The organism is Entomomonas moraniae, from assembly GCF_003991975.1.
In the GTDB taxonomy this organism is placed as follows: Bacteria; Pseudomonadota; Gammaproteobacteria; order Pseudomonadales; family Pseudomonadaceae; genus Entomomonas; species Entomomonas moraniae.
Window position 1 is genome coordinate 2,417,188 of sequence record NZ_CP029822.1, and the last position, 230,686, is coordinate 2,647,873.

Genomic DNA, 230,686 nt, shown 5'->3' on the forward strand with positions numbered 1-230,686 from the left:
GCGTGGTGTTTTAAAACATAACCCTCTCAACCCCAATTGGGTAAATCGTGACCGTTTTGTGCTTTCAAATGGTCATGGTTCGATGTTACTTTACTCATTACTCCACTTATCGGGTTATGATCTTTCTATTAATGATTTAAAGAACTTTAGACAATTTCAATCACGCACGCCTGGTCACCCTGAGTTTGGCTATACCGCTGGTGTAGAAACCACAACAGGCCCCTTAGGGCAAGGTTTAGCTAATGCCGTAGGTATGGCTATTGCAGAAAAGATTTTAGCCGATCAATTTAATAAACCTGATCTCCCGATCGTTGATCACAACACCTATGTATTTTTAGGGGACGGTTGTTTAATGGAAGGAATTTCCCATGAAGTTTCTTCTTTAGCGGGGACATTAAAATTAGGCAAACTCATCGCTTTTTATGATGATAATGGAATTTCCATTGATGGAGAAGTGGAAGGCTGGTTTACTGATGACACCCCACTTCGTTTTGAGTCTTATGGTTGGCAAGTTATCCGTAATGTAAATGGCCATGATGCCGAAGAAATAAAAACTGCTCTCGAAACAGCAAAAAATGAAACCACCAAACCAACACTTATTTGCTGTAAAACGATTATTGGTTTTGGTTCACCAAACAAACAAGGTAAAGAAAGCTGCCATGGTGCGCCACTAGGCAATGAAGAAATTGCAGCGGCTCGTGCTGCACTTAATTGGCCTCATGAGCCATTTGATATCCCTCATGATATTTATGCAGCATGGGATCATAAACAGGCAGGAACAGCAGCAGAAAAAGAATGGTTTACCATCTTTATTGAATATAAAAATAAATTCCCTGAATTAGCAGAAGAATTTGACCGTCGTATACACCATGAGCTCCCAGAAAACTTCCCAGCTCAAGCTGATCAATATATCAATGAAATCAATGCAAAAGCAGAAACGATAGCCTCACGTAAAGCGAGCCAAAATGCGTTAAATGCCTACGGTCCTCTATTACCTGAACTACTTGGTGGTTCTGCTGACTTAGCGGGCTCTAACTTAACCTTATGGAAAGGCTGCAAGGGCATTGGTCCTAATGATGCAAGTGGTAACTATTTATTCTACGGTGTGCGTGAATTTGGTATGAGCGCCATTATGAATGGTATTGCGTTACACGGTGGTTTTATTCCCTATGGTGCGACATTCCTAATCTTTATGGAATATGCCCGCAATGCTGTTCGTATGTCGGCGTTAATGAAGCAACGTGTCATTTATGTATTTACCCATGATTCTATTGGTTTAGGGGAGGATGGTCCAACTCACCAACCTGTTGAACAACTTGCTAGCTTGCGCTTAACGCCTAATTTAGACACATGGCGTCCTTGTGATGCTGTTGAATCAGCCGTTGCATGGAAATTTGCTATTGCACGTGAAGATGGCCCTAGCGCCTTGATTTTCTCAAGACAAAACCTACAACATCAATTACGCACACCAGAGCAAATTACTAACATCGAAAAAGGTGCTTACATCCTAAAAGATTGTGCTGGAAAACCTGATCTGATTTTCATTGCAACAGGTTCAGAAATCGACCTTGCCATGCAAGCTTATGAAGAGCTTACCGTGCAAGGAACTAAAGTACGCGTTGTTTCAATGCCAAGTACCACAGTGTTTGATCGACAAGACATAGCTTATAAAGAATCTGTTCTACCCAGTGATGTAACAGCAAGGGTTGCCATTGAAGCAGCGCACATTGACTTCTGGTATAAATATGTAGGCCTTAATGGACGCGTTATTGGCATGTCATCATTTGGTGAGTCAGCTCCTGCGCCTGCATTATTTAAAGAATTTGGTTTTACTGTTGAAAACGTAGTAGCCATTGCTAAAGAACTTATTTAATAAACGGTAAAAATAAGGTTATCAATATGCATGTTTTAAAAATGGAAGATCAGAACTTAACAGGTAAACGCGTTTTAATCCGTGAAGACCTTAACGTTCCTGTCAAAGATGGTGTCATCACCAGTGATGCCAGATTGACGGCTGCTATTCCAACGATTAAGCAAGCCCTAAAACAAGGTGCAGCTGTTATTGTATGCTCTCACTTAGGACGCCCTGAGGAAGGTATTTTTTCTGAGGAAGATAGCTTGGCTCCTGTAGCTAACTATCTTTCCAAAGCATTAAACCAACCTGTCAAACTCATTAAAGACTACCTAGATAAAGCACCTGATGTAAACGTCGGTGAAGTTGTTTTGCTAGAAAATGTTCGTTTTAATAAAGGTGAAAAGAAAGACAGTGACGAGCTGGCCCAAAAATACGCTAATCTTTGTGATGTTTTTGTGATGGATGCATTTGGTACAGCACACCGTGCACAAGCATCAACCCATGGTGTTGCCAAGTTCGCAAAAACAGCTGTAGCAGGCCCTTTGTTAAGCGCAGAACTCTCTGCACTTTCAAAAGCCTTATCCAGTCCTGCTAAACCTATGGCTGCAATTGTTGCGGGTTCTAAAGTTTCAACTAAACTCGATGTATTACATTCATTAGCTAAATTATGTGATCAACTGATCGTTGGCGGTGGGATTGCTAATACATTTTTAGCTGCTGCTGGCTATCCTGTTGGTAAATCACTCTATGAACCTGAGCTAATAGAGACTGCCAAACAAATCGCTGAGCTCGTTAATGTTCCATTACCTTCAGATGTGGTTGTTGCCAAAGCATTTTCATCTGACGCACAAGCAACCATAAAAAATATTAGCGATGTTGCCGCTGATGATATGATTTTAGACATTGGCCCTAATACTGCAAAGCATTTTGCTGAGTTATTAAGCTACAGCAAAACCATTTTATGGAATGGCCCTGTAGGAGTGTTTGAATTCGATCAGTTCTCTAAAGGTACAGAGAATCTTGCTAAAGCAGTTGCTACGAGCGAAGCATTTTCTATTGCTGGCGGAGGTGATACATTAGCAGCCATTGATAAGTTTGGTATTACTGAAAAAGTATCTTATATCTCAACAGGCGGCGGTGCCTTTTTAGAATTTGTTGAAGGTAAAACGCTCCCTGCGGTCGCTATATTAGAACAGCGTGCCAAAGACTAATGTTGTTTTATAAAACTGTTTTGTTATTTCAATGGATGTTATAAAACATCTTTAAATCAACCAATTATTGAGAAAGTAAATGAACTGTTTAAAATTGGCTTGTATTTTTTTAACATCCTGTTTACTAATTAGTTGCAGTCATAACGAAACAGATATACCCGTAGCGCCACTACAAAGCCATCAATGGGTGTGTGATACAGGTGCTATTATAGAATGGCAAGCTGAAAACAAAAAAGCGACTAAAATTCAACTGCGTTTAGACGGCAGTGAAAAACTTTATATTTTAGATAAGATACAGACCACTGCTAAAGGCATTCTTTACTCTAATGGCGATTTAGCCTTTAGAATAAAAGACTCATCAGGGGTAATTTTTTTAGCAAACAATGACGAAATAATTGGGCAAGACTGTAAGGCCAATTAATTAACTAATTGACAGATGTAGGAGATCATTTAAAAATGGCATTGATTAGTATGAGACAAATGCTCGACCATGCTGCGGAGCACGGTTATGGCATTCCTGCTTTTAATGTAAACAACCTAGAACAAATGCGCGCCATCATGGAGGCCGCTGATAAAACTGACTCTCCTGTCATTGTTCAAGCCTCAGCAGGGGCTCGAAAATATGCAGGGGCTCCTTTTTTACGTCACCTCATTTTAGCTGCTATTGAAGAATTCCCTCATATTCCTGTTGTCATGCACCAAGACCATGGAACAAGCCCTGCTGTTTGTCAGCGTTCAATTCAGTTAGGCTTCTCATCCGTGATGATGGATGGATCTCTTGCTGAGGATGGCAAAACACCTACAGACTACGACTACAACGTTCATGTTACTCAACAAACGGTTCTCATGGCTCATGCTTGCGGTGTTTCCGTTGAAGGAGAGCTAGGTTGCTTAGGTAGCTTAGAAACAGGCAAAGCAGGAGAAGAAGACGGTATCGGTGCTGAGGGAGTGCTTGACCACAGCCAACTCTTAACTGATCCTGAAGAAGCGGCACAATTTGTTAAAGCAACAGAAGTCGATGCATTGGCAATAGCCATTGGAACGAGCCACGGTGCTTATAAATTTACAAAACCACCCACAGGTGACACCCTTTCTATTGCACGCATTAAAGAAATTCATGCACGCATACCCAACACCCATTTAGTCATGCATGGCTCTAGCTCTGTGCCTCAAGACTGGTTAAAGATTATTAATGAGTTTGGTGGCGAGATTCCTGAAACCTATGGCGTTCCTGTTGATGAAATCATTGAGGGGATTAAGTACGGCGTACGTAAAGTCAATATTGATACAGACTTACGCCTTGCTTCAACGGGGGCTATTCGTCGCTTCTTAGCACAAAATCCTAGTGAGTTTGATCCTCGTAAATATTTTGCGAAAACTGTTGAAGCAATGAGAGAGCTTTGTATTTCACGTTATGAAGCATTCGGTGCAGCGGGCAATGCTTCTAAGATCAAACCAATATCGTTAGAGGCAATGGCTAATTTATATGCTAAAGGTGCATTAAAGCCAAAAATTAACTAGACCTTTGATCATATACAATTACTTGATAAAGTCATCAAGAATAAAAGGGTCTTTATGTTATATTATTAGCCTAACTTCAAAGTTAGGCTAAATTTTAGTTGATGAGAAAGGATGAAAATATGAAGAAAATTATCGCTACCGCCGTTATAGTAGTTGCTATAGGTGTAGCCCCCTATATTACAGGGAAAATTGTTCAACAACGTATTGAGCATAAAGTTGCTCTCCTTAATGCTAAATTAGAACCATTCTCTCATCAAAAAGAGACTATAAAATTAGAATACAACGCGGGTTGGTTTTCTTCATCAGCTAAAACCACAATAGGTAAAGTCGTTATTGACCATACTATTACCCATGGTCCTTATTGCACATTTGGTATTGCAAGTATTAATAGTAAATTCGAACTACCTAAAAAGGCAGATGATGTTTTAAATAAACTTTTTGATGGAAAAGATCCTTACACCATTATCACAAAAGTAAATTTCTTAAATACAACGGAATTCACAGTTACATCACCTAACATTGGTCAAAAAGCTATACCCGATGAGCCTAATGGCAGTATTACGTGGGAAGGTTTAAACTACTCTGCCCTGATTTCAAAAAATACAGTTTATAGCTCTTTTAGTATGCCAAAACTAGTTCTAGGCGAAAAAGGGGTATTTGACTTCTCAATAGAGAATATAAAAAGCCAAGGCACTGCTGATCGCTTATTAGATAAAGACCTTAATATCAACCTCCCTGAGAAATTTAATATCAATGGTTCTGCCAGCATTGATAAAATCACGCTCAAAGACTTAAAGGGCGGGGCAACTGAACTTGAAATCAATAAAGCTTCTTCTCAAGTAGCCTCTACCAAAGACAATAGCTATACCAGTGATCTTACTATTGATAATATTAAAGTTACTGCAGATAAAGGTAGTTTATCAACAGGCAAAATTAACTTGAACGCTTCTTCCAAAGACCCACTTTGGGTGTTAAGAGATAATCTAGTTGATGCTAATTGGAGCTCACTATCCACCGCCTCAATCAATAATATTGTTGTAAATGTTATGCAAACAAAGGCGCTTTTAGATTTTAACTATAAGCAACAGATCACTGATAATAAAACGACCATTGATTATTCCGAGCTTTATGGTGCAACAAACATTAATCTACAAATTCCAAATTATGAAAATTTAGCCAATACCGCTGAGTTCGGCTATACCATTAATGGATTACCTAAAAAAGAATTGAGCACTGTGGTTGAAGGCTATATTAATCAGTTTATCGTCGCGTTAAACTCAATTAATGACTCATCCAATGAAGCTTTCAATGCTTATATACAAAGCTCAAAAGCACTTCAAAAAAACAGCAAGCTTTTTGCTATCGCTACATTGCAAGGCACACCAAGTTTCACAGTTGATGCAAAAACAACAGGCGATAAGGGTAATGCAAGTTTTGACTTTAAAGCAGCCCTAACTAAACCTGATAACTCTACATCTAATATTCAAGCGCTGATAATGCAAGCACAAAGCAGAACCAGCACATCATTGTCTGTCAGCATTGCAGAACCTCTTATCGATGCTGCTGCAAAAACAAAAGGAATGTTAGATGATGACTTACTCCAATTTAAACAAAATTTAATCGATCGTTTACATTTCATTAATAATAATGGTAACTATACTTTAAACATAGAATTTAAAGACGGTATGTTTTATGTGAATGGGCAATTAGACCCTGATTTTTTACAAAACTACTCACGTAATTTTAGATAATGTGCATAAAAACAGGAGTACACACTTTGAATAAAGGCATTATTGTTGGTGGTATTATTATATTAGCGGGTGTAGCTGTAAGTGCACCCTACTTTGTGGGCAACACTATTGAAAATAGATTCAATCAAGAAGTAAGAGCACTGCAAATATCTCTTCCGCAAATAGACCCAAAACTAGGTATAACACAAGAAAACTACCAAAAGGGTTGGTTTTCTTCAACATCAAGAGTAGTTTTAACTATTAATGATGTAAAAATTCCTATCGATAATAAAATTACTCATGGTCCTTTTAGCTATTTTGGCTTAGGCAAAATAGAGAGTTCCATCGCTCTTGAGAAAGGAAAAAATAAGGCACAAGATGAGATAATTCAACTATTCTCAGGCCAAACACCTTTATTAGTTACAACAAAAATAGGGTTCTCTAGCACTGCCATCGATATTTACTCACCCGTTATTGATAATAAGTCTCTACTAGATAAACCATCCACACACATTAACTGGGGAGGAATTAATGGGGTTATTACTGTTAATAGTGATAAAAACTTAAATGCAAACATAGAAATTCCTAATTTTAAAGTATCAGAAAATAACAAAGTTGCGGTCATCCAAAATACTGTGCTAAAAGCTCGAGGTTTATTCACACATAATCTTGAACAATGGGCTAATATCAGTTCTTCTAGTATAGCTACCCTCGATATTGAAAAAATCTCCTTTACTGAAGGAGAATCGACATTTGAGAGTAAATTAAACTTAATATCACGCTCAACTGATGATAATACCTATCTTGATTCTGACACAACGCTTAAGCTAACAGACATTAAAGTCCCTAAAGAGCTCGACCTTGATGTTGCTGATAATAATCTTATTGAGTTTAACCTCAACTTTGACCATATTCCTAAAAAGCCTTTAATCGACTATGTAGAAAAATTTCAGGCATTACAAAAGCAAGGAAAAACCCCAACTGATGCTGAAATACTATCAATTGTTGAACCATTTATGATCAGCTATCTTCAAGGAACACCATCAGTTAAGACTCATTTGCTGATAAAAGATAGCAAGAAAAATGCATTAATTTCTTTTGATATAAAACTTCCAGAAGCTGATCCAAATGCTAAAACGATAAATCAAATAATAGCCAGTACGGAAGATCGCGTAGAAGCAACATTAGCTACAAGTTTTTCTGAAACATTCTTAGATGTATTTGAAAAGCATGGCAAGCTACCGATGCCAAAAGAGGCTTTTATACAAGGTCTTCTTGAAAACGATCGCTTTACATTGAATAACGGTGAGCTTTCGAACAAGACAGAATATAAAATGGGTCATATCTATGTCAACGGGAAACCTGACCCAGCATTAGATGCTTCAATTCCTTATTTATTACAATCTCTATTTTATTAATACCTTAAGGGGAACTAGAAATAGTTCCTCCTTTTTCTCTGCTTATTCAAGCACTGCAATCATCACTGACTCTATCGATAATGGTTAAATACCAGTCATCTTTTATTTTGGTTAAATAAAATACCAACGCATTACCTTCATAATCAACAGCAACCACTCGCCGACTATTTTCATTAATAAACTGATAATATTGATACTGTGCTTGTTCTATTTTAGCTTCGTTGAACTGGATCAAGAAATCAACAATTCTCATGAGTAGCGCGTCTTGATTTGATTCTACAAAATAAATACCGACTTTCGACCACGAATCATTATCACAATTATACTGGGGAAGATTACCTGCCTTAATTTCTTTAGGATCAGGTGATACACCTGAATAGGGCAAATACTCTGGTATTGGCTTTTTAAAATCAATTTTCTGGGCTAACTCTAACCGTTCAATAACACCGAGCCGAGTTAAAACGATAACACCTTTTTTTTCATCAATTAGAGAATTTATTTTTCTATTATCTTGTTGATTGAAACCATCGATAACTTGCCAAACAGCAGCACTAAAATCATTTATCTGAGCAAAAGTAAAACAGTGTATGTTTAATAATAAAAAAAGAATCCTTAATCGTGACACATCATATACCTATACTCAAACCAGATAGTGCATAATATAGCATCTATCTGGCTGTTGTTACCTCACGTTAAATAAACTCTTTTTCCCATAGTAGTTTAATGATTAACTCGACACCCTCATCAATTGATGTTGATTGTGTATCAATCACAATATCAGCATCTAATGGAACATCATAAGCAAAAGACTCTCCAGGAATATTATCTTCTCCTGCCGCATAAAGCCCTTGAGGGTCACGCTGCTTACAAATCTGAGGTGATGCTTGAACATAAACAGTAATCAAGCGCTCTTTACCAATCAAAGCACGGGCTTGCTCACGACCCTCAGCATCAGGTGCCACAAAAGCAGCCAAGGCAATTAGCCCAGCTTCATTAAACTGACGTGCCACATGTGCTGCTCGTAACCAATTTTCATTACGACCCGCCCTGTCTTGAGGCAAACCTTTATTGAGGTCATGACGTAAATTTTGACCATCTAACACATACACTGCACGTCCTCGATCAAACAATTTACGTTCAACACCATAAGCCAGTGTACTCTTACCTGCACCCGATAAACCTGAGAATAGAATAGTCACAGGTTTTTGCCCAAAACGCTGTATGCGTTCAGCAACAGTCACATGTGCACTACCTGTTTGACGACTCCCCACGGTAGTCGGTGTAGCTGAAATCATTCCTGCACCAACAGTTCCGTTAGTAAGTCGGTCTATTATAATGAAAGCACCCGTTGTTCTATTTTGAACATAACCGTCCAGAGCAATAGGCGCATCCAATGATAATTTAACCTTAGCTATTTCATTAAGTTTTAACTCACTGGCATGTTTATGCTCTAATGTATTAACATCCACCGTGTACTCAATAGCTGTAATCGTACCCGGTATATAAGTAGTTGCTCTTTTTATGTCATACTTCTTACCGGGCCTCATCGGTTCTTCTGACATCCATACTAACGTAGCTTCAAAATTATCAGTGATTGTAGGTACTGAGCCAGCATGAACGATTAGATCACCCCGTGAAATATCAATTTCGTCTTCTAATGTTAAGGTAACTGCCTCACCAGGTGTTGCCTGTTGCAATTCGCCATCAAAAGTTACAATCGACTTAACGCGGCTTTCCTTACCTGAGGGTAATACCAAAATATTATCACCTTTACGAACGATACCACTCGCCAAAGTTCCAGCAAAACCTCTAAAATTGAGATTAGGGCGATTAACATATTGCACAGGAAAGCGTAAATCTACCAAATTACGACTACCAGCAACTTCAACCGTTTCTAAAATCTCCATGAGCGGTTTACCACTGTACCAAGGCGTATGCTCACTGCGGTTTACAACGTTATCACCCTTTAAGGCTGACATGGGGACAAAGTAGATTGCTTGACTATCAATCGCTAATTGCTCAGCAAATCTCAAATAATCTGCTTTAATTTTATCGAATACTGCTTGGTCATAGCCCGTTAGGTCCATTTTATTAACTGCAACGACAATATGCTTAATCCCTAACAACGAGGCAATAAAACTATGCCTTTTCGTTTGGGTTTGTACACCATAGCGTGCATCGATCAAAATAATAGCCAAATCACAAGTTGAAGCACCCGTTGCCATATTGCGTGTATATTGCTCATGTCCAGGGGTATCAGCAATAATAAATTTACGCTTTGCTGTACTAAAATAGCGGTAAGCTACATCAATGGTAATCCCTTGCTCACGTTCAGCCTGTAGACCATCTACCAATAAAGCCAAATCAACATCGTCTCCTGTGGTCCCTACTTTTTTAGAGTCTTTAGTGATAGCTTCTAATTGATCTTCATAAATCATTTTGGAATCATGCAATAAGCGACCAATCAGTGTGCTTTTGCCATCATCCACATTACCACAAGTTAAAAACCGCAATAACTCTTTACGTTCATGTTGTGCTAAATAAGCCAAAATATCTTGGCTAATTAATTCTGATTGATGTGACATTAGAAATACCCCTGACGTTTCTTTTCTTCCATCGACCCTGTGGCATCATGGTCGATTACCCTACCCTGACGTTCTGATGTTTTAGTCAGTAACATTTCCTGAATAATCTCAGGCAATGTGGTAGCCGTTGACTCAACAGCCCCTGTTAATGGATAACAGCCTAGCGTACGGAAACGAACCATCTTTTTATGGATAGTTGCTTTTTGCTCATCACTTAAATGCTCAAGAATACGATCATCATCAATCATGACGAGTGTTCCATTCATTTCTATGACTTCGCGCTCAGCGGCAAAATAGAGGGGAACGATGGGGATATGTTCTAAATAAATATATTGCCAAATATCGAGCTCTGTCCAGTTTGATAAAGGGAATACACGAATCGACTCCCCTTTATTAATCTTGCCATTATAGATATTCCAAAGTTCTGGACGCTGATTTTTAGGATCCCAGCGGTGCTTAGTGTCACGAAATGAATACACCCTCTCTTTAGCACGTGATTTTTCTTCATCACGACGCGCGCCACCAAAAGCCGCATCAAAACCGTATTTATCTAATGCCTGCTTTAAGCCCTGTGTTTTCATGATATCTGTGTGCTTAGCACTACCATGTGTGAAGGGATTAATGCCCTGCTCAATTCCTTCAGGATTGATATGCACTAAGAGATCAAGATTCATCTCATTGACCATTTGATCCCGAAACCGATACATCTCTTGAAACTTCCAGCGCGTATCCACGTGCAACACAGGAAAAGGCAATTTACCGGGGAAGAAAGCCTTGCGTGCTAAATGCAACATCACGGCTGAATCTTTGCCAATAGAATAAAGCATCACTGGGTTATCAAACTCAGCGGCGACTTCACGGATAATATGAATACTCTCTGCTTCTAATTGTTTTAAATGAGTTAAATTCTCAAGCATGACTTTCACAACCTTCTCTATATAGATTGTTAGTTATTGGAAATAACATCACTCTATCATAGATTAAAGCTTAACTTTGAGAATAAAAACTTATTTACTTAGAACTTTTTGTTAGAACGGGTTATTAATATCAATAAACTGAATATCAATATCATAAAGATTTTCAAGGTGCTCACCTAGTGCTTTAATACCATAACGTTCCGTTGCATGATGTCCTGCAGAAATAAAACTAATATTATTTTCAACAGCGCTATGAAACGTCTGTTCTGACGCTTCCCCTGTTAAAAATAAATCAACCCCTGCTAATACTGCTTGATCAATATAGCCTTGACCGCCACCTGTACACCAACCAACTCTTTGCACAGGCTTTCCATTGTCTACAACCATCGGTTTGCGACCAAGCGCTTGCTCTACTTTTTCAGCAAACTCTGAAACAGAAAGCTCTCTTGGTAAATGTCCTTGTAAACCAATAATAGAATGATCATCTGGATTTAATGTTTTATCAACAGTAATACCAAGGAGATTAGCCAACTGAACATTATTACCCACCAAGGGATGTACATCCAAAGGCAGGTGATATGCTAATAGGCTAATATCATTATCTAACAATGCTTTAATACGATGACGCTTTATACCCGTAATAACAGGTTCCTCACCACGCCAAAAATAACCATGATGAACAATAATTGCATCAGCATGTTGTGAAATAGCAGCGTCAATTAATGCCTGACAAGCTGTTACACCAGTGACTATTTTATTAATTTCAGACTTTCCCTCTACCTGTAGGCCATTCGGGCAATAGTCTTTAATCTGACTACTTTCTAAATAATAATTAAGGTATTGTTCTAATTGAGCCAATGCAATAGTCATTTAACAACCTTCTAAAAATCAGGCAATAATATTTAGTTGCTATAAAACTGCCTGAGGGTAAGAGCCTAAGACTTTTAAACCAATACTGCCTTTGCCCATATCTTCCAATACAGCCTTGATAAGGGGGTCACTGCAATGGCCCTTAAAGTCAATAAAGAATACATAACTCCATTTACTACTACGTGCAGGCCTTGTTTCAATACGCGTCAAATCGATATGATTTCGACGAAATGGCTCTAATAGATCATGTAAAATACCAGGTTTATTATGAATAGACACAATAATTGATGTTTTATCATCGCCAGTAGGCGGTACTGCTTGATTACCAATAATAAAGAAACGTGTAGAGTTATCAGGGCGATCTTCTATCTTCTCACTTAAAATCGTTAAATCATAAAGGCTAGCTGCCATATCACCTGCAATAGCAGCACTATTCCACTCACTTTGTACGCGTTTTGCTGCATCAGCATTACTTGAAACAGCAATACGCTCTACGTTAGGATAGTGAGCATCTAACCATTTACGACATTGCGCTAATGATTGGGCATGAGAATAAATACGCGTAATATGATCTTGTTTAGTATTTTTACCCACTAATAAATGGTGGTGAATCCGTAACTCAACCTCACCACAAATAACCAAATCGTGCTCTAAGAAACTGTCTAATGTGTTATTAACAGCGCCCTCAGTCGAATTTTCAACGGGGACAACACCAAAATTCACAGCACCAGCAACAACTTCTCTAAAGACTTCATCAATTGCTGCCATGGGTTTAGTCACAACCGCATGACCGAAATGTTTGATTGCCGCCGCTTGTGTAAAGGTGCCTTCAGGGCCTAAATAAGCAACATGGAGAGGTTGCTCTAACGCTAAGCACGTCGACATAATTTCACGGAATAATCTAGCCATCTCTTCATTGCCTAGAGGGCCCTTATTCCTTTCCATGATATTTTTTAAGACAAATGCTTCTCGCTCAGGACGATAAAACACAGGGTGCTCACCTTCTGCAAGGTTAGCCATTTTAACCTTGGCTACCTCTTGTGCACAACGTGCTCGTTCAGAAATCAAATCTAAAATCTTGCTATCAAGATCATCAATTCGCACCCTTAATGCTTTTAACTCTTGCTCCATTGCCATATAACTATCCGTGCTCCCGTTCAAACTCTTTCATAAAAGCAACTAATGCTTGTACTGCTTCCAAGCCAACCGCATTATAAATGGATGCGCGCATACCGCCCACACTGCGATGACCTTTTAAGTTTAAGAAATTATTTTTTTCTGCTTTTTCTAAAAATAATTTGTCTAAACGCTCATCAATTAATCTAAAAGGTACATTCATCCAAGAGCGGCTGGTTTGACTAATAGGGTTATTATAAAACTCTGTGCTATCAATATAGCCATACAACAACTCTTGTTTTTGTTGATTGACTTTTTTCATGCCCTCTAAGCCACCTTGTTTTTTTAACCATTTAAAAACAAGCCCTGCTAAATACCATGAGAATGTTGGTGGCGTGTTGTACATTGAATCATTATCAGCTGCCACTTTATAATTTAACATGGTGGGACAATCGCTTCTTTCTTTTCCTAATAAGTCCTCGCGAATGATAGTTACCACTAACCCACTAGGCCCAATATTCTTTTGTGCACCAGCATAGATAACACCAAACTTAGACACATCAACAGGTCGTGATAAAATATCAGAAGACATATCAACCACTAAGGGAACATCCCCCACTTCAGGGATCCAATCGAACTCAACACCACCAATGGTTTCGTTAGAGGTATAGTGTACGTAAGCAGCATCTTTAGAGAGCTTCCATTCATTTTGCCCAGGAACAGCAAAGAAGTTATACACTTTTCCACTTCCTGCAACATTCACCGCACCGTAACGTGCCGCCTCTTCTATTGCTTTACGTGCCCAAATACCTGTTTCAATATAGTCAGCCTTTTGATCATCACGCATTAAATTAAGCGGAATTTGTGCAAACTGTTGACTAGCACCGCCTTGTAAAAAAAGTACCTTATAGTTATTGGGAACGTGTAAAAGATCTCTTAAATCTTGTTCAGCTTCAGCTGCAAGCGCAATAAAATCTGAGCCGCGGTGACTCATTTCCATAACTGACAAACCCTTTCCCTGCCAGTCTAATAACTCAGCTTGAACTTGTTTTAAAACTTCCTCTGGTAGCGCAGCAGGGCCAGCACAAAAATTAAAGGCTCGTTTAGTCATGGCGTTTTACTCTATGATTTATGGGTTTATTAATCTATCACACTATTCTTTATTGAATAGTGTGAATATTTTCATCATTAGATGCATTTTCTTCAAGATTATCATCTAAGCTTTCTTCTGGTTCAGAAGGTTCTTGAACGCGCTCTAAACCTACTAAGGTTTCATCACTCGATAACTTAATCAACGTAACGCCCTGAGTATTACGTCCCATAGGTCGTATCTCATCAACACGAGTACGAACAAGTGTACCTTGGTCAGAAATTAGCATAATCTCCTCACCATCTTGCACCTGCACAGCACCAACGATTTTACCATTGCGCTCACTGGTAATCATTGAGATAACACCTTTACCACCGCGACCACGTAATGGGTATTGATCAATCTCGGTACGCTTACCATAACCCCGTGCAGAGGCTGTTAAAATATAAGCACTCTTTTCTGGAATGATCATTGCTATAACATGGCTTCTAAAGGTTTCAACACTATCATCATCAGCATCGTCATCAGTGATTACAACGGACTCATCGTCATCAAGACTATCATTATCACCCTCTAAAGGTAAGCGTATACCTCTAACGCCTTTAGCCGTACGCCCCATTTCACGCACTTTTGACTCTTCAAAACGAATCACTTTACCTTCATCCGTAAACAGCATCACTTCGCTATTACCATCAGTAATAGCTGCTGAAATAAGCACATCACCGTCTTTCAGACCAAGAGCTATCAAACCGTTTTTTCGAACTTTACTAAATTGCTCAAGCGGTGTCTTTTTAACTGTACCATTTGCAGTAGCCATGAAGATAAAGAGTCCTTCTGCAAACTCATCCACTGGCAACATAGTAGTAATTTTTTCGCCCTCATCCAACGGGATAATATTGATTAATGGGCGACCACGCGCTGTTCGCGATGCTTCTGGAATCTCAAAAGTACGTAATGAATAGACCTTACCTTTGCTTGAAAATAGCAAGAGTGTTGAATGGCTATTCGCAACCAGCAGGTGTTCAATATAGTCTTCGTCTTTAACACCTGTGGCCGATTTGCCTTTACCACCACGTCGTTGTGCTTGATAAGCTGTTAACGGCTGTGACTTAGCATATCCACCATAAGAGATGGTAACAACACGCTCTTCTTCTGGTATTAAATCTGCTGTGGTTAAATCCATTTGCGAAGCAACAATTTCTGTGCGGCGTACATCACCAAATTCATCGCGAACTTTTTCTAACTCTTCACGAATCACTTCCATCAAACGCTCAGGAATCGTTAAAATGCGAATTAACTCACCAATTTGCTCTAAAATCTCTTGGTATTCACCAATCAATTTTTCATGCTCTAAACCTGTTAAACGGTGTAGACGTAAATCTAAAATGGCTTGAGCTTGAACGGGTGATAAATAATATTTACCATCATGAATGCCGTATTGTTCTTCTAAATCATCAGGACGGCAACTTTCTGCACCCGCACGCTCTACCATTGCTTGGATAGGGCCTGCTTCCCAAGCAGTAGCCACTAACTTCTCTTTTGCTTCAGCAGGGCTAGGTGATTTACGAATTAATTCAATGATCGGATCAATGTTAGCCAATGCAACAGCTAAACCTTCTACCACATGACCACGCTCACGTGCTTTGCGTAACTCGAATACAGTGCGGCGCGTCACTACCTCGCGGCGATGGCGGACAAAAGCCTCTAGCATTTCTTTTAAATTAAGAATTTTAGGCTGGCCATCGACTAATGCAACAACATTGATACCAAAAACACTTTGTAATTGCGTCTGCGCATAAAGATTATTAATAACTACCTCTGGCATTTCACCACGACGTAACTCAATAACCATCCGCATACCGTCTTTGTCTGACTCATCCCTAAGTTCAGTAATACCTTCTATTTTTTTCTCTTTAACTAACTCTGCAATCTTTTCAATAAGCCTTGCTTTATTGACCTGATAAGGTAGCTCTGTCACCACGATACGCTCGCGGTTATTATCCATCTGCTCAATATGAGTTTTAGCACGGATATGGACACGTCCACGCCCTGTACGGTAGGCTTCAATAATTCCAGCGCGACCATTAATAATGCCCGCAGTAGGAAAATCAGGCCCAGGAATATATTCCATTAACTGATCAATGCTTAAACTCTCATCATCAATTAAGGCTAAACAACCATTAATAACCTCTGTCAAGTTATGAGGAGGAATATTAGTAGCCATACCTACAGCAATACCACTTGAACCATTAACCAGTAAGGCTGGAACTTTGGTGGGGAGTACTGCAGGGATTTTTAATGAATCATCATAGTTTGGCACCCAATCCACAGTTTCTTTTTCAAGATCTGCCAACATTTCATGGGTCAATTTCTGCATGCGAATTTCGGTATAACGCATTGCCGCAGCAGAGTCACCATCAACAGAACCAAAGTTACCTTGCCCATCAACTAGCATGTAGCGCATAGAGAATGGTTGTGCCATCCGCACGATAGTGTCATATACAGCCGTATCACCGTGAGGATGGTATTTACCGATCACATCACCCACAATACGTGCTGACTTCATATAAGGTTTATTCCAGTCATTATTATTTTCGCTCATAGCAAAAAGCGCACGGCGATGCACGGGCTTTAAACCATCACGAACATCAGGCAACGCACGCCCAACAATAACGCTCATGGCATAGTCTAAATAAGACTGTTTAAGTTCATCTTCGATTCTGACGGGAAGAATTTCTTTGGCGATTTCAGTGCCCATAAAAAGCCTGTTCCTTGTTTTGCGACGATCTACAAATTTAGTTGTATATCATACCACAAAACGGAAAAACAAGTTGTACTTTGACAAGTAAAAACACGTTCATTTTTAAAAGTATTTTTTACTAGAAACTTAAGCAGAAACTGTCAAAAAATTGACAGTTCATCGCTATAAAATTAATTTTTATTAATTAGATTCAGATAGTCTTTTGCCGTTAAAAGTTGTTCAATCTCAACTTTTGAGGCGGGTAGTATTTTATATATCCAAGCACTATAAGGGTCTTCATTAATTAACTCAGGGCTATTAATTAAAGCTTCATTTACATCAACAACTTTCCCTGTAACAGGCGCATAAATATCCGAGCCCGTTTTAACTGACTCAATCATACCTATTTGCTGCCCTTGCTGATAATGCATACCATCTTCAGGGGATTCAACAAAGACAATATCACCTAAAGCATTCTGCGCATAATCAGTAATACCAACCAATAACACGTCATCTTCAAATATCACCCAAGAATGACTTTCGGTGTAACGTAATTGGGGTGGGAGATTACTCATATTCACTAGTCTCTATTCAATTAAATTAAAATTTTTCCATGCCAAACAAACTTTGGCGGAACAACCCGAACAGGGTACCATTTCCCCTTGATTTCAACCTCAGCACGACTACCTGTTTCAATAGGTACTTTTGCTAAGGCAATGCACTTGCTCAACGTTGGAGAAAAACTTGTACTGGTAATAAAACCTTCACCGATGCCCTCAATGCGTATGGGCTGTCCATTATGAAGTGAGCCACGCTCTTCAGAAACTAAACCTATTAGCTTATTCAGTCTCACATGTTTTTTAGCTTCTAATGCTTCTCTACCTACAAAATCCCGGTCACTAGGCTCCCAAGCAATCACCCATGCCATATTACAGCATAATGGGGAGGTTTCTGCGTCAATATCCAAACCGTAAGCACTGTAACCAGACTCTAAACGCAATGTATCTCTAGCCCGCATACCAATAGGCATAATACCTGCGCCCATTAACTCTAACCAAAGCTGTTGTGCATCATCTTTAGGCAAAAGGATATCAACACCATCCTCACCTGTATAGCCTGTACGCGCAATGAACCAGCCATCAATAGAAATACTATGCAAAGGGCTTAAACTAGCTAATTGATCAGCATAAGGCTTAGCTAATTGATCTAGTAGTTTATTAATTGCATTGGGCCCTTGGACAGATAAAGTAGCCATATCAGAACGTAGACAAAAAGAAACATCAAAGTGCCCTTTATGCTGCTCCATCCATGACATAAGTTGGTCGGGAAGTGCTGCATTAAAAATTAAACGATACCTTGCGTCTATACGAAAAACTAATACATCACTCACAATACCCGCACGCTCATTTAGCATGACAGAATATTGTACACGCCCATCATCAGCCAATAACGAAACGTCATTAGCAAGCAAATACTGTAAAAACTCCTTGGCTTGAGCCCCTGTCACATCAATGGCAACCATAAAGGACACATCGAACATCCCACAATCTTTTCTAACCTGATTATGTTCTTCTATCTGTGAACCAAAATGCAAAGGTAACATCCAACCATCAATGTCTGCCATTTCCGCCCCTAGAGCTAAATGCTGCTCATATAAAGGGGTTTGCAAAACCATAGACACTCCTTCATGAGTTCATATTAAGTGTTTAAACAAGGCAAGGATTGCTACTTAATGTATCACTCTATAAAACATACAGATAACATAGCTAAAAAACTTGGCAATACCAATCCTTAAAGCTACAGCCCTTCAAAATTAAGTTGCTCGCCCGACTGCTCTGACACTAAGCGTGCTAATAAGTCCCCAAGGGACTCATGACTATTTAATACGTACCAAATCGCCGCGGCTTCATCATAAACTAAATGATATCCACCCGATTTAGCGGCAACCCAGAGTTGTAACAAAGCTGGCTGGCGGCTTAAAATAATTTTACCACCCTTATCAAAATCGATGGTCAAAATGCCATTCGCCATATCAACATCGAAATCGGCCTCATCCAATACTTCTTCAACCCGTTGTTGTAACTGGTCGACAAGTTGATGATACTTCGATTCATCTAGCTTCATAAATAAATACCCAATTATATTTTACACCATTATAATCAACGAAAGCTGATACACCAATAGTCAATCGCCGAATAGGTCGGTATACTTCTCTATAATAAAATATTTGAATTTGGGATTAATGAAATGAAATCATCATTTTTATCTATCATCATGTTAACTGTTGCTTCTTTTATGCTCGCAGCTTGCGGACAGAAAGGCCCTTTATATCTACCAGAAAAACAAGAACAGCCTATTATAACAACTCAACCCAGCCACACCAATACTACACAACAAGAAATAAAAAAAACAGAAGCAGTTGAGGATACGCAATAATGTCCGCTTTTACTTATCAAGCAAACCAACTTTATGCCGAAAACGTCCCAGTCATAGCAATTGCTGATCAATTCGGGACTCCCACATACATCTACTCAAAAAAACATATTGTTGAACAGTTTAAAAGTTACCAAGACTCTCTACAGGGAACAACAAACCTAATATGTTATGCGGTTAAAGCCAACTCTAATATTGCAATACTCAATATTTTGGCAGAACTCGGGGCGGGGTTCGATATTGTCTCAAGAGGTGAGCTTGAAAGAGTTTTAGCTGCAGGCGGCAAAGCAAACAAAGTGGTATTTTCTGGTGTCGGTAAATCCTTTGATGATATTACTCGAGCACTTGAAGTCGGGGTTTATTGCTTTAATGTCGAATCTGTTAATGAACTAGATCGTATACAATCTATCGCTGAAAAAATGGGTAAAAAAGCTCCCATCTCATTACGCATTAATCCAGATGTCGATGCAAAAACACACCCTTACATATCCACGGGATTAAAAGAAAATAAGTTTGGGATTGATATTGCCCAAGCAGAGCGTATTTATGAATATGCTGCCACACTACAAAACCTAGATATTAAAGGGATTGACTGCCATATAGGTTCTCAATTAACCACCCTTGATCCTTTTTTAGATGCATTAGATCGATTATTAGTTTTAACCGACAAACTAACTCAAAAAGGAATAACCATTGAACACCTTGACTTGGGCGGTGGACTAGGTGTTTGCTATAATGATGAAAAGCCACCCGTTGCCCAAGAGTATATTCAAGCTGTCAGAGAACGCCTTGTAGGCAGAGACTTATCTTTACTTTTTGAGCCCGGTCGTTATATTGTCGCCAATGCAGGTATATTAGTGACTCGAGTAGAATACCTAAAAGACACAGTACATAAAAACTTTGCAATTGTTGATGCCGCGATGAATGACCTCATTCGCCCTGCACTTTATGAGGCATGGATGAATATACAACCCGTTATTCAAAAACAGGAACAACCCAAGCAGTACGATATTGTTGGTCCCATTTGTGAGACTGGAGACTTTTTGGGTAAGGACAGATCACTGATTATTAACAAGGGCGATTTACTTGCTATATTCTCAGCGGGTGCGTATGGTTTTGCGATGAGCTCAAACTATAATAGCCGTGCACGGGCTGCTGAAGTTATTGTAGACGGCAATAAAGTACACCTTATCCGTGATCGCGAAACACTTGCCTCACTCTATGCCAATGAACACTTATTACCCCATTAAGGAATAAGCATGTTACATTTCACTAAAATGCATGGATTAGGAAATGATTTTATGGTCATTGATCTAATCACACAGCAAGCAAAAATCACCCCCAAGCTCGTTAAACAGTGGGGTAATAGACATACGGGGATTGGTTTTGACCAACTCCTTATAGTAGAACCACCCTCACGGCCTGATGTCGATTTTTGTTACCGTATTTTCAATGCCGACGGTTCTGAAGTCGAGCAATGTGGAAATGGTGCGCGTTGTTTCGCTAAGTTTGTACGTCAAAAACGTCTTACCCATAAAAAAAACATTATCGTAGAAACTAAAAGTGGCATTATTGAGCTTGCGATACAACCCGATGATCAGGTGAAAGTTAACATGGGGCGCCCACGTTTTGTTCCTAAAGAAATACCATTTATTAGTGAACAACAACAAAACTACTATCAGTTACTTGTTGAAGAGCAAACTATTGAGCTTTCAAGTGTCTCAATGGGGAACCCTCATGCAGTTATTCAAGTAACCAACTTAAAAACGGCCCCCGTACAAACATTAGGTCCTAAAATAGAAACTCACCCCCATTTTCCAAATAGAGTGAATGTGGGCTTTATACAAGTTATAGACCGTTATAATGCAAAACTTCGCGTATGGGAAAGAGGCGCAGGAGAGACTCAAGCTTGTGGAACTGGGGCTTGTGCTGCTGCTGCAATTGCTATTCAAAATGGCTGGATGGACTCTCCCGTCAATATCCAACTCCCCGGAGGCAAATTAATTATCGAGTGGGATAACATTGATAACCCTATTTTTATGACCGGTAATGCTGTAAGTGTCTATGAAGGAAAAATAAAGTTATGACAGAGCCATCCGCCGCTACCATTTCACTCACCGATGAAATGGTAGCAGAGTATATTAAACAACACCTTGATTTTTTTGTTAGGCACGATGATATTTTACAAATAATTCGTATCCAGCATAATTCTGGAAAAGCAATATCACTGATAGAATACCAACTAAACCGCTTAAGGTCATCTAACCAAGAGCTGCAAAAACAACTTAATCAGCTCTTATCTGTCGCCAGAGATAACGATCAACTTTTTGAAAAGTCTCGTCGCTTAACGCTAGCGCTTCTAGAGGCGGACTCATTAGAAACACTGGTAGCTGCACTAGAAGATAGTTTGCGTCACGATTTTAAAATTGATTATGTTAGCTTTATTCTATTTAGCGAAAAACCATTGGCTGCTGGACGATTCTGTGCCATAGATGAAGCACAATCAAAACTCGGTACACTAATAACAAACCATAAAATTACGACAGGGCAATTTCGAGAAGATGCCTTGGCTTTTTTATTTAATGAAACAAACAAAGTAAAGTCAGCGGCCTTAGTGCCTCTTAAAAATAATGATACATTAGGTATTTTAGCATTAGGTAGCCAAGATCAATATCGTTACCAAAGAGAAACGGGCACTCTATTTTTACAGCATATTGGTGATATTTTATGCCGTATTCTCCCACGACTATTACACGTATAATCAATGCTCAACGATTTAAATAACTACTTAGCTTACTTACAAATTGAACGGCAGGTTTCCCCCCATACACTGGATGGGTATCGACGGGATTTATGTAAAATAATCGCCCTGTGCAAAGCTGAACAGATTCCTTATTGGTCTGAAGTTTCGACTCATCATGTCCGATTAATGATCAGTAAACTTCATAAGCAAGGGTTATCCGCTAGAAGCTTAGGACGCCTTCTTTCTTCACTAAGAGGCTTATACCGCTATTTAATTAAAGAAGGTATCTGCACTAAAGACCCTAGTTTGGGTATTATTGCACCTAAATCAGAAAAACGCTTACCCAAATTACTTGACATTGACCGTACTCAGCAACTACTCGATACACCTAATATCTCTGACAATGAGTTTATTAATCATCGCGACCATGCCATTTTAGAATTATTTTATTCGTCAGGCTTACGACTGTCTGAACTCGTAAATCTTATGTTGCCTGATTTAGATCTATCAAATCAAACGGTTCGTGTTTTAGGAAAAGGTAATAAAACTCGAGAACTACCAATAGGTAGAAAAGCAAAAGAAGCATTAACAACATGGTTAACAACCCGTCTCCAAGGTCACCCTAAAGAAAACTTCGTTTTTATTAGTCAGCGGGGAACTCGACTAACGCCTAGGGCGGTAGAGCTAAGAGTTAAACAGGCTGGCGCCAGCACTTTAGGACAGCACTTGCATCCACACATGTTAAGGCACAGCTTTGCCAGCCATCTTCTTGAGTCATCACAAGACTTACGCGCAGTACAAGAACTATTAGGCCATGCCGATATTTCAACAACTCAGATTTATACACACTTAAACTTTCAACACTTGGCTAACGTTTATGATCAAGCACATCCTAGAGCCCATCACAAAAAAGAGGAAAAGAATAAACCATCATCTAAAGATTAATCTATGGTTGTAATAAAACTGATATACTTATAAGAAGTAAAAGCCATTATGATTGGCTTGTCTGTCACGGTCTATTAATTTATTTAAGGAAGTGAAAAAATGAAAATTCTAGCTATCGCTGTTATTAGTCTCCTCATGTTAGGCTGTAGTCAACACAGCAATAAAGAGCGCGATAATAACCTTTGTGACATTAATTTAAACAAAATATCAAATTACAAGGCAGAGTTTGGTGTAACAACAGGCGAGCCTGAGTTAAGTCAAATTAGAACGTTATACCAAAGTGCACAGAACTACAAAAAAGCAGGTGATATTAAAAACTGTATTGCTAGTTCTGAACAAGCCTTAGCCATTATTAATAATATTGCCAACAACAACTAATCAATATACATTTTAATGATCAACGTTATCCTATACTCTAATCTATAATAGGGTAACGTTTGATTAACCCAACGGCATGCCAAATAATATCTCTGTCATCGATTTATGCGAAGCATTATCTGATATTTTTATTGATAATGAGGTTGATTATAATTATATAGCCTCCATCGCCAAAAACTTTCCTATTGATCTTGTTGAATACATTTTTTTTGAATGGATCACTCCCGTTTGCTATCCTAATCTTTGTACTCCAATCCCAACTGTATGGGCAGGATTCAAACCGAACATATTATGGAAAGATATAATTGAGTTTAGATCACAACCAAGAAAAAATGGATTTATCACAAAATTAAAGAAATACTACCTTAGAGAGAAAGTAAAACCTGATTGGCTTGAGTTAAAAAAACTCTTGTAAAACCCTATACTACCAAGCAAGGGTAATGACAAAGAAATGTCATTTTGATTGAATAGTGACATCTAATTCCTTATCAGTAAGTGACCATAATAATTTTGTACTCCATCTAATATTCCTTAATTAATAATAAAAAACCCACCATAAAGGTGGGTTTTTTAACAAGTAACCTAGGTATTACATCATACCCATGCCACCCATACCGCCCATGCCACCCATATCAGGCATTGCAGGAGCTGCTTTATCTTCAGGTAATTCAGCAACAATCGCTTCAGTTGTAATTAACAAACCAGCAATAGAAGCGGCTGCTTGTAATGCACTACGAGTTACTTTTGCTGGGTCAATGATACCGAACTCAATCATATCACCATACTCACTAGTTGCAGCATTGTAACCGTAATTACCTTTACCTTGTTTTACTTTATCAAGTACAACAGAAGCTTCATCACCTGAGTTAGCAACGATTTGGCGAAGTGGTGATTCAGCTGCACGACGTAAAATATTAATACCTACAGTTTGCTCTTCATTAGCGCCTTTAAGGTCTTTGATAGACTCTAAAGCACGAACTAATGCAACACCACCTCCAGGCACAACACCTTCTTCAACTGCAGCACGAGTAGCACTTAACGCATCTTCAACACGTGCTTTTTTCTCTTTCATTTCAACTTCAGTTGCCGCACCTACTTTAATGACCGCAACACCGCCTGCTAATTTAGCAAGACGCTCTTGTAATTTTTCACGGTCATAATCAGATGTTGTTTCTTCGATTTGAGCACGAATTTGTTTGATGCGAGCTTCAATATCTGCTTGGTTACCAGCACCATCAATCACCGTAGTGTTTTCTTTATTAGACACAGTACGTTTTGCAGTACCTAAATGTTCTAATGTTGTGCTTTCTAAGCTTAAACCAACTTCTTCACTGATAACTGTAGCACCTGTTAAAATAGCGATATCTTGTAACATTGCTTTACGGCGATCACCAAAGCCAGGAGCCTTAACAGCAACCACTTTAACAATACCACGCATGTTATTAACAACCAATGTTGCCAATGCTTCGCCTTCAACATCTTCAGCGATGATTAATAAAGGACGACCAGATTTAGCCACTGCTTCTAATACGGGTAATAACTCACGGATATTGGAGATTTTCTTATCAACGAGTAAGATATAAGGGCTATCAATTTCAGCTGACATAGTGTCTGGCTTATTGATAAAGTAAGGAGATAGGTAACCACGGTCAAACTGCATACCTTCTACAACAGAAAGTTCATTTTCTAAACCTGAACCTTCTTCAACAGTAATAACACCTTCTTTACCTACTTTTTCCATTGCTTCCGCAATGATATTACCGATAGAATCATCAGAGTTAGCAGAAATTGTACCTACTTGCGCAATAGACTTAGTATCTTCACAAGGTTTAGATAATTTCTTAATTTCCTCAACAATTGCAGTGGTTGCTTTATCAATACCACGTTTTAAATCCATTGGATTTAAACCAGCAGCTACTGATTTTAAGCCTTCAGTTACGATTGCTTGAGCAAGTACTGTCGCAGTTGTAGTACCATCACCGGCCGCATCATTTGCTTTTGAAGCGACATCTTTAACTAATTGCGCACCAATATTTTCAATTTTATCTTTTAATTCGATTTCTTTAGCAACAGAAACACCATCTTTAGTAATTAAAGGCGCGCCAAAACTGCGCTCTAAAACCACATTACGCCCTTTAGGGCCTAGTGTTGCTTTCACTGCATCAGCTAATGTATTAACACCTACAAGTAGTTTTCTACGTGCTGAATCGCCAAATTTCACTTCTTTAGCAGCCATTTATCTATTCCTCAACTCTTAGTAATCGGTTTAATTATTTTTCGACAACAGCAAGAATTTCATTCTCACCCATAATGAGTAATTCTTCGCCATCTACTTTGATGGTGTTACTTCCAGAATATGGGCCAAATACAACTCTGTCTCCAACCTTAACGGCTAGAGGGCGAACCTCACCGTTATCTAATACACGGCCTGTACCGATGGCAACAACTTCACCTTGATTAGGTTTCTCTGCTGCTGAACCTGGTAATACGATACCACCAGCCGTTTTTGTCTCTTCTTCGCTACGGCGAATGACAACTCGGTCATGCAATGGACGAAGTTTCATATCCAAACTCTCCTAAACAAAATAATAATTTACCTAAATGAAAATGCTCATGCTATGTATCTAACAGAAGCAATATAATAAATACAGAGTATAAAATACGCTGTATTAATAATCTGTGTAATCTAAATAAGGGCAAAAAATAATAATTCAAGGGGAATAATTTATTATTTTTTTATTTATCTTTTCTTTCCCACTCTCCCTCTATTACTTCTACCTTAGAATAGGCACTCTCTGGCGAGTTTGTATAAGTTGTATTAGGCGCAGGCTTATATTTATTCAAGAGTTTTTTGGCATACTCAATAAACGATTTTCTTGTTATAGGTAATACCAACAAAAGCCCCAATATATTTCCTAACAACCCTGGTAAGAATAATAAACCACCACCAACACCTAGTAATAGGCCATTCATCATTTCAGCATTAGGAGCCTCACCTTGAGCCACTTTTTGACGAACTTTTATCATGGTCGAAAAACCTGCTAAACGAAGAATAAGTACACCAAAAATACTGGTCGCCACAATAATAAATAATGTCAGCCACACACCGAGAAATCGACCGGCAACGACCAATAAAATAATCTCAATGATAAAATACACTCCAAAAAACTTCATAGTTCCCCCATTTTTTGCATTCACTTTAATTAAGTTAGGGATATACTATAGAATATTCAATCTAAACAATTAAAAAATACATTTCAAAACTTTAGTAAATCAGCATTCTATTCATTCAGTACAAAAACTATTGGCTATTAAACATAAAAACATAACGCTTCACTAACCAGAAAATGGAGAGTTTTATGAATACCAAACTAATCGCACTCAACAATGGGGTAAAAATACCAGCAGTAGGCTTTGGCACTTGGCCTTTAATAGGAGAAGCTTGTACCAACGCAGTTGCGACCGCTATTGAAAAAGGTTATCGCTTAATAGATACTGCCGCTCGCTATGAAAACGAAGAGGCTGTGGGCAAAGGGATTAAACAATCTAAAGTTAACCGTTCGGAGCTATTTATTACTAGTAAATTACGCGGTGCCGCTCATGGTTATCAAAGTACCCTTGATGCTTTTTATCAAACATTAGAAAAATTACAGTTAGATTACCTTGATCTGTACCTTATCCATTGGCCTTTACCCCAGAAAAATCTTTATATTGAAACATGGAAAGCCTTTATTACTTTATACAATAAAGGCCTAATTAAGGCTATTGGTGTTTCTAATTTTAAAATAGCACATCTTTGTCGTATTATTGATGAAACAAACGTAATACCCGCCGTTAATCAAATACAGCTAAGCCCTTGCCTTCCACAAACAGAGACACGTCAGTGGCTCAACAGATATAACATTACTTGCCAAGACTGGAGTCCGTTAGGCAGAGGCTCTGGCTTACTTAATACCCCCATACTACTAAAACTAGCCGCAAAGCACGGAAAAACAACAGCTCAAATTGTGTTACGTTGGCATTTACAGTTAGGCAATAGTGTAATACCTAAATCATCTAATCCTCTACGCATGTTAGAAAATCTAAATATTTTTGATTTTTCCTTGGATAAAGAAGATATGTTATTGATTTCAACGTTGGATAAGCATATAGCCCCTACACAAGACCCTGATACCTATTCAGAAGAATAAACTTTTTTAATAGCCCACCAAAAAAATACGGCGGGCTATTAACTAAAAGCCGTATTTCATACTTACGTGTAAAAAAAGATAATTCACTCTATATTTCACTTTATTCTTTACCCCTTTAGTAGCGTAGCTGGTATTTAGATGAACAATCCAATGACATCTTTCACTCGAAAACATCATTTAAGAGACTGGCATCATTTACTTTGGTGGTTTGGTGCTGTTTTAATAGGCTTGATGGCCTTTTTATTAGCACAATGTTCAGCCATTGCGTATGGATTCTTTATTGATACCGCACAGAAATACCCTTGGTTTCCTTTCGTATTCACACCCATAGCCGGAATATTCCTGACATGGTTTATGCGAAAAGTGGGTGCAGGCACCGAAGGTAGTGGCATTCAACAAGCTATTGCCGCATTAGACGTTGCAGACAACCTAAAACAAATACATTGGTTTATTAATCTTAAACTCGCAGTTGCAAAATTTTTTGCCATCATTCTAGGACTGGGCTCTGGTTTTGTTGTTGGACTTGAAGGTCCAACGGTACAGATTGGTGCCAGTATTATGTATACCTTTCGTCGTTTTTTACCAACAGATGTAGTTGCTACTCGGCGCCAACTTATCATCATGGGTGGATCAGCGGGTATTGCTGCTGCATTCAATGCCCCCATGGCAGGGGTAATGTTTGCGTTTGAAGAAATGTGGCGATCCGTAGAGTACAAAACAGCATCACACGTAGCTGTTGCGATTATGCTCGCGGGATTTACGGCCTATTGGTGCAATGGAAAAAGTAGTTATTTCGGCTATGTTAATGTTTCTCTAGATATTACGCTCAAATACATTCCTATTGCACTATTGGTTATTATTATCAGTGCACTCATAGGTGGGGCACTCTCTTGGCTGATGGTTAAGCCTAATAAATGGCTTCCTAAAATTATTATACGGTTTAAAAAATCACATCCCTACTATTTTGTAATAGGTTGCGCACTTTTATTAGCCTTATGTGGTAATTTTGCACCTATTTTTGGTAGTGGAGCAGATCTAACCCAACAGATGCTTCACAATGAAGTCAATGTTGCTTGGTATTATATGCCATTAAAGTTCATTGCTTTTCTATCTTCTTCATTAACGGGAGTACCTGGCGGCATTTTTTCACCTTCACTCTCTTTAGGTGCAGGAGTTGGCAATTGTTTTACAGACTTTATCGCCCCCGACTACCAAACGTTAACGCTTATTTTAGGAATGGTTGCAGTGCTCGCGGCCATCACAAGAGCCCCGCTAACGGCTACTTTTATTATGATAGAGATGACAGGCAACCACACTATTATTTTCGTAGTATTAGTCGCCGCAGTGTTAGCCGACTATATTGCTAGAATATTTAACACAATGTTCTATCACGATCTGGCAGATGATGCATTAAAAGATATCCCTGCTGAGTTAGCAAGTAACAAAACGCCAACATAAGATATCATACCGCTTATGCTTACCTTGTTTAAAATGGATAAGCATAAGCGATCAAAACTAAACCTGTTGTTTAAAGTGTTTAGGTCTCATACCAAATAAGCCCAATGCAGCAAAGAATATAACTATTCCTGCAATTACCAAAATACTCATTTCTAGAACACGCTTTTTCCATCCCCAAACAAACCAATCTGCTGAAGGAGCATTCATCCATAAAATCAAAGCGGCCATCACTCCACAAGCCCCTAATAGTCTTATAATAAATAGCCACCATCCTGCATGAGGCTTATAAACACCTGACTTGCGAAGCCCCCACAACAACAATACAGTATTTAATACAGAAGAAAGTGATGTAGCTAATGCTAACCCTACATGTTCTAAAGGCCAGATCAACACTAAATTGAACCCCATGTTGGCGATCATACAAATAATAGCTATTTTTACAGGTGTTTTTAAATCTTGGCGAGCAAAATAACCAGGAGCCAATACTTTAATTAGCATAAAGGTTAAAACACCCACGGAAAATGCCTCTAAAGCCCTTGCGGATTGTTCAACAGCATAAGTTGTCATTTTTCCATAATTATAGAGTGTTGCAATAAGTGGTTCTGATAAGAGTGCTAAAGCTAAAGCTGCTGGAGCCCCCACCAATAAAACCATCCTCATCGCCCAATCTATTGTCGCCGAAAATGCTTTAGGATCTTGACCTGCATGCTGTCTTGATAGACTAGGCAAAATCACTGTTCCAATGGCAATACCAAAAGCACCAAGAGGGAGCTCAGAGAGGCGATCGGCATAATACAACCAAGAAACACTACCAGGCCTTAAAAAAGAAGCCAAGATAGTATCGAGCAATAAATTTATTTGACTCACCGAAACACTTAATAAGGCAGGTAACATAAGCATTAAAATCTTCTTTACCCCCTCATCTTTATGTAATCTTGGTCGCGGTAATAGCCTTATCTTGACCAAAAAAGGCAACTGGAATAAAAACTGTGCAACCCCTGCAATAAAAACACCCCATGCTAGCGCCATCACGGGCTCATTAAAATAAGGACTCATAAGCACGGTGGCCGCAATCATACTGATATTTAATAGTACTGGGGTAACCGCAGGGACTGCAAACTTTCCATAGCTATTTAAAATACCACTGCAAAACGCAGTTAATGAAATAAACATAAGATAAGGAAAGGTAATTCGTAATAGTTGCCCTGCCAACTCCATTTTATAAGTGTCATTATGAAATCCAGGAGCAAAAACCATCATAATATAAGGGGCAAAAATAACACCAAATGCCGTTATCCCAGCCAAAACGATCCCCAGTGTTCCCATTGTTCGGTCAACTAATAACTTAACCTCTTGCAACGTATATTTCGTTCGATACTCCGACAAAACAGGAACAAATGCTTGTGCAAAAGCACCCTCGGCGAATAATCGACGCAAAAAATTAGGGATACGAAAAGCAACAAAAAAAGCATCTGCTGCCGAATTTGAACCAAAATAGCGAGCAATAACAACATCTCGGACCATCCCTAAAATACGGGATAAGAGGGTCATTAAACTCACAACCATACTAGAGCGTAATAAACCGCCACTCTTTGCTTTTTCAGGTTCGACTGATTCTGTCATGATAAAAATATTTCCTAGATTACGGCACGAGATGCTTATATCAGATATTCAAAGTAAGCACTTTAGAAAGGTAAAAACCAATAAGGTTCGTTATATACTATAATCACTTTATTAAATCACTAATTTAAGTTATATTAAACTCTGTTTTAGATATTTATAAAGCGCTCGAACAAAGTGCTTGACTTTTTTTTATAAAAAGGGCAATATTGCCGCCCTTAATTTTATTAATCTCGTTTTATTCAAGGAGTTGAAAGGTGGCAAATACCCCTTCTGCTAAAAAACGCGCTAAGCAAGCTGAAAAGCAACGCGCTCACAATGCCAGCCTACGCTCTATGGTTCGTACATATATCAAGAACGTAGTTAAGGCTTTAGAAACTAAAGACTTAGAAAAATCTAAAGAAGCTTTTGCTAAGGCTGTGCCTGTAATCGATCGTATTGCAGACAAAGGAATTATCAGCAAAAACAAAGCTGCACGTCATAAGAGCCGTTTAAACGCTCACCTTAAAACTTTGAGCCAAGCTTCTGCCGCTTAGTTTAAACAGTTTTAAAATAAAAAACCGACATTATTGTCGGTTTTTTATTATCAAAATTTTACCTACGCCCAAAATCAATCCAGTAAAAGCTCAAATAGATGAATAAATCTTATTTTAAAGGAAGATAAACATCTGTAATCATTTCACTTTCACAAAGAGTTGATCCAACATTCACATAATGAAAGATCGGCGCGAATACACCCATCTCTTCATTACTGTTTGGGAGCCAGGTTTCCAACAAATAAATAATAGCTTTATTATTACTTCTTGACCCTATATCTCTGGCTTTTGCACATCGTAGTGCAGGAATAGTCTTAGCCATAACACCATAATTATTTGTTAAAACTGGATCATCCATAGAAATACAAAAATCAACATGATGCAACTCTGGCGCTATGGACTTAGGATTAGTGTAATGAATACCATAACACTGATACTTCTGCTGGTTAAGGTATCCATTCTCTTTTCGCCAATGAATCAGTTTGGCAACACTTTCACACTCCGTTTCCGAAGAACCAAAATGCTCAATAGCTGCTACCTTCGTTAAAGGAAACTGGACAATTTCAACAAGCATAAAAGTTCTTCATGCACACGGAATAATCGTTTCTATTTGCTATGAGAAAGTTCATCAGCAGCAGGATGAGGTGCTGAATTATCCACATGAATAGGTTCATATTTCTCGCTAAAAATAACCTCACCTATTTTCCAACCAGACTTTCTTCGAAACGCATGCCAAAAACGTTTATGTCCTTCTATTTGTAACTGCACAATATTTAACTCGTTATCTTTATCCACCATCGGATCATCGACCCCTGTTGGATGCAATGGCTCTTTATAAAGTGCGGTACCAAAAATGATATCCCAAATTGGAAATACCTCCCCAAAATTACAGTTATGCAATGTGGGGCGATCGGGGTTAAAACGCATATGATGCAAACGATGAAATTTAGGATCAATAATAATTTTATTTAAAATAGGGCCAAAACCAAAACGTACATTGGCATGGGAAAAGTTTTGAATCAACTCGCCAAACAGCATAAACCAAGCAAACTCATCAGCTCTAACGCCAAAGAAAACGCCAACACCCGCTAAGATAAAAGACTGTAAAATACCATCTAAATAAATAGTCCTGTCATTACACCAGCAGCTCATTTGTTTTTGACTGTGATGAGCACTGTGCATAGCCCACCACCAAGGTAGAAAATGTGCTAGACGATGCATCCAATAATAAACAAAATCATAGGCTAGATAATAAACCAAGAAAAAGATAATCGGGTGGCTATCTAACCAAGAAAATTGTGTTCTTAAACTCCACCCTTCCACCTCTTCACCTGTAGAGGCTCCACCTGTTAATAAGTTAACGATGGGGGTTAGTATTAAAAACATAAACAGTGGGAATAAGCCAACAACCATAATCCATGTTAAATGAAAATCTTTATTGGCATAACGTCTATCAGCCCATTTCTCTGCAGGAAACCATGACTCTAAAGGTCGAAATAAAAAGCCGATTAGACAAAGTTGCAATGCTCCCGTCATAAATGCAGAAGCAATTTCCTCTGGGCTGTCCGTCAATCCATTCAAATGTAAAAAATTTAAAATAGGGGCAACGATATAGTTACCAAGCGAAACAGACCATTCAGTCCAAAATGAAAACAACATAAGATACTCCCCTTATGACTTTTTAGGCACTTTAAATTAATATTAAAAGCCATATAGAACAGTGTAAATATATCCATAGAATGATTTATTAGGACAACTTCTTTTTGAAAAAATTGCAAGTTCCTTACCAAATATCTATCTACAACTTATTCAATCTGTTATCTCTATTAGAAAAATAAATATTTATACATACTTATATTCATACAGAATCACTATGGTGAAGTCCAGTATGGATTTCAGTGATATAATAGAAAACTTAAGACTGAAATTATAACTAAAAACGTATAAATAAAATACAGAGGGATTACTTATGTCAATCAAACGACTACATTCTAATAAACGCATGAGTCAGGCGGTTATTCACGATAGATTCGTCTACCTTGCAGGCCAAACTTGTCAGGACGTGGAAGGGAACATAGAAAAACAAACAAAAGAAGTATTAGCCTCCATTGAAAAGTATTTAAGCGAGGCAGGTACAGATAAAACGCGTATTTTATCCGCCACTATTTACCTTAAAAATATAGAAAAAGACTTTGAAAGCATGAATCGTATATGGGATACATGGCTACCCGAGGGCGTTACGCCCGCACGGGCAACTGTTGAGGCAAAACTTTGCGAACCTGAACTATTGGTTGAAATATGCATTGTGGCTTGTTTACCCTAATCACTATTTATTAGCTATTACCTTTATGTAATAGCTAGCTTCTTTATTTGATTTTACTTGCAGAGTCTTATTATGCGCCCAGCACAAGCAACTATTGACTTAAAAGCTTTATGCCTAAACTACCAACTCGCTAGCTCATTATCTGGCAGTAAGGCCATAGCAGTTATTAAAGCAGATGCCTACGGACATGGTGCGGTGGAGTGTGCAAGAGCATTAGAAAAAGAAACAAAAGTTTTTGCTGTGGCGTTTTTAGAGGAAGCCTTAGAGCTGAGAGAAGCCGGTATTTTAAACCCTATTCTACTTCTTGAAGGTTTCTTTGAAGAGTGTGAGCTAGCACAAATTGACCAATATAATTTATGGCCTGTTATTCATTCACATTGGCAAATCTCAGCCATTGAAAAAGCTAAGCTTCTGAAGCCATTAACTATCTTTTTAAAAATGGACTCAGGTATGCATCGGGTTGGTTTTTTTCCTGAAGATATCCCAGTTGCTTATTATCAACTACTTGCAACCAAGAAAATTGCCAATACTACCTTAATGACTCACTTTGCTCGTGCTGACGAATTAGAAATAGATTACACCAAAAAACAGTACAGTGCATTTCAAGAAGTTGCCAATAAATTAAACCTCGAAACCTGCGTGTGTAACTCTCCGGCGCTTTTAGCATGGCCAGAAATAAAAAGCCATTGGGTACGCCCTGGAATAATGTTATACGGTGCATCCCCCTTTGAACATCCACAACATAGTACGAATCAGCTACAACCCGTTATGACTTTACAGTCTAAAATTATTTCTGTTCGTACACTTCCTCAGGGTGAAAGTATCGGCTATGGTGGCCTTTATACAACAAATAAACCCTCTCGTATCGGCGTTGTTGCAATGGGCTATGCCGATGGATATCCGCGACATGCCCCTAATGATACACCTATCATGGTAGCAGGAGAAAAAACACGCCTTATCGGAAGAGTCTCAATGGATATGCTCACAGTTGATTTAACCGATCTGCCACAAGCGGGATTAGGCAGTGACGTAGAGCTTTGGGGAAAAAATATTTTGGCCAGCGATGTTGCATTGCTTGCCCAAACAATTCCTTACCAATTATTTTGTAACATCAAGCGCGTACCTAGACGTTTTACTAGCTAGCCCCAAATCTATGAAAAGGGCATAATAAAAATATATTAATTTAATAATGGATATACTGGTCATGAAATGCTTGAGATATATCGTTCTAATTTTGTCTATTATCTCTTTACAGAGTATTGCTGCAACAGTAGGTAGTACAGCACCAAGCAGTGCCAATGCCATTACAACAGAAAGTATTGAGCAACAACTAAAAGAGCTACCCTCACAAAACTTGCCAGCAACTGAGGCGGCAACAGCAAAAACTAATCTTGAACAAGCACTTCAGTTTATTAAAACGCGTGATGAGGCTATTGCAAAACTAACCAACCTAAAAAAACAATTAGTAGAAGCACCACAACAAACTACCGAATATCGCCAACAGCTTGAAAAGCTCATTGCAACGCCTCCTACCCCGCTAAAGGTAGATGAAAAAATAACCGACACAGAACTACAAACACGCCTCACTGAAAATAATACAACGATCGACGGTTGGCAAACAGAGCTCGCCAGTGCTAATAACATTATTCAAAAATTACAAACCCTCCCAGAAGATGCACAGGCCCAAATCAGCAAATTACAAAGTCGCAGTCAGGAAATTACAGATACACTTAAAATCCAACAAACACAGGCTGCAACATCAAAACTAGAAGCAGAACAATCGTCTATCAAAGCACAAATTAACTTATTGACCCAAGAACTCTCTAGCGCTACTGTATTACAGGAACATGCAACAAGTTCTCGAAATTTACTGACTGAGAAAATTAATCGATTACAACAAGAAAACGCTCAGCTTCAAACACTTATCAACTCTCGCCGAACAGAAGCTACTGAAAAGATAGTACAGGAGCTAGCCGAACATCAAGACAACCAAACCGATACATTACTTCGACAAGAAAGTGAAATAAATCTTAAATTATCTGAATATTTAGCTAAGGGTAATGCCCGCCTAAATGAAATCACTAACTTAAGTCAAACGGCTAAACAACAACTTTCTGCAACACAAAAGATTCAAGAGACACTCACCGAACAAAGTATTGCCTTAAAAAATAGTATTTTCCTTTCACGGATTCTTTACCAACAAAAACAAGCATTGCCCACTTTAACAGAGGATACTGGCCTCATTGATGAGATTGCGGACTTAAGACTCTATCAATTCCAACTTAATGAGCAACAGACACTCTTTATTAGCCCTACTACTTATGTCAATAAGCTACTGGCTAACAATCAAGTAGATGATACATTACGTGAACAATTGTTAGAGCTTGCTCGAACAAGACAAGATCTTTTTAGTCAACTTCAACACTCATTAAATAGCCTTACAACAGGAGCAGTTAACTTACAGCTCACCTACCAACAATTACAAACTAAAGTCACTCAAATTTCATCTGAAATAGATGAAAAGATGTTTTGGTTACCCAGTAACTCTGCTTTAGATTTTACATGGTTAAAACAAATGCCTGCCAACCTCAAAGCTGAAGTGGGCAGTATTTCTTGGAAAGAAACACTTAATAATATCTATACCAGTCTGTCAGAAAAATTATGGATTTTCTGCCCCCTGATTGTACTGATTATAGTACTTGTCTGGAAGCGCCGTTATTTAACAAATAAAATAACAGCCATTAATAATGATGTCGGTAACGTCAAGCATGATACACAGCTGCACACACCACTCGCTATCTTATTCAATATTTTACTTGCCCTCCCCGTTAGTTTAGCTTTAGCCTCCGCGGGCTTTTCTCTTTCACTGGATACTCAAGAAATAAACCTCGCTATTGGCAGTGCGTTACTAGAACTTGCGTTAGGATGGCTATTCTTCTATACCTGTTATCGTTTATTATCTCCTGATGGAGTCGCTATTATTCATTTTAAATGGAGTGAAAAACAAGTTAACGCTTTAAGAAAACAAATCTTCCAGATAGGAATACTAGCGCTTATCTTAATGACCGTTGTTAGCATTGCCAGCAAACTACTAGGAAACTTATCCAAAGATGTTTTGGGTATGATGACAGTGATTATCTGTTATTTGCTTCTTACAATTATTTTAGCGCGTACAACTTTTTCAAAAGAGGCACGCAATTATTTCAATACTTTTCGATGGATTATCGCTATTGCCATTGTACTATTACCTTTCTCACTAATGATTGCAACCATTGCAGGTTACTATTATACCTCTGTTCGATTGACGGCACGTTTAATTGATACGCTTTATACATTAATGGCATGGGCTGTATTAGAAGCTTTGCTTATCCGAGGTCTGAGTGTCGCTGCACGACGTATAGCATTCCAACGTATCCTCGAAAAACGTAAAAATAAAGCCCAAACAAAAGAAGGTGAAGAGGAGGTTGTTGAAGAACACGTTTTAGATATTCAAGAAATCAATCAACAATCTCTACGTTTAATCCGTCTTAGTTTATTTGTTGTTTTTGCCTTTCTTCTTTATTGGATATGGTCTGATGTATTAGCCGTATTCTCTTATTTAGACTCTATTACACTTTATCAATATGTTGGGCTTGACGGCACGACACTAGTACCTTTAACCCTTAAAGTCTTTATTATTGCCATTGTCATTGCTGTATTAACGGTTGTACTCACCAGAAATATACCAGGTTTGCTGGAAGTAGCTATTTTATCAAGGCTAAATTTAGATCGTGGTATTTCTTATGCAATTACTACATTACTCACTTATATTATTATTGCCGCGGGATTCTCTTCATCACTCGGGTTACTGGGCGTGAGTTGGTCTAAACTACAATGGCTCGTCGCCGCACTCTCTGTAGGTCTCGGCTTTGGTTTACAAGAGATATTCAAAAACTTTGTATCCGGTATTATTTTATTATTTGAACGTCCCGTTCGTATCGGAGACAGAATTACTGTTGGTGGTGTAACTGGGACTGTTAATCGTATCCAAATCAGAGCGACACACATTACTGATGGCGAAAGAAAAGAAGTTATTATTCCCAACACCACATTCGCCACAGGACAAATCATCAATTGGACATTGACCGACACCATTACACGTATCACATTAAAAATTGGTGTTGATTACGACTCTGATATAGACAAAGTTAAACAATCTCTCTTACAAATAGCGCAGCAAAATCCGCGCGTTATTCAAGACCCTGGCCCATCCGTGTCATTCGTCAATTTTGGTGTAGATACATTAGACTTTGAGCTGACTATGCTGGTTAACGAAATAGCAGATCGTAGTGCTGCAACTGATGAAATAAACCAACAGATCTTAGCTGTATTTAGAAAAGAAAATATCAATATGCCATTTCACCAAATTGATGTTACTTTAAAAAACAGTGAGGGAAAAGAATTACTCTTACCAGCCCCAACGACACCAAAAGAAAGTTAATCGTTGATTAAGGTTGTAGTTTTCACACTACAGCCTTATCTACACACCGCTGATACATAAAACAATCTGTTGTATGGTCCATCACCATCCCTATTGCCTGCATATAAGCATAACAAATCGTCGGCCCCACAAAAGAAAAGCCCATTTTTTTTAGCGCTTTACTCATTTCCTGCGACGATTTCGTCATTACAGGAATTTCTGTATGAGCTTTAAAATGATTAATTTGAGGGCTGCCCCCAACAAATGACCAAATAATAGAAACTGGATTATTCAATTTAAGCCAAGCTTGAGCATTCTTGCGCGCAGCTTTAAGTTTTAAGCGGTTACGAATAATTTGCTCATCTTGCATCAATATCTCAATATACTCATCAGACATAGTGGCTATTTTTTGAGGGTCAAAATCAAATAATACCTGTCGATATCGCGCACGCTTTTTTAAGACAGTAATCCATGAGAGTCCCGCCTGAAATCCCTCTAATAAAAGCATTTCAAATAACTTATGCTCATCGTAACAAGGCTGTCCCCATTCTGTATCGTGATATGCTGTATACTCAGGGTCAGCTGTACACCAAAAACAACGTGTTTGATTATTCATGCTTACTCACCTCGTCAATTACGATTAAAGTCTAACAATACTTAATAAATTAACTTATAATTCTCATTTAACCTAACGTTTTTCATAACAAAATGCGAAGAATCCTTCTAACTACTTTTATATTTTTCATCTTACCTAATATTTTCTTCATACTCGCAACGTATTGGACAGGAGATGATAGGGCTTTCATCAATATAGACTATCTATTTCCGCTTTTATGTTTCACTTTTAAAAATAAAATAATTAAAACTATTGGCATTGTTCTATTCATCATCCTTTTTGCCATTGACCTCTTACTAATTACTTTACAACACTTTCCTAATTTACACTTTAGAGATACTTTCTATCTTATTAGCTTTATTTTTTCTGGACCTAAGTTATTTTTAACCTACGGCATCATTATTATATTTATTTTATTTATTGAAATTGTTCTGTCATTAAAACTCTCTGTAAAACTTACTTTTAAAAGCTTATTAAGTTTTGGCATTTGCTTAGTTATTTTTAACACTCTATATTATTTTATTACCCAAGATAATAATCCAGACTCAAGATTTTATAGGACCTCTTTGCTAAGCAGCAATATTACTTTTTTCATTAAAAATCAAGAGGCTAATTTCTCTAGCCTCCTAGGTGGTGATCTATTAATACCAACTTCCTATAAACAAGCGACAAAACCTTGGAGCGAAGCACTTAAAGACCAAAAATTGCTCAACAAAAAACTCTTATTAATTGTTGTGGAGTCATGGGGACAACCATTAAACTCAAATATTCAAGAAGATATCTTAAAGAACGTTAAAGAAAAATTTAATGAACTAGAGTTCTTTCACCAAGGATCAATGCCTTTTAGAGGATTCACGGTAGAAGGGGAGCTTCGAGAGCTTTGCCAGCTCCACCCAGAAACGGTTGATCTTTATCAAATAAAAACAGGCTTTCAAAATTGCTTACCTCACCAATTAAACAGCCTTGGCTATCAAACCACTTCCTTTCACGGAGGAGGAAGTACTATTTATGGGCGTAAAGAGTGGTATCCTAAAGCAGGTTTTAAAAAGGACCTTTTTCAAGAAGACTTCAAGCTTCCCAACAAGTGTATTGCTTTTGATGGTGCCTGTGATTGGGATATTATTCCTTTTATCAAACAATCATTTACTCAAGATAAAAAATTATTTAACTACTGGTTAACATTAACTTCTCATTACAGTTACTACACTAAAGACATCCATAATACTCGATTTAATTGTAAAACACATAATCTCTCCGATGGCGATGCTTGCCATAATTTTATGCTCCAAACTCAGTTATTTGATGATATAGCTGCCCTTATTAGTTCACCTGAAATGCATGGTGTTGAGGTGATTATCGTAGGAGATCATCCGCCCCCACTCTTTAAAGCTGATGAAATTGCTCTATTTAAAACAAAACAAATGAGTGATGCTAGCGTTGGCTGGGTACACTTTAAAATAAAAGACTAACAGAACTATTATGAAAATTTATTTTCTAATAGTTCCATAGACATAGCTATATCATATCGTCTAAACTGCACGTAATCCTCTATCCATCAATATGTATGCATTTTACGCATAATGCATACATTATTTGCATATTATAAAAATAATTTTATAATATGTCTCCTTTATTAATAAATAACACTATTAAATAAAGCTCTCTAAATAACAATATCTATATTAACCATGGGATTAGCTGACAGGAACTACTATGAATACAGGTTTATACTCTCCAGAGCAGTTTAAAGATAACTGTGGATTCGGCCTGATCGCTCACATGACAGGTGAAGCGAGTCACCATCTTTTAGCAACAGCTATCGAAGCACTAACCTGTATGACTCACCGCGGTGGTATCAACGCTGATGGAAAAACAGGCGATGGTTGTGGTTTACTTCTACAAAAACCAGACTCCTTTCTAAGAACAATAGCCAAAGAACAATTTCAAGCTGAACTACCTGTACAATATGCAGTAGGCATGCTGTTCTTAAGTAATAATGAAGAATTAGCTAATAAAGAACGAGAGCAAATCAACCAACAAATTGTAGCCAATGGCTTAAAACTAATCGGTTGGCGAGAAGTCCCTACGGACGCTTCAGTATTAGGCCCATTAGCCTTAGAAAGACTACCCCGTATTGAACAAGTCTTTATGACTGGTGATGGTCTATCAGACCAAGCTTTCGCAGTTAAATTATTCTTTATTCGCCGCCGCGCAGAGATAGCACTTAAAGATCACTCAGATTTTTATGTCTGTAGCTTATCGGGAAAAAATATTATTTACAAAGGCCTGATGATGCCTGCGGATATTGCACAGTTCTATCCTGACCTGAATGACGATCGCATGACAACAGCTATTTGTGTATTCCACCAACGGTTCTCTACCAATACACTGCCAAGGTGGCGCCTTGCCCAACCCTTTCGCTTTTTAGCCCACAATGGTGAAATCAACACCATCACAGGAAATCGCAATTGGGCATTAGCACGTCGTAAAAACTTTACTAACCCCCTACTCTCTAACTTAGAAGAATTAGACCCGCTTATTGATAGCACTGGATCTGACTCTGCTAGCATGGATAATATGCTAGAGTTATTAGTCACTGGTGGTATGGATATCTTCCGTGCATTAAGGATGATGATTCCGCCAGCATGGCAAAACGTTGAAACCATTGATGCTGACTTACGTGCCTTCTATGAATTCAACTCCATTCATATGGAACCTTGGGATGGCCCCGCCGGCGTAGTACTTACGGATGGGCGCCATGCAGTCTGCCTGTTAGATAGAAATGGCTTACGTCCTGCTCGCTGGGTAACCACCAAAAATGGCTATATCACATTAGCGTCTGAAGTGGGAGTTTGGAATTATGATCAAAAAGATGTTATCGCCAAAGGTCGTGTTGGTCCAGGGCAAATATTAGCAGTGGATACTCATACGGGAGAAATGCTAAATACCCAAGCGATTGATGACAAGCTAAAAGTTAGACACCCTTATAAACAATGGCTAAAACAAAATGCTTTACGTATTCAAGCCACACTAAATGATAGCCTACAAGGCGAAGCTCGCTACGAAGGTGAGCAACTCGCTCAATACATGAAAATGTTCCAAGTAACGTTTGAAGAGCGCGATCAAGTATTACGCCCTTTAGCAGAACAAGGGCAAGAAGCCGTAGGTTCTATGGGTGATGATACTCCAATGGCCGTGCTTTCGGGCCGTGTCCGCTCCGTTTATGACTACTTCCGCCAACAATTTGCACAAGTTACGAACCCGCCTATTGACCCATTACGAGAAGAAGTCGTAATGTCGTTAGAAACCTGTTTAGGGCCAGAATACAATATCTACGATGAAGCACCTGAACATGCTAATCGCGCTATTTTAACCAGCCCTATTATTTCACCCGCTAAATGGCAGACAATTCTTAATATGCAACGTGAGGGTTTCGCTAAAGAGATAATAGATCTTAACTATGATGCTAATATTGGTTTAGAAGCTGCAATAAAACAAATTGTTGAACAAGCGGAAACCGCTGTAAAAAATGGCAAAAGCCAACTTATCTTAACTGACCGTAACATTGCGCCTAACAAACTACCAATTCATGCAGCCTTGGCTGTTGGTGCTGTTCAACACCACCTTATTGAAACTGGCCTACGTTGTGACTGTAACATCCTCGTAGAAACTGCAACTGCACGCGACCCACATCAATTTGCGGTATTGGTAGGTTTTGGTGCAAGCGTTATCTACCCTTATTTAGCTTACGAAGTATTGGCTGATTTAGTGCGTAATGGTGACATTGATGGGGATGTGTACGAGATATTTAAATACTATCGTAAAGGCATTTCTAAAGGACTTAAAAAAATCCTTTCTAAAATGGGTATTTCTACTATTTCCTCTTACCGGGGAGCACAACTTTTTGAAGCTATAGGCTTAGCATCAGAAGTAACTAATCTCTGTTTTCGAGGAGTCCCTAGTCGTATCGAGGGTGCTCGTTTTAAAGACCTAGAAGCAGAACAAACATTGCTTGCTAAAGAAGCATGGGACAATAGAAAAACGATCCAAACGGGTGGCCTGTTAAAGTTTATTCACAACGGTGAATACCATGCCTACAATCCTGATGTTGTACAACTCCTTCAGGAGGCTGTACAAACCAGTAACTATGCGAAATTTAAAGAATATACCCATGCAGTAGATACCCGTCCTGTTGCCATGATTCGTGATTTATTCCATGTAAAGACAGCGGATCATGCCTTAGCTTTAGACGAGGTAGAACCTATCGAGTCTATTCTAAAACGCTTTGACTCCGCGGGTATTTCACTTGGCGCGTTATCGCCAGAAGCGCACGAAGCATTAGCCGAAGCCATGAATCGCCTTGGGGCACGCTCTAACTCAGGGGAAGGCGGTGAAGATCCTGCACGTTATGGCACCATCAAAATGTCAAAAATCAAACAGGTGGCTACAGGTCGTTTCGGTGTAACACCTGAGTACCTTGTTAATGCTGAAGTACTACAGATCAAAGTAGCTCAAGGCGCCAAACCTGGCGAAGGAGGACAATTGCCAGGGGGGAAAGTTAATGGCTTAATTGCTCGCTTACGTTATGCCGTCCCTGGGGTTACACTTATTTCTCCGCCACCCCATCATGACATTTACTCGATTGAAGACTTAGCTCAGCTTATCTTTGACTTAAAACAAGTAAACCCAAGCGCACTAGTCTCTGTCAAATTAGTTGCAGAGGCTGGTGTCGGTACAATTGCAGCGGGGGTTGCAAAAGCTTACGCTGACCTCATTACGATTTCAGGTTATGATGGTGGTACGGGAGCATCACCCATTTCTTCTATCAAATACGCAGGTGCTCCATGGGAGCTTGGCCTTGCCGAAACCCATCAAACGTTAAGGGGTAATGACCTACGTGACAGAGTAAGGGTTCAAACGGATGGAGGTTTAAAAACTGGGCTTGATGTTATTAAAGCCGCTATCTTAGGGGCTGAAAGCTTTGGTTTTGGAACAGCGCCTATGATTGCATTAGGCTGTAAATACTTACGTATTTGCCACCTTAATAACTGTGCTACAGGTGTTGCAACTCAAAACAATATTCTTCGCCAAGAACACTTTATCGGCACAGTAGAAATGATTACTAACTTCTTCAAATTTATTGCTGAAGACACCCGTGAATGGCTCGCTAAATTAGGCTTTTCAAGCCTATCTGAGATTATCGGACGCACGGATCTATTAGAAGTGCTTCCCGGAGAAACCGATAAACAAACCAATTTAGACCTTTCCCCTTTACTCGCCAACAAAGAAATCAAAGATAAACCTCAATTCTGTGAAGTAGAGAACAACCCACCCTTCGACAAGGGCGAACTCGCAGAAAGAATGGTTGAAATGGCCATGCCTGCGATTATCTCCTTATCTGGTGGTGAGTTTGAACTAAATATCGGAAACTGTAATCGCTCTATCGGCGCAAGGGTTTCCGGAGAAATCGCCAAAATTCACGGCAATCAAGGCATGTCTCAAAACCCTATCGTTTTCAGATTCAATGGAACAGCAGGGCAAAGCTTTGGAGTTTGGAATGCAGGAGGCTTACACCTACACTTAACAGGTGATGCCAACGACTATGTAGGAAAAGGCATGACAGGTGGTAAGATTGTCGTCACCCCTCCCAAAGAAAGCACATTCAAAACACAAGAATCTGCCATTGTTGGTAATACTTGCCTTTATGGTGCAACCGGTGGAAAGCTTTTTATCGCAGGAACAGCAGGCGAGCGTTTCGGTGTGAGAAACTCAGGTGCACATGCCGTCGTTGAAGGAACAGGAGACCACTGCTGCGAATACATGACCGGCGGCTTTATATGTGTACTAGGAAAAACAGGCTACAACTTCGGCTCAGGGATGACCGGTGGTTTTGCTTATGTTCTCGATCTAGACCGCACCTTCGTTGACTTAGTCAATCATGATCTTGTCGAAATTCAGCGAATTAGTAAAGAAACCATGGAAGCTTATCGTAATCATTTACAAACCGTGCTCGATGAGTATGTTGTAGAAACAGACAGCGCTTGGGGTAAAGAAATTGCTGATAACCTTGATGATTATATCCGTAGTTTCTGGTTAGTTAAGCCTAAAGCTGCTAATTTGAAAATGTTATTGAGCAGTACACAGGCTAACCCACAATAAAAAATATCAGAGAGATAATCTTATTATCTCTCTTAATAATGATTCCGCTTGATGGCGATGAGGTTGTAAATGAGTGAACATACACACAATAATTTCCAGTTTCTGGATGTTGAACGCAAAGAACCTAAAAGAAAAGTTTTAAGTAAGCGTAAAAAAGAATTTATTGAAATTTATAATGTTTTTGAGAAAGACCGTGCCATGGAGCAAGCGGAGCGCTGCTTAGCCTGTGGCAACCCCTACTGCGAGTGGAAATGTCCCGTTCATAACTACATTCCCAACTGGTTAAAACTTATTACAGAAGGGCGTATTTTTGAAGCTGCTGAACTCTCGCACCAAACCAATAGTTTACCAGAGGTTTGTGGCCGTGTTTGCCCACAAGACCGTTTATGTGAGGGCTCTTGCACCTTAAACCAAACGGGGTTTGGCGCCGTTACCATTGGTAATGTCGAAAAATATATCAGCGAAACAGCCTTTGCAATGGGATGGAAACCCAATATAACGCACATAAAACCTACTGGTAAAAAAGTGGCTATCATTGGTGCAGGCCCCGCTGGGCTAGCTTGTGCAGATGTGTTAGTTCGCAATGGCGTTACACCTGTCGTTTTTGATAAGCGACCTGAAATTGGTGGTCTACTCACGTTTGGGATTCCAGAATTTAAACTAGAAAAAACAGTCATGACACGTCGTCGCGAAATCTTTACTGAAATGGGCGTAAGATTCCAGCTCAATACCGACATTGGTAAAGATATTTCTATACAACAACTGCTTGAAGAATATGATGCTGTCTTTATGGGAATGGGTACCTATAACTATATGCAAGGTGGCTTCCCAGGAGAAGACCTACCTGGTGTCTATGATGCACTCGACTTCTTAATCGCCAATGTGAATCATAACTTAGGGTTTGAAAAATCAGCTGATGACTTTATTTCTATGCGAGGTAAACGAGTAGTCGTTCTAGGTGGTGGTGACACGGCAATGGATTGTACTAGAACATCTATTCGCCAAGGAGCTAAGTCTGTTTCCTGTGCTTATCGCCGTGATGCGGAAAATATGCCGGGCTCTCGCAAAGAAGTCAAAAATGCTAAAGAGGAAGGGGTTAAGTTTTTATTTAACCGCCAGCCTATCGAGGTCATCGGCAACGGTAAGGTTGAAGGGGTTAAAGTCATCGAAACCCAACTGGGTGAGCCTGATGCCAGAGGCCGCCGTTCACCAGTACCGATTGAGGGCTCAGAAGAAGTGCTACCAGCTGATGCGGTTGTAATTGCTTTCGGCTTTCGTCCAAGTCCTGCCTCTTGGTTTGAAGATTACCAAATCAAAACAGATGCCAGCGGACGTGTTATCGCTCCTGCTAAAGGCCCCTATGCTTACCAGACCAATAACCCTAAAATATTTGCTGGTGGTGATATGGTCAGAGGTTCTGATCTAGTTGTTACTGCTATTGCAGAAGGTAGAAGCGCGGCTGAAGGGATTATTAACTTCTTAGCTATTTAAACGCCATAAACTAGGGGCAATGAATTGCCCTTAGTTACTTCCCCTGTAACTTTTGCCAAAAACTAGGCAAAAATATCTCTTGAACTAATACATTGACTTCATTATTAATAAAACTTGACCTACGTGCCCATAAATTAGGATATTGTTGATTAGTGGGCAACAAACTCATAGGATAATGAGCCACCTCTAATGGTGTTCGTTTAAAGCTATCGTCCGAAAATAAAATTGCCCCCAAGGGCTTGCTACCAATATTATTTAAATTATAGTGGGTATGATTTAAGTTGATTTCTAATGCAACAGTCCTCGCATAAACCCATGCTTCATTAGCACCATACAGCAATACCTCCCGTACCCAGCATTGTTTCTCTGAGGTAATGCCTAACTTTTGGTACTCATCCTCTCTAGCCAATTGTCGAGACGCCGACAAGACCTCAACAGAAAACTGATTATTGCTTAATTGTGTCAATCTGTGGGTTAATGAAGCGCCATTAAACAGCCAGTCTCTCTCAAGTCTAGTTATTTTATGCTGTAGCAAAACTTCAGCTGACCAATCAATATTTAATGCTGTCTTTTTCATCAATCATTATTTATATTACACAAAATGATTAAGACTATATTATAAAAAGAAAATAAAAGCATCTAAACTTATTGTATTAATAAATTGTCCAATAACATAATTTCATTTAACCATTTTAATTATAATATTTAGGAGTGAACATTATGCCATTATTTCAAATGACCAAACCTAATACGCGCCAGTATGGTGTTGCTATATTGGTTGGCATCATAGGGGGACTACTCTCTGCTTTCGTAAAATCAGGAACAGAAGGCATTCTTCCTCCACGAGCACCGGGGGTAACACCACCGCCCGTAGAATTATTACAAGAGCTTGGGCTGAATATTCAACACATGGTTTACACTTACTCAGACCAAATTATTAATTGGGGTGGTAACGGCATACACATTGTATTCTCTATCATGTTTGGGATCTTCTATTGTGTTATTGCTGAAGTGTTTCCAAAAGTAAAACTAGGTCAAGGTCTCGCCTTCGCCTTATTAGTAGCGATTGCATTTCACGGTATTTGTCTACCTGTTCTAAACCTTTCGCCAGCAGTATGGAATCTTTCATTTGATGAAATATTCTCTGAACTCATTGGTACTTGCTTATGGATGTGGACTATTGAAATTGTACGTAGAGATTTAAGAAATAGAATCACTAAAAAACCTGACCCAGAATTTCAACCATAATACCCTTCTTGCCTTACTGCTAAGCAGTAAGGCTTTAAATCTGCAATATCTCTAGTCAACCCAAAGAATATTCATCTCTGCTATTATTAATTCTACTCAATACAGTATAAAATAATGTTAATTTAAAATTTATATCATTCATTGAGGTAATCCGCATCATGCGTCAAATGATATCGCAAACCAAGCGCTGGGTTATAAAGATAGGCAGTTCACTACTCACTGCCGATGGCAAAGGGTTAGATCCAGAAGCAATGTCTAGCTGGGTAAAACAAATGGTTACTTTGCGTGAAGCGGGCATTGAGCTTATTTTAGTCTCATCTGGTGCTATTGCAGCAGGTATGAGTAAATTAAACTGGGATACTCGCCCCAAAGAAATGCATAAATTACAGGCTGCTGCGGCTGTTGGGCAAATGATATTAGTGCAGGCATGGGAAAATTGTTTTGATCAGTTTAATTGCCAAGCCGCACAAATTTTATTAACGCACGAAGATCTTTCTGACCGCCAGCGTTATTTAAATGCTCGCACCACATTAAGAACACTGGTTGAGCTCAATATAATCCCTGTGATTAATGAAAATGATACCGTTACCACGGATGAGATCCAGTTTGGTGATAACGATACACTTGCAGCCTTAGTTGCCAACTTAGTAGAAGCTGATTTATTAGTTATTTTGACTGATCGAGATGGAATGTTTGATGCTGACCCTCGTACAAATCCTAATGCACAATTAATTACTGAAACAAAAGCCAGCGATAGCTCTTTGGATAAAATTGCAGGCGGTGCTGGTAGTTTAGGCCGCGGTGGTATGCAAACCAAATTAAGGGCGGCGCGCTTTGCTGCAAGATCAGGAACCAATACAATTATTGTGGGGGGTAAAATCCCCAACGTCATTACAAAACTTCAACACGGTGAAAAACTTGGAACGCTGCTTGTACCAGATCATACACCTATCGCAGCACGCAAGCAGTGGCTAGCCGGTCAATTACAAGTGAGGGGCAAAATAACGCTAGATGATGGCGCAGTAAAAGCGTTACTCACAAGGCATAAAAGCTTGTTACCCGTTGGTGTAAGACAAGTAACAGGGGATTTTAGTCGAGGTGAAATTGTCAGCTGTATAAATAACAAGGGAGATGAAATTGCTAGAGGGCTTGTTAACTATAGCGCTAATGAAGCACGTCAAATTATGGGGTTAGCTTCTGACGAAATAGAGAGAACATTAGGCTTTCTTAATGAGCCTGAACTCATTCATAAAGATAATCTTATTATTCATGAGCTACTTGCTTAATAGAGGCTGCATTTATAAATATTTGTGTAAGTTTTGAGAAGGGCAATCCTCTAATAATGAAGCCATTGCTCCATAGCGTGGAATAGAAAGTCTGGGGGCAATTTCCGCTAATGGTATTAACACAAAAGAACGTAATGCCAATTGTGAATGAGGGACAGTTAAACGATCTGTATTAATTTGTTTTTTCCCATACAAAATTATATCTAAATCTAAGGTTCTTGCTCCCCATTTTTCTTTACGTTCTCTACCGTGAGAGTTTTCAATACGTTGTAAATGATCTAACAAACACTCTGGTGTTAACGCAGTCTCTAAACAAGCAACCGCATTAATGTATTGAGGCTGCCCATCCAAAAGTGAGTCACTGCAATAAATTGAAGATTGTTTAACTAAAGTTGACTCAGGTAAATAAGCAAGTTCTCGAAGCGCTTCTTTAACCTGCTCAACAGGATTTTCTAAATTACTACCTAATCCTATATAAACAATCTCTCTAGTCACTTTATATCTCTACTTTTTTTACTTTAGGCTTATAACGATACTTTCTTTTTGTGGTTTTTTTATTCCCCGAAAGATCTTGCATCATAACTCGCCGGTGCTGATCATCTAATTGCTGATATTTTGTCCACCACGCGCCCAATCCTCCCGTATCCTCCCCCACTGACTCTCTTAATAATAAGAAATCATAACCAGCCCTAAAGCGTGGATGTGATAGTAAAAGATCGGCTTTCTTACCTTGTCGCTTAGCTAAACGAATCTGAGCTTCCCAAATTTCACGCATAGGGATACCAAATCGTTTCGGAATAGTCGTGTATTTACTTTGTTCAAAAATCAACTCATTTGCTACTTCTTGTAACTCCAGTAAATTAGGCAGTTTTTCGAGCCATGATGATTGACCTAATCTTTGCTGCAATACAGGCCATAAGAATGTCGCATAAAGAAAGGCTGGATTTACAGTTTTACCAGAATTTAAACGATCATCTGTATTAGACAATGCCTGTCTAATAAATTTTTCAGCTTGAGGTGAGGTACTTAATACCTCCCCTATTTTCGGAAATAGAATTTTAAATAAATTGTATTGGCAAAGTAATTCAAAGACTCTTAATGCTTTACCTGATAAAAATAATTTTAAGACCTCATCAAATAATCTAGCAGCAGGCACATCGGCCAAAAGGTAAGACAGGTGATAAATAGGCGCCTCTGATAATGGCTCCACACAAAAATCAAGCTTAGCCGCAAATCTCACTACCCTGAGCATTCGTACAGGGTCTTCTTGATAGCGTTGTGTAGGATCACCAATAACTGCCAATGTCTTATTTTTAATGTCTTTTAATCCACCAATAGGATCTAATAATTTTTTCTTAGTGACATCATAATAAAAAGCATTAATTGTAAAATCTCGACGATAGGCATCCTGATCCATTGAACCATAGACATTATCTCGTAAAATACGGCCTGAGCTGTGTTGCACACTTTCATTATCAGCTCTAGCTTGCTCATGAGGACCCCGAAAGGTTGCAACCTCTATCGTTTCTCGCCCCCAAAAGACATGAACTAACTTAAACCGACGACCAATAATACGCGAGTTACGAATTACTTTTTTTACTTGCTCAGGCGTTGCATTAGTAGCCACATCGAAATCTTTAGGCTGGATATTTAATAATAAGTCACGGATACACCCGCCTACTAAATATGCTTCATAACCAGCTTTTTGTAATTTTTTTATGGTATCTATTGCATTGTTGCTGATGAATTTTTGCTCTAATACATAATTTTGTTTAGATTCAGATTTTGTATCAGAGCGTTTAAATAAATTATCCACAGTCCTAAATATTTTTTTTAACATAAATGATTAATTTTCTACTTTATTAATAAATTTAGTCAATTAAACGTATAACAAAGCCCTTAATATAAATTATTTATCAAAGCATTTTAGATGATAAACCTCAAATTACTTTTCAACGTTTTAAAGAGAATGAATCTCATCACGAACAGTCTGATACAATCACACAAATTAACTTTCAACGATTATAACAATACCCCATACAAATATATATAAATTTGCACAAACTAAAGTGCCATTTCTTATGGTCCTATTCATTTGAATTCGCCTTTTTTTGACTTATATCATACATTCTATTCTGATAAATGCTTAAATAGTGATATAAATTAGAGGAAATATCATGCGGCGCGATCCAATTACTTTATTTGATAATGGTACCCATAAGTGTGTGTGTTTTGATAGTCTGGTCACAGGGGGTGGCGTACAATCTAACCAATTTGTCATTATTGACAATGACCAAACAATATTGCTTGATCCCGGTGGAGATCTAACTTATACAACCTTAACCCTAGAAATTGCCAAACATCTATCACTTAAAAGCTTGACCTATATTTTTGCTTCACACCAAGATCCTGATATTGTAGCATCTCTTGATAAATGGCTGTTACATACGAATGCTAAAGTTATTTGTTCAGCATTATGGGCAAGGTTCTTACCTCACTTAGTTGCAACTTATTTGTCTAACTCCCACGGTGTCAAAACCTATGAGAGGATTATTCAATTACCTGATCCAGGCGATTTCATAAAACTGGGCAATTGTAAACTAATGGCTATTCCCGCACACTTTTTACACTCTGAAGGTAACTTCCAAATTTATGATCCTGTCAGTAAAATTTTGTTTTCAGGAGATTTAGGCGCATCGATTGTTGACGATGCAAATCCTGTGACAAACTTTGAAGAGCATCTGCCCAATATGCTTGGTTTTCATCAACGTTATATGATAAGTAATAAAATTAATCGTTACTGGGCAAACATGATTCGTGGCTTAGACATAGAAATGATGGTTCCACAACATGGTAGGCCATTCAAAGGGAAACAAATGGTGAATCAGTTCATCAATTGGTTTGAAAATCTACACTGCGGCGTTGACTTAATGACGCAACAAAACTATACATTACCCATCGGTTAAAAAGTCCGTTAATATAAAAAACTGCAATAATGCAGCTTTTTATATTAATGTTTATGGTTACGCATATTCCGCAACTGTTTTTCCAATAGCTCAGAGTAAGGTTCAATAACACGCTCAATACAAAAAGTATCTGGCGGATTAGCAAGCCCACGGGTCTTAGCAATTTCAACAACACCAATATCACTAGCAATAGACTGATCAATCAATAATAAATTACGACTATAGACTGCCAATGCTTGTACTACTTTCACTGTTTCATTCTCTAACAGCTCTTTTTGAGTCAGGCCTAATAGTTGAGTTCCTTGAGCCAACGCTATTTGTAATAACAAAGTAATATTAGTATCTGCTAATTCAATTTGCAACTCATGGCTTAGACCTCGCATTAGCTCACCACAACAAATCGAATGGGATAAATAACTATCAGCGTCAACGCCGCGCCCATGAAATAAAATAAGGCTACTACCATCACTGAGTGTATGAATTTCACCACGGTACAAACGAACTGTTTGATCTAAACAATCACGGTAACGTTGCAAGAGACTAATTAGCCTATCTTTAGGTAATAATTTTAACTTATCTTGCCCACCTAGGCGTATACATAATACTGCAGTTTTAATCGTTGGCTGAACATTCGACAATACTCTACTATTCGGATTTCCTTCTGACTCAACGCCTTCCCCATCAATTCCTGCAAGATTTGATGAAGTATACTTAACAATATCATCAAAGAAAGAAGGATCAAACTCAATTTCCAATAGTTCACCCTCTTGCTTATTAGGTGTTACTTTTTCTTCTTCATCGTTTTTCAGTTCTGTCTCAGGTTCAACTGGAATAAACTGCGCATAATAAGCATCAATATCCTCAGCAGAAATAAGCGAAGACTGAAGCTCTAAGGCTAAATCGCCAATTTCATCACCACGATTTATCGAGGGTACTGGCATCACAGGATAGCGAACCCATTCTTTTAGTTGAATTAACGGTAAGACTATTTTACGCCCAAATAAGAAAATAATAATTAACACCACAAAGAGCAAAACACCTGCAATGATAATTGCTCGTTCAACACTTAATGTCCATGGTAATTGAAACTGCTGATGATTTAGGCGTAAGTGTAACTCTAGCTTCTCTCGATTAGGCAAGTTGAGCCCTTCTACATACAAATCGTCTTTATTTAAATGAGTAAATTGTTTTAAACCTGCTCGATACAAGGCTACTCCTTGCATGTTATAGACACCAACATCGAGCACTAAAGGATTTTTTGCCAATGACCCTAATAAGATATTAAGTCCTAACTTATCATCAACAGCCAGCAACTCTGAAGCGCGCTCTGCTGTTTGCATCAACAAACTTTGCCCAACAGCGTCTGCTTGCTGGCGCATTGATAACTTAAGCTGTTCATTAATTAACCATGCATAAACACCAAATGCAATTGCCAAACACAATAAACATTTGACAACCAAACTAATAACAAGCGACACACGTTTTGCTCGTACTACTTGGCTAGAAGCTAAAAAAGGATTATCCTTTTTAGCTAAATCGGAAGTTTTCACAGATTTAACTCATTTAAAAGAAACAATGCATTAGTATAACGAGCGTTTTTTTAGGGGGAAAGCCCTTAGGCGCGTTAAAATAGTAAAATTTACATATTATCTTTTGGAGATAGCAGGTTGCGTGAAATTATTTTAATTAATATTACGGGGGAAGATCGCCCTGGACTTACTTCTTCCATCACGGGTGTACTTGCTTCTGGCGGAGCCCAGATTTTAGATATTGGTCAAGCAGTTATACACAATACCTTATCATTTGGTATCTTAGTTGAGCTGCCTAAAAACAGTGATACTAATGTGTTAAAAGATGTCCTATTTTGCGCCTACAAGCTTAACCAGCAAGTACGCTTTACCCCAATATCTGAAAACGACTACACTGAATGGGTAGCAGGACAAGGAAAACCGCGTCATATCGTCACATTATTAACACGCAAAGTAACCGCCGAACAACTCTATAAAGTCAGTACAATTACAGCCGCACACCAACTTAATATCGATCAGATCGATCGTTTATCAGGGAGAATTCCTTTAGGAACATCACCAAACCATAGCAAAGGGTGTATTGAGTTCTCTGTTCGAGGAGAGCCCGCTGACACTACGGCGTTAAAAGCAGAGTTTTTACAAGTTGGTGCCGAACTTGGTGTCGATATCGCTTTCCAACAAGACAGTATTTATCGCCGTAATCGTCGTCTTGCAGTATTTGATATGGATTCAACTTTAATAGAGGCTGAAGTCATTGATGAGTTAGCAAAGGCAGCAGGTGTTGGTAAGCAAGTAGCTGCCATTACTGAGCAAGCCATGCAAGGTGAAATTGATTTCAAAGAAAGCTTTAAAAGAAGACTATCCTTACTAAAAGGACTGCCTGAAACAGTTCTAGAAAAAATTGCTAATGAACTTCCTTTAACAGAAGGGGCTGAAAGTTTATTTGCTGAACTAAAAAAACTAGGTTATAGAACAGCTATTCTATCTGGTGGCTTTACTTATTTTGCAAAAAGGTTACAACAACAGCTTAAAATTGATTATGTGTATGCCAATGAGTTAGAAATTGTTGATGGTAAACTCACAGGTATCGCCATAGAGCCCATTGTCGATGCAAAACGAAAAGCTGATTTATTAAAAGAACTTGCTATTAAAGAAGGCATTAGTCTTGAACAAACGATTGCTGTTGGCGATGGTGCCAACGACTTACCCATGCTAGGTATTGCAGGGCTCGGGGTAGCCTTTAGGGCAAAACCCGTTGTTAAACAATCTGCCAAACAAGCCATCTCCGCTTTAGGCCTAGATGGTATTTTATATTTACTTGGCTATCGTGATAGAGAAACCCAAGAAATATCAACTGATTAAATAAACTGATAGGTTGTTTAACAATACCGTTGTAAAATACCTATCACTCTTAATGACAATTGTGAGTTTTACGAGCAAATTGGTTACCCCCAAATTTATCGTAGAGCTAGCAAAAACTAATTTTGTTTACCTAACAATTAGTTCACTGGTTCACTCACGTTAATAATAACTATTGCCGTGAAAAACAGGAGCTTTAAATGCCTGACTATCGTTCTAAAACATCAACCCATGGTCGAAATATGGCAGGGGCACGCTCATTATGGCGTGCAACTGGAATGAAAGATGAAGATTTTAAAAAACCTATCATCGCTATTGCTAACTCTTTTACACAATTTGTACCAGGACACGTACATTTAAAAGATCTAGGACAACTCGTTGCTAGAGAAATTGAAAAAGCAGGCGGTGTTGCCAAAGAATTCAACACTATCGCAATCGATGATGGTATTGCTATGGGGCATGATGGTATGCTCTACTCACTACCCAGCCGTGAAATTATTGCTGACTCTGTTGAGTACATGGTCAATGCACACTGTGCTGATGCAATTGTCTGCATATCCAACTGCGATAAAATTACTCCTGGAATGTTGATGGCAGCTTTGCGTCTTAATATTCCAGTGGTATTTGTTTCTGGCGGCCCAATGGAAGCGGGAAAAACAAAACTGGCTAGCCACCCTTTAGACTTAGTCGACGCTATGGTTATTGCAGCTGATGACAAATGTTCTGATGAAGAAGTTGCCGAATACGAACGCAGTGCTTGCCCAACTTGTGGTTCTTGCTCAGGCATGTTCACTGCTAACTCAATGAACTGCTTAACGGAAGCGCTTGGACTGTCTCTACCTGGCAATGGTACAACCTTAGCGACTCATGCAGATAGAAAACAACTATTTGTTAACGCTGCCCACTTAATCGTTGATCTCTGTAAGCGCTACTACGAACAAAATGATGCTTCTGTATTACCACGCAATATTGCAACTCTATCTGCCTTTAAAAACGCCATGACATTAGACATTGCGATGGGAGGCTCAACCAATACAATTCTCCATTTACTTGCTGTTGCGCAAGAAGGCGAAGTGCCTTTTAACATGCAAACCATTGATGAACTTTCTCGTCAAGTTCCTCAGCTTTGTAAAGTAGCTCCTAATATTCCTACTTACCATGTCGAAGATGTTCACCGTGCTGGGGGTATTTTCAGTATTTTAGGAGAGCTTGCAAAAGCTCGCTTAATTGATACCACTGTCAATACAGTGCACAGTAAAACCTTAGCCGAAGCAATTGCAACATGGGATATTAATCAAACCAACGACAAAGCAGTACATACATTTTTTAAAGCGGGTCCTGCAGGCATTCGTACAGAACAAGCATTCAGTCAAGAAACTCGTTGGCCTACGTTGGATCAAGACAGAACCAATGGCTGTATTCGTGATATTGAACATGCTTATTCAAAAGATGGTGGCTTGGCTATTTTATACGGAAATTTAGCAAAAGATGGCTGTGTGGTTAAAACTGCTGGTGTTGATGACTCCATTTTAAGATTTGAGGGCATCGCTCATGTTTTTGAAAGCCAAGATGCTGCGGTCAAAGGTATTTTAGCAGATGAAGTCAAAGCGGGTGAAATTGTAATTATCCGCTATGAAGGGCCAAAAGGAGGCCCAGGCATGCAGGAAATGCTTTATCCTACGAGCTACCTTAAGTCAAAAGGCTTAGGTAAACAATGTGCCTTATTAACTGATGGTCGTTTCTCTGGGGGTACATCTGGGCTTTCTATCGGTCATGTTTCACCTGAAGCAGCCGCTGGCGGCATAATTGGTCTCGTACAAAATGGTGATAAGATATTGATTGATATTCCTAATCGTTCAATACAATTGCTGGTAGACGACAACGTATTGGCAAAACGTCATACTGACCAAGATAAAAAAGGCTGGAAACCTGCCACAGCCAGAGCAAGAAAAGTAAGCAGTGCATTAAAAGCTTATGCATTACTTGCTACCAGCGCGGATAAAGGTGCTGTTCGTAATAAACAACTATTAGATAACTAAAAAAATAAACCGCTTCGCACTAAGGTGTAGAGCGGATTATTCCTTCTATTTTTGCACCCACGTCAATATTTTGCTCATAAAACCAACCTTGTTGAACTTCGAGCGCGTACCTTATAGGGTATTCAGAGCAAGCAAGGTGTGTACTTTCAGGTGATAACTGTTCTATCTGGAGGATAAAACCATCTTTATTAATAAATGCTAAAGATAAAGGTATATAAGTATTTTTCATCCAAAAGCAAGGGGCAGAATCCACATCAAATTTAAACAGCATACCATGCCCCTGATCCAAGGTTTTACGATTCATTAATCCTTGCTGACGCTGTTCTGTCGTTTCAGCTACTTCGGCTTGTAGTGTAATACCATTAATGACTAGCGGCTGTTTATCAAATACAACCTCTTGAGCACCACTATAGTGAACATAGAGACCAACCATCAATATAAAACTGACTATAAACCTCTTCATAGCATCATTATCCTTTAGCATTCAATAAAACCTATTTACTAACATACTTTGCAATAAATTTAGCCAATATAAAAGTTTATTTTGTTATAATTTATTCCATACAATCCATTTTTTCATGCCATAATAAACGGCTATTAGCATTTACATACATCTGGGAGGAATTATGGCTTGGAATGAGCCCGGTAATTCAAATAACAATGATAATGACAAAGATAAAAATCGTAACCAAGATCCATGGGGGAAGCCTCCAAAAAACAATGGAGGCAACGAGGGACCTCCTGATCTAGATGAGGCTTTACGCAAAGTAAAAGATACATTAGGTAAATTCTTAGGCGGTAAAAAATCCTCTAATAACTCTGGAGGTAACCATAATAATAACGGTAGTTTTGGACTACCTATACTTCCTATCGCCCTAATTATTATCATTGGGATTGTTGGTGTTTGGCTGTCAAAAGCTGTTTATATTGTTGACCAACAAGAACAAGCTATTATTTTACGCTTTGGTAAATATTATGAGACTGTTAATCCTGGGCTTCATATCTATTTTCCACCTGTAGAGCAAAAATTCCAAGAAAATGTAACTGCTGAACGCTCTTACAATAAACAGGGACAAATGCTTACCAGCGATGAAAATATTGTTGATATTCCTGTCACTGTTCAATACCGCATTACTAATTTAAAAGATTTTATCTTAGAAAATAATAATCCTATAGAAAGCTTAGAGAATGCGACTGACAGTGCACTAAGACAAGTAGCTGGATCGACTACAATGGATGACATCCTTACAAGTGGCCGTGAAAAAATGGCTGTTGAAATTCAAGAAGAATTAACGAATATGCTTGATAAATACCAAACGGGTATTCAAGTTACGCAAGTCAACATTCAAAGTGCCACAGCACCTTATGCGGTACAGTCAGCATTTGATGATGTGATTCGCGCCCGCGAAGAGCAACAAAAATTAAAAAATGAAGCTGAAACCTATAAAAATGGTATTGTCCCAGATGCTCGCGGGGAAGCAGCTCGAATCGCAGCCAGTGCTGTGGGTTATCGTGAAGCGATTGTTGATGAGGCAAGTGGTAATGCTATTCGTTTTGAAAAATTACTCTCGGCTTATCAACAAGCACCACAAATTACTAGAGATCGTATGTATCTAGACACTATTCAAGAAGTACTAAGCAAAACTAGCAAGGTATTAATTACTGGTAAAGATGGTCAAAATCAAGTTATTTATCTACCACTTGACAAGATGATGAATAGTCAAAAAGCACTACCTACCGAGTCAGGGAACCTGACTAAGCCTTCTACAAACATGACTAGACAGCAAACTACGTCGCCTACCAAAAATACAGCAGATTCAAGAGCAAGGGGGGAACGCTAATGAGTAATAAATTATTTTTCCCAATTATCATTATTGTTTTACTTGTTATCTTTGGCTGGAACTCCCTATTTATTGTTTCACAAACTGAAAGAGGGATTTTATTAAGATTTGGTGAAGTCGAAAATGCTAATTTAGAGCCTGGGCTACATTTCAAATGGCCGATCATCAACAAAGTAAAACTGTTTGATGCTCGCCTGCTTACTCTTGACACACCAAATGTACGCTTTCTTACCAAAGAAAAGAAATCAGTAATGGTTGATGCCTATGCTCGTTGGAGAGTATCTAATCCTGAATTATTCTATACCAGTGTGCGTGGTGATAAATTTACGGCTGATGAACGATTAGGCCGCCGTTTAGATGCCGCATTACGTAACCAGTTCGGTAATAAAACCCTTAATGAGTTGGTTAACGATGCAGGGACGTTAATGGATAAGAACGGTCGTGTCATCAGTGGCCGTAATGAAGTCATGACCCATGTAACTGATTCACTGAATAAAATGGCTCAAAAAGAGTTGGGCATCGAAGTATTAGATGTAAGAATTAAAGCCATCGATCTTCCCCAGGAAGTATATGACAGTGTTTTCGCAAGAATGCGTACTGAACGCGAACGTGAAGCACAAAAATACCGAGCGGAAGGAAGAGAAGCTGCAGAAAAAATTCGTGCCGAGGCAGATCGTGAAAAGCTCGTTATTTTAGCTGAAGCTTACCGCAATGCTGAAGAAATCCGAGGGGAAGGCGATGCTAAAGCAGCCGCTATTTATGCAGATGCCTACTCAAAAGCACCAGAGTTTTATAACTTCTATCGCAGTATGCAGGCCTATCGTGAAAGTTTTAAAGACAAAAACGATCTGTTAGTGCTTGACCCTAGCTCTGAATTCTTCCGTTATTTCCAAAAAGCAACTCAATAATAGATGGGGGTACTCCACCCCCTTTCTTTTCTAACGGAGGTTACTGTTGCAATCAGGTTTAATGATTGTACATGGCAATCATCTTGAGCAATTAAGAACTCTTGCTGTCAATTGGATGCGTGAACATCCACTTAATCCACTAGACCCCGAAGTTATTTTAGTACAAAGTAATGGTATCGCCCAATGGCTAAAACTTGCACTGGCTGAAGATACTATTGATGATGGCTGTGGTATAGCGGCGGCTATTAATATACAGCTACCATCGAGATTTTTATGGCAAACGTACCGAGCCGTTCTTGGTGAAAAAGCTGTTGCAAAACAATCACCACTAGACAAAGAGCCACTCACATGGCGATTACTGAGACTACTTCCGCAATATATTAATAATCCTCAGTTTAGTGCCTTAAAACAATTTTTAGAAGATGATGCAGACCAAAGAAAACATTATCAACTAGCTGAACAATTGGCCGACTTATTCGACCAATACCAAGTGTATCGTTCAGATTGGTTACAAGATTGGTTACAAGGCAAAGACCAATTAAAAAATGTCCACGGTAAACTTAAACCCGTGCCTAGCGAACAACAATGGCAACCAACGTTATGGCGATTATTGCTTGATGATTTGGGTGCGGAAATAATGCAGGGTAGCCGAGCGGGGGTTCACCAACAGTTTATTGAGTATTGCCAGAATCTCACCCGATCGCCCCTTGGCTTACCCAAGCGCATCAGTGTATTTGGTATTTCAGCTTTACCTGCACAAATGGTAGAGGCATTAGCGATACTCGCAAAATTTACTCAAGTTATTTTTTATGTCCATAATCCTTGCCAATATCACTGGCTTGATATTGTGGAGGGTAAACAATTACTACGCCATGAATACAGGCGTCAAAATAAAAAAGTTAATAAACTACAAGTCCAAGACCTACACCAGCATGGACATCCATTGTTAGCCGCATGGGGGAAACAGGGCCGCGACTATATTAATTTATTAGACCGCTATGACGATCCTGATAGCTATCAACAACAATTTGGTATTGTGAGTGGCGGAAAAATTGACTTGTATGAAACACCTAATACTCAAACACTCTTAGGACAATTACAAGATGATATTCTTGAGTTACGGGCATTGCCTGAAACTCGAGAAAAATGGCAACCGATTAATCTCGAACACGATAATTCGATTCGTTTTCATATTGCTCATAGTCCACAACGAGAAATTGAGATATTACACGATCAACTACTCGATTTATTTAATCATGATAAATCACTACGCCCACGTGACATTATCATCATGGTACCCAATATCGATCAATATACACCCTTTATTCAGGCTGTATTTGGTCAAATCAACAAACAAGATAAACGTTATATTCCTTTTACACTATCCGATCGTGGTAAACGGAATATAGAACCCTTACTCATTGCATTAGAATACTTATTAAAACTGCCTGACAGCCGTTTTAATGTCACTGATATTTTAGACTTACTTGATGTCCCTGCAATCCGCCAAAAATTTAACTGGCAAGAACAAGACCTACCGATACTGCACCGTTGGATACACCAAGCAGGTATCCGTTGGGGATTAGATGCACAACAGCGCCATGACCTAGGTCTACCCCAACAAATAGATCAAAATAGCTGGCTATTTGGCTTACGCCGTATGTTGCTAGGTTATGCCATGGGTAGTACAGAAGATGACTGGCAATCTATTCAGCCATTTGATGAAATTGGAGGTAATCAAGCTATTTTAATTGGTTCTCTCGCTCAATTTATCGCTATTCTTGACGATATACAAAAAAAATTATCTCAACAATTACTCCCCCTTCAATGGGCTACACTACTCAGACAATCCCTCGAACTGGTCTTTGAACCTAGTAACGATAACGAACAAGAGTTACTCACTGACTTGGCCAATTTACTTGATGACTGGCTAACGCTTTGTGAAGAAGCTGAATTAAACGAATCCCTCCCCCTCACGGTTGTTAGAGAAGCATGGCTTTCAGGCGTAGATAGAGAGCGTCTTAATCAAAACTTTATAGCAGGCTCGGTGAGCTTTTGTACACTAATGCCAATGCGCGCCATTCCCTTTAAAATTATTTGTCTACTGGGCATGAATGATGGGGATTACCCACGCCCGACAACACATATAGACTTTGACCTGATGGCTAAAGATTATCGTCCTGGAGATCGCTCGCGCAGAGAGGATGATCGCTACCTACTGCTTGAAGCGCTTTTATCTGCAAGAGAAAAGCTTTACATTAGCTGGGTCGGTAGAAATATTCGCGATAATAGTGAACGCCCACCCTCTGTATTAGTTGGACAGTTACGTGATCACCTTGCAGCGGGGTGGAAACTAGATAGTAATCAAGAACTGCTACACGGAATAACTCAAATCCATGCATTACAACCTTTTAGTAGGCGCTATTTCCATCATGATAAAAACTGGTTTAGCTATGCAACCGAGTGGGCGGGCTTATACAAAAAAAATACGGAAATCACAGCTAAGCAGATACTCCCCGCCTTTCCCGTCAATACGCCCATTAAATTAGAGCAATTAATCAGTTTTTTAAAACATCCTGTTCGCTATTTTTTTAATCAACGACTGAAAGTAACCTTCAACCAAGACAACGAACTGACAGAAGATAATGAACCCTTCACTTTAGATGGTTTACAACGTTATCAAATACTTGATCAATGGCTAAAAAGTTGTCTTAACGACAATCAAGATGAAACCAAAACACAACAAACACTTAGTCATAATATCAAATACCTAAAATTGACAGGACAACTCCCTATCGCAGGTTTTGGTGAGCAATTAGCGAAAGAACTTGTTAATACACTTATTCCACTATTAAACCATCATCGTTTGATGATCGCACCTTGCCAAAAACTGGAAACACCCTTGCCTATTAACTACCATTATCAAGGCGTCTATCTACAAAGCTGGGTGAATAATCTCTATCAATTAGATAATAATCAGCTTTTAAACTGTAACGCCTTACCCACAACACTTATTCAAAATAAAAATACCAAATGGCAACATCTCATTGCCCCTTGGGTTATCCAACTGGCAGCCAACAGTGTTAATATTCCTTTGAAAACGGTTGTGTTAGGAACAGATACGGCTATTTGCCTTGAAACCTACAAACTAGAAGAAGCTTCTACCCTTTTAAACACGCTGCTAGACAATTGGCAAGCAGGTATGCAATATCCCTTGCCCACTGCAATAAAAACAGGATTTTCATGGTTAAAAGAAAAAGACCTTGATTCGGCACAACTTACCTATGAAGGTACAGACTATATATTAGGTGAGTGTCAACAAAGCACTGTACTTCGCAGACAATACCCCTCTTTTGAACAACTCAATCAACACCAACAATTTGAGCAATGGACAGAAAAACTCTACCAATCTATTTATGAGGCACCGTGGCAAATACAACCGTATAACGCTTAAATTTATCCCTACTCACCACAATTTGGCGATATAATGACGCAGCCCCTTTATCAGGTAAGGTTCTATGTATTACATAAAACAATTTATAGCAGGTGCCCAAATACTCTTTGTTGCTTTTGGCGCGATGGTATTCGTCCCCATATTCACTGGTCTTAATCCTGCCATGGCGCTCCTAGGTGCGGGAGTAGGAACCCTCATTTTCCAATTGGTAACCAAAGGCCAAGTGCCAGTATTTCTAGGTTCATCCTTTGCCTTTGTTGCTCCCATCTCCTACGTAATGGCAACATGGGGTCAAGGTGCCACTCAATTTGGCTTATTTGTCGCAGGCTTCACTTACTTTATTTTTGCTCTAATCATCAAATGGCGAGGAATAAAATTAATTGACAAATTATTCCCACCCGTAGTGATTGGCCCTATTATTATCGTGATTGGTCTGTCTGTAGCAGTAACCGCATCTAACATGGCAATGGGTGTTAAAGATTCAACAGTTACTTATTACCAAGCTATCAGCCTAGCCGCTATTTCACTGATTACAACCATCACTGTATCCGCTTTGGGGCGTGGAATGTTTCGTTTAATTCCTATTTTATCTGGCGTTATCGTTGGTTATATAGCTGCAACAATGATGGGAGTAATCGATTTTAAACCCATTATAAATGCACCTTGGTTTGCCATTCCAAAACTCCACGCCATAGAGGTTAATTGGACTGTCGCATTGCTGATGATACCCGTTGCAATTGCCCCTATTATTGAGCACATAGGTAACATCATTGCCACAGGTAATATCACAGGCCAAAACTATACCCAATCCCCGGGGTTACACAAAACGCTAACAGGTGATGGTCTAGGTGTATGTTTTGCTGGTTTAATCGGTGGCCCACCGATTACGACCTACTCTGAAGTTACAGGTGCCCTTATGATTACCCGTAACTTTAATGTCATTATCATGACTTATGCCGCAATATTGGCTATTTGCTTAGCGTTCTTTGGAAAATTTAATGCTCTTTTAACATCGATTCCCAAACCCGTCATGGGTGGTATTACAATTCTATTGTTTGGAACAATTGCCTCAATAGGATTAAAAGCCATTATTGATGCAAAGGTAGACTTGTCCATTCCTAAAAATCTTATTATTGTATCGGTTGTTCTCACTTGTGGCATTGGTGGACTGGCCTTAAAAATAGGAGAATTTAGTTTGGCAGGAGTTGGCCTCGTAAGCATATTGGCTATCATATTAAACTTACTCCTAAAACATAAATGTTAGTGTTTTATTGGCAAGTTCAGTAATTATCACAATTCAATTAATCATTATTGACTTGCCTTATGACTAAGGAACATACGATCTTAAATAATCTCACTAAACTTGTCACATGGGGAAAAACTGCTCGAGCACTGGGTATAGCCCTTGGTACGGTGCTCCCTTGGATAATAGGATCACTCTGTAACCAAAGTCAAAATGGTTCTATCATCTCTTTTGGTAGTTACCTACTGGTCAGTACCTTCATTTTCTTACCTAAAGACCATACCTTTAAAATATTATGCTTATCCGCTATTATTTTTAGTCTGTTTGCTACTGTTGGCATATTTACCACTCTCGGCTCACCTTTCTTTTTTATCTTTGCTCTATTTGCCGCCGCCACACAATGCATCAGCGAACTACGTAACAACCATCTGCGTATGCCTTTTGCATTAGCAACACTAGGCTACTTCTTATCCATCAATCAAATTCCTGAAGATGGCCCCTTCTTCTATGCACTCTTTTTCAGTGTGGGTTGTATCTGGGGGATATTTATCACCTATTTTGGATTTACCAAAGAAACTAAGCCACTACACACGAACAAGATTGACCTTAAAAATAACCCCGAACAGCAACGGTTTACTATCAGTATCGCTATAACAACACTGCTAGGTGGTATTATCGCTTGTTTTAGCCCCGGAACACATCCCTGCTGGCTACCTGCGGCTGCACTTAGGGTCATAAAACCTACGCAAGAACAAACGATTTACCGTATAAAAACACGTATTACAGGAAGCTTATTGGGTGCAGCAGCAGGTGGTATATTACTAGGATTATCACCTATTCCATGGCTACACATACTTCTTGTTTGCTTAGTCATGTTTATAATGCAAATTGCGACAGCTAAACGCTATGGTATTTGGACATTCTGCTTAACCGCTGTTGCATTAGCCTTTAACTTCCCGGCAACAGGTGATATTTTTTTAATGGCGACTGATCGCGTTTTACTAACGGCAGGGGGGATTTTGATTGCCTTAACGGTATTATTAATTCTGCCTAACGAGCCGAAAACCAAAGAGGATAGCACCAGCTATCCTCTTTAAAATCATCTAAAATAAGATAATTAGCTATCTGCTTTCTCTTTACATAATAGAGGATAAACAACACCAGCCAATACTGCACCAATAATGGGGGCTACCCAGAAGACTCATAATTGCTCAAGTGCCCATCCTTGTACAAAAAGAGCCTGACTTGTTAAACGTGCAGGGTTTACTGACGTATTAGTAACAGGAATACTGATTAAGTGAATTAATGTTAAACCAAGACCAATAGCAATAGGAGCAAAACCAGCAGGTGCTTTACCATGAGTCGAACCCATAATAATCATTAAAAAGGCAAACGTCATCACGACTTCACAAATAAAACCTGCTAATAGCGTGTATTTATCAGAAGAATGCTCACCTACACCATTTGCAGCGAACCCATCAGCTAATGAAAAACCTGCCTTTCCACTTGCTATCATATAAATAATAGCCGCGGCTATTGTCGCACCGACCACTTATGAAATAATATAAGGAACAACATCTTTTGCTGGAAAACGTCTGCCAACGCATAATCCTATGCTGACAGCCAGATTAAGATGACAACCAGAAATATAGCCAATGGCATATGCCATCGTTAGTACAGTGAGACCAAATGCAAGTGCGACCCCTAAAAAACCAATATGAGGCGCCGCAAAAACGGCACTACCACATCCCCCAAGAACCAACCAAAATGTACTAAACCCTTCTGTTAGGCATCTTACCTTTAACTAATACATAATAAATCCTTTAAATAAACAAATAAAACTTTTAAAGATCTTTAACTCTTTAATTTCTTTAAGATAATGCTACTTAAGTAGCATTAAGAATTATATTGTATACTCAAAGTCAAAAAAAGTTCCTTTCCATTAATACCCATAAAACTTTCTTACTTTATGGACTAGGTCTCTTTTAATATCAAATTTAATGATTCGTTAATGTTTTACCTTATTTCTTGTTTATTTTTCTTTGCAGGTTTCCTTTGCCAATAGCTCGCTAATAAAGAACCTGAAATATTGTGCCAAACAGAAAAAATGGCCCCTGGTAAAGAAGACAAAGGTGAAAAAGCTTGTCCCAAGGTTGCGGCTAAAGCAGAGTTCTGCATCCCCACCTCAATAGCCATAGTTCGACAAGTAGACTCATCAAAACCAAACAACTTTCCGCCCCAATAACCACCCAATAAACCTATGGCATTATGCAAGACAATTGCAACCATAATCACAATGCCTACATTAGCAATCTGATTTTGACTTGCAGCCACAACTACACCGATGAGCAATACAACACAACACATCGAAAAGAAAGGTAAAATAGGTTCTATCTTCTTCACGGCATTATTAAATAAATAATGCACCACCAATCCCAAAGAAATGGGTACAAGCACAATCAATACAATGTGCTCAAACATGGACCATGCATCAACTTTAACGGCATGTCCAACCAACAACAATGTTAACAATGGCGTAACAACCACGCCAACCAATGTGGAAACCGATGAAATCGTTACTGACAATGCCACATTCCCTTTTGCTAAATAAATAATAACATTAGAAGCTGTACCACTCGAAACACTACCGACAAGTACCATGCCCACTACTAAATCAGTCGACATATTAAATAACTTGGCTAAAATTAAAGCCGCCAATGGCATCACCACATAATGCAAAACAGTACAAACAATCACTGCTTTTGGCTTAGCAAAAACATATTTAAAATCTGCAACACTTAGCGAAACCCCCATAGTAAACATCACAAACATCAATAAATAACTAATCCACGGCTTAAAAGGTAGAAAAACGCTTGGAATATAATAAGCAGCAATAGCAACACCTACTGCCCATAGGGGAAATAACTTACAAATTCGACTTAACATGATTATCCTAATTAATGACAAGGTTCACCCTAGAATCGACAAATTATATACATTGATCTTTATACTGTATAATCATTATTGACTCATTTAATCTTCCTCGTATCAAGCTCCTTTGTTGCTCAGCAAATTAAAAGGCATACAAATTAATACGACCATGAAAAAACCACTTTCTTCTTACCACCCACTACTCTATAAATTACGTGTCGTTCAAAAACGACTATCGCGCACGATTATCTGGAAATTATCAAAACGTAACTATGCCGATAAAAAACAAGAGAATAAGCTGCCTTACCGACTAATCAAACACACCTCAAAACTAATCCGCAAACTAGGTGATAGTGATGCCAGATTACAACACAACAAAATCATCAATTTAAAAAAAGCAGCTCCGTATTTAAACCATATTATTATCGAGCCAAACCAATACTTTTCTTTTTGGAAACTAGTAGGCCGCCCAACAGCAGAAAGAGGATTTGTTGAAGGGATGGAGCTTTCCATTGGAAAAGCACGAGCCGGTATAGGTGGTGGGCTTTGCCAAATCAGTAATCTTATTCACTGGATGGCATTACACTCTCCCCTGCAAGTGATTGAACGCGCCAACCATAGTTTTGACCCATTCCCTGATGATGGACGAATACTTCCATTTGGTTCAGGAGCAGCACTTTTCTACAACTACATTGATCTTATTTTATTCAATCCCACACAAAATACCTACCAACTCACTATTTATGTCGCCGAACATCAACTAGAAGGGGAGATTTTATGTAATGTAGCAAGCGATATTAAATACCATGTTTACCAAAAAAATCATCGTTTTATCAAACTATCAGATCAAGTTGTACGTCAAAACGAAATCTGGCAAGACGTCTCCCAAAAAGGCCAAGGCGGTAAACCGGCTACCTTCTTAAACAGCCAAAAATTGTATGCCAACAGTGTAAGGGTTATGTACCCTATAGCCGATGAATTGATAACTAATAACTCTCATCATGGATAATTCGATTTAATCAACTTTATTATATCCCTGTTGTCCCTGATAACTTTAGATTAAAACCCATAATCACCACTTAAAAACTGCAACAATAATATGAGTAACTCTCTGGCATAATAATTCTTATAAACAAATAGCCAGAGAGCCTTTTAAGTAGAGTTATTTCGACATCACAGCGGCACCTGCTTGTGCCACAGACATATCTTCTGCAACACTACCACCACTCACACCGATAGCACCAATAATCAAACCATCCTTATTTTTAATTAACTCACCGCCACCAAAAATAGCCATTCCACCATTTGTCACTTCAATCCCATAAAGCTCTTGTCCTGGTTGAGTTAACTTACTTAGTTCATAAGTCGACATATTCAAGGAACGCGCTGTTTTTGCTTTTTTAATAGCAATATCAATACTAGCTAAAAAGGCACCATCCATTCGCATAAAGGCCTTTAGATTCCCTCCTGCATCCACAATGGCAATATTCATCAATAGTTTATTATCAACCGCCTTTTTAACAGCAGCAGCCATGACTTGATGTGCTTGCTCTTGCGTAATATCACCCGGTAAATAAAGCTTCGAAGCATCTTGCCCCGCCCAAGCACTAATCCCTATAAATAACTGAATAATTAAAGCTATTTTAAAAAAATACATTAATCTGCGTTGCATTCTCCATCCCTCGCTATTAATAAACTTAATATACAACGGCTATACTCCACCTAAAAAAACTACTGCTCCGCAATCACATCTAAAAATACTAAAGGCTCTTTACCTGTGTTAGTCAGTGCGTGAGATTGCCCTTTGCGCGCAATCGTGACATCGCCGGCTTTAACTGCATACTCTTTACCATCGTTATCTTTAAATGTACCCTCACCAGAGACTATAATATAGGCATCTTCATTAGTTTCATGTTTATGCATACCAATCGAATCACCGGGTTGCAGTGTCATCCAACCAATTTCTTTAATGGCTTGATCTTTTAAAGCCGCATCGCGTTTAAAAGCAAATTGACCATATAAAGTCCCTTTTCCACCCGCCACATCTTGGCGGTTATACTCAATCAAACTCCCTTTTTGAAACACATCAGCTACTGCAACATTAGTTGCAAATATAGCCACAGCGACACATAACATTCTAGTAAACATCACACGCTCCCATAAGCAAATAAGTACAACCTATAATACCGATGAGTACAAAGATAAAGTTGATAAATAACAAACAATAGCAAACTATTACTACGATTAATTCACTGTCTTACTATCACAGCAATAGCGCTTGCTGAAAATAACCACAAATGCTACATTAAAAGCGTCATAGCAAAATCTATGATATGGGCTTGGCGGCTCATTAAACTGAAGACTGTAACTATATTCATAGTACGCAGTTAGACCAGCTCGTCTCTGTATTTCATGGCAGGCTGTGTACGGGACACTCTTCGGAGTGTGCCGATTTCTTCAGTTTTCGGTCCGCCAACCTGTGCACAGTTCCGCCTCCTTAAATAACAAGGAGGCCAACCATAACAGGAGCGAGCAAAATGACCAACACCACACGAACCAACCAAGAGCTACCCTTCACGCCACTAAATAGCGACCCACAAAACACCACCAACCCCGTTCTCTATTACGACCCTAACGCCTCAATAGACGACATCTACGAATGTGCAGTATTCAGACTTAAAGCCATCATCAGCCTACTAAAAAACCTCGACTCATACAAAGATGACCCCGAAACCATCAACACCCTCGTATCCATCTCTACACCACTCATCAACGAAGCCCTCACCCTCCTCGAAGAACTAAACCCCATCGCTCTAAAACTAAGACTAGAAACCCAACCATAAAAAAGGCTAGCAACTGCTAGCCCTTACATTAACAGACAATGCTTTACCCTTTTGGCTTACAAGCTTCCATCGCACTCAATAAACAACTAATCCAAAAAGAATCACAGTCCTCATGTTCTATAGACTTCTGAATACTTTCTAAATAGGGGTAAAGAGAGGGATCGGCCATAAGCTCCGCTGCTTCGAACTCATAGACCCAACAATCAGGGGTTAATCTTTCTTTTAGTACTTCAATGATTCGAAGATCTTTTCTCTCTGCTAAACCTCTTAATGCTTCTCCACTGACATCATGGTTCTCATCAAAAACATTATGCCAAAGAACTTCACGAATAGTAGGATTATCAATATCTGTATGGATTGAACCTAACTCAAAGGTTGCCCAGTTTCGCACATCATCATCTTCATCCGTTGCCAACTTCACTAATGTATCAATAGCAATATTGTCATCATAGCTACCCAGGGCACAAGCAAGATGATAACGGATAGAGGCATCCTCATGGTTCGCAAAATAAATCAAATGTGGTAAAGCACGAGGTGTAGGCCGATGCCCTAAACCACAAATAGCCGACCCAATGATCTCTATATTCGTTTCATTCAAAGCTTCACATAAAATAGCTTGTGACTCCTCCACCGCATAATGGATAGATTTACCTGTTTCGTCCTTAGTAAATAACTGATTAAAAATATTCACAGCCAATAAACGCTTATGCCAATTATGAGACTGATAAAATTTTTGACCTAATAACACAGTTTCAGGAGTAGCGCCTAAACGCAGCTGACTCATGATGCTCCAATACTGATCCTCATATCGATCATCTAATTGATATTGCAATGCCATACCGACAAGACTCTTTAATGTATATTTTTTCTTCTTCAAAAGACTCTCCTTATCTTTTTGGTTAGTATTATTTACTCAATCTACCTCTAACAAGGTAATGATCATATTTTTAATTTACAAGCCACTAAGGCCTCTGATAGTCTACTCCAAAAAGAGAATCTTGCGGATGCTTCATCATTGTCATCTAAAAATTGCTTAATACTTTCTAAGTAAGGGAAAAGAGATGGATCGGCTATGCACTCGGCAGCATGTAGTTCATAGCCATTACAATCAGGGGTTAGCCTATGTTTTAACTCACCCACCACTCGAAGATCTTTTCGTTCAGCCAAGCCAACCAACGCTTCACCACTGACACTTTCATTCTCATTAAAGACATTACGCCAGAGAATTTCTCGAATAGCGGGACTATCCACATCCTCATGCAGTGAGCCTAATGCAAAGGTTGCCCAATCTCGCACATCATCATCTTCATCCATTGCCAATGTTAATAAAACTTCAATAACACTATCTCCTTTATAGCTATCGCCATCATTTGCACAAAGCGCCCAAGCTACAGACCTACGAATATATTCATTTTTATGACTAGCAAAAGCAACCAAACGCAAGGTAGCACTAGGCATTGGCCTATGGCCTAACCCACAAATAGCAGAGCTTATAACTCCCTGGCACTCATCATCTAGTGACTTATATAAAAGAGCCTGTGATTCTTCTACCGCATAGGGAGTATGGGCAACCCCACCGGTTTTGTCTTTGATTGATAGCTGGCTAATAATATGAACTGCCAGTAGCCGCTTATGCCAATTATTTGACAGATAAAGCTTCTGGCCTAACAACACAATTTCAGGAGTTGCCCAAAAATGTAACTGTGCAAGAATATGCCAATACTGATCATCGTATCGGTCATCAAATTGATATTGCAACGCCATACCTACAAGACTTTTTAATGTGTATTTGTTTTTATTCAAAAGACTCTCCTCATCCTAAGAACAAAAATAAATGATCAAAGATCATATTAATTCTCTTTTATAGATGCTTCTATCAAAGCCCCTAGAAATAAAGTTGTAATCGCTACGATAATTGCCCAGCCCAAATGTCCTAATAAAAAAATAACCAAGCCAAAAAGAAGCAAGGCATAAGTACTCGGATCAGTGAATAACTCGATAAAACAATCTTCAATAAATTTCATTAAATGAGCTCAATAAAGTATTAAGGAAGATTATTCGTCATCTTAACAAATAACCAAATTCCCACAATGGTACTCATCAAAAAATAAAGAGAAACAAAACAAATAATAACAACACAAATCCTTGGCAATTTTTGCTGCCCAATGTGCCAAATATAAATAAAACGTATCCAAATACCTGAAAAACAACCAACAAAACAAGCTACTACGACACAGGCCCCATAAACAACTTTAGACAAGGGGTACCCCATAGATGAAGTAAAAAAGACAATCACTAAATAGATAAACAAAAAGCCTAAGAATATGCTTATAAAAACAACCCACTGATGATTGCTTATTTTAGGATTAATAACAAACTCCATTAAACTGCTATAGATCATCGCTGGAATAGCCATGTAAGCCAATAAAAATAAGCTTAATGCAAATAATGGAGAAAACCCAAAATTAAAAATATCCTCAATACCCCTACTCCATAAAAACACATAACCTATTATTGCAAAAATAGAGGCAATAACCGTTAAAAAAATAGGGCATAAACAACCAATATAAAGCCTTAATAATCGTTTTGGAAATTCCTTATTCATTTATTAATACGCATTTAAAATCAAACTATTCTACTTCAACAAACATAACTATCCATTAAATCCTCTTAAATAAACTCAATAAAAGCCCACCATTGCTAGCCTTTATATTTATCTAAACACTACAAATAGGGGGAAGCTTATCTAATGTAACTGATACTTTTTTATAAATACCGCTATTCTGCCTAACTATTTTATAAATCATAACCGTATCGCCATTCTTATAATCATTGTCTACATAATAGAAAGCATTAGGTTCTGGTTTAAACATAAAGCCAGATAAAATCTTATTTACATGATAATCTTTCACTATAACCATAGCAATATTATCCTTGGCTGATAGCCAAAACTCGCGACGAATAGCAGACATTCCCAATATTTCAGGTACACCAATCTTCTTGTTCGATAGCCTTGAGCGACTTGACGATGGGTAGTAAATTAATCCTCGCTGCTCCCCATTCAAATTAAGGCAATCTTTTGTCTGAGCAATAATAAATAAATTACGTGCTTGGGTGCTCGAATCGAAGGCAATACCAGCTTTATCTCCCCCTTCGAAATCCTTAAGCATTTTAGGACCAGTAGAACAAGCAGAAGCAAGAAAAAACAATAAAATAACAACAATATACTTCATAGCTAATTACCTACCTGATTCCTCCACTTCTCCATAATTCCAATCAATTTTTGCGTATTCTCAACATCAATAGCGATGGCTCTAACAGAAAATAATAGCTCAGATGTAGCAACTAAAACTGGTTCACCTGTTAACTCATCCTTAGTGTACAAATAACTAAATCCGTTTTCACCCCAACTATCTGTTTTACAAAATTGATTACCCATATCACTAACAGCTTTGCTTTCACTACCTCTTTGATTAGCCCACTCAATAAACTGCTGATAGCAGGCAATATCTTTATCAAAACTCTCACGGGATACTTTTCGATAAGCAATAATAAATTGACCATAATCCACAATCGGCCACACATAATTATTATTATCAGCAATCCTCATTTCTAACTGACTAGATTTATATTGCCGTTTTGAACTATCAACATCAAATGAATAATACTCAACTGGAAGACGATAAGATTCGTAATTCTGTAATGTCGCTGCTTTAGTAAAACTGTGTAAACCATCATCCATGGTCTTACAGGCTGTTAAAGAAAGAACAACAAATAGATAAAAGAAATATTTAAACATCAATAAGCCTTATAAAAAATAGATTTCTATCTAAAATTAACTAAATTGTAATATTAATTAAAACCAAGTTTAATTACTAATAAATTTAAGCCAAAAAAAAGCCCCACTATTTCTAGCAGGGCTTTTGTGTATGAAGCTTGAGGATGACCTACTCTCACATGGGGAAACCCCACACTACCATTGGCGATGCATCGTTTCACTACTGAGTTCGGGATGGGATCAGGTGGTTCCAATGCTCTATTGTCCTCAAGCAATTCTTTATGGGATAAGGTGTTTGGATAGTTAACCTTACGCCCCAAATCAGATATGCTTGTAAGTATTCACTTACGCGTTGAAGTTGATTAATTAGTTTAAAGTCTATTTCTGTGCTTCGGCAAACGAACTCATTTGCTCACTTTCGACTTATTTGCTTGATTCTTTGAGTCTAACTAAATAACTTGGGGTTATATAGTCAAGCCTCTCGGGCAATTAGTATTGGTTAGCTCAACGCCTCACAGCGCTTACACACCCAACCTATCAACGTTGTAGTCTTCAACGGCCCTTTAGGGGATTAAATCCCAGTGAGATCTCATCTTGAGGCAAGTTTCCCGCTTAGATGCTTTCAGCGGTTATCTCTTCCGAACATAGCTACCCGGCAATGCCACTGGCGTGACAACCGGAACACCAGAGGTTCGTCCACTCCGGTCCTCTCGTACTAGGAGCAGCCCCTCTCAAATCTCAAACGTCCACGGCAGATAGGGACCGAACTGTCTCACGACGTTCTAAACCCAGCTCGCGTACCACTTTAAATGGCGAACAGCCATACCCTTGGGACCGGCTTCAGCCCAGGATGTGATGAGCCGACATCGAGGTGCCAAACACCGCCGTCGATATGAACTCTTGGGCGGTATCAGCCTGTTATCCCCGGAGTACCTTTTATCCGTTGAGCGATGGCCCTTCCATACAGAACCACCGGATCACTAAGACCTACTTTCGTACCTGCTCGACTTGTCTGTCTCGCAGTCAAGCGCGCTTTTGCCTTTATACTCTTAGCGTGATTTCCGACCACGCCGAGCGCACCTTCGTACTCCTCCGTTACTCTTTAGGAGGAGACCGCCCCAGTCAAACTGCCCACCATACACTGTCCTCAACCCGGATAACGGGTCAGAGTTAGAACCTCAAAATTGTCAGGGTGGTATTTCAAGGTTGGCTCCACTGAAACTAGCGTCTCAGCTTCAAAGCCTCCCACCTATCCTACACAGACAAGTTCAAAGTCCAGTGCAAAGCTACAGTAAAGGTTCACGGGGTCTTTCCGTCTAGCCGCGGATACACTGCATCTTCACAGCGATTTCAATTTCACTGAGTCTCGGGTGGAGACAGCGCCGCCATCATTACGCCATTCGTGCAGGTCGGAACTTACCCGACAAGGAATTTCGCTACCTTAGGACCGTTATAGTTACGGCCGCCGTTTACCGGGCTTCGATCAAGAGCTTCGCGTTAGCTAACCCATCAATTAACCTTCCGGCACCGGGCAGGCGTCACACCCTATACGTCCACTTTCGTGTTTGCAGAGTGCTGTGTTTTTAATAAACAGTTGCAGCGGCCTGGTATCTTCGACTGGCTTCAGCTCCATCCGCAGGGACTTCACCTACACACCAGCGCACCTTCTCCCGAAGTTACGGTGCCATTTTGCCTAGTTCCTTCACCCGAGTTCTCTCAAGCGCCTTGGTATTCTCTACCTGACCACCTGTGTCGGTTTGGGGTACGGTTCCTAGTAACATAAGTTTAGAAGCTTTTCTTGGAAGCATGGCATCTATCACTCCCTAATTCAGAGAATTAGGTCGTCATCAGTTCTCAGTAATAATCTCCCGGATTTACCTAAGAGATCTACCTACAGCCTTTCAAGTGGACAACCAACGCCACTCTGACATAGCCTTCTCCGTCCCTCCATCACTGTTACTAGAAGTATAGGAATATTAACCTATTTTCCATCGACTACGCTTTTCAGCCTCGCCTTAGGAGCCGACTAACCCTGCTTCGATTAACGTATCGCAGGAAACCTTGGTCTTTCGGCGTGGATGTTTTTCACACCCATTATCGTTACTCATGTCAGCATTCGCACTTGTGATATCTCCAGCAAACTTCTCAATTCACCTTCACAGACTTACACAACGCTCCTCTACCGCTCATACATAGTATGAACCCGTAGCTTCGGTGGATAGTTTGAGCCCGTTACATCTTCCGCGCAGGCCGACTCGACTAGTGAGCTATTACGCTTTCTTTAAAGGATGGCTGCTTCTAAGCCAACCTCCTAGCTGTCTATGCCTTCCCACATCGTTTCCCACTTAACTATCACTTTGGGACCTTAGCTGACGGTCTGGGTTGTTTCCCTTTTCACGACGGACGTTAGCACCCGCCGTGTGTCTCCCGTACTGAAACTTTCTGGTATTCGGAGTTTGCATCGGGTTGGTAAGTCGGGATGACCCCTAGCCGAAACAGTGCTCTACCCCAGAAGTTATATACGAGGCGCTACCTAAATAGCTTTCGAGGAGAACCAGCTATCTCCAAGCTTGATTAGCCTTTCACTCCGATCCACAGGTCATCCGCTAACTTTTCAACGGTAGTCGGTTCGGTCCTCCAGTCAGTGTTACCTAACCTTCAACCTGCCCATGGATAGATCGCTTGGTTTCGGGTCTATACACAGCAACTAAACGCCCTATTAAGACTCGCTTTCGCTACGCCTCCCCTATTCGGTTAAGCTTGCTACTGCATATAAGTCGCTGACCCATTATACAAAAGGTACGCAGTCACAGAACAAGTCTGCTCCCACTGCTTGTACGCATACGGTTTCAGGTTCTATTTCACTCCCCTACTCGGGGTTCTTTTCGCCTTTCCCTCACGGTACTGGTTCACTATCGGTCAGTCAGTAGTATTTAGCCTTGGAGGATGGTCCCCCATCTTCAGTCAAGGTTTCTCGTGCCCCGACCTACTTTTTGTGCACTTAGATTCATTAATGTATTTTCGTGTACGGGATTATCACCCTCTATGATTGGCTTTCCCACGCCATTCCACTAATATCACTAACTTCTGAGCACTGGCTCCTCCCCGTTCGCTCGCCACTACTTGGGGAATCTCGGTTGATTTCTTTTCCTCAGGGTACTTAGATGTTTCAGTTCCCCTGGTTCGCTTCTCAACACCTATGTATTCAGTGTTGGATAACTGAGGTTCTCTCAGTTGGGTTTCCCCATTCAGACATTTACGGATCATAGCTTTGTACCCAGCTCCCCGTAACTTTTCGCAGGTATCACGTCTTTCTTCGCCTCTGACTGCCAAGGCATCCGCCGTATGCGCTTATTCACTTGACTATATAACCCTAAATTATCTAGAGCTACACAACCAAAGAATTAAACTTTTTTCGCCGAAAACTTGCGCTTGAGTTCGCAAGATTTTCACCTTAGCATTAGTAATTAGACCAGTAATTACTAATTAATCTTTACTTCTTTGCATATCTAATTTGTTAAAGAACAGTCTAACTTTAGAAGTTAGAAGGTAACTCTCTTTCTTTCAAAAGAATTAGCTTCTAATCTCTAGATTCTGGTGGAGCCAAGGAGGATCGAACTCCTGACCTCCTGCGTGCAAAGCAGGCGCTCTCCCAGCTGAGCTATGGCCCATTCATTTGGTGGGTCTGGTAGGACTTGAACCTACGACCCCACGCTTATCAAGCGTGTGCTCTAACCAGCTGAGCTACAGACCCTAATCTGTCGACTTCTCAGGCCTTAGCCCAATCTTGTTCTCTTCAATATAAATCAAGTAATTCGTGTGGGTACTTGCAGTACCAGCTTTCGTTTAAGGAGGTGATCCAGCCGCAGGTTCCCCTACGGCTACCTTGTTACGACTTCACCCCAGTCATGAATCACTCCGTGGTAACCGGCCTCACGAGGTTAGCCTAGCTACTTCTGGAGCAACCCACTCCCATGGTGTGACGGGCGGTGTGTACAAGGCCCGGGAACGTATTCACCGCGACATTCTGATTCGCGATTACTAGCGATTCCGACTTCATGAAGTCGAGTTGCAGACTTCAATCCGGACTACGATTGGTTTTTTGAGATTAGCTCCACTTTACAGTTTGGCGACCCTCTGTACCAACCATTGTAGCACGTGTGTAGCCCTGGCCGTAAGGGCCATGATGACTTGACGTCATCCCCACCTTCCTCCGGTTTGTCACCGGCAGTCTCCTTAAAGTGCCCACCTTTACGTGCTGGTAACTAAGGATAAGGGTTGCGCTCGTTACGGGACTTAACCCAACATCTCACGACACGAGCTGACGACAGCCATGCAGCACCTGTGTTCCGATTCCCGAAGGCACTCTCGCATCTCTGCAAGATTCCGGACATGTCAAGGCCAGGTAAGGTTCTTCGCGTTGCGTCGAATTAAACCACATGCTCCACCGCTTGTGCGGGCCCCGTCAATTCATTTGAGTTTTAATCTTGCGACCGTACTCCCCAGGCGGTCAACTTAGTGCGTTAGCTACGCTACTAAAATCTCTAGGATTCCAACAGCTAGTTGACATCGTTTACAGCGTGGACTACCAGGGTATCTAATCCTGTTTGCTCCCACGCTTTCGCACCTCAGTGTCAGTATTAGTCCAGTTAGTCGCCTTCGCCACTGGTGTTCCTTCCTATATCTACGCATTTCACCGCTACACAGGAAATTCCACTAACCTCTACTATACTCTAGTCAATCAGTTTTGGATGCAGTTCCTAGGTTGAGCCCAGGGATTTCACATCCAACTTGATAAACCACCTACGCGCGCTTTACGCCCAGTAATTCCGATTAACGCTTGCACCCTTCGTATTACCGCGGCTGCTGGCACGAAGTTAGCCGGTGCTTATTCTGTTGGTAACGTCAAAGCAGAGTCGTTACTTCTGCCCTTCCTCCCAACTTAAAGTGCTTTACAATCCGAAGACCTTCTTCACACACGCGGCATGGCTGGATCAGGGTTTCCCCATTGTCCAATATTCCCCACTGCTGCCTCCCGTAGGAGTCTGGGCCGTGTCTCAGTCCCAGTGTGGCTGATCATCCTCTCAGACCAGCTACAGATCGTCGCCTTGGTGGGCCTTTACCCCACCAACTAGCTAATCTGATCTAGGCTCATCCAATAGCGGTACAATAAAGCACCTTTCCCCCGTAGGGCGTATGCGGTATTAGCGCGAGTTTCCCCGCGTTGTCCCCCACTACTGGGCAGATTCCTAGACTTTACTCACCCGTCCGCCGCTCGTCAGCAGGAGCAAGCTCCCCTGTTACCGCTCGACTTGCATGTGTTAGGCCTGCCGCCAGCGTTCAATCTGAGCCATGATCAAACTCTTCAGTTTTAAATCTTTTGCTTCATAAGAAGCGAAAACGGCTCAGTAATTAATCGAAAACTCTATTCTATGACGAGTATTTCGTATTACTGATATCTTGTACCAGTACTACAAACACCCACACGATTTACTTGATTTATTTTGTTAAAGAACGGTTGTCTGCGTTTGCTTTCAACTTCAGACGAGGCGCGCATTCTACGCCTTTTTTTATCTTTGTCAACGTATCTTTAATCTTTTTTTTGATTTGTTTTTAACTTAAATCGAAAAAATTTTTACGTAGCAAGGACGAAACATTTTATAGATTTATTCAGCCTTGTCAACTGTTTTTTGTAAATCAACTCTCTTTTTAAAACTCAATAAATATTGTATTGGTCCTGAGACAGTATAAGCTAAGAAGATGCATAATAAGGCATAAGCAGGAGCTGTACCAATAACAGCAAATAATAATATGATGATAAGTATCGCTATGAATGGTACTCTGCCTTTCATATCAAATGTTTTAAAACTGTAATATTTTATATTGCTAACCATTAATAATCCAGATGCCGCTACTAGAGGTAACATCAAGTACACTAGATTTTCACCTGAAAATTCAAGCGTATTGAAAGACCATACACTACTTGCAACGACAGCGGCAGCTGAAGGACTAGCCAGTCCTATGAAGTAGCGCTTATCCACAGATCCTATTTGCACATTAAACCTAGCCAATCTTAATGCTGCACAAGCAACATAAATAAATGCTACCATCCACCCTATTTTTCCTGATGTTGATAATGACCATTGGAAGGCTAGTATTGCAGGAGCCAATCCAAAAGCTACCATATCAGATAAAGAATCATATTCTGCACCAAAAGCGCTTTGGGTATTAGTAAATCTGGCTACCCGCCCATCTAGCCCGTCCAGTATCATGGCAATGAAAATAGCAATGGCGCCATAGGTAAAGTAATCTCTAGCTACCTCTATACCCTCTTGACTTAATGCGACAGGGGCATACATTGCGCTAACAATCGAATAAAATCCTGCAAATAATGCAGCAGTAGTGAATAGATTTGGCAGCAAATACACACCTTTTCTAGGTATTTTTTGCCCTTTTTCATCAGAAACCTCTTCAATGTACTCATCAACCGGAATCGTTATTTTAGATGTCTCACTACTTTGTTCATTAGGTTGATCTGTCATAAAAATACTCCTTAAGCGTTATCATTTTTCTTAATACATATATCATAGAATATTTTCATAAATCATTTCTTAGATATAACTATTGTAATAAGTTATGCCAAACATTTTCAGTCATTATATATTAAATAAGTAAAAGTAAATATTTATGATTATCTTACTTAAAGATTATAAAAATATTCTGATTTTGAATAAGTGGAATTCTCTGACCTATTTTTACGTAACGATGTGTAAAACATGCAAAATAAATAACCTTATCCATCTCATTGTTAATTTTTATTTCTTTTCAAAAAATAAAAAACGCGGCTTATGCCGCGTTTTCAAAATTACTAATTAACTAGTTTTTAGATTTATCAACTAATTTGTTTGCAGCAATCCAAGGCATCATTGCGCGTAAACGTTCACCCACCTGTTCAATTGGATGCGCTGCCGTCAAGCGACGATGCGCAGTTAGCATTGGATAGCTGGTTGCCCCTTCAGCAACAAAAGCTTTTGCATAATTACCATTTTGAATATTCTTTAATGCTTCACGCATTGCCTTACGTGACTCTTCATTAATCACTTTAGCACCTGTGACATATTCACCAAACTCTGCATTATTAGAAATAGAGTAGTTCATTGTAGCGATACCACCCTCATACATTAAATCAACAATTAACTTCAACTCATGTAGACATTCAAAATATGCCATTTCTGGGGCATACCCTGCCTCAACTAATGTGTCAAAACCTGCCTTAACTAATTCTACGCAACCACCGCATAATACAGCTTGCTCACCAAAAAGGTCTGTTTCTGTTTCATCTTTAAATGTTGTTTCTATAATACCTGAACGACCACCACCTATACCGCTCGCATAGGATAAAGCAACATTTTTAGCATTACCTGATGCATCTTGATATACAGCTACTAAATCAGGAATACCACCACCTTTAACAAATTCCGAACGTACAGTGTGTCCAGGCGCTTTAGGAGCGATCATAATAACATCTAAATCTGGACGTGGTACGACTTGGTTATAGTGAATAGCAAAACCATGTGCAAAAGCTAATGTAGCACCTTTTTTTAGGTTGGGTTCTAACTCTTCTTTATAAAGTTGACTTTGAAACTCATCTGGAGTCAAGATCATTACCACATCTGCAGAAGCTACTGCATCTGGCACATCAGCAACTTTAAGCCCATGAGCTTCAGCTTTTGCTCTTGTTGCTGAGTGTTTACGTAAACCAACAACCACATCAACGCCAGAATCTTTTAAGTTACAAGCATGTGCATGGCCTTGAGAACCATAACCGATAATTGCTACTTTTTTGCCTTGGATAATTGAAAGGTCACAATCTTTATCATAAAAAACACGCATTTATATTTTCCTTTAAGTTTAAAATGTTAATAATTAACTTGTTAGATATATTAAAAAATAAATCTTTTCTGAACATTTATTTTAAATACTTAAAACTTTATCTGCTCTTGAGATTCCCGTTACACCAGTGCGAACTACCTCAACAATCGTCGACATTGTTCCAATAGCAGCGATAAAGTTATCCACTTTATTGCTATTTCCCGATAATTGTATCGTATATAAATTAGGAGTCACATCCACGATTTGACCTCTAAAAATATCGGCCGTTCGTTTTACTTCCGATCTTTGTGAGCCTAACGCTCTGACTTTGATTAATAGAAGCTCTCTCTCAATATGATCGCTTTCTGATAGATTGACTAATTTAACAACCTCAATTAACTTATTAAGGTTTTTAGTAATCTGCTCTATAACCTCTGGCTTATCTTGAGTTGTCAAGGTCAATCGAGACACTGTTGGATCTTCAGTTGCTGCTACTGTCAAACTTTCAATGTTGTAATTTCTCTGGGAGAATAAACCAATAACACGCGATAAAGCACCAGGTTCGTTCTCCATAAGTAAAGAGATTGTATGACGCATTTAGGTACGCTCCGTTTTACTTAACCACATATCGCGCATTGAACCATCACGAATTTGCATAGGATAAACATGTTCACTTGCATCTGTTTTGATATTCATAAACACAAGGCGATCTTTTAAAGAGAAAGCCTCTTGCATAGCGCCATGTAGCTGCGATGCATCCTCAACATTAATGCCTACATGCCCATAAGACTCAACCAATTTTTTAAAGTCTGGTAGTGATGTCATATAGGAATGAGAGTAACGGCTATTATATTGCATGTCTTGCCATTGTCTGACCATTCCCAAAACACCATTATTTAAGCAAATAATTTTAACTGGTAAATCATATTGCAAACAGGTAGAAAGCTCCTGAATATTCATCTGAATGCTACCTTCACCTGTTACACAAGCTACATTTGCATCAGGAAAACTTAACTTTATTCCCATAGCAGCGGGGAAACCAAACCCCATGGTTCCCAAACCGCCTGAGTTTATCCATCGGTTAGGCTTGTCAAAAAGATAGTGTTGTGCCGCAAACATTTGGTGCTGACCAACATCAGAGGTTATATATGTATCGCTATCTTTAGTTACGTCATAAAGCGTATTAATAACAAACTCTGGCTTTATGATACTTTGATCATCCTTATCATATGGGAATAACCCTTTACTACGCCATTCATTAATTTGTTTCCACCAATCAACTAATTGTTCTGGAGGCTTTTCCGAGGTAAGCTCATTCACTACAGCTATCATTTCGGATAAAACATTATCTACAGGCCCTACAATAGGGATATCTGCTTTAATTGTTTTCGAAATAGAAGCAGGATCAATATCAATGTGGATAATTTTTGCATTAGGGCAGAATTTTTTTATATCATTCGTAACTCGATCATCAAAACGCATTCCTACAGCAAGGATAACATCACTGTGGTGCATAGCCATATTAGTTGTGTAACTACCATGCATTCCCGGCATGCCAATGAATTGTTTGTCTGATCCAGGATAACCACCTAAGCCCATTAATGTATTAGCAACAGGTAAATTTAATTTACGAGCTAACTCAGTTATCTGTGCTGATGCAAAGCCTAAAACCACCCCACCACCTGAACAAACCACAGGTCTTTTTGCTGATAGCAATAACTCTGCAGCTTTACGAATCTGACCTGAGTGTCCACGCTGGACTGGATTATACGAGCGTAACCTCACATGCTTTGGAAAAACATATTCGAACTTTTCTGCAGGATTGCAAGTATCTTTAGGTATATCAACAACAACAGGCCCTGGTCTTCCCGATTCAGCAATATAAAAAGCCTTTCGCATAATTTCAGGAATTTCTGATGCATGCCTAACCATAAAGCTATGTTTTACGATAGGTCTTGAAACTCCCACCATGTCAACTTCTTGAAATGCATCAGAACCTATTAATGAAGTAGCTACCTGCCCAGAAATAACAACCATCGGGATAGAGTCCATAAATGCCGTAGCTATACCTGTAACGGCATTTGTAGCACCAGGACCAGAGGTAACAAATACGACACCCGCTTTACCCGTTGCACGAGCATATCCATCTGCCATATGGGTTGCTGCTTGCTCATGACGAACTAAAATATGTGTTAATTCTTTTTCTTTAAACAATGCATCATAAAGATGTAATAATGCGCCACCGGGATATCCGTATATATATTTTACACCTTCATCGCGTAAAAAACGAACAACCATTTCCGCGCCAGATAATAATTCCACGCTTGTTTACCTCGTTAAGCCATTACTCACTAAATTTAGGTATATAAGTCCTTCACTAGCAAAACATGCACGAAAAAATCGCCGACTATATCAGCTGCTAGCTAATAAACTTAAGAAAACTCATTGTGGCGAGTTTTCTAACCCGAAGCGAGGTAACGCATTATGGGTAAACTAAAGTCGGCGCTGGTAAGCGCCATGTTACTAACTCTGTTATTTCTAAACTAACAATAATTAGTGCTCTGGCTATTATTGTTGTAGTTAATGGATCATAAGTCAAGCGCTATTAGCCCCACAGGGAAAAATTCGCTATAAAAATCCAAGACCAACCAAAAAAACATGCCATTTTAAAATAAAATCGCAATAAAAAGAAATTTTTTAATTTATTTTACCAAGCTAATGTATACTCTCAGAATAAAACACTAACTTAATTAAATTTTTACGTTAAAAGCAATACTATAACTCTTTCTGTTGCTTAGTAATCTTGGCAGTTTTCTTTAATCTTACTTTGCAAGTCATTAATTTTGGTGGATAGCTCTTCAGAAGTCAAACGCCTTACCACACCATCTACATTTACCTTAGCTCGTGGATAGTTGGTATAAGTAGCTAGATCTTTTCGCATACTCTCACAAACTACTTTCAACTGCGCGCCATCCTGAGCTGCTTTTTCTTGAGCTGCCTGATTATAAGCTGCTTGTTTATCATCAACTTCTTTCTTATCTACCTGATTATCTTTAACTTGCTCTTTTTGATTTTCTTGTTTTGCTTTTTCTTCTGCTCGAAGTCTAGCAGCTAATGACGCTGTTGTTTCCTCTTTAGCCTCTGGCTTTTTAACATTAGCCTCAACTACCGCTGGAGGTTTTGAACTGTAATGAACTTGACCATTGGAGTCTACCCAACGGTAGGTTGATTGTGCAATAGCTGAAAAAGAAAGAACCAGTAAACTTGATATCAATAAAATAGTATATTTCATATATACTCCTTTTTTAAACATTAATTGTAACGGACATTACTCATTCTTAGAACAAAATATACTACGTAACGTCAATAAATAATTAAGAATTTTCAGTACTTCTAGTAGCCACTATTATATAATATTGTTACGAATAAATAATAGGATAACGCCTGATTTATTTTAATTTAAATTAAATACAGCTTATTATGGGATGGGGATTATAAAATATATGGCTATAAGTTTAAGGCAAAATAAATATTTTTTTGCACTCATATTTTGCTACTCTTGTTGTGTTATAGCTACTCCTACAATCTATCAGCATATAGACAAAAATGGTGTTATTACCTACACTGACCAAGCACTTCCAGGCTCAAAAACTGTTGAATTCAATGATGAAATTATTGAACACATTGAGAATCAAGTACACTTAAACATCGTAAAGCATGAGGGTGGAGAAACATTAAAGATAAAAAATGATCTTTATGCTCCTGTTGAAATTAAATTGAAGCTGGAAGAGTTAACCAATGTTGTCGGCGCGACTAATAAAGAATTACACTGGATCCTACCTGCTAGAAAGGAAATACGCTTGGTAACACTAGCTCCTTATGATAAGTCAAAGCCTATGCACTATAAACCTGTACTTTCTTACGCATTAGGAGACCCCAGACTTAGACCAGAACCCTACAGATATCCATTGCCTTGGAGAGGAGGCCCATTTTATCAATCACAAGGGCCTTCAGGAAAATTCAGCCACAATGGTCCCAAAGGGCGCTATGCAAGAGATATTAGTATGCCTGAAGGAACACCTATTATTGCAGCACGCTCAGGGATCGCCATAAAAGTCGAAAATAGCCAAACCGACAAAGGAGATAACCCTGCTGGAAACTTCATTCGTATCCTACATAGCGATGGAACAATGAGTGTCTACTTACACCTTAAAAGAGGCTCTATTTCCCCGAAAGAGGGAGATAAAGTCAAAGTCGGGGACTTTATCGCCTTATCAGGAAATACTGGCCGTAGTACAGGCCCTCATTTACACTTCGTCATCCAGCGTAACACAGGTATGTCCGTAATATCCATTCCCTACGAATTTACCCAACCAGTTACTAGCAAAACTATCTATATGGAGGATAGCAAATAATCATCTACGCTATATCATTTATGAAGATTACTTTCTTCAAGTTTCGTTACTTTAGCCAATAAAATTCTTGGACCTTTCATTTTTTTTACTGTAATGCTTAATCCTTCTGTTTCAAGCACTTCCTCCTCTTGAGGAACCCGACTAAGTGTCTCATAAATTAAACCCGCCATAGTCTCAGCAGAAACATGGTCAAGATCAACACCTAATAAACGCTCAATCTTGAAAAGAGGTGTATCTCCTCTCACTAAGAGCTTTCCGGGTTGGAATGCTAAAACTCCACGCTCTGTTTTCCTGTGCTCATCCTGAATATCACCGACCAGCACCTCTAATACATCTTCCATCGTTAAGAAGCCAACCACTTTACCATCAGCCTCTTCAACCAAAGCAAAATGTACTCCGCCTTGTTTAAAATGCTCAAGCAAAGCGCCCAAAGGCATTCTTTTAGAAACTTTTTCAATAGGACGGGATAAGTCCTCAAGATCAAGCTTAAAGTCCATCGCTTCGCCATGAGCAGTAGCCAACTCTAATAGCAAATCTTTGATATGTAATATACTAATAAACTCAGCCGTCGCTACATCATAAATAGGATAGCGGCTATATTTATAACGTTTTACTATTTCTAAAACATCATCTAGAGAAGCAATCGACTCAATATAAATTAAATCTTCACGAGAGTTTGCCCAATCAACAACCTCTAATTCCGCCATCTCAACCACAGAGGCAAGAACTTGCATTTCACCACTTTGAGCATTACGAGCACCTTTTGAGTGTAAAATAAGCTTTAGCTCATCCCGTGTGTAGTAATGTTCATTATCATTTATCTCAGACTGACCTGCTATTCGCAAAATGGCATTAGCACTGTGATTAAGTAACCAAATGGCGGGATACATACTCCAATAAAACAAATACAATGGCACCGCAGTCCATAGTGAGAGCCTTTCTGGCTGTCTAATTGCCCAAGATTTCGGAGCTAATTCACCAACAACAATATGTAAGTATGAAATAACAAAGAAGGCTGTAAAAAAAGAAACACCTTTAATAACCTCTGGAGACTTAACATCCAATAGGTTTAAAAGTGGCGTAATAAGTTCCGCAAAAGCGGGTTCTCCTACCCAGCCTAATCCGAGCGAGGCTAAAGTAATCCCTAGCTGACATGCGGATAAATAAGCATCTAATTGGTTATGAACTTTTTTAAGGATACGCCCGCGCCAACCGTTCACCTTGGCCAAACTTTCTACGCGCGTCGCACGTAGTTTGACCATAGCAAACTCAGCGCCAACAAAGAAGCCATTAAGTAATACTAGGAAAAGGGCAAATAAAACTAATAAAATATCTGAGGAGTAAAAAAGCAAACTGTTCGTATCAGGGTCCATATTTTTTTAACTGTTATTAATGAAGCGTTATATCATGCAGTCTATTAACATTATGTGCAAGTATTCTGAGCAAATATTTATTATTGCACCATGTAATTTATGATTACCCCTATAAAAATAGCAAGCCCCGCCCAATGATTATGCAGAAAAGCATTAAAGCAACCCATAGGGTTTGAGTCAGTAGTTGACTTATATTCCCAAATAAAACATAACAGCGCAACAAGAATACCCATATAGAAATAAACATTAAAATTTAAATATAGCCCAACAACAATAAAACCAATTAAATTCACACTCTGTAAAATAAAAATGATTAATCGATCATTCTCCCCAAAAGCAATAGCTGTCGATTTTATACCTATTTTTAAATCATCCTCTCGGTCAGAAATCGCATAGTAAGTATCAAAACCTATCGTCCATGCAACATTAGCAAAGAAAAGAATCCATCCGTACCAAGGTAAAAAACCTTCTTGCGCTGTAAATGTCATCAAAATCCCCCATGAATACGCCGCACCTAGAACCACTTGAGGATAGTGAGTAAAACGCTTCATAAAAGGATAGGTTGCAGCAACAGCTACTGCACCAAATGACAAATAAATAGTTGCTAAATTAGTACACATAGCGAGCAAGAGGCAAATCAATAATAAAATAAAAAAGAATACAAAGGCCTCTTTTGAAGAGATTCGTTTTCCTGCCAAGGGTCTCGCTTTAGTACGCTCCACATGACCGTCAAAATCACGATCGGCAAAGTCATTAATAATACAACCAGCTGACCGCATTAATACAACACCTATAAAAAAAATAATAACATTTTTAATAGAAGGTTGACCTGCGCCTGCAATCCATAAAGCTGTCAAAGTAGGCCAGAGTAACAAATAAATACCTATCGGTTTCTCAAGTCGAATCAATTGCACAAAATCCCATGCTCTCGGATGTAATTTATCAGAAAAACTTTTTAGCCATTGAACATACATCTTTATACCTATCGATTTTATTATGTCATTTTCAATTCATTATTCTTTTAAAGAATGTAACTCTAATCCACCATCTGCTTTATGTAGAGCTCTTAACTGTTCGCTGAGTAGTTTAATATTCTTCTCTGTCCCGTCCAACTCTTTGACTAATTCAGGTGGCAAAAGCACTTTAATTTGGTCACGCAAAGATAACATCACTTCATCCAGTTGTTGCTGCTCAGCCAAACTATCTTTTGACAAGACAACAATTTCGCTAGGTAATGGCAGCCCATAACCATTTTTTAATAATCCTGCGGGGCGAGTTAAAAATGCGCTACGCTCGATAAGTTGCTGAATGCCTTGCTCTGCCTTTAGTAAATGCGGTTGCTTGTCAGAACTTGATACGGGCTTTAAATATCGCTCTTTTAGTATTTGATAAACTAATAGTGTCTGCCTACGTATAGCGGCTTGCTCTAATAATATCAGCGCAGCACTACTGCGTAAATCTGCCTGCTTAAAAATCTGTTGTCTTGATTGTGCAGAGCGCTGTAACCACTCTTCTACCGAGTTATCAGGAATAGGTAGCTTTTGTTTAATGACTTGAAACATCATTTCATAACGATCGCGGTAGGAATCAAAAAAGTAACCAAGCCTCATAGCCTCTTGTCTGTCTTTTAGTACAGATCCATCAGCAAGACCTCTCGACTCTAATAAACCTAACAAACCACTGGGGGTAAGCGTGTTGAGTGTTTTCAAACTCTGCAACTGCGTACCCGTTCGCAATAGCTTTAATGTTTCTACAGCACAGTTATTTGTTAAAAAATAGTAATTACCATCATAACTCCAATGAAGCTCTATAGCCTGCTCGACAAGAGATACAATCTGATCACGAGACAACTTTAAAGGGACAGACTCTAAAGGCCGCCACTCTAGCTTAGTATACTCATCGACAACTTGGTTTAGAGGTAAAATAAAAAGTCTTGAAGGATAATTTCCTGTCAACCCTTTGATGCTCGATATTTGCAAGTCATTTATAAATGCTCGATAAGATAATACCCGATGATACTCCAGATCTAAACGGCAATCTGGACCGCGCGGTCTATCTGGAGCACAAATGACTAGACGCAGCATACTATGCCCCCAACGACTCATCCAATCATTGTTGGCAGTGGCAAATAAATAATCTACTTCATAGACGCGCTCAGGATCGAGATGTTCCAATGGTGACTTATTAGGTTCATCATTAGCAAATAAATAGACATAATCTTGTGCACAAGACTGCTGTTGTGGCGGTTGCCAATCAAAGTGCTTTATAAACCAGCTATTTAGTCTTGGGCGGCGGCAAGCATAATCCTTATCTAATAAAAAATACTCCATATTGACGGCCATAAATTCTTTAGGATTAGTCAACTCATACTGGTCTGGCGTTCTATCGACACGGGTATTTTGGTTATCTCTTAACTCCCCCTCACCAATCAGCAACGGCCATCCCGCTAAATCTAAAAAATTTGCGTCATCACTGATTGTAAAATGTCGCCCTAAAAACCCTAGACAATAGCTAGGTAGCGCCTCAGTTCCTTGAGTTTTTGCTAATCGTTGACAATAATAAATTTGTGGCTTTTGTTGGGCAGTAAAAAAGCCACCATCATCATATAAATGTGATAACTCGTGAATAACAGTTGCTAACAACTCTTTACGTATTGTTTTATGAGGACGTCCGTTTTCAGTTTTCACGGCACTACCATCAACAAGAGAAGGTAATAGCTGTTTATTTAAGAGCAGTGCATAACGTCCATTTGTTCGACCATAAGCCTCAGAAGGTAAATTTTCTGACCACGTAACCACTACTTGATGAGAAAAACTATTGATAAAAGAGGGAGGAAGCATCGCACGCGCTTCATTGAGGAGCTGGTTAGATACTTGTATCTCTTGCTTCGATAGGTTTTTTTTATTGAGAGATAAAGAAAGCTCTGCAAAACAATAGCTACTATAAATAAAAATACTTATAGCAGCTAAACAATATTTAAAAATACTAATCACCTATATCGCTAATATCGCTTTTGCTAACTCTATATCTGACATATTTTTTGCTTGAGGATAATCTGCACGGATAATTTCAAATGCTTTTGTTAAATAAGGTCCTTGGATTTTTCCACCTGACCCAACATAAGCGGCTGCATCTTGCTTTGCTATCTCAACTAACTTAAATTTATCTCGAGTTGATGTAGTTGTATCTGAAGTAAAATCAAGGCTTCGACCAAATGCTCTGGTGGTAATATTTAAAACATCTTTTGTTTGATCAATAGCATAGGCATTAGATGTAATCAATAGTGTTGATAATGCTAACATTATATATAATAGTTTCTTCATCATTTTTTAATACTCTATTGAGCAAGTATAGCTTCTGCTAACTCGATATCGGTTATTTTCAAGTCTGGATACTGTGTACGTATCTTATTAATTGCTGCCTCAATATGAGCACCACGAATTTCTCCCTTAGTGGCAATAAAAGTTGCTGCATCGCCTTGAGCAGCAAGAATAATCTTGTCATTAGAGAAGCTAGAGCTAACCTGTTGAGTAGCATATAATGAACGTACAACAATATCCGTAGTGGATTCAAAAGCCAATGCAGGCAAAGTGCATATCGCACTCATTAGTCCCAATGTGGTTATCAAATATTTCATCACAGCCTTTCCTTCTAAACACTTTAATTACTATATAATTTGAACCATTATTTTACCTGATAATTATCCATTAAGATATTGTATAAATAGCATATTATCTAGGATCTGCATGTATTATTACATCAGATGATGGCCAACGCTCCTGTAATAATTTTCTTACCACAATACAATGACGGTGTGCTTCATCCAGTGTCATTGTTGAGGCAAGTTCAACATGTAGCTGGATAAACCATTGCGTTCCTGATTTACGTGTTTTTAAATCATGCACATTGATGACTTGTGGTATTGATTTAGCAATCTGTATCATTTCATCTGTTACTTTTTTTGGTAACTCCTTATCCATCAAAATCTCTACTGCCTCTTTTCCTACTTCCAAAGCACTCCAAAGAATATAAAAGCTAATTAATATACCAAAAATTGCATCAAAACCTTGCCAACCATATAGGCTGAGAAATAGTGCACATAAGATACTGATATTAACTAAAATATCAGTTTTATAATGTAATGAATCTGCTGTGATCGCTGTTGAACCTGTTTGTTTAATAACATGACGCTGAAAACTAACTAAAATCAACGTAACCATTAAAGAAAAGGCCATCACAACTATACCCCAATGAGTATTCTCTATTGCAACAGGATTAATTAAATGCTTGATACCTTCCCAACAGATGAAGAGCGCACTAATCAAGATAAAGACAGACTGAGCCAATCCGGCTAAAGCTTCCGCTTTCCCATGTCCAAAACGATGATTAAAATCGGCGGGCCTTAAAGCAATAGTAATCGCTATTAAATTGAGTAATGAAGCTAAACTATCTAATGCAGAATCTGCTAATCCTGCTAATAAGCTAACTGAACCACTAAACCACCAAACAACCGCCTTGATTAATAAAAGTACAATAGCAGTTGTAACAGAAGCTACCGCTGCCATTTTTATTAAAGTGGTTTGTTTTGTCGTTATCATGCGTTCTTCTCTTTAGAAATAATTACGATTAAATGCTAATGCTTCATTAATAAATGTTACTATCTATTTTGTTGTTACTAAATAAGGTACTAACCATTGAAGATCCTCAGGATGGGTTATTTTTAAATTATCACTACGCCCCTCAACTAATAACGGAGAGAATCCCATCGCTTCAATAGCAGATGCTTCATCCGTAATGATCATTCCCATTTTACGTGCATGTTGTAACGCGCAGGTTAATTGTTGGAAATGGAACATTTGAGGAGTCAATGCCTGCCAGATCACCTTCCTATCTAATGTTTTTATAACACGACCTTGGCTATCTATCTGTTTAAGCGTGTCCCTAGCAGGTGTTGCTAATAACCCACCCACGGTGTCCTTACTAACAACAAATAGTAGCTTATCTAGATCCTCTCTAGTTAAGTTAGGTCTTGCCGCATCATGGACAAGTATCCAGTCATCTGGTTTGGCTTGTTCAGATAAAGCCATAAGCCCAGACAAAACTGAATCAGCACGCTCTCCCCCACCCTCAGCGACTTGAATCAAAGGATGCTTGCTCACAGACAATTCTGACCAACACTGATCATCTTTTGATAAACAAACAACAATACCCAATAACTGGGGATGATCTAAAAAGCAAGCAAGGGTATGCTCTAAAACGGTTAAATTACCTAATGTAAAATACTGTTTTGGAATAGTTGAGCGCATCCTACTACCAATCCCAGCCGCAGGAATAACGACCCAGAAAGAAGGCAATTGATTATTTTTCATTGGGTACAATATAGAGTGTTTCACCATCTTTAACCATGCCTAAATCGTGCCTAGCCTTTTCCTCAATTGTTTCAGTACCTTTTTTTAACTCTACAACTTCAGCCTCTAAACGTTGATTCTTTTCTAATAGTTTCTTATTTTCTAGTTGCTGTGCTTCAATTTTTTTTCTTAACTCTGCTGTCTGATAAATTCCATTTTCACCAAACCATAGCCGATGTTGCAAGCCAACCAATAAGGCTAATAGCAACACAAATAACCAGTAAGGACTACGAAAAAAATGTGGCATTCTACTCACACTTAATAAATCAAAAAGGATAATGCAAGATGGCCCAATAACGGGCTATCCACCATAAATTATGAGGCATTATAGTGTAACAACACTAAAAAATATATTATCTTAGCACTTCAGACAGTGATTTATAAAGTTGATCAGCACTCTGCTGATAACCGTTAGCTGTTAAGTGTATATGGTCCTTATTACCTAACCCTTTAGCAACCCAATTTCGCATACCACACATCCCCCCCATCACGGCGGACCAATCCCAATACAAGGTATGCTGTTGTTTAGCGACTTCTTTCTGAACCTTACGAATAATAGATAAATTCGGAGGTTGCATAGCTTGACACGAAGCACCCCGCCTAATCTTATTCCTTAGCATGCTATCTGGGGGAGAAACAATTAAAATGACACTGGTTGGGGACTTCTTACGAATCTCCTTGATACTGTCTATTAAAAACTGTTTGTATCTCACTGCATTAAAAGGAGTTTCAAATGCTTCGTTTGTACCATAAGCAATAATAATAAGGTCACTTTTTATTTTAGCTAAATCATTAGTCCAATCACGACGCCAATGCGTCCAAATCGACTGCTTAGCGCCATTCAAAGCAACTGGCGACACCACAACCCCTGGAGCACCATTTTTTTCTAACCAAATACCACCTAACTTTGCAGATTCAGCAGATTCAGCCGTAATTGTTAGAGGAAGCATTACAAAAGCGCTTACATATTGCCAACCTGTTTGCCCTTTTGTATCAAGCACAACCTCATAATTCATACCATCCACTAATTTCAGTGGTTTTCCTTTTTTTAATTGCTTCACTAAGAACGTAGCATTCCATAAACTAGGCTTTTCATCTACATTATAGCTGATTGTTAATTGTGCATTGGCAACTGCAGGGGTGGCAATAAAACCTCCCATGGGATAGTCATTAGCAACCGTTGAGCGGCTTGAAGTTAATGTCCAATCCAGTGCATTATAATAGACCTGTGTATTACGCTGACCATACACATTGATGGGGCTAATCCAGCCAATACCGGCACTACCATAATCTTGTTGAAAACTTTGCCTCAAAGCGCCCGTAAAAATATCCGCTGCTGTATGAGAGTCACCTAGCTGAGTAATTCTTAAAACAGAGTCAGGAGGTGCTACTTTATTCTTAACATTAACCAGTTTATTTTTTAACTTAAAAAGATTAGGTTCATGAAAATTTATAACAGGAGATGATTCTACTGCGTACACTGCAGCAGGGAAAGCAAACCCTACTATCAGCATTATACCTACCAACTGCTTTAGTTTTTTCATTTATCTAGAGGCTCCGTAGCATCTACAAAGCGCAATAAAGATATAATTTTATCTGCTATACGCTTTTGCCCAATCGTTGTGAAATGCGTTCCATCATCAGTTCGTAATGTTACATTTCCCCGATTGGGTATTTGCATAAACTTAACAAACTTGTTATCAAACATACCGAGAACATCATTAGAAATTGTATAATGTTGCTTGGCTATAGTTACTTGTGACAGATAAATTGTATTAAGGTATATCATCCCCTCATTCAACTTATCACTTTTAACATTAGGGGCGCCAACCCATAGCACTTTAGCTCCATGATCTGTAGCCGCATTAATAAGTTGTTGAATGCGTGCGCGGTATACTCCCTCCCATTCTGGAGTTTTGAATTTAAAAAACCTTTTACTCCTAGCCACAGGGAAATCCCATGGATCGTTTGGCCCCATAAAAACAACCATTAATTTAATATCAGGATTTTTTATAAAGGTATCTTTTGCCACTTCGGGCCAATTATAAAATTTAGGATAGGATAACCCTGTGCTTTGCTTACTTAAATTAATACTTTCAATACCATGCTGCTTTAAAAGAATTCTCATCGCATGAGGAGCTACGCCTTGCATTAAAGAGTCGCCCACAAAAAAAACTTTTTGCCCTTTTTCAATTAATAATCGTGAATCTTCCTTGGTTTCCAGCTCTTCTTTTTTGTTAATAACTAATAGGTTATCCTTAGAAGATACTTCATTTACTTTTCGTTGCCCCTCCAGTGCAACGATATCAATAAACGGTTTTTGTGGAATGACATAAAATATATCTGTACGAAACATCGCAGGCATATCGAGGAGTAACTTATATTTTACTCCTCCATCAAAATAATGTTCTAAGGATTCAAAGAGTTTATCATTAAAACCAATAACAATCTCTTCATTGACATCTTTCATTTCATTTTGTATGACATCTAGATGAGAGTTCAAAAAACTAGCAATATCTCCACCCTTACGCCAAACATCACTATAGTCAAAAACAGCTAAAGGGCTATTTCGGTGATATGTCTGTATCCAATAAGCGTTTATTGAGCGTTGTTCTAGCCATAAAAGCAACAGCATGGTTACTATCAATAAATAAAATGCTTTTAAAAATTTCTTATTAGCTACCATCATATCTAGAAACTTGCATAAATAAAGTTAGGAATACCCGCTGGTGCTGTCGTTAAAACCAATAGCAAAATAATGACCCAAACAATGGGTAAATATACCCAAGAAACTCGATCTAATAACTGAATCAATAACGGAGGTAGCTTTGCCAAAAAAGGATAAGCAAAAAAAGCCAACAATAGTAGCGGAAAATATAGAAATATATTAAAACTCAATGCAACACTTGTAACGTTATATACAAAGGCACTAAATAGCTCCAAAGAATCCGATAATGTTGCAGACCTAAAAAACACCCAAGCAACACAAACGTATTGAAAAGTAATAAAACGCGCCAACCATGGTGAAAAATTGGTTAAGTAATTTCGTCCTAAATAACGATCCCCTATATTTAGCAGTACTACACCGATAGCATGAATAATACCCCAAATGATAAAAGCAAAACTAGCACCATGCCATAAACCCGATAAAGTCATAGCAATAAACAAGTTAACCTGTGTACGGCCAAAACCTTTACGACTTCCTCCCAAAGGAATATAGATATAGTCCCTTATCCAAGATGAAAGGCTCATATGCCAACGCTGCCAAAAATCTCTTAAATTATTAGCGAAATAAGGCATATTGAAGTTTTTAGGTAACTGAAACCCCAATAAAAGGGCGATCGCTGTCACAAGATCGGTATAACCCGAAAAATTAAAAAAGATTTGTAATGCATACCCATAGACACCCAATAAAATATCTAATGAATTATAGCTACTTGGATTAGCAAAAACTGGATCCACGAAATTATCTGCTAAGACTGTGTTTAAGCAAAGCACCTTTATTAAGGCTAATAAAACCAACACAAATGCCTTATTATAACTACCAACTTCTCTTGGCTGTTCCACTTGAATCTGTGGTAAAAAGTCTTTCGCTCTGTTGATAGGGCCGGCAATTAAACTAGGAAAAAAAGATAAAAATAATGCAAAGTCAAGCGGTGAAGGAATAGAAATCTCTTTTTTTCGCAAAGACACTAGATAACTAATCGAGTGAAAAGTATAAAAAGAAATACCAATGGGTAATAAAATTTCAACACCCGGAATAGCATAATCTATGCCTAATGTGTTAACCATGGATTGTACTTGTACTCTAAAAAAATCAAAATATTTAAAAAAGCACAAGTTAATGATAGCTACTGAAATCGCCAAAGCTAACCAAAGGCCGTTTCTTTTTTTACTATAATAAATAGGAAATGACAAAACATATAAAACTACACTATATGTTACTAAGATAGCTAGAAATTTTATATCAAATGTTGCGACAATAGCGTAGCTTGCTATTAACAGCAATACATTTTGGAGGGCAGGCTTTTTAATGAGTATCCAATACAATAAAAAAAAGATCGGAAAGGCAACACTAAACTCTATCGATAAATAACTCACAGATCTATATACTTTCTATTAAATAACCAACACATGGCCTAAATATCTTAAATAATTTTATATACCTAAAGAATACATCAATTAAATTAAATTAAATAGACTGTCTATAAAATATGATTATAGTTTTTCATTAAGCACTATGGATATAGAGCGATACTCACTATAGACGTTCCCTACATAATATTCTATTATTAGAAAATATTACAGATAATAACCAAAGGATGCAGGTTCTTTCATGAGAAAGTTACGTAACTTATGTCTTCTAATCATTCTAGTCGCCTTTATTATATTTGGCGGAACTAAGGCCTTACTTTGGTATTATACAGAAAAAACTGCAAAAGACATACAAAATGCGCTCCCTCCCGGTGCTTTTAATTACACAGGTATTACTACATCTCTTAATGGTAGTACAAGTCTTGATAATATCAATTTACTTATTAATGGACAAAATGTCAAAATTGAGAAAATTGAATTAGCGACTAACAATATTCTTGAATTACTGCTCCTCATTGTAAAAAACTGGGGGAGCAAAATCCCTAATGAACTAACCTTAAAAATAAAAGGTATAAAAGTAGACATTGACTCCCTGCGCACAACTGAATGGGCTGCTAAAATCTTTAATGACTCTCTTTCCATCCCATGTGGCAAAATCAATAAAATGACTACTCAAGATTATAATAATATGGGATACAAATACTTTATCTTTGATCTAAATATGGGTTATAAAAAAATATCTAATACACGAGTTAAACTAGATGCCGATATGAATATGAGAGATGCACTACAAGTCTCTTTATCATTTTATGGAAGTACTTCCATTATTAATCCATCGGCTAAAAAGAACATAGTTCCTGAATTCCAAATTAATATAAAAAATAATATCATCCAAGAAAAACTTTATGATTACTGTGCAAAACAAGAAAATATCTCTTTAAAAGAATATGTAGATAAACTTCCTCCATATCTCAATAGAGAAGACTTAGATAAAGACACTGTTTCTAGCCTAGAGTTGAGCATATCTGACAATATAATGAATGCACTTAATGAGTATCAGAAAAAACCCCAAGATCTCTACTTTTCTACAAACCCTAAAGGTGATATTTCCTTCAATGAGCTTAAGAACATGAGTGAACAAGCAGTCATCGACCTTATTCGACCAAGCTTAAAAATTAATGGAAAAAATATTCCTATAGAATTTGAATGGATGACAGCTGATGCGTTGTCTAAAAGAACAGCACCAAAAAATACAAAAACTAGTATACCCATCATCCAATCTTCTGAACGAATATTAACAACAATAGATCAGCTTAATGAGCAGGCGTTTAATAAAAAAATTGAGATCCATACGACTAGTGGCATAGTTTATAAAGGAGCATTCAAGAAAGTACAAGGTAATTTATTACATATGACTATTTATAAAAGTTGGGGAACATCTGATTTAACGCTAGAAACTAATACAATTCGTTTGGTTTATATTCTTTCAGACTTTTAAAACGTTAAGGGTTCTGGTTTCAAACCAGAAATCCTCTTTACAATACTCTCGCTTTGAAAAATATAACAATATATCAAAGCGGTAACTCCCTTTATTTTTTTAAAGGTCAACGAAACAATGTAAAGAAGGATATTTTATGACAAGTACTACAAGAAGTAGAACGCCTCTTGACAAAGCTATTGAAGATGTTCTAAACCAAGGCAAGTGTTACGGCTTTATTGAGGATCCTGATTCAGAATCAGACTGGCTTAACTTAACCAATTATTTAAATCAAAATAATAGATTAAATACAGTAACCGAAATTAATCTACCAACAGGCATCGTTTTTTATCATATTGCATCACAAAACAAAAACACACCAATCTATCTATTTACACCTCGTGCTACAGGTAAAATGACAGTTACAGTTGATGGCAAAGGTAGTTTTATTCCCGATCTAAAAGTTAATAATACTGGAAGTCAACAATCGCTTGGTGATGATTTCTACGAACTAAGTTTTAATGTAACGGCAGGTACTACCTACTCAGTTACACTAAACAAACCTCTTAATGCTAGCGGCCTCTACAATATTGTTGCTCGTGTAGAAAAAGCCACACCATCACCTTTAACTATGCCCAATTTAATTTCTGAAGGTGATTTAATCACCACGGGTGCCGCTATTGATAAAAAAGGAGATGTTTATGTATGGGGATTCCGTGGATCAGCCCAACAAGGAAACGGCAAACAAAACGTAAACATGAAAGAAAAGTCACAAAAGGTAAATGGGCTATCTAACGCAATTCAAATCGTAGGTGGTGCATATCATTTATTGGCTTTATGTATAACTGACTCCGCTAAAAATTCTGGGGACGTATGGGGTTGGGGGCAAAATCTATATGGTGAAGCAGGTAGCCAAGCAACTTATGTATCAACGCCACAAAAAGTTCTATCCGATGCCGTACAAATCAGTGCAGGAGAATACTGTTCTGCTGCACTTGACACTTCAGGAAGAGTTTGGACTTGGGGACATAATGCCTATGGCCAACTTGGAAACGGCTCTAAGAAAAATAGTCGAGTTCCTGTACAAGTAAATTTAGGTGGAGAAGTAGCTCGCTTAGTCGGCTCTGCTTATGAAGGCGGGTTTGCAGTAACATCTCAAGGCCATGTATGGGCTTGGGGCGATAATGAAGCGAGTGGTTTAGGATTTAAGGGTACAAATTATGGAGTCCAACAAATCATCACCACGCCAACACGCGTTACAAACTTAGATCAATATGCTGACCAAATCATCTATATCTCAGGTGGTAACGGTTGGGGTGAAGCATTATTATGTGACGGAACAGTAATCGGATGGGGGCTAAGAGCCTCTCTGGGTTGTGGTTCACCTAGCACTGCGAACTCAAGCGATCAACCCGTCGTTATTATGACAGGCGTACGACAATTATTTGCCCGCTATGTTGGCTCATGCGCTCTCACTGAAGATGGTAGAATCTTTACATGGGGACAGACTGAAGGTAGCGCATTTAGATGGATCTATGGTAATGAACCTACGTTACATCATACTGTAGACTGCCCAATTAAAAGAATTGGTGGCGGTAAAGAACATCTATTTTATGAAACAGAAGATGGTAAGCTATATGGTGTTGGTTATAATGATCTATATAAATTAAATCAAAAACAATTAGGTGCACCACATATCAAATGGCCCGGTAGTGAGATAACGCTTTACTAATTCTTACTCCATAAAATCAAAAGGTGTCATTCATTAATGGCACCTTTCATAAAAAGTAAATATTATGCTGTTTAAAACAACTTAAGTTAATTATCTAGTATCAAAGCAATAAAATAACGAAAGCTCGACAAAATATACCATTTCCTTTAAAAAAATATTATAATAAACAAACACTAATTAAAGTCACCATGTATTTTATTAGATTGGGTGCGGCTTTTTTATTCAATTACGTTATAAAACAATAAATGCATCTAGTACAGTTCTAATTAAGGGAATAGTGTAAAACAGTATTAGCTTTCAATATAAATTAAACATATAACGAGGTTTTAATGAAACTCCTTGCGCTTAGTGCCTTATTAGCAACTAGTTTAACTCCTGTTGCGTTCGCAGCAGATCAAGCTAACGTTCTACATTTTCAAGGTCGAGTAACGAGCCAGACATGTAATGTTTCTCTTAATGGAAATCCAGGAACAACCGTCGTAGTAATGCCTACCATTGCAGAAGCAGCCTTAGCAACCACTGGAACCACTGCTGGGGATACCCCTTTTACTTTAGAGTTTACTAACTGCAGTGGCAAAGTAAATGCTAAAATATTATTTGCTGGGCAATACTTCAATTTTGCTGGTCGTTTACTCAATACTGGAACAGCTAAAAATCTTTCAATTCAAGTTACAGATAGTTTAAGCAACTCTATTATTAACTTTAATGATCCTAATAATACTATGTCATCACAAGTAGATATTTCCAGCGGAACAGCTACTATCCCATTTGTAGCAAAATACTATGCAGAATCTCCTGTTTCTGCTGGAACAGTATTAGCATCTACAAATTATGAGGTAGTTTACGAGTAAGCTGAAAACCTTTCATTGTAGAAAGTGTGGGTTATCTATTTTTGGAGAATAGATAACTCATTATTGATATTCTTTAAAATAAAAAAATTATAAGAAATAACTATATACCAAGTTTAGCTAAAAACAATGCTCATAATACTCATTCAGGCACAACGAAACTATTAATACACAATGATTTCTAAAAAACTCTATAACACAACTAATTAGCTAGCTTATGTATTTTAATAAAATACTAACGATTAATATACAATAATACGTTAAAGCTTAATCATCTAATTTGGCTTCATATGACAATTTAAATAGAGTTATATAAACTTACACACTATCAGACTCTTTCATTAGTTATTGAATACACATTTAAAATGTATTTATATAACAAAACCAAGAAATTGTTATAATAACTACCAAAGTTAACATTATTTTTAATACCGCTAGCGGAGTAATCCATGCCATTATCCTATAATGCCCCAGATACCAACGGTTTGTTTGGTTCCTTTGGTGGCCGTTATGTCGCCGAAACATTAATGCCTCTAGTCTTAGATCTAGATAAAGCATACATAGCTGCAAAAAATGACCCTGAATTCTTAAAAGAGCTTGCCTACTTTCAACGGGATTATATTGGTCGCCCCAGCCCGCTTTACTTCGCTGAACGCCTCACAAAATATTGTGGAGGAGCACAAATTTATTTCAAACGCGAAGAATTAAACCATACTGGGGCACATAAGATTAATAATTGTATAGGCCAAATTCTTTTAGCCAAACGCATGGGAAAAACCCGCATCATTGCAGAAACTGGTGCAGGAATGCATGGAGTGGCCTCTGCAACCGTTACAGCACGTTTTGGTTTACCTTGTACAGTATATATGGGCTCTACTGACATTAACCGTCAGCAACCAAATGTTTTTCGGATGAAGTTATTAGGTGCTGAAGTCATTCCTGTTCAATCGGGGACTGGAACACTCAAAGATGCCATGAATGAAGCACTACGTGACTGGGTAACAAATGTCGCTGACACCTTTTATCTCATTGGGACTGTCGCTGGCCCCCACCCCTATCCAGCAATGGTTCGGGATTTTCAATCTATTATTGGAAAAGAAACTAAGCAGCAAATGCTAGAAAAGCAAGGAAAACTTCCTGATAGTGTTATTGCCTGCGTTGGTGGTGGTTCCAATGCTATAGGTATATTTTATCCTTTTATTGATGACCAGTTTGTCCAATTGATCGGGGTAGAAGCAGGTGGTCACGGGGTAAAAACAAATAAACATGCGGCTAGCCTAACAGGTGGAGCACCAGGGGTGCTACACGGTAACCGTACTTATTTACTACAAGATAACGATGGACAGATCATCGATGCTCACTCAATCTCCGCTGGGTTAGACTATCCAGGAATAGGTCCAGAGCACTCGTGGTTACATGAAATAAAACGTGCAGAATATGTAGCCATCAATGATGATGAAGCCATGGATGCTTTTCAAATTTGTTGTCGCCAAGAAGGGATTATCCCTGCTCTTGAGTCAGCTCATGCGTTAGCAGAGGCAATTAAGCGTGCGCCTAACTTACCTAAAGATCATTTAATGGTCGTAAATATCTCTGGGCGTGGAGATAAAGACATGCAAACTGTTATGAATTATATTAAGGAACATCAATTATGAGCCGTATTGCTAACTGTTTTATAAAGCTTAAAGAAAAAAAGCAAACTGCTCTGATTACTTTTATCACTGCAGGTGATCCAAACTATCAAATATCACTTAGTTTACTGCAAAAACTACCAGATGCAGGTGCTGATATTATCGAATTAGGAATGCCTTTTACTGATCCTATGGCAGATGGGCCCACCATTCAAAAAGCATCACTACGCGCTTTAAAAAATGGACAAACCTTATTAAAAACATTAGAAATGGTAACTACTTTTAGACAAAGTAACCAACATACGCCTATCGTTTTAATGGGTTATTTTAATCCCATCCACCATTTTGGGGCAGAAAATTTTACCAAAGCAGCTAAACAAGCTGGTGTCGATGGATTGATTATTGTTGATCTACCAGCTGAACATGATACAGATCTTTGTGTATATGCACAAAATGAAGGTATCGACTTTATTCGCCTTGCGACCCCCACTACTGATGATCAACGTCTTCCAAGAGTACTAAGTAATAGTTCAGGATTTGTTTACTACGTTTCTGTCGCAGGAATTACAGGAGCGGGAAGTGCAACTAATGAACAAATCGGCGAGGCTATCAAAAGACTCCATCGACATACATCACTCCCTATCTGTGTAGGCTTTGGTATCAAAACCACAGAGCAAGCAAGAAATATAGCAAAATTAGCTGATGGTGTCGTAGTAGGTTCTGCGTTTGTCAATCTTATTGAAAAAGCAGAAACAGATCAAACTGCCATTAATGATGTGTTATCACTATGTAGTGATTTATCTAACGCAATAAAAAAATAAAAAAAGCCCTCTATAAAGAGGGCTAAATATGGCAAATCATTTAATTACATACCTTTGGTAAATACCGTCCTATATTATTTGATGACATATCGCTTGTACATGTCCAAGCGAAAGCACCTGATATATTAGCAGGCACTAATTGCAAACTGATTGTTTTACCTCTAACCTCAGAAGCCAATGCTGCATCTTGCTTAATTTTCACATTAATATCACATCCACCGCTGGTGCTAACAACATTAATTTCTTGAATAATTGCTGTTGCATAATCAGTAGGGGCTATCTCAGAATTACCTCCTGTATTAACAGGACATTGATGGCTAATTGAATAATACTCTATAACACGAGATTTTACGCTAGAAGCCACTGTAAACACTTCAGCTAACTTTGCTCTTGTTAGATAATCCTGATACATAGGAATAGCAACTGCTGCTAAAATTGCAACAATTGTAATAACAACCATTAACTCTATTAATGAAAAACCCTCACTAACCCTTTTCATTCTTTAATCTCTTAGTATTCACAATTTAGTGGAAGCAAAAAGTAAACCAACTAGTAAAGCCAAACAAAGAATATACTTATCAGCTTGATTTTATTTATATAATTTTATAATCATCATATTTTAAATAAATTTAATATGATAAGATAAGACGAAAAATGACAAAAAATGTCAGTGATCTGATACAACTCTTAAAATTTAGAATAGATTTTATCGTATCTAATTATAATAATAGTATATTAAGGATGACTATATAATTTCCTTCAACCATACCATCAAAAGTATTGACGAAATAATACAATAACCCTTTACAAAATTTCATTCAATATCGATCAGACATGATAGGACTTTCAATAATGATCTATCATCGACTGCATTTATTATAGTAGCTTTTACTCACTTTTGATCAGTTTAAAAGAGATTTTAATCATCTCTTTTAAATATTACCGATTATTGTGCGCTACAATTTGATAACTCACCATTACCACCAGCTAACGCTAAAAGACTATTCGCATCTAGAATAATAATTTCTTTACCCTCAGCCTTTAATAAATTATTTTGCTGAAAGCGTGTAAAAACACGAGAAACTGTTTCAACCGCCAAACCCAAATAATTACCTATTTCATTACGTGACATAGCTAAACGGAATTGATGAGCAGAATAACCACGTGCCCGAAAACGAGCAGAAAGATTAATTAAAAAAGTGGCAATACGCTCATCAGCCGTTTTCTTAGAGAGTAAAAGCATCATTTGTTGATCATCACGAATCTCCCGACTCATGATACGCATAAGCTGACGACGTAAAGTTGGCAAGCTAACCGCTAGCTCATCTAACCGATCAAAAGGAATTTCACAAATAGATGTTGTTTCTAAAACTTGAGCAGAAACTGGATAAACATCATTATCCATACCAGACATTCCAACGACTTCACTCGGCAAATGAAAACCTGTTATTTGTTCTTCACCTTCATCTGTTACACTAAAAGTCTTTAAACTACCCGATCTAACAGCAAAAACAGAAGAGAACTTATCTCCTTGATTAAATAAAAACTCACCCCGCTTCATTGGACGGCTTCGCTTCACTATCTGGTCCAATAAATCTATATCACCTTGTTCAAGAGACAAAGGCAAACATAACGTAATCAAGCTACAGTCTTTACAATGAGCCTGTAGAGGCGTTCTAGCTTTAGCTATTTCTGGCATAATACGATGTATCCTAAAAATATTCTTAACTCTAAGATATAATAACACCGCATACTTTTACCAGTAATTTATTTTATTTTCAACTTATATTTAATATATCACACTATTTACTAGATAACGCGTGAAAACCTTTGTGGCATCTCTTGCGTTAAATAATTATCAAACATCATACAAACGGAGCGAACAAGCAATCTGCCTGAATTATGTACTATAAGCTTATCATTTGTTAGTTCTAAAAGATTATCTTTCGCCATTGCCTGCAATTGAGGAAATAACTCCCTAAAATAAGATTTAAAATCAATACCAAACTGTTGCTCTATCTTAGAGAAATCTAAATAAAAATGACAAATAATCTGCTGAATAACGGCACGACGTATTCGGTCATCTTCATTACAAATCAAACCACGTTTTATTGCCGGGTCTCCCCTTTTAATACTCTCTTCATACAAAGATAAATCACTCGTATTTTGGCAATAAAAGTCACCTATTTGGCTTATTGCTGAGACTCCAAAACCTATAAGATCACAATGCCCATGTGTTGTATAACCTTGAAAATTACGATATAAAGTTCCCTCTTCTTGAGCATAAGCTAACTCATCATCAGCCAAGGCGAAATGGTCCATGCCAATATAATGATAGCCCACGCTAGTTAATTGCTCTATTGTATTTTGTAAAATCCTCAACTTTTCAGGAGATGAAGGTAGATCACTCTCATTAATACGGCGTTGTGGTTTAAAACGATCTGGTAAATGAGCATAATTAAATACAGATAAACGATCAGGTTGCAATCCTATTACTTCCTTGACCGTTTTAGAAAACTTTTCTACTGTCTGTTTAGGTAGTCCATAAATAAGATCAATATTAACCGAGCGGTATTGTAAAGTACGTGCTGCCTCAATAATAACTTGTGTTTGCTCAAAACTTTGTAAGCGGTTAATAGCTATCTGTACATCGGTATTAAAATCTTGTACACCTAAGCTAATACGATTAAAGCCATGCTCACGCAGTGCTCCCATGACAGTCCAATCAGCTTCTCGAGGATCAATTTCGATACTAAAATCACAATCCGCATTATCTGCAAACTGAAAATTATCTTTTAATGCACCAATAATACGTCCGATCTGATCTGTTGTTAAAAATGTTGGCGTACCGCCACCAAAATGTATTTGCTCAACAACTTGATCACGACTCAAATCCTTACTAACTGAAGTAATCTCTTTAATAAGTCTCTCAACATAAGGCTCACTATAGCCTCTGTTTTTTGTAATAACTTTATTACAACCGCAGTAGTAACAAATATTGGCACAAAAAGGAACATGAATATACAAAGATAGAGGCTTTTTTTGCTTGCGGCTTAAATGCAATGCACGCTTTAAATCTAAAATAGAGATATCTTCCCGAAACTGAACAGCAGTAGGATATGAAGTATAACGCGGTCCTGCCATATCATAACGACTAATTAAGGAACTATCCCACTGAACAATACTTGACATTATGTATAAGGCCTCAATAATACAAATTAAAATTACTCATATACAGTCTATGAGTAATCCATCTGTAACACCTTGACTTACATCAACTTAACAATACTCGTACCTTAGCCATTATGAGTTATTAGTATAGCACTAAATGATTAAAGCGTTTTTATATTTCTTATCAGATTACTTACTACATTATTATTACAACTGATGAATACTTTCGAAAATGATTCCATTTAATACAATTGATTAATAGCCTTGGCGACTTACTCATATTATGATTCAATACACACTTTTACCTCATATTGGAAAATATAATGATTGATTATAGCTACAATCCCAAATTAAAAGGGCTGACCAAAATCATTCATCATTTCAAAATTAAACACTATCCAGCCAAAACCTGCATAGTTAATCAAGGCGACCTTGCTGATACATTATTCTTTATAATTAAAGGGTCTGCGACAGTTTCAATTACTGAAGATGATAAAAATATGATTATCTCTTACTTGAATACTGGTGATTTTTTTGGTGAACTCTCATTATTTGACCCTGAAAAGAAAACTAACCAAGCTCATCGCATAGCCAGTATTAATACAAAAACTGACAGTGAAATTGCTGAAATTTCCTATACTGACTTCCATAAACTTGCTTGCCAACATCCTGAGCTACTTTATATTATTGCGAATCAAATGGCCTCACGCCTGCAACAAACCACTCGAAAAGTAACAGGACTTGCCTTTATTGATACAGCAGGCAGAGTAGCAAGAGCTTTACTTGATCTTTGCAAGCAACCTGATGCCATGACTCACCCAGACGGTATGCAAATACGAGTTACACGACAAGAAATAGGCAATGTGGTGGGATGCTCTCGTGAAATGGTAGGTAGAGTATTAAAAGAAATGGAAGAACAAGGATTAATCAGTGTTTCTGGGCGTAGTATCGTCGTTTTCGGTACGCGTTAAAGCTATTTGTAATACAAATAGCTTTTTACTTAAGACATTAGGCACTAAATAGCTTGTTAAGCGCTGCACCTGGTAACTCAGCTCTCATAAAAGCCTCGCCAATTAGAAAACCATAAATACCATTCTCAAGCATGAGCTTAACATCCTGCGTGGTTAAAATACCACTTTCCGTAACGACTATTCGGTTGTCAGGTACTTGTTTATATAAATCAAGTGTTGTTTGCAAACTGAAATCAAAGGTATGTAAATCTCTGTTATTTATTCCCAGCAGTGGTGTTTTTAATAATGATAAGGCCCTATCTAACTCCAACTGATTATGAACCTCTACCAACACATCTAGTCCAGACTCATAAGCTGTGTCTTCTAACTCTTTCATTTGGCTATTTGTAAGAGCTGCCGCAATCAACAAAATACAATCAGCTCCAATAGCTCTAGACTCAACTATTTGATAGGGATCGACCATAAAATCTTTTCTTAGTACAGGTAAATCACAAGCTGCTCTAGCCTCTTGTAAATAACTTTCACAGCCTTGAAAAAAATCTTTATCCGTTAATACAGATAAACAAGTTGCACCACCCAACTCATAGCTTTTAGCAATTTCTGCAGGATAAAAAGGAGTGCGAATCACCCCCTTGCTGGGTGATGCTTTTTTAATTTCTGCTATAACTGCTGGCTTTTTAGCATTAACTTTACCTATTAAAGTATCAGCGAAGTGGCGTGTAGGAGCTTGGGTTTTTAATTGTTCTTGTAACTGGCTAATGGTTATGTTAGCCGAACGCTCAGCAATTTCATCAAATTTACGCGCAATAATTTTTTCTAAAATAGTAGGAATACTCATGCATCATTCTCCTGTCTACAAATTTGCGTGAACGCTGCTAACTCAATCATCTTCTCATACGCTAAACCGCTATACAATGCATCCTGTGCCAACTGAACACCCTCTTTTAAACTATCGGCATAGTCTGCAGCATATAATGCAGGGGCAGTATTTAATATAATCATCTCTGCTGCCTTTTTTGCCGCCTCGGTACTACGCTTTCCTAAAGCATCTTTTATTAAGGCTAATGACTCTTGAGAATTATTAACAGTTAATCCAGCTAATGTCTGGCTATCAATACCCATTGCCTCAGGGTCAACCCAATATTCTTGAACCTCGCCATCTTTTAATTCAGCAACAAAAGTAGCAGAAGCCAAACTAAACTCATCTAAGCCATCACGAGAATTAACAACAAGCGCATGCTTACTCCCTAAATGCTTTAATACATTCGCTATTGGACGACACAACTCTCGATTAAAAACACCAATCACATTATGCTGTACACCAGCAGGATTCGTTAATGGACCTAAAATATTAAACAATGTCCGCAACCCAATCTCTTTCCTAGCACCTGCGGTGTAACGCATAGCACCATGATGATCTTGTGCAAACATGAACCCCACACCAACCGTCTCAATACAACGCGCTATTTGATCTGGTTTTAAATGCAAATAAATACCAGCAGCTTCCAATAAATCAGCGCTTCCTGAACAGCTGGAAACTTTACGATTACCATGCTTTGCAACTTTAACACCTGCACCGGCCACAACAAAGGCGGTCGCTGAAGACACATTAAAAATGTTGGCGCCATCTCCACCTGTTCCCACTATATCAACAACACCTTCTAAAGAGGGAAGAGATACTTTTGTCGAAAGACTACGCATTGTTTGTGCAGCGCCTACGATTTCCTCAATTGTTTCACTCTTCATGCGCAAGCCCATCATAAATGCACCAATCTGGGCATCTGTACATTTGCCAGTCATAATTTGGTGCATCACTTGCTGCATTTCTTGTGAAGTAAGATCCAGTTGATTAACAATTCGGTTTAATGCTTCTTTAATTTCCATTAACGTGCACCTCCTTGTTGTTTTAAAAATTTTGCAAGCATCTCATGCCCTTGCTCACTCAAAATAGATTCAGGGTGAAATTGAACGCCTTCAACCATTAAAGTTTTATGACGTAACCCCATAATCTCGTCAACAGTACCATCTTCTTTTTCAGTCCAAGCGCTAACATCTAAACAATCAGGTAAAGTTGCCAAATCAACTACAAGTGAATGGTAACGTGTTACCGTTAATGGATTCTTTAATCCATTAAATACACCTTGCCCATCATGACGTATGGCACTTAATTTACCATGCATAGGCTCTTTAGCACGCACCACATGGCCACCAAATAACTGCCCAATACCTTGATGGCCCAAACATATCCCTAAAATAGGTAACTTACCTGAGAAATACTGGATAACCTCTAATGAAATTCCTGCTTCACTCGGTGTACAAGGTCCAGGAGAAATAACAATCCGCTCTGGTTGTAAAGCCTCTATTTCTTCCACTGTTGTTTCATCATTACGTAAAACCTTTACATTAGCACCCAGCTCACCCAAATACTGGACAATGTTATAAGTAAAGGAATCATAATTATCTAACATTAATAACATTTTTTTTCGCCCCTATTTAGTATTCTGTTCTGCTAACATGACGGCTTTAAACATTGCTTTACGTTTATTAATGGTTTCTTCCCACTCCAAAGCAGGGACAGAGTCGGCTACAATTCCACCACCGGCCTGAACATGTAACTGACCATTTTTAATCACGGCTGTACGAATCGCAATTGCTGTATCCATATTTCCATTCCAAGCTAAATAGCCTACCGCACCACCGTAAACACCGCGTTTTACAGGCTCTAACTCATCGATAATCTCCATAGCTCGAATCTTTGGAGCACCTGATAATGTACCGGCTGGTAAAATAGCTCTTAAGGCATCCATCGAGGTCAAATCTTTACGCAATGCGCCTGTTACATTAGACACAATGTGCATTACATTAGAATAACGTTCAATCACCATTTGTTCAGTTACATTAACACTACCGATCTCAGCCACTCGACCCGCATCGTTTCTACCCAAGTCAATTAGCATCAAATGTTCAGCAATTTCTTTAGCATCGCTTAATAAATCTTTTTCTAATGCTAAATCTTCTTCTGGTGTTTTACCTCGAGGGCGCGTACCAGCGATAGGACGCACAGTAACAATCCCATCTTCAACACGTGCTAAAACCTCTGGCGAGCTTCCCACCACATGAAAATCAGCAAAATTAAAAATATACATATAAGGCGTTGGGTTGAAACAACGCAATGCCCTGTATAAATCGATGGGCTCTGCATCAAAAGCTACTGACATTCGTTGTGAAGGTACGACTTGCATACAGTCCCCAGCACGAATATATTCCTTAATGGTGCCAACAGCCTTTTCATAGTCCTGCTGCGTAAAACTTGCTTCATAAGCAGGTTCTTTCATTGCTGTCACGTCTAACTTTAGTCCTGGTCTCGGAAAAACAGGCTGACACAAACGTGTTATTAAACCATTGATATCATCATAAGCTTTTTCTAAGGCATTATCTTTTGAAGGATCAGCTAAAATAATAAAATGCAATTTGTCAGATAAGTTATCAAACACAGCAACCTTATCTGCAACAAGCAGTACTATATCAGGGTTATTTAATGGGTCAGGATTAGGGCAAGGACCTAATTTTTTTTCTACATAACGAACACAGTCGTAGCCAAAATAACCAACCAGTCCGCCATTAAAACGCGGTAAACCTTTAACAGGTGCTACTTTATAAGAGTCTTTAAATTTCTCAACAAAATCTAAAGGATCATCAACTTCTATACTTTGTACTAACCGATTATCTGTAAAAACTTCGACATGATATCCCCTCACACGTAATACAGTCTGTGCAGGTAAACCAACAATGGAGTAACGTCCCCATTTTTCTCCGCCTTGAACAGACTCCAATAAAAAGCTATTAGCTCCATCGGCTAGTTTTAGATAAATAGAAAGAGGGGTATCAAAATCAGCTAAGGTCTCAATAGCGACGGGGATACGATTATATCCTTGATCAGCTAATGCCTTAAATTCTTCAGGGGACATGGGTCAAACCTCATTGGTAAATTAATTTAAACACAAACGTAAAAGCAGGTAGCCACACAAATGGCTCAAATAGGAATAGGCGCCTAGCGCCAACGACCCAATACCTTAATAACTCTTATTGTTGTGTTATCACTTACCACGTTAGTTTGACCCTTACAGGATAATTTAATATTAGGGTTATTACACTACATCAGCTTAAAGCGAGAATCAACCCTTACTTAGCAAAAATTTTTAATAAATCATTTAAGTCATCAATAACCCATGTTGGATTTTCATTTGCAATAGGCTCGCCATGATTGTAGCCATAAGTTAAAGCAGCGCAGGGAATATTCGCTGCCTTTGCAGCACGTACATCACTTCTCGAGTCCCCCACAAAAAGAACTTCTTCTCTCTTTACTCCTGCCTGATCGAGAACATAGAGTAAAGGCTCTGGCGCTGGTTTCTTTTGAGGCAGACTATCGCCGCCGATAAACCAATCAAAATAATGACCAATTCCTAGCTCCTTTAACAAAGGTTCAACAAACTGAACAGGCTTATTCGTCACAATAGCCATTTTCACAGATTGCTTTTGCATGGCCTCTAAAAATGTTTTTACACCATGGTAAAGGTATTTAATATCGTGGTGATACGGATAGTAACCCAACGACAACTTATATGCCTTAGCCCACAAACTTTGATCCAGAGGTTTATTATCGTCGCCATCGGTTAATGCACGACGAATTAGCATTTCAGCTCCATTACCAACCCATAAACGGACCTTATCTTCGGATACAACAGGCAACCCTAACTCTCTTAGCGTTTTATTCACGGCAATAGCTATATCAGGCGCCGAATCGACAAGTGTTCCATCCAAATCAAACATCACCAATTTTGGATATTTACCTTGATAATAATGTTGTAAAAGATTCATATCAGTCTACCTTAGCCAATGCCACACGCATTGTATCAATTGTTTGCCTATAATCACTGGTATTGAAAATAGCAGAACCCGCCACAAAAGTATCAGCACCCGCTTTTGCCACTTCTGCTATATTATTCACCGAAATACCACCATCTACCTCTAAACGAATATCTAAGCCTACCGCGTCGATTAATGCACGCACTTCTTTCACTTTTTGTAACGTTGTTGGAATGAACTTTTGCCCACCAAAACCTGGGTTAACACTCATTAATAAAATCATGTCCAGTTTATCCATCACATACTTTAACGCATCAAGTGAAGAAGCAGGATTAAAAACCAATCCTGCTTTAACCCCACCTGACTTGATCAGTTGTAAAGACCTATCAACATGTTCAGAAGCCTCTGGATGGAATGTAATATAACTAGCCCCAGCCTCAATAAAATCACCAATCATACGATCAACAGGTTTCACCATCAAATGCACATCGATCGGGGCTTTAATACCATACTGGCGTAAAGCTTTACAGACCATAGGGCCTATTGTCAGATTTGGAACGTAATGATTATCCATCACATCAAAATGGACAATATCAGCACCCGCCTCTAATACTGCCTCAACCTCCGCACCTAAACGCGCAAAATCAGCTGAAAGAATAGAAGGTGCTATCGCATAAGGTAACATAGAGAGCCTCATCAAAACTTGATTACATTTACTTTATAAATAACATTATACCCTCAATGAACCAATATTTTTATCCTCATTGCATCAACATTTTTTCAAAAAGATCTTTATAATAGTATTTAACGAATCTGTTAAACTGTGTACATCATGATTAGACTAGAAAATATTAAGCTACAACGTGGTCCTCAAATACTTTTAAATGATGCCAGTCTCACGTTACATCCTAAACAAAAAGCAGGTTTTATTGGTGCTAATGGCGCTGGTAAATCTAGCTTATTTGCCTTGCTACGCGGCCAATTAAATCTTGACGGTGGTGAACTATATATTCCAAAAGAATGGCGTATTGCCCATATGCGCCAAGAAATAACAGATCAGTCTCGTTTAGCCATCGACTATGTACTCGATGGTGATACACGCTTACGCTCAATACTAAAACAACTAACAGAAGCAGAGTCTAAACACGAAGGAGCACAATTAGCACATCTACACACAGAGTTAGAAAATGCTGATGGCTATACGGCCGAAGCGAGGGCTCGTAGATTGTTATCGGGGCTTGGTTTTTCTAATGAAGAAATGGAAAAACCCATCAAACATTTTTCGGGTGGTTGGCAAATGCGCCTTAATCTGGCACAAGCCTTAATGTGTCCATCAGATTTGCTACTCCTTGACGAACCCACAAACCACTTAGATTTAGATGCTATTATTTGGCTAGAAAGTTGGCTTAAAAGCTACCAAGGGACTCTCGTTCTTATTTCTCATGACAGAGACTTCCTTGATAGTGTCGTTGATCATATTATCCATTTAGAACAACAAAAATTAACGCTTTATACAGGTGGCTACTCAGCCTTTGAAAGAACGCGTGCTGAACGCTTAGCCCAACAACAACAAGCTTATGAAAAACAGCAAGCACAACGCGCCCATATGGAAAGCTTTATTTCTCGCTTCAAAGCAAAAGCAACTAAGGCCCGCCAAGCACAAAGCCGTATTAAAGCACTCGAAAGACTTGAGGAACTAGCCCCTGCACATGTAGACTCACCCTTCAACTTTAGCTTTCGGGAATCCGATAAAATTTCTAGCACTCTTTTAGGATTAAGGGAGGCTGTTTTAGGTTATAGTGATAAAACCGTATTATCTAATGTTAAATTGCATGTTGTTCCTGGCGCAAGAATTGGCTTACTAGGGCCTAATGGTGCGGGTAAATCCACCCTCATAAAAACCCTTGCGGGAGAATTGTTGCTATTAAGCGGGCAGCTTACGCAAGGAGAAAATTTAGCCGTTGGCTATTTTGCCCAACACCAACTAGAAGCGCTCGATGATCAAGCAAGCCCCTTACTACATTTACAAAGAATTGCCCCTACTGAAAGAGAGCAAACATTACGTAATTTTTTAGGTGGCTTTGATTTCAAAGGTGACCGTTGTGATGAAGTCATCACAAACTTTTCAGGTGGTGAAAAAGCAAGGCTAGCTTTAGCACTCATAGCATGGCAAAAGCCCAATTTATTATTATTGGATGAGCCAACTAACCACCTGGATTTAGAAATGCGACATGCGCTCACTATGGCACTACAAGAATTCTCTGGGGCTGTTCTCGTTGTATCTCATGACCGCCACCTATTGAAGAGTACCACCGATGAGTTTTTACTCGTCGCTAATGGCAAAGTAGACTCCTTTGAGGGCGATCTTGATGACTACGCTCGATGGCTAATCGATTATAGGGCCTTACAACAGCCCCTAAATACCAAACAATCTACTGATGACAAAGTGGATAAAAAAGCACAACGTCAGCAAGCGGCGAGCCTAAGACAGCAATTAGCACCGTATAAAAAAGAAGCAGATAAACTTGAAAAAACACTTGAGACGTTGCAAAATCAATTAGTAGTCATTGAAGAGAAACTTGCAGATAGCAATCTTTATGAGGCTAGCCAAAAGGAGAACTTACGGCAATTACTTGAACAACAAGCGAATTTAAAGAACCAACAAGCTACTGCCGAAGAAAGCTGGTTAATTGCTTTAGAACAGCTAGAAAGTCTACAACAACAATTAAGTGCCATAGATTAAGTCTCTTTATGTTAAAACTAATGCTTCTACTTGTTCAGCTTTTATATATTGTTTATCAAATTTGATGTAAATAGCCTGCTCATCAGGTGCAATAAAAGCATCTGATATGCCTTGTTGTTCTAATAAAGAGGCAATAAGTTGTGGATTAGCCAATTGATTCTCAGACAAAGCTAATCTAATACTCGTGACATATGGTGGTTCTTTCATTCTTAAAAGAATAGCTAACCAAATAACACAAATAACAATACTACCAATGAACGTTGCGGACACTCCCCCAAACTTTATCAATATACCACTGGCAGAAGCACCGATCCCTGCACCTAAAAACTGGCTCGTTGAAAAAATGCCCATAGCAGTACCTTTGGCTCCGGCTTTAGCAACCTTACTAATCATCGAGGGCAATATAGCTTCGATGGTATTAAATGCAATAAAAAATACTAAGATGCCTATGAGCAATGCCCATACAGAAGAGTGATCGAATAAAAAGAAAAGGCTACACACCAATAAAATACAAACACTTGCGATCAATACCTGCTTTAGTTTTCGTTTCTTTTCTCCAAAAATAATCATTGGAATCATACCAAAGGCAGAACCAATAAAGGCAATGAGATATACCCACCAATGTTGATTTTTAGGTAATCCAACGTCATTCAATAAAATCATTGGCAAAGCTAAAAAATTGGCCATCATGACCATATGAACTGCCGCAATAGAAAAGTCTAAGCGAAATAAATCAAGATCTTTTAAGGTGGGCAAAAAGTCAGCCTTAGCAATTGCCGCATCACGTCGAATAAGACGTTGATCAGGTTTTGGTACAACAAAAACCATCAATAAAAAACCTGATGCGGCCATTGCGGCAATAAACCAAAACAAACCATGTAAACCAAAGTGATTGGCCAAAATAGGGCCCATAATGATAGCAACCGCAAAGGAGGCACCTATGCTCATACCAATTGATGCCATTGCTTTGGTACGATTTTGCTCTCGAGTCAAATCGGAGAGTAATGCCATAACAGCTGCTGAAATAGCCCCCATTCCTTGAAGAACTCGACCAAACAATACACCCCAGATACTACCAGACATTGCGGCAACTACACTGCCGATAAAGAAAAGCAATAATCCAATTAAAATGATAGGTAGTCGCCCAACACGATCAGACAGCATACCCAATGGAATTTGTAGGACAGCTTGAGTATAGCCATAGGCACCAACTGCTAACCCAATAAGAATAGGTGTTGCATCCTGTAGAGACTGCCCATAAATAGCCATCACCGGCAAAACCATGAACATACCCAGCATGCGAAAAGCAAAAACCAACGAAAGCCCTACGGTTGCGCGCACTTCCTTTGGATTCATTTGCTCAGAGGACTTACCCACTGATGACATGAAAACATCTCAAATAATATAAAAATAATTACATACTCGAATAAACTAACAAAATAAGCCTGACTTTTTTATTGTGTAGACTATCCAAGCTCAAATTAAAATTTATGAAAGCTATATTTCGTACTCCCATAATTTTACATGAATATCAGTTCATAACCATAAAACTAATGTAACATACCTTTACATTTACAACGTAAAGGTATGAATCACGCTAATTAAGCATTAGCCACTTGGTAATCAGTGACAGGTGATTTTAGCATTTGCTCACTCTTTGTTATAGCATAGTCTACAAGCTCTTTAATAGTCAACATGGGGATATTATGCTGCTTAGCAAAATACTCCACCTGTGCCCCTTTTGCCATTGAGCCATCAGGATTAGTTAACTCACATAGTACGGCCGCATGCTTTAAACCTGCTAACTTTGCTATTTCAATGGAACCTTCTGTGTGCCCTCTGCGCTCAAGAACACCTTGTGGCTTTGCCCTAAGCGGAAATACGTGACCTGGACTCACAATTTTTTTATGCTGCTTATTTGAAGATAATGCGGCTTGTATCGTTGTTATTCTATCGGCAGCCGACACCCCTGTCGTCACCCCATCTTTAGCCTCAATGGAAACAGTAAAGGCCGTCTGATAACGCGACTCATTATTTTTTACCATCGGTTCTAATGATAACTCTTGTGCTTTTTCTTCGGTTAAACACAAACAAACAATACCACTGCCTTCTCTAATCATTAAGGCCATTGTTTCAAGGGTAATATTTTCTGCTGCTGCAACAATATCCGCTTCATTTTCCCGATCATTATCATCAGATAATAAAACAGGTAAGCCTTGTTGATACGCTTTAATAGCTGCATTAACTCTTGAAAAATCATTTGAACAAAACATATGGAAACGCTCCTCGCCAATAATAAAATGAGAGATAAACGTTCCAGGGCAAAACTATAAAGCACAAAACTTTATAGCAAAGCTACAGGACAACAAAATCTGTTGAAGTGCATCTTCTTTCATCCGGACTTTAACCGTCGGCTTTGGAATCTCACCAAATCTGCTATTTTAAACCACAAAAAGCTCGCGGGCTTGTCTTGATTGACTCACCGCCGGTGGGGAATTACGCCCCGCCCTGAAGACTTTTTTATAATACGCTTATTTTAAGCAAAAGCAAAGGACTAGGATAATTACACAGTAAACCTAGCCAATGAAAATAGAAAAAGATAGAAAGGTTATTGTACCCAATTAACCTCAAAAGACATCATGACACTTAAAAGCGTGATCGCAAAAATTGAAATAATAAAAAGGCGCTTAGCCCATTGTACTTCATTAACTTTACTATAGTCTTTAATCGCTACAAATAGCCAATAGAAACAAATTAAACTCGTAGCAATTACAAAACCTATTCCAGCGTAATCACAAACATAGAGAGAAATAGCGGCTGCTGTAAAAGCAACAATATAACCCACAATATGTCTTTTAGCGATACTAATGCCGCGCTTAACGGGCAAAACAGGAATATCTGCGGCTTTATAATCATTAAAACGGAAGATGGCAATAGCATAAGAATGAGGCATTTGCCATAAACAAAATATTAATAATAAAATGGCAGCACCTAAATCAAAATGGCCTCTTGCTGCACAGTAACCGATCACTGGAGGCGCCGCTCCAGAGAGGCTACCAATAATCGTACCGTACTCAGAATTTCTCTTAAAATATAACGTATACAACACCACATAGACAATAAAGCCCATGATGGCAAAGCCTAATGCCAAGATATTTGTAAAAAAATAAAGGATAAGCGCGCCCGCAATCCCTAATGCAGTTGCATAAATTAATACCACAGTGGGGGATATTAATCCCCGCACCATGGCTCGATTTTTAGTACGCTCCATCACCGAGTCTATATCTCTATCAACATAGTTATTAAAGACACAACCCGATGCAACTACTAAAGAAGTCCCCAACATCACAGCAACCAATTTAACAAAATCAAAATGGTTACTTGAGGCTAAGAAGAATCCACCCACAACAGCAATTAAATTACCGAAGATAATTCCAGGCTTAGTAACAAGCCAATACTTCTTTAGCATTTAATGTAGCCTCTACTTCATATCTTGATGCATATTATGCATGTTATGCATGTTATTATATTGCTTGTCGCTCATCATGTTCTGCATTGAATTTTCCATAACCCATACTGAACCGATAACAATAATTAAAATTGTTATTACAGCAAAAACAAAGGTCATTAAATTCCAACGCTGTGCTGGTGACGAGTTGATATGTAAGAAACACACAACATGCACAATAATTTGTACAACAGCAAATACCACTAATATCGCAAAATTAGGTGTGCCAGTCATCGCCATCCAAAATGGAATGACTGTTAAAATAACAGCCAGCACAAAGCCTACAATATAAGTTGATACAGTGCCATGTCCTGATGATTTATGATCAGTCATTACATCACTCCCACAGTATATGCTTTCAAATAAACGAAAGTGAATACACAGATCCAAACGATATCTAGGAAATGCCAGAATAAGCTCAAGCATGATAAACGTGTATTAACTTTATTAGTTAAACCTTTGCCTGCTACTTGTGCAATCATTACAAGCATCCACAATAAACCTGCTGTAACGTGTAGACCATGTGTTCCCACTAAAGTGAAAAACGCTGACATAGTTGCACTAGAGGTAGGACCATTACCCATATGGACAAGGTGATAGAACTCATAGATTTCCATCCCAATGAAGGTTGCCCCTAGGATAAAAGTAACTAACAACCATAATAATACTTGGCTCTTCTTACTATTGTGTGCAGCAATCATTGCAAAACCGTAAGTAATACTACTGAAAAGTAATACAAAGGTTTCAACTAGCACAAAAGGAAGCTCAAATAATTCCTTTGCAGAAAATGCAACTACTTGGCCATTGGCATCTAGCATTGTTGGGAAATACATTGCTACGCCATAAGATGGATCAAGAGTTGCATAAACTGCGAATAAACAACCAAAGATCATTAAATCGGTAAGGATATATATCCAAAAACCGAAAATTGTTATAGAACTAGAGTCATGATCGTGATGATCATGCTCCGCTCCATGTACAGTTTTCATAGTATCAGCTGTCATGACTTAATACCTGCCTTTGCTAGATTTTCAAAACGTTCGTTCTCGATACGTTCCACTTCCTCTGCTGAAATATAGTAATCTCTGTCATCATCAAATGCATGCACAATATAAGTAATTACAGAGAGACCGAATCCAACAATAGCCAACCACCAGATGTGCCAAACAAGTGCAAATGCCCATACAGCACAAAGCATACCGATAACAAAGCCAGCACCTGTATTTTTAGGCATATGAATTGCTTCATATTTTTCTGGACGCTTATAAGCCTCACCTTTCTCTTTAAGCATAAAGAAAGCATCTTTGCCATAAATCTTTGGAATAACAGCAAAGTTATAAGGTGCAGGAGGAGAAGCTAATGACCACTCTAAAGAACGACCATCACCCCAAGCATCACCGGTTAAGTCACGTGTTTGGTTACGTTGTAAAATACCAATTAATAATGATAATACTAAGAAAATCACACCAAATAAGATAAAGAACGTACCAATCATTGCCACAAAGAAGTAAGGAGCATATTCAGTTGACTGGAACTGACTCATACGACGAGTTAACCCCATGAATCCTAACGCATACAATGGCATGAATGATAAGTAGAAACCAACCAACCAACACCAGAATGATGCTTTACCAGTTCCTTCATGCATTTTGAAACCAAACATTTTAGGGAACCAGAATACAAGACCTGCTAAATAGCCATAAACAACACCACCAATAATAGTGTTATGGAAATGTGCTACTAAGAACAAACTGTTATGAACAACAAAGTCAATCGGTGGAACAGCTAACATAACACCTGTCATACCACCAATAGTGAAAGTCACTAATGCACCAATCACCCAATACATAGGCGCAGTAAATCTAACTCGACCTTCATACATTGTAAAGATCCAGTTAAACACTTTCACCCCTGTAGGAATAGCGATGATCATTGTCATAATACCGAAGAAGGCATTGACATTACCACCTGCCCCCATGGTAAAGAAGTGGTGACCCCATACAAGTAAACTTAGTACAACAATAGAAACGGTTGCATAAACCATGGTTTTATAACCAAACAATGGTTTACCTGAGAAAACAGGTACGATTTCTGAGTAGATACCAAATGCAGGTAATACTAAGAAGTATACTTCTGGATGTCCCCATGCCCAAACCAAGTTAATGTACATTTTCGCATTCCCACCCATATGATTGGTGAAGAAGTTGAAATCAAAATAACGGTCTAAGGTTAATAAAGCATAAGCTACGGTTAAAATTGGGAATACACAAGCAGCCAAAATATTAGTACATAGACATGTCCATGTAAAAATAGGCATGTGCATCAATGTCATGCCTGGAGCACGCATTTTTAAAATTGTCACAATAAAGTTAACTGCACCGATTGTGGTTGCTATACCCGACAGCTGTAAACTCCACAGATAATAGTTCATCCCGACGGTGGGGCTCATTTCTATTCCTGTCTCAGGAGCATAGGCTAACCACCCACCTGTTGCGAAGTCACCAACACCCAATGAGATATTACACACAATAACGCCGGCAACTGTTAACCAGAAACCAAAGTTATTTAAAAATGGGAACGCAACATCACGTGCACCAATTTGTTGTGGTAAAAGGATATTCATTAAACCAAATAGCAATGGAGTCGCCATGAAGAAAATCATGATCACACCGTGTGCCGTAAAGATTTGGTTATAATGATCGGGTGGTAAATACCCTGATGGATGTCCTGCGGTATACCCTTCAGCAGACGCAAGCGCCAAATGGGTACGCATTAGTAATGCGTCAGCAAATCCACGCACCAACATAAGAATGGCCACCACAATATACATGATGCCTATTTTTTTATGGTCAACGCTTGTAATCCAATCTTTCCAGAGGGGTTTCCACCAACCCATGAAGGTAATTAAACCCAGAACAAGTACACCTAAGACAAGAACAACACCCACTGTCCACATGACGATGGGTTCATCAGTTGGAACAGCCTTCCAAGATAAATACCCAGTTAGGTTATTGTAACTGTCTAAGTTTCCACTAGTAAAACCTGACATAATTAATGGCCTCCAGATATTGCATTATGAGATTCCGCCTGCACTAATTCATCTTTTACAGGAATCCCTTTTGGTCCATTTACTGGGATATATGACTCTAAAATATCCTCAAACAAACCATCTTTTCCATACAAGCTTGGTGTTAACTTATACAAAGCAACAGGCTCAAAGAAATTTTCATTTCTTTTATCTTTTAATGCCTTATACACTTCGGGCGTTAAATCCATAGCAACGATTTCATTGCCATCTACTTGATCTTTTGCTGTACCGGCTTTTACGTCAGCAACCCATTTTTCGAAGTCAGAGTTAGTTACAGACACTGCTTTAAATAACATGTATGAGTAACCATAGCCAATAAAGTTAGCTGCTGTACCTTGGAATACACCTGGTTTATCAGCAATCAAGTGTAGTTTTGTTTCCATTCCTGCCATGGCATAAATTTGGCTACCAAGCTCAGGAATAAGGAAAGAAGTAATAGCGGTATCTGAAGTAATTTCAAATTTGATGGGAGTGTTTTCAGGGAAAACCACTTGGTTTACCGTTGCAATACCTTGCTCAGGGTAAATAAATAACCATTTCCATCTTAATGCGACAACCTGAATATCCATTTGTTTGGCTGAAGATACTTCTGCAGGAATAGGTTTAGTAGGATCAATTTTGTGCGTATAGTGATAAGTAACAATACCTAATATTATTATTATAATGATAGGTACACCCCACACTAATGTTTCAATTTTCGCCGAAAATTCCCACTTAGGAGAATATTTAGCATTATTACCTTCACGGTATTTAAAAGGAAAATACAGTGACATAAAAATAGCAGGAACCACTACAATCAGCATTAAGCATACTGCTGTAATAATTAACGCCTTAATTTCATGACCTATATATCCTTTGGGGTTTAACAAAGCCACATCACATCCGCTCAACAATAATGCAGCGAATAAGAGTGGTATGGTAAACAAACGTGGATATTTTAGATTTCTCATCTCTCAACCTCTTCAGAGGAGCCTTTACCATTATTCTTAACCTAAGGCTACTTCTTTTATATGCTTATCACCCTACTTTGAGCATTTCAAAATAACAATAATCATATGAAATAAATAGTCTTAAGCACTTATATTTATTTGAGTATAAAGCACCCAAACACCTCGCGCAGAAGTCTAAAGAAATAGACTCTAAGCTTAGCCATATAATTGTAACAGATTTAATCAGCCTTCAAAATGTAGCCATTGTCGCAGTATAGAATAGGCATCAGTCAATCCATCTCGCTTTACCGCTGAGAAAAGTTGAACAGAGATTGTTGTATTATGATAAGAGTTTAGTTGCTGTTGTACTTTTAGTAGTGTATTTTTAGCAACACCAAAGGTTAACTTATCAGCCTTAGTCAGTAATATGTGGACAGGCAAATTAGACGTATCTGCCCACTCTAGCAGTACTTTATCAAAATCAGTTAATGGGTGACGTATATCCATCATAAGAAAAATCCCCACCAAAGATTTTCGAGTAGACAGATAAGCATCCAAATGCTTCTTCCAATGCTCTTTTAAAGGAAGAGGAACTTTCGCATAACCATAACCAGGCAAATCCACAAAACGGCGCTCATTATCAAGCGCAAAAAAATTTATTAGTTGTGTTCGACCTGGTGTTTTAGAAGTTCTTGCCAAATTAGCACGTGTCAGTACATTAATGGCACTTGACTTACCAGCATTTGACCGCCCCGCAAATGCAACCTCATAACCAATATCGTCTGGGCATTGCTCGACCTTAGCTGCACTTATTAAAAAAGTTGCTTTTTGGCATAGCCCTAAAAATTTACTGCCCGACATAACATCTTCACATCCTAAATTAATATTATTTCTGTCTGTCATAATAACACATTGTTCTATTTTTAATCATTGCTATCTGTTTTCATACTCTGACACAAAACCATCACAACAAATTATTGCAATTCTTATTTTTTTAGGTATTGTACCCAACTATATAATTTAACTGTCAATTATTTAGTATATAGGTAACGGAGAGAAATATGCGTCGTTTTTTTATAGCAGGGATTGTTGTCCTTTCAGCTATTTTTTTTAATATTGCCCATGCGCAAGTAGGAGTTTTAGCAATTCCAGATCCACAACCAGGTAAAGAATATACCGTTTTACCAAATCCTATTCCTACATCAGACCCTAGCAAAATCGAAGTAACAGAAGTTTTCTGGTATGGCTGCCCTCACTGCTATCACTTAGAACCTATTATTAATAAATGGGCTAAAGACTTACCAGAGGATGTCAATTTTGTTCGTATGCCTGCATTATTCGGTAAACTATGGACTATCCATGGCCAACTTTTCATTACACTTAACACACTAGGTGCAGAAGAGAAGTTACATTCTGCCGTATTTGAATCTATTCAACAACGTAAAAACCTTCTTCTTACACCAGAAGACATGGCTGAATTCGTTTCACAACATGGCGTAGACAAACAAAAATTCTTAGATACTTATAATTCTTTTGGTGTTCAATCACAATTAGAAAAAGATAAAAAGACATTAGCAAAATATGGTATTTCAGGTGTTCCTGCAATTATTGTTAATGGCAAATATCGTGTTGATTTAAATGATAATGTTCCAGATCCTACAGAACTAATGAACATAACCAACTATTTAATCAAAAAAGAACGTGATGCATTAAAACAAACTGCTGAAACAGCAACGAAATAAAAAGTAACATAAACAAATTTCTAGTATTCAAAGTACAGTATTATGATTCGAAGATATTAATAATTGGATAAATACTGGAATGAATATTAAGAGAAAAGAAGTGGCTACTCACCTTAGTCCTAATGAGAATAAGGAGAGTAGCCCCATTATTCTTGCTCCTAATGAGATCGTAAAGTTACTCACTTTTAATATACAAGTAGGTAACTCAACGAGCCATTACCATCACTATTTCACAAGAAGTTGGCAACATATTCTGCCTTATAAAGATCGCATAAAAAATTTACAACGCATTGCAGACTTAATAAAACAATATGACTTTGTAGCGTTACAAGAAGTCGATGGTGGAAGTTTACGCTCAAGCGGAATTAATCAAACAGAGTTCTTAGCTAAACTCGCTAACTTTCCTTACTGGCATCAACAAACCAATCGTAACCTTGGGAAACTCGCACAGCATAGTAATGGCATGTTGACTCGCTTTAAACCTAACGTTATTGAAGATCATCCCTTACCAGGAATGAGAGGGAGGGGAGCTATTTTTTCTCGTTTTGGTGAAGGTGAAAATTCACTTATTATTGTAGTCATGCACCTCGCGCTAAGTAAAAAGGCACGTAAAGAACAACTCGACTATATCTATAAGATGATTGCCCCTTACAGGTATCACATTCTCATGGGCGATATGAATGCTGAAACATTTGAGCTCGTAGATAACTCCGCTTTACAAAAGCTTGATCTCGTTTTACCACAAAATACGGCCACCTACCCTAGCTGGAACCCTAAACGCTGCCTCGATCATATTTTATTAAGTAAAGACCTTACAGTAGATAATATCAACGTTTTACAGCAACCTATATCCGATCATTTACCAATAGAGGTCAGCATAAAACTGCCTGAAGTACTTCTATCTAATATTAATCATTCCCTATATAACCTATAAGCAGACCATTAAAACATGAAATTTTTATTGAAAAAATCACTCATCATTTTTTGCCTCCTCTGGTTAAGTGCCTGCCAAAGTGGATTGAAAATAGATAAGAACTATGTATCACAAGCACAAGATAACCGTATACAGTATATTATTGTGCACTATACAGCGGCTGACCTTATGCGATCCCTTCATTTACTTACCCAAGCCAATGTAAGCAGCCACTATCTTATTAGTAAGGATGGTACAATTTATCAACTCGTTAATGATGAAAAACGAGCATGGCATGCGGGTATCAGCGAGTGGCAAGGTAGAAACTCTCTTAATAATAGCTCCATTGGCATAGAACTCGTGAATCTAGGTTATAAAGAAACACCTCAAAAAACGAGAGTTTGGTACCGTTATTCTGATGCCCAAATTAAATCACTCAAAGTTTTATTGAGAGAACTCCAAAAACGCTATGACATTCCGAGTAAAAACATCTTAGGACACAGCGATATTGCGCCACAAAGAAAGTCTGATCCTGGACCTCTTTTCCCTTGGCGAGAACTTGCTAAAGAAGGACTCGCTATTTGGCCAAATGAAATAGCCGTCAGTAGACAGCAAGCTATTTTTGATGCAGAAGGTCTACCTAGTACAGCCTGGATACAAAACAAACTAGCACGTATTGGATATACAACTCCTCAAACAGGGCAACTCGATGCCGATACCGTTAAAGCTATCATTGCTTTCCAAATGCGTTATCAACCTGACAATTTTACTGGTATTGTTGATAGTAAAACTGCCGCGCTTTTATTTGTTGTAGCAAATAAGAACTTTGCTATACCTAAATGATCATATATAGTTATATACAATACTTGCTTTCAATATCATGGTAGTAATTGGGTTATCTATTACTTTTATAAAGGTTATTCACTATGACAGTTTCTACATTAATTAAATTATTAATTGTCGCTTTCTTCGTATGGGGCGTGCTTTATGTCTACTTCCATGGACGCTCGCGTCGACTGCCACTTTTAAGACAGTTTTTTAACTACTCTGCACTCTTTGCTCCTTACAATGCTTTAATGTATATCTTCTCTAAACAAAAATCACAACCCATTTACAATCGGGAAGATTTCAAGGAAATGGATTTTATTAAAGAAAATTGGGAAGTCATCAAAGAAGAGGGATTGAGATTGTTCGATGAAGGTTACATTCGAGCTGCGATCGGCGGCAATGAGGCAGGCTTTGGTTCATTCTTTAAAAAAGGTTGGAAACGCTTTTATTTAACATGGAATAAACAAACTTTGCCTTCAGCTGAAACATTGTGCCCAAAAACACTCGAGTTGGTAAGACAAGTACCCATGATTAAAAATGCTCTTTTTACTCGGCTACCTGCCCGTAGCCATTTAAATGCCCATCGCGATCCATTTGCAGGCACATTACGCTATCATCTTGGCCTATCAACACCTAACTCAGAAAAATGTGCTATTTATATCGATGAGCAAGCACAACCTTGGTATGATGGTGAAGATTTTATTTTTGACGAAACCTATATTCACTATGTCATCAACGACACAGATGACTCACGACTAATTTTCTTTTGTGATTTAGACCGTCCATTAAAAGAGCCAATGTACACAATCAATCAATGGGTATCCAATATATTAGCTTATCTAACACAACCTCAAAATATTGATGGAGAATATGCAGGTTTTGCCAACCGAGCTTATGGCTGGTTTATAAAACTGTCGAAGCTAATTAGCACACCGATTAAAGCATTAAAGCGTAAGTCACGTACTACCTATAATATTATAAGGATAATTGCTATTATTCTTATTTTAGTTATCATTATTAAATGGATTTTCTAATGCATTACTGACATAAAAGACAACTAGGGTTTTAAAACAACCAAACCCTAGTCATGTCAAAGGACAAACATGGCAAGTAGTTTCTATAAAATAGCCTTATTAAGCTTTTTAACCACCTCTCAAATAACAATAGCGGACACTCAGGAAAAAGGACACTGGCATATCGAAACAAGTGTCTATACCACTCACTTTCACCCTAAACCTGAGCACAATAATCATCAAGACCTCATCGGTATTGACTATAACTTTCCCTCAAAATGGTTCATAGGGGGAGCTACGTTTCGTAACTCTTTTAGACAACGCTCTTTTTATGTCTATGCAGGCAAACGCTATCAGCTAGAAAACACACCTTTTTATGCTCGGTTATCTGGCGGACTAATACAGGGCTACCATGGGAAATATAGAAATAAAATTCCATTAAATAACTTAGGAATAGCACCCGCTATTATTCCAGGTGTAGGTATTCAAATCAAAAGAGTAAATGCAGAAGCCTTTCTCTTAGGGTTTAATGCTTTAATGGTCAATGTAGGCTACTCATTCTAAAAATACTTTATCACTGTATTTTTTTGATAAAGTATTCAAATACACGAGTATCCTTTGTTAACTCTGGGTGAAAAGACATCACCAAGATATTACCCTGCTCTGCCATGACAATTTTATCATCACAAACCGATAATACCTTAACATCTTTGCCAACACTCTGAATAAAAGGAGCTCTAATAAATACAGCGGGGATGTCATCGGCAATATTTGATACAGCCAGCGTTGTTTCGAAACTATCCACCTGCCGGCCAAAACCATTACGCTCTACTGTCATATCAATAAGGTCTAAAGGAATCACTTTATTATCTGACTGAATAATATGCTTAGCACATAAAATAAGCCCAGCACAAGTTCCTAAAACAGGGTGTGTTTTAGCAAATTTTTGTATTTCATTAAACAGCCCTTGCTGTTGAATCAGACGACTAATTGCCGTTGACTCTCCCCCAGGGATGATAAGAGCATCAACCGTCGCTAAATCCTCTCTTGTTTTAACAGGTTCAGCCTTAACCTGCAAATGCACAAGCATTTGCAGGTGTTCGGTTATCGCACCTTGTAAAGCCAATACACCGATAGTTTTCACATTACCACCCTCTATCTTGCATGCGCTCTGCATCTGAAAGTCTTGATATTTCTATCCCTTTCATTGGCGTTCCCAGCCCTTTAGATAACTCTGCTAATAACTTATAATCTTGATAGTGTGTTGTTGCTTGGACAATAGCTTTAGCAAATTTTTCAGGATTATCTGATTTAAAAATTCCTGATCCAACAAATACTCCATCGGCTCCTAAGCTCATCATTAAAGCAGCATCAGCAGGTGTTGCAATACCACCAGCCGCAAAGTTCACGACAGGGAGCTTACCTAATGCTTTCACCTCTTTCACCAACTCATAAGGTGCACCAATATCTTTAGCAAAAGTCATTAGCTCATCATTAGACATACTCACCAATTTACGCACTTGTTCATTCACTTTGCGCATGTGCCTTACCGCCTCAACAATATTACCGGTTCCTGGTTCACCTTTTGTACGCAACATTGAAGCCCCTTCGCCAATACGGCGTAAGGCTTCGCCAAGGTCTCTACAACCACAAACAAAAGGAACTGTGTAATCACTCTTTAATAAGTGATATTGCTCATCGGCAGGTGTTAATACTTCACTTTCATCTATATAATCAACACCCATAGCTTCTAAAATACGCGCTTCGGCAATATGGCCAATACGTGCTTTCGCCATCACGGGAATAGTCACTGCACCCATGACTTGCTCAACAATGGTAGGATCAGCCATTCTCGCGACACCACCAGCCGCACGGATATCTGATGGCACACGCTCCAGCGCCATCACAGCAACAGCACCTGCTGCTTCTGCAATTTTAGCTTGCTCTGCGTTAATCACATCCATGATAACGCCACCCTTTTGCATTTGTGCCATGCCACGTTTTACTGTATCAGAACCTACTACTTTGTTTGTCATTTTGCTTATCTCATTAAAAAAAATCATTCAAAAAGAATAATCTTTTTTATAAAATAAAAAACAGCCAATTGGCTTGTTTTTATACCATCCAATTTTTACTATAATGGGCTATTTAATTAATAAGCTATGAGCTATGTGGACACTCAATACTAATACACCAACAAAGCAACCCCTGTTTAGACAAATTATCAGCCTAATTGAGCAAGCCATAGAAAATGGTCAGTTACAGGCAGGAGACCGGCTTCCTTCTGAAAGGGAGCTTAGTCAATTATTAAAAGTTAATCGGTCAACGGTTGTACACGCTTTAAATAACCTAACCGACAGAGGAGTTTTAATTCGTAAAATTGGTAGCGGTAGTTTTATCAATCATCAGAAATGGGGGCTCCAAAGCCAACCCCTTATAAATTGGCAATCTCCTCCCAGTGTTTTATCACAAAAGAATGATAGCTATGCATTAAAAGCCAATCAACTGCGTAAAGAGGCTCAAATTACTCATAAACCATTACTGGACTTATCTAACGGTGACTTACCTGCTGATTTACTGCCTGCATTATCATTGCATAAACTGTCTTGGCAAGAGCTATTGCATCATGAGCAAGGTGAAGAGGCCTCACATTTAGGGCTACATTCATTAAGAAAAGCAGTTAAAGACTATTTAGCAAAATCACTTAAACTATCCGTAGATGATGACCAAATTCTTATTACATCAGGAACACAACAAGCCATTTTTCTCATTACCCAAGGACTACTAAAACCAGGGGATGCCATCGGCATAGAATCTCCCTCTTATTTTTACTCACTCCCATTATTTCAAGCGACAGGGCTACGAATTTATGCAATTCCAACCGATGCGGAGGGTATTACACTGGAAGGATTAGAAAAGCTAATCAATCAAAAAAATATAAAAATGATCTTCTTAAACCCTGTTTTTCAAAACCCAACAGGAAGGGTCATGAGCCAAACACGAAAACAAGAGCTACTCACTTACTGTTACCATAAGCAAATTCCAATCATTGAGGATGATGCTTATAGCGCCCTTCCTTTTCAAAAAAATATTGACACGAGCCCTATAAAAAAACTCGATAAACAACAACAGGTTATTTACTTAGGTTCCCTTTCTAAATACTTAGGGAAAAATATTCGTGCAGGTTGGATGATCGCTCCCAAACCTATCATTAATAAACTAGCAGAAATTCGTCAACAACTCGATGCCGGGCTTAGCGTTCTACCACAGCTATTAGCAGAACATTATTTAATCAACCATGCTACAACCCATCAGCAATATTTACAACATACCCTGTATGAACGTGCCAGACAACTCACAACATGGCTTACAGAACACTACAGTGACCAATTGTATTTTTCTCCTCCTCCGGGTGGCTACCATCTTTATGCCAAGTGTTTACAACAAAAACCTGCTGATCTTAACAACTTACTAGAAAGCTTTTTACAACAAGGTCTTATTGTCATGAGAGGCTCTGAATTTGGTGATAGTCCTTACTGTTTAAGACTGAGTTACGGTCATTTTAACGTGGCAAGCAACCTCAAAAGGTGATTTAATATAGCCAATTTCAGATCGATACAAAGGATACCGAGTATGTTACAAAGTATGACCGCTTTTGCTCGTTGCGAACTATCAATAGATGAAGGTATTTTATGCTGGGAGATACGCTCCGTAAATCATCGTTACTTAGAGCATAACTTCAAACTGCCAGAAACGTTTCGCTCACTTGAGTGGCCTTTACGTGATAAAATCAAAAAAGAACTCTCACGCGGTAAAGTAGAATGTACACTAACATTCTCTCCCCAAATAAAAAATAATCCTATTCAAATTAACTTAGAACTCTCAAAACAGCTCATTCAAGCTGCAGAACAAATTTCTGAATTAACCATTAACCCTACACCTATCAACCCATTCACTGTTTTATCTTGGTCTGGTGTATTGATAACAGACCAAATAAATCATGAACTACTGCAAGAAAAAGCACTTGCTCTTTTTGCACAAGCGTTGCAAGAGCTCAAACAAAATCGCAACCGTGAAGGAAAAGAGCTACAGACACTCTTAGAAGAACGACTTGTTAGTATTGATATGGAAGTCAACAAACTACGCCCACTCATTCCTGAGATGTTAGATAACCAACGCCAAAAGATTATCACACGCTGCCAAGAGTTAGCTGTCAGCATAGACCCACAGCGCTTAGAACAAGAGCTCGTATTATTGGCACAAAAGTCTGATGTCGCTGAAGAGTTAGACCGCTTACAAACCCATTTAACGGAAGTACGCCACACATTCACCAACAAAGAACCCTGTGGTCGTCGTCTTGACTTCCTAATGCAAGAACTAAACCGAGAAGCTAATACGCTAGGTTCAAAAGCCATCGATGTACGCACAACACAAGCTGCTGTAAACATTAAAGTACTTATCGAACAAATGCGTGAACAAGTACAAAATATAGAATGATAACCTTTAAGCAGTAAAGAATAGATCATCATGAGTCAACCCGTTAGTAACTTCGAGTTTTTAAAAGAACATGATCCTATCTTCTTTGAATTAGCACGTTCTGCTGAACAGATTTTTGCAAGCGACCCAAATACGACGCTTATCAAACTTCGCCAACTTGGCGAGGCCTTTGCCCAAGACATTGCTGCACGTTGTGGCATTGCTTTTGATGATCTAACACCGCAAGCTGATTTAATCCATCAAATTGACCGCGAATTGCGGTTAGACCCGACCATTCGCAATCTTTTCCATACTATTCGCGTAGAAGGAAATAAAGCCACCCACGAATTTAAAACAGATCACAAAGAAGCACTTAATGGCCTTAAGCTGGCAAGAAGCCTTGCCATTTGGTATCACCAATCTTTTGGTAAGGTGAGTGGTGACTTTAATTCTGGTACTTTTATTACACCGGAAGACCCCAGTCAAAAATTACGTGAACTACAAAATAAAATTAATCAACTCAACGCTAAAAAAGAAAAATTTGAAGATAACCAACAGCTAATTGATCTACTCAAAAAAGAAAAGCAAGAATACGCACAACTCGCAGAACAAATGGACAAGAAAGCTCAAAAACTGGCGCAACAGTTAAAAACACAAGAAAATACATTACAAAAGCAACGAGAATCATTCGAAACACACATCAAACTTTTACAATTAGAACTGACAGAACAAGCTAAAAATAATCCACAGAAATCATCACAACAACAATTAGTTATCAGCGAAAAAGTTAAAGAAGCCAACAAACAAATTTTTCTAACCGAAGAATTAGTACGATTAATTATTGATCAGCAGCTCGTTGATGCTGGTTGGATGGCTGACTCTTTAGAACAAACGTGGGATAACGGTATCCTACCCGAAGAAGGAAAATATAAAGCCATTGCAAACTATCCTCTCTTTTATCAGGGTAATGCTTTTTATGCTGACTATATTTTATTCTATGAGTTAATACCCATCGCTATTATCGAGGCAAAGTGCGAGAACATTAATGTTGCTGAAAAAATACGCCAAGCAAAAACCTACGCAGAAAGCTTTAAAGTTGAGCCTTTAATGCAAGCACCATGGTTACTTACAAACCGTACAAAACCTTGGCATTACCACAATACTTCTTATAACATTCCTTTTGTCTATTCAAGTAACGGACGCCCCTACAATGGCCAACTTGAAGAAAAATCAGGTACATGGTTTAGAGACATTAGAGAACCAAGTAATTTATCAATGGCCTTGCAACACTTTCATTCGCCAGAAGGTTTGTATAATAAACTTACCCACGACAAGGTAACTGCTGAGCAAGCTTTACAATTAGATAACTTCTCTGGGCTTTTCTTAAGAGACTATCAAAAAAAAGCGGTTTCCGCCATAGAAAACGCACTATCAAATAACCACAATAATTGCTTAGTGGCGATGGCTACGGGAACAGGAAAAACTTTTGTTATTAATGCACTTATCTACCGTTTTTTAAAAACTAAGCGCTTTAATCGAATTTTAGTTCTTGTTGACCATACCGCCCTTGGGTTACAGACAGAAGATTTACTCATAAAAGCACCACAAGATCAACAAACCATATTAACCAAGCTCTATAAACTTGAAACAATTAATTACCAGCTTGATGATTTGGAAAAACACGTACAGCTCGCCACTGTGCAACAAATGATAAAGGCGATTTTGGCCTCAGACTCACCGCACCCTATCGACTACTTTGACTGTGTCATTATTGACGAAGCACACAGTGGCTATGCCCTTGAACAAGAGTTTATCGAAGGCGAGCTAGCAACGCGTAACTCCGAACAGTACCTAAAAGAATACCAACAATTACTTAACTATTTTGATGCTTTTAAAGTTGGCCTTACAGCAACACCTGTTAAACGCACAACAGACTTCTTTAATCTCCCTGTCTATCAGTACAGTTATCGAGAAGCGATAGCAGATGGTTATTTAATAGATTATGAACCACCGATCATTTATAAAACTAAGCTAACAGAACAGCCCCTATGCTTTAATAAAGGGTCTACAATCCAAATTATTAATGCTATCACGGGCGATATAGAAGAAGTCACACTGGAAGATGACCTAATCGCCGAGGCTAATGCATTAAATCGTTCTATTCTCAATAAGCATTTTAATGAGGTGATTTGCCAGCAGCTCGTTGATGAATTAAATCCTTTTGGTCAAGAAAAAACGCTTATCTTTTGTGCGTCTGATCTTCATGCAGACATGGTCAAAAACTTGCTCGACAACGCATTTACAAATCTTTATGAGAACAGTTATGATCAACTAGCAGTTGCAAAAATAACCGCTAACAGTTATAACCCAGAAGAGCTCATTGATAGATTTAAAACGGCACAATACCCCAATATTGCAATTACTGTTGATTTATTGGCTACCGCGGTCGATATTCCACAAGTATGTAATCTTGTATTCTTACGCGCTATCAACTCACGTATTTTATTAGAGCAAATGCTTGCACGTGCAAGCCTACCTTGTGAAAGCATTCAAAAAGCTAGCTTTCGCATCTACGATGCGTTTAATACGCATAACTTATTAACTAATATCACCCAAATGGAGTCTATGCCAGCCCCCGAGCTACCACTAACATCTTTATTACAGCTGTTTATCGATAACCGCCAGCCTAATGATGAACAGCTACAGACTATTTTAGATCATTGTATACCTATTTTACGTAGGGCAAATTATCAAGCACAACAAGATACTTTTCTGAAAGCCAAACTCGATAGTTTAACCAGTTCATGGGGAGTAGCTCCCCAAAACCTTACCACTTACTTACAAAGTATTGGTACAAAAAAAGCAGCTGATTTTTTTAAAAACAGAAAAAACTTTATCCAAGATATACAAGCGATAAACCAACAACTCGACTCTTCACGCTACCAAATTATTTCAGATTCTCCAGATCAACTCACTCAACGCTTATTATGCTATGGTAACTACTCGTCACCCAAGGAGCTTCTGGACGCTTGTAAGGCATTTATCACCGAACAACGCCAACATTCTAAATCACTTAATAAGTCCATTGAAAAGCCCAATCAAGTTACAAGAGTTGAGTTAAAAGAAATTAAGCTATTACTCGACCATGCAGGTTTTACCAAGCTCAATCTACAGATCGCATGGCGTAATATTAACCATCGTGTTGTCAATGCAGGCTTGATCGGCTTCATTCGTCATATTAGCCTTGGCGAACCATTAATTTCTTTTGAAGACAGAGTCAATAAAACACTGCAAGAAGTACAAGCCATGAACACATGGACACCTTTACAGCGTCAATGGTTAGATCGAATAGCAGAACATTTTATTGAACAAGAAATACTCGATAAAAAACAGCTGAATAACGAATTGAAACAATCCTATAACAGCTCAATTGAAAAGTTAGATACTCTGTTAAATAATCAACTCAACTCCGTTATAAGCACATTTAAAACTCTTTGGGTTGAAAAGGTTGTAGTTACCCCTCAAGAACCAGAAATACAAGCACCTGAAGAAACCATTAAAGAACAACCAATCAGCCTGTCACCCACCACCACAAAAAAAATTAGCTTTTTTCAAAGAATCAGAAATCTTATAAAACCTAAGCTGTAAACTAAACCTTCATTACGTCTACGGCCATGAATAACTTATAGTGATTACTCATCTCAAATAAAGTCAATCAATGGTATAATGCTACTACATAATAAAACCGTAAAGCCTATTCTATAAAGACAGTGAACACCTTATGAGCTTACCAATTAATACAGTAAAAAATTACTTATTATCGCTACAAGATAATATTTGTCATGCTCTAGAAGCCGAAGACTCAAAAGAAAAGTTTATCGAGGAACTATGGGATAGACCTAGTGGTGGTGGTGGGCGCACCCGTGTAATTGCTAATGGTGCAATTATTGAAAAAGGGGGAGTTAACTTCTCACATGTTTATGGCCAAGGGCTTCCCCCCTCTGCAAGTGCACATCGACCAGAATTAGCTGGCTGTAACTTCCAAGCATTAGGGGTCTCCTTAGTTATTCACCCAGCTAATCCACATATTCCAACATCCCATGCCAACGTTAGGCTTTTTGTTGCTGAAAAAGAAGGCCATCCTCCCTTATGGTGGTTTGGTGGTGGTTTTGACCTAACACCTTATTATGCAGTAGAAGAGGACTGTGTCTATTGGCACCAAGTTGCTTATGAGGCCTGCCAACCCTTTGGAGAAAATGTCTATCCTCGTTTTAAAAAGTGGTGCGATGAGTATTTTTACTTAAAACACCGCATGGAACCTCGTGGTATTGGTGGCTTATTCTTTGATGATCTTAATGAGTGGGATTTTGATACCTGTTTTTCTTTTATACAAGCCATTGGTAACGCTTATATCAAAGCCTATATCCCCATCATTCAACGTCGCAAAAGTATGCCCTACACAAAGGAGCAGAGGGAGTTCCAAGCTTTTAGACGCGGTCGCTACGTAGAGTTCAATCTTGTTTATGATCGGGGTACATTATTTGGCTTACAATCAGGTGGACGAACAGAATCTATTCTTATGTCACTACCACCAGAAGTTCGTTGGAGTTATGATTGGCATCCCAAACCTAATAGTGCAGAATCAAAACTAACCGATTATTTTTTAACTAACCGTAATTGGCTTAATCAGTAGGAGCAAGGTAATCTATGGATCATTATGCCGTCTTTGGAAACCCTGTCGGCCACAGTAAATCTCCGATTATCCATCGCTTATTTGCCCAGCAAACGGGTCAAAAAATAAGCTATGACCCTAAGCTAGTACCAATTGGACAATTTACGGAGGTCGCCAACAATTTCTTTGAAAAGGCCCTTGGCTGTAATATCACTGTTCCTTTTAAAGAGGATGCTTTTCAATTTGCTAATGAACTAACACCTAGAGCACAATTAGCTGGGGCTGTAAATACACTGAAAAAACTCCAAGACGGCACCATTTTAGGAGATAATACTGACGGTATAGGGCTTGTTCGCGATTTAAAAAATGCTAAAGTTTTACTAAAAAATCAACGTATTCTCTTGTTAGGTGCAGGTGGAGCATCTAGAGGCGTTATTGAACCGTTATTGAATGAACAACCGCAACAATTGATTATCACCAATCGAACACATGAAAAAGCCCAAACTCTTGTAGAACTTACTAAACACTTAGGCCCTATTACAACTGAACGTTACGAAAATTTAAATGATCCAGTTGATTTAATTATTAACGCAACCTCTGCTAGCTTAAGCAGTGAATTACCTAATATCAGTAAGCACACCATTAAGCCTCAACAAACAATTTGTTATGATATGATGTACAGTAGAGAGTTGACTGTTTTTTGCCAGTGGGCAAAACAACACGGTGCGGCAAAAACAATAGATGGCCTAGGCATGCTAGTCGAGCAAGCAGCTGAATCATTCTATTTATGGCGTGGCATATTACCTAAAACAGAAGCCGTGCTTCGTTTTTTGCGCCAACATATAACTATTAATTAGCAGACAAAAAAATACCCAGCAAATTGCTGGGTAAAAACCGTGATTAGCCTGATGAGACGACAAACTAAATAATCTAATAAACCACAACTAGACTCTCTAACCTGCCAGTTGGTCTTTCGATCAACTTGACCATATATTAACGATAATGATTATCATTTGCAATTATTATTTTTATATTTATTCCTATCAATATTCAAGTATTGATTAATATATTCTATAAGTCATCAGGTTATATCCCATGCTTAACTAACTTAGTTCTTATCTAAATTGAACACATGCTATAACTAGAAGTACCAAAAAATTAATCTCTTGTTATTTTTGACTGGATATAAAGATTTTATTAGCTAACATTATTTAGAGAAGGATTTTTTTCAGATTTACTAAATAGCGGTTTAATAGCATATTACGATATGAAATGATCACATAAAGCTGTTAATCTGATTAGTATTACTGATTCTAATGATCTTCGTCGTAATCCAAGATGATTACTCTAATATAATACAATTAATCAATAAGGAGGTCTATGCAATGACAAGGGCAACAACTAAATCTGATTTGATAAATAATGCCAATGCAGAATTTACTAAACTATTGGCATTAATAAGTACTATGTCTGAAGAAGAACAAAACTCAGTGCTTAACTTCGATAATAACTTTCTTGAAAAACACAAAGAAGCACATTGGGTGCGAGATAAAAATCTACGTGATGTATTAATTCATCTATATGAATGGCATAGATTATTATTGAATTGGATTACCGCCAATCAGAATGGAGAATTAAAACCATTCATACCCAGCCCGTATAATTGGAAAACATACGGACAAATGAATGTTGATTTTTGGTTGTGTCATCAAAAAACATCGTATCAGCGGTCGAAAGACATGCTAAAACAAAGCCATTTTGATGTTATAACTCTCATCAATACATTCTCAGATAGTGAATTATTTACAAAAAAACATTTTTCATGGACAGGTACGTCCACTTTAGGAAGTTATTGCGTATCAGCAACATCAAGTCATTATATTTGGGCGATAAAAAAAATAAAAATTCATAGGAAACTTTATCAAGAAACAAAGTAGATACTACAATATTGTGGATATAAGTTATTAAAATTAGATTTATTTATGGTAATTACCCATAAAAATATAGATATTCATCAATAGAGCTTTTCTTATCATTTAAAACATTATTGATGCCCATTTTATATTACACAATGGTAGTCATCTTAATCAGTAAGAGTGATCACATCGTGGTGCAGCAGTGGTCGATCATTTTAACTTGAATATATTAATTCTTTATTTATTAACTAACAAAAAAATACCCAGCAAATTGCTGGGTAAAAACCGTGATTAGCCTGATGAGACGACAAACTAAATAATCTAATAAACCACAACTAGACTCTCTAACCTGCCAGTTGGTCTTTCGATCAACTTGGCTATATATTAATGATAATGATTATCAATTGCAATAAATATTTTAATATTTATTCCTATCAAAACTTAAGTAATGATTAATATACTCTATCAAACTGTGGATACTTTCTTCTTTATCCGTTTCTACTTTAACCGTTATAGATCTTTCATCCCCCATGATAGGTTCACGCCACTGCATTTGATTTTTAATCAGTTCTAATGTTGCGTCAGAAGGATCATTACCTTCTTGAATACGTACATATAAGTTTTTTTCTATTACTTCTAAAGGTGCCTCACACTCGATAATTAAGAAGGGAACACCAACCTCTTCCGCCACTAGCTTCGCTTTAGTTCGCTCAGTCTGTTTCAAATAGGCCGCATCTAAAATAACACCATATCCCGCTTGTAGACAGTTTTTAGCTAATTGATATAAGCGGTTATACGTTGCAATTGTTGCCTCAGCACTATAAAGTGCCTCTACCGTAGCCCCATCGCCTAACAAACGTTTACGCTCTCTATCACTACGTAAACGAATAGCACCAAAGTGTTCAACAACTTTTGAAGAAATATAACTTTTTCCAACCGCAGAAACCCCATTGGTTATTAGCAAATAGCGCAGAGGAAGCAATGTATAACGCTCAGCTAAATTAGCATAATTATAGTATTGTTTTAAAATGGCCTCTTTGACACCCTGATCTGTTGTTTGTCCCAGACTAAATAATGCAACTTTAGCACGTACCATAGCGCGGTATGCTTTATAGAAATTCATGAGCAATAATGATTGATAATCGCCCGTTTCTTCTAAATAGTTATTTAATAAACGATTAGCAAAGCCGTTTAATTTTCTATCTTCTAAGTCCATAATAAGGAAAGCAATATCTGCTGTTACGTCTGTAAATCGGAAAGGTTCATTGAACTCAATACAATCAAAGATAACCACTTTACTATCTAAAATAGCTGCATTATTTAAATGAATGTCACCATGGCACTCTCTAATGAAACCGTTTGCTTTACGCTCTACTAATATGGGCTTAAGTCTTTCATAACTGCTTTGTGCCCAAGCTTCCAGCTCCTCCAGTTGCTTATAGCCCGCCTTATCCGCAGGCAACATGGCACGTATTTGCTCAAAATTTTGCTTAACGGGTGCCATTACCGTTTCTGGAGAACCTAACTCGTTACTAGCAGCCACAACAGGTGTTGTAATATGGAATTCAGCTATTTGTTTAGATAACTGATCAATATGTCCAACGGTTAACTCGCCATTAGACTGCAAGTGACTTAATAATTGACTTTGTGGAAACTGACGCATTTTTAGCATATATTCAATAGGCTCACCATCACCACTAATCTTTGGTTCTGATAACGTTCCCGTAATAGGTAACACTTCTAAATAAATATCTTTTGTTAAACGCTGATTTAATCTTAACTCTTCTTGACAAAAAAACTGACGATCTGCCAATTGTGTAAAATTCAAAAAACCAAAGTCCATTGGCTTCTTAATTTTATAAGCATAAGCACCCGTTAAAATAACCCATGAAATATGGGTTTCAATCACTTGAAACTGCTCAACAGAATGATCATATAAAGACGGATTTTGTAAATGTTTAATGAGCTCAGCAGTCATAGTATTTCTCTTGATATTCAGTAGATATAATAAAAACAACTATACAATAAAAATGCCTTTTATAAGGCATTTTTTATTGCATCATTAACTACTATTGTTTTTTATACACAAAACTATGATTATTATCCTCTAAAGTTAGCTCATCACCTTTTAACTTAACAATTGCACCCTCTTTAAACATAACATTTAATGCATTTTCCATTGTTGCTTCTTTTTGACGAAAACATGCCATGCGTGTAGAGGCTAAACCATCGCTTTTTAATTGACCATTATTTAAGGTAGCTTGTCCAATAAATGTATTACAAAGGATACCATGTACTTTTAATACATCACTTCCTCCTTGTTCAAACTCTATGCCCATTGAAGTACTGACATCAGTAATAGCCTCTTGATCAAAACTAACCAAATGGTATTTCCCATATAAATCAGCTGTTGTAAGATTTGTAGACTTTGTCATTTGACACCCTACGATGAATGCGGCTATCGCGATGATTAAAACGATTTTCTTCACTTTTTCTCTCCCAATTACTAAATCTTTATAGTTTAGAGTATAGCAATCCATAAAAAAAATTATCAACCCTCTCATAGATTATGCATTTATTTTTGAAATTATCACTGTAAATTCTATCAAGAGTGCAGTACACTCTAGGGCTTTCTAGAATATTTTATGGAGTCGTGGCATGGCTGATGTTCAAAAGGTCGTCCTTGCTTATTCAGGTGGCTTGGATACGTCTGTAATCCTTAAATGGTTACAAGACACTTATCAATGTGAAGTAGTAACGTTTACTGCAGACTTAGGGCAAGGTGAAGAAGTAGAACCTGCTCGCGCCAAAGCAAAAGCATTAGGCGTAAAAGAAATCTACATTGAAGATTTACGCGAAGAGTTCGTTCGTGATTTCGTTTTCCCAATGTTTCGTGCTAATACCATCTATGAGGGTGAATACTTATTAGGTACTTCTATTGCACGCCCATTAATTGCTAAGCGTCTCATTGAAATTGCGAATGAAACCAATGCTGATGCGATCTCCCACGGTGCAACAGGTAAAGGTAATGATCAAGTTCGTTTTGAGCTCGGTGCTTACGCATTAAAACCAGGCGTAAAAGTGATTGCTCCTTGGCGCGAATGGGATCTCTTATCCCGTGAAAAGTTAATGGATTATGCTGAAAAACATAATATCCCTATTGAACGCCACGGTAAGAAAAAGTCACCTTACTCTATGGATGCTAATTTACTACACATCTCTTATGAGGGTGGAGTATTAGAAGATACTTGGGCAGAAAATGAAGAAGATATGTGGCGCTGGACAGTATCCCCAGAGAAAGCACCTGACACGCCAACCTATATCGAGTTAACCTATAAAAAAGGTGACATTGTAGCCATTAATGGTAAAAACATGTCTCCTGCAGAAGTTCTTACTGAACTTAATCGCGTTGGTGGTGCAAACGGTATCGGTCGCTTAGACATTGTTGAAAACCGTTATGTCGGCATGAAGTCACGTGGCTGTTATGAAACACCCGGCGGTACTATTATGCTACAAGGCCACAGAGCTATCGAGTCAATCACGTTAGACCGTGAAGTCGCTCACTTAAAAGATAGCATCATGCCACAATACGCTAGCCTAATTTATAATGGCTACTGGTGGAGCCCTGAGCGCATCATGCTACAACAAATGATTGATGAGTCACAAAATAATGTCAACGGTGTTGTTCGCTTAAAACTCTATAAAGGCAATGTTATGGTAATCGGCCGTAAGTCTGATGACTCCTTATTTGATGCTAATATAGCAACTTTTGAAGAAGACGGCGGCGCTTATAATCAAGCAGACGCGGCAGGCTTTATCAAACTGAATGCTCTCAGATTAAGAATAGCTGCACAAAAAGGCCGCAAACTAATTTAGTTTGCTTTATTAGTAGCAAGCAGTAGTTTCTCTTTGCTACTGCTTTTAATAATAAGAGATAAAACTGATGAGATTATTACACACCATGCTACGGGTTGGTGATTTAGATAAATCAATCACTTTTTATACCAACGTCCTTGGAATGAAACTTCTTCGCCGTAAAGACTACCCCGAGGGTAAATTTACATTAGCATTCGTTGGTTATGGCGACGAGAAAGATACCAGCGTTATTGAACTAACCTATAATTGGGATACAGACCATTATGATTTAGGCAATGGCTATGGTCATATTGCTATAGAGGTTGATGATGTTTACAAAGCTTGTGATACTATCCGAACCCATGGCGGTAAAATCACACGTGAGCCTGGCCCGATGAAACACGGTACAAGTATTCTCGCTTTTGTTGAAGATCCTGATGGCTACAAAATAGAATTACTATCGCCAGATCGTGGGGATTAAATAAACAACACCATAAAAACCCATCCCATCATGGGTTTTTATGATATATCAAAATCAAAATCAGCAATTTGTTTATTAAGGCGACGTTCCTCTAATATATTATCAATCACACGGCGCTTTGCTAAACTGTTTTTAACGCCATCCTTTTCTGCTTCTTCTGTATCATCTAGATCATCAGAAATAAAATCATCTTCTAAATCAATATCTTCTTTACTCATTATCATCACTCCAAAAATGGGGTACTTACGGCGCACCTTATATCCTGAAATTAAAATTTGGTAAAATTATTTTTTTTTATTGACTTAATAGAATTGATTAATAATTTAAATATCAGACGTCTTTTCTTGATACTCACACAAGTCTTCTATACAGCAACTACCACAACAAGGCTTTCTCGACTTACAAACATAACGCCCATGCAATATTAGCCAATGGTGTGCATCCACCAGATATTCTTTTGGAATTACCTTTACCAGCTTATTTTCAACCTCTAATACTGTTTTTCCCGTTGCAATATGGGTTCGATTACTCACTCTAAACACATGCGTATCTACAGCCATCACAGGCTGCCTAAAGGCTGTATTTAAAATAACATTGGCTGTTTTACGTCCCACACCCGGCAAAGCCTCTAAAGCCTCTCGAGTATTTGGAACAACACCCTTATATTTATCAATTAACTGCTGGCATGTTGCAATCACATTCTTAGCTTTACTATTATACAAGCCAATGGATTTTATATAATGGCTTAATCCATCGACACCTAGGGCCAAAATACTTTCGGGTGTATTCGCTATAGGATATAGTTTTTTAGTTGCTTTATTAACACTCACATCCGTTGCTTGAGCTGATAACATCACGGCAATCAACAACTCAAATGTTGATTGAAACTCCAACTCTGTCGTTGGGTGTGGATTATGTTCTTTTAGACGACGGAATATTTCTCGACGTTTGGCTGCATTCATAACAATCCTCTCTAATAAGGCATAAATTATAAATGCTATTCAAGGATATTCCTAATTATACTGCTATACTAACCACTTAACATCATTGATACCTCTTAATAAGCCCATGTCTATTTTATTAACTACACTTAATGCTCGCTTTGCCCATGCTTCCTTAGCTCTACGCTATCTCTACGCTAATATGCTCGAGCTACAAGGCCAAACATCCATTGTCGAATTCACCATTCAACAAAACGTAGAAGATATTTTAGAATGTATTATCCAACACGACCCGCGTATCGTTGGCTTCTCTGTTTATATTTGGAATATCGTTGAAACAACCCAACTCATACAAGAGCTCAAATTATTACGCCCTGATATCACTATCATTATTGGCGGCCCAGAAGTTTCTTATGAATACGAAGATACCGCCATTTATAATGCTGCGGATTATCTGATCGAAGGTTGGGGGGAAATTAGTTTTTATCAACTGTGCCACCAACTAATCAATAAACAAATCATTACCCAAAAGGCCATTACAGGTATACAACCGGAGCTAGAAAACATTACGTTACCCTATCGTTACTACACAGACCACGATATTAAACACCGTACGGTTTATATAGAAGCCTCTCGCGGCTGTCCTTTTAAATGTGAATTTTGCTTATCAAGCTTAGATAAGACAGCATGGAGCTTTCCTTTAGACTCTTTTCTCGCTGAAATGGATCTGCTCTATCAACGTGGCTTAAGGCAATTCAAATTTATTGATCGAACCTTTAACTTAAAAAAAGAATTCACCACACGAATTCTTGAGTTTTTCTTGAATAAAATTGCTAACCACCCAAAAGAGCCCTTATTTCTACACTTTGAGTTAGTACCCGACCATCTACCTGACGAATTGAAAGCACTTATCCTATTATTTCCTGATGGTAGTTTACAATTTGAAATTGGTATTCAGACACTAAACCCTGAGACACAAGTATTAATCTCACGAAAGACAAACATAAAAAAAGCCCAAGAAAATATCCGTTGGCTCTCAACTAAAACAACTGTCCACTTACACGTTGACTTAATTGCAGGCTTACCTGCTGAGACCTTAAACGACTTTGCAAACGGTTTTAATGAATTATGGTCATGGCAACCTCAAGAAATCCAATTGGGCATCTTAAAACGGCTAAAAGGCACCCCCATTATTCGCCATACCGAAGCTTTCCAATACAAATATAGCCATATTCCCCCTTATTCTGTATTAGAAAATAAGACAATGTCATTTAGCACCTTAAACCATATTAAACGGATTGCTAAATTTTGGGATTTAATCGCTAATTCTGGTCGCTTCAAGCACACATTGCCTTTATTGCTTAATCAGGATGCATTTGCTGCTATTTCTGAATTTACGACATGGTCTTTTCCCAAAGTGAATCAAACCCATGGTATTGCTTTTGACAAACTATTTGCCCTTGTTTTTGACTATTTACAAAATTATACAGAGCACACTCTCTCCATTATTCAACAAGCTATGCAACAGGATTTTATACGCATAGGTACCCATGGCTGGCCCAAATTTCTTGGGACTCCTCCTGATAATTGGAAAGAACAACTCATCAATAAAACCAAACAAAAATCATTACCTAAGCGGCAACAACAACATACTAGCTAATAACCATACCTTAAACGCAGCGCTTCTGGGTAAGGATTGAAATAACTTTGCTGTGCGAGGTACTCATCAGGATACTCGGCTAAATAGTGTTTTAAGAGCGTGATCGGTGCCAATAATGGTTGGACCCCTTGCCGATAAAGTGCTATTAACTGTGTTAACTCTTCTTTTTGCCTTAGTGTTAACTTCTTCTTAAAGTAGCCCTGTATGTGCATTAATGTGTTGGTATGGTTAGTTTTAGTTGCACAACACGCCAGTAATGACATGAACTGATTACGATAAGCGATAAAATAATCTTCTAATGAACCCCAGTCTGCAATATTAGCTACAAACAAACCAAGCTCCCGATATTTTGGCTGCGAATGAGCCAATAGTGTATATTTATAACGGCTATGAAATCCTATTAACTTTGCTCTCGTTAGTCCACTTTCTCGTAATACATTTAATTCATGCAAAGCAAAAACACGCTCAATAAAATTTTCCTTAAGTGCAGCATCATTTAACCGACCATTTTCTTCAACAGGTAACCAAGGCATCATTTCTAGCAACTGCTTAGTAAATAGACCAACACCATTACTTTGAAATCCTTCATTTCTCTCATTATAAATTTTTATGCGCTCCATTCCGCAACTAGGTGATTTAGCGCAAACGATATAACCACACAGATGCTCTAAAGAGGCAACTTTCTGTTTAGCAAACTCCTCCATTCTTTTGGTTAAGTCTTCACCATTATCCTCAGAGAAACGTAGCTCAACTTTATTTTCCAGCTGCACTAGTCGTATTGTTGGACGCGGCGTACCTAAACCAATAGCCATTTCAGGGCATATCATTTGAAAATCGATATAACGTGCCAACTCATCCACAGCAAAATCTAAACGTTTATTTCCACCGTTATAACGAACGTTTTCTCCCATAAGACAACTGCTAATACCAACAAGAATTTTTTTAATCATGAGTTATTTCACTAATTATCAAATAATAATTATTATACGTTGCACTTACTGAAAATCATAGGATATTAATCATATCAACGTTTATATTAATCATAGTCTTATGTCTAGTATTCAAAAGTGAAATTACATCTTATAAATATATATCATGATAACGAACTATTTATTAAGAGGGCAAATGCATGACCAGTACTTTTGAAATAAAAAAAGCACATGGTGCAAAGTTTTTTTTTCAACTCAAAATAGCAGAGGATAAAGTCATTTTGACCAGCGAACTATATAAACAAAAAGCCTCATCACAAAATGGCATTACCTCCGTGCAAAAAAATAGTTATGACAGCTCAAAATACAGTCGCTTAAGGCGTAAAAATGGCAAACTTTATTTCACTTTAAAAGCAGCTAACTACCAAGTGATAGGAACAAGTGAGTTGTACAATACAGAAGAAGAGAGAGAAGAAGGCATTAAATTAATTATGAAATATGGGTCAACTACAACCATTAAAGACTTAACTAAAGAGTAATAAATAAAGGCTAGGCGTTTTCATTGCTGATTACCTAACCTTTATAACTGATTAATTATTTCGCAAAGGGATTTTTGTGATCATACGAATTAATATAGATTTTATCAGATACTAAATAGTCGTAAATGTCATCTACAATATCTACACCCTCTTTGTCGGTACGACCTTCTTCAATGCCTGAATTTTGTCCTGGATAAAGTACTTGTTTAAAGCCAGGTGCAGGTTTGATTGCGTTTAACTCAGCCATTGTTTGAGAGATAGCCTCTAAGAATTTCTCTTTATCTCCAAAGAATGCAGGGTTAATGACAATGTGTAAATGTCCTAAATCTCTACCTTTACTCAAATCAGCATACATAGAACTAACAGATTTACCAAAAGGAACACCAAGCAATACACCAGATAAGATATCAACCATCATCATAAGACCATAGCCTTTTGGCCCTGCGATAGGGAGTAGGGCGCGCACTGCAAAAGGATCAGTGGTAGCTGCACCATTCTCATCAACAGCCCATGTATCAGGAATGGGTTCTTTGTGTGAACGCTTATCTAAAATCTTACCCCAAGCTTGTACAGTTGTTGCCATATCGAAGGTAATCATATCATCCTTACCCTTTCCTGGTGCAGAGAAGGCAATAGGATTGGTACCATAATAAACCTCGGCACCGCCAAAAGGGACAACCATAGGGTCAGATTGACAAAGAGAAATGCCGATTAATCCTTCTTTTGCCGCCATTTGTGTAAAATATGAAATCGCACCACTGTGGCTTATTCTACGAACGCCAACAACAGCAACACCTGATTCCTTTGCCATTTCAATGGCTTTTTCCATGCCGATCTTAGCAATAGGCATACCTGGGCCATTGTCACCATCAATAACTAAAGAACAAGGACCCGTCTTGTTTACATCTAGCTTATAATCTACAGTGATACCACCTTTTGAAATTCTTTCCGAATAGTATTCTACACGAACAGAACCGTGCGAATGTATGCCTCGCCCTTCTGCAAACACTAAAACATCTGACATAACATCAGCATCCTTCTTATGAAGACCTGCCAGTTGTAATTTGTTAGATATTAGTGTGTGAAGCTCTGCTTTACTAAGATTCATATTTCTCTATCCTTTTAATAAAATAAAAAGTAATCGGACTCATTGTAGCGACTTTTTTTATCACAAACACAAGACTTTAATCAACCTTCTTCCACAATATTAATTTATTAGGTAAGTTTTTAATACATTATCAAAATTTTTTTAATAGTTATAATTAAATTACCTAAATTTTTCTAAAAACGGCCGTTTTTGATACCTATCAATTTAATGTTAGTGCCACTATTTGTATATTTGTTATAGAGTAATAAAACAAAATTCGGTAAAAGCTCTTTTTTAAACTCAAGAAAGATGGAATAAACATAAAGTAGTATTGTGTCCTTCCGTTCACTTAATTAAGGATATTGTTATGATCCATGCATTTATAAAAAAGGGAAGCTTCCAAGACTCTGTCAGTCTTATGATTGTTTCTCGAAAACTAAGCGAACTACCTGATGTAGAAGATGTTTCCGTTATGATGGGAACACCTGCCAACAAGACCCTGCTTAAAACAACAGGCTTTTGGCATGATATGTTCGATGAAGCTACCCCTAATGATATTTGTGTTTCTGCTAAAGCTGAACAAGCTGATAAATCTGTTATTGAAACAGTAGCAGCTGCACTTGAAGAAGCCCTAGAAGACATTGCCAAAGGCCAAAAAACAGGTAGTCAATTGACCACTGTTCATAGCTGGCGTACAGCGATGAAGAAAAATCCAAACGCTAACATGTTATTAATCTCAATTGCTGGTGAGTATGCTGCCGAGCTAGCAGACCAAGGGCTTGATAGTAATTGTAATGTTATGTTATTCTCTGATAACGTTAGCGTGGCAGATGAAGTAGCGTTAAAGAAGAAAGCACAGTCAAAAGGCTTAATTGTTATGGGTCCAGACTGTGGTACAGCAAGCATTGCTGGTGCACCACTTGCTTTTGCTAACATTACTCCAGAAGGTTCAATTGGTATTATTGGTGCATCAGGTACTGGTATTCAAGAAATTACTTCTCAAGTTGCTTTACATCATCAAGGCATTACTCATGCAATCGGTTTAGGTGGTCGTGATTTAACTGAAGGCGTCGGTGGAATTAGCGCCCTAACCGCTATCGAAATGCTTGCTGCAGATGAAAAAACACGCGTTATCGCTTTTGTTTCTAAACCACCTGCACCAGCAGTAAGAGAAAAAGTTATTCAAGCAATGAAGCGCCATAATAAGCCTATTGTTGCTTTATTCTTAGGCACTAAACCAGAACAGCCTAAAGAAGGTAATATTTATTTTACTCGTACACTTGATGAAACAGCTCGTATTGCAGCAGCATTAGCTGATATTGAAGATGCAAAAATAACAGCACCTAAAGTAGCAGGTAAGAAAATTATCGGTCTTTATGCAGGTGGTACCTTAGCTTCTGAATGTGCGATGCTACTTTCTGAAGAAATCAACGTTCCAACAGATAAAGAACATGCCCAAGGTATTATGCTAAATGCCGAAGGTCATAAAGTTATTGATATGGGTGATGACTTCTATACACAAGGCAAACCACACCCAATGATTGACCCATCTGTCCGTAATAAATTTATTACTGACCTCTCTAAACAACCAGATATTGGTGTATTAGCTGTAGACGTTGTTATTGGTTATGGTGCAACAAATGACCCTGCAACCTCTTTAGCAGATGCAGTCAAAGTATTACGTGAAAAGCGTACAGACGCAAACCCTATTGCTGTATTAGCGACCATTACTGGGACAGAAGAAGATCCTCAAGGTCGTTCAAAACAAATGCAAATATTAGTAGATGCTGGAATTATTGTAATGAACTCATTACCTGAGCTTGTTCAATTAGCGGGACAACTTATTAAGCCACACCCTGAAGAGGTTAAAGCAACGCCTGCCAAATTATTAGAAGGTATCTCTGTTATCAATGCTGGTTTACGCAGCTTTGCCGATGACTTACAAGCTAACTCTGTTCCTGTTATCCAATACCAATGGTCACCTATTGCTGGCGGTAATCAGAAACTAGCTAATATTTTAAAGAAATTAATATAAGGAACTTTGATATGTACAAGACTATAGAAGAAGCAAATGAAGCGATTGTTGAAAGAATTATTGCATCTCGCCCACACTGGATCGATGTCTGCTTAGCAAAAGAAGTTGTTGCGCCTTTAAAAGAAGGTAAAAAACTACTTCATGCTGGTCCTCCTAATACTTGGGATAAAATGAGTGGTCCAGTTCGCGGTGCATGTATTGGTGCTGCTTTATTTGAAGGTTGGGCAAAAGACGAGAAAGAAGCAACAAAAATGCTTGAGTCTGGTCAAGTTGAATTCATCCCTTGTCACAATGTAAAAGCTGTAGGACCTATGGGTGGAATCACTTCTGCAAACATGCCAATGGTTGTAGTTAAAGACCAAACTCACGGTAACTATGCTTACTGTAATATGAACGAAGGTATCGGTAAAGTAATGCGTTTTGGTGCTTACGGTCCGGAAGTACAAGAACGTTTACACTGGATGCACGACAGCCTAGCACCTACACTAAAAGCAGCATTAGCTACGTTAGAAAAAGGTATCGACTTAACAGCAGTAATGGGACAAGCGATTACAATGGGTGATGAATTCCACCAACGTAATATTGCTGCTTCATCCTTATTATTACGCCAACTTGCTCCAATCTTAGTTGGTTTAGATATCAATAAAGCTGAACTACAAAAAGTAACTCAATTCTTAAGTGTTACTGACCAGTTCTTCTTAAACCTTGCAATGGCACACTGTAAAGCAGCCATGGATGCAGGCGCTGAAATTAAACAAGGAACAATTGTTACTGTTATGACACGTAATGGTGATCAGTTTGGTATTAAAATCAGTGGTATGGGTGATGAATGGTTTACTGCACCTGTTAACACTCCACAAGGTTTATTCTTCTCTGGATTCAGCCAAGCTGATGCTAACCCAGACGTAGGAGACAGTGCGATCACAGAAACCTATGGTGTTGGTGGTACTGCAATGGTTGCTGCGCCAGGTGTAACTCGCTTTGTGGGTGCCTCAGGTGGTATGGAAGCGGCTCGTCGTATTTCTGACGAAATGTCTGAAATTTATTTAGCTCATCACATGATGCTACAAATTCCTACATGGGACTTCCAAGGCTCTTGCATTGGCTTAGATGCTCGTCGTGTAGTAGAAACAGGTATCACACCTACAATCAACACAGGTATCGCACATAAAGATGCAGGTGTAGGTCAAATCGGTGCCGGTACTGTAAAAGCACCTTTAGCTTGTTTCGAAAAAGCAATCGTAGCGTTAGCTGATAAACTTGGAATAAAAGAGTAATAAAATACTCTTATGCGGTGCAGTGTATGATAATTGAAGCATTAGAAACCAGTTGCCACATTACAAATTTGACGAGTCAACTTAGCTGTAATGGCATCTACAATAATGCAATCAATTTTCTTAATCAATCTCAACAATTGATTACACTGCACCGCCAAGGAAAAGGGTTAAGCCCTATGGGGTGGGTATTAGCAAATAACGATTTCAACTTCGTTGCGCAACATACCCAGCTCAACTCAATGATGAGTTGCCATGAAGGTCAACTCACCATACAGCCTTCAATCAATGTAGTCTGTCAATATCATACAAATCTGACAGTTCCTCCTGCACCATTTGATCACTTCAAAGTACTAGAAAAATTATTATTAGTGTTACCAAAAACCACGTTAACGGGACTTTATGGTGCCTTATGCAATTATCAACAAACTATTCTGCTTGAAGACAATTGCGAACTAATAGAAACATTTAGCCAGTGGCTTAATGGTGAACAAATTAACTGGGAAAACTATATTGGCAAAGGACCTGGACTTACACCTAGTTCTGATGACATGTTAACAGGCATGTTATTTGTTGCTTATGCTTGTTACAAAGAAAAAATACAGTCTCTTGTACCTTTTTTTAAGGGGACACCTGATCTTTCTCTATTAACAACGAGTGTTAGCAAAAATTATTTGTATTATGCCTCTCAAAGTATTTTTTCTTCTTATCTAATCAAATTAGCCAATCAATTAGCCAATAATGAGGTGAGTTTACATACACTATTTGAGTTATTAGATGTAGGTCATCACTCAGGAGCAGATACGTTGCTAGGCATAATACTTGGCTGTCATGCAATCAAAAACTCATATTGTGCTTAAACTCACTTTATTGATTGATTGTTACTTTATTGTTTATAAATCTATTTAGGAATTCATTATGAAAACATTAGTTATTGCCTTAGGTGGGAATGCATTATTACAGCGCAAAGAAGCGTTAACGGCTGAAAACCAATATAAAAATATTGCGATACTAGCAGAAATGATTATTAAGCTAGCTAAAAACTACCGTATCGTATTGGTTCATGGCAATGGCCCTCAAGTAGGTTTATTATCTCTTCAAAATGAAGCCTATAAAGAAGTTCCTTCCTATCCATTAGATATTCTAGTGGCTGAAAGCCAAGCAATGATCGGCTATATGATCACTCAAAAAATCAATGAGCTTGATCCGGCACAACGTATTACTACTATCTTAACGCGTATGGAAGTTGATCTAAACGATCCAGATTTTAAAAACCCAAGTAAATTTATTGGCCCTGTTTATGATGAGGCTCAAAAAAATGCTTTACAAAAAGAACAGCCACACTGGCAGTTCAAAAAAGATGGAGAGTTCTATCGTCGTGTTGTTCCATCTCCAAGACCTCACAAACTTATTGAAAGACAATCTGTTAATGTTCTACTTGATGCCCAACACATTGTGATCTGTGGTGGTGGCGGCGGTATCCCTGTAAACAAAGATAACAATACTATCAAAGGTATTGAAGCGGTTATTGATAAAGATTTAACTGCATCACTTATTGCACAACAACTTGGTGCCGAAAACTTTGTTATACTTACAGATGCCGATGCTGTTTATACTGGTTGGGGTACTCCAGAACAAAAAGCAATTGAAAAAGCAACAACAGAAGAACTAGCTCCTATGGGTGTTTCTGACGGATCTATGGGACCAAAAGTTATGGCTGTTTGTGATTTCGTTAATAACACTGGCCATAATGCTTATATTGGTGCATTAAAAAATATCAATGATATTATGGACGGGAAATCAGGTACATTAATTTACAAAAAATAGTTTCAGAGGAATTTATGGGCAATACCAACAATTTACAAAAACAAGAACTTATACCTTATTGGATTAAGCTGACTGCTATTTTCTTTCTTGGTTGGATAGCACTTTACGCAACGCGTAGTATTATCTCACCACTGAAAGGAAACCTAGAAAGTGCTTATAGCCTAACCAATGCTGAGATAGGTTCAATCATGAGTTTATTCTATTTAGGATATACTCTCTTGAATGCACCTTCAGGTCTTATTGGTGATATTTTAGGTAAAAAACTCGTTCTAGTTACTGGGGTGATAGGGTTTGGTGCTTTTACAATCATCTCCGGCACCATGTCAACTTATACCATGTTCATGTTTATGTGGATACTGGTTGGTATTTTCCAAGGTTTTTTCTATGGTCCACAATATGGTCTCTCTTCAGAGGCCATTCCAAAGAAACACTTAACACTTGGTAGTGCCATTATTAATAGTGGAATGGCGTTTGGTCTATCATTTGGTTATTTTATCTCAACCTCATCACTTGAAAATGGTTATAACTGGCATACACCTTTTTATATTATTGGTGTTATTACCATCATTATCGGCTTATTAATGTGGTGGATTATTAAATCTCGCCCTAGCACAACCAATGGTACAACTGCGAATACGCCTAAAGAAAAAATTAGTTTTAAACAGCTTTTCTGTAATCGCAATATTAACATGTGTTATATCATTATTTTCTCTGTGATGTTTGGATTCTTTGTGTTAGTTACTTGGTTACCTGCCTATTTAGAAGAAGCCAGAGGAATCAAAGGAAATAACATAGCGACTATCGCTTCATTAGTGCCTTGGTTTGCAATCCCTGGATCATTATTCTTCAGTTGGGTATGTGATCGATTAGGCTCTCAAAAACCTGTTCTATTAGTTATGTTGCCTATTTCACTCGTTGCCGTATTAGCCGTACCTTTAAGTAGTTCTATTACTGTTTTAGTTATAGCACTCATCACCTATGGCCTAGTAGGGAAAATCAGTACCAACCCTGTACTTGTTGCAATTGTCGCCAATAGTGCTCCCTCCAATACTCTGAGTACTTCATTTGGTGTTTATAATTGTTTAGGGATGATTGGTTCTATTTTAGCACCTGTTGTTACTGGCTTAATCAAAGATACAACCGGTAGCTATGACCTAAGCTTTTACGTCGCAGCGGCATTGATTGGTGTTGGAATGATTGCTACTTTAATGATTAAACAAGATGCCAAAACGGCTTAACTTATAATAAAAAGGGTAATCGAATAAATTCGATTACCCTTTTTATTATACCTTGTGCAAACTAACTTACCGCATTCAAAAAATACTTAACGGCAGGGTTCTCTGACTTAAATAAATTAATTAAATAGTCGACTACAGGTCCCTTTCTACTCTCATTCCATGCTAATGATAAAGGTGATCCATGCCTAGCTCTATAAACCTTTTTAGGGATTAATCGTCCCGAGTCAATATAGGGTTGGCATAAATTTTTTGGTAAAAACCCGACACCAACACCATTTAAATGACATTCTAATTTAGTGTGTAAATCGGGCACCTTAATCTCATGTTGCCTTGTCAATAACCATGCTGTACGCTTAGGTAGATGGTGCGCAGTATCATCAACATTAATCGCTGGATAAGGTCGTAACTGATCCTCACGCAATACACCATCAACACTAGCCAATGGATGATGAGGTGAAACAACAAAAATCCAATTGATATCGCCTAAAAAATGAACACTAATATCATTAACAAGAGACTCAACGCCGGTGACACCAATTGCAAAATGATAGTCCTCACTAATCATCGCATCCCATACCCCCATGTATACATGCCGTGAAATATGAAAATGGGTAAATGGAAATTTTGCTGACAAGCTAACCAATAAATTTGCAACAGCTGTACTGTCATACAACAAATTATTAATCACGATATTTACATTTTGTTCAACACCAGAACAAACTTGCTGTAACTCTTCAGGAATAGTATCTACCCAATCTTTTAATTGCTGATAACGAGTAAATAGATACTCTCCTGCCGGTGTTAACTCTATACTGCGGGTACTTCGATTAAACAATAGGACACCAACGTTTTCCTCAAGCAGTTTAATTCGATAACTAATAGCAGCTGATGTTCTATGAAGCACTTTAGCCGCACGCGAAAAACTCTTACATTCCGCAACGGTAATAAAAGTGCGTATCATTTCATAATCTAACATTTTATCCCTCTACGCGGTAGCAACTCTAAATATTTAACTATAAAAAAATCTAGAAATACAAATTTCTCCGTACATTACGCCCAAAGATTACCTATAAACCATAACGAGTTATTATTTCCTGATGCTCATCAATAGATACTCCAACTTCCTCTGCTAAGCGAAGCCAGTGTACGGGGTGTACCCAATCCGCCGTTACTTCTTCTAAGAGTTGGTGAATCTCGGCAGAAGACACGCTTTTAGGTGCTGTAATTGAGAAAAATACTGCTGGAAGAGGAGTTTCGTCTAAATCAAATTGATCCGTCACTTGATAATTTTGATTACTATTAACCCAAATCCGCCAACCCTTAGCATCAATGATGTCCTCAAAAGCTTTGAACATTTCTTCTCCTGGATAAACACCATCAACAAACCATGTTCGTCCAAAATTACCTTGTTTTAGCGTTTTCACCATACGATAAAGAGGAATAAAATACTTACGCTCCTCCTCATCTTCTGGTACAGGAGCCAGCTGTGCTGCATCAAAAACCACTTTATCATCTACACGCTGTTGCTTTGATGGATGAGCTGGTTCTTTAATCACTGCGGTCACAGGACCTGTGCATCTTGCTAAATATTCTATTTTTTCATTTTCCTCAACAACTTCAACACGTATCCAGCCCCAATCCTCATTAATAACGCCCCCTGTTGACTCAAGTGTTATTTCTAACTGTTTAGCTATGCTTCGTGCTAAAAACCAATTTTGGTTAGCACAACTATAGGTTAATAAATCCCATACATCCGATGTCGAGTCATCTGTTATTTTATCAACAATAATCTGCTGCCATTTTTCAGCTTCTGCAAAGTTATCTTCTTGCACAGCAATAGCTACCAATACACGAGGAGCCCCCAAGTAACTCGGTACTATTTCATACATTTCTAAACAGCGTTGCTTAGCTTCATCGTAATTGCTTTGGTGATACGCTTGCTGAATACGACACCACAATGCAATCGTAGGTTGTGTATCAGTATAATAATTAGCCAATCGCTCAAGCTCTGCTAATTTATTCCCTCTAATCAATAAACCTAATAATTGATAGGCTAAATCAGATTCTTGCTCATGATTATTTTCAATATATCGCCATAACAACGCTTCGGCCTCTTTCGTTGCCGAACAGGCTTGTAACGCTGAGACTGTAATATCAATTAATTGTTCATCATTCGGACGCTCTTCAACAGCAAGCATTAAAAGCTCAAGCTCTTGCTCAGGATTACGTCCAGCTTCTTCATTTTGACTTGCTTGGTCGTTTAGCCATGCCAATAGCGCTTCGGCTGGTACAGGTAATGAAGCCTGTGCAGAATGGTGTTCAACTTCTGTTGATAGTGCTGCCAATAGCTTATCCGCTCCCAAAGGTGCTCTTAATTTAGGTAACGCTTCATGGGCAATGACTAAAGCTTTTTTTGCTGTCCACACACTTCCACGAGCCAATGCAAGTTTGATCTGTACCTCGGCCACTTCGATACAACGACGATGTGCGCCAACCTCAACAAAATGTGTTAATACAGCCTGTATTGCACTACCTAATGACCATGTGTTCTTTTCAGGCTCTTTATTCAATAAGGCATTAACTGTACGTACCCAGCTCAAGTAATAACGAGGGGCTACATCATTCCAAGCAGGCAATATTTCCCAAGACTCATCCACACGGCCTAATAAAGCTAACGTATGTGCTTTTAAAATATGTCTATCTTGTTTACTGACAGGCCAATCATAGCCATCAACTTCTGCTTCACACTTTTCAAGAATAGCTAATGCTTTTTCAGGTTGGTTTAATCTCAATAAAGCATGTACTTCGAAGGTACGTATAGCTTCACTCACCTCTTCACCAAACGTTGTAATCTTTTCACCCTGAGCTTTTAAATAATCGAGTGCTTCTTCGGGTTTTCCTTCATCCAATAAGGCATCGGCATACTCACAAGATAAGCAATGAAAGCAACTCCAAGAAGGATCAATTCGCTCAAAAGTCTCATTACAAACAGCTTTACGCTCTTCAACCCAAGCGGGGCCATCAATATTAGCATAACAGGCAGATAAATCTTGTGTTACACAAACCGTTTGTGGGCAAGTAATAGTTTCATCACGATGCGCGAACTCAAATAAGGAAACAACCTCTGCTAAAACAGACTCTCCTTCCGATTTGTTACCAATACGATTACGCATCTCCCAATGGCGGAAAAAAACCTCAAGCCAAGGATTTTTCAAACTGCGACTTAAAGCAATGGCCTCAGGGATTAAAGCCTCCGCCTTACCAATATTCATTTCCAAAATTTCAGTTGTCAGCTGCTCTATAAGTTTACTCGCATGCTCATGACCTGCTTCTTCTAAATCATTCTCTAGGCGAAAAACCCAATCCCAAATATCCATGTCATATTCCTATCATGAAAGTTTCAATATAATCTGTACTGCTTGAGTAAAATCAATCAATGCCTGATTTAAATTGAGTGCTTGATTTTGATTATCACGCCCCGACATTATGATTTTCAAAGACTTCAATAGTTTAACGGCACCCTCTACTTGTGGATTACTCGCATGAAAAGCTTGTAATAACTCGATGATAGCCTGATTATTCAAATTAATGTATAACTTTACCATCGAAGTTTTTGTAATTTGTGCTGTAAATTGACGTGCTAAGCGCAAAGCTGCTTGAGATATCTTTTTATCGGTCTCATCTTCTTCAAGGCGCTTTTTAAGTTCAGCTTCACGGTCAATAACGACAACAAAAGGAAGTTCTATTGGCATAAATCGTGCAATGACAATATCCTCTCCATCGGCTAATACCTTGGTTAACCATTCCATATCATTAGCGGGCAAGTCTGCTAGCGAAAATAGATGCTGATTACCTTTCTCTGTTCCTAATTCAATAAGCTTATATTTCTTTGCGAGCGTATAACGGCGTAAAAATGGAACGACCGCATACCGATCACCTAAAGCAACTGGAACCTGTAACGCACGAAATAGCGTATCTTCAAAGCCACCATGACTACCCAACATAACATGGATAGTGTGACTAGATACCAATGCTTGTGCGGTTAAATCGCCTTGAGAAGTTGGAATCTTTATCGTATCCATCAATAATTGAAACAAGCGCTCATCGCACAATGAAGCTCCTAATAATGCTTCGTTATGACGCTTTAAAATTCGCCGCCAAACCTCAGGTTGTTTAGCAGCAATGGTTGCTAGACCATTAATTAACGACTCATTAAGTGCATGCTGAACAGCATAATAATTAGCATCTTTTTGCAAATCTTCCCGACTAGCCGTTGGTATTAAGCGGTTAGATTCAATAACCCCACCAATAAAACCAGCCCACGAAGGTAACAAATCACGCGCATCATCATCTAATAACATACCACGTAAAAAAATAGATAAATTTCTATTATCACTCGTACCATAAGTCGCACCGTCCTGAACCCACAGCATACCAATGACATCTGTTTGCTCATCAGGGATCACGGGAAAAGTACAAATAGGCTCAAAGTTTTGTTCAAATCGTGCTGCAAAACTTAAGCATTGGCGTTGCTCTTGTAATGGATGAACAACTACATCTTCACGCTTTTTACGCCAAGGCGGTGATTCTGGGTTAATAGCCTCTTTTGCATCATTAATATAAATAGGTTCGTTTAGTAATATACAATAACGACCTAAAATTTTATTGAGCGACTCTTGAGTACTTAGAAAAAGAAACTCATCTTTTAAATCTAAAATAATCTCAGTGCCCACGACATGCCTTGGTTCACTCTCTGTTACTGTATACTGCTCGGCATTTGCTGAACGATAGCACCACGTTTGCCCAGTAGACTGATAAGATGTTGTAATAAGTGTTACTTGTTTAGCCAACACGAAAGCAGATAAAAAACCTAAACCAAACATCCCTATTAAGCCTGTTTCATCATCCTTCTGACGAAGCTGTCTCGTATAGCCAACGCCAACAGTAGCTAAAAAAGTATGTATCTCATACTCTGTCAATCCTGCGCCCGTATCGATGATTCTAACTTGCTTATTCTGTCGATCACCAATCACCGTAATCCGCCCTTTATCCAACCAACTAGGTTGTTCAATTCGGCGACGCACAATAGAATCATGTGCATTTTGCACGAGCTCTCTTAAAGCAACCATGGGGGTTGAATAGAGGTGTTTACTTAATACTTGCATCAACCCATTAAGATCAACACCTGCTACACAAACTTTTGATTCTATCGTAGTGACTTTACTCATCGTAATCTACTAACCTTTTTTGCTAACGTCTGATTTAGACACAACACTTAAACCTTTTAATAATGAAATCGCTTGGCTTAATTGATAATCTTTAATTTGTAAATTATCAGCGTCATTAGTATTCGAAGTCATACCTTTTTTAGCATTATTAAGATGGTTTTGTAAATCAGCCTCCCTTACTTCAAAGCCAGGTTTAGCTTGTGACACAGTAGCTTGTGAAACGACAATATCGGGCTCAATACCTAATGCTTGTATTGAGCGCCCCTTGGGGGTGTAATAAAGTGCAGTCGTCAGTTTCAACGCTTCTTTTTTATTAACTGGCAATATTGTTTGTACAGACCCTTTACCAAAACTTCTAGTTCCCATAATCACGGCACGATTTAAGTCTTGCAATGCACCAGCGACTATTTCAGAGGCAGAGGCACTGCCGTTATTCACTAGTACAACCAACGGAACTCCATTGCTAGGATCACCAATATTGGTATAAAAATGTAATTCAGAATTAGGAAGTCGCCCTTTAGTGTAAACAACAAGCCCTTTGTCAACAAACTGATCAACCGTATCGATTGCAGCTTGTAATACACCACCAGGATTATCTCTTAAATCCAGCACAACTCCTTTTAAAGACCCTTTATTTTGTTTAACAAGTTCCGATAATGCCTTATTAACTTCTTTCCCTGTATTGGTTTGAAATTGTGAGATTCTGATATAGCCATAGCCCTTTTCTACCAACTGGGCTTTGACACTCTTCATTTGTATTTTGGCACGTGTTAATGTCACAACAAAAGGCTTTTTTGTGCCTCGAACAAGTGTCAAATCGATTTTTTCACCAACTTTACCTTGCATACTGATGGATGCATCATTCAGTGACATATCTTTTGTTGGGGTATCATTAATTTTGACAATAAGATCACCTGACTGAATGCCTGCATTCGTTGCAGGAGAGTCATCAATGGGAGCAACTATTTTGATAAAGCCCTCACTTTGCTCTATTTCTATTCCCAACCCACCAAACTGGCCTGTCGCCATTTCTTCTAAATTATTGTACATCTTATTATCTAAATAAGCTGAATGAGGGTCTAAGTTACTCACCATACCCTTGATGGCATTGTTCATTAATGTCTTATCATCTATCGGTTCAACATAGGCCGATTTAATTCGCTCAAATACCTCGACAAATGTTCGTAACTCATCAAGTGGTAACGTTGCCGCTTGGTCACCATTTTTCGAGTCCAACGCCGTTTGAGCAAGCACTGCTTGGCCTGAAAATGAACATAATATAGAACAGAACATCAAAGATATAATACGTTGTTTTATTAGCATACCTATTCCAAAATAAAATCTATACGCGATCAGCGACACCACAAGGTAGGGTCAACTGTTTGACCTTGCTTTCTAATAGAAAAATACAAAGCGACCTCATTACTACCACCACTGTTACCAGCCGTTGCTATACTTTCACCCGCTTTCACTGTAGTGCCAACTTTTTTTAATAATGATTGATTGTGCCCATAGAGACTGTAATAACCTTGACCATGGTCGATGATAATTAACCAACCTGTACCTCTAAGCCAATCAGAATATACAATGCGCCCTTCATGAATAGCTTTTACTGTCGCCCCTCGGTTAGCGGCAATCAGTACGCCATCCCATTTGCTACGTTCATCGCCCCCACGCGTTGAGCCATAGCTAGCAATAATCTTACCACTCAAAGGCCATGATAATTTACCTTTGGCCTTTGCAAAACTACCTGAATACCCAAGATTATTAGCAACAACGACTCTATTTTGATTTTTATTAGCGTTAGCAGTGGATGGTAATTGTGTTAACGATCGTTCTCTGGCCTGTCTTTCTAATGTAGAATCGATCGCCCTTAACAGTTTATTTAACTCTGCCTGATCTTTTTCTCGTTGAGCTAAACGATCACCTTTATCAGTAATTTGCTTATTAAGACTGGCTAAAACAAGACGGTATTTTTTTCGAAGTGCCGCTAACTGGTTGTGTTGCGTTTGTAGCTCTTCATTTTGAGAGTCTAATTGAGCACGATACTGTTGCATTTCAATTTCAATATCTTTTAACTGTTTAATCGTCTCTTTAAACTCGCTTAGCTGTACTAACCGTGCTTGGCTTAAATAATCATAATAAACCAACATTCTAGATACCTTTTCAGGCTCTTGCTGGTTTAATAATAACTTTAAATACTCTTGTTGCCCACCTTCATAGGCAGCCTTTGCTTGAGTAGCAAAAATTTGCTCTTGCTCTGTGCGCTTTAATTCTGTTTTTTGTTGCTCTTCAGTTAACCAAGCTAATTTTGATACTGTTTCAGCCTGTTCTTTTTTTAATGTTGCTATTTTTTTTTCAAGATTAGCAATATCTGTTTCCGTCTTACGTAGCTCTTTTTGTGAAGCGCCGCGTTGTACTTTTAATTGAGACAATACTTTTTCTAGCTCAACAACCTCTTGCTTCGCCATTTCTATTTGATGCAACGTATCGCGCCGCTCATCTGCGATAACTAGCGGAGAAGCAATAAAAACAGAAAAAAGAAGTAGCCCAAAAAAACGTTGCATATTAATGAAAGATAGCCTCAAAAAAAGAATATTTTAACAGTTAGTATAAAGCGACTAAAGTAGATGCAGACAATAAAAAATGCTTTACCCGCTCTTTAATTTAACTACTCGAAAACAACGAGACTCTTACCAGACATTTCTTCAGGTATCGTCATCCCTAACAAATTAAGCATGGTGGGTGCCACATCGGCTAATACACCATTTTGTCTAATATGTAGCTTACGCTCACCGACATAAATAAAAGGAACAAGTTCACACGTATGAGCTGTATGAGCCTGTCCTGTCTCATCATCCTGCATTTTTTCAACATTACCATGGTCTGCTGTAATCAATGCCTCGCCACCGACATCTTTCAATGCATTGATAATACGCCCTAAGCAATGATCTAAGGTTTCTACCGCTTTTACAGCAGCACTAAATATGCCTGTATGACCCACCATGTCACCATTGGCATAATTAACCACAATGACATCATATCGTTTTTGCTCTATTGCTTCTACGATTTTATCCGTCACCTCATGAGCACTCATTTCTGGTTTTAAGTCATAGGTTGGGACCTTAGGTGAAGGGATTAAAATACGATCCTCCCCGTCATAAGGCTCTTCACGCCCACCTGAGAAAAAGAAAGTAACATGAGCATACTTTTCTGTTTCTGCTATACGTAGCTGCTTTTTACCTTGTTTAGCCAAATACTCACCCAAGCCATTCTTCAAACTACTTGGTGGGAAAGCACAGCTGGTTTCAATCGTTGCTGCATACTGCGTTAACATCACAAAACCTGCTAAGTCAGGAACGCGTGATCTTACAAAACCATTAAAATCTTTCTCAACAAAAGCACGTGTTAACTGACGTGCACGATCCGCTCGAAAGTTCATAAAAATAACAGCATCGCCATCCTCAACAGGGGCTATATCACCGATACGGGTTGCTTTTACAAACTCATCACTCTCTCCACGTTCATACGCAGCTTGTAGAGCTGATACTGCATCTTCAGTAATATAATCTGCCTTATGATCAACAATTAAATCATAAGCAGCTTGTACACGCTCCCAACGGTTATCCCGGTCCATCGCATAATAGCGGCCAATCATAGTCGCAATACGTCCTTTTCCTAGCTTGGCTAAGCAATCATTTAACTTAATGATAGAGCTCTCAGCACTTTTAGGGGGTGTATCGCGACCATCTAAAAAAGCATGTACGTAGATATGTTCAGCACCTTGCTTAACCGCCATTTCAACCATTTTTAAAATATGGTCTTCATGGCTATGCACTCCACCCGCTGAAAGCAAGCCCATGATATGAATGGCTTTATGTTTGGTTATCGCTTGATCTATTACATGGCACAACACAGTGTTCTTAAAAAACTCACCGGTTTCAATAGCTTTGGTGATGCGTGTTAAATCTTGATAAACTACACGCCCAGCACCAAGATTCATATGCCCTACTTCTGAATTACCCATCTGCCCATCAGGCAACCCTACATCTAAACCAGAGCCAGAAATAAACCCATGAGGCATAGTCGCTAATAAATTATTATAATTAGGCGTATTTGCTGCCAAAATAGCGTTATATTTAGTCTCTTCTCGATGACCAAATCCATCAAGAATAACTAAAACTAGAGGCGTTGTAGACTTAGACATAAATAGATTCTCTAATTAACATCATTAAAAGAACCATAGTTTAACTCAAGATCATGGCAAATGGTGCATAATACTTGATAGATGTTATAAATTCTTATAATAAATAAACACTATTAACACAGCTTAATAATTTTTATTTGCACTTATCTAAAAATAGTGATTAAGTAATATTTTATGGTAAAAAAAGAGAGAAACAATAATGTCTGCAACAGATAAACAAAAACTATTACAGTTTCTAGCAACAAGGCGCTCAACACCAACCCCTAATATTACGTCACCTGGCCCAACACCCGAAGAGTTAACGAACATTCTAACTATTGGTTTAAGAACACCCGATCATGGAAAAATGGAGCCTTGGCGGTTAATGGTTGTTGAGGGAGAAGCAAAAAAGGACCTCGCAGAAAAACTAGCAAAAAACTTTGCCATTGAAAAACATACCCTCACCCCTAAGCAGCAAGAAAAGCTTAATCAAATTATTACCAAAACAATTGTTGATGCCCCTATCATTGTTTATGTCATCAGTACCATTGATAAACAATCGCATATTCCAGCCAATGAGCAATTTTTATCCTCAGGTGCTGTATGCATGAATATTCTTTGGGCAGTCAATGCTTATGGCTATGCCGCTAATTGGATTACAGGTTGGCTTGCTTACAGCGAACAAACTAAAAAAACAATTGGAATCAAAGATAATGAAGAGGTGGCTGGTATTATCTTTATAGGATCGGCCACAGAGCCTTGTGAAGACCGCAAACGTCCTGACTTAAAAGAAAAAGTCAGCTTTTGGTCGGCCTAAGGAATAATTACTTTTAAATACAGCACTGCCATTGAAATGCGCTATACTATAGCCAGATACCAATGACTATTAATGATAAATATATTTTATTATGGCTAAAAAAAAGAAACTTTCTCCGGGCAATATTGCTCAAAATAAAAAGGCTTTTCATGATTATTTTATCGAAGAGCGCTTTGAGGCAGGGCTTTCCTTAACAGGCTGGGAAGTTAAAAGCCTTAGGGCAGGAAAAGCCCAACTAACAGACAGCTATATATTGTTAAAAGATGGTGAAGCATGGCTTTTAGGTTGTCATATTTTACCTTTACAAACAATTAGTACGCACGTTGTGGCTGATCCTGATCGGACACGTAAACTTTTACTGCACAAAAGAGAGCTTAGTAAACTATTTGGCTCTGTGCAACAAAAGGGTTACACCTGTATTGCATTATCGCTCTATTGGAAAAAACATCTTGTTAAATGTGAAATTGCACTCGTTAAAGGTAAAAAAGACTTTGACAAGCGCCATACAGAAAAAGAGAAAGATGCTAATAGGGAAATACAACGAGCTTTTCGCAAAGAACAACGTTAAATAAGTGCTAAAAAAATAGTAGGAGATCGTTAATGTTTGAACAAGTAGACGCTTATGCTGGTGACCCTATTTTCTCCTTAGTGGAACAGTTTCGTCATGACACTAAAAAAGAAAAAGTTAATCTTAGTATAGGCTTATATTATAATGAACAAGGGCAAGTTCCACAGCTTCCATCCGTTAAGCAAGCACTCGCAGCCATACAACCCAACGAGCTAAAAGAGCCAACGCTTTATTTACCAATGGAAGGTTTAACTGAATATCGCTCTGCTGTTTTACCGCTATTATTTGGCGCGGATCACCCTTGTCTAAAAGAAAATCGAGTTTCTATCATTCAAACATTAGGCGGGTCAGGTGCGTTAAAAATTGGGGCTGACTTTTTAAAAAGATACTACCCTAGTGCGACCGTATGGGTAAGTGACCCCACGTGGGAAAATCATAAAGCTATTTTTGGTGGTGCTGGTTTTGACGTAAAAACTTATAGTTACTTTAATGACCAAACATTAAGCGTTGACTTTGAGAAAATGCTTAATCAACTTAAGCAAGCGTCTCCTTTTGATATTATTCTATTACACCCATGTTGTCACAACCCCACGGGAGCTGACCTAACAAGCCAGCAGTGGGATACGTTGATTCCTGTACTGCAAGAACGCCAATTAATCCCATTCTTAGATATCGCTTACCAAGGATTTGCAGAAGGGTTAAACGAAGATGCCTATGCTATTCGTGCAATGGCTAAAGCAGGATTATCTTTATTTGTTTCCAACTCATTTTCCAAAATATTTTCACTCTACGGTGATCGTATTGGTGCCCTTAGTGTTGTTTGTAAAAACCAAGAAACAGCAGAACGAGTACTGGGTCAATTAAAAGCAACGGTTCGTCGTAACTACTCAAGCCCTCCTGAACCAGGGGCGGCCATCGTTGCTCACGTTCTAAATAATAAACAGCTCACAGACACATGGCTATTAGATTTACAACAAATGCGTTTACGCATCCTAACAATGCGTCATTTACTGGTTGAAAAGCTACAAGCACTCAACATTACCAATACAAGTCACTACCTCCAACAAAGAGGTATGTTTAGCTATACAGGCTTCTCTAAAGAACAAGCAATGGCTTTGCGTAAAGACTTTGGCGTCTATATTCTTGACAGTGGGCGTATGTGTGTCTCTGGTTTAACAGAAAATAATGTCGGCTACGTTGCTAAAGCTTTTGCGAGTGTTAGCTAGTAATACCATTCAAAGAAAAAGCCCTCTTTAAAAGAGGGCTTTTTTATTAACTTCTTTTAATTATTTTACTTTTTGTATCTATCGACTTTGGTGTTGTGATCGGTATATTTTTAGCATTTGGAGACTCTTTGGTTGTTTCTTGCCAACCACCACCTAATGCTTTATAAAGATTCACTTCACTGGTCAACTGCGCTAAACGCACACTGATTAGGCTTTGTTGCGAGCTAAACAATTGCCGTTGCGCATCCAATAGCGTCATATAGCTATCAATACCTGCTTGATAACGTTGATCTGCTAAGTCATAGTATACTTGGTTAGCTTCTACAAAATTCCCTTGAGAAACAACTTGTTCTCTATAGGTTTCACGGCTGGCTAAACCATCAGCAACCTCTTTGAATGCCGTTTGAATTGTCTTCTCGTAAGTCGCTACATTAATATCTTTTTGCAACGTAGCGTAATCTAAATTACCTCTTAAACGCCCTGCTGTAAAGATAGGTAAATTAATAGTAGGTTGGAATAGCCAAGAGCCTTGACCTGCACTAAATAGATTAGAGAAGCTCGGGCTCATTGTTCCCACATTACTTGTTAATGAAATGCTAGGGAAAAATGCTGCACGTGCTGCACCAATGTTAGCATTAGCCGCCATTAATTGATGTTCCGCCGATATAATATCTGGACGATTAGCCAATAAATCAGATGGTAAGCCAGCAGGAATTTCTTTTACATACTGCAAATCAAAGTTGCTCTCTTTTTTATTAGCAAGATCAGCAGGTAAATTTGTTCCTAATAAAAGCGCTAATAAATTTATATCTTGAGCTACTTGGCGTTTATAGGTTGCTAAGTTAACCTTTGCACCCTCTACTGTCGTCCGTGCCTGCGCTAGATCTAGACTAGAAGCAACACCAACTTCATTACTACGTTTTACAAGATCGTAATTATATTGGTAATTTTCTAACGTCTCTTCTGTTAGCTTTAATAGTGCCTTATCAGCTTGCAGAGTCAACCATGCATTAGCTACACTCGCGATTAACGAAATCTGTGTGTTACGCTGTGCTTCTTGAGTTGATAAATATTGCTGCAATGCAGCCTCATTTAAACTACGAATACGACCAAAAAAATCCAGCTCATACGAAGTAACGCCCAGCGTTACTCCCCATGAACTATTAACCCTTGACCTACCCGTTGAAGAAACATCCGCTGGCACATGTTGACGTGACCCTGTACCGTTTGCATCAAGGTTAGGGAATAGCTCTGAGCGTTGGATACGATACTGAGCCTCATAAGCAGCAACATTTAGTGCAGCAACACGTAAATCTTTATTATTAGCGATTGCTGTTTCTATTAATGACTGCAAATCTTTATCTGCAAAGAAATCACGCCAACCTAGACTAACGTATTGACCTTGTTGCCCACTAGAATAAGCGTCGCCCGTTGGCCAAGTATTTTGTACTGGCAGATCTGGTCGTTGATAATTAGGCATTAACGTACAGCCTGTTAATGTAACCGTCATTATCATTATTGATAATAGTGATTTATTCATATTCATTAACCTTTCGTAGTCTCTTGTTCAGCCTGCTCTTTTTCTTTATGTGTTTTTATCTTAAACAATGAACTAACAACTACATAAAATAAAGGAATCCAGAAGATAGCTAAAACCGTTGAGGACAACATACCACCTACAACCCCAGTACCAATAGAGTGAGCACTACCAGCCCCAGCCCCACTAGCAAGAGAAAGAGGAACAACCCCTAAAATAAAGGCAAGAGAAGTCATAATAATTGGACGTATCCGCATACGACAAGCATCTAAAGCCGAATCAACTAAACTTTTACCTTCCTCATGGAAAGCTTGAGCGAACTCAATAATTAAAATGGCATTTTTAGAAACCAACCCGATCGTTGTTAACAAGCCCACTTTAAAGAACACATCGTTGGTTAAGCCTCGCAGATGCGTTGCAACAACAACCCCAATAATCCCAAGTGGTGCAACTAAAATTACAGCAAAAGGAATAGCCCAACTTTCATAAAGTGCTGCCAAGCAAAGGAATACAACAATTGCGGATAATATGAAAAGCGCCATCTGTTGAGAACCCGCTAATTGCTCTTCATAGGATAATCCTGTCCATGAAAAACCAAAGCCTTTCTCAGACAGCTCACCTACTAATCGCGCCATTTCATTCATAGCATCACCAGAACTATAACCATCAGCGGGATTACCTACAATTTCAATGGCAGGAACACCATTATAACGCTGTAAGTTTGGAGACCCGATTATCCAATCAGATTTGATCAAATTATCTAAAGAAACCATTTCACCCTGACTATTTCTGACATACCACTTTTTGAAATCTTCTGGCGTCATCCGTGCATCTGCTGCTGACTGTACATATACTTTCTTAACACGACCGCGGTCAATAAAGTCATTGATGTAACTACTACCCCACGCAGTTGATAACGTCTGATAAATATCAGTGAGTGATATACCATAAACACTTGCTAACTCTTCATCAATGTATATCTTGTATTGTGGTTCATCATCCATGCCATTAGGACGTACCGTAGCTGGATTAAATACCTTACTTTTTCTTGCTGCGTTAATTAATTCATCACGCGCAGCCATTAAAGCCTCATGTCCAGCACCGCCCTGATCTTGTAGGAACATATCAAAACCACTGGAGTTACCTAGTTCCATCACGGCAGGAGGTACAATCGCGTAAACATTACCGCCAATAAAGCGAGGATCCGTAGTAAAAATCCCCATGAGACGTCCGGCAACAGCACTCACACTCTGACTTGCCGCAGGTCGGTCTGCCCATGTTTTTAACATAACAAAAGCTAATGCAGAGTTTTGTCCACGTCCTGCAAAGCTAAAGCCTGTGACGGTAAATACAGAGTCTACATTCTCTTTTTCTGTTGTTAATATGGTTTCCCTCATCGCATCAACAATTTTTTGTGTTTCTTGAGCAGTTGAACCTGGTGGTGTTTGAACAATCGCAAAAAGAACCCTCTGGTCTTCTTGAGGTAATAGTTCCGTTGGAATTGCCTTAAACATAAACACAATACCGGCACAAACGCCTGCGTAGATAAGTAAAAATACAAATTTATTTTTTAATATTGCCTTAACGGAGCCAACATAAATAGTGACAGACTTTTCAAATGTACGGTTAAACCAACCAAAAAATCCTTTTTTTTGCTCTCCGTGTACCTCATCATCTCTATATGGTTTCAACATTGTCGCACAAAGTGCTGGTGTTAAAATTAAAGCCACCATTACAGACAAGGCCATGGCAACAACAATCGTCACAGAGAACTGACGATAAATAACCCCTGTTGCTCCACCCAAAAAGGCCATAGGAACAAACACAGCTGAAAGTACTAGAGCAATACCAACTAGCGCACCTTGGATCTCATCCATTGACTTTTTCGCAGCTTCTTTAGGGGGGAGTTTCTCCTCCTGCATTACCCGTTCGACATTTTCTACAACAACAATAGCATCATCTACCAGCAGCCCGATTGCTAATACCATCGCAAACATGGTGAGTGTATTAATCGAAAAGCCGAGCAATGAAAGTACACCGAAAGTACCTAATAACACCACGGGTACAGCAATTGTAGGAATTAATGTTGCTCTAAAACTTTGCAAGAACAAGAACATCACAAGGAAAACTAGCACAATGGCTTCAAACAGTGTGTGAACTACCATGCTGATAGATGCTGAAATTACTGGCGTACTATCATAAGGGTAAACTACTTTCACACCATCAGGTAAGAAAGGCTCTAACTTAGCAATTGTCTCACGAACTGCTTTTGCTGTATTAAGCGCATTCGCACCCGTTGCTAGTTTAAGCGCAATACCTGATGCAGGCTGCCCATTATATAAAGCACTCACGGCATAACTTTCTGCACCTAGCTCTATATTATCTGAAACATCTTTTAAACGTACTTGTGCACCATCAGACTGTACCTTTAATAAAATGTTAGAGAATTGCTCAGGTGTTTGTAGCCTTGTTTTACTGATAATTGTTGCATTAAGCTGTGTGTTAGGTAATGCAGGTAATCCACCTAACTGTCCTGAAGATACTTGTATATTTTGTGCTTTAATTGCATTGCTAACATCAACAGGCGTTAATTGAAAACTATTTAATTTGGCAGGGTCTAACCAAATACGCATGGCATATTGTGCACCAAACACTTGGAAGTCACCTACACCTGGTGTACGGGCAATTGAGTCCTGCATATTAGAAACAATGTAGTTACCAAGGTCATAGTTTGTCAGCTCACCATTAGTAGAGACTAACCCCACAACCATTAAGAAGTTGACAGTTGCTTTAACTACACGAATACCTTGCTGTTGTACTTCACTGGGTAGCATTGGCATCGCTAATTGCAGTTTATTCTGCACTTGTACTTGCGCAATGTCGGGGTCTGTTCCTTGGTCAAATGTTACAGTAATTGTCATTGAGCCATCAGAGTTACTCTGTGATGACATGTAGCGCAGATTATCAATACCATTCATCTGCTGCTCAATTACTTGTGTCACTGTGTCCTGTACGGTTTCAGCTGATGCTCCCGGATAAACAACCGAAATACTAATCGAAGGAGCAGCAATGCTTGGGTATTGGTTAACAGGCATGCTCACTAGCGCTAAACCGCCCGCTAGCATCACGACCAATGCAATAACCCACGCAAAAATTGGGCGATCAATAAAAAACTTAGACATACATTATTTTCCTGAATTACCTATCGTTTGCGTACCACTCTCAGGAGTTTTCGTAACGTTAGTAGTTTGAGACTGTTCAATAGGATCAACTACAGCTCCTTGTTGAATTTTTTGCAGTCCCTTAACAATCACTCTATCGTTTTCTTGCAGTCCTTTATTAACTAACCATTGATTATAGTCAGCTACTCTAGATACATCTAAAACTCTTTGTTCTACTTTATTATCCTTGCCAACAACCATCACAACTGGTTCACCCTTAATATTTCTAGTAACAGCCACTTGGGGGATAAGTATTGCTTTAGGCCTAATGCCTTCTTTCAAGCTTGCACGCACAAACATACCTGGTAATAACTTGTTATCAGGATTAGGGAAAATTGCCCTTAATGTCACAGCACCCGTAGACTCATTGACATAAACCTCAGAGAACTCTAAGCGCCCTTCATGTTGATACGTTGTTCCATCCTCAAGGGAAAGTGAGGTTTTAGCTGCATTCTCACCATCTTTTTCTAACTGCCCACTAGCTAACTCATCACGCAACGTTAAAATTTCTTTTGAAGGCTGTGTAATATCAACATAGATAGGATCTAGTTGATTAATATTGGTTAACGCATTTGCTTGGCCTGCTGTTACCAATGCTCCTTCGGTCACTAAAGAACGACTAATATGACCAGATAAAGGAGCTAACACTTTAGTATAGCGTAACCGGACCTGTGCAGTTTCTAAGTTAGCTTGTGCTGCCAACAATGCTGCTTTTGCATCATCATATTGTTGTTGGCTGACTGCTTTTGTAGAAACAAGTGCTCTGTAACGTTTTTCTAATGCTTGTGCAGAGGCCAAATTTGCACGAGCACTTTTGACATTTGCTTGATATATTGCAGGGTCGATTTGGTATAACTGATCCCCTTCTTTAACATCACTGCCCTCTTTAAAAAGACGCTTAAGAATAATACCATCGACTTGAGGCCTTACTTCTGCAACACGATAAGCAATTGTTCGCCCTGGTAATTCTCTTGTTAAAGTATAAGGTTGTGTTTTAACCGTTACCACTTCAACTTTTTGTGGTGAACGATTTTGAGGTTGCTGCGCACCTTTATCACACCCTGTAAGAATTAGGGCAGCTAACGATAATACGGGAACCCAAATAGAAATAGTTGGTTTAAATTGCATAAAACGCCTCAATTACCTATAGAGGATTAGGTATATAAAATCAGAAAATCTACAGTAAAAAATAGAGTCCTAACTTTACTTACATTCAACCCTGTTTGTAAATAGTTTTTAGAAATAAACCCAACTTAATATAAGAAAGATTATTTCAAATAATTACTAATCTGATATTCAAAATAATAGACTAGCGCATTTATACCTTTAGAAAATATAATTGCTACATCAACAAATGAGATCGCAGCATAATACCATTATTCAGACTGGATCTTTAAGTGTTTTTTATAAATATACGCTACAAATAACGTAAAAATGTTACACTTTACACAAATTATATCAAAAGGCTAAATGCATCATGAGATTTCTTTTTCCCACCTGCTGCTTACTATTAACGTCGGCCTGCGTTTATAACCCTCAAACACATAACAATAACGATATCAGTGATGAAAATACGCCTAATAATGCTGATACTACTATTACAAGGTATCAAGAAGGCGACAAAACAATAGAGGAACAACGTATAAAAGGATTTCTTTATTCCGTCAAGGTTATTCCAAAAGAAGGTAAGCCTTACTATTTAATTAATGCTGATGGTGACAATGCAGCATTAAAAAATGCAGGCCCACAGCAAAAAATTCCTTCATGGACTTTATTTAATTGGTAGACTTATGAGATATATCCGCTATCTACTTATTTCTATAACTAGCCTATTATTATGTGGCTGTAGCTATTTTAAGACCACATCACAAAGTGATGTGGCTCCTTTTTATTGGCAACTTCAACAACCAAACTGTAAAGTGGAAACGCAACAAAATAATAATTGCCCAAATATTACTTATAACGGTCTTAATTTTAATAAATTCAAAAAACTAAATACGTTAATAGACAATAAGTTCTTACAAATACTCAATGCAGAAAAAACAACAACATTGGAAGAGTATTTAAAAAATAACCTAGCAAGAGCTAATAATGGTTATCACCTTAATCTTTCTGTGCAGCTAATGTCTGAAAATGATGTACTTATTGTTCTTATGCTGACATTAGAAGAAATACCATCAACAGACCAATATAATGCCCCAAAAGTTAGATTTATAAACTTTGATAAGCATAAACAAAAAGATATTACGTTAAAAGATGCCATCATTACGGATAAAACAGAAAGTTTTTGGTCAACAGCGCAAATTGCTTATAAACAATGGTTAGAAATTCAACAACTCTTAAATAATGAAACCTACCAAAAAGACTGGCCATTTATAAAAACCAATAATGCAGCCCTCCTACCAAAACAATTAATGTTAAAATACAGTGGTAATACTTTGGCACCTTATGCTATGGGGGAACCTACGCTATTTATTCCTTATGAACAGTTACACGAAATTTTAAAACCAGAATACTTACCCCATTAAAAATAAAGGTATAAACAGTGAATCAAACAAATCCTCTTTTAAGTAATTTTGACTTGCCACCTTACTCAAAAATAAAAGCTGAACATGTTGAGCCAGCAGTTGATACTCTTTTAGACACGAATAGGCAAGCAATTAATACCCTGCTAGAACAAACACCTCCGGTACTAACATGGGAAAATACGGTGTTAGCCCTAGATGAAATAGGAGAGAAACTTGGCCGCGCGTGGAGTCCTGTTAGCCACCTGAATGCAGTGATGAATAACGTGGCTTTACGTACAGCCTATGAAGCTTGCCTTCCTAAACTTTCTGAGTATTCGACAGAAATTGGTCAAAACAAACAACTCTTCGAACGCTATAAAGCGTTACAAAATAGTCCGATAGAAAAAAACTTCTCAATTGCACAACAAACAATTCTCAAACATACATTAAGAGACTTTCATTTATCAGGGATCGATCTACCACCAGAACAACAACAACGTTATGGTGAAATCCAAACACTACTTTCTGAGCTTAACAGCAAATTCTCTAATCATGTGTTAGATGCCACTCAAGCATGGACTAAACATGTGACAGATGAGCAAGTATTAAAGGGAGTACCTGATGATGCAAAGTCACAAATGGCAAAAGCGGCGCAAGCAAAAAACTTAACTGGTTGGCTAATTAGTCTTGAGTTCCCTTGTTATTATGCTGTCATTACTTATGCTGATGATAGAAACTTGCGTGAAGAAATCTACCAAGCCTATTGTACTCGCGCATCTAATCAAGGCCCTATAGCTAATCAATTTGACAATGGCCCTGTCATGGAAGAAATATTATCTTTACGCCATGAACTTGCCAAGCTACTGGGTTTTAAAAATTATGCCGAGCTCTCTTTAGCAGACAAGATGGCAGAAACACCTTCTCAAGTATTAAGTTTTTTAAATGACCTCGCGACTCGAAGCAAACCCTTTGCGGAGCAAGACTTAAAAGAACTAAAACAATTTGCAGCAGAGCAAGGTATTAACACTATACAAAGCTGGGATATTAGTTACTTTAGTGAAAAATTAAGAGAAGCTCGCTACAGTGTTTCGGATGAAGCATTACGCGTGTACTTTCCTATTAATAAAGTACTTTCTGGGTTATTTACGATTGTTAAGGCACTCTATGATATCGAAATTTCTGAGTGCTATGATTTTGATACATGGCACCCTAATGTCAGATTATTCGAAATAAAAGAACAAGGAAATACCATTGGCCATTTCTTTTTTGACTTGTATGCCCGTCCTCATAAAAGAGGGGGAGCCTGGATGGATGGCGTACGTGACCGCTATAAAAACAGTCAACAACAAATAGTCACCCCTGTTGCAAATTTAGTTTGTAACTTTATGCCTGCAACAGATGGAAAACCCGCATTACTAACCCATGACGAGGTCACTACGTTATTTCATGAGTTCGGTCATGGGCTCCATCACATGCTGACACGTATTGAATATTCTGGTGCATCAGGAATAAATGGTGTCCCTTGGGATGCTGTGGAATTACCTAGTCAATTTATGGAAAACTGGTGCTGGCAAGAAGAAAGCTTAGCACTTATTTCAGGGCACTACGAAACAGGTGAACCATTACCCAAAGACTTATTACAAAAAATGTTAGCCGCTAAAAACTTTCAAGCAGGCTTTATGATGATAAGGCAGCTTGAGTTCTCTCTATTCGATTTTGAACTGCATACACACTATGATGAAAATCAATCAGTAGAACAAGTGCTTGCCGATGTAAGAAAGCGTGTTTCTGTTATAATCCCACCAAGTTACAATCGTTTTGCTAATAGCTTTTCACATATTTTTGCAGGGGGCTATGCAGCTGGTTACTATAGCTACAAATGGGCAGAATTATTATCAGCAGATGCTTTTTCTCGTTTTGAAGAGGAAGGGATCATGAATCCCCAGACAGGCCGTTTATTTCGTGAAACCATTTTAGCAAAAGGAGGCTCAGAAGAACCAATGGATTTATTTATTGAGTTCCGTGGCCGAAAACCCATGATTGAACCATTATTACGTCACTCTGGTTTTTTACAAGAGATAAATAAATGATAACACCTAAGCGATTTATTGCAGGGGCTATTTGCCCCTCCTGTAAAGAAATTGACAAACTTGTCATGTGGTCAGAAGATAATCTACCTCATAGAGAATGCATGGCCTGCGGCTTCACTGATATTTTTGATGAGCATAAAGAAAAGTCAAACGCCCCTCTCGAGCCGAATACTCGTATCACACCACAGGAGTTCATTGCAAAAAAGGAAAAAATCATTCAATTTTTCCCCAACCCTAAACTGAATAGAAAACCACATTGAATTAATACTATGAAAATAAAGCTTTACCTTAATTTTCATAATACTTCAAGCACTACTAAATATTAATGTATTTCATCATAAACTTAGCATTATTATATTAAAATAGTTAAATTTATAGTGAACCTTATTATCACAAATAGTAAGGTTTATGAATATGGTGCTTATGAGCCTTAAAATATACCATGGAAGTATCAGCTAAAACCTATTTAGAACGTAAAAATAGTTATATAAAATATTATATCGCCTTTGTTTATCTTTTCTTATACAAATCTCAATCTAATTTTGAGACAAAAAAATCACTTTATGATTTACGAATGAGTCTCATGTTTGGTATATTCCCTCGTATGCTTTATAGCTTTTTTTTAACAATTTACTTCGTTAGCAAAAAAGCTATATTAATGATTACAGCAACAGTAGTGTGGTTACTTGCAACTATTATCTTATTATTTATGACTTTACTTAATACAAGTCACAAGATAATTGAGTATACGGTGAGTTGCTAAATTGAAATCTATATTGAAAGGATTACTGCATGTTGTGGTATAGTTGTATTATTGTTACGGCACTGGTTATTTACACTATATTACTCTATGGTTCAACCATTTATGCCTCACTAAACAATACTAATATTTCATCTCCTTTCCTTAGAAAGCTATTTTATGGGCTGTCTTTTACAGCATATAGTAGTGGCTGGATTTATTTAGGGGCACTTGAGTCTGCAGATAATGAACCATGGACTTACTTGCCACTTTTCTTAGGCCCCTTTATAGTTTTTATTTTTTTTCATCGTTTTTTTACTAAAATTCTCGTCATTAGTCATAAAGAAAATATTCCCTCTATCCCTATTTTTTTAGAAAAACGTTATGGTAATTCTAAAGCATTAGCCATTGTCATCACATTGGTGTGCATTATTATTTTTATCCCTTATATTGCCTTGCAATTAAGGGCTGTTATTACTCTACTTTCTGTCACCCTTGAATACGATAGTGACTACTCAATAACTGCCATTAACTATATAGTCCTAGCTGTCACCATATGCCTAGTTTTTTTAATCATTATTATTTCTGGCAGACAAGAAAATCTTGTTCAGAATAAATACAAAAGCTTGTTATTCATTGCATCAATCAGTGCTTTTTTAAAAGTCATCGCATTTATAGTTATTGCTCTTCTCGCTTGCTATCTATTTTATAAGAGCTTCTCGTCTCAAAACTTAGCCATTGATTTTTACTCCATGACTAAATCTATATTTTTTAAAAATTTTAATTTAGCTGAGTTCATATTTCAAACAACAATCTCCATGATGGCTGGTATTTGTATTATTTATCTTTTCCAAACCAATATTGCCAAAGAACAAAAGGTAAAAGATTTTTATGCTGCACGGTGGATATTCTTATTTTATTTATTGATTATTGCGCTTAGTACAATCCCTATTATCATTATTGGTCATTTAATGATTAAAGACATTGGTAATGAGTATTGGCTTATTGTTCTGCCTATATACGAAAAGTCTAGTATATTAATCCTTATAACTGTACTAGGAGGTTTTGCGGCCACAGCTGGTACTACTATTGTTTGCTGTTTTTCTCTATCTCGAATAATAAACCAGACTTTTTTTAGTAACTATTCATTATCGTTGTCTAGCCCCTCTTTCTTTCAACTGCAAACATTTCGTTGGCTATCGATTATTACCATCTTGATGTTAGCGTTCGTTTGTCACTTGTGTCTATCTTATCAAACAACATTAAGCGATATTGGCTGGATATCTTTCGCGGGACTTATTCAACTATTTCCAGCAATGCTGGGAGCACTTTATTGGCGATCGGCTAATAAACAAGGTGTTATCCTCGGTATTTTGCTTGGTATTAGTTTTTGGGCTGCCACATTATTACTTCCATTACTTTTAAAACATGACATTTCACAATTTCCTACGAACTCTATTTTAGAATGGATTGCAGAATTACTCCCATTCCATCTGTCTTACATCACTTTTTGTACCACATTGGCTTTCCTTATCAACTTCACCGTTTTTTTTACATTTTCATTACTATCAAAAAAACGTGTTGTTGAGTATTGGCAGGCCACAAAATTTATTAACCAAAATGGCTACAAGCAAGGCTCAAATGCTTTTGTAGTCACGGTAGAAGACTTACTTCTTATTGCCGCTAGATTTATTGGTGATAAAAAGACGTTAACTCTCTTTGAAAACTTTGCAAGAGAGCAAGAAGTACCATTAGTTTTAAATAATAAAGCAACACCTGAGCTCATTTACTACACAGAGCATTTACTTGCTGAAAAACTCGGAAGCTCAACAGCTAGAGCGATGGTTGGCTCAGCTATTGAAGGTAAAGAAATGCAAATGGAAGATGTCTTATTAATTGCGGATGAGGCTTCTGAAGTTTTGCGTTTTAACCGCTCTTTACTACAGGGCGCATTAGAACATATCGATCAAGGAATTAGTGTTATTGACAAATCGTTACAGCTTGTCTTTTGGAACCAAAGTTACATGGATCTATTCGATTACCCTGAAGATTTTATAACCGCAGGAAAACCTGTTGGTGATATTATTTATTACAATGCCACAAGGGGTATGTGTGGTTCTGGTACCATCGACGAAATCGTCATTAAGCGATTAAAATGGTTATCATTAGGCTCCCCCCATAAATCAGAACGTGTATTTCCAAATGGCCGCGTCATTGAGATCATTGGTAATCCAATGCCAAGTGGTGGATTTGTAACTAGCTTCACTGATATTACCGCCTACCGTGAAGCAGAAAGAAAACTTCAAGAGTCAAATGAGTTGCTAGAACAACGTGTTGATGCAAGAACTAAAGAACTTTCTGAGCTTAATACTGCGCTCATAAAAGCAAAAAGCCATGCTGAACAAGCTAATGAATCAAAAACTCGCTTTTTAGCTGCTGTTAGCCATGATCTAATGCAACCATTAAATGCTGCCAGACTATTTGCATCTTCCCTCTCTCAGGAAGCGCTACCAGCATCGGCAAACTCTCTCATCGATCATTTGGAGCTTTCATTATCTTCTGCTGAAGAGCTTATTTCTGATTTATTAGACATATCTCGCTTAGAAAGTGGGCGCATCGTACCAAAAAATGAGACCGTTTCTTTGGCTATACTATTTGATACCATTAATAAAGAGTTCTCTGCTTTAATACCTGAAGATATTTCATTTAAAGCCCATATTTGCCATGCCTTTGTCAAAACAGATGCTAAGCTACTAAAACGAATATTACAAAATTTCCTAACCAATGCCTTTCGCTATGGGGAAGGACGAGTTATCTTAGGTGCGCGACGCTTAAAAGACCATATCCGTATTGAAGTATGGGATCAAGGACAAGGAATACCTGAGGATAAGCAAAAAATTATTTTTGAAGAATTTAAACGTTTAGACAGCCATCAGACTCGTGCAGAAAAAGGGCTTGGTCTTGGGCTAGCAATCGCTGATGGATTTTGTAAATTATTAAATCATCCAATTGGCGTACGCTCATGGCTAGGAAAAGGTAGTGTCTTCAGCGTTACCGTCCCTATTAGCGCGCCGCCTGTGCCGTCCGTTAATAAAAACGCTGATACTCCAGCCCCATCTATGCCTGTGCCTAATACAACAGCAATCAATATATTGTGTGTTGATAATGAGGAATCTATTTTAATCGGGATGAAAACACTGCTATCTCGTTGGCAATGCAATGTTATGATAGCGAAAGATCAAAAAGAATGCGAAAACATACTTGCTACTGATTTTAAACCACAAATATTACTTATCGACTATCATCTTGATGCCGGCTATACAGGCACAGAACTTATAAGATGGCTACGTGACTACTTAAAGGCCCCTGAACTTCCAGCGATTATTATTAGTGCAGATAACACACCAGAAATAATAGAAAAACTACAACAAGATAAATTAGATTTTATTAAGAAACCCATTAAGCCGGCACAACTAAGAGCTCTTATTAGCCTGCATGTTAACCTAAAATAAAAAAGACATGCTAAACACATATCTTTTTTATAGCAAAATAGTTAATCCTTAATCTTTAGGAAAAGCTAACCGTCTTACATTCGCAATGTTTTCAACAATACGAATCACTTGTGAACTATAACCAAACTCATTGTCATACCATACATACAACACAGCATGATTATCAGTACAAATTGTTGCCGCAGCATCGACAATACCCGCATGGCGAGAGCCAACAAAGTCGCTTGAAACTACTTCTGTAGAATCAATAAAATCTATTTGTCTATTTAACTTAGAATGTAATGCCATATTCCTTAAATAGTCATTTAATGCTTCTCTGGTTGTTGTCTTACCAAGATTTAGATTAAGAATGGCTAAAGAAACGTTAGGGGTAGGTACACGTATAGCATTACCTGTTAATTTTCCTGCCAACTCAGGAAGGGCCTTAGCAGCTGCCGTTGCAGCCCCAGTTTCGGTAATAACCATATTAAGTGCAGCACTACGACCACGACGGCTTCCTTTATGGAAGTTATCAATTAAGTTTTGGTCATTTGTATAGGAATGTACAGTTTCTACGTGGCCATTTTCAATACCAAACTCATCATTAACGACCTTTAATACAGGAACGATGGCATTGGTTGTACAAGAAGCGGCTGAAATAATTTTATCATCTTTGGTAATTAAATTATCATTAACACCATAAACAATATTTTTTAACTTTCCTTTACCTGGGGCTGTTAAAATAACACGTGACACACCTGGGCATTTTAAATGTTGGCCTAAACCCTCTTCATCACGCCATTTACCGGTATTATCAATGACAATCGCATCATTAATACCATACTGAGTATAATCAACAGTGCTAGGGTCACTTGAATAAATAATTTGGATTAAACTACCATTGACAGAAAGTGTATTATTTTTTTCATCTACAATGACAGTGCCTTTAAAAGCTCCATGAACAGAATCTCTGCGTAATAAATTAGCACGTTTCTCTAAATCATCTTCAGAACCTTTACGAACAACAATAGCTCTTAATCTTAAGCCATCACCACTACCTGTTCTTTCAATCATAATACGCGCTAATAGGCGCCCAATACGACCAAAACCATAAAGAACTACATCAGCACCACAATCAGCAGGTTGATCTTCTTGCTTATCAATAATATCAACAAGTTCTTTTCTTAAAAAAGCATCAGGTGTTAAAGACTTTTCATCGCGATACTTAACGGCTAAACGTCCAAGATCAATAGAAGCAGATCCTAAGTTTAACTCAGACATAGCAACCAAAAGTGGATAGGTCTCTTTGACTGAAAGTTCAGCTTCACTTCCAAAACGGTATTGGGTTGAGGCATGAATTTGCAAAATAGAAACAACCGATTGGTTAATTAGGCTCACACCGTAAATAGAAGTAACGACGTGATTCTTACGATATAATTGACCAACTAGCGGGATCATGTTTTCGGCTAATGTTTCACGATCAGTCCACTCAGTAAGACATTTTTGTGATGTTTGTGACACTTACACACCTTCCATTCGTTAATTAGAGGATAAAGGACTGTTCTATTATGCCAAAAAAAAGGCTACTCCATCAATGAAAAGGAATAGCCTTGATGATTATAATTGGTTAAATGATCCAAATAATCCAAATAATGAAGAGTAAAAACAACCATTGTTCCAAATAATAACGGAAACGGTTTCTTTTCTTTAACTCTTTACCACGAGCACGTATTTTATAAAGATACCCAAAAGCTTTATTAATAGCGCCTGTTTTATCCCCTTCTTCATTAGGGGAGGCCGCAGCAGCCACAATATTTTTACCAACCCAATGATTAAACGCTGTAGCCCAACGATATTTCAATGGTCGATCCATATCACAGAAGAAAATAAGACGACGATGATCTGTCATATTTTCAGCATAATGAATATAGGTCTCATCAAAAATAACCCCCTCACCATCACGCCAAGAGTATTTTTCGCCATCAACATCAATAAAACAACGATCATCATTAGGCGTATCTAAACCTAAATGATAGCGTAAAGATCCAGAGTAAGGGTCACGATGAGTCACAAGCCTAGCCCCAGGGGGAAGCTCTGTAAACATAGCGGCTTTAACTGTAGGAATATCCCTTACGAGTGCTGTAGTATAAGGGCATAACTCCATTGCTGATGGGTGGCTATCGCCATACCACTTCAAGTAAAAACGCTTCCATCCTTTACGGAAAAAAGAATTAAATCCTGCATCATCTAACTTATCAGAGCCTTTCACTTTACCAGCTTCTAATAAACGCTCGCCTTCTTCCTTAATTTTTTCCCAGTTTTCTTCAAATACTTTCAGTTCTGGATAAATATCTGTCGAATAAAACGGTTGGCTAGGCAACTTTGACGTTAGATAAATAATAGAATTTAAGGGTGCTAAAAAGGTCGAGTGATCTTTTATTTGACGTGACCATTTATGACGAACACGCCCACGGAAATGCACAAACAACACACTCGCAATAAGCAATCCAATAATGATAATTTTCAATTATTCCACCTACCTATTGTATAAATTTATTGTGATAAGCTTTTTAATACAAATACTTTATTAAAGAAGCACTATAATAACAAGTTAATCTAGTCCTATAAATATGGCGCTAAAAAATAATAGGGATATATAGCCTCAAATCAAACTATACCTCTAACAAAAATGTCACAGGCCCATCATTGATAAGATCAATTTGCATATGCGCACCAAACTGCCCAGTTGCTACAATGTCATATTTCTGTTTAGCTTGGCCTAATAAATAATTAAACAACTGCTCACCTAACAAAGGATCTGCCGCACTTGAAAAACTAGGTCTTAAGCCACTTTTGGTATTAGCTACTAGCGTAAATTGTGATACCAATAATAAACCACCATGAATATCAAGTAGCGATTTATTCATCTTATCATTTTCATCAGAGAAGATTCGATAATTTAATAATTTGTGCAGTAATTTATCAGCTCTATCTGAAGTATCATCTGATTCCACACCGACTAGTGCCAATATACCCGTATTAATTTCACCTATAATAATTTTATCAACAGAAACACTTGCATGTGCGACTCGTTGTATTAATGCTTTCATATAATTTGCCTAAAATTGCGTTAATAACCGATGAGCTATGTTATAGGTGGCTCTAATCAATGCATCGGCGGTACCACGCTCGAAGGCGGAATGCCCTGACTCACCGATAATATTTAACTCACTATTTGGCCACAACTTGTGCAATTGCCAAGCATTATCTAATGGGCAGATAACATCATAACGCCCATGTACAATAACGCCAGGGATATGAGCAATTTTATCCATATCGTTTAGCAACTGATTAGGTTCTAAATGGGCATTATTCATAAAATAATGACATTCAATACGCGCCATTGCTAGTGCTTTTTTAGGTTCTAAAAAAGTATCTGATACTTTAGAGTTAGGCACAAGTGTTATTGTACGCCCTTCCCAACCAGACCAAGCCTTTGCCACCTCAAGCTGAATAGTTTCATCCGTACTTGTTAATCGTTTATAAAATGCTTGGACTAGATCATTGCGCTCATTGATAGGAATAGGAGCAATATAATCCTCCCAGAAATCTGGAAATAGACGACTAGCTCCCTCTTGGTAAAACCATTTAATCTCTGATGGGCGACACAAAAAAATCCCCCTCAAAATTAAACCCAATACTCGATTCGAATGCGCTTGTGCATAAGCTAAAGCCAATGTTGATCCCCAAGACCCACCAAAAACGACCCATTGGTCTATTAAGAGCTTTTGACGAATAACCTCAATATCAGAAACTAAATCCCATGTAGTATTATTTTCCAAACTAGCATAGGGAGTCGATTTCCCACAGCCGCGCTGATCAAATGTAATAATACGATAAATCGTTGGATCAAAAAAGCGTGCACTGTTTTCATCGCATCCCCCGCCTGGGCCCCCATGTAAAAACAATACTGGTAATCCTGTAGGCGAACCACTTTCCTCTACATGTAGAATATGTGGCTCAGCAACATTCATCTTATGCACAGCATAAGGCTTAATCTCTGGAAATAGTGCATGCATAATTTTATTTCATTCCATTAAGTTATTTTGCTAAAGACTTCTTAACAACGGTCACACCCTCTTCACCATTAACATCTTTAATACCCGCTAGCCATGTTTTTAATAAATCTGGATGTTTTTGTAAATACGCTTTAGCCGCTACTTTAGCTGGTACTTTATTTTCTAAAATATCCGCCATTAGTGCATTTTCCATATCCACTGTAAAGCGAATCTGGCTCACTAATTTAGCCTCAGCTGGACAACGTTTTTGGAAATCAGATGAAATCAGTGTAAATACTTTGGCACTACCATAGTTAGCACCGAATACTTCATCCCCCCCCTCTAAATACTTCATATCAATTTGACGATTCATAGGGTGAGGCTCCCAACCCAAAAACACAATGGGTTTTTTGGCTTTAACTGCACGCTGTACTTGACTAAGCATAGCCGCTTCGCTTGATTCTCTTAATTTAAAACCACCTAAATCAAAAAGATTTTCGGTTATCATTTTATCAATAAGCATATTGCCATCATTACCAGCCTCGACACCAAATATCTGCCCATTAAGCTCCTTTTTAAACTTAGCAATATCACTGAATGATTTAAGACCCGCATCATAAGCATAAGTAGGAACTGCAAGCGTGTACTTAGCACCCTCTAGATTTGCCTTTTCAGGCACAATGATTGTTTTATCAGCAATATAAGGTGCTGCTAACGTATCCATCGTTGGTGACCAATAACCTAAGAAAGCATCTATTTTTCCTCTTGAAACACTGGTAAAAGCGATAGGAACAGAAATAGTAGGAACACTTACATTAAGCCCTAAACCTTCAGCAACAACACTTACCATTGCTGTTGTTGCACTAATATCAGCCCAACCAGACTCTGCTAGCTTAATACTTTGACAACTCGTTGATAACTGCGATTCATCAGCAAACACAAATAGACTGGTTGTTAACCCTAATAATCCTGTACATAACATCGTTCTCAACTTGCGCACTTCTTATCTCCCAATATTACAATTCGTTGCTAGTCACATTACGCTATTTTATCTTGATAGCAAAATATTCTTTATTCATTTAAGATAGACTTAAGATAAATTATCAGATATTTTACTTCATTACCCTTAATAGATTGTGTTAATTTCTTATGAGCCATAACAATTATACATCTCGCCCTATCGTACTCTGTCTATCTGGTCATGACCCTAGTGGTGGAGCAGGAATCCAAGCAGACATAGAAGCAATACTTGCTCAAAATTGCCATGCAGCCCCAACTATCACAGCATTAACTGTACAAAATACAGTAGATGTTATCGATTTTAAAGTACTTGATAGAGAATGGGTATTAGCACAAGCCAATGCTGTATTAAAAGATATGTCCGTATCCGCCATTAAACTAGGTATGCTTGGCAATATGGAGATGGTTGATACTATTATTGAAATAGTTAAAGAAAACCCTAATCTACCTCTTGTTTGCGATCCTGTTTTACGTGCAGGTGGTGGTGGTGCTTTGGGAAAAGGGGATATTGCTTATGCTATACGAGAAAAACTGTTACCCCTTGCGACAATTGCCACTCCTAATCTTCCAGAAGCACGCATTCTAGCAGAGCTTCCAGAAGGCTCTGCCGATGAGTGTGCCGAAAAACTTTTATCGTATTGTAAACACCTACTCATTAAAGGTGGACATGAGTCAGACCCCATCATTTCTAATCGGCTATATAACCAACAAGGTGAGCGACACATTTTTACCTGCGAACGCTTACCGGGCAACTTCCATGGTTCAGGCTGTACACTCGCCAGTGCTTTATCAGGACGTCTCGCTCTTGGTGAAGAACTGGTCAGCGCTGTTGAAACAGCATTAAGTTATACATGGAGAACACTGAGAGATGCTGAGTCTCCAGGGCATGGCCAATACATTCCCCGTCGTCTACCATTAGACTTCTGCTCATGAAATTACATGGTCTTTATGGTATAACTGATACTGAATTATTAGCCAATGGCCGCCTATTACCTTATGTAGAGGCAGCCTTAAAAGGTGGTATGCAGGTTTTACAATACCGAGATAAAACACAAGACACAGCTCGTCGCTATGAAGAAGCAACCGCACTCAAACAACTATGCTCTCATTATAATGCACAACTAATTATCAATGATGACCTGTTATTAGCTAAAGAATTAGCCGTTGGCTTACACTTAGGACAAGAAGATGGTTCTATTACAAAAGCTCGCCAATTACTTGGTAACAATGCCATTATCGGCGCTACTTGCCATGGTAGTATCGATCTTGCTCAACGTGCTAAAGCAGAAGGCGCCAGCTACTTGGCCTTTGGTCGGTTCTTCCCCTCAAAAACGAAACCTAATGCAAAACCTGCTGACATTAATGTATTAAGTGAAGCAAAAGCACTTGGACTAACCATCTGTGCCATTGGTGGTATAACGCTTAATAATGTTCATTTACTGACTAAACAAGGCGTAAACTTAATTGCTGTAGTCAATGAACTATTTGATGCCAATAATGCCGAACAAGTAGAAAAAAGAGCAAAACAGCTCGTTAGTACTATCTTTCTCTAGTAAAAATCTATTTATCTCGACACCATACACATATTAATTAAATTAATACTGTTTGATGCGACACCTATAGTCACCTTAAATATCTTTATTTTTGAGAGTCTTGCAATAACTTTTCTGCATGGGCTAAAGACTCTTTGGTTAAATCAACCCCACCAAGCATCCGAGCAACCTCTTCTATGCGCTGGGTTTGATCTAATAAAGATACGGCCGTTTGCGTACTATTTTTAGTTCGCTCTTTATGAACAAATAGATGATGATGCCCCTGTGCCGCTACTTGAGGCAAATGCGTTACGGTTAAAACTTGACCTTTCTCACCTAATTTACGCAGTAATTTACCTACTATTTCAGCAGTAGGTCCTCCAATCCCTACATCCACCTCATCAAAAACTAAAGTTGGAACACGAGAGGTTTGAGCAGTAATCACTTGAATGGCTAAACTGATTCGAGAGAGCTCACCACCTGATGCCACTTTGCTCAATGCTCGAACTGGCTGACCCGGATTACCACTAACTAAAAACTCTATTGTTTCTAAGCCCTGTACAGAAGGCTCTGATAAATCCATTTCTTTTAAAACAATATTAAACAAGCCCCCTGGCATACCAAGGGTCTGCATTTCTTTTTGAACTGCCTTAGCCAATGATTCAGCTGCTTTTTTACGTTGTGCCGATAGCTGAATAGCTAATTTTTGATAATCCTTCCCTAGCTTTTCTAAATTCTCATATAAGGTTTCTAATTGCTCATCTCCTGATTCGATACTCGCCAATTCTTCTTGTAATTGCTGAGTTAATACGTGGAGCTCATTAGGCTGAACATGATGTTTTCTAGCAAGACTATAAATCGTATCTAAACGATCCTCCACTTGTTGTTGACGTTGTGGGTCTGCATCAAAATGATCAACAAAGTGATTAATTTCTGTAATGGCTTCTTCCAATTGAATTTGTGCATTACTTAACATCATCGTAGCTTCTGACAAACCATCAATTGGTTCTTTAAAACTACTTAAACGGCGAACACTGGCACCAAGCACAGATAAAATATTTGCCTCATCATTGGCACACATATCCAATACTTGCTGACAAGCGCTTAAAATACTGTCTGACTGACTTAAGTTCTTTTGCTCAGTCTCTAACAGCTCAACCTCATTCTCAGCCAAAGCTAGTTTTTCTAACTCATCTAACTGATAACTTAATAATTGCTGTTTAGCTTGTTGCTCGGCACTATTGCTAGATAGATTATGTGTTTTTTGCTGCAATTGTTTCCACTGTAAGGCTGTGTGCTTAACCTTATCTGCTAAGGCAGTACTCCCGGCGTAATCATCTAATAACTGGCGATGAGTCTCTAATTTTAACAGTGACTGATGTTCATGCTGGCTATGAATATCAATCAAAAACTCACCCAATAACTTTAATTGGCCTAAAGGACAAGGAGTTCCGTTAATATAGCCTCGCGAACGGCCATCTTTATTAATCACACGTCGTAATAAGCATAAATCATCATTGGCCAAATCATGCTCAATTAACCATGCTTTAGCTTCAGGAATATGGGTTAAATCAAAACTGGCTAAAATATCTGCCTTATCCGCACCTTGACGTATCACACTATTATCACAACGATCACCTAAAGCAATACCTAATGCATCTAGCATAATAGATTTACCAGCACCTGTTTCACCTGTAATGACCGTCATTCCCGACATCAACTCCAAGTCCAGATACTCAACAATTGCGTAATTTCGAATAGCAAGATGCGTTAACATAACTGATTAGCCTTTCTCTATTTTTAACTTATCTATTATAAGCCATTAACAAATAAAACGTGATCTATCCCCCCATTATTCTTGAGTAAATGTTAAAATAAATGAGGTAATTTACAGATTAGAGATCAAAACGTGAAAAAATTTAGAGGCCGATTCGCTGTAGGATTTATCCGTTTATTAGCATTACTTCCATGGGGAGGCGTACAAAGAGTAGGTGGCTTTGTAGGACTCCTTATGTGGATATTTCCTAATCGCTCTAAGCAAGTCGCATTAATCAATCTCGCTAAATGTTTTCCTGAGCTATCGCCCAAAGAAATCCATAAACTAGCCAAGCAAACCCTTATCAATCAAGGAAAAACTATGGCAGAAAGTGCCTGTGCTTGGTGCTGGCCACCTGAAAAAACCCTAAAATACATAAAGCAAGTAGAAGGTTTAGAGTTTTTAAAAAATGCTATTGAGTCTGGTAAAGGTGCTGTAGGCATTACAAGCCATCTAGGTAATTGGGAAATTCTTAATCATTATTACTCTAGCTATTGTAACCCTGTTATTTTCTATCGTCCCCCAAAATTAAAAGAGCTTGATGAATTCTTAAAAAAGCGCCGTGTACAAATGGGCAATCGGGTAGCTCCCTCAACCAAAGAAGGTATCTTAAGTGTTATTAAAGAAATACGTAGAGGTGGTTGTGCGGGTATACCAGCAGACCCGGAGCCCTCTCGCTCATCTGGAGTATTCGTTCCCTTTTTCGCAACCCAAGCGCTAACCAGTAAATTTGTACCCAGCATGGTCACAGAAAAAAAAGCGATTGCGTTTGTTGGGCACGCCATCCGCTTAGATGACGGTTCTGGTTACAAAGTCATTTTTGAAGAAGCACCAGAGACCATCTATAGCAAAGACCTTACAGAAGGTACAGAAACCATGGGGCAAATTATTGAAAACTGTGTAAAACGTTGGCCTACACAATATATGTGGAGCATGAAGCGATTTAAACAGCGCCCAGAAGGAGAAGCCCGCTGGTATTAAAACATAACAACTAAACAAACTAATCAAACAAAAAGGAATCATAATGTCTTTAAGTGATATTTTATCTCAATACACAAAACTGGCCGGTCAACTTTCTGGTGAAAGTCAGGGCTCTGGACTTTTAGGCATGGCTAAAAGCTTAATCGGTAATGAAGCAGCCAGTACATTGATCCAAAAGTTTTTAACTAACTTGTCTCCTGATATTATTCAAAAGCTATCGGCTCTTAAGGTATTAGGTGATAGTTCTACGCCGCAACCTAACTCATCAGAAAGCTTCATTGATTTATTCAAAACTCTTTCAGAAAAATTTACCAACCAAGACACTAACCAACAAGTTGCTGATCTTGCGAAACCCGACAATGCTAATCTTGTTGGTAAAGCGCTTGATATTGCAAAAAGCTTAGGAATCAATTTAGATAACCTTATCTAAATCATAGGTAATTAATAATTTGCAGGTCTATAATCAAGTGTTATAAACAATAGACCTGCAAACTTTCATCTATTGCTTAAAGCGCTCAAAAGTAATAATACTGCGTGTTTCTCCTTTATCAGCCCAATTAGGCATTACACGCCATGGAGTTAATACTTGTAGCTTATCGCCTTCTATTTTAAACTGACGAGCTTGCTCCGTACCTACCCATGCAGGGTTCCAAGCAACCTGTACAGAAGTAATCCACTTATCGCCTTCTATTCTATAAGCGCCTGCATAAGCAACCATTGTATCAAGTAATTTTGCTTTTTCTTCGGTTGTTGTAGCTGGCTTACGATCATCGCCTGTTAACATAAACCATGTACGTCCCTCGGGAGTAAAGATAGTATATCCAGAAGGATGAGCACCCATTGGAGGGAATTTTTCTCCTGTAGCTTTTACTTCAATATTATAAGAAACTAGTTGCCAAATACCCTGTATCTGCTTTGCATTATCTCCAGCAAATGCTGGGCGAAAAGCTGTAAAAATGATGATAGATGCAATAAATAAAACTCTTTTGATGGTCATAATTTGCTTCCTATTCTCAATTACTTTTAGTTAAATTAACCTAATAATAAAGCCTTTAGGTTAAAAGATAATATAATAAATAGATATAGCCCACCACTATTAGACGTGGTGAACTATAAATTGCTTAATAGATCTATTTGTAAACATCATCAATAATTTGTACTGACTTTTCTTTCAATGCTTTATCAATCCAAGAATAATCACGACTTCCATTCGTAATTTGCTCAATTAACTTAGCCTCTCCTGCATTTTTTTTCATTGATTGTTCAAGTACATATTGTGCAGATTGTGGCTCTATAACAACAACCCCATCATCATCACCAACAAGAATATCTCCAGGACGCACAACAACACCGCCAACACTAATAGGTGTATTTATTTCACCAGGGCCATCTTTATATGGACCTGCAGGTGTAATACCCGCGGCATACACAGGAATATCTGTTTGTTTAGCAAGATAATCTGAATCGCGAACAGCACCATCAACAACAATACCACCAAGTTTTCTTTGAATAGCCGTACGAACCATCTGTTCGCCTATAATAGCATTATCTAACTTACCCTCTGCGTCAATCACTATAATATCGCCAGGCTGAGCCATACTTATAGCTTTATGCGCCATTAAATTATCGTCAGACCTCACCTTAACCGTAAAGGCTGGGCCAAGTAAATTATTTTTATTTATTTTCTTTATTCGAGCATCCATTACTTTAGTACGGTTCATCATATCTGCAATATTAGCTACTGGGATATTATGGAATCCTTCTACCAGTTTAGGATCAGGACGATTAACCTTTGTAAAAATTCTAAATCCAACATTAGAGGCGGTGTTTTCCTGCGCAATCGAAAATACTGAAAAGCAGGTTACCATAACAGAAAGAAAAATTTTGCATTTCATATTATTTTGCTTCATAAAACTCTCCAAGTTTAAATTTCTAAGTGCCCCTAGTCATTAGGAATAGCACACTGAGATTATAAGCTATCTTTATTTTTATAGATAACATACCTACTCATGGTTTTATGGTATAAATCAATTAATGGTAGAACTTTTAAAAATAGATATACATGGCTATATCCATCTTATTATTGGAACGATTACTTATTCTTATAGTTTTCTTATTACTATTTCATTTACTATGAGGAATGACAAAAAATATTTTCACTGTAGGCTCTCATAATTAATGAAATAACAAACTGTATATTTCCAAATATTATAACTTTATTGATATTATCAAATTGAGTCTACTCTTAGATAAAATGAAAAAAATAATATTTTTTCTCAAAATTGCTGTTTAATGTCTCAAAACTTATTTTAGACTAACTCATTGAGAATTTAATTTTAAGAATGTTTTTTGAAAATATATCCTTTTGGGTACACTCTATAAAAACATAGAGGTAAAATATTTACCCTTAAATGTCGCATTGTAGCGTTAACCAGAGAGTTTATCACTTAAAAAAGTGCTTAGCATAATTATTAGAGATATAGCACCTCTTAATCTATAGGCCTAGCCTTCTATATAACTTTATATCAGCTATTTATTAATGGTTTTCTCAATACCTTTAATAGCACATTTATTATCAAACTCAGACCCACCCATACCAGCTACACCTACGGCCCCAATGACCTGGTCTTTGTATATAACGGGTGCCCCACCTCCAAGTAAAAGTAATTCATTGACAGTGGTTAAATTAGCCATTTCAGGGTTATCTTGAGCTTTTTTCATTAATTCATAGGTGTTAGATTTAGTAGATAAAGCCGTATATGCTTTGCGCTGTGCAGCTAAAGTATTATGTGGGCCTACATTATCGCCTCTCATTACTATAACAATATTACCTGCACTATCAACAACAGACACAGTACCTGTTTTACCCAGCTTGTTGCACTCAGCAAGGATATTTCTTCCCAAGTTATTAGCTAATGACAATTTCATTTCATACTTTTGTATTGGCTCAAACGTTTCTGCAAAGCAAGGAATACCCATTACTAATAAGTATGTTAACAAACTTTTTTTCATCAATTCACCATGATTAAGATTTAAATATTGAAAACTAATTATAATATTAAAACCATGCTATATTAGCATTTAAAAATACTTTAGATAACTAACGACTTTCGTAGCATTCCACTATTTAACCCAGACTATATATTATATTGGGAATAATAAAGCGCAATGAAAAATGTTAAAAACTCAACATATTTATAAGGATACCTAAATGAATAAAATTAACTTGTTTCTTTTAAGCTTTATAAGCTGCTTGTCATTCATTGCGAATGCGGGGCCTAACCCTCTAAGTGTTCATGTATTAAATTTACAAAATGGTTTACCTTCCAGCGGCATAGAAGTTAAACTTGAACAAAGGACAGAAAATGGCTGGAAACTATTAAACTCAGCAATAACTAATGAACAAGGACGTATAACTGATTTATACCCTGAGGGTGAAAAAATCGACTCAAAAGCTACTTACAAAGTAACTTTTGAAACTGGTAAATGGTTTGAAAAAAATAAGACGGAAACATTTTTTCCAGAAGTACCTGTTATATTCAAAGCAAATGGCAATTTAAAGCATTACCATATACCGCTCTTACTCAGCCCTTATGGATACTCAACTTATAGGGGAAATTAACTTGTGTCATATGAGCTGCCCTCATTTTGGTGGGCAGCTATTTTACGCTGTAAAGTAAAGTGTTAGTTCTCACAATTGCTGAAATATTCAGCACCTGTTTTATAATGGTTGTAGCAATTCTTGAGATTTTCTCACTTATCCGCCAATAAACAAATTTTGCTACCTACTTTGTGCAATCTCACATAACCTGAAATTGCTTGAAAAGGGTTACATCCAGGTGATACTTTCGTACAGCCTACGATAGGATTCCAAGTACGTTCAGTCCATTCAATCTTACTTTTGGTAGCCATAGAAAAAGTCTAATCTTCATTAAAGTTCATATATCAGCACAGGTTATTGTATTGTTAATTAAAAGATAAAAGAAGAAGAGTTAGTACAACCCATTAGCAATATATGTTTTTTTGAGGTGATTAAAATACAAAAAAGCTAATATTTGAGACTATTTTGCATTTATTAAAATGTTTTCAATTATTTTTATAGTACGCTTTGATAACTTTTACTTAAGTAATTTTGAGAAAAATTATTAATACTTATGAGAAACCATTTCACTTATTATGAGAAATGGTTTCACTATTTTGAGAATTTATTTCATTAATTATAGCTTACATAAACTTATCAATTTGAAATCATACCCACATACAAAATGATAAAAACAACATAATTCTCATTTAAAGTGAAAATAAATCAGGCAGTCCGTTAAGAGCGAACAGCAGACATTAGCCTATCTATTAAAATGACATTAATAATAGATAAACCCACACTTTAGTGGAGAGTTATTTTAAATTATTTATACCATTTATTTTCAAATTGAACGGTATAAATAATTTAAATGAGTATGTTTTCTTACAGAATTATAGTAAATTTCAGTGTACCATAAGATCATTGATTTAGCCTGAGCAATATTTTCGAGTTTATGTTGGTATATCCATTCTGTTTTAAGGGTATGAAAGAAGCTTTGAGCCACTGTATTATCTTAAACGCATATCACTCAAGGTGTGTTTATTTAGTAGGGGCTGGCCTTCATCAAGTTTTTTGTAATATGATTAATCGAGATTAATTTTTTCCATTGCTAAGTGCTTAAAATCTATCCCCTTAATCAAGAGAATAGACTTTATACAGCAATAGATAAAAGTGTTTTTCTATTGGTTTGGACTGTATGAGTATTTTCCCTTTTAAGAATACGATTTAATACCAATGCTTCTAAATCTGCTAATTCATGCGTCAACCTATGACGTGAGCGAGCTAGATTAACATTTAAATCTAAACCTATTTGCCCTTCTTCAATCAAAACAATACGATCTGCCAAAATTACTGCTTCACTAACATCGTGTGTTACCAGTACGACTGTAAACTGGTGTTGCTGCCAGAGCTTTTCTATCAATTGTTGCATTTCTATTCTTGTCAGTGCATCCAATGCACCAAGGGGTTCATCTAGCAAGAGCAAATTTGGTTTATGCACCAGCGCACGCGCCAAAGCGACACGTTGTTTTTGCCCTCCTGACAAGGTGGATGGCCAAACATCTGCTTTATCGGTCAAGCCAACAGACTCTAAAGCTTTATAAGCAGCTTTACGCCATTGTCCTGAGAGCCCTAAGCCAATATTATCTATAACCTTTTTCCATGGCAATAAACGATCATCTTGAAACATAAGTCGTGTATTAACATCCGCTTTTTGGATCGGTTGGTGATTAAATAATAATTGTCCCTGTGATGCCTTCTCTAAACCAGCTAACAGGCGTAGCAGAGTACTTTTGCCACAACCACTGCGTCCAACAACAGCAACAAACTGCCCTGGAGTAATAGTCAAATTGATATTATTAATAATATTTTTCTGTCCAAATTGTTTATGGAGTTGATTTAAGATAATCGCTACACCTGATTGTTTCATTGTATTACTCCTGTCTGATAAGTGGGATGCCAACGTAAGCAAATGCGTTCTAGCGCGCGTGCCATCACATCGGCTAGTTTGCCTAATATGGCATATAAGATAATAATAAATACCACAACATCTGTTTGCAAAAACTCCCGTGCATTCATCGCTAAGTAACCAATTCCCTCGTTAGCTGAAATGGTTTCTGCGACAATTAACGTTAACCACATAAAACCTAATGAAAATCGAACACCTACCAAAATTGAAGGCAATGCTCCTGGCAAAATAACGTGAATAAACAGTTTTATACCTGAAAGACCATAACTGCGAGCCATTTCCAACAAATCTTGATCGATTTGCTTAATACCATGGTACGTATTAAGGTAAATGGGGAATAACGCGCCTAAAGCCACCAAAAATATTTTAGAGGCCTCATCAATACCAAACCAAAGAATAACCAATGGGATAAGTGCTAAATGTGGAATATTACGAATCATTTGAACCGTACTGTCTAAAAGCTTTTCACCCCATAAAGACAACCCTGTAACCAATCCCAACAATAACCCAACCCCACCGCCAATCATAAATCCGATAGAAGCACGCCAAGTACTCACAGCTAGATTTTGCCATAACGCGCCGGTGTGAGTTAATTCCCAACCTGCTTCAACAATAGCACTAGGAGCTGGTAAGGTACGATTGGCAATCCATCCCAATTCTGATCCTACTTGCCAAACAATCAACAAACTTAATGGAACAACCCAAGGTAGTATTTTTTTTACAAACCAATTCTTTACTGACATTTTAAGTCTCCTTAGTTTGAATGTGCTTGGTCTGAGGGTGAAGAACTTTCAGGAGACCAAATAATCTCTCCCACAGTTAATTTCTTAGGTATTAATTTCAGATCATAAAAAGTATCTGCAATTTTTTGCTGATACTTGATAACGTCCGGTGTAATATACTGCGTTCCATATTTTTTGCGAGTTACAGCAAGAGAGGTGGCCTCTTTTGATAACCCTATTACTGGGGCAATAATATCTGTTACTTCTTCTGGCTTATTGGTTGGCCAATCACCTATTTTTTGTAACTCTTCAACCAAGGCTGTTAAGATTTGTGGATTTTTTTCTGCATAAGAACGGCTTGCAATATAAAACTGGTAATTGTCTACAATCCCCGTACCATCCCTTAGGTTCTGAGCCTGAATTTGTGTTTCTGCAGCAGCTTGAAAAGGATCCCAAATAGCCCAAGCATCTACTTGATTACTTTCAAACGCCACACGCGCATCAGAAGGTGTTAAATAAACAGGCTTAATATCACTGTATTTTAAACCCACTTCATCTAGCGCCTTGACTAATAAATAATGGACATTTGAGCCTTTATTAAGTGCTACTCTTTTACCTTTTAATTCAGCCACTGACTTTATGGTTGATCCTTTAGGTACTAAAATAGCTTCACTTTTAGGTGCGGCTATTTCATTGGCTACGTACACAAGATCTGCATTCGCTGCTTGCGCAAAAATTGGTGGTGTCTCACCCACTGTTCCAAAATCAATACTACCGACATTTAACCCTTCAAGAAGCTGCGGCCCCGCAGGAAATTCAATCCATTTTATTTTTATTCCTTCTTTAGCTAAGCGCTCGTCTAATGTGCTTCTATTTTTTAACAGTACCAAATTACCATATTTTTGATACCCTATTCTTAGCTCTTTTGTTTGTTGTTCATTAGCAATTACTTGCAAAGAAAGAATGGTTAAAACAATAACAATAATGGCTTTTAGTAAATAATTTGCTTGCATTTTAATCTCCCCAATCACTGTAATTATTGCTCATCTAGTAAAAAGTTGATTCAGTACTTAAATTCAGTATGCAAAAAAAAATCATTTAAGAAAAAGAATAAAAGGCACTTTATATATTTCCTTTAGTTATAATAAAAAATGATTTTATAATTTGTTGCTATATAAACACTTGATTAACAATATTGTTGCTAATGCAACACTTATCACTTACTAAATATTTACATTAATCACATTATCAAAATAATTTATTCATACTTATCAATATGTTAAAAATTTCTCTCTCTTCTTGATGCATTGGCATGCATTTTGTTTATATCCAATCATTCTAAATAAAGTTTAATTTAGTCAATTTAAGAATATTTAACTGTGTAAACATAAAAGAGGAATTTAAAATGAGCCAAGAAATATTTTGGTTTTTACCCACGTCTGGTGATACACGCTATTTAGGTGAATCAGAAACAGCAAGGCCAGCTACCATTCAATATATGAGCCAAATCGCTCTAGCGGCTGAAAACTTGGGCTATGATGGACTATTAATACCGAATGGAACAGGCTGTTTAGATCCTTGGATTACAGCAGCAACTCTCGCTCCCGTTACACATAAAATTAAACTACTTGTTGCATTACGTACCTCTGCTGGCAATCCAACGGTCATCGCTCGCCAAACAGCGGCATTAGATCAAGCCTTAAAGGGCCGACTATTACTCAATATTGTTGCAGGTGGTGATGAGAAAGAATTAGCTACCGAGGGTATTTTTCTCAATCATGACCAACGCTATGAAATCACAAATGAGTTTATTACTGTTTGGCGTGACTTATTGACAGGAAAAACCGTTGACTACCAAGGTCAATATATTCAAGTAAAACAGGCGCGTAATATCTTTGAAACGATTCAAAAACCTTACCCACCTCTCTACTTTGGTGGCTCCTCAAATATTGCACATGATATTGCGGCCAAGCAGGTAGATGCTTATTTAACATGGGGAGAACCTCCCGCGGCTGTGGCTGAAAAAATTGATGATGTTCGAACACGTGCTGCAAAACTGGGACGCACGGTTAAATTTGGCGTTCGCTTACAAGTTATTGTTAGAGAAACCAATGAGGAGGCATGGGCAGAAGCAGAGCGACTCATTAGCCGATTAGATGACAAAACCATTGCTAATGCACAAGCTAATTTTGCGAAAATGGATTCAGTAGGGCAGCAAAGAATTACAGCATTGCATCAAGGTAAACGTGAGAAACTAGAAATAAGCCCTAATCTCTGGGCAGGTGTTGGTTTAGTTAGAGGAGGTGCTGGTACCGCTTTAGTAGGTGATCCTGAAACCGTAGCCGCGCGCCTCAAAGAATATGCAGATTTAGGGGTTGATACTTTCGTTTTATCGGGTTACCCCCATTTAGAAGAATCCATTCGATTTGCAGAACTTGTTTTCCCTCTTTTACCGGGAAAAAAAGGCGTTAATATTGTGGCCAATGCCACCGGAGGAGCATTTGACACAAAGCCAATTGCCGTGGCTAGTTAAAGATTTAGAAAAACTCCCTTGATTGAAAGATCAAGGGGGATATTAGCAACCCAATCAAAAAAAACTAAGATGATATACCTATTATTTATAGCAATTAGCTATAACAACATAATAATAAATTCTTTTTAGTTATTTATTTACTCGCATAGACTGATTATGCATTACTGATACCATAAGGATACTTTGTATGTTTATTGTTGCCATTGGCGGAAGCCCCAATCAAAAATCACGCTCCAGCGAATTATTGAATTACAGTATCGACTACCTTGAACATCATGGTATTGAAAGCTATACGGTCACTGCTCACGATTTCGTGGCCGAAGACCTATTGTATGCCAACTTCAATAGCCCCAGTATAAAATTGCTGAACGAAAAAATTGCCAAAGCAGATGGAATTATCATCGCAACCCCTATTTATAAAGCCGCTTACAGCGGCGTATTAAAAACTATCTTAGATTTAATCGCAGAACGCGGTTTGTTAAATAAAATAATACTCCCCATTGCCACAGCAGGCACTCATAACCATTTTCTTGCCCTAGACTATGCGCTTCGACCAATCATTACCGCACTTAAGGCCAAAGAAATTCTACACGGTATTTTCGCCACTGATAATCAGATTCAATACGCCACATCAACACAACCGCTATTGTTTGATCCCTCACTAAAAGCTCGGTTAATTGAGTCATTGAATGAATTTATCGCAACCCTTCACCATCAAAAAACAAACACACTAGCCATTCATCCTCTGTTAGCTGAAGCTATTTAAATACCATGACTGAAAATACTCGCTTATTCAATCTTCCCTACTCCCCAGCTTTAGCCACGTCTATCCGAGCGACAGCACAAACTTTTGAAGACCCAGAATCAAAAGCATTGCTTCTTTATTTACACCAAATAGCACCCAGCGAAGCCAGCGTTTTAATCATCGGCGAAACAGGTACAGGAAAGGAGCTTGTCGCAAGGCATATTCACAGCTTAAGTACGCGAGCCAACAAGCCTTTCATCGCGGTTAACTGTGGTGCTTTTACTGAAACACTGGTCGAAACTGAACTTTTCGGACAAACTAAAGGGGCATTTACTGGTGCGATTTCAGACAAAGCAGGTTGGTTTGAAGAAGCCAATGGCGGCACTTTATTTTTAGATGAAATAGGTGATCTACCACTGGCTGTACAAGTTAAATTATTACGTGTCTTGCAAGAAAGAGAGGTCATAAGAATTGGATCAAGAAAAAGTATTGCCATCGATGTTCGTATTATCGCCGCCACTAATGTAGAATTAGAAAAAGCCATTATGGCAGGCAATTTTCGAGAAGATCTGTATTATCGTCTCAATGTAGCTCCTATCAAACTTCCACCTTTACGTGAGCGACAAGGTGATATTCTGCCCTTAGCCCATTATTTTATTCAAGAATATGCCAAACGGCTCAATAAACCACCCGCACAACTCGATACAAATGCAGAAAAAAAACTTTTAACCTACAAATGGCCTGGTAATATTCGTGAGTTAGAAAATGTTATTCACCACACTCTTTTAATCTGTCAAACACATATCATTAACGCCCAAGATTTACATTTTTCATCTCGCGCGATAAAATTTTTTTCAGCACAAGAATCTTACGAAAATCTGAGCGCTGATGAGTTACTGATAAAAGCTTACAAACGATTCTTTGAGGAACAGCCAGACAATCTCTACAAGCATTTAGAAAAACTCTTATTTCGTGCCGCTTATCAATACAGTTTTCATAATCAAGTCCATACTGCTCAATTGCTTGGCATTAGCCGCAATATTCTACGTGCCAAATTAATTGAGCATAAAGAGCTGGTCGTTAATAAACGCTGACAAACCAAAGATATGTTCAATAGTCTCTGCCGTCATCGTTCAGCTGTTATACCCCGCGTTAGTGGAGAGCAGATCAGACTTTCAAGACACCTAATCGATTAAAGAAATTATGTATTCTATGTGTTTTATCTATAGCCGATCCTTTATGAAATAATGGGTCACCTAATTTTATTAGTACTGTTTCGGCTAGATTTTTTACTGTTGGTAACGGTGGTGTATTGATAACGAGCACGGGTAAGATTAATCGGTCTTCTAACACGATAGGGGGAAATGATTTTGCTATTTGCTCTTTTAAGGTAGATTTTCCTGTACCTGAGTCTCCCACACAGATAAGATGCTGAGGAATACCGACTGAACAATTCATTTCATAGGCATTTACGATAAGCTCATAGGCCTGTTGAAGCTGCGGATGAATAATGACGGATTGTTTAATCTTGGCAATGGTTTTATGTATGAGCGATTTATCCATTATTTTGCTCTTGTTTTACGTAAGAAGTGATTACGTCAAAATCAAGTATATCCGATAGATCAAGCTCCATATTCAATGCTTTTTTATAATCTAATGGTTGGATTGTCTGACAGGATTTTTCAAGCTGTTGTTTCTTTAAACGTGCAACTTTGGTTTGTTCTCTAATCGATTTATTATTGGTCTTTTTAATTTGTTCTAACAAGTTAACCTTAGCAGCAAGTAGGTTATCTTCATTAAGAATTTTTTTACCTTGCTCTTTATAATTATCCAAGATGGCTTTATGTTGTCTGCGGGTTAAGTCTCTTATATATTCTTGATTGATACAGGGGATAGCAATGTATTCATTATTATAAGTATCATGTACCTATATAAAGGCTAAGTTATCAAAATCAACGCGTAGTAGCCTATGTTCTTTCGCGTTATAGTACAAATTAACGAACTGAATCCCCTGATGAGTAATCTTTCTTCTAAATTGGTGGCTAAGAATCAAACCTAAAGACTGCGCGCTTTCAGGAAGCAAAGGTTCAATGTGCTTTATACCCTCTTGCCACTCATTAAAAGGACTGCTTTGTAGAAGTTTATGAAGCGATTGGCAATAAACATCTATCAACCATTGATAAATAATTACCTTTAGCTCTTTTAAGGTTATACAGTCTTCATTGGCTGATTGGTAATCACCACGTTGTCTAATATTTGAAAAAGTCGTGCCTTTTAACTTATGGCAAACCTGTCTATTTAAGGTACCCAAAAACCTTTCTACACAGCCTTTGTAATGAGCTTGTTGCTTAGGACAATACACTAGCTCTATATTTAATTCTGCACATACTCGATGCAATTGCCCTGAGTGAAACTCTAATCCATTATCACAGATTAACGTGTTAGGAATACCATAAGCAGGCCATAGATTTTAATTGTTGGATAAGCTTCATTTATCCAATCTTTAAACCATATAGCCTGTTTTAATGCTTTCATCACAGATAATACGGAAGGGGGTTCAAAACCTATTTCCATATCTAACGGCATTCGTGATTTAACATCCAATAAACACGTTAAGTAGGGTCTGCCCTCAACAATGCCTGTTTCCTCATTAACCACCATAATATCTAATGGTGTATGATCAACCTCTACCCTTTCTAGAATATGTTTTGCGGTAATGCCCTTACCGACACTTCTAAAATAGTAATCCGCATTTTTACGACCATAGCGAGCAGCTCTTACTTCCAAGCATCCTATAAACAGTTGCTTGACTAGGTACATTAATCGGCTGAATGGCATTGTGATTGTATTCTTTAATTCTATGTACTAGCGAGATATAGTATCACTTTTTGAATTTTTTTCTCGACAAAGGTAAACATCATTAACCACTTCATCAAATATGCTAGGCAAGGACAGCCTAATATTATGCACTAATTTAACTATTGTAGGATCCCATAATTAATAAAATAAAGAATTACGGTTTTATAATAGGTTTCATTGTCAGTTCTCAATCAGTCTGCAACCAAGAAATACAAAATACCTGTAGTTCTAGAGTTTAACTATCATTTATGCGAAACAACCAACTCTTTCAAATTGAAACTACTGTCTTTTTGTAAGTCCATAATGATACTAATTTTAGGCTAATCCTCTCTAATAAATACTAATGTCTGTTCTCATATAAAATAATATTAAACCGAATGATTATCGTCCAAAGCGAATCACTATCCCTCGTTTTAGTAGGTTGTTATTATTTAAAGAACTAAATATCAACAACCTATAACACTTTAAAATATAAAGAATTTATTTTTAATAGCCAAACTGTGTTATTTTCTTTGTCAAAATAGCTTGCTCTTGCTGATGCACGCCCATCATTTATTGCTTGCCAACTATTTCCTTTATCTTTACTAATAAATGCAAAATCATTATCTTGTAGTCCTCCACTAGTCCATGTAAAGCCTGAAGTATAGAGTAAGTCGTTCTTGCCAAGATAAAGCTTACCTAAAAATAATTTTTTCCCAAAAACGTGCCTAACAACTTCTTTTTCATCCTGTAAATGGATAAAGCCTACTTCTTTATCTTTAGGATGAACATTAGGATCTGAAAAATTATAGTGTTCAGTTAATAAATAAAGCTCATTATTAGAGGAGACTTCAATGTCACTTACTTTAACATTATCAACAAAGGCTAATGGTTCTATTTGATTCATGTCAGAGAGATTATCAGACCATTTTAACTGATAAATAACCGAACCTTGCTTTTTTTCATTACTATCTTTTGGTTGCCACCTCTTTATAAAGCCAACGATTAATAAATTACCTTCGCCGTCTATCGTATAAGCGTCAAAGGTGGTTATTTCATTTTGATAACGTTCTAAGGCTGTATCGCCTATGCCAACATTTGATAGTTGTTTGGGGATAATAATTTTTTGCCAGCTCTCACCACCATCTTCAGTTCTCCATAAACTTGGTCCTCCAGCAACGATATATCCTCTCTTTCCATCTTGGGCAAATAAAATTTGTGTAATTCTATTATGCTCTGGCCAAGCTAATTTTTTAAAAATTTCGCCACCATCCACAGACTTATAGATAGAAAAATAAGTAAAATTAATGTACTCATCTTCTGATACATACTCATTAATTTTATGATTATCAAGCCAATCTGATGTTACATAAATAGTCTTAGTATCATCACTTATCCACCAGCTTCCATCCTGACCTTTGGTCTCAAAGCAAATGTTAACGTCGTTTTCTAGTGTGCCTTTTAAAACACGCACGCTCATACGATTAAGCACTTCATATGAGTCATTCATCCAATCTTCTTTGAACTCTGTTGTAGGAATGGGGTCATTATCGTTAACTGAGCTGACAGCCGTCTTAAACTCTAAGACGGGTTGTGTAACTTGCATTAAAAAAACATTATTGCCGTTTAAACGTAAATCTGCACCATCGTAGGGTTTAATATTTTTCATTAATTCTGTTTTGAAAGTCCATACATCTGAATTTCCCATACAATAACCTATTAACCCTAATATAATGAAAGCCAATAAAAAATAAGTTGTTTTTTTTAAAATTTTGATTTTACCCATGACCATAGGCCACCAGCACCCTTAACCACATAACCTGCTCCTTTCTTAATAGCATTAACATTTGTTTCAAAAACGTAAGAGCCTGCTTGCCATCCTGCATCTACTACTTCACCTGATGTATCTAAGGGGTGAGATACTTTATGAGGTACAACCTCCCATGCAACATCAACGGCTTGCTTCCATGTTTCGATATCTACCCATTCTTCAACGTTAGGTTGGCCAAACACTCTCGATAAATCAGCAATAGGAACATCTGCTATCCCAGCATCTAAATAAGCTGGGACATGTGAATTAAAAGCAAAGGTTTTAAATTTATCAGGTGTTATTTCCAATTGTTTCACTGGCACTGTCAAGGTAGATAGCTTTTTATTTGGATAACGCACAGAAGGTATTTTGATATCTGTTTTACTATTATTCGATAATAAACCTAATTCCATATATTTATGGAGCAACTTTCTTCCATTATTTAACCAAGTTTTTCCTTGAGTACTTCGCATTCTAGGAAGTAAATAGTGAGTAAAATTTGAGCAGTAATAATAACCATAAGCAATATAATAAGATGGTGGTTTATGTCCACAGCCTACATGGCGAGCACAAAAATTATGCCATCTCGACCAATTAGGGTCTGTACTTTCAGGAGGTATTAAGTCTTCGGTATTAGTACACAGCTTATAAAAAATATGTACTTTTTCGGGAATATCAAACGGTTCAATAGTGACAGCATAATCTAGAATCTTTTTAAAATTAACCCCTGTTTTATTCACTATCTCACCATCATAAGGGCGATAATAATAGACACAATTTCCTATTACATTATTTGGTGCAGCAGGCACAGTCAAAAGACACCTTTTTTGTGCGCCTCTAGCAACTGCTAATGATTGGTTAGCAGGTCCACTTTGACGCAATGGCTGCCCTATAATAAGCTCTTGTGCACCATCTCCCATATAACTACTCCTTTAACTATGCCTTCAACCGTCTGTAATCTAATAAAGTGATTTTTTCAACTATTAGTTTCTCTGTACTCCAAGCTCTTTTGGTTAATGCATTTTCATCTGTTATGCCCTCTAATATTTGTCCATTACTTAAATGCATTTGATATTTTGTATTTTTAATAAGATCCCCCGTCACCTCATCAACTAGCTTAATTTGCAAATCATAAGTATCTCCTTTAGGCAAACCTTCAAATCCTAAATCTAACGAAGTAGGTCCTTGATAAGGATAAGATGATGCTTTATGGTCTATAATTCCAGGAGCATGGATTTGTATATCACCGTTGGCTAGTTTGATATAAGCCCCTGCACAGGTGAGTAAGAGCTCTTTATCTGCTGCTACTGTTATTTTATCATTAGCAGAAACTATCTTAACTGTTTTATCAGCTATTATCTCAACATTATTATCGTTTGCTTGTACTCTTATTCTTTCCTTATGGGCTACTAGCTTCATTTCATCATTAGTCGCTAATAATGAAACAGCTTCCCCTGCAACTACTCGATAACTTTGCGCAACGCTAATGTCGGCATTATTATTTGCTGTGAAGGTTAAATTTTGATCTGCACTTAACTGTAAACTTCTGGGGGTTACTAGTGCTATACCAGAAGGTGCACTAGCTAAAATACCTGCTTGTTTTAATTCAGTAAAAACACTGTCTAGTTGTTGTTTTTGATCTTCAGTATCTGCGGTTAAAGCACCTGCTCTATTAGCTGACTTAGCTAAATTTTTAGCTAGTATTAAAGAACTTTCTAATTGCTTAATAGCTTCTTCTAGATCCAGTTGGGTGCTACTCGCTGTAATTCTTTCATCGGCTGTCAGGTATATGCCTTTTCCTGCACGTATAGCGCCCCAATCGTCAGTTCTAAGCTCAAAACCATTTCCACGATGTTCACCACCACCATCTGATTTCCTAGGATGGGTAAGGAATCCTAAATTTAGCTGGCTTGTACCAGGAGTACTATGGATTTGGGTCTTTACTTCGCCAGTCGTGTCATCCAACAGTACTTCATTATAACCGCCTCCTTTGTATTCCTTGGTTTTTAAGGTGCTTTGCGTTTTAATGCCAGGTAGGTCATAGGGAACTTGGTTAACCCCATTATGTACCGCTCCGCGAATAATGGGGTTATCAATGTCACCTTCCAGAAAGTCGACCATAACCTCCATGCCGATACGGGGGATTTCAATACCGCCGTATTTGTTGTGAGCCCAAATATTAGCTACACGTACCCAATGGCTTGAGTGTTCATCGTAGTTGCCTAAACGATCCCAATGAAATTGCAGTTTGACACGTCCGTATTCATCACAGTAAATTTCCTCACCAGCAGGCCCCGTGATCAGTGCTGTTTGGGTACCAATAACTTTGTGTTTGAAATGTACTCGTTGAGGTCTATAAGCAATATTTTTAGGTGTCGCTATTAAGCAATTGCGATAGCCTTGTTGTAAACTTTTTGACGGGAACTGTAGTTCTTTAGCAATAGGTTGTTTAAAGTATTTAGGGAGAAGTGTTAGTTCAAAGTCACTATCTGCGGATGATTGACTACCTAATGCTTCAAGCACTTGGGGCTGTCTGCCTTGGTGTTTAATTTGTTTAATGAGCCAAAGTTCATCAGCTGCCATCGTATTTAATGCTGGGAAGTCTTTTACAGTAAAACATAGGCCAACATGCAGTGTTGGAATATCACCATAAGCTTCTGCGAGTATTTGGTTGGTTCTTAATCGTTCAATGGAGAGTTGCGCTTGCTGCTTTGCAGTCGCTTCATTGTTAAGTCTACCAGGAAAATGGTAGTGTTCAAGATTTGGCTCTGAGGCTTGATTGGCCTTACTACTTTGTATTCCATCAAAAGATGATTCGGGTATTTTTTTGTTTTTAAAGTTGTAATTTCTTTCAGAACTCGTTAGTGGATTGCTAACAAGTCCTACATCAAACCGTTTTAAAACAGGTTCATCCGCCACAAAGCCCGTATTTGAACGATAAGTTAAAGGGTTAGGTAGGTCTTTAAAGAATGGCTGAGCATCATTCAAAATCATTTTATGATGAGTTTGGGTAAATTCATAATGAATAGCTATACCACACTCTTCGCAGAGTCGATAAAGATAGTGAGCATCTGATTCATTGTATTGGCAACAAAGTTCTCGAGGTGTATAAACACTTGGATCTTTAAATTTAAAGTTAAAATCATTGGTTTCTAAGATACCATGCTCTTCTAAAATAGTTTTTATGATCTCTGGTACTGTTTTACCGACAAAAGCACGATGATTACGGCGTTTATGCAGATGGGTAAACCGAGGAACAAGGGCTATTTTATATTCAGCATAATCGACTCCCACATTGCTACGCTTAACCTCATGAATAATACCGTGTACACCTTGGGTTTTATCATGGATAAAGGACAAATAAGCAGGTTTGCTGAGGAGTTGGGTGATGTCAAATCGAAGGTGCTCACTGACTAGTGTAATCTCAAATACATATTCAGCATTGAGTCCTTCAATACCATCAAAAGCTAGAACTTGTAGGGGGGAGTTTTCTAAACCCTCTACTGCTAAGTAAAAATGCGTTTCATTGGCTGAACTAAACATAGCTGTTTTTCCATGATTATAAAATCTATTACATTATGATATGTTTACATCGTACAGCCTCTATCAACATAAACAACAGTTTTAATATAACATCTATTAACTCTATTTCAAGTAAAAATATTGTGGTATATAAAATTATGGTGTATTTATATATAAGCATCAAATATTTTAATAAAGGAGTATTCCATATGGCTTTAAAACCTGTCATACGTAAAGGAGACACAACAACTCATGGCGGTACTGTGATAGAGGGAATAGAAGATTACTTGGTTTATGATAAACCAGTCGCCTGTAAATCTCATATGGTGTTATGTCCGTTATGTAAAGGAACATTCCCTATCGTTGAAGGTGTCGAGTCTGTACCAATCCAAGGTAAACCTGTGGCCGTTGCAGATATGAAAACAGCTTGTGGAGCTAAGCTAATTGCGTCACAAACCGAATACCAAATTGAGTAAATCACTTACACAATACCTTTAAAGATACTTATATCTTTTAATTTTTCTCTTTCATAAAGCTTGAGTCTAAGTTTTTTATTATCATTATGATCAACTGGATAAACCCCTTTTTCTGCTAAATATGTCATTAAAGTACGAGACCCTATTTTTGTTACTTTTGCTATCTCTACTAAAAAAATATATTCTTTAGTAAACAACTCTAAAAATGCTTCTGTAATTAGTCTTTTTTTACTGTGCTTATCTATAAAACAATCTATTAATCCATTATTCACTAACTGATATGCAAGCTGTTGGTTGATTTTCAGCTGTATTGCTAACTGGGGAATTGTCAGAAAGTTGTTTTTTGTAATTAACAGTTTTTATCCAATCACTAAGTTCTATTTTAGATATACCAAAAGCTTTTATATTTTTATTGTCATTACATATAGTTATTTTTATTACTTGATCTTTAACCTTTTTTAATAGCTTAGGAAGAGGGCTTTCTATTCTTGGACCTATAACTCGCATAGCTTCAGCAACAGTCACTACATCTTCCTTTATATCTGTTACTAACTCAAATAGCCCCTTTAAATATTCTAAGATTTCTTGTAAGGAAAGCTGTAACAACTGTACCATTCGGTTTTTTATAATAGCCGTCCATTTTTAATCCACTCGAAGACACTCCTTGCCACATTTCTTTATTATCAGGATTTGGCTTCGAATTTTCAAAAAGCACTCTTAATTTCTATCTCTGTCTGACGTTTAGACCAATGTTCAGGGAAGAAAGTTGTTTCAGCTTTTTTCTATGTCCATTTCCCTGTAGATGGATCTCTTACAGAAATATATCCCTGAGTCACTCCATTCACATCTGCTGCACCAGTCCACGTATCTACTTTGATATTTGGATCTTTTAAATAATGCCCTCCTGTACCAACCTTCGTACCATTTGCATAAGTCTTAATCTCACCATTTAAAATATGCTCAGTATTAATTGTTACTTGGCCGCCTTTACCGGCTTGCTGCTGGACTAATTCCGCCAGTATTGGTGATGATTTGAAGTCTTCGAGGTATTCCCCAGCTTTACTTCTGGTACCCGTCATTTCCTTTCCAGCATTAGTGTTGCTTGTTATCCATCGCCCGACTGTTTCGGTTTTTTCCTTTATTTATTAGCTAGCTAACACCTTTCGCCTTAGCTCACTATTTTACCGCATATTTTTGCCTCAACGCGCTCTTTTCCGCCGTTTTGCTGTTAGCTATAACGCGGCGGAGGCTCACAGCTAGTCTGAAAGATTGAGCAGAACAAGCTGATTATTGAACTTGTGAGCAAGTTCTAAAAAACAATAAAAGATCCCCGACCTTAGGAGCGTGGATTACTTATTTACAATGATATTTTAGCAAGTAGTTTGTTAACAATATCTGTATCTCCTGGATGAAGTTCTAGATATTTTTCACAAGCCAGTCGAACATATTTAAAACTGACTTCCTCTAATACTATAATTTCACCCTCCCAGACACCGAACATTACTCCATCAAAATGATGTTCGGGATCTGGATCACTCCAATCAGGAAAATTGCAGCAGGTTTCATCGATTACAAAACCTATCCTGTTAATAATATATTCTACTCCCCAAACAAATTTCCCATAAAAGTTGAGTGAATTAAAAAAATCTTTAATAACCCACTCAGGATCATTGTCATAATCAATATGTTCAAAAATATATTCGTTCATTATTTTGTTACCGGAAAGAAGTTTGTTACAGTTCCTGTTTTAGGATCAAGATAAACCCTAAAGCTTATTCCACCTGCGCTACTTGTATATTCTCTAGCACCTGATGATATCGCTGATTTATAGCCACTAGCAGCTACCTGTTGCCCTAAATCTAAGATTTTTTGATCTGATACTATTTTAGGATCATAGATAGTTTTGATCAGTGGTTTATCTTTATAACCAATAATATTACTAGCTCTGTCCTTTGCAGGGATTTGATATTTTATCTCAGTAATACCAGGAATACCGGTAGGAGTTTCACTTACGATCTTCACTCCATTCTGGTTTACTGCTGAATAAAATGCATCTGCATTATGCCCACCTGTAATACCTTTTTGCTGAGTATATTTCCCCCTGTTAGCAAATCATTATCATCAAAACCTATCAATGCAACACAGGTTATATGATATCTAGTTTATATTTTTGATGATTGGATTGTTAGTATGTAACATGAAAGTTACTCCTGTTGTTTTGATTAAAGTTTCGATACCTTTATCAAAACGGGTAACTCTCTCTTTTACAAGTAAAATGTGCGATTAAATCTTAACTAATTCAAATTAGAGTTGAAAACCGTTTTATTTTTCTTTACATTTATGCGATAAAGACGAAGCATTTATAGAGTATCTAGCAATATTCTCTTTAGCCATCTCCATTTTATGGCGTGCTGAAATGTTGGCGGAGTGAATATTAATTACTGGAGCTATAAAACCATTTAAAAATACTGCTCTTTCAATCCACAAAAGGACATCATACCCATTTCCTTTATCATCATCACCCAAATCATGATCCAGACTTATTTCCTCAACATTTCCTTTTTTTAAAAGACAAATAACCTCGTTAGGCCAATATGCACGTACCCATCCTTCCGGAGCTTCCCTCATATCATCTAAAAAAATTTTCATTATTTAATGACTCATACTTTAACTTTCTTATTATAAAAATCTATTAGTTCCTTAATCAATACCTCAAGTTCAGGCCCATCTTTTCTAAAAAAAAACTCATTATCTGAACTTCTAGATAAAATAGCTGTGTAAAAAAAACTTTTATCTCTTTCTCCATCAAGTTTAATAACTATCACATAACCATTCTTTGCTATACGATCTAACTCACCCAGCAATTTATCTGAATTATTTTCCATTTTGTAATGCCTTTGATATATCTTCTATTTTTTTCAATTCACCTGTTCCAACAGCATCAACTACTCTTCTAATCTGTTGCTCAGTTAAATTAATGTTATTTTTTTTTGCTAGTTGTTCGACAACAACTTGTGCTGTTCTTTTATTTCCATTATCAAATAGATGACTCCCTGCGATATCTCTAATAGCAACAGCAGCTTTATCAAAAAACCCCTCTTGATATGACATATTTGCAAGCACTGTATCAACATGCCCAGTTAAAGTAGTGCTACCTCCAAATGATTTATTAATATTAATGATTTCATCTACGGATATTTCAACAAATACTTTATTAATAGTTCTACTACCAGTATATATATATTTTATCCCATCGCCTATTTTTACTAGAATTTTTTCACCTGGAACTAAAGATAAAACTCCTAAACCATAATCTAATGGTGTCTCTGCCTGGTATATTTCCACAGCACCGCCTAATACAGGCTTATACGTCATAGACTCCCAAAAACCTTCTGTTGCCTTAGCCTGTAACTCTAGTCTTTTAACACTACAAGCTTCCTCTGATAATCCTTGGCAATTTTCCTGCTTAAATTTCTCTTCGAGCTCTTCCAGCTGTTTCATTGCATTTTTATATTGTTCTTCTCTAGAAATACCTGTACTTTGTTCTGCTGCAATATCAGAAATAGCATTATTCTCAACGGCATTTTTTCCCGTTTCAGCCGCCGCCACACCACTGGCAAAGTTTCCATCCGTTCCAAAGCTTCCTGCTAACCCTGCACCAATAGTTGCCAGTGCGGTGATGGTTTGTTTTTCCTCTTCGGTTAACTCACTTACTTTTCTATCGCCATACAGTGCTTTTTGTATATATGGTGCTAATCCTTCCGCAGTGGCTGCACCGATTGCACCTGCTGCCGCATTGCTGTCTTTGGCATTGGCAACAATAGCACCCCATACGGCATGGGCCATCAAATGAGCAGGTTCGTTGCCTTCGGTCATTTGTTTAATAATACCCGCCACATAAGGTGAACTTGCGCCTGTTAGGGCTTGTTCTAGATTGTTACCAGCTAGCCCTTGTAATGCAGCAGTGATGGCTTGTGCTGCTTTTTGGTAACTTCCTCAGTAATCCCATATGAATAAACCTATTTTTAGCAAGGCTGCATTAGCAGCCCAAACGTGGCTGTGTCACATCAGATCTTAGCTAGTACAATTTAAATGTCTTCGTTTATTTTTACATTAGTGCTAGATTTTTATTGTAATGACCAGTCATGAATAGAAATAAACTCTATGATTTGCTCAGGAGCTTCCTCTAATGAAACTCTATAATTGGTTGAAAAACATATTCCAGGTATTAAGTCATTATTTGACTCTTTATATAAATAAAACACATCATCTTGGTTATCAAAATAAATTTTAAAATACTTTTCTAGCAACTTAATATTATCACTAGGTTTAGCATTATAAAAACTCTTTCCATATCCCAAGCCAAGTGATATAACATAAAGCTTTCCTGTCTTATTAAAACTTAGTCTAATAAGATTATTTTTATAAATTAACGTTTTTAAAATATTATATTCAGAAGAATGCATTCCTTTATGATATGGCTTACCTATATTACTTTGGTAATATACACTTCCAATCCAGCCATGATTTTGTAAGCATTTATTATAAATATTCGCGTTAGACTCATACCAATTAACTCTTCCTATTTTCTTTACTATATCTTTAATTGAGCTTCCTAAAATAAAGCCTGCTGCGCCTTTTTTGGGAGTAATTTCTGCCATTAAGTCTGGTTCAAACAAAATATTTCTAAAAAAAAACACTTATATATCATGCCTATAGTTTTTTATACTACTAACATTCTGATCAAATAGAACCTATACTCCACATAACTTTACTGAGCTTCAATCTATCTCTGATCGCCAATCCCAATTAGCTACAATAATATATTCTATTTTTTGCTTTGGTGCATACTCTAATGCGGCTAAACAATCTGTTCTAAATGATATCCCTTCTATAGTGACATTGTCCTTCATTATTAAATAGTTTCTATCACCATCGTCGAAGTCTAGTTCAAAATAGTCTTCCAACACTAATAAATCATCTCCGACTTTGACGTTATTAAACTTACCAAGATATCCTTCTCCAACCGAAATTTCATAAAGTTGCCAATTAATACTGTTAAAACATAAACTTAAAATATCATTTTTATATATAAAAATATAATCGTACCAAGTGCGAGTATGCCAAGCATTTCTCAGTTCTTTAGAATAGGCAATCCACCCTTCATTAGCAGGCAAGGAAGCTAATGCTTCCTGAACATTATTAAACCATTTAACACTACCCACTCTACTCTCAAAGGTTCTAAGCTCTTCTCCTAATAAAAAACCTGCTGCGCCCTTTCTAGGAGCAATTTCTGCTGTTAAATCAGGTTCAAGTATTCTTTTATTTACAGACATTATCTATTACTCCCATAATTTCCATTGCCCCTGTTCATATTTTAGTCTATTACCTTTAGTATCATAATATATTTGATTTTTTGTGATAATGTTGGTGTTAAAACTTGTTCGGAGGATAGCTACATTTCTAGTAGCTATTATTATATGAGCAAGAGGTGGATATACTTAGCTACTTGTAGTTTTCTATAATATACTCATTCCGATCCATTGCTTCAGAATTTACATATACATTTCTTTTAGTCCCATCAGGTAAAAATAAAATCATATCTATATCACATCTCGATGATTCGTCAGGTAATAAGCACTTAACATTCCCATACTTACTGATTTTAATTATCACATCCTCTACATTATATTTTACGTCACCATCTATAGAAAATTGTATTGCACTACAAAAACTACCATACACTTTATGTACAATAGCTAATATTTTTACCGTTCTAAACATATCTGTTGGCACTGCTAGCTCTTCAATTGAATGAGCTATAAATATATAGTTTTTATCAAGAGCGAAAACAGCCGATAATATTGCAATAAAATATGCACTGCTAAACTCTTTATCTATTACTATATCAAAACCTGTCCCCTTCATTTCCAACTACTCCATATTTCATATGCTTTTTGCATATCTTTTATAGTAATATCTTTCATATTATTTAGTATTAAATTAGTTTGTGTTGTATCACCCATTTTGTTGTAAACACCTAATGCTTTATATTCGCCCCTTGTTAAGGTTATAAAACCATTACCTGAAATAGGATATATTGTTCCATTTGCATGAGCCTCATAAGTTCTATTGTTAACTGTAACAGTATTGCCTTTAAATATACCCTCCCCATTACGTATAGCATTAATATCTTTATTAACATCAACACCCGGCAAAATAATAGTATTCAACTCTTTAGCGTGAGAACTTTGATCTATTTTATTGAAATAATGCCTATCAACTGGCTTAGAAATATCACTTACCCATTGGGGACCTAAACTTCCATTACCAAGTTCAGAATATAATTTACCATCAGGTCCTAATACTGCTGTATTTCCTGTCTTATCATTCAGAATACGTCTGTATCCCTCAGGAAGCCCTCCTGTCTCATTAAACATAGCTCCAGCACTTTTACCTGAACTATAACCAGCAGGAAGATCTGAAATATTATTTCCAATATTGTCAACTTTCTTATTTAAGTGTGCATCCCATACGGCATCTGAAACTTTATATACTACCTTACCTCCTTTTTCAATGTATTTCTCTACAGGCACAATACCTGCTAAGGCCCAGAGATAGTCTGGAACAGTGTCAGCTCTAGCCACGTCTATTACAAAACCCACACCAGGCACAAAAGTTCCAAACTCTAATAACGTTGCGATACCAGCTTCTTCCCTCTTTGCATTACATGCTGCTTCTGAGAGTCCCTGGCAGTTCTTCTGTATAAATTCGTCAATTAACTGTTGTGTCCTTTCTTCTGCTACCTGCATTGGTGTCTTTCCTTCATGCATGGCTTCCACAACATCAGAAATAGCATTATTCTCAACGGCATTCTTTCCCGTTTCAGCAGCAGCCACACCACTAGCAAAGTTACCATCCGTTCCAAAACTTCCTGCTAGCCCTGCACCAATAGTGGCCAGTGCTACAACTTTTTGCTTTTCTTCTTCAGTTAAGTCTTTAACCTCCCGACCTGGGTATAAGTAATCTACGATATAAGGAGCTAATCCCTCTGCTGTTGCAGCACCTATAGCACCTGCCGTGGCACTATTGTTTTTGGCATTGGCTACTATAGCCCCCCATACGGCGTGTGCCATAATTCTTTCGGCACTGTCTTCTGGCGTCATATCCTTAATAATGCCCGCCACATAAGGTGAACTGGCGCCTGTTAGGGCTTGCTCTAAATTGTTACCCGCCAATCCTTGTAATGCGGCAGTAATGGCTTGCGCTGCTTTTTGGTAGCTTCCCCCCGTGCCATAGTCTTTCATGGCCTCTTTGTATTCTTGACTATCTTTTAATAACTGAATACCTTCAGGTGTATCGGTATTTATTTCAGGATGCGCTTTTTTAGCTTCATTGTAAGCGTAGATAGAACCCTCTGTTCTAATCACGTCAGAGATTTGGCTACCTAATTCGCCAATGGCTTTCATTTCGTTGAGGCGGTTTTGTTCTTTTTCTTTGTCAAAAATTGGACTAAAACCGTTGTTGGCATGTTCTGTATCGCGATTTAATGAAGCCACATCTTGTGTTTGATTGGCTTGATCTCGAATGGTAATTTCACCTTCGGATACTGCCGCATGGGTGGTACTTTCTTTTTTATCACTATTATTAGCACCTACTAAAAGGGTATTCGCCATGTTACCTAAGAACATGTCTCCTACGCTTCCTCCGCTACCCATACCTACAGTATTGCTACTAACTTTGTAGTCGGCTTTATTTTCTAGATCATTCCACGTTAAAGTACCCGTATCAAGTTTGTTTTTGCTAGCATCAGCCGTACTGGCGATAACGCTGCCATTGAGGTCGGTGTTTTTACCCACCGTAATTTGGTAGCCACCTTCACCCGCATAAATACCAGTTTGTTCTTGGGTACTTTTGTAGGTAGAGTCCATTTTTTGCTGGCTAACGCTAAAGCTTCCTGAACCGCCGACACCAAAGACAGCATAGCTTCCTCCCATGGTAATATCTTGCTGTTTTGAGGTGTAATCGTCTCTATCTTGTAGTGTTTGTAAATTAAGGTTATTACCTATATTCGCTTCAACTTGCTTACCACTGACTTGCGCACCGATTAGATTCGCATCTTGTCCCGTGGAAAGGGTTACTTTATTACCTGCTGTAATGTTGGTTTCTGTCCAGGTTTGGGCATCGCCTTTTTCTTTGCCTCTACCTTGATTAACGCTGGCATTCACTGTAAAACCAACGCTATTGCTACCAATACCCACTCCAACACCTATTGAGCCTCCACTGCTACTGTTTTTACCTCGGATGGTTTGGGTGTTTTCACTGGCTAATAAATTTAAGTCATTATTGGCTTGTAAAGTAATATTATTACCCGCTTGCAGGTCACTTCCCTTGATAGTGATATCACCTGTTTTAGGATTAGCTTTATCGCCTGTCGCAATCACTGTGATATTATTGCTAGCTTGCAAAGAGGAGCCTTTGCTCATGTTTTGGGTTTGGCTCTGCTCTGAGTGAGCCTTCTGTTGGCCTAAGCTGACGTTAATGCCAATAGCCTGGTCATTTGGACTTGAACCCTGCTGAGCAACTTGTGTAGCTTGGTAAGCTTGATAACCTGTTAATGCTGATTTTATGCCTGTTAATGCTGATAAACGGTCATTGGTTTCGTGTTTGGCTTGGTAGGCTGTTTGTGAGGCAGTGTTAATAGCGCTACCAACCGTTCCACCTAGAGAGATGGTTAATCCTGTTTGCTGACTATCGTAGGTTTGACGGTAGTGGCTGTCTTCTCTGGCTTCTTCAATGGTGACATTTTGGCCTTGTAAAGTGATGTCTTTACCCGCCACAATGGAGGCGCCTTTTGCGGTAAGGTCTTTACCCGCCGCAATGTTGACGCTGCCTTCACTACTGCCTATGGTACTACCTCTGGCGGTATTATAGTTTTCTTCAACGGTTTGTTTAACTTTACTTGAACCGATGGTAAAGCCTATACCGCCGCCACCCATGCCCATAACGCCGGTTTTCTTTTCTTGTTCTTTGTGTTTGCTTTTGTATTGCTCTTCGGCATAGTCAATGGTGACGTTGTTACCAGCATAGAGGTTGGTGTCTTGGGTTGAGACGATGTCACTGCCTTTGATATTAACATCGTGTTTTGCTTGCATAGTAACGCTGTCAGCACTAATCAGACTGCCCTGTGCCGTAGTTTGATAGGTTTCATCATAGGTCTTTTTGGTTTTACTGGATAATCCATTACTGCTGGTTTTGGTTTTTTCGATGAGGGTATGTTGTGTGTCATCTTTTGCCAATAGGTTAATGTCATTACCTGCATAGAAATAAGCTTCTTTATCGGCGGTAACCGTACTGGCCTCTAGGGTAATGTCTTTCCCCGCGGCAACATTGAGCTTACCGCCCGAGTTTATAACCGCGCCTTGTTGAGTAACAGTGTCACTCAAGGCTTGTCCTTTTTTGCCGTAGCTATGGCTACGATTTTCGTTAGTCACTGAACCAACGGTAATATTATTACCAGCCGTTAAGCTGGTATCGCCACCCGTACCGATATAGCTACCTGTGACGTTGATATCATTATTGGCTTTGGCGGTGAGTGTGTTTTCAATGACCACTGCACTTTCATATTGGTTGATTTGTTGGCGGTCGTAGTTGTATTTACCTTGGTAATTTTGTTGGTTATCTGTTGTGGTTGTACCAACCTGAATACTGTTACCCGCTGTTAAGGTAGCATCTTTAGCAATGATAGCACTGCCTTTGTTTTCAATGTTGTAGCCTGCCGTCATGTTTAATGTGCCATCGGACTCAATACTCGAGGCCTCTGATACAAAGTCTTGTTTACGTTGGCTATTGGCTGTTTGTGCTTGGTGTGTTGTTACTGTTCGCTGATTGAGAATCGTGCCTTTTTCAGCGGTTAAATCAACTTGCTGCCCTTTGATAATACCACCATGGGTGTTGATAATGTTGTCAGTGGCGTTAATGGCCAATTGGTTGGTTTCAAATAACCCACCATTAATGACATTTTTAGCACGTGCCTGGATACTTTGATCCGCTTGTAACGTGCCTGTATTGGTGAGGTTATTACCGACGATCAGGCTTAGATCATAACCTTGGATTAAGCTACCAGTGGGTGCAAGTCTTCCTTCAGTTTGTGCCATGTAAACAATAGGCACTAATACTTTTTGACCTTGAACCTCACGCTCCTCTAACCAAACAATATCATGTGTAAGTGCGGCCACTTGCTCCGCTGTTAAGCCAACACCTACCGTGAGTTTTAATGCTTCTTTGCTAGCAATCGCGTTATCCATCAGGTATTGATAGAGTTGGTCGCCATCGGTCATGCCATTTACAAAGTATTGACCGGTACGAGCCGTAATGGCTTGTTGAATAAGGCGCTGTTCATACATGCCATCGCCTAAACGGCGTTGCGTTTCGTCAGGGTTATACCCTAATTTACTGAGTAGGTAGTCGGAGTTGATAAACGACTTCACCCCAAAGGCTGGATTGGTTTCTACTAGGTATTTGTGGTCGGGGTTGGTATTAACATGGAATAAACCATTAATATTGTTAGGTAAGCTAAAACCAGGGAGTTGCAGTGGATCTGTTGCGCTATGAGTGGTATCAGGTTTTAGTTGTGAGTTAACAGGCACGTAGGTGGCGATGTCGTTGCCTAGGGTATTGGTATCTTGAACGCGGTCACCACCACTGGTGTAGATGTAAGACGGTTTGATGCTGTTATTGGCAATATCACCGTCTTTGGCATTAATGGTAACAGTACCTGCTGCTTGTACCACACCGTTGTGCACTTGTGCGTTGCTCAGCGTAGGGCCTTTGGTAATGTTGTCTATAACCATGATGCTAGGTGAGGTAAATTGGTTAACATCTTGTTCTATATTACGACTAGGATCATAGTTGGTACTGTTTTGGTCATCATAGGTATTGATGATATTGGCTAAATTAAATACGCCTGAAAGGGAGTTCATCCGCCATGTCATTAAAAAGCGTTGAGTGGTCAAATCTCCCGTTTGTGCGCCGATGTTGTTGAAGGTGTCCGTATCTATCTGGATGTTGTTGCCAGAAGCTAAGATACTGAATTTATTGTCTATCTTTTTACTTTGAATGGTGAGATCATCGGCTGCCACTATTTTTGCTTCTGCACTGGCATCGGTGACTTCGGTACGGTCAACTTCGGTGAGGATAAAATTATGGTCTTTTTTATCACCCCCACAGTCATGGCTACAGCCGGTATCTTGTACATTAGCTGACACTTTGTGGGTAACGATATTGAATACTTCGCGGGCATTTTCTAGAGTGTCGGCATTGATGTTGATTTTGGCCAAACTTTCAATGGTACCTGAATGGTTGGTGAGGGTTTTCATGGCCTGCTGATTATGACCACCGAGGTTAATATCACCATGGGCATAAAGATCACCACGTTGGTTGTAAAAATCATCCGCTTTGATAGTAAGTTGCCCACTGGTAAATATCAAACCATCTTGGTTATGTATCTTTTGACCACTGATGGCTAGATCTTGACTGGCACCCAATGTGCCTAAGTTAACTAGATCAGAAGCTTTTAGTTGTAAAGTACTATTACTAAGAATATTACCTTCGTTATATAACTGATCATTAGTTGTTAGGTTTAAGGTACCATTACCTTGTATACGGGAAGCCGTATCATCTAAAAGGATGTTGTCGGCGTTGAGATTAATGTTACTTTGACTGAGTAACTGGCCTGCTCCCCAGTAGTCCCCTTGTAGATTTAGATCGATAGCACCGTTAGTTTGTATTAAGCCATTGTTGTGCCAATCGCCACCCGCTACTACGGTGAGAGGCCCTTGCAGGTAAAGCTTACCCCCCTTATCTTGAGTTAGGTTCTTGACATTGAGGGTAAAGTCAGCGGCTTGGATATCGGTGTTGTTGTACCAGTCGTCTTGATTTATATGAACGGCACTTTGGGTTGTAACCGTTCCCCCCGCTAATCCTAACAGGTTGTAATCAATCGTAAAGCCTTGATTACCCGTATGGGTGATTTTGCCATCGGTATTATTAAGTTGATCGGCTATCAGTACAAATGTATTGCTATTAACCCCTAACTCACCTTTTGTATTGTTAAATAGCCCTGTGAGTTGTAGTTGACTGGCTTGTTTACCCAGTGCGTGGATGGTTCCTGTGTTATTTTGGAGGGTTTCACCTTGGTAGTTAATCGCTTGGTTGGCTTCGATAAGGCCTTGTTGGTTATCCAGCGTTTGAATATTAGCAGTAAGGTTTTGTCCTGCAATATTGCCTTGTTGGTTCTTCACTTGCGTGGCGGTTAAATTAATATCATCTTGTTCGCTGTAAATCAGCCCTTGCTGACTATTATCTATAGATTGTGCCGTAAGGGTTGCGCCTTGTTGACCCACCATATTACCTTGTTGATTATTGATGGTTTCTGCTTGAAGGGTCAGTTTGCCTTCAGCCGCTAACGAGGCTTGTTGGTTATTAATTTGTTTGGCGGTGATGTTCGCATGACTTTTGCTGATGATTTTGCCTTGTTGATTGGCAAGGGTAACGGCATTAATGTCTAAACTACCGCGCGAGGTAATGGTTTTACCTTGGTTATTGAGTTGTTTTGTATTGAGGGTTAATTTGGCATTGCTGTTATTACCGCTGCCTGTTTTGGTAGCACCCGCTTCAATGCTCCCCTTATTGGTCAGCATCTCGGCATTAACCGTTAGGTCGTTACCACTGGTTAGGCTTTTATTAACGTTGATTTGTTGGCTAGATAGGTTAATATCATTGGCCGCATAGGCGGTATTATTAATGTCTATTTGTTCGGCTTTAGCCACAATATTTTTATTGGAAGCAAGGCTCCCCCCTACAGTGAGCTTGCCATTGGCATCTAATTGGATATTGCCACTATTACTGGCCATATCCCCGGCTAGGTTTACACCTACGCCTTTTTCAGTACCTACTAGACGAATGGCTCCAGCATACATACCACCTAAGGCTGAGCTATCAATCGCCAGTTGTGGCCTATTGGTTTGATCGGTGGTTGTTTTAGCTGTTACTTTTAAATCAGTATTGCTGACTTCATTTTGACCGGCAATAATATTAAGTTCTTGGGCATGGATTTCGGCATTCACTTGCGCACTGCGTGACAAGATATCAAATTGACTGACATTACCCGCATTAAGGCCTTCGCCCTCAATAGTCACTTTCCCTTGTGAGATATCATAGCGATTGAGCTGTCCATGTTCTATAACAGGCTTACCGGTGGTCAAGGTGACACGTGGGGTATTAATAAAGCCACAGCCATTACAGGTGACACCATTGGGGTTGGCAACAATGACATGTGCCTTTTGACCTGCCACTTCGGTATAGCCTTGTAAACGGCTGGCATTACCACTGGTCACTTCATTTAAGATGGTATTCGCCGCATTGTGGCCTTTCAAATTGGGGTTAAATTCAATAGTGCCACCCAATTGTGTATTGGTGTATTTGGTGTTGTTGTTATTGAGAATAAGCCCCTGTTTACCGACGTTATAATCTGTGAATTTATTTTGCGACAATCCATTGGCATTGGGTGTATTGATGTTAATTACAGGCACTCCATTACCTGCTTGTCCAATGCTCGTATTACCACTGTTAGGTGCTACTGTTAAATCAGCAGCCGCTACTAATAGAGGATTAAACGTCAAAATAATCGCCAAACTCAGCGCAGTGGCTTTAAAGACGGATTTTGATAGAGGGATTGTCTTCATTTTTATTCCTTTAACAACTTTTATAAAGAAAACGAATTAGAAATTGACATCAACACGAAAATAAACGGGATGCTCTTTGCGCTCAATCACATGAGGGGATTTTAACGAACGCGCAAAAGTAACCGCCGCGCTAACATATTGCCCTGACACATTAAATTCAAGGGCATTGCCTGACATGCGCCCGCTGTATTCTGGATTGTATTTGCTATGACGTATCACACCCACATCATAGGCAAACAAAGCACCGTATTCTTGAAAGATTTTTTGTAAAGGCTCCCACGTGATCCCTTTACGCCAACGAATCTGATTACGCCAATAACCACCACTGTCGCCTGATAAAGACTGCTCTTTAAAACCCCGAATGGAGCTGCTACCCCCTAGACTAATTCGTTGTGGGCTAAAGAGTACATCATGGCTGTATTGACCGTTGGCTAAGCTTTCAAAACTAAAGTATTCGCCTTGGATCTGAAAGGGATGAAGATAACTTACGGTTAAGGTGTATTTGTCATAGCGAGCATCTGGATTACCATGCCCGGCATGGCGATTCGATTGCGCATCTAATGCACCGATACCTTGTTGCCACCCTAAATCCATATTCAAATAGGCATTGTTGATACGGCGGCCATAGTTAATACCTAAATCAAGAGAGGTTAAGCGTTGGCTGGAAACATCTAATAAGACATCATCAATGTAGTTACGCGTCCTTAAATGGGAAATACCTGCACTTATGCCTGCTTTACTCACACTGTCTCGATAAATAACACGATCCATACTAAAACGGTGAGTTTTACTCTCACCGTCCATATCAAAGCTAAAACCATCAGTGCTGTGAGTACGGCTGCGATAATAGCTTTGGCTGTAGCTATAATTAAAATTCCAGTAACCAAAAGGAAGATTGTAGTTAATGCTTTGGTTATCGGTATGTCGCCAGTGGTCACTAACCGCATCACCTCCAGCACTCAAACTCACCTGATCTGCCAAACCCAATGGGCTGTCCCATAAAAGAGAAGCCGCCCATTGTTGTTCTCCTGTGCTTTTTTGGCCATCATTATTACGGTTTAAGTTCACATGCCAAGGCTTGGTTTTTTGTCCTTTTAATTGGATATAGCTACTCCCCACTTCTTCGCCTGGGAGGAGTTCTATTTCAACTCTGCGTGAGGGTAGACGATTTAGTTGCTCTACGGCTTGTTCTAAATCTCTTAAGTTGATGGCTTTACCTTGACTACTGGGAGAGGCCATATATACTTCGGCATGGCTTGCTACATCTGATGCTTTAAACCCTTCAAGTTTGCCTTCTACCACTTGAATAATGAGTTCTCCCGTTGATAGGTCTTGCTCGGGCAGATAAGCACGGGAGGTAACATAGCCTTTGTTTAGGTATTCGTCGGTGATTATTTTTAATAGTTCGTTAAGTTGCTCAATGCCCACACATTGGTTAATAAAAAGCGCGATCAGTTGATCTTGCCGAGTTTTAGAGATCAGTGTAATACCTTTTAAGGTAATGGATTTGATCGTAAAACAATACCCTGTTGCTTGCGGTTCTACTTTGGGTTGGCTTGGTTGTTGAGTAGGCAAGTCTTGGAGTTCTTGAAGCTTTTTTTGTTGTTCTTGCAGAATGCGTTGCTGACGCTCGCGGATATAGTCGATATCGCCTGGCGTTTGAAAAGGCGCTGCCTTGGCTGGGCCAACAAAAAACAACCCCATTACTAGAAAAATAGAATGGCTAAGCGCACAGCGCTTGTACAAAGAGGATAAGTTCATATAGCCTCAGATAACTACAACAATGAACCGTAATATCAGTTTATTTTAATGATTATGTGACTAAAGTCTTAATCCCAAGAAAATATATCAAAATATTTCAATAAAGCATATAACTGCTATTATTTTATTTTTATTATTCAACTTGCATTCAGCTTACGACAAATTATTAAGGTAATCGTGTGTACGGTTTATTTATTTTGTAATATTTTATTTATAGCTTCGTTTTCCTTTGAAATAAATCCTCTTCAGTAGCCAAATCATAACCAATAAATATAGATTCTTTAACTTTCTTAAACTCCCCAGTAAAAGGCAAATAAACTAATATCATCCATTCATCACCTTCTTTTTCTGCTGCATAGGGATGGTAGATTTCGCCAGACTCATCTACTCTATTAATACGAAACAGTCTTTTATGAGGGTAATCACTAAACTGATGTCGTATATCCATCATTTTCCAAACAACTTCAGCAGAAAAACTTGGATGATTTGATTTAATATGGTTTTCTAATCTTTCTGTTATGTGTTCTTCCTCATTTCTGAAACACATTTCCATTTCTTCTTCATCAAATACAACTTCTTTAACGGCATATGGAGGGCCTTTAAACCAATTTTTATCTAGTTTAGGGTCTAATTCAATAGCTAGGATAGTTCTTATCCCAACATCAGTGCATAACCAACATTGTCCTGTTGTTGTATAAAATTTACTTCCTATCTCAAAACTTGCATTCTTCATCTATAGTTATCTTGAAATATTTTTATCTAATTACAATAATTATCAATTACACAATATCCTTTAATATTATTATTTCTTTTAATGACTCTCTAGAAAACACTTTAAGCCTAAGCTTTTTATCACTCAAGTGATCAATAGGATAAATTTCTTTTTTTGCTAAATACGTTATTAACGTACGAGAGGTTATTCTAATAGCTTTAGCTATCTCTGATAAAAAAACATATTCTTTAGTAAATAACTCTAAAAATGTTTCTGATACGAATCTTTTTTTACTGTTGTTATCCAGTTGACAGGTTATTAAACCTATATTCACTAATTGATAAGCAATTTCTTGATTGATATTAAGAAGCTTTGCTACTTGAGGGATGGTTAAGTAGTCTTTCATATCATCATTATCAACAATCCATTGTTTTAGTTGTTCACGCGAAACTCTAAGTGATTTGATATTTTTATAGTTGTCACGTTGTATCGTGACAGAAATAAAACCTTCTTTAATACTTTCTAGTAGTTTAGGTAAAGCAGGTCTTACGCTCCCTCCTACTACTTTCATTGCCTCAGCAATAGTGACAGCTTCTTCTTGTATAGGGGTTTTATTTTTAAATAAACAACGTAAATAGTGTTCAATACTTTCTTTTGAGAACTGCCATTTTATAAAATCATAACCCGGCCTTTTAGCTTCAGGAAAATGATATGCATTTATTAGCTGATTAAACTGTTTTTTAGTAACTCCTAATCGTTTCTGTGCTTCTGCATATTGCAACTCGAAATGAATCTCTTCTACAATTAATTTCTTCTGTTGACATTACTAAACACAATCCATATTCATTTTTTAAATCTATACGATAAAGTTACTATACATAAAGGTACTACGAAAAAACTACACATCAGTATCTTTTAAAAATCGATATATCATTATGTTATAGTATATCAACATAAACCTACCTATGATAATTATGTCTATTAACTCTATACTATGTAATATTGATATTTTGATTCTACTTAGTATTCCCAAATTTGATAGTCGCAGAATATCTATATTTATAGAATCTCTGTGAAGCATAGAATTATTTTACAATTAAATCTCATAATAAACAGGCTCAGGAAATAACAAATTCAAATTTTTTGAATTTATTTTAAATAATGGCCCCTTTTCAGAGACTTTGTTAGTCTTTCCACTACGTTTAATTAAATGATCCATTGTAATCACTCTGTCTTTCAAAAGAGGTAATAATTGGCTTAACAATGGATTTTTAGTATGGATTACTTGTTTTAAAATAAAACACTCTATACCCTCATCATTAACAAATGATTCAGCTTCTATCCAAAAAGTTTCTTTATGTTTTTCTAAAAGTCTTTGTCTTAGTAACTTACCTGACCAGACTAAAGTAATACCATCTATTTCATGTATTTCGAACAATATATCTTTCTCAAGATCTACATCAAAAGATAACCCTTGAGGATTAGCTATACCAGCTCTTACTGTACAGTAAAGTTTATAACTATCTTCTCTGGAATAACCATACTTATCTAACATTTCAGCACTACTTTTTATAACAGAGTTTTTCCACTCTGCAACTTGGGCAAAGATTGTTGACCGTTTTTTAGAAAACTGTCGTGTTGTTTTTAGTTCTATACCTAGATAATCTGGCTGCTTTGAACTATTAGGTTCTTTAAAACCGATGATGTTACGTAACTTATCGAGTTGCAGCTTTACTGATTCTGCATGCACTAATATGCCTACTTTTTACTGTACAAACAATATATTTGATTGCAGTAGTAATTATTCCTATGACATCTAAAGCTCCTTTAGCTATAGGCTTTATTTTAGCTTATGTTTATATAGTTAAATTTATATTTTTTATGATAAAAGCCCAGGTATGGGATTCCAATACACTATTTAAAAAATATATTGGTATTGATAGGCTATAATATAAGAATAGATGTTGATTAAAATAACCTACTAATCAAAACCCTAAAAAAAACATGGTTTCTAGTATTTCATTAATCTTGAGAAAATTTATCATTATTTATGAGAAACCATTTCACTTATTATGAGAAATAGTTTCACTATTTTGAGAATTTATTTCTTTAATTATGAGAACCGACAAACTGTCGGTTCTCATAATTAATGAAATAACAGACTGCGCAATTTCAACAGTTATAGCTTACATAAACTTATCAAGTTGAAATTATACCCACATACAAAATGATAAAAACAACATAATTCTCATTTAAAATGAAAATAAATCTGTTTTTCTTTGATAAAGAAATTAGCACGTATAGACTCACATAGTAAACTTAAAAATAGAGTGTAATCAAATTTGACAGTCCGTTCAGAGCGCATGCTGTTTGAAAACTAATAATTACTTTCGACTTGATGGCTATTTTATATGGCCAGCCATCTCATGAAGCTGCAAGCAAATACAGCTTAATCCTCTGAAAATGAAAGACTATAGAACTTTTTAACTATTTTCAGTATTCGTAAGGTATCTATACAGAAAATAAAAATAGCCTTTTGCTATTCATTTATAAAATATATGGATAAACATTGGCATGCAAAAAAGTAGAAAAACATTAATGATATTTATATCGTTGGATTGTTGAGTTTTTATAAAGCCTGAGCAAACGGCAGACATTAGCTCTATCTATTACGAAAATCACTTATCATTATTAGGAAATAATAATTTTTTTTAATATTGAATTTATTTTTTTGTTAATTTAATAAGTGATAATTGTGTATACATTTGTTCAGCTTCGAAGATGATATCCATTGTTGGGGTCGAGCTTGCTAGTAACTCTGTTAATAGTTCTTTCACATAGTATTTTTCTTTAAGAATGATAACATAGAGTTTTGCCAATAGTAATGTTGCTTTATCACTACCTTGCAGCCTAGCTTTTTGCAGGTAATGTTTGTATAAAGAGAACTCTCTCACCGCCTTGTAAAAATCAGCTAGTTTTAAGATAGCTTCTATCTGATTTGTTTTTTCAGCTTCATGGTAGTAAAGTGCCGCTTGACCATAATCAACGATTGTCCCCTGCCTATATAAATAACTATCGCCTAAATAAATCATCGCTGTTGTGTTGTAGTATTTGAAGTTCTTCTGCCATCTCTATAAATGCCTTAGAAGGTAGCTTTTTATTGTGATAAGCAGCTTTTATTACAAGGTAATTATTATCATTACTTTTATTATATTTTATATCTTCGAGTAATTGCTGTGCTTCTTCTCGAGAAACTTCATAGGTATACTGATCCTCAATCACTTGTTTTAATAACTTTTTAACTTGGCCTTTTACGTTTTCACTGATGATATAAAGCTTTGCTAGCTCTTATTCGTACTTTTTAATTTTTAAATATTATCATAAAACTATAAATCTGTTTTCATTCTTATCCTCTCTGTAAACTACAATCTATTAATTATAGTTTAACTAAATATCTATTATAAAAACGATTACTTAGCAGATAATTGAACTTTTAAATACCCGTCACTTTAGACAATTATAGTTATATTATTTAAACTTTTTAATTACTTTTTTGAGAGTATTAAATAAAAGCATGATAAATACTGACAATATAACAGCCATCGGCATGTAATCAAAACTATATATCTTTGATTTTATAGGTATTATATTGCCATTTATAACTTCGTAAGTAGACCATACTGTTCGATCATCTGTTTTTAATTTTGTTTCAATTTGACTTATCCCATCATTTTTTAAAATATTATAGGAAAAACAAAAAGGTGTGCCCTGTTCAAACCAGCTTTTTTTACCACTAGCCTCTTTTGAAAAGAATGATGTATTACCTGTTGTAAGCTTATCCAGGCCTGATAATTGTAGAGGATAAAATGTCCCATCCTTTTTAAAAATAGCTATTCGAAAATCACTGTGTAAAATATCCTTATTGGCATACCTAGCATCATAAAATGATAAAAAATGAAGAAAACAAAAAGTTAAAAACAAGAAAAATAGAACTTTAAATACAAAAACTCTTAATACAGTCAAAACCATATCTAAGTATTTCCTTTTCATATCACATCCTCGCATCTCGCATACAGATAACATTAAATAAGTAGAAGGTTATTGACTAAAAATAGAATAACCCTCTGAGTTAATAACTTATATTTTTATATCAAACTTACATTTACAAAACTCAATTGATGGTTCGAATATTTCTCTCAATTTCATTCCAGAACTCATCCATTGATATGTTGCAGCTGGAGCATTTCCATGCCCACCACTATTTAAGTTAGTACTTGGATTATTAAAATGTAGAATATTCCATCCCATCTTAGAAAACCAATATTGAGTTCGAGAAAAACCTGGTATATATCCTAAAGAACCTCCTGATAATCTAAGCATCCAGTCAATATCAACAGGCCCACCTACACTAGGAAAATCATAATTTAATCCTAACATTTCATCTTTAAAACTTAGTGGATTATAATTACTTGATAATGTCGTACATAAAGGGCTTGAGCATTGATCATCATGCTCTATTAATAACTTTAACTTCTCACAACCGTCTTGACCTAATTCTTTCAGCCCTAACGCATCACTCCACCGCAAAGGATTCCCATCCACATAAACAAAAGTATTCCACCCACCCTCTAAGCCAATTGGGTCACTTTGACTATAACGTCCTAAATCAGGGATGTAGGTTCTGAAGTAGTTGTAATGAAAACCCGTTTCTTGGTCAAAGTACTGCCCAGGGAAACGCAGTGGAACCGTGGTTTTAGTCCCGGTATTTCTTGGATCTTCGTTAGCCATTGTAGTGCCGTAGGCATCACTTTGCCAAGTCCAAACCGTTTGTTTAGCGGTATTGGTTGCCCAGCGTGGCGTATTAAGATGATCGGCATGTAAATAGCTGATAGTTTGCGCACCCGCCACATTATTGCTAAAAGGAATGTCTATCTGAGCAATAGGCATTATACCGACCCATACCCAATAAGTTTCTTTTATTTTTTGTTTTGTAGCACTGTATTGGGTTTCTTGGATCAGTTGACCTTGTCCGTTGTAACCAAAGGTGCTGATACTGCCATCCTGCTTCACTTTGATAGCCCGTTCACCGTAAGCATTGTGGATATAGCGTGCCAGAATGCTTTCTTGAGTGCCGTCTAGTTTGATAACTTTGGCAAATCGATTGGCTTCATCGTATTCAAAACGCTGAGTTTTGTCTTTGTAGCCTGTGATGTTGTTCATCACATCTTTGGTATGGTAGATACCATTGGTGTTATAAATAGTGCTATTGGTATCAAACCCTATGGTTTGTGCTCCTTGACTGTTTTGACGGGTAGTTCTGTTGCCTACAATGTCATAGGTATATTTGGTGGTCTCTGTTCCTTGCTCTTGGGTTAGGCGGTTAAGATCATTGTATTGATAGTTGGTTGTACCAAACTGGCTATCAGTCATTTGTGTGATATTACCGTTGAGATCATATTGGTAGTTTATCGTTACTGTACCAACTTTTTGTTGAGTAATTTGCCCATCAAGATTGTAATTACGGGTCAACGTTAGTCCATTACCCCACGTTAGTCCTGTAATATTTTCAGCAAAAGGACTGTAAGTGATATTGTTGGCCAATACAGTATTGGTTCCTGCTTTGGTCATGGTGACTGCCATCACTTGTCCACCTGCATTACGGGTATAGCTTAGGCTAAGTGTACCTAAGTTAGTCGTCAGTACTCGGCCTGCTTTGTCGTAGGTATAGGTGGTGGTTTGTTGTGTTCCTAATGGGGCCCCATCGAGTGTGAGTTGATTTTTTTGTTGTGCAACAAGCCCTTGGTTGTTATAGTTATATTGGGTTTTACCGCTAGGATCATTGACGGTGGTTAAGAATCCAATATTATAAAAACCTAGGGCTGCTTGGTCATAAATAAAGTCTGCATTTAACGAGGTATCGTTAGGGTATATTTGTTTTGTTAAGCGATTTAATGCATCATAGCTGTATTGGGTCATATTGCCACGGGCATTAGTTTGTTTGATGAGGTTGCCTGCCTTGTCGTATTGGTAGCTGGTCAATCCTCTGGCGGTGCTCTTTTCTTCTGTTATCTGTGCGATATCATCGTAAGTAAACCATGTATTGCCACTAGAAAAGTCTTTGGCTCGGGTCACATCGCCGTGTACGTTACGGTCATGGTAAGTGTAGTCATTACTATAACGATCTCTTGTTAGGTAGTTTTCTTCATTATAATCATGGGTTATTTTTGTTCCTTTAGGGTCTATTTCTGAAAGGGGTTGGTTGTGTGTACCGTAGCTGTATTGATACGTTTGGTTGTTTGCTCCTATTACTTTGAGGACACGCCCTAGCTCATCAAATTGGCGTTTGAGTTGCTTTGTGATGACTGTTCCTTTTTTAGTCACTTCTTGGGTACGATTACCCATTGCATCATAAGTGTAAGTGATGCTGTCGTTTAGGTTGTTTTTTACGCTGCTTAAGCGTCTGGCATTGTCCCATGTGTAGGTGAGTGTGCTGTTATCGGGCATTGTCACCATCGTTATCTGACCAGTTTTATCGTAGGTCAACGTTGTTTTTGCCCCTGCTGTGGTCATGCTATTTACCCAACCTTGTGCAGTATAGGTTAAGGTACTGGCTATACCATTGGCATCGGTAATGGTTTGTGGATTACCTTTTTTATCAAAATTACTGTAGGTCACCTTTTGGCCTAAGGGGTTAGTGACGGTACTTAAGAAACCGTCAGTATTGTAGGTGTACTGGGTGATGTCTTGTAGATCGGATCTTGGGCCATCAATGCGGGTGATTTGCCCATCATTATTGTAAGTGTATTTAGTCGTTTGCTCAGCGTAACCATTGGACACGGCTAACGCTAGCAATAACGGAATGTATTGCTTTTTCATTGTCTTTCCTTGTGTTTATTAAATTAAAGACAAAACAACACCGTCACCACTGTGTTTTGGACTGTGGTGTAGCATTTAGGCTTTAACGGTATAGGTTGTTTTGTGTGTTTGTTATGTGTTGTTAGTTTTTAACAGGTTGTTGATTTATGGATTGGTCACACCTTGGTTTAAAACATA

201 protein-coding genes, 1 tRNA gene, 3 rRNA genes, 2 pseudogenes and 1 riboswitch (2 of these 208 running past the window's edge) are annotated in these 230,686 nt (G+C 38.0%); of the genes and pseudogenes, 79 read left to right on the forward strand and 128 right to left on the reverse strand.

What is annotated here, in order from left to right:
• From tkt to DM558_RS11275, 6 genes are all read left to right on the forward strand, one after another.
• Window positions 1-1,873, forward strand: partial view of a transketolase gene (gene tkt / locus DM558_RS11250; RefSeq protein WP_127164093.1) — the 3' portion only. Its footprint begins 122 nt before the window's first position; only the last 1,873 of its 1,995 coding nucleotides appear in the window; its start codon lies beyond the left edge, outside the window; it ends in the stop codon at window positions 1,871-1,873.
• Window positions 1,874-1,899: 26 nt separating this feature from the next.
• The gene (locus DM558_RS11255) at window positions 1,900-3,066 is read left to right on the forward strand and encodes a phosphoglycerate kinase (RefSeq protein ID WP_127164094.1); all 1,167 of its coding nucleotides are present in this window, start codon (window positions 1,900-1,902) and stop codon (window positions 3,064-3,066) included.
• Between the two features lie 79 nt (window positions 3,067-3,145).
• Entirely contained in the window at window positions 3,146-3,487 is a 342-nt protein-coding gene (locus tag DM558_RS11260; protein WP_109701617.1) for a hypothetical protein, read from the forward strand.
• Window positions 3,488-3,522: 35 nt separating this feature from the next.
• Window positions 3,523-4,587, forward strand: a complete 1,065-nt coding sequence (fba, locus tag DM558_RS11265; RefSeq protein WP_109701616.1) for a class II fructose-bisphosphate aldolase — start codon at window positions 3,523-3,525, stop codon at window positions 4,585-4,587.
• A gap of 119 nt (window positions 4,588-4,706) precedes the next feature.
• The gene (locus DM558_RS11270) at window positions 4,707-6,338 is read left to right on the forward strand and encodes a DUF945 family protein (protein ID WP_164731449.1); all 1,632 of its coding nucleotides are present in this window, start codon (window positions 4,707-4,709) and stop codon (window positions 6,336-6,338) included.
• A 26-nt stretch (window positions 6,339-6,364) separates the two neighbouring features.
• Complete coding sequence (locus DM558_RS11275) at window positions 6,365-7,735, forward strand: DUF945 family protein (protein ID WP_164731450.1); 1,371 nt, start codon at window positions 6,365-6,367, stop codon at window positions 7,733-7,735.
• A gap of 46 nt (window positions 7,736-7,781) precedes the next feature.
• Here the strand turns inward: DM558_RS11275 and DM558_RS11280 are convergent, their stop codons facing one another.
• From DM558_RS11280 to cyaY, 10 genes are all read right to left on the reverse strand, one after another.
• Complete coding sequence (locus DM558_RS11280) at window positions 7,782-8,360, reverse strand: hypothetical protein (RefSeq protein WP_127164097.1); 579 nt, start codon at window positions 8,358-8,360, stop codon at window positions 7,782-7,784.
• Window positions 8,361-8,427: 67 nt separating this feature from the next.
• Window positions 8,428-10,320, reverse strand: a complete 1,893-nt coding sequence (gene cysN / locus DM558_RS11285) for a sulfate adenylyltransferase subunit CysN (protein WP_127164098.1) — start codon at window positions 10,318-10,320, stop codon at window positions 8,428-8,430.
• The gene (gene cysD, locus DM558_RS11290) at window positions 10,320-11,237 is read right to left on the reverse strand and encodes a sulfate adenylyltransferase subunit CysD (RefSeq protein ID WP_109704268.1); all 918 of its coding nucleotides are present in this window, start codon (window positions 11,235-11,237) and stop codon (window positions 10,320-10,322) included. Before cysD ends, cysN begins: the two co-directional genes overlap by 1 nt.
• Window positions 11,238-11,348: 111 nt before the next feature.
• Entirely contained in the window at window positions 11,349-12,107 is a 759-nt protein-coding gene (locus tag DM558_RS11295; protein ID WP_127164099.1) for a Nif3-like dinuclear metal center hexameric protein, read from the reverse strand.
• A 39-nt stretch (window positions 12,108-12,146) separates the two neighbouring features.
• Window positions 12,147-13,238, reverse strand: a complete 1,092-nt coding sequence (pheA, locus tag DM558_RS11300; RefSeq protein WP_407644321.1) for a prephenate dehydratase — start codon at window positions 13,236-13,238, stop codon at window positions 12,147-12,149.
• A gap of 10 nt (window positions 13,239-13,248) precedes the next feature.
• Complete coding sequence (serC, locus tag DM558_RS11305) at window positions 13,249-14,334, reverse strand: 3-phosphoserine/phosphohydroxythreonine transaminase (protein WP_127164101.1); 1,086 nt, start codon at window positions 14,332-14,334, stop codon at window positions 13,249-13,251.
• 49 nt (window positions 14,335-14,383) lie between these two features.
• Window positions 14,384-17,071: a DNA gyrase subunit A gene (gene gyrA / locus DM558_RS11310; RefSeq protein ID WP_127164102.1), complete on the reverse strand. Its 2,688-nt coding sequence runs from the start codon at window positions 17,069-17,071 to the stop codon at window positions 14,384-14,386.
• Between the two features lie 173 nt (window positions 17,072-17,244).
• Window positions 17,245-17,628 (reverse strand): glycine cleavage system protein GcvH, encoded by a 384-nt coding sequence (gene gcvH, locus DM558_RS11315; RefSeq protein WP_127164103.1) that lies wholly within the window; start codon window positions 17,626-17,628, stop codon window positions 17,245-17,247.
• A gap of 20 nt (window positions 17,629-17,648) precedes the next feature.
• Window positions 17,649-18,728, reverse strand: a complete 1,080-nt coding sequence (gcvT, locus tag DM558_RS11320; protein WP_127164104.1) for a glycine cleavage system aminomethyltransferase GcvT — start codon at window positions 18,726-18,728, stop codon at window positions 17,649-17,651.
• A 122-nt stretch (window positions 18,729-18,850) separates the two neighbouring features.
• Window positions 18,851-19,177 carry an iron donor protein CyaY gene (cyaY, locus tag DM558_RS11325; protein ID WP_127164105.1) on the reverse strand — a complete coding sequence of 109 codons (327 nt, stop codon included), beginning with the start codon at window positions 19,175-19,177 and terminating at the stop codon, window positions 18,851-18,853.
• Window positions 19,178-19,300: 123 nt separating this feature from the next.
• Here cyaY and lptM point away from each other — a divergent pair, with 123 nt between their 5' ends.
• The 7 genes from lptM to DM558_RS11360 all read left to right on the forward strand — a co-directional run bounded on the left by lptM (window position 19,301) and on the right by DM558_RS11360 (window position 23,967).
• Window positions 19,301-19,489 carry an LPS translocon maturation chaperone LptM gene (gene lptM, locus DM558_RS11330; RefSeq protein ID WP_127164106.1) on the forward strand — a complete coding sequence of 63 codons (189 nt, stop codon included), beginning with the start codon at window positions 19,301-19,303 and terminating at the stop codon, window positions 19,487-19,489.
• Window positions 19,489-20,736, forward strand: a complete 1,248-nt coding sequence (gene lysA, locus DM558_RS11335) for a diaminopimelate decarboxylase (RefSeq protein ID WP_127164107.1) — start codon at window positions 19,489-19,491, stop codon at window positions 20,734-20,736. Before lptM ends, lysA begins: the two co-directional genes overlap by 1 nt.
• A gap of 9 nt (window positions 20,737-20,745) precedes the next feature.
• Window positions 20,746-21,573: a diaminopimelate epimerase gene (dapF, locus tag DM558_RS11340; protein WP_127164108.1), complete on the forward strand. Its 828-nt coding sequence runs from the start codon at window positions 20,746-20,748 to the stop codon at window positions 21,571-21,573.
• Window positions 21,570-22,247 (forward strand): DUF484 family protein, encoded by a 678-nt coding sequence (locus DM558_RS11345; protein ID WP_127164109.1) that lies wholly within the window; start codon window positions 21,570-21,572, stop codon window positions 22,245-22,247. Before dapF ends, DM558_RS11345 begins: the two co-directional genes overlap by 4 nt.
• Window positions 22,248-22,250: 3 nt before the next feature.
• A complete protein-coding gene (xerC, locus tag DM558_RS11350; RefSeq protein ID WP_127164110.1) occupies window positions 22,251-23,174 on the forward strand; it encodes a tyrosine recombinase XerC in 924 nt (307 codons plus the stop codon).
• Window positions 23,175-23,273: 99 nt separating this feature from the next.
• Window positions 23,274-23,552: a hypothetical protein gene (locus DM558_RS11355; RefSeq protein ID WP_127164111.1), complete on the forward strand. Its 279-nt coding sequence runs from the start codon at window positions 23,274-23,276 to the stop codon at window positions 23,550-23,552.
• A gap of 76 nt (window positions 23,553-23,628) precedes the next feature.
• Window positions 23,629-23,967, forward strand: a complete 339-nt coding sequence (locus tag DM558_RS11360; RefSeq protein WP_228411737.1) for a DUF7079 family protein — start codon at window positions 23,629-23,631, stop codon at window positions 23,965-23,967.
• A 174-nt stretch (window positions 23,968-24,141) separates the two neighbouring features.
• Here the strand turns inward: DM558_RS11360 and groL are convergent, their stop codons facing one another.
• The 3 genes from groL to DM558_RS11375 form a co-directional block, all read right to left on the reverse strand.
• Window positions 24,142-25,788: a chaperonin GroEL gene (gene groL, locus DM558_RS11365; protein WP_127164112.1), complete on the reverse strand. Its 1,647-nt coding sequence runs from the start codon at window positions 25,786-25,788 to the stop codon at window positions 24,142-24,144.
• 34 nt (window positions 25,789-25,822) lie between these two features.
• Complete coding sequence (locus DM558_RS11370; protein ID WP_109701597.1) at window positions 25,823-26,116, reverse strand: co-chaperone GroES; 294 nt, start codon at window positions 26,114-26,116, stop codon at window positions 25,823-25,825.
• 172 nt (window positions 26,117-26,288) lie between these two features.
• Window positions 26,289-26,726: an FxsA family protein gene (locus DM558_RS11375; RefSeq protein WP_127164113.1), complete on the reverse strand. Its 438-nt coding sequence runs from the start codon at window positions 26,724-26,726 to the stop codon at window positions 26,289-26,291.
• A gap of 185 nt (window positions 26,727-26,911) precedes the next feature.
• Between DM558_RS11375 and DM558_RS11380 the strand changes: the two genes are divergently transcribed.
• Both DM558_RS11380 and DM558_RS11385 read left to right on the forward strand, forming a co-directional pair.
• Window positions 26,912-27,742 (forward strand): aldo/keto reductase, encoded by an 831-nt coding sequence (locus DM558_RS11380; RefSeq protein WP_127164114.1) that lies wholly within the window; start codon window positions 26,912-26,914, stop codon window positions 27,740-27,742.
• A gap of 150 nt (window positions 27,743-27,892) precedes the next feature.
• Window positions 27,893-29,200, forward strand: coding sequence for a chloride channel protein (locus DM558_RS11385; protein WP_164731451.1), 1,308 nt, complete (start codon window positions 27,893-27,895; stop codon window positions 29,198-29,200).
• 57 nt (window positions 29,201-29,257) lie between these two features.
• On the opposite strand, the gene murJ is transcribed toward DM558_RS11385, so the two are convergent.
• Entirely contained in the window at window positions 29,258-30,823 is a 1,566-nt protein-coding gene (gene murJ / locus DM558_RS11390) for a murein biosynthesis integral membrane protein MurJ (RefSeq protein ID WP_127164116.1), read from the reverse strand.
• A 254-nt stretch (window positions 30,824-31,077) separates the two neighbouring features.
• Here murJ and rpsT point away from each other — a divergent pair, with 254 nt between their 5' ends.
• Entirely contained in the window at window positions 31,078-31,356 is a 279-nt protein-coding gene (rpsT, locus tag DM558_RS11395) for a 30S ribosomal protein S20 (protein WP_127164117.1), read from the forward strand.
• A gap of 109 nt (window positions 31,357-31,465) precedes the next feature.
• Here rpsT and DM558_RS11400 read toward each other — a convergent pair whose 3' ends face one another.
• Both DM558_RS11400 and DM558_RS11405 read right to left on the reverse strand, forming a co-directional pair.
• The gene (locus DM558_RS11400; protein ID WP_127164118.1) at window positions 31,466-31,930 is read right to left on the reverse strand and encodes an AraC family transcriptional regulator; all 465 of its coding nucleotides are present in this window, start codon (window positions 31,928-31,930) and stop codon (window positions 31,466-31,468) included.
• 32 nt (window positions 31,931-31,962) lie between these two features.
• Window positions 31,963-33,015 carry a sterol desaturase family protein gene (locus tag DM558_RS11405; RefSeq protein WP_109701590.1) on the reverse strand — a complete coding sequence of 351 codons (1,053 nt, stop codon included), beginning with the start codon at window positions 33,013-33,015 and terminating at the stop codon, window positions 31,963-31,965.
• A gap of 310 nt (window positions 33,016-33,325) precedes the next feature.
• Here DM558_RS11405 and DM558_RS11410 point away from each other — a divergent pair, with 310 nt between their 5' ends.
• From DM558_RS11410 to mscK, 3 genes are all read left to right on the forward strand, one after another.
• A complete protein-coding gene (locus DM558_RS11410; protein WP_109701589.1) occupies window positions 33,326-33,679 on the forward strand; it encodes a RidA family protein in 354 nt (117 codons plus the stop codon).
• Window positions 33,680-33,751: 72 nt separating this feature from the next.
• Window positions 33,752-34,822 (forward strand): alanine racemase, encoded by a 1,071-nt coding sequence (gene alr / locus DM558_RS11415; protein ID WP_127164119.1) that lies wholly within the window; start codon window positions 33,752-33,754, stop codon window positions 34,820-34,822.
• Window positions 34,823-34,883: 61 nt separating this feature from the next.
• Entirely contained in the window at window positions 34,884-38,159 is a 3,276-nt protein-coding gene (gene mscK / locus DM558_RS11420; RefSeq protein WP_164731452.1) for a mechanosensitive channel MscK, read from the forward strand.
• A 22-nt stretch (window positions 38,160-38,181) separates the two neighbouring features.
• On the opposite strand, the gene DM558_RS11425 is transcribed toward mscK, so the two are convergent.
• Window positions 38,182-38,754 (reverse strand): DNA-3-methyladenine glycosylase I, encoded by a 573-nt coding sequence (locus DM558_RS11425; RefSeq protein WP_127164121.1) that lies wholly within the window; start codon window positions 38,752-38,754, stop codon window positions 38,182-38,184.
• Between the two features lie 566 nt (window positions 38,755-39,320).
• Between DM558_RS11425 and DM558_RS11430 the strand changes: the two genes are divergently transcribed.
• From DM558_RS11430 to DM558_RS11440, 3 genes are all read left to right on the forward strand, one after another.
• Window positions 39,321-40,223, forward strand: coding sequence for a sulfatase-like hydrolase/transferase (locus tag DM558_RS11430; protein WP_127164122.1), 903 nt, complete (start codon window positions 39,321-39,323; stop codon window positions 40,221-40,223).
• A gap of 244 nt (window positions 40,224-40,467) precedes the next feature.
• Window positions 40,468-44,913: a glutamate synthase large subunit gene (gene gltB, locus DM558_RS11435; RefSeq protein ID WP_127164123.1), complete on the forward strand. Its 4,446-nt coding sequence runs from the start codon at window positions 40,468-40,470 to the stop codon at window positions 44,911-44,913.
• A 69-nt stretch (window positions 44,914-44,982) separates the two neighbouring features.
• Window positions 44,983-46,404 carry an FAD-dependent oxidoreductase gene (locus DM558_RS11440; protein WP_127164124.1) on the forward strand — a complete coding sequence of 474 codons (1,422 nt, stop codon included), beginning with the start codon at window positions 44,983-44,985 and terminating at the stop codon, window positions 46,402-46,404.
• A gap of 34 nt (window positions 46,405-46,438) precedes the next feature.
• Here the strand turns inward: DM558_RS11440 and DM558_RS11445 are convergent, their stop codons facing one another.
• On the reverse strand, window positions 46,439-46,981 hold the full coding sequence (locus tag DM558_RS11445; RefSeq protein WP_127164125.1) for a chorismate--pyruvate lyase family protein: 543 nt from the start codon (window positions 46,979-46,981) through the stop codon (window positions 46,439-46,441).
• A gap of 143 nt (window positions 46,982-47,124) precedes the next feature.
• On the opposite strand from DM558_RS11445, the gene DM558_RS11450 reads away from it, so the two are divergent.
• Together DM558_RS11450 and proB are read left to right on the forward strand one after the other, a co-directional pair.
• A complete protein-coding gene (locus DM558_RS11450) occupies window positions 47,125-47,652 on the forward strand; it encodes a YagU family protein (protein WP_127164126.1) in 528 nt (175 codons plus the stop codon).
• 158 nt (window positions 47,653-47,810) lie between these two features.
• A complete protein-coding gene (gene proB / locus DM558_RS11455) occupies window positions 47,811-48,938 on the forward strand; it encodes a glutamate 5-kinase (protein ID WP_127164127.1) in 1,128 nt (375 codons plus the stop codon).
• A gap of 12 nt (window positions 48,939-48,950) precedes the next feature.
• Here proB and folK read toward each other — a convergent pair whose 3' ends face one another.
• Complete coding sequence (gene folK, locus DM558_RS11460) at window positions 48,951-49,433, reverse strand: 2-amino-4-hydroxy-6-hydroxymethyldihydropteridine diphosphokinase (protein ID WP_127164128.1); 483 nt, start codon at window positions 49,431-49,433, stop codon at window positions 48,951-48,953.
• Window position 49,434: 1 nt separating this feature from the next.
• Window positions 49,435-50,778: a polynucleotide adenylyltransferase PcnB gene (gene pcnB, locus DM558_RS11465; RefSeq protein ID WP_127164129.1), complete on the reverse strand. Its 1,344-nt coding sequence runs from the start codon at window positions 50,776-50,778 to the stop codon at window positions 49,435-49,437.
• Window positions 50,779-51,115: 337 nt separating this feature from the next.
• Here pcnB and DM558_RS11470 point away from each other — a divergent pair, with 337 nt between their 5' ends.
• Entirely contained in the window at window positions 51,116-51,904 is a 789-nt protein-coding gene (locus DM558_RS11470) for an oxygen-binding di-iron domain-containing protein (protein WP_127164130.1), read from the forward strand.
• Between the two features lie 44 nt (window positions 51,905-51,948).
• On the opposite strand, the gene DM558_RS11475 is transcribed toward DM558_RS11470, so the two are convergent.
• Window positions 51,949-53,454: a histidine kinase gene (locus DM558_RS11475; protein ID WP_127164131.1), complete on the reverse strand. Its 1,506-nt coding sequence runs from the start codon at window positions 53,452-53,454 to the stop codon at window positions 51,949-51,951.
• A 117-nt stretch (window positions 53,455-53,571) separates the two neighbouring features.
• On the opposite strand from DM558_RS11475, the gene serB reads away from it, so the two are divergent.
• Window positions 53,572-54,795: a phosphoserine phosphatase SerB gene (gene serB, locus DM558_RS11480; protein ID WP_127164132.1), complete on the forward strand. Its 1,224-nt coding sequence runs from the start codon at window positions 53,572-53,574 to the stop codon at window positions 54,793-54,795.
• A gap of 197 nt (window positions 54,796-54,992) precedes the next feature.
• On the forward strand, window positions 54,993-56,831 hold the full coding sequence (gene ilvD / locus DM558_RS11485) for a dihydroxy-acid dehydratase (RefSeq protein ID WP_127164133.1): 1,839 nt from the start codon (window positions 54,993-54,995) through the stop codon (window positions 56,829-56,831).
• 19 nt (window positions 56,832-56,850) lie between these two features.
• Here ilvD and DM558_RS11490 read toward each other — a convergent pair whose 3' ends face one another.
• Window positions 56,851-57,294, reverse strand: a complete 444-nt coding sequence (locus DM558_RS11490) for a DUF192 domain-containing protein (RefSeq protein WP_164731453.1) — start codon at window positions 57,292-57,294, stop codon at window positions 56,851-56,853.
• Window positions 57,295-57,457: 163 nt separating this feature from the next.
• Here DM558_RS11490 and hflK point away from each other — a divergent pair, with 163 nt between their 5' ends.
• From hflK to DM558_RS11515, 5 genes are all read left to right on the forward strand, one after another.
• Window positions 57,458-58,672, forward strand: coding sequence for an FtsH protease activity modulator HflK (gene hflK, locus DM558_RS11495; protein WP_127164135.1), 1,215 nt, complete (start codon window positions 57,458-57,460; stop codon window positions 58,670-58,672).
• Entirely contained in the window at window positions 58,672-59,580 is a 909-nt protein-coding gene (hflC, locus tag DM558_RS11500) for a protease modulator HflC (protein WP_127164136.1), read from the forward strand. Before hflK ends, hflC begins: the two co-directional genes overlap by 1 nt.
• Window positions 59,581-59,641: 61 nt before the next feature.
• Window positions 59,642-63,034 carry an exodeoxyribonuclease V subunit gamma gene (recC, locus tag DM558_RS11505; protein ID WP_127164884.1) on the forward strand — a complete coding sequence of 1,131 codons (3,393 nt, stop codon included), beginning with the start codon at window positions 59,642-59,644 and terminating at the stop codon, window positions 63,032-63,034.
• 64 nt (window positions 63,035-63,098) lie between these two features.
• The gene (locus tag DM558_RS11510; RefSeq protein ID WP_127164137.1) at window positions 63,099-64,298 is read left to right on the forward strand and encodes a uracil-xanthine permease family protein; all 1,200 of its coding nucleotides are present in this window, start codon (window positions 63,099-63,101) and stop codon (window positions 64,296-64,298) included.
• A gap of 59 nt (window positions 64,299-64,357) precedes the next feature.
• Window positions 64,358-65,374, forward strand: a complete 1,017-nt coding sequence (locus tag DM558_RS11515) for an FUSC family protein (protein WP_127164138.1) — start codon at window positions 64,358-64,360, stop codon at window positions 65,372-65,374.
• 20 nt (window positions 65,375-65,394) lie between these two features.
• Here the strand turns inward: DM558_RS11515 and aqpZ are convergent.
• A pseudogene (gene aqpZ, locus DM558_RS11520) lies at window positions 65,395-66,072 on the reverse strand (aquaporin Z); the annotation flags it as partial.
• Between the two features lie 221 nt (window positions 66,073-66,293).
• On the reverse strand, window positions 66,294-67,223 hold the full coding sequence (gene panS / locus DM558_RS11525; RefSeq protein ID WP_127164139.1) for a ketopantoate/pantoate/pantothenate transporter PanS: 930 nt from the start codon (window positions 67,221-67,223) through the stop codon (window positions 66,294-66,296).
• 154 nt (window positions 67,224-67,377) lie between these two features.
• On the opposite strand from panS, the gene DM558_RS11530 reads away from it, so the two are divergent.
• Entirely contained in the window at window positions 67,378-68,217 is an 840-nt protein-coding gene (locus DM558_RS11530; protein WP_127164140.1) for a VanW family protein, read from the forward strand.
• 153 nt (window positions 68,218-68,370) lie between these two features.
• On the opposite strand, the gene DM558_RS11535 is transcribed toward DM558_RS11530, so the two are convergent.
• Together DM558_RS11535 and DM558_RS11540 are read right to left on the reverse strand one after the other, a co-directional pair.
• Complete coding sequence (locus DM558_RS11535) at window positions 68,371-68,880, reverse strand: GlcG/HbpS family heme-binding protein (RefSeq protein ID WP_127164141.1); 510 nt, start codon at window positions 68,878-68,880, stop codon at window positions 68,371-68,373.
• A 59-nt stretch (window positions 68,881-68,939) separates the two neighbouring features.
• Window positions 68,940-69,356, reverse strand: coding sequence for a cupin domain-containing protein (locus DM558_RS11540; RefSeq protein ID WP_228411738.1), 417 nt, complete (start codon window positions 69,354-69,356; stop codon window positions 68,940-68,942).
• 389 nt (window positions 69,357-69,745) lie between these two features.
• Here DM558_RS11540 and DM558_RS11545 point away from each other — a divergent pair, with 389 nt between their 5' ends.
• Window positions 69,746-70,051, forward strand: coding sequence for a hypothetical protein (locus DM558_RS11545; protein ID WP_127164142.1), 306 nt, complete (start codon window positions 69,746-69,748; stop codon window positions 70,049-70,051).
• Between the two features lie 43 nt (window positions 70,052-70,094).
• Here DM558_RS11545 and DM558_RS11550 read toward each other — a convergent pair whose 3' ends face one another.
• The 15 genes from DM558_RS11550 to DM558_RS11620 all read right to left on the reverse strand — a co-directional run bounded on the left by DM558_RS11550 (window position 70,095) and on the right by DM558_RS11620 (window position 84,993).
• The gene (locus DM558_RS11550) at window positions 70,095-70,928 is read right to left on the reverse strand and encodes a HEAT repeat domain-containing protein (RefSeq protein WP_127164143.1); all 834 of its coding nucleotides are present in this window, start codon (window positions 70,926-70,928) and stop codon (window positions 70,095-70,097) included.
• Window positions 70,929-70,990: 62 nt separating this feature from the next.
• Window positions 70,991-71,854 carry a HEAT repeat domain-containing protein gene (locus DM558_RS11555; protein WP_127164144.1) on the reverse strand — a complete coding sequence of 288 codons (864 nt, stop codon included), beginning with the start codon at window positions 71,852-71,854 and terminating at the stop codon, window positions 70,991-70,993.
• A gap of 47 nt (window positions 71,855-71,901) precedes the next feature.
• Window positions 71,902-72,075 carry a hypothetical protein gene (locus tag DM558_RS15675; protein WP_164731454.1) on the reverse strand — a complete coding sequence of 58 codons (174 nt, stop codon included), beginning with the start codon at window positions 72,073-72,075 and terminating at the stop codon, window positions 71,902-71,904.
• A 20-nt stretch (window positions 72,076-72,095) separates the two neighbouring features.
• Window positions 72,096-72,656 (reverse strand): hypothetical protein, encoded by a 561-nt coding sequence (locus DM558_RS11560; protein ID WP_127164145.1) that lies wholly within the window; start codon window positions 72,654-72,656, stop codon window positions 72,096-72,098.
• A gap of 112 nt (window positions 72,657-72,768) precedes the next feature.
• Entirely contained in the window at window positions 72,769-73,284 is a 516-nt protein-coding gene (locus DM558_RS11565) for a hypothetical protein (protein WP_127164146.1), read from the reverse strand.
• A gap of 2 nt (window positions 73,285-73,286) precedes the next feature.
• Window positions 73,287-73,850 (reverse strand): hypothetical protein, encoded by a 564-nt coding sequence (locus tag DM558_RS11570; protein WP_127164147.1) that lies wholly within the window; start codon window positions 73,848-73,850, stop codon window positions 73,287-73,289.
• A gap of 135 nt (window positions 73,851-73,985) precedes the next feature.
• A 5S ribosomal RNA gene (rrf, locus tag DM558_RS11575) occupies window positions 73,986-74,101 on the reverse strand.
• A gap of 196 nt (window positions 74,102-74,297) precedes the next feature.
• Window positions 74,298-77,194, reverse strand: a 23S ribosomal RNA gene (locus tag DM558_RS11580).
• Window positions 77,195-77,506: 312 nt separating this feature from the next.
• Window positions 77,507-77,583, reverse strand: a tRNA-Ile gene (locus tag DM558_RS11590).
• Window positions 77,584-77,676: 93 nt separating this feature from the next.
• A 16S ribosomal RNA gene (locus DM558_RS11595) occupies window positions 77,677-79,201 on the reverse strand.
• The 16S, 23S and 5S rRNA genes sit together here with 1 tRNA gene alongside, the layout of an rRNA operon.
• 294 nt (window positions 79,202-79,495) lie before the next feature.
• A complete protein-coding gene (gene pssA / locus DM558_RS11600) occupies window positions 79,496-80,371 on the reverse strand; it encodes a CDP-diacylglycerol--serine O-phosphatidyltransferase (protein ID WP_127164148.1) in 876 nt (291 codons plus the stop codon).
• Window positions 80,372-80,705: 334 nt separating this feature from the next.
• Window positions 80,706-81,722, reverse strand: coding sequence for a ketol-acid reductoisomerase (gene ilvC, locus DM558_RS11605; protein ID WP_127164149.1), 1,017 nt, complete (start codon window positions 81,720-81,722; stop codon window positions 80,706-80,708).
• Between the two features lie 81 nt (window positions 81,723-81,803).
• The gene (ilvN, locus tag DM558_RS11610; protein ID WP_127164150.1) at window positions 81,804-82,298 is read right to left on the reverse strand and encodes an acetolactate synthase small subunit; all 495 of its coding nucleotides are present in this window, start codon (window positions 82,296-82,298) and stop codon (window positions 81,804-81,806) included.
• Window positions 82,299-84,023, reverse strand: coding sequence for an acetolactate synthase 3 large subunit (locus DM558_RS11615; RefSeq protein ID WP_127164151.1), 1,725 nt, complete (start codon window positions 84,021-84,023; stop codon window positions 82,299-82,301).
• Window positions 84,024-84,495: 472 nt separating this feature from the next.
• Window positions 84,496-84,993: a DUF4124 domain-containing protein gene (locus DM558_RS11620; RefSeq protein WP_164731455.1), complete on the reverse strand. Its 498-nt coding sequence runs from the start codon at window positions 84,991-84,993 to the stop codon at window positions 84,496-84,498.
• Window positions 84,994-85,204: 211 nt separating this feature from the next.
• Here DM558_RS11620 and DM558_RS11625 point away from each other — a divergent pair, with 211 nt between their 5' ends.
• Window positions 85,205-86,116, forward strand: a complete 912-nt coding sequence (locus DM558_RS11625) for a peptidoglycan DD-metalloendopeptidase family protein (protein ID WP_127164153.1) — start codon at window positions 85,205-85,207, stop codon at window positions 86,114-86,116.
• Window positions 86,117-86,130: 14 nt separating this feature from the next.
• On the opposite strand, the gene DM558_RS11630 is transcribed toward DM558_RS11625, so the two are convergent.
• The 11 genes from DM558_RS11630 to DM558_RS11680 all read right to left on the reverse strand — a co-directional run bounded on the left by DM558_RS11630 (window position 86,131) and on the right by DM558_RS11680 (window position 96,998).
• Window positions 86,131-87,489, reverse strand: coding sequence for a hemolysin family protein (locus DM558_RS11630; protein ID WP_127164154.1), 1,359 nt, complete (start codon window positions 87,487-87,489; stop codon window positions 86,131-86,133).
• An 80-nt stretch (window positions 87,490-87,569) separates the two neighbouring features.
• Window positions 87,570-88,463 (reverse strand): 4-hydroxybenzoate octaprenyltransferase, encoded by an 894-nt coding sequence (gene ubiA / locus DM558_RS11635; RefSeq protein WP_127164155.1) that lies wholly within the window; start codon window positions 88,461-88,463, stop codon window positions 87,570-87,572.
• Window positions 88,464-88,502: 39 nt separating this feature from the next.
• Entirely contained in the window at window positions 88,503-90,482 is a 1,980-nt protein-coding gene (locus tag DM558_RS11640) for a DUF7844 domain-containing protein (RefSeq protein ID WP_407644290.1), read from the reverse strand.
• Entirely contained in the window at window positions 90,483-90,815 is a 333-nt protein-coding gene (locus DM558_RS11645) for a DUF2388 domain-containing protein (protein ID WP_127164156.1), read from the reverse strand. It lies immediately after the preceding gene.
• A gap of 11 nt (window positions 90,816-90,826) precedes the next feature.
• The gene (locus DM558_RS11650; RefSeq protein WP_127164157.1) at window positions 90,827-91,126 is read right to left on the reverse strand and encodes a DUF2388 domain-containing protein; all 300 of its coding nucleotides are present in this window, start codon (window positions 91,124-91,126) and stop codon (window positions 90,827-90,829) included.
• A 94-nt stretch (window positions 91,127-91,220) separates the two neighbouring features.
• Window positions 91,221-92,087: a cation diffusion facilitator family transporter gene (locus DM558_RS11655; RefSeq protein WP_127164158.1), complete on the reverse strand. Its 867-nt coding sequence runs from the start codon at window positions 92,085-92,087 to the stop codon at window positions 91,221-91,223.
• A 63-nt stretch (window positions 92,088-92,150) separates the two neighbouring features.
• Window positions 92,151-92,885 carry a 2-C-methyl-D-erythritol 4-phosphate cytidylyltransferase gene (ispD, locus tag DM558_RS11660; protein WP_228411739.1) on the reverse strand — a complete coding sequence of 245 codons (735 nt, stop codon included), beginning with the start codon at window positions 92,883-92,885 and terminating at the stop codon, window positions 92,151-92,153.
• The gene (gene ftsB, locus DM558_RS11665) at window positions 92,848-93,144 is read right to left on the reverse strand and encodes a cell division protein FtsB (protein ID WP_109701551.1); all 297 of its coding nucleotides are present in this window, start codon (window positions 93,142-93,144) and stop codon (window positions 92,848-92,850) included. The genes ispD and ftsB overlap by 38 nt, the downstream gene beginning before the upstream one ends.
• A 106-nt stretch (window positions 93,145-93,250) precedes the next feature.
• Window positions 93,251-94,441, reverse strand: coding sequence for a GDSL-type esterase/lipase family protein (locus DM558_RS11670; RefSeq protein WP_127164160.1), 1,191 nt, complete (start codon window positions 94,439-94,441; stop codon window positions 93,251-93,253).
• Window positions 94,438-95,586 (reverse strand): SGNH/GDSL hydrolase family protein, encoded by a 1,149-nt coding sequence (locus DM558_RS11675; RefSeq protein ID WP_127164161.1) that lies wholly within the window; start codon window positions 95,584-95,586, stop codon window positions 94,438-94,440. The genes DM558_RS11670 and DM558_RS11675 overlap by 4 nt, the downstream gene beginning before the upstream one ends.
• Before the next feature lie 2 nt (window positions 95,587-95,588).
• Window positions 95,589-96,998, reverse strand: a complete 1,410-nt coding sequence (locus DM558_RS11680) for an MBOAT family O-acyltransferase (RefSeq protein ID WP_127164162.1) — start codon at window positions 96,996-96,998, stop codon at window positions 95,589-95,591.
• Window positions 96,999-97,233: 235 nt separating this feature from the next.
• On the opposite strand from DM558_RS11680, the gene DM558_RS11685 reads away from it, so the two are divergent.
• The 5 genes from DM558_RS11685 (at window position 97,234) to trpA (ending at window position 103,501) form a co-directional block, all read left to right on the forward strand.
• Window positions 97,234-98,490 carry a hypothetical protein gene (locus DM558_RS11685; protein WP_127164163.1) on the forward strand — a complete coding sequence of 419 codons (1,257 nt, stop codon included), beginning with the start codon at window positions 97,234-97,236 and terminating at the stop codon, window positions 98,488-98,490.
• A 136-nt stretch (window positions 98,491-98,626) separates the two neighbouring features.
• Entirely contained in the window at window positions 98,627-100,201 is a 1,575-nt protein-coding gene (locus tag DM558_RS11690; RefSeq protein WP_127164164.1) for an RCC1 domain-containing protein, read from the forward strand.
• A 329-nt stretch (window positions 100,202-100,530) separates the two neighbouring features.
• Window positions 100,531-101,052: a fimbrial protein gene (locus DM558_RS11695; protein WP_127164165.1), complete on the forward strand. Its 522-nt coding sequence runs from the start codon at window positions 100,531-100,533 to the stop codon at window positions 101,050-101,052.
• A 446-nt stretch (window positions 101,053-101,498) separates the two neighbouring features.
• Window positions 101,499-102,704, forward strand: a complete 1,206-nt coding sequence (gene trpB / locus DM558_RS11700) for a tryptophan synthase subunit beta (RefSeq protein ID WP_127164166.1) — start codon at window positions 101,499-101,501, stop codon at window positions 102,702-102,704.
• Entirely contained in the window at window positions 102,701-103,501 is an 801-nt protein-coding gene (gene trpA, locus DM558_RS11705; RefSeq protein ID WP_127164167.1) for a tryptophan synthase subunit alpha, read from the forward strand. Before trpB ends, trpA begins: the two co-directional genes overlap by 4 nt.
• A 40-nt stretch (window positions 103,502-103,541) precedes the next feature.
• Here the strand turns inward: trpA and DM558_RS11710 are convergent, their stop codons facing one another.
• The 3 genes from DM558_RS11710 to hemN all read right to left on the reverse strand — a co-directional run bounded on the left by DM558_RS11710 (window position 103,542) and on the right by hemN (window position 106,693).
• Window positions 103,542-104,000: a pilin gene (locus DM558_RS11710; RefSeq protein ID WP_127164168.1), complete on the reverse strand. Its 459-nt coding sequence runs from the start codon at window positions 103,998-104,000 to the stop codon at window positions 103,542-103,544.
• A 447-nt stretch (window positions 104,001-104,447) separates the two neighbouring features.
• Window positions 104,448-105,200 (reverse strand): fumarate/nitrate reduction transcriptional regulator Fnr, encoded by a 753-nt coding sequence (gene fnr, locus DM558_RS11715; protein WP_127164169.1) that lies wholly within the window; start codon window positions 105,198-105,200, stop codon window positions 104,448-104,450.
• Window positions 105,201-105,310: 110 nt separating this feature from the next.
• On the reverse strand, window positions 105,311-106,693 hold the full coding sequence (gene hemN / locus DM558_RS11720) for an oxygen-independent coproporphyrinogen III oxidase (RefSeq protein ID WP_127164170.1): 1,383 nt from the start codon (window positions 106,691-106,693) through the stop codon (window positions 105,311-105,313).
• 302 nt (window positions 106,694-106,995) lie between these two features.
• Here hemN and crp point away from each other — a divergent pair, with 302 nt between their 5' ends.
• A complete protein-coding gene (gene crp / locus DM558_RS11725; protein WP_127164171.1) occupies window positions 106,996-107,643 on the forward strand; it encodes a cAMP-activated global transcriptional regulator CRP in 648 nt (215 codons plus the stop codon).
• A gap of 37 nt (window positions 107,644-107,680) precedes the next feature.
• On the opposite strand, the gene trpC is transcribed toward crp, so the two are convergent.
• From trpC to rpe, 6 genes are all read right to left on the reverse strand, one after another.
• The gene (trpC, locus tag DM558_RS11730; RefSeq protein WP_127164172.1) at window positions 107,681-108,481 is read right to left on the reverse strand and encodes an indole-3-glycerol phosphate synthase TrpC; all 801 of its coding nucleotides are present in this window, start codon (window positions 108,479-108,481) and stop codon (window positions 107,681-107,683) included.
• A complete protein-coding gene (gene trpD / locus DM558_RS11735) occupies window positions 108,478-109,527 on the reverse strand; it encodes an anthranilate phosphoribosyltransferase (protein ID WP_127164173.1) in 1,050 nt (349 codons plus the stop codon). Before trpD ends, trpC begins: the two co-directional genes overlap by 4 nt.
• The gene (locus tag DM558_RS11740) at window positions 109,527-110,120 is read right to left on the reverse strand and encodes an anthranilate synthase component II (RefSeq protein WP_127164174.1); all 594 of its coding nucleotides are present in this window, start codon (window positions 110,118-110,120) and stop codon (window positions 109,527-109,529) included. Before DM558_RS11740 ends, trpD begins: the two co-directional genes overlap by 1 nt.
• Before the next feature lie 12 nt (window positions 110,121-110,132).
• Window positions 110,133-111,611 (reverse strand): anthranilate synthase component I, encoded by a 1,479-nt coding sequence (gene trpE, locus DM558_RS11745; protein WP_127164175.1) that lies wholly within the window; start codon window positions 111,609-111,611, stop codon window positions 110,133-110,135.
• 214 nt (window positions 111,612-111,825) lie between these two features.
• Entirely contained in the window at window positions 111,826-112,521 is a 696-nt protein-coding gene (locus tag DM558_RS11750) for a phosphoglycolate phosphatase (RefSeq protein WP_127164176.1), read from the reverse strand.
• Between the two features lies 1 nt (window position 112,522).
• Window positions 112,523-113,194, reverse strand: coding sequence for a ribulose-phosphate 3-epimerase (gene rpe, locus DM558_RS11755; RefSeq protein WP_127164177.1), 672 nt, complete (start codon window positions 113,192-113,194; stop codon window positions 112,523-112,525).
• A gap of 147 nt (window positions 113,195-113,341) precedes the next feature.
• On the opposite strand from rpe, the gene DM558_RS11760 reads away from it, so the two are divergent.
• Window positions 113,342-115,252, forward strand: a complete 1,911-nt coding sequence (locus DM558_RS11760; RefSeq protein WP_127164178.1) for an ATP-binding cassette domain-containing protein — start codon at window positions 113,342-113,344, stop codon at window positions 115,250-115,252.
• Window positions 115,253-115,258: 6 nt separating this feature from the next.
• Here the strand turns inward: DM558_RS11760 and DM558_RS11765 are convergent, their stop codons facing one another.
• From DM558_RS11765 to yihA, 8 genes are all read right to left on the reverse strand, one after another.
• Window positions 115,259-116,638 (reverse strand): MFS transporter, encoded by a 1,380-nt coding sequence (locus DM558_RS11765; protein ID WP_228411740.1) that lies wholly within the window; start codon window positions 116,636-116,638, stop codon window positions 115,259-115,261.
• A 215-nt stretch (window positions 116,639-116,853) separates the two neighbouring features.
• Entirely contained in the window at window positions 116,854-117,525 is a 672-nt protein-coding gene (gene ribB, locus DM558_RS11770; RefSeq protein WP_127164179.1) for a 3,4-dihydroxy-2-butanone-4-phosphate synthase, read from the reverse strand.
• 107 nt (window positions 117,526-117,632) lie between these two features.
• A riboswitch (FMN riboswitch) is annotated at window positions 117,633-117,772 on the reverse strand.
• 88 nt (window positions 117,773-117,860) lie between these two features.
• Window positions 117,861-118,721, reverse strand: coding sequence for a heme o synthase (cyoE, locus tag DM558_RS11775; RefSeq protein WP_127164180.1), 861 nt, complete (start codon window positions 118,719-118,721; stop codon window positions 117,861-117,863).
• A 12-nt stretch (window positions 118,722-118,733) separates the two neighbouring features.
• Window positions 118,734-119,093 (reverse strand): cytochrome o ubiquinol oxidase subunit IV, encoded by a 360-nt coding sequence (cyoD, locus tag DM558_RS11780; RefSeq protein ID WP_162540021.1) that lies wholly within the window; start codon window positions 119,091-119,093, stop codon window positions 118,734-118,736.
• Complete coding sequence (cyoC, locus tag DM558_RS11785) at window positions 119,093-119,764, reverse strand: cytochrome o ubiquinol oxidase subunit III (RefSeq protein ID WP_109701529.1); 672 nt, start codon at window positions 119,762-119,764, stop codon at window positions 119,093-119,095. The genes cyoD and cyoC overlap by 1 nt, the downstream gene beginning before the upstream one ends.
• Window positions 119,761-121,809: a cytochrome o ubiquinol oxidase subunit I gene (gene cyoB / locus DM558_RS11790; RefSeq protein WP_109701528.1), complete on the reverse strand. Its 2,049-nt coding sequence runs from the start codon at window positions 121,807-121,809 to the stop codon at window positions 119,761-119,763. The genes cyoC and cyoB overlap by 4 nt, the downstream gene beginning before the upstream one ends.
• A gap of 2 nt (window positions 121,810-121,811) precedes the next feature.
• Window positions 121,812-122,798 (reverse strand): ubiquinol oxidase subunit II, encoded by a 987-nt coding sequence (gene cyoA / locus DM558_RS11795; RefSeq protein ID WP_127164181.1) that lies wholly within the window; start codon window positions 122,796-122,798, stop codon window positions 121,812-121,814.
• 222 nt (window positions 122,799-123,020) lie between these two features.
• Window positions 123,021-123,638, reverse strand: a complete 618-nt coding sequence (gene yihA, locus DM558_RS11800) for a ribosome biogenesis GTP-binding protein YihA/YsxC (RefSeq protein ID WP_127164888.1) — start codon at window positions 123,636-123,638, stop codon at window positions 123,021-123,023.
• 200 nt (window positions 123,639-123,838) lie between these two features.
• On the opposite strand from yihA, the gene DM558_RS11805 reads away from it, so the two are divergent.
• From DM558_RS11805 to DM558_RS11825, 5 genes are all read left to right on the forward strand, one after another.
• A complete protein-coding gene (locus DM558_RS11805; RefSeq protein ID WP_127164182.1) occupies window positions 123,839-124,519 on the forward strand; it encodes a thiol:disulfide interchange protein DsbA/DsbL in 681 nt (226 codons plus the stop codon).
• A gap of 79 nt (window positions 124,520-124,598) precedes the next feature.
• On the forward strand, window positions 124,599-125,453 hold the full coding sequence (locus DM558_RS11810) for an endonuclease/exonuclease/phosphatase family protein (RefSeq protein WP_127164183.1): 855 nt from the start codon (window positions 124,599-124,601) through the stop codon (window positions 125,451-125,453).
• Window positions 125,454-125,468: 15 nt separating this feature from the next.
• Window positions 125,469-126,275, forward strand: a complete 807-nt coding sequence (locus DM558_RS11815) for an N-acetylmuramoyl-L-alanine amidase (protein ID WP_127164184.1) — start codon at window positions 125,469-125,471, stop codon at window positions 126,273-126,275.
• Window positions 126,276-126,358: 83 nt separating this feature from the next.
• Window positions 126,359-127,294, forward strand: a complete 936-nt coding sequence (locus DM558_RS11820) for an aspartyl/asparaginyl beta-hydroxylase domain-containing protein (protein WP_127164185.1) — start codon at window positions 126,359-126,361, stop codon at window positions 127,292-127,294.
• Between the two features lie 69 nt (window positions 127,295-127,363).
• The gene (locus tag DM558_RS11825; protein ID WP_127164186.1) at window positions 127,364-127,837 is read left to right on the forward strand and encodes a sn-glycerol-3-phosphate transporter; all 474 of its coding nucleotides are present in this window, start codon (window positions 127,364-127,366) and stop codon (window positions 127,835-127,837) included.
• Window positions 127,838-127,847: 10 nt separating this feature from the next.
• On the opposite strand, the gene pdxT is transcribed toward DM558_RS11825, so the two are convergent.
• The gene (gene pdxT / locus DM558_RS11830; RefSeq protein WP_228411741.1) at window positions 127,848-128,417 is read right to left on the reverse strand and encodes a pyridoxal 5'-phosphate synthase glutaminase subunit PdxT; all 570 of its coding nucleotides are present in this window, start codon (window positions 128,415-128,417) and stop codon (window positions 127,848-127,850) included.
• Between the two features lies 1 nt (window position 128,418).
• Entirely contained in the window at window positions 128,419-129,309 is an 891-nt protein-coding gene (gene pdxS, locus DM558_RS11835; RefSeq protein WP_127164188.1) for a pyridoxal 5'-phosphate synthase lyase subunit PdxS, read from the reverse strand.
• Window positions 129,310-129,442: 133 nt separating this feature from the next.
• Here pdxS and DM558_RS11840 point away from each other — a divergent pair, with 133 nt between their 5' ends.
• The 6 genes from DM558_RS11840 to DM558_RS11865 all read left to right on the forward strand — a co-directional run bounded on the left by DM558_RS11840 (window position 129,443) and on the right by DM558_RS11865 (window position 138,358).
• Window positions 129,443-130,864 (forward strand): aminotransferase-like domain-containing protein, encoded by a 1,422-nt coding sequence (locus tag DM558_RS11840; protein ID WP_127164189.1) that lies wholly within the window; start codon window positions 129,443-129,445, stop codon window positions 130,862-130,864.
• 42 nt (window positions 130,865-130,906) lie between these two features.
• Window positions 130,907-131,770, forward strand: a complete 864-nt coding sequence (locus DM558_RS11845; protein ID WP_127164190.1) for a YicC/YloC family endoribonuclease — start codon at window positions 130,907-130,909, stop codon at window positions 131,768-131,770.
• 30 nt (window positions 131,771-131,800) lie between these two features.
• The gene (hsdR, locus tag DM558_RS11850) at window positions 131,801-135,397 is read left to right on the forward strand and encodes a type I restriction-modification system endonuclease (protein ID WP_127164191.1); all 3,597 of its coding nucleotides are present in this window, start codon (window positions 131,801-131,803) and stop codon (window positions 135,395-135,397) included.
• Window positions 135,398-135,530: 133 nt separating this feature from the next.
• A complete protein-coding gene (hemF, locus tag DM558_RS11855; protein WP_127164192.1) occupies window positions 135,531-136,442 on the forward strand; it encodes an oxygen-dependent coproporphyrinogen oxidase in 912 nt (303 codons plus the stop codon).
• A gap of 14 nt (window positions 136,443-136,456) precedes the next feature.
• Window positions 136,457-137,278, forward strand: a complete 822-nt coding sequence (gene aroE / locus DM558_RS11860; protein WP_127164193.1) for a shikimate dehydrogenase — start codon at window positions 136,457-136,459, stop codon at window positions 137,276-137,278.
• A gap of 528 nt (window positions 137,279-137,806) precedes the next feature.
• Window positions 137,807-138,358 (forward strand): ClbS/DfsB family four-helix bundle protein, encoded by a 552-nt coding sequence (locus DM558_RS11865; RefSeq protein ID WP_127164194.1) that lies wholly within the window; start codon window positions 137,807-137,809, stop codon window positions 138,356-138,358.
• Between the two features lie 397 nt (window positions 138,359-138,755).
• On the opposite strand, the gene DM558_RS11870 is transcribed toward DM558_RS11865, so the two are convergent.
• Both DM558_RS11870 and DM558_RS11875 read right to left on the reverse strand, forming a co-directional pair.
• Window positions 138,756-140,315 carry a bifunctional aminoglycoside phosphotransferase/ATP-binding protein gene (locus tag DM558_RS11870; protein ID WP_127164195.1) on the reverse strand — a complete coding sequence of 520 codons (1,560 nt, stop codon included), beginning with the start codon at window positions 140,313-140,315 and terminating at the stop codon, window positions 138,756-138,758.
• Between the two features lie 91 nt (window positions 140,316-140,406).
• The gene (locus tag DM558_RS11875; protein ID WP_164731456.1) at window positions 140,407-140,826 is read right to left on the reverse strand and encodes an META domain-containing protein; all 420 of its coding nucleotides are present in this window, start codon (window positions 140,824-140,826) and stop codon (window positions 140,407-140,409) included.
• A 169-nt stretch (window positions 140,827-140,995) separates the two neighbouring features.
• Between DM558_RS11875 and DM558_RS11880 the strand changes: the two genes are divergently transcribed.
• Both DM558_RS11880 and gloA read left to right on the forward strand, forming a co-directional pair.
• Complete coding sequence (locus DM558_RS11880) at window positions 140,996-142,213, forward strand: argininosuccinate synthase (protein ID WP_127164197.1); 1,218 nt, start codon at window positions 140,996-140,998, stop codon at window positions 142,211-142,213.
• Window positions 142,214-142,280: 67 nt separating this feature from the next.
• Window positions 142,281-142,673, forward strand: coding sequence for a lactoylglutathione lyase (gene gloA, locus DM558_RS11885; protein WP_127164198.1), 393 nt, complete (start codon window positions 142,281-142,283; stop codon window positions 142,671-142,673).
• A gap of 38 nt (window positions 142,674-142,711) precedes the next feature.
• Here the strand turns inward: gloA and DM558_RS11890 are convergent, their stop codons facing one another.
• Entirely contained in the window at window positions 142,712-142,891 is a 180-nt protein-coding gene (locus tag DM558_RS11890) for a PA3496 family putative envelope integrity protein (RefSeq protein WP_407644291.1), read from the reverse strand.
• 105 nt (window positions 142,892-142,996) lie between these two features.
• A complete protein-coding gene (nth, locus tag DM558_RS11895) occupies window positions 142,997-143,635 on the reverse strand; it encodes an endonuclease III (protein WP_127164199.1) in 639 nt (212 codons plus the stop codon).
• A gap of 106 nt (window positions 143,636-143,741) precedes the next feature.
• Between nth and DM558_RS11900 the strand changes: the two genes are divergently transcribed.
• Entirely contained in the window at window positions 143,742-145,274 is a 1,533-nt protein-coding gene (locus DM558_RS11900) for a B12-binding domain-containing radical SAM protein (RefSeq protein ID WP_127164200.1), read from the forward strand.
• Here DM558_RS11900 and DM558_RS11905 read toward each other — a convergent pair.
• Complete coding sequence (locus DM558_RS11905; protein WP_127164201.1) at window positions 145,271-146,224, reverse strand: DUF523 and DUF1722 domain-containing protein; 954 nt, start codon at window positions 146,222-146,224, stop codon at window positions 145,271-145,273. The two genes, DM558_RS11900 and DM558_RS11905, sit on opposite strands and share 4 nt — an antisense overlap.
• Before the next feature lie 179 nt (window positions 146,225-146,403).
• Here DM558_RS11905 and DM558_RS11910 point away from each other — a divergent pair, with 179 nt between their 5' ends.
• Entirely contained in the window at window positions 146,404-146,742 is a 339-nt protein-coding gene (locus tag DM558_RS11910; RefSeq protein WP_127164202.1) for a YegP family protein, read from the forward strand.
• Window positions 146,743-146,797: 55 nt separating this feature from the next.
• Here the strand turns inward: DM558_RS11910 and allD are convergent, their stop codons facing one another.
• Window positions 146,798-147,850 (reverse strand): ureidoglycolate dehydrogenase, encoded by a 1,053-nt coding sequence (allD, locus tag DM558_RS11915; protein WP_127164203.1) that lies wholly within the window; start codon window positions 147,848-147,850, stop codon window positions 146,798-146,800.
• Window positions 147,851-148,196: 346 nt separating this feature from the next.
• On the opposite strand from allD, the gene DM558_RS11920 reads away from it, so the two are divergent.
• From DM558_RS11920 to DM558_RS11940, 5 genes are read left to right on the forward strand one after another with little or no spacing between them, the layout of a single operon-like run.
• Window positions 148,197-149,864 carry an acyl-CoA synthetase FdrA gene (locus tag DM558_RS11920; protein WP_127164204.1) on the forward strand — a complete coding sequence of 556 codons (1,668 nt, stop codon included), beginning with the start codon at window positions 148,197-148,199 and terminating at the stop codon, window positions 149,862-149,864.
• Between the two features lie 11 nt (window positions 149,865-149,875).
• Window positions 149,876-151,141: a YlbE family protein gene (locus DM558_RS11925; RefSeq protein WP_127164205.1), complete on the forward strand. Its 1,266-nt coding sequence runs from the start codon at window positions 149,876-149,878 to the stop codon at window positions 151,139-151,141.
• Window positions 151,142-151,167: 26 nt separating this feature from the next.
• On the forward strand, window positions 151,168-151,998 hold the full coding sequence (locus DM558_RS11930) for a DUF2877 domain-containing protein (RefSeq protein ID WP_127164206.1): 831 nt from the start codon (window positions 151,168-151,170) through the stop codon (window positions 151,996-151,998).
• Window positions 151,999-152,056: 58 nt separating this feature from the next.
• Window positions 152,057-152,965 carry a carbamate kinase gene (locus tag DM558_RS11935; protein ID WP_109701502.1) on the forward strand — a complete coding sequence of 303 codons (909 nt, stop codon included), beginning with the start codon at window positions 152,057-152,059 and terminating at the stop codon, window positions 152,963-152,965.
• A 14-nt stretch (window positions 152,966-152,979) separates the two neighbouring features.
• Entirely contained in the window at window positions 152,980-154,203 is a 1,224-nt protein-coding gene (locus DM558_RS11940; protein ID WP_127164207.1) for an MFS transporter, read from the forward strand.
• A gap of 61 nt (window positions 154,204-154,264) precedes the next feature.
• On the opposite strand, the gene allS is transcribed toward DM558_RS11940, so the two are convergent.
• The 6 genes from allS to gpmI all read right to left on the reverse strand — a co-directional run bounded on the left by allS (window position 154,265) and on the right by gpmI (window position 163,638).
• A complete protein-coding gene (gene allS, locus DM558_RS11945; RefSeq protein WP_127164208.1) occupies window positions 154,265-155,179 on the reverse strand; it encodes an HTH-type transcriptional activator AllS in 915 nt (304 codons plus the stop codon).
• A gap of 91 nt (window positions 155,180-155,270) precedes the next feature.
• Window positions 155,271-157,580: a tetratricopeptide repeat protein gene (locus DM558_RS11950; RefSeq protein WP_127164209.1), complete on the reverse strand. Its 2,310-nt coding sequence runs from the start codon at window positions 157,578-157,580 to the stop codon at window positions 155,271-155,273.
• Between the two features lie 12 nt (window positions 157,581-157,592).
• Window positions 157,593-159,431 carry an ATP-binding protein gene (locus tag DM558_RS11955; protein ID WP_127164210.1) on the reverse strand — a complete coding sequence of 613 codons (1,839 nt, stop codon included), beginning with the start codon at window positions 159,429-159,431 and terminating at the stop codon, window positions 157,593-157,595.
• A gap of 9 nt (window positions 159,432-159,440) precedes the next feature.
• A complete protein-coding gene (locus DM558_RS11960) occupies window positions 159,441-160,754 on the reverse strand; it encodes a S41 family peptidase (protein WP_127164211.1) in 1,314 nt (437 codons plus the stop codon).
• A 29-nt stretch (window positions 160,755-160,783) separates the two neighbouring features.
• Complete coding sequence (locus DM558_RS11965) at window positions 160,784-161,998, reverse strand: murein hydrolase activator EnvC family protein (protein WP_127164212.1); 1,215 nt, start codon at window positions 161,996-161,998, stop codon at window positions 160,784-160,786.
• Window positions 161,999-162,102: 104 nt separating this feature from the next.
• Entirely contained in the window at window positions 162,103-163,638 is a 1,536-nt protein-coding gene (gene gpmI / locus DM558_RS11970) for a 2,3-bisphosphoglycerate-independent phosphoglycerate mutase (protein WP_127164213.1), read from the reverse strand.
• Between the two features lie 199 nt (window positions 163,639-163,837).
• On the opposite strand from gpmI, the gene DM558_RS11975 reads away from it, so the two are divergent.
• The 3 genes from DM558_RS11975 to DM558_RS11985 all read left to right on the forward strand — a co-directional run bounded on the left by DM558_RS11975 (window position 163,838) and on the right by DM558_RS11985 (window position 166,228).
• Window positions 163,838-164,434, forward strand: a complete 597-nt coding sequence (locus DM558_RS11975) for a nitroreductase family protein (RefSeq protein ID WP_127164214.1) — start codon at window positions 163,838-163,840, stop codon at window positions 164,432-164,434.
• A 91-nt stretch (window positions 164,435-164,525) separates the two neighbouring features.
• Window positions 164,526-165,002 (forward strand): SsrA-binding protein SmpB, encoded by a 477-nt coding sequence (gene smpB, locus DM558_RS11980; protein WP_109701494.1) that lies wholly within the window; start codon window positions 164,526-164,528, stop codon window positions 165,000-165,002.
• A gap of 32 nt (window positions 165,003-165,034) precedes the next feature.
• Entirely contained in the window at window positions 165,035-166,228 is a 1,194-nt protein-coding gene (locus DM558_RS11985; RefSeq protein ID WP_127164215.1) for an amino acid aminotransferase, read from the forward strand.
• Between the two features lie 46 nt (window positions 166,229-166,274).
• Here DM558_RS11985 and adeC read toward each other — a convergent pair whose 3' ends face one another.
• From adeC to DM558_RS12000, 3 genes are read right to left on the reverse strand one after another with little or no spacing between them, the layout of a single operon-like run.
• Window positions 166,275-167,768, reverse strand: coding sequence for an AdeC/AdeK/OprM family multidrug efflux complex outer membrane factor (adeC, locus tag DM558_RS11990; RefSeq protein WP_127164216.1), 1,494 nt, complete (start codon window positions 167,766-167,768; stop codon window positions 166,275-166,277).
• Window positions 167,769-167,773: 5 nt separating this feature from the next.
• Window positions 167,774-170,947, reverse strand: a complete 3,174-nt coding sequence (locus DM558_RS11995) for an efflux RND transporter permease subunit (RefSeq protein ID WP_127164217.1) — start codon at window positions 170,945-170,947, stop codon at window positions 167,774-167,776.
• A gap of 3 nt (window positions 170,948-170,950) precedes the next feature.
• Window positions 170,951-172,114 carry an efflux RND transporter periplasmic adaptor subunit gene (locus DM558_RS12000; protein WP_127164218.1) on the reverse strand — a complete coding sequence of 388 codons (1,164 nt, stop codon included), beginning with the start codon at window positions 172,112-172,114 and terminating at the stop codon, window positions 170,951-170,953.
• A gap of 349 nt (window positions 172,115-172,463) precedes the next feature.
• Between DM558_RS12000 and DM558_RS12005 the strand changes: the two genes are divergently transcribed.
• The 5 genes from DM558_RS12005 (at window position 172,464) to DM558_RS12025 (ending at window position 179,834) form a co-directional block, all read left to right on the forward strand.
• The gene (locus DM558_RS12005; protein ID WP_127164219.1) at window positions 172,464-172,772 is read left to right on the forward strand and encodes a DUF2782 domain-containing protein; all 309 of its coding nucleotides are present in this window, start codon (window positions 172,464-172,466) and stop codon (window positions 172,770-172,772) included.
• 4 nt (window positions 172,773-172,776) lie between these two features.
• Window positions 172,777-173,514 carry a DUF3298 domain-containing protein gene (locus tag DM558_RS12010; protein ID WP_127164220.1) on the forward strand — a complete coding sequence of 246 codons (738 nt, stop codon included), beginning with the start codon at window positions 172,777-172,779 and terminating at the stop codon, window positions 173,512-173,514.
• Window positions 173,515-173,531: 17 nt separating this feature from the next.
• The gene (gene prlC, locus DM558_RS12015) at window positions 173,532-175,583 is read left to right on the forward strand and encodes an oligopeptidase A (protein ID WP_127164221.1); all 2,052 of its coding nucleotides are present in this window, start codon (window positions 173,532-173,534) and stop codon (window positions 175,581-175,583) included.
• Window positions 175,580-175,843, forward strand: coding sequence for a YheV family putative zinc ribbon protein (locus DM558_RS12020; protein ID WP_127164222.1), 264 nt, complete (start codon window positions 175,580-175,582; stop codon window positions 175,841-175,843). Before prlC ends, DM558_RS12020 begins: the two co-directional genes overlap by 4 nt.
• 532 nt (window positions 175,844-176,375) lie before the next feature.
• Window positions 176,376-179,834 carry a hybrid sensor histidine kinase/response regulator gene (locus tag DM558_RS12025; protein ID WP_127164223.1) on the forward strand — a complete coding sequence of 1,153 codons (3,459 nt, stop codon included), beginning with the start codon at window positions 176,376-176,378 and terminating at the stop codon, window positions 179,832-179,834.
• Window positions 179,835-179,882: 48 nt separating this feature from the next.
• Here the strand turns inward: DM558_RS12025 and DM558_RS12030 are convergent, their stop codons facing one another.
• From DM558_RS12030 to choX, 5 genes are all read right to left on the reverse strand, one after another.
• Entirely contained in the window at window positions 179,883-181,334 is a 1,452-nt protein-coding gene (locus DM558_RS12030) for a glyceraldehyde-3-phosphate dehydrogenase (protein WP_127164224.1), read from the reverse strand.
• Window positions 181,335-181,440: 106 nt separating this feature from the next.
• On the reverse strand, window positions 181,441-182,340 hold the full coding sequence (lpxO, locus tag DM558_RS12035; RefSeq protein ID WP_109701484.1) for a lipid A hydroxylase LpxO: 900 nt from the start codon (window positions 182,338-182,340) through the stop codon (window positions 181,441-181,443).
• A gap of 145 nt (window positions 182,341-182,485) precedes the next feature.
• Window positions 182,486-182,923: a D-aminoacyl-tRNA deacylase gene (gene dtd, locus DM558_RS12040; RefSeq protein WP_127164225.1), complete on the reverse strand. Its 438-nt coding sequence runs from the start codon at window positions 182,921-182,923 to the stop codon at window positions 182,486-182,488.
• A 9-nt stretch (window positions 182,924-182,932) separates the two neighbouring features.
• Entirely contained in the window at window positions 182,933-183,892 is a 960-nt protein-coding gene (pip, locus tag DM558_RS12045; protein ID WP_127164226.1) for a prolyl aminopeptidase, read from the reverse strand.
• Between the two features lie 22 nt (window positions 183,893-183,914).
• Window positions 183,915-184,871 carry a choline ABC transporter substrate-binding protein gene (gene choX / locus DM558_RS12050; protein WP_228411742.1) on the reverse strand — a complete coding sequence of 319 codons (957 nt, stop codon included), beginning with the start codon at window positions 184,869-184,871 and terminating at the stop codon, window positions 183,915-183,917.
• A 149-nt stretch (window positions 184,872-185,020) separates the two neighbouring features.
• Here choX and DM558_RS12055 point away from each other — a divergent pair, with 149 nt between their 5' ends.
• Window positions 185,021-185,824 carry a hydroxymethylpyrimidine/phosphomethylpyrimidine kinase gene (locus DM558_RS12055; protein ID WP_127164227.1) on the forward strand — a complete coding sequence of 268 codons (804 nt, stop codon included), beginning with the start codon at window positions 185,021-185,023 and terminating at the stop codon, window positions 185,822-185,824.
• Window positions 185,821-186,444 carry a thiamine phosphate synthase gene (thiE, locus tag DM558_RS12060; protein WP_127164228.1) on the forward strand — a complete coding sequence of 208 codons (624 nt, stop codon included), beginning with the start codon at window positions 185,821-185,823 and terminating at the stop codon, window positions 186,442-186,444. The genes DM558_RS12055 and thiE overlap by 4 nt, the downstream gene beginning before the upstream one ends.
• 85 nt (window positions 186,445-186,529) lie before the next feature.
• On the opposite strand, the gene recN is transcribed toward thiE, so the two are convergent.
• Complete coding sequence (recN, locus tag DM558_RS12065) at window positions 186,530-188,200, reverse strand: DNA repair protein RecN (protein WP_127164229.1); 1,671 nt, start codon at window positions 188,198-188,200, stop codon at window positions 186,530-186,532.
• A 132-nt stretch (window positions 188,201-188,332) separates the two neighbouring features.
• On the opposite strand from recN, the gene DM558_RS12070 reads away from it, so the two are divergent.
• Both DM558_RS12070 and DM558_RS12075 read left to right on the forward strand, forming a co-directional pair.
• Window positions 188,333-189,220: a lysophospholipid acyltransferase gene (locus DM558_RS12070; RefSeq protein WP_127164230.1), complete on the forward strand. Its 888-nt coding sequence runs from the start codon at window positions 188,333-188,335 to the stop codon at window positions 189,218-189,220.
• 43 nt (window positions 189,221-189,263) lie between these two features.
• Window positions 189,264-189,650, forward strand: a complete 387-nt coding sequence (locus tag DM558_RS12075; protein WP_127164231.1) for a hypothetical protein — start codon at window positions 189,264-189,266, stop codon at window positions 189,648-189,650.
• Between the two features lie 69 nt (window positions 189,651-189,719).
• On the opposite strand, the gene DM558_RS12080 is transcribed toward DM558_RS12075, so the two are convergent.
• From DM558_RS12080 to DM558_RS12090, 3 genes are all read right to left on the reverse strand, one after another.
• Complete coding sequence (locus DM558_RS12080) at window positions 189,720-190,217, reverse strand: lipocalin-like domain-containing protein (protein ID WP_127164232.1); 498 nt, start codon at window positions 190,215-190,217, stop codon at window positions 189,720-189,722.
• Window positions 190,218-190,350: 133 nt separating this feature from the next.
• A complete protein-coding gene (locus DM558_RS12085; RefSeq protein ID WP_228411743.1) occupies window positions 190,351-191,130 on the reverse strand; it encodes an RraA family protein in 780 nt (259 codons plus the stop codon).
• A 619-nt stretch (window positions 191,131-191,749) separates the two neighbouring features.
• Complete coding sequence (locus DM558_RS12090; RefSeq protein WP_127164233.1) at window positions 191,750-192,232, reverse strand: GlcG/HbpS family heme-binding protein; 483 nt, start codon at window positions 192,230-192,232, stop codon at window positions 191,750-191,752.
• Between the two features lie 199 nt (window positions 192,233-192,431).
• On the opposite strand from DM558_RS12090, the gene uraH reads away from it, so the two are divergent.
• Window positions 192,432-192,842, forward strand: coding sequence for a hydroxyisourate hydrolase (gene uraH / locus DM558_RS12095; RefSeq protein ID WP_127164234.1), 411 nt, complete (start codon window positions 192,432-192,434; stop codon window positions 192,840-192,842).
• Window positions 192,843-192,973: 131 nt separating this feature from the next.
• Here the strand turns inward: uraH and DM558_RS15850 are convergent, their stop codons facing one another.
• The 5 genes from DM558_RS15850 to DM558_RS12120 all read right to left on the reverse strand — a co-directional run bounded on the left by DM558_RS15850 (window position 192,974) and on the right by DM558_RS12120 (window position 196,504).
• Complete coding sequence (locus tag DM558_RS15850) at window positions 192,974-193,132, reverse strand: DUF5131 family protein (RefSeq protein ID WP_228411744.1); 159 nt, start codon at window positions 193,130-193,132, stop codon at window positions 192,974-192,976.
• A 512-nt stretch (window positions 193,133-193,644) separates the two neighbouring features.
• The gene (locus tag DM558_RS16070; RefSeq protein WP_127164235.1) at window positions 193,645-193,806 is read right to left on the reverse strand and encodes an integrase core domain-containing protein; all 162 of its coding nucleotides are present in this window, start codon (window positions 193,804-193,806) and stop codon (window positions 193,645-193,647) included.
• Window positions 193,807-193,953: 147 nt separating this feature from the next.
• The gene (ssuB, locus tag DM558_RS12110) at window positions 193,954-194,730 is read right to left on the reverse strand and encodes an aliphatic sulfonates ABC transporter ATP-binding protein (RefSeq protein ID WP_127164236.1); all 777 of its coding nucleotides are present in this window, start codon (window positions 194,728-194,730) and stop codon (window positions 193,954-193,956) included.
• Window positions 194,727-195,512: an aliphatic sulfonate ABC transporter permease SsuC gene (gene ssuC, locus DM558_RS12115; protein WP_127164237.1), complete on the reverse strand. Its 786-nt coding sequence runs from the start codon at window positions 195,510-195,512 to the stop codon at window positions 194,727-194,729. The genes ssuB and ssuC overlap by 4 nt, the downstream gene beginning before the upstream one ends.
• Before the next feature lie 11 nt (window positions 195,513-195,523).
• Window positions 195,524-196,504, reverse strand: a complete 981-nt coding sequence (locus DM558_RS12120) for a sulfonate ABC transporter substrate-binding protein (RefSeq protein ID WP_127164238.1) — start codon at window positions 196,502-196,504, stop codon at window positions 195,524-195,526.
• Window positions 196,505-196,896: 392 nt separating this feature from the next.
• Between DM558_RS12120 and ssuD the strand changes: the two genes are divergently transcribed.
• From ssuD to DM558_RS12135, 3 genes are all read left to right on the forward strand, one after another.
• Window positions 196,897-198,024: an FMNH2-dependent alkanesulfonate monooxygenase gene (ssuD, locus tag DM558_RS12125; protein WP_127164239.1), complete on the forward strand. Its 1,128-nt coding sequence runs from the start codon at window positions 196,897-196,899 to the stop codon at window positions 198,022-198,024.
• A gap of 187 nt (window positions 198,025-198,211) precedes the next feature.
• Window positions 198,212-198,790, forward strand: coding sequence for an NADPH-dependent FMN reductase (gene ssuE / locus DM558_RS12130; protein ID WP_127164240.1), 579 nt, complete (start codon window positions 198,212-198,214; stop codon window positions 198,788-198,790).
• Window positions 198,791-198,795: 5 nt separating this feature from the next.
• Window positions 198,796-199,863: a sigma-54 interaction domain-containing protein gene (locus tag DM558_RS12135; protein ID WP_127164241.1), complete on the forward strand. Its 1,068-nt coding sequence runs from the start codon at window positions 198,796-198,798 to the stop codon at window positions 199,861-199,863.
• A 73-nt stretch (window positions 199,864-199,936) separates the two neighbouring features.
• On the opposite strand, the gene DM558_RS12140 is transcribed toward DM558_RS12135, so the two are convergent.
• From DM558_RS12140 to DM558_RS12170, 7 genes are all read right to left on the reverse strand, one after another.
• On the reverse strand, window positions 199,937-200,332 hold the full coding sequence (locus DM558_RS12140; protein WP_127164242.1) for a TniB family NTP-binding protein: 396 nt from the start codon (window positions 200,330-200,332) through the stop codon (window positions 199,937-199,939).
• The gene (locus tag DM558_RS12145; RefSeq protein WP_127164243.1) at window positions 200,325-200,603 is read right to left on the reverse strand and encodes a hypothetical protein; all 279 of its coding nucleotides are present in this window, start codon (window positions 200,601-200,603) and stop codon (window positions 200,325-200,327) included. The genes DM558_RS12140 and DM558_RS12145 overlap by 8 nt, the downstream gene beginning before the upstream one ends.
• A 93-nt stretch (window positions 200,604-200,696) precedes the next feature.
• Complete coding sequence (locus tag DM558_RS12150) at window positions 200,697-201,167, reverse strand: hypothetical protein (RefSeq protein ID WP_228411745.1); 471 nt, start codon at window positions 201,165-201,167, stop codon at window positions 200,697-200,699.
• 35 nt (window positions 201,168-201,202) lie between these two features.
• The gene (locus DM558_RS12155; protein WP_127164245.1) at window positions 201,203-201,607 is read right to left on the reverse strand and encodes a hypothetical protein; all 405 of its coding nucleotides are present in this window, start codon (window positions 201,605-201,607) and stop codon (window positions 201,203-201,205) included.
• 475 nt (window positions 201,608-202,082) lie between these two features.
• Window positions 202,083-203,315 (reverse strand): WD40/YVTN/BNR-like repeat-containing protein, encoded by a 1,233-nt coding sequence (locus tag DM558_RS12160; protein WP_127164246.1) that lies wholly within the window; start codon window positions 203,313-203,315, stop codon window positions 202,083-202,085.
• Between the two features lie 56 nt (window positions 203,316-203,371).
• Entirely contained in the window at window positions 203,372-204,337 is a 966-nt protein-coding gene (locus tag DM558_RS12165) for a hypothetical protein (protein ID WP_127164247.1), read from the reverse strand.
• A 16-nt stretch (window positions 204,338-204,353) separates the two neighbouring features.
• Window positions 204,354-206,960, reverse strand: coding sequence for a type VI secretion system Vgr family protein (locus DM558_RS12170; protein WP_127164248.1), 2,607 nt, complete (start codon window positions 206,958-206,960; stop codon window positions 204,354-204,356).
• 188 nt (window positions 206,961-207,148) lie between these two features.
• On the opposite strand from DM558_RS12170, the gene DM558_RS12175 reads away from it, so the two are divergent.
• The gene (locus tag DM558_RS12175; protein WP_127164249.1) at window positions 207,149-207,415 is read left to right on the forward strand and encodes a PAAR domain-containing protein; all 267 of its coding nucleotides are present in this window, start codon (window positions 207,149-207,151) and stop codon (window positions 207,413-207,415) included.
• Between the two features lie 5 nt (window positions 207,416-207,420).
• Here the strand turns inward: DM558_RS12175 and DM558_RS12180 are convergent, their stop codons facing one another.
• The 21 genes and pseudogenes from DM558_RS12180 to DM558_RS12280 all read right to left on the reverse strand — a co-directional run.
• Entirely contained in the window at window positions 207,421-207,687 is a 267-nt protein-coding gene (locus DM558_RS12180) for a hypothetical protein (protein ID WP_127164250.1), read from the reverse strand.
• Entirely contained in the window at window positions 207,680-208,030 is a 351-nt protein-coding gene (locus DM558_RS12185; RefSeq protein WP_127164251.1) for a hypothetical protein, read from the reverse strand. Before DM558_RS12185 ends, DM558_RS12180 begins: the two co-directional genes overlap by 8 nt.
• 167 nt (window positions 208,031-208,197) lie before the next feature.
• Window positions 208,198-208,494, reverse strand: coding sequence for a hypothetical protein (locus DM558_RS12190; RefSeq protein ID WP_127164252.1), 297 nt, complete (start codon window positions 208,492-208,494; stop codon window positions 208,198-208,200).
• 278 nt (window positions 208,495-208,772) lie between these two features.
• A complete protein-coding gene (gene cdiI / locus DM558_RS12195; protein ID WP_164731457.1) occupies window positions 208,773-209,123 on the reverse strand; it encodes a ribonuclease toxin immunity protein CdiI in 351 nt (116 codons plus the stop codon).
• Window positions 209,123-209,506, reverse strand: a pseudogene (locus DM558_RS12200) (CdiA family toxin C-terminal domain-containing protein); the annotation flags it as partial. The gene cdiI and the pseudogene DM558_RS12200, both read right to left, overlap by 1 nt.
• A gap of 231 nt (window positions 209,507-209,737) precedes the next feature.
• Window positions 209,738-210,064, reverse strand: a complete 327-nt coding sequence (locus DM558_RS12205) for a cyclic-phosphate processing receiver domain-containing protein (protein ID WP_127164254.1) — start codon at window positions 210,062-210,064, stop codon at window positions 209,738-209,740.
• A gap of 11 nt (window positions 210,065-210,075) precedes the next feature.
• A complete protein-coding gene (locus DM558_RS12210; protein ID WP_127164255.1) occupies window positions 210,076-210,300 on the reverse strand; it encodes a hypothetical protein in 225 nt (74 codons plus the stop codon).
• Window positions 210,290-211,312, reverse strand: a complete 1,023-nt coding sequence (locus DM558_RS12215) for a VENN motif pre-toxin domain-containing protein (protein WP_127164256.1) — start codon at window positions 211,310-211,312, stop codon at window positions 210,290-210,292. The genes DM558_RS12210 and DM558_RS12215 overlap by 11 nt, the downstream gene beginning before the upstream one ends.
• A 230-nt stretch (window positions 211,313-211,542) precedes the next feature.
• Window positions 211,543-212,094 carry a hypothetical protein gene (locus tag DM558_RS12220; RefSeq protein ID WP_164731458.1) on the reverse strand — a complete coding sequence of 184 codons (552 nt, stop codon included), beginning with the start codon at window positions 212,092-212,094 and terminating at the stop codon, window positions 211,543-211,545.
• A gap of 102 nt (window positions 212,095-212,196) precedes the next feature.
• The gene (locus tag DM558_RS12225) at window positions 212,197-212,751 is read right to left on the reverse strand and encodes a hypothetical protein (protein WP_127164258.1); all 555 of its coding nucleotides are present in this window, start codon (window positions 212,749-212,751) and stop codon (window positions 212,197-212,199) included.
• Between the two features lie 169 nt (window positions 212,752-212,920).
• On the reverse strand, window positions 212,921-213,343 hold the full coding sequence (locus DM558_RS12230; RefSeq protein WP_127164259.1) for a hypothetical protein: 423 nt from the start codon (window positions 213,341-213,343) through the stop codon (window positions 212,921-212,923).
• The gene (locus DM558_RS12235) at window positions 213,340-221,160 is read right to left on the reverse strand and encodes a hemagglutinin repeat-containing protein (protein WP_127164260.1); all 7,821 of its coding nucleotides are present in this window, start codon (window positions 221,158-221,160) and stop codon (window positions 213,340-213,342) included. The genes DM558_RS12230 and DM558_RS12235 overlap by 4 nt, the downstream gene beginning before the upstream one ends.
• A 36-nt stretch (window positions 221,161-221,196) precedes the next feature.
• On the reverse strand, window positions 221,197-222,921 hold the full coding sequence (locus DM558_RS12240; RefSeq protein WP_127164261.1) for a ShlB/FhaC/HecB family hemolysin secretion/activation protein: 1,725 nt from the start codon (window positions 222,919-222,921) through the stop codon (window positions 221,197-221,199).
• Window positions 222,922-223,132: 211 nt separating this feature from the next.
• Window positions 223,133-223,654, reverse strand: coding sequence for a hypothetical protein (locus DM558_RS15705; protein ID WP_177412511.1), 522 nt, complete (start codon window positions 223,652-223,654; stop codon window positions 223,133-223,135).
• A gap of 46 nt (window positions 223,655-223,700) precedes the next feature.
• Window positions 223,701-224,414 (reverse strand): hypothetical protein, encoded by a 714-nt coding sequence (locus DM558_RS12250; RefSeq protein WP_127164262.1) that lies wholly within the window; start codon window positions 224,412-224,414, stop codon window positions 223,701-223,703.
• A 315-nt stretch (window positions 224,415-224,729) separates the two neighbouring features.
• The gene (locus DM558_RS12255) at window positions 224,730-225,383 is read right to left on the reverse strand and encodes an MvaI/BcnI family restriction endonuclease (protein ID WP_228411746.1); all 654 of its coding nucleotides are present in this window, start codon (window positions 225,381-225,383) and stop codon (window positions 224,730-224,732) included.
• Between the two features lie 973 nt (window positions 225,384-226,356).
• Window positions 226,357-226,725, reverse strand: coding sequence for an SEL1-like repeat protein (locus DM558_RS12260; RefSeq protein WP_127164264.1), 369 nt, complete (start codon window positions 226,723-226,725; stop codon window positions 226,357-226,359).
• Window positions 226,706-226,915, reverse strand: coding sequence for a hypothetical protein (locus tag DM558_RS12265; RefSeq protein WP_127164265.1), 210 nt, complete (start codon window positions 226,913-226,915; stop codon window positions 226,706-226,708). The genes DM558_RS12260 and DM558_RS12265 overlap by 20 nt, the downstream gene beginning before the upstream one ends.
• Before the next feature lie 246 nt (window positions 226,916-227,161).
• Entirely contained in the window at window positions 227,162-227,683 is a 522-nt protein-coding gene (locus DM558_RS12270) for a hypothetical protein (protein WP_127164266.1), read from the reverse strand.
• Window positions 227,684-227,770: 87 nt separating this feature from the next.
• Window positions 227,771-230,509 carry an RHS repeat-associated core domain-containing protein gene (locus DM558_RS12275; RefSeq protein ID WP_127164267.1) on the reverse strand — a complete coding sequence of 913 codons (2,739 nt, stop codon included), beginning with the start codon at window positions 230,507-230,509 and terminating at the stop codon, window positions 227,771-227,773.
• Window positions 230,510-230,653: 144 nt separating this feature from the next.
• A protein-coding gene (locus DM558_RS12280) for a LamG-like jellyroll fold domain-containing protein (protein ID WP_164731459.1) crosses the window boundary here: on the reverse strand, window positions 230,654-230,686 show its end. It continues 2,835 nt past the right edge of the window; the window shows 33 of its 2,868 coding nt (coding positions 2,836-2,868); its start codon lies beyond the right edge, outside the window — the gene reads right to left on this strand; its stop codon occupies window positions 230,654-230,656.

Bases quoted from the DNA above. Each gene is read 5' to 3' on its own strand.
- DM558_RS11255 (WP_127164094.1), top strand. From the start codon at position 1,900: ATGCATGTTTTAAAAATGGAAGATCAGAACTTAACAGGTAAACGCGTT.
- DM558_RS11260 (WP_109701617.1), top strand. From the start codon at position 3,146: ATGAACTGTTTAAAATTGGCTTGTATTTTTTTAACATCCTGTTTACTA.
- fba (WP_109701616.1), top strand. From the start codon at position 3,523: ATGGCATTGATTAGTATGAGACAAATGCTCGACCATGCTGCGGAGCAC.
- DM558_RS11270 (WP_164731449.1), top strand. From the start codon at position 4,707: ATGAAGAAAATTATCGCTACCGCCGTTATAGTAGTTGCTATAGGTGTA.
- cysN (WP_127164098.1), bottom strand. From the start codon at position 10,320: ATGTCACATCAATCAGAATTAATTAGCCAAGATATTTTGGCTTATTTA.
- cysD (WP_109704268.1), bottom strand. From the start codon at position 11,237: ATGCTTGAGAATTTAACTCATTTAAAACAATTAGAAGCAGAGAGTATT.
- DM558_RS11295 (WP_127164099.1), bottom strand. From the start codon at position 12,107: ATGACTATTGCATTGGCTCAATTAGAACAATACCTTAATTATTATTTA.
- pheA (WP_407644321.1), bottom strand. From the start codon at position 13,238: ATGGAGCAAGAGTTAAAAGCATTAAGGGTGCGAATTGATGATCTTGAT.
- serC (WP_127164101.1), bottom strand. From the start codon at position 14,334: ATGACTAAACGAGCCTTTAATTTTTGTGCTGGCCCTGCTGCGCTACCA.
- gyrA (WP_127164102.1), bottom strand. From the start codon at position 17,071: ATGGGCACTGAAATCGCCAAAGAAATTCTTCCCGTCAGAATCGAAGAT.
- gcvH (WP_127164103.1), bottom strand. From the start codon at position 17,628: ATGAGTAATCTCCCACCCCAATTACGTTACACCGAAAGTCATTCTTGG.
- gcvT (WP_127164104.1), bottom strand. From the start codon at position 18,728: ATGGTTTTGCAAACCCCTTTATATGAGCAGCATTTAGCTCTAGGGGCG.
- cyaY (WP_127164105.1), bottom strand. From the start codon at position 19,177: ATGAAGCTAGATGAATCGAAGTATCATCAACTTGTCGACCAGTTACAA.
- lptM (WP_127164106.1), top strand. From the start codon at position 19,301: ATGAAATCATCATTTTTATCTATCATCATGTTAACTGTTGCTTCTTTT.
- lysA (WP_127164107.1), top strand. From the start codon at position 19,489: ATGTCCGCTTTTACTTATCAAGCAAACCAACTTTATGCCGAAAACGTC.
- dapF (WP_127164108.1), top strand. From the start codon at position 20,746: ATGTTACATTTCACTAAAATGCATGGATTAGGAAATGATTTTATGGTC.
- DM558_RS11345 (WP_127164109.1), top strand. From the start codon at position 21,570: ATGACAGAGCCATCCGCCGCTACCATTTCACTCACCGATGAAATGGTA.
- xerC (WP_127164110.1), top strand. From the start codon at position 22,251: ATGCTCAACGATTTAAATAACTACTTAGCTTACTTACAAATTGAACGG.
- DM558_RS11355 (WP_127164111.1), top strand. From the start codon at position 23,274: ATGAAAATTCTAGCTATCGCTGTTATTAGTCTCCTCATGTTAGGCTGT.
- DM558_RS11360 (WP_228411737.1), top strand. From the start codon at position 23,629: ATGCCAAATAATATCTCTGTCATCGATTTATGCGAAGCATTATCTGAT.
- groL (WP_127164112.1), bottom strand. From the start codon at position 25,788: ATGGCTGCTAAAGAAGTGAAATTTGGCGATTCAGCACGTAGAAAACTA.
- DM558_RS11370 (WP_109701597.1), bottom strand. From the start codon at position 26,116: ATGAAACTTCGTCCATTGCATGACCGAGTTGTCATTCGCCGTAGCGAA.
- DM558_RS11375 (WP_127164113.1), bottom strand. From the start codon at position 26,726: ATGAAGTTTTTTGGAGTGTATTTTATCATTGAGATTATTTTATTGGTC.
- DM558_RS11380 (WP_127164114.1), top strand. From the start codon at position 26,912: ATGAATACCAAACTAATCGCACTCAACAATGGGGTAAAAATACCAGCA.
- DM558_RS11385 (WP_164731451.1), top strand. From the start codon at position 27,893: ATGACATCTTTCACTCGAAAACATCATTTAAGAGACTGGCATCATTTA.
- murJ (WP_127164116.1), bottom strand. From the start codon at position 30,823: ATGACAGAATCAGTCGAACCTGAAAAAGCAAAGAGTGGCGGTTTATTA.
- DM558_RS11400 (WP_127164118.1), bottom strand. From the start codon at position 31,930: ATGCTTGTTGAAATTGTCCAGTTTCCTTTAACGAAGGTAGCAGCTATT.
- DM558_RS11405 (WP_109701590.1), bottom strand. From the start codon at position 33,015: ATGTTGTTTTCATTTTGGACTGAATGGTCTGTTTCGCTTGGTAACTAT.
- DM558_RS11410 (WP_109701589.1), top strand. From the start codon at position 33,326: ATGTCAATCAAACGACTACATTCTAATAAACGCATGAGTCAGGCGGTT.
- alr (WP_127164119.1), top strand. From the start codon at position 33,752: ATGCGCCCAGCACAAGCAACTATTGACTTAAAAGCTTTATGCCTAAAC.
- mscK (WP_164731452.1), top strand. From the start codon at position 34,884: ATGAAATGCTTGAGATATATCGTTCTAATTTTGTCTATTATCTCTTTA.
- DM558_RS11425 (WP_127164121.1), bottom strand. From the start codon at position 38,754: ATGAATAATCAAACACGTTGTTTTTGGTGTACAGCTGACCCTGAGTAT.
- gltB (WP_127164123.1), top strand. From the start codon at position 40,468: ATGAATACAGGTTTATACTCTCCAGAGCAGTTTAAAGATAACTGTGGA.
- DM558_RS11440 (WP_127164124.1), top strand. From the start codon at position 44,983: ATGAGTGAACATACACACAATAATTTCCAGTTTCTGGATGTTGAACGC.
- DM558_RS11445 (WP_127164125.1), bottom strand. From the start codon at position 46,981: ATGAAAAAGACAGCATTAAATATTGATTGGTCAGCTGAAGTTTTGCTA.
- DM558_RS11450 (WP_127164126.1), top strand. From the start codon at position 47,125: ATGCCATTATTTCAAATGACCAAACCTAATACGCGCCAGTATGGTGTT.
- proB (WP_127164127.1), top strand. From the start codon at position 47,811: ATGCGTCAAATGATATCGCAAACCAAGCGCTGGGTTATAAAGATAGGC.
- pcnB (WP_127164129.1), bottom strand. From the start codon at position 50,778: ATGTTAAAAAAAATATTTAGGACTGTGGATAATTTATTTAAACGCTCT.
- DM558_RS11470 (WP_127164130.1), top strand. From the start codon at position 51,116: ATGCGGCGCGATCCAATTACTTTATTTGATAATGGTACCCATAAGTGT.
- ilvD (WP_127164133.1), top strand. From the start codon at position 54,993: ATGCCTGACTATCGTTCTAAAACATCAACCCATGGTCGAAATATGGCA.
- DM558_RS11490 (WP_164731453.1), bottom strand. From the start codon at position 57,294: ATGAAGAGGTTTATAGTCAGTTTTATATTGATGGTTGGTCTCTATGTT.
- hflK (WP_127164135.1), top strand. From the start codon at position 57,458: ATGGCTTGGAATGAGCCCGGTAATTCAAATAACAATGATAATGACAAA.
- hflC (WP_127164136.1), top strand. From the start codon at position 58,672: ATGAGTAATAAATTATTTTTCCCAATTATCATTATTGTTTTACTTGTT.
- recC (WP_127164884.1), top strand. From the start codon at position 59,642: ATGATTGTACATGGCAATCATCTTGAGCAATTAAGAACTCTTGCTGTC.
- DM558_RS11510 (WP_127164137.1), top strand. From the start codon at position 63,099: ATGTATTACATAAAACAATTTATAGCAGGTGCCCAAATACTCTTTGTT.
- DM558_RS11515 (WP_127164138.1), top strand. From the start codon at position 64,358: ATGACTAAGGAACATACGATCTTAAATAATCTCACTAAACTTGTCACA.
- panS (WP_127164139.1), bottom strand. From the start codon at position 67,223: ATGTTAAGTCGAATTTGTAAGTTATTTCCCCTATGGGCAGTAGGTGTT.
- DM558_RS11530 (WP_127164140.1), top strand. From the start codon at position 67,378: ATGAAAAAACCACTTTCTTCTTACCACCCACTACTCTATAAATTACGT.
- DM558_RS11535 (WP_127164141.1), bottom strand. From the start codon at position 68,880: ATGCAACGCAGATTAATGTATTTTTTTAAAATAGCTTTAATTATTCAG.
- DM558_RS11540 (WP_228411738.1), bottom strand. From the start codon at position 69,356: ATGTTTACTAGAATGTTATGTGTCGCTGTGGCTATATTTGCAACTAAT.
- DM558_RS11545 (WP_127164142.1), top strand. From the start codon at position 69,746: ATGACCAACACCACACGAACCAACCAAGAGCTACCCTTCACGCCACTA.
- DM558_RS15675 (WP_164731454.1), bottom strand. From the start codon at position 72,075: ATGAAATTTATTGAAGATTGTTTTATCGAGTTATTCACTGATCCGAGT.
- DM558_RS11560 (WP_127164145.1), bottom strand. From the start codon at position 72,656: ATGAATAAGGAATTTCCAAAACGATTATTAAGGCTTTATATTGGTTGT.
- DM558_RS11565 (WP_127164146.1), bottom strand. From the start codon at position 73,284: ATGAAGTATATTGTTGTTATTTTATTGTTTTTTCTTGCTTCTGCTTGT.
- DM558_RS11570 (WP_127164147.1), bottom strand. From the start codon at position 73,850: ATGTTTAAATATTTCTTTTATCTATTTGTTGTTCTTTCTTTAACAGCC.
- pssA (WP_127164148.1), bottom strand. From the start codon at position 80,371: ATGACAGATCAACCTAATGAACAAAGTAGTGAGACATCTAAAATAACG.
- ilvC (WP_127164149.1), bottom strand. From the start codon at position 81,722: ATGCGTGTTTTTTATGATAAAGATTGTGACCTTTCAATTATCCAAGGC.
- ilvN (WP_127164150.1), bottom strand. From the start codon at position 82,298: ATGCGTCATACAATCTCTTTACTTATGGAGAACGAACCTGGTGCTTTA.
- DM558_RS11620 (WP_164731455.1), bottom strand. From the start codon at position 84,993: ATGAAATATACTATTTTATTGATATCAAGTTTACTGGTTCTTTCTTTT.
- DM558_RS11625 (WP_127164153.1), top strand. From the start codon at position 85,205: ATGGCTATAAGTTTAAGGCAAAATAAATATTTTTTTGCACTCATATTT.
- DM558_RS11630 (WP_127164154.1), bottom strand. From the start codon at position 87,489: ATGGACCCTGATACGAACAGTTTGCTTTTTTACTCCTCAGATATTTTA.
- ubiA (WP_127164155.1), bottom strand. From the start codon at position 88,463: ATGTATGTTCAATGGCTAAAAAGTTTTTCTGATAAATTACATCCGAGA.
- DM558_RS11645 (WP_127164156.1), bottom strand. From the start codon at position 90,815: ATGATGAAGAAACTATTATATATAATGTTAGCATTATCAACACTATTG.
- DM558_RS11650 (WP_127164157.1), bottom strand. From the start codon at position 91,126: ATGAAATATTTGATAACCACATTGGGACTAATGAGTGCGATATGCACT.
- DM558_RS11655 (WP_127164158.1), bottom strand. From the start codon at position 92,087: ATGATAACGACAAAACAAACCACTTTAATAAAAATGGCAGCGGTAGCT.
- ispD (WP_228411739.1), bottom strand. From the start codon at position 92,885: ATGGTGAAACACTCTATATTGTACCCAATGAAAAATAATCAATTGCCT.
- ftsB (WP_109701551.1), bottom strand. From the start codon at position 93,144: ATGCCACATTTTTTTCGTAGTCCTTACTGGTTATTTGTGTTGCTATTA.
- DM558_RS11670 (WP_127164160.1), bottom strand. From the start codon at position 94,441: ATGAAAAAACTAAAGCAGTTGGTAGGTATAATGCTGATAGTAGGGTTT.
- DM558_RS11675 (WP_127164161.1), bottom strand. From the start codon at position 95,586: ATGATGGTAGCTAATAAGAAATTTTTAAAAGCATTTTATTTATTGATA.
- DM558_RS11685 (WP_127164163.1), top strand. From the start codon at position 97,234: ATGAGAAAGTTACGTAACTTATGTCTTCTAATCATTCTAGTCGCCTTT.
- DM558_RS11690 (WP_127164164.1), top strand. From the start codon at position 98,627: ATGACAAGTACTACAAGAAGTAGAACGCCTCTTGACAAAGCTATTGAA.
- DM558_RS11695 (WP_127164165.1), top strand. From the start codon at position 100,531: ATGAAACTCCTTGCGCTTAGTGCCTTATTAGCAACTAGTTTAACTCCT.
- trpB (WP_127164166.1), top strand. From the start codon at position 101,499: ATGCCATTATCCTATAATGCCCCAGATACCAACGGTTTGTTTGGTTCC.
- trpA (WP_127164167.1), top strand. From the start codon at position 102,701: ATGAGCCGTATTGCTAACTGTTTTATAAAGCTTAAAGAAAAAAAGCAA.
- DM558_RS11710 (WP_127164168.1), bottom strand. From the start codon at position 104,000: ATGAAAAGGGTTAGTGAGGGTTTTTCATTAATAGAGTTAATGGTTGTT.
- fnr (WP_127164169.1), bottom strand. From the start codon at position 105,200: ATGCCAGAAATAGCTAAAGCTAGAACGCCTCTACAGGCTCATTGTAAA.
- hemN (WP_127164170.1), bottom strand. From the start codon at position 106,693: ATGTCAAGTATTGTTCAGTGGGATAGTTCCTTAATTAGTCGTTATGAT.
- crp (WP_127164171.1), top strand. From the start codon at position 106,996: ATGATTGATTATAGCTACAATCCCAAATTAAAAGGGCTGACCAAAATC.
- trpC (WP_127164172.1), bottom strand. From the start codon at position 108,481: ATGAGTATTCCTACTATTTTAGAAAAAATTATTGCGCGTAAATTTGAT.
- trpD (WP_127164173.1), bottom strand. From the start codon at position 109,527: ATGGAAATTAAAGAAGCATTAAACCGAATTGTTAATCAACTGGATCTT.
- DM558_RS11740 (WP_127164174.1), bottom strand. From the start codon at position 110,120: ATGTTATTAATGTTAGATAATTATGATTCCTTTACTTATAACATTGTC.
- trpE (WP_127164175.1), bottom strand. From the start codon at position 111,611: ATGTCCCCTGAAGAATTTAAGGCATTAGCTGATCAAGGATATAATCGT.
- DM558_RS11750 (WP_127164176.1), bottom strand. From the start codon at position 112,521: ATGAATCTTTTACAACATTATTATCAAGGTAAATATCCAAAATTGGTG.
- rpe (WP_127164177.1), bottom strand. From the start codon at position 113,194: ATGTTACCTTATGCGATAGCACCTTCTATTCTTTCAGCTGATTTTGCG.
- DM558_RS11760 (WP_127164178.1), top strand. From the start codon at position 113,342: ATGATTAGACTAGAAAATATTAAGCTACAACGTGGTCCTCAAATACTT.
- DM558_RS11765 (WP_228411740.1), bottom strand. From the start codon at position 116,638: ATGTCATCAGTGGGTAAGTCCTCTGAGCAAATGAATCCAAAGGAAGTG.
- ribB (WP_127164179.1), bottom strand. From the start codon at position 117,525: ATGTTTTGTTCAAATGATTTTTCAAGAGTTAATGCAGCTATTAAAGCG.
- cyoE (WP_127164180.1), bottom strand. From the start codon at position 118,721: ATGCTAAAGAAGTATTGGCTTGTTACTAAGCCTGGAATTATCTTCGGT.
- cyoD (WP_162540021.1), bottom strand. From the start codon at position 119,093: ATGACTGATCATAAATCATCAGGACATGGCACTGTATCAACTTATATT.
- cyoC (WP_109701529.1), bottom strand. From the start codon at position 119,764: ATGACAGCTGATACTATGAAAACTGTACATGGAGCGGAGCATGATCAT.
- cyoB (WP_109701528.1), bottom strand. From the start codon at position 121,809: ATGTCAGGTTTTACTAGTGGAAACTTAGACAGTTACAATAACCTAACT.
- cyoA (WP_127164181.1), bottom strand. From the start codon at position 122,798: ATGAGAAATCTAAAATATCCACGTTTGTTTACCATACCACTCTTATTC.
- yihA (WP_127164888.1), bottom strand. From the start codon at position 123,638: ATGTCGGGCAGTAAATTTTTAGGGCTATGCCAAAAAGCAACTTTTTTA.
- DM558_RS11805 (WP_127164182.1), top strand. From the start codon at position 123,839: ATGCGTCGTTTTTTTATAGCAGGGATTGTTGTCCTTTCAGCTATTTTT.
- DM558_RS11810 (WP_127164183.1), top strand. From the start codon at position 124,599: ATGAATATTAAGAGAAAAGAAGTGGCTACTCACCTTAGTCCTAATGAG.
- DM558_RS11815 (WP_127164184.1), top strand. From the start codon at position 125,469: ATGAAATTTTTATTGAAAAAATCACTCATCATTTTTTGCCTCCTCTGG.
- DM558_RS11820 (WP_127164185.1), top strand. From the start codon at position 126,359: ATGACAGTTTCTACATTAATTAAATTATTAATTGTCGCTTTCTTCGTA.
- DM558_RS11825 (WP_127164186.1), top strand. From the start codon at position 127,364: ATGGCAAGTAGTTTCTATAAAATAGCCTTATTAAGCTTTTTAACCACC.
- pdxS (WP_127164188.1), bottom strand. From the start codon at position 129,309: ATGACAAACAAAGTAGTAGGTTCTGATACAGTAAAACGTGGCATGGCA.
- DM558_RS11840 (WP_127164189.1), top strand. From the start codon at position 129,443: ATGTGGACACTCAATACTAATACACCAACAAAGCAACCCCTGTTTAGA.
- DM558_RS11845 (WP_127164190.1), top strand. From the start codon at position 130,907: ATGTTACAAAGTATGACCGCTTTTGCTCGTTGCGAACTATCAATAGAT.
- hsdR (WP_127164191.1), top strand. From the start codon at position 131,801: ATGAGTCAACCCGTTAGTAACTTCGAGTTTTTAAAAGAACATGATCCT.
- hemF (WP_127164192.1), top strand. From the start codon at position 135,531: ATGAGCTTACCAATTAATACAGTAAAAAATTACTTATTATCGCTACAA.
- aroE (WP_127164193.1), top strand. From the start codon at position 136,457: ATGGATCATTATGCCGTCTTTGGAAACCCTGTCGGCCACAGTAAATCT.
- DM558_RS11865 (WP_127164194.1), top strand. From the start codon at position 137,807: ATGACAAGGGCAACAACTAAATCTGATTTGATAAATAATGCCAATGCA.
- DM558_RS11870 (WP_127164195.1), bottom strand. From the start codon at position 140,315: ATGACTGCTGAGCTCATTAAACATTTACAAAATCCGTCTTTATATGAT.
- DM558_RS11880 (WP_127164197.1), top strand. From the start codon at position 140,996: ATGGCTGATGTTCAAAAGGTCGTCCTTGCTTATTCAGGTGGCTTGGAT.
- gloA (WP_127164198.1), top strand. From the start codon at position 142,281: ATGAGATTATTACACACCATGCTACGGGTTGGTGATTTAGATAAATCA.
- DM558_RS11890 (WP_407644291.1), bottom strand. From the start codon at position 142,891: ATGAGTAAAGAAGATATTGATTTAGAAGATGATTTTATTTCTGATGAT.
- nth (WP_127164199.1), bottom strand. From the start codon at position 143,635: ATGAATGCAGCCAAACGTCGAGAAATATTCCGTCGTCTAAAAGAACAT.
- DM558_RS11900 (WP_127164200.1), top strand. From the start codon at position 143,742: ATGTCTATTTTATTAACTACACTTAATGCTCGCTTTGCCCATGCTTCC.
- DM558_RS11905 (WP_127164201.1), bottom strand. From the start codon at position 146,224: ATGATTAAAAAAATTCTTGTTGGTATTAGCAGTTGTCTTATGGGAGAA.
- DM558_RS11910 (WP_127164202.1), top strand. From the start codon at position 146,404: ATGACCAGTACTTTTGAAATAAAAAAAGCACATGGTGCAAAGTTTTTT.
- allD (WP_127164203.1), bottom strand. From the start codon at position 147,850: ATGAATCTTAGTAAAGCAGAGCTTCACACACTAATATCTAACAAATTA.
- DM558_RS11920 (WP_127164204.1), top strand. From the start codon at position 148,197: ATGATCCATGCATTTATAAAAAAGGGAAGCTTCCAAGACTCTGTCAGT.
- DM558_RS11925 (WP_127164205.1), top strand. From the start codon at position 149,876: ATGTACAAGACTATAGAAGAAGCAAATGAAGCGATTGTTGAAAGAATT.
- DM558_RS11930 (WP_127164206.1), top strand. From the start codon at position 151,168: ATGATAATTGAAGCATTAGAAACCAGTTGCCACATTACAAATTTGACG.
- DM558_RS11935 (WP_109701502.1), top strand. From the start codon at position 152,057: ATGAAAACATTAGTTATTGCCTTAGGTGGGAATGCATTATTACAGCGC.
- DM558_RS11940 (WP_127164207.1), top strand. From the start codon at position 152,980: ATGGGCAATACCAACAATTTACAAAAACAAGAACTTATACCTTATTGG.
- allS (WP_127164208.1), bottom strand. From the start codon at position 155,179: ATGTTAGATTATGAAATGATACGCACTTTTATTACCGTTGCGGAATGT.
- DM558_RS11950 (WP_127164209.1), bottom strand. From the start codon at position 157,580: ATGGATATTTGGGATTGGGTTTTTCGCCTAGAGAATGATTTAGAAGAA.
- DM558_RS11955 (WP_127164210.1), bottom strand. From the start codon at position 159,431: ATGAGTAAAGTCACTACGATAGAATCAAAAGTTTGTGTAGCAGGTGTT.
- DM558_RS11960 (WP_127164211.1), bottom strand. From the start codon at position 160,754: ATGCTAATAAAACAACGTATTATATCTTTGATGTTCTGTTCTATATTA.
- DM558_RS11965 (WP_127164212.1), bottom strand. From the start codon at position 161,998: ATGCAACGTTTTTTTGGGCTACTTCTTTTTTCTGTTTTTATTGCTTCT.
- gpmI (WP_127164213.1), bottom strand. From the start codon at position 163,638: ATGTCTAAGTCTACAACGCCTCTAGTTTTAGTTATTCTTGATGGATTT.
- DM558_RS11975 (WP_127164214.1), top strand. From the start codon at position 163,838: ATGTCTGCAACAGATAAACAAAAACTATTACAGTTTCTAGCAACAAGG.
- smpB (WP_109701494.1), top strand. From the start codon at position 164,526: ATGGCTAAAAAAAAGAAACTTTCTCCGGGCAATATTGCTCAAAATAAA.
- DM558_RS11985 (WP_127164215.1), top strand. From the start codon at position 165,035: ATGTTTGAACAAGTAGACGCTTATGCTGGTGACCCTATTTTCTCCTTA.
- adeC (WP_127164216.1), bottom strand. From the start codon at position 167,768: ATGAATAAATCACTATTATCAATAATGATAATGACGGTTACATTAACA.
- DM558_RS11995 (WP_127164217.1), bottom strand. From the start codon at position 170,947: ATGTCTAAGTTTTTTATTGATCGCCCAATTTTTGCGTGGGTTATTGCA.
- DM558_RS12000 (WP_127164218.1), bottom strand. From the start codon at position 172,114: ATGCAATTTAAACCAACTATTTCTATTTGGGTTCCCGTATTATCGTTA.
- DM558_RS12005 (WP_127164219.1), top strand. From the start codon at position 172,464: ATGAGATTTCTTTTTCCCACCTGCTGCTTACTATTAACGTCGGCCTGC.
- DM558_RS12010 (WP_127164220.1), top strand. From the start codon at position 172,777: ATGAGATATATCCGCTATCTACTTATTTCTATAACTAGCCTATTATTA.
- DM558_RS12020 (WP_127164222.1), top strand. From the start codon at position 175,580: ATGATAACACCTAAGCGATTTATTGCAGGGGCTATTTGCCCCTCCTGT.
- DM558_RS12025 (WP_127164223.1), top strand. From the start codon at position 176,376: ATGTTGTGGTATAGTTGTATTATTGTTACGGCACTGGTTATTTACACT.
- dtd (WP_127164225.1), bottom strand. From the start codon at position 182,923: ATGAAAGCATTAATACAACGAGTCGCACATGCAAGTGTTTCTGTTGAT.
- pip (WP_127164226.1), bottom strand. From the start codon at position 183,892: ATGCATGCACTATTTCCAGAGATTAAGCCTTATGCTGTGCATAAGATG.
- DM558_RS12055 (WP_127164227.1), top strand. From the start codon at position 185,021: ATGAGCCATAACAATTATACATCTCGCCCTATCGTACTCTGTCTATCT.
- thiE (WP_127164228.1), top strand. From the start codon at position 185,821: ATGAAATTACATGGTCTTTATGGTATAACTGATACTGAATTATTAGCC.
- recN (WP_127164229.1), bottom strand. From the start codon at position 188,200: ATGTTAACGCATCTTGCTATTCGAAATTACGCAATTGTTGAGTATCTG.
- DM558_RS12075 (WP_127164231.1), top strand. From the start codon at position 189,264: ATGTCTTTAAGTGATATTTTATCTCAATACACAAAACTGGCCGGTCAA.
- DM558_RS12080 (WP_127164232.1), bottom strand. From the start codon at position 190,217: ATGACCATCAAAAGAGTTTTATTTATTGCATCTATCATCATTTTTACA.
- DM558_RS12085 (WP_228411743.1), bottom strand. From the start codon at position 191,130: ATGAAGCAAAATAATATGAAATGCAAAATTTTTCTTTCTGTTATGGTA.
- DM558_RS12090 (WP_127164233.1), bottom strand. From the start codon at position 192,232: ATGAAAAAAAGTTTGTTAACATACTTATTAGTAATGGGTATTCCTTGC.
- uraH (WP_127164234.1), top strand. From the start codon at position 192,432: ATGAATAAAATTAACTTGTTTCTTTTAAGCTTTATAAGCTGCTTGTCA.
- DM558_RS15850 (WP_228411744.1), bottom strand. From the start codon at position 193,132: ATGGCTACCAAAAGTAAGATTGAATGGACTGAACGTACTTGGAATCCT.
- ssuB (WP_127164236.1), bottom strand. From the start codon at position 194,730: ATGAAACAATCAGGTGTAGCGATTATCTTAAATCAACTCCATAAACAA.
- ssuC (WP_127164237.1), bottom strand. From the start codon at position 195,512: ATGTCAGTAAAGAATTGGTTTGTAAAAAAAATACTACCTTGGGTTGTT.
- DM558_RS12120 (WP_127164238.1), bottom strand. From the start codon at position 196,504: ATGCAAGCAAATTATTTACTAAAAGCCATTATTGTTATTGTTTTAACC.
- ssuD (WP_127164239.1), top strand. From the start codon at position 196,897: ATGAGCCAAGAAATATTTTGGTTTTTACCCACGTCTGGTGATACACGC.
- ssuE (WP_127164240.1), top strand. From the start codon at position 198,212: ATGTTTATTGTTGCCATTGGCGGAAGCCCCAATCAAAAATCACGCTCC.
- DM558_RS12135 (WP_127164241.1), top strand. From the start codon at position 198,796: ATGACTGAAAATACTCGCTTATTCAATCTTCCCTACTCCCCAGCTTTA.
- DM558_RS12140 (WP_127164242.1), bottom strand. From the start codon at position 200,332: ATGGATAAATCGCTCATACATAAAACCATTGCCAAGATTAAACAATCC.
- DM558_RS12155 (WP_127164245.1), bottom strand. From the start codon at position 201,607: ATGCCATTCAGCCGATTAATGTACCTAGTCAAGCAACTGTTTATAGGA.
- DM558_RS12160 (WP_127164246.1), bottom strand. From the start codon at position 203,315: ATGGGAAATTCAGATGTATGGACTTTCAAAACAGAATTAATGAAAAAT.
- DM558_RS12165 (WP_127164247.1), bottom strand. From the start codon at position 204,337: ATGGGAGATGGTGCACAAGAGCTTATTATAGGGCAGCCATTGCGTCAA.
- DM558_RS12170 (WP_127164248.1), bottom strand. From the start codon at position 206,960: ATGTTTAGTTCAGCCAATGAAACGCATTTTTACTTAGCAGTAGAGGGT.
- DM558_RS12175 (WP_127164249.1), top strand. From the start codon at position 207,149: ATGGCTTTAAAACCTGTCATACGTAAAGGAGACACAACAACTCATGGC.
- DM558_RS12185 (WP_127164251.1), bottom strand. From the start codon at position 208,030: ATGGTACAGTTGTTACAGCTTTCCTTACAAGAAATCTTAGAATATTTA.
- DM558_RS12190 (WP_127164252.1), bottom strand. From the start codon at position 208,494: ATGACGGGTACCAGAAGTAAAGCTGGGGAATACCTCGAAGACTTCAAA.
- cdiI (WP_164731457.1), bottom strand. From the start codon at position 209,123: ATGAACGAATATATTTTTGAACATATTGATTATGACAATGATCCTGAG.
- DM558_RS12205 (WP_127164254.1), bottom strand. From the start codon at position 210,064: ATGAAAATTTTTTTAGATGATATGAGGGAAGCTCCGGAAGGATGGGTA.
- DM558_RS12210 (WP_127164255.1), bottom strand. From the start codon at position 210,300: ATGGAAAATAATTCAGATAAATTGCTGGGTGAGTTAGATCGTATAGCA.
- DM558_RS12225 (WP_127164258.1), bottom strand. From the start codon at position 212,751: ATGTCTGTAAATAAAAGAATACTTGAACCTGATTTAACAGCAGAAATT.
- DM558_RS12230 (WP_127164259.1), bottom strand. From the start codon at position 213,343: ATGAAGGGGACAGGTTTTGATATAGTAATAGATAAAGAGTTTAGCAGT.
- DM558_RS12235 (WP_127164260.1), bottom strand. From the start codon at position 221,160: ATGAAGACAATCCCTCTATCAAAATCCGTCTTTAAAGCCACTGCGCTG.
- DM558_RS12240 (WP_127164261.1), bottom strand. From the start codon at position 222,921: ATGAACTTATCCTCTTTGTACAAGCGCTGTGCGCTTAGCCATTCTATT.
- DM558_RS15705 (WP_177412511.1), bottom strand. From the start codon at position 223,654: ATGAAGAATGCAAGTTTTGAGATAGGAAGTAAATTTTATACAACAACA.
- DM558_RS12260 (WP_127164264.1), bottom strand. From the start codon at position 226,725: ATGATTTATTTAGGCGATAGTTATTTATATAGGCAGGGGACAATCGTT.
- DM558_RS12270 (WP_127164266.1), bottom strand. From the start codon at position 227,683: ATGAAAAGGAAATACTTAGATATGGTTTTGACTGTATTAAGAGTTTTT.
- DM558_RS12275 (WP_127164267.1), bottom strand. From the start codon at position 230,509: ATGAAAAAGCAATACATTCCGTTATTGCTAGCGTTAGCCGTGTCCAAT.